General features: G+C 43.0%; 233 protein-coding genes, 4 tRNA genes, 4 pseudogenes and 2 riboswitches (1 of these 243 cut by a window edge). Of the genes and pseudogenes, 190 read left to right on the forward strand and 51 right to left on the reverse strand.

All coding sequences use genetic code 11. The features are described from left to right. Positions 1–51: 51 nt before the first annotated feature. The 3 genes from MK370_RS05710 to MK370_RS05720 all read left to right on the forward strand — a co-directional run bounded on the left by MK370_RS05710 (position 52) and on the right by MK370_RS05720 (position 349). A tRNA-Arg gene (locus tag MK370_RS05710) sits at positions 52–125 on the forward strand. A gap of 57 nt (positions 126–182) precedes the next feature. Further along, positions 183–256 (forward strand) — tRNA-Arg (locus MK370_RS05715). A 19-nt stretch (positions 257–275) separates the two neighbouring features. Beyond that, positions 276–349, forward strand: a tRNA-Pro gene (locus MK370_RS05720). Between the two features lie 369 nt (positions 350–718). Here the strand turns inward: MK370_RS05720 and MK370_RS05725 are convergent. From MK370_RS05725 to MK370_RS05740, 4 genes are all read right to left on the reverse strand, one after another. Beyond that, entirely contained in the window at positions 719–1,036 is a 318-nt protein-coding gene (locus MK370_RS05725; protein WP_002913192.1) for a DUF960 domain-containing protein, read from the reverse strand. Between the two features lie 126 nt (positions 1,037–1,162). Further along, a complete protein-coding gene (locus MK370_RS05730; RefSeq protein WP_002896978.1) occupies positions 1,163–1,696 on the reverse strand; it encodes a DUF402 domain-containing protein in 534 nt (177 codons plus the stop codon). An 86-nt stretch (positions 1,697–1,782) separates the two neighbouring features. Next, positions 1,783–2,559, reverse strand: a complete 777-nt coding sequence (recX, locus tag MK370_RS05735) for a recombination regulator RecX (protein ID WP_268684521.1) — start codon at positions 2,557–2,559, stop codon at positions 1,783–1,785. Positions 2,560–2,585: 26 nt separating this feature from the next. After that, on the reverse strand, positions 2,586–3,362 hold the full coding sequence (locus MK370_RS05740) for an aminoglycoside 3'-phosphotransferase (RefSeq protein WP_268684522.1): 777 nt from the start codon (positions 3,360–3,362) through the stop codon (positions 2,586–2,588). 55 nt (positions 3,363–3,417) lie between these two features. On the opposite strand from MK370_RS05740, the gene rlmD reads away from it, so the two are divergent. Beyond that, positions 3,418–4,809, forward strand: coding sequence for a 23S rRNA (uracil(1939)-C(5))-methyltransferase RlmD (rlmD, locus tag MK370_RS05745; protein ID WP_268684523.1), 1,392 nt, complete (start codon positions 3,418–3,420; stop codon positions 4,807–4,809). A 174-nt stretch (positions 4,810–4,983) separates the two neighbouring features. On the opposite strand, the gene MK370_RS05750 is transcribed toward rlmD, so the two are convergent. From MK370_RS05750 to MK370_RS05765, 4 genes are all read right to left on the reverse strand, one after another. Continuing rightward, positions 4,984–5,688 carry an MIP/aquaporin family protein gene (locus MK370_RS05750; protein WP_268684524.1) on the reverse strand — a complete coding sequence of 235 codons (705 nt, stop codon included), beginning with the start codon at positions 5,686–5,688 and terminating at the stop codon, positions 4,984–4,986. A 72-nt stretch (positions 5,689–5,760) separates the two neighbouring features. Further along, the gene (glpO, locus tag MK370_RS05755; RefSeq protein WP_268684525.1) at positions 5,761–7,587 is read right to left on the reverse strand and encodes a type 1 glycerol-3-phosphate oxidase; all 1,827 of its coding nucleotides are present in this window, start codon (positions 7,585–7,587) and stop codon (positions 5,761–5,763) included. A 68-nt stretch (positions 7,588–7,655) separates the two neighbouring features. After that, the gene (glpK, locus tag MK370_RS05760; protein WP_002909032.1) at positions 7,656–9,164 is read right to left on the reverse strand and encodes a glycerol kinase GlpK; all 1,509 of its coding nucleotides are present in this window, start codon (positions 9,162–9,164) and stop codon (positions 7,656–7,658) included. Between the two features lie 157 nt (positions 9,165–9,321). Next, positions 9,322–10,749, reverse strand: coding sequence for a helix-turn-helix domain-containing protein (locus MK370_RS05765; RefSeq protein WP_268684526.1), 1,428 nt, complete (start codon positions 10,747–10,749; stop codon positions 9,322–9,324). Between the two features lie 253 nt (positions 10,750–11,002). Here MK370_RS05765 and MK370_RS05770 point away from each other — a divergent pair, with 253 nt between their 5' ends. From MK370_RS05770 to MK370_RS05800, 7 genes are all read left to right on the forward strand, one after another. Then, positions 11,003–11,233: a DUF1858 domain-containing protein gene (locus MK370_RS05770; RefSeq protein WP_037617645.1), complete on the forward strand. Its 231-nt coding sequence runs from the start codon at positions 11,003–11,005 to the stop codon at positions 11,231–11,233. A gap of 2 nt (positions 11,234–11,235) precedes the next feature. Beyond that, complete coding sequence (locus MK370_RS05775; RefSeq protein WP_268684527.1) at positions 11,236–12,597, forward strand: DUF438 domain-containing protein; 1,362 nt, start codon at positions 11,236–11,238, stop codon at positions 12,595–12,597. Between the two features lie 26 nt (positions 12,598–12,623). Continuing rightward, the gene (locus tag MK370_RS05780; RefSeq protein WP_268684528.1) at positions 12,624–12,878 is read left to right on the forward strand and encodes a DUF1912 family protein; all 255 of its coding nucleotides are present in this window, start codon (positions 12,624–12,626) and stop codon (positions 12,876–12,878) included. Positions 12,879–13,218: 340 nt separating this feature from the next. Further along, positions 13,219–13,815, forward strand: coding sequence for a GNAT family N-acetyltransferase (locus MK370_RS05785; protein ID WP_268684529.1), 597 nt, complete (start codon positions 13,219–13,221; stop codon positions 13,813–13,815). Beyond that, positions 13,778–14,587 carry a hypothetical protein gene (locus tag MK370_RS05790; protein WP_268684530.1) on the forward strand — a complete coding sequence of 270 codons (810 nt, stop codon included), beginning with the start codon at positions 13,778–13,780 and terminating at the stop codon, positions 14,585–14,587. The genes MK370_RS05785 and MK370_RS05790 overlap by 38 nt, the downstream gene beginning before the upstream one ends. Before the next feature lie 102 nt (positions 14,588–14,689). Further along, positions 14,690–17,341, forward strand: coding sequence for a valine--tRNA ligase (locus MK370_RS05795; RefSeq protein ID WP_268684531.1), 2,652 nt, complete (start codon positions 14,690–14,692; stop codon positions 17,339–17,341). A gap of 92 nt (positions 17,342–17,433) precedes the next feature. Continuing rightward, positions 17,434–18,669, forward strand: a complete 1,236-nt coding sequence (locus MK370_RS05800; protein ID WP_268684767.1) for a DNA cytosine methyltransferase — start codon at positions 17,434–17,436, stop codon at positions 18,667–18,669. 51 nt (positions 18,670–18,720) lie between these two features. Here the strand turns inward: MK370_RS05800 and MK370_RS05805 are convergent, their stop codons facing one another. Together MK370_RS05805 and MK370_RS05810 are read right to left on the reverse strand one after the other, a co-directional pair. Then, positions 18,721–19,137, reverse strand: a complete 417-nt coding sequence (locus MK370_RS05805) for a hypothetical protein (protein WP_268684532.1) — start codon at positions 19,135–19,137, stop codon at positions 18,721–18,723. A 230-nt stretch (positions 19,138–19,367) separates the two neighbouring features. Continuing rightward, complete coding sequence (locus MK370_RS05810) at positions 19,368–20,504, reverse strand: ATP-binding protein (protein ID WP_268684533.1); 1,137 nt, start codon at positions 20,502–20,504, stop codon at positions 19,368–19,370. Between the two features lie 383 nt (positions 20,505–20,887). Here MK370_RS05810 and gndA point away from each other — a divergent pair, with 383 nt between their 5' ends. The 19 genes from gndA (at position 20,888) to MK370_RS05905 (ending at position 42,565) form a co-directional block, all read left to right on the forward strand. After that, positions 20,888–22,312, forward strand: a complete 1,425-nt coding sequence (gene gndA / locus MK370_RS05815; protein WP_002905853.1) for an NADP-dependent phosphogluconate dehydrogenase — start codon at positions 20,888–20,890, stop codon at positions 22,310–22,312. 9 nt (positions 22,313–22,321) lie between these two features. Beyond that, on the forward strand, positions 22,322–23,011 hold the full coding sequence (locus MK370_RS05820) for a response regulator transcription factor (protein WP_268684534.1): 690 nt from the start codon (positions 22,322–22,324) through the stop codon (positions 23,009–23,011). A gap of 288 nt (positions 23,012–23,299) precedes the next feature. Further along, the gene (locus tag MK370_RS05825; protein ID WP_268684535.1) at positions 23,300–25,492 is read left to right on the forward strand and encodes a PTS transporter subunit IIBC; all 2,193 of its coding nucleotides are present in this window, start codon (positions 23,300–23,302) and stop codon (positions 25,490–25,492) included. Between the two features lie 17 nt (positions 25,493–25,509). Next, positions 25,510–26,325, forward strand: a complete 816-nt coding sequence (locus tag MK370_RS05830) for an endonuclease/exonuclease/phosphatase family protein (protein ID WP_268684536.1) — start codon at positions 25,510–25,512, stop codon at positions 26,323–26,325. A 167-nt stretch (positions 26,326–26,492) separates the two neighbouring features. Further along, positions 26,493–26,966 (forward strand): transcriptional regulator NrdR, encoded by a 474-nt coding sequence (nrdR, locus tag MK370_RS05835; RefSeq protein WP_268684537.1) that lies wholly within the window; start codon positions 26,493–26,495, stop codon positions 26,964–26,966. Then, positions 26,967–28,127 (forward strand): DnaD domain protein, encoded by a 1,161-nt coding sequence (locus tag MK370_RS05840; protein WP_268684538.1) that lies wholly within the window; start codon positions 26,967–26,969, stop codon positions 28,125–28,127. Continuing rightward, complete coding sequence (dnaI, locus tag MK370_RS05845; RefSeq protein ID WP_268684539.1) at positions 28,128–29,024, forward strand: primosomal protein DnaI; 897 nt, start codon at positions 28,128–28,130, stop codon at positions 29,022–29,024. It abuts the gene before it with no gap. Next, the gene (locus tag MK370_RS05850; RefSeq protein WP_268684540.1) at positions 29,021–29,737 is read left to right on the forward strand and encodes an NADPH-dependent oxidoreductase; all 717 of its coding nucleotides are present in this window, start codon (positions 29,021–29,023) and stop codon (positions 29,735–29,737) included. Before dnaI ends, MK370_RS05850 begins: the two co-directional genes overlap by 4 nt. Positions 29,738–29,779: 42 nt before the next feature. Further along, positions 29,780–31,090: a ribosome biogenesis GTPase Der gene (gene der, locus MK370_RS05855; protein WP_268684541.1), complete on the forward strand. Its 1,311-nt coding sequence runs from the start codon at positions 29,780–29,782 to the stop codon at positions 31,088–31,090. Positions 31,091–31,217: 127 nt separating this feature from the next. Further along, positions 31,218–34,319, forward strand: coding sequence for a DEAD/DEAH box helicase (locus MK370_RS05860; protein WP_268684542.1), 3,102 nt, complete (start codon positions 31,218–31,220; stop codon positions 34,317–34,319). Positions 34,320–34,373: 54 nt separating this feature from the next. Further along, a complete protein-coding gene (locus tag MK370_RS05865; RefSeq protein ID WP_125444583.1) occupies positions 34,374–35,033 on the forward strand; it encodes a cystathionine gamma-synthase in 660 nt (219 codons plus the stop codon). 282 nt (positions 35,034–35,315) lie between these two features. Beyond that, the gene (murC, locus tag MK370_RS05870; RefSeq protein ID WP_268684543.1) at positions 35,316–36,650 is read left to right on the forward strand and encodes a UDP-N-acetylmuramate--L-alanine ligase; all 1,335 of its coding nucleotides are present in this window, start codon (positions 35,316–35,318) and stop codon (positions 36,648–36,650) included. A gap of 11 nt (positions 36,651–36,661) precedes the next feature. Continuing rightward, on the forward strand, positions 36,662–37,174 hold the full coding sequence (locus MK370_RS05875; RefSeq protein WP_268684544.1) for a GNAT family N-acetyltransferase: 513 nt from the start codon (positions 36,662–36,664) through the stop codon (positions 37,172–37,174). Next, the gene (locus MK370_RS05880) at positions 37,174–37,677 is read left to right on the forward strand and encodes a GNAT family N-acetyltransferase (RefSeq protein WP_268684545.1); all 504 of its coding nucleotides are present in this window, start codon (positions 37,174–37,176) and stop codon (positions 37,675–37,677) included. The genes MK370_RS05875 and MK370_RS05880 overlap by 1 nt, the downstream gene beginning before the upstream one ends. A 62-nt stretch (positions 37,678–37,739) precedes the next feature. Further along, the gene (gene mltG / locus MK370_RS05885) at positions 37,740–39,239 is read left to right on the forward strand and encodes an endolytic transglycosylase MltG (RefSeq protein WP_268684546.1); all 1,500 of its coding nucleotides are present in this window, start codon (positions 37,740–37,742) and stop codon (positions 39,237–39,239) included. Between the two features lie 144 nt (positions 39,240–39,383). Further along, the gene (greA, locus tag MK370_RS05890) at positions 39,384–39,866 is read left to right on the forward strand and encodes a transcription elongation factor GreA (protein WP_002894584.1); all 483 of its coding nucleotides are present in this window, start codon (positions 39,384–39,386) and stop codon (positions 39,864–39,866) included. A gap of 153 nt (positions 39,867–40,019) precedes the next feature. Next, positions 40,020–40,640 (forward strand): GTP pyrophosphokinase, encoded by a 621-nt coding sequence (locus MK370_RS05895; RefSeq protein WP_268684547.1) that lies wholly within the window; start codon positions 40,020–40,022, stop codon positions 40,638–40,640. 4 nt (positions 40,641–40,644) lie between these two features. Continuing rightward, positions 40,645–41,346, forward strand: coding sequence for a response regulator transcription factor (locus MK370_RS05900; RefSeq protein WP_326845083.1), 702 nt, complete (start codon positions 40,645–40,647; stop codon positions 41,344–41,346). Beyond that, complete coding sequence (locus MK370_RS05905; protein WP_268684549.1) at positions 41,330–42,565, forward strand: sensor histidine kinase; 1,236 nt, start codon at positions 41,330–41,332, stop codon at positions 42,563–42,565. The genes MK370_RS05900 and MK370_RS05905 overlap by 17 nt, the downstream gene beginning before the upstream one ends. A 116-nt stretch (positions 42,566–42,681) precedes the next feature. On the opposite strand, the gene yidC is transcribed toward MK370_RS05905, so the two are convergent. Both yidC and MK370_RS05915 read right to left on the reverse strand, forming a co-directional pair. Then, positions 42,682–43,605 carry a membrane protein insertase YidC gene (yidC, locus tag MK370_RS05910; protein ID WP_268684550.1) on the reverse strand — a complete coding sequence of 308 codons (924 nt, stop codon included), beginning with the start codon at positions 43,603–43,605 and terminating at the stop codon, positions 42,682–42,684. Between the two features lie 81 nt (positions 43,606–43,686). Continuing rightward, complete coding sequence (locus MK370_RS05915; RefSeq protein ID WP_002897016.1) at positions 43,687–43,965, reverse strand: acylphosphatase; 279 nt, start codon at positions 43,963–43,965, stop codon at positions 43,687–43,689. A gap of 83 nt (positions 43,966–44,048) precedes the next feature. Here MK370_RS05915 and MK370_RS05920 point away from each other — a divergent pair, with 83 nt between their 5' ends. The 14 genes from MK370_RS05920 (at position 44,049) to yidD (ending at position 53,516) form a co-directional block, all read left to right on the forward strand. Continuing rightward, positions 44,049–44,789, forward strand: coding sequence for a TrmH family RNA methyltransferase (locus tag MK370_RS05920; RefSeq protein ID WP_268684551.1), 741 nt, complete (start codon positions 44,049–44,051; stop codon positions 44,787–44,789). A 44-nt stretch (positions 44,790–44,833) separates the two neighbouring features. Then, entirely contained in the window at positions 44,834–45,325 is a 492-nt protein-coding gene (locus MK370_RS05925; RefSeq protein WP_268684552.1) for an HD domain-containing protein, read from the forward strand. Between the two features lie 25 nt (positions 45,326–45,350). After that, positions 45,351–46,034 (forward strand): Bax inhibitor-1/YccA family protein, encoded by a 684-nt coding sequence (locus MK370_RS05930; protein ID WP_268684553.1) that lies wholly within the window; start codon positions 45,351–45,353, stop codon positions 46,032–46,034. A gap of 104 nt (positions 46,035–46,138) precedes the next feature. After that, on the forward strand, positions 46,139–47,389 hold the full coding sequence (locus MK370_RS05935; RefSeq protein ID WP_268684554.1) for a diaminopimelate decarboxylase: 1,251 nt from the start codon (positions 46,139–46,141) through the stop codon (positions 47,387–47,389). Between the two features lie 56 nt (positions 47,390–47,445). Continuing rightward, a complete protein-coding gene (locus tag MK370_RS05940; protein ID WP_002894600.1) occupies positions 47,446–47,694 on the forward strand; it encodes a YneF family protein in 249 nt (82 codons plus the stop codon). Between the two features lie 99 nt (positions 47,695–47,793). Beyond that, the gene (gene racE / locus MK370_RS05945) at positions 47,794–48,588 is read left to right on the forward strand and encodes a glutamate racemase (protein WP_268684555.1); all 795 of its coding nucleotides are present in this window, start codon (positions 47,794–47,796) and stop codon (positions 48,586–48,588) included. Further along, the gene (locus MK370_RS05950) at positions 48,585–49,589 is read left to right on the forward strand and encodes a nucleoside-triphosphate diphosphatase (RefSeq protein WP_268684556.1); all 1,005 of its coding nucleotides are present in this window, start codon (positions 48,585–48,587) and stop codon (positions 49,587–49,589) included. The genes racE and MK370_RS05950 overlap by 4 nt, the downstream gene beginning before the upstream one ends. After that, positions 49,568–50,089: a metallophosphoesterase gene (locus MK370_RS05955; RefSeq protein WP_002905880.1), complete on the forward strand. Its 522-nt coding sequence runs from the start codon at positions 49,568–49,570 to the stop codon at positions 50,087–50,089. Before MK370_RS05950 ends, MK370_RS05955 begins: the two co-directional genes overlap by 22 nt. Beyond that, positions 50,086–50,547, forward strand: coding sequence for a cyclic-di-AMP-binding protein CbpB (gene cbpB / locus MK370_RS05960; RefSeq protein WP_004190581.1), 462 nt, complete (start codon positions 50,086–50,088; stop codon positions 50,545–50,547). The genes MK370_RS05955 and cbpB overlap by 4 nt, the downstream gene beginning before the upstream one ends. Further along, positions 50,544–51,275, forward strand: coding sequence for a site-specific tyrosine recombinase XerD (xerD, locus tag MK370_RS05965; RefSeq protein WP_268684557.1), 732 nt, complete (start codon positions 50,544–50,546; stop codon positions 51,273–51,275). Before cbpB ends, xerD begins: the two co-directional genes overlap by 4 nt. Before the next feature lie 2 nt (positions 51,276–51,277). Next, the gene (locus tag MK370_RS05970; RefSeq protein WP_268684558.1) at positions 51,278–51,988 is read left to right on the forward strand and encodes a segregation/condensation protein A; all 711 of its coding nucleotides are present in this window, start codon (positions 51,278–51,280) and stop codon (positions 51,986–51,988) included. After that, positions 51,981–52,550 (forward strand): SMC-Scp complex subunit ScpB, encoded by a 570-nt coding sequence (scpB, locus tag MK370_RS05975; RefSeq protein ID WP_268684559.1) that lies wholly within the window; start codon positions 51,981–51,983, stop codon positions 52,548–52,550. The genes MK370_RS05970 and scpB overlap by 8 nt, the downstream gene beginning before the upstream one ends. Beyond that, positions 52,537–53,265, forward strand: a complete 729-nt coding sequence (locus MK370_RS05980; protein WP_268684560.1) for a pseudouridine synthase — start codon at positions 52,537–52,539, stop codon at positions 53,263–53,265. The genes scpB and MK370_RS05980 overlap by 14 nt, the downstream gene beginning before the upstream one ends. Continuing rightward, positions 53,262–53,516: a membrane protein insertion efficiency factor YidD gene (gene yidD / locus MK370_RS05985; RefSeq protein WP_072074428.1), complete on the forward strand. Its 255-nt coding sequence runs from the start codon at positions 53,262–53,264 to the stop codon at positions 53,514–53,516. The genes MK370_RS05980 and yidD overlap by 4 nt, the downstream gene beginning before the upstream one ends. 50 nt (positions 53,517–53,566) lie before the next feature. Here yidD and MK370_RS05990 read toward each other — a convergent pair whose 3' ends face one another. Then, complete coding sequence (locus MK370_RS05990) at positions 53,567–55,006, reverse strand: TrkH family potassium uptake protein (protein WP_268684561.1); 1,440 nt, start codon at positions 55,004–55,006, stop codon at positions 53,567–53,569. A gap of 4 nt (positions 55,007–55,010) precedes the next feature. Continuing rightward, entirely contained in the window at positions 55,011–56,360 is a 1,350-nt protein-coding gene (gene trkA, locus MK370_RS05995; RefSeq protein ID WP_268684562.1) for a Trk system potassium transporter TrkA, read from the reverse strand. A gap of 339 nt (positions 56,361–56,699) precedes the next feature. Here trkA and MK370_RS06000 point away from each other — a divergent pair, with 339 nt between their 5' ends. The 9 genes from MK370_RS06000 (at position 56,700) to MK370_RS06040 (ending at position 63,304) form a co-directional block, all read left to right on the forward strand. Then, a complete protein-coding gene (locus MK370_RS06000; RefSeq protein WP_268684563.1) occupies positions 56,700–57,203 on the forward strand; it encodes a tRNA (cytidine(34)-2'-O)-methyltransferase in 504 nt (167 codons plus the stop codon). A 116-nt stretch (positions 57,204–57,319) separates the two neighbouring features. Then, positions 57,320–57,467, forward strand: a riboswitch (FMN riboswitch). A gap of 131 nt (positions 57,468–57,598) precedes the next feature. Beyond that, positions 57,599–58,156, forward strand: a complete 558-nt coding sequence (locus MK370_RS06005) for an ECF transporter S component (RefSeq protein ID WP_268684768.1) — start codon at positions 57,599–57,601, stop codon at positions 58,154–58,156. Beyond that, entirely contained in the window at positions 58,146–58,796 is a 651-nt protein-coding gene (locus MK370_RS06010) for a phosphatase PAP2 family protein (RefSeq protein WP_268684564.1), read from the forward strand. Before MK370_RS06005 ends, MK370_RS06010 begins: the two co-directional genes overlap by 11 nt. A 96-nt stretch (positions 58,797–58,892) precedes the next feature. After that, positions 58,893–59,201 carry an MGMT family protein gene (locus MK370_RS06015; RefSeq protein WP_268684565.1) on the forward strand — a complete coding sequence of 103 codons (309 nt, stop codon included), beginning with the start codon at positions 58,893–58,895 and terminating at the stop codon, positions 59,199–59,201. Positions 59,202–59,260: 59 nt separating this feature from the next. Further along, entirely contained in the window at positions 59,261–60,208 is a 948-nt protein-coding gene (locus MK370_RS06020) for a TIGR01212 family radical SAM protein (protein ID WP_268684566.1), read from the forward strand. Beyond that, the gene (locus MK370_RS06025) at positions 60,202–60,753 is read left to right on the forward strand and encodes a tRNA (mnm(5)s(2)U34)-methyltransferase (protein WP_268684567.1); all 552 of its coding nucleotides are present in this window, start codon (positions 60,202–60,204) and stop codon (positions 60,751–60,753) included. Before MK370_RS06020 ends, MK370_RS06025 begins: the two co-directional genes overlap by 7 nt. Before the next feature lie 238 nt (positions 60,754–60,991). Then, the gene (locus MK370_RS06030; RefSeq protein ID WP_419152994.1) at positions 60,992–61,588 is read left to right on the forward strand and encodes a TetR/AcrR family transcriptional regulator; all 597 of its coding nucleotides are present in this window, start codon (positions 60,992–60,994) and stop codon (positions 61,586–61,588) included. Then, entirely contained in the window at positions 61,588–62,541 is a 954-nt protein-coding gene (locus MK370_RS06035) for an ABC transporter ATP-binding protein (RefSeq protein ID WP_268684568.1), read from the forward strand. The genes MK370_RS06030 and MK370_RS06035 overlap by 1 nt, the downstream gene beginning before the upstream one ends. Further along, entirely contained in the window at positions 62,528–63,304 is a 777-nt protein-coding gene (locus MK370_RS06040; RefSeq protein ID WP_268684569.1) for an ABC transporter permease, read from the forward strand. Before MK370_RS06035 ends, MK370_RS06040 begins: the two co-directional genes overlap by 14 nt. 543 nt (positions 63,305–63,847) lie before the next feature. Here MK370_RS06040 and MK370_RS06045 read toward each other — a convergent pair. The 4 genes from MK370_RS06045 to MK370_RS06060 form a co-directional block, all read right to left on the reverse strand. After that, positions 63,848–64,612: a class I SAM-dependent methyltransferase gene (locus MK370_RS06045; protein ID WP_268684570.1), complete on the reverse strand. Its 765-nt coding sequence runs from the start codon at positions 64,610–64,612 to the stop codon at positions 63,848–63,850. A gap of 119 nt (positions 64,613–64,731) precedes the next feature. Then, entirely contained in the window at positions 64,732–65,106 is a 375-nt protein-coding gene (locus MK370_RS06050) for a hypothetical protein (RefSeq protein ID WP_268684571.1), read from the reverse strand. Positions 65,107–65,216: 110 nt separating this feature from the next. After that, positions 65,217–66,779 carry a beta-carotene 15,15'-monooxygenase gene (locus tag MK370_RS06055; protein WP_268684572.1) on the reverse strand — a complete coding sequence of 521 codons (1,563 nt, stop codon included), beginning with the start codon at positions 66,777–66,779 and terminating at the stop codon, positions 65,217–65,219. Further along, positions 66,776–67,570, reverse strand: coding sequence for an ABC transporter ATP-binding protein (locus MK370_RS06060; RefSeq protein WP_268684573.1), 795 nt, complete (start codon positions 67,568–67,570; stop codon positions 66,776–66,778). Before MK370_RS06060 ends, MK370_RS06055 begins: the two co-directional genes overlap by 4 nt. Before the next feature lie 74 nt (positions 67,571–67,644). Here MK370_RS06060 and MK370_RS06065 point away from each other — a divergent pair, with 74 nt between their 5' ends. After that, positions 67,645–68,769 carry an AI-2E family transporter gene (locus tag MK370_RS06065; RefSeq protein ID WP_268684574.1) on the forward strand — a complete coding sequence of 375 codons (1,125 nt, stop codon included), beginning with the start codon at positions 67,645–67,647 and terminating at the stop codon, positions 68,767–68,769. Positions 68,770–68,920: 151 nt separating this feature from the next. Next, entirely contained in the window at positions 68,921–70,261 is a 1,341-nt protein-coding gene (locus MK370_RS06070) for a hemolysin family protein (RefSeq protein ID WP_268684575.1), read from the forward strand. Between the two features lie 364 nt (positions 70,262–70,625). Here the strand turns inward: MK370_RS06070 and treR are convergent, their stop codons facing one another. Continuing rightward, positions 70,626–71,339: a trehalose operon repressor gene (gene treR, locus MK370_RS06075; protein WP_268684769.1), complete on the reverse strand. Its 714-nt coding sequence runs from the start codon at positions 71,337–71,339 to the stop codon at positions 70,626–70,628. Between the two features lie 187 nt (positions 71,340–71,526). On the opposite strand from treR, the gene treP reads away from it, so the two are divergent. The 9 genes from treP (at position 71,527) to MK370_RS06120 (ending at position 82,313) form a co-directional block, all read left to right on the forward strand. Continuing rightward, a complete protein-coding gene (gene treP, locus MK370_RS06080) occupies positions 71,527–73,524 on the forward strand; it encodes a PTS system trehalose-specific EIIBC component (protein WP_268684576.1) in 1,998 nt (665 codons plus the stop codon). Between the two features lie 71 nt (positions 73,525–73,595). Further along, positions 73,596–75,227 carry an alpha,alpha-phosphotrehalase gene (gene treC, locus MK370_RS06085; RefSeq protein WP_268684577.1) on the forward strand — a complete coding sequence of 544 codons (1,632 nt, stop codon included), beginning with the start codon at positions 73,596–73,598 and terminating at the stop codon, positions 75,225–75,227. Between the two features lie 187 nt (positions 75,228–75,414). Beyond that, positions 75,415–77,664, forward strand: a complete 2,250-nt coding sequence (locus tag MK370_RS06090; protein ID WP_268684578.1) for an endonuclease/exonuclease/phosphatase family protein — start codon at positions 75,415–75,417, stop codon at positions 77,662–77,664. Positions 77,665–77,889: 225 nt separating this feature from the next. Continuing rightward, positions 77,890–78,699, forward strand: a complete 810-nt coding sequence (gene pflA / locus MK370_RS06095) for a pyruvate formate-lyase-activating protein (RefSeq protein WP_268684579.1) — start codon at positions 77,890–77,892, stop codon at positions 78,697–78,699. A 139-nt stretch (positions 78,700–78,838) separates the two neighbouring features. Then, complete coding sequence (locus MK370_RS06100) at positions 78,839–79,774, forward strand: manganese-dependent inorganic pyrophosphatase (RefSeq protein ID WP_268684580.1); 936 nt, start codon at positions 78,839–78,841, stop codon at positions 79,772–79,774. Positions 79,775–79,866: 92 nt separating this feature from the next. Further along, positions 79,867–80,379, forward strand: a complete 513-nt coding sequence (locus MK370_RS06105) for a YiiX/YebB-like N1pC/P60 family cysteine hydrolase (RefSeq protein WP_268684581.1) — start codon at positions 79,867–79,869, stop codon at positions 80,377–80,379. Next, positions 80,372–81,025: a DUF1803 domain-containing protein gene (locus tag MK370_RS06110; RefSeq protein WP_268684582.1), complete on the forward strand. Its 654-nt coding sequence runs from the start codon at positions 80,372–80,374 to the stop codon at positions 81,023–81,025. Before MK370_RS06105 ends, MK370_RS06110 begins: the two co-directional genes overlap by 8 nt. A gap of 100 nt (positions 81,026–81,125) precedes the next feature. Continuing rightward, entirely contained in the window at positions 81,126–81,320 is a 195-nt protein-coding gene (locus tag MK370_RS06115) for a CsbD family protein (RefSeq protein ID WP_268684583.1), read from the forward strand. Between the two features lie 234 nt (positions 81,321–81,554). Then, entirely contained in the window at positions 81,555–82,313 is a 759-nt protein-coding gene (locus tag MK370_RS06120) for a CPBP family intramembrane glutamic endopeptidase (protein WP_268684584.1), read from the forward strand. 45 nt (positions 82,314–82,358) lie between these two features. Here MK370_RS06120 and MK370_RS06125 read toward each other — a convergent pair whose 3' ends face one another. Beyond that, entirely contained in the window at positions 82,359–83,804 is a 1,446-nt protein-coding gene (locus MK370_RS06125) for a UDP-N-acetylmuramoyl-L-alanyl-D-glutamate--L-lysine ligase (RefSeq protein WP_268684585.1), read from the reverse strand. A gap of 86 nt (positions 83,805–83,890) precedes the next feature. Between MK370_RS06125 and MK370_RS06130 the strand changes: the two genes are divergently transcribed. From MK370_RS06130 to MK370_RS06190, 13 genes are all read left to right on the forward strand, one after another. Next, positions 83,891–85,519 (forward strand): putative polysaccharide biosynthesis protein, encoded by a 1,629-nt coding sequence (locus MK370_RS06130; RefSeq protein WP_268684586.1) that lies wholly within the window; start codon positions 83,891–83,893, stop codon positions 85,517–85,519. Positions 85,520–85,615: 96 nt separating this feature from the next. After that, positions 85,616–86,773, forward strand: coding sequence for a cystathionine gamma-synthase (locus MK370_RS06135; RefSeq protein ID WP_268684587.1), 1,158 nt, complete (start codon positions 85,616–85,618; stop codon positions 86,771–86,773). Further along, on the forward strand, positions 86,766–87,941 hold the full coding sequence (locus MK370_RS06140; protein ID WP_268684588.1) for a MalY/PatB family protein: 1,176 nt from the start codon (positions 86,766–86,768) through the stop codon (positions 87,939–87,941). Before MK370_RS06135 ends, MK370_RS06140 begins: the two co-directional genes overlap by 8 nt. A 75-nt stretch (positions 87,942–88,016) precedes the next feature. Beyond that, positions 88,017–88,173: riboswitch (M-box (ykoK) riboswitch) on the forward strand. Positions 88,174–88,449: 276 nt separating this feature from the next. Then, on the forward strand, positions 88,450–91,110 hold the full coding sequence (mgtA, locus tag MK370_RS06145) for a magnesium-translocating P-type ATPase (protein ID WP_268684589.1): 2,661 nt from the start codon (positions 88,450–88,452) through the stop codon (positions 91,108–91,110). Positions 91,111–91,207: 97 nt separating this feature from the next. Beyond that, positions 91,208–91,837 carry a uracil phosphoribosyltransferase gene (gene upp, locus MK370_RS06150; RefSeq protein ID WP_002903228.1) on the forward strand — a complete coding sequence of 210 codons (630 nt, stop codon included), beginning with the start codon at positions 91,208–91,210 and terminating at the stop codon, positions 91,835–91,837. 80 nt (positions 91,838–91,917) lie between these two features. Next, positions 91,918–92,535, forward strand: a complete 618-nt coding sequence (locus MK370_RS06155; RefSeq protein WP_268684770.1) for an ATP-dependent Clp protease proteolytic subunit — start codon at positions 91,918–91,920, stop codon at positions 92,533–92,535. 160 nt (positions 92,536–92,695) lie between these two features. After that, on the forward strand, positions 92,696–92,965 hold the full coding sequence (locus MK370_RS06160) for a YlbG family protein (protein ID WP_002920616.1): 270 nt from the start codon (positions 92,696–92,698) through the stop codon (positions 92,963–92,965). Between the two features lie 88 nt (positions 92,966–93,053). Next, positions 93,054–94,214: an ABC transporter substrate-binding protein gene (locus MK370_RS06165; protein WP_002905096.1), complete on the forward strand. Its 1,161-nt coding sequence runs from the start codon at positions 93,054–93,056 to the stop codon at positions 94,212–94,214. 240 nt (positions 94,215–94,454) lie between these two features. Next, positions 94,455–95,324, forward strand: a complete 870-nt coding sequence (locus tag MK370_RS06170; protein ID WP_002894678.1) for a branched-chain amino acid ABC transporter permease — start codon at positions 94,455–94,457, stop codon at positions 95,322–95,324. Between the two features lie 3 nt (positions 95,325–95,327). Beyond that, positions 95,328–96,281, forward strand: coding sequence for a branched-chain amino acid ABC transporter permease (locus MK370_RS06175; RefSeq protein WP_268684590.1), 954 nt, complete (start codon positions 95,328–95,330; stop codon positions 96,279–96,281). Beyond that, a complete protein-coding gene (locus MK370_RS06180; RefSeq protein WP_004185854.1) occupies positions 96,281–97,045 on the forward strand; it encodes an ABC transporter ATP-binding protein in 765 nt (254 codons plus the stop codon). The genes MK370_RS06175 and MK370_RS06180 overlap by 1 nt, the downstream gene beginning before the upstream one ends. Further along, positions 97,045–97,755: an ABC transporter ATP-binding protein gene (locus MK370_RS06185; protein ID WP_002894681.1), complete on the forward strand. Its 711-nt coding sequence runs from the start codon at positions 97,045–97,047 to the stop codon at positions 97,753–97,755. Before MK370_RS06180 ends, MK370_RS06185 begins: the two co-directional genes overlap by 1 nt. A 340-nt stretch (positions 97,756–98,095) precedes the next feature. Continuing rightward, complete coding sequence (locus tag MK370_RS06190; RefSeq protein WP_002905931.1) at positions 98,096–98,752, forward strand: CBS domain-containing protein; 657 nt, start codon at positions 98,096–98,098, stop codon at positions 98,750–98,752. A gap of 34 nt (positions 98,753–98,786) precedes the next feature. On the opposite strand, the gene MK370_RS06195 is transcribed toward MK370_RS06190, so the two are convergent. Beyond that, positions 98,787–99,674, reverse strand: a complete 888-nt coding sequence (locus MK370_RS06195) for a YitT family protein (protein ID WP_268684591.1) — start codon at positions 99,672–99,674, stop codon at positions 98,787–98,789. Between the two features lie 312 nt (positions 99,675–99,986). Here MK370_RS06195 and tmk point away from each other — a divergent pair, with 312 nt between their 5' ends. From tmk to nth, 8 genes are all read left to right on the forward strand, one after another. Next, positions 99,987–100,625, forward strand: coding sequence for a dTMP kinase (gene tmk, locus MK370_RS06200; RefSeq protein ID WP_268684592.1), 639 nt, complete (start codon positions 99,987–99,989; stop codon positions 100,623–100,625). After that, a complete protein-coding gene (locus MK370_RS06205; RefSeq protein WP_268684593.1) occupies positions 100,622–101,512 on the forward strand; it encodes a DNA polymerase III subunit delta' in 891 nt (296 codons plus the stop codon). Before tmk ends, MK370_RS06205 begins: the two co-directional genes overlap by 4 nt. A gap of 24 nt (positions 101,513–101,536) precedes the next feature. Further along, positions 101,537–101,854 carry a DNA replication initiation control protein YabA gene (gene yabA, locus MK370_RS06210; RefSeq protein ID WP_268684594.1) on the forward strand — a complete coding sequence of 106 codons (318 nt, stop codon included), beginning with the start codon at positions 101,537–101,539 and terminating at the stop codon, positions 101,852–101,854. A 2-nt stretch (positions 101,855–101,856) separates the two neighbouring features. Then, positions 101,857–102,723, forward strand: coding sequence for a 16S rRNA (cytidine(1402)-2'-O)-methyltransferase (gene rsmI, locus MK370_RS06215; protein ID WP_268684595.1), 867 nt, complete (start codon positions 101,857–101,859; stop codon positions 102,721–102,723). A 258-nt stretch (positions 102,724–102,981) separates the two neighbouring features. Continuing rightward, complete coding sequence (serC, locus tag MK370_RS06220; RefSeq protein WP_268684596.1) at positions 102,982–104,073, forward strand: 3-phosphoserine/phosphohydroxythreonine transaminase; 1,092 nt, start codon at positions 102,982–102,984, stop codon at positions 104,071–104,073. A 12-nt stretch (positions 104,074–104,085) separates the two neighbouring features. Continuing rightward, the gene (locus MK370_RS06225; protein WP_268684597.1) at positions 104,086–105,261 is read left to right on the forward strand and encodes a 3-phosphoglycerate dehydrogenase family protein; all 1,176 of its coding nucleotides are present in this window, start codon (positions 104,086–104,088) and stop codon (positions 105,259–105,261) included. A gap of 135 nt (positions 105,262–105,396) precedes the next feature. Beyond that, on the forward strand, positions 105,397–105,750 hold the full coding sequence (locus MK370_RS06230) for an arsenate reductase family protein (RefSeq protein ID WP_268684598.1): 354 nt from the start codon (positions 105,397–105,399) through the stop codon (positions 105,748–105,750). Between the two features lie 94 nt (positions 105,751–105,844). Then, complete coding sequence (nth, locus tag MK370_RS06235; protein ID WP_002923643.1) at positions 105,845–106,474, forward strand: endonuclease III; 630 nt, start codon at positions 105,845–105,847, stop codon at positions 106,472–106,474. Between the two features lie 25 nt (positions 106,475–106,499). Here nth and MK370_RS06240 read toward each other — a convergent pair whose 3' ends face one another. The 4 genes from MK370_RS06240 to MK370_RS11340 all read right to left on the reverse strand — a co-directional run bounded on the left by MK370_RS06240 (position 106,500) and on the right by MK370_RS11340 (position 108,812). Beyond that, complete coding sequence (locus MK370_RS06240; protein WP_268684599.1) at positions 106,500–107,093, reverse strand: helix-turn-helix domain-containing protein; 594 nt, start codon at positions 107,091–107,093, stop codon at positions 106,500–106,502. Between the two features lie 169 nt (positions 107,094–107,262). After that, positions 107,263–107,649, reverse strand: a complete 387-nt coding sequence (locus tag MK370_RS06245; RefSeq protein ID WP_003073479.1) for a bleomycin resistance protein — start codon at positions 107,647–107,649, stop codon at positions 107,263–107,265. An 11-nt stretch (positions 107,650–107,660) separates the two neighbouring features. Then, positions 107,661–108,488 carry an exodeoxyribonuclease III gene (locus tag MK370_RS06250; protein WP_268684600.1) on the reverse strand — a complete coding sequence of 276 codons (828 nt, stop codon included), beginning with the start codon at positions 108,486–108,488 and terminating at the stop codon, positions 107,661–107,663. Between the two features lie 84 nt (positions 108,489–108,572). Next, a complete protein-coding gene (locus tag MK370_RS11340; RefSeq protein ID WP_419152996.1) occupies positions 108,573–108,812 on the reverse strand; it encodes a methyltransferase family protein in 240 nt (79 codons plus the stop codon). A gap of 652 nt (positions 108,813–109,464) precedes the next feature. On the opposite strand from MK370_RS11340, the pseudogene MK370_RS06255 reads away from it, so the two are divergent. The 13 genes and pseudogenes from MK370_RS06255 to lacG all read left to right on the forward strand — a co-directional run. Beyond that, positions 109,465–109,557 (forward strand): annotated as a pseudogene (locus MK370_RS06255) (DUF421 domain-containing protein); the annotation flags it as partial. Positions 109,558–109,685: 128 nt separating this feature from the next. Next, positions 109,686–111,686: a methionine--tRNA ligase gene (gene metG, locus MK370_RS06260; protein WP_268684601.1), complete on the forward strand. Its 2,001-nt coding sequence runs from the start codon at positions 109,686–109,688 to the stop codon at positions 111,684–111,686. Between the two features lie 136 nt (positions 111,687–111,822). Continuing rightward, the gene (locus tag MK370_RS06265) at positions 111,823–111,957 is read left to right on the forward strand and encodes a hypothetical protein (protein ID WP_002903218.1); all 135 of its coding nucleotides are present in this window, start codon (positions 111,823–111,825) and stop codon (positions 111,955–111,957) included. Between the two features lie 4 nt (positions 111,958–111,961). Then, positions 111,962–112,609, forward strand: coding sequence for a DUF4230 domain-containing protein (locus MK370_RS06270; RefSeq protein ID WP_268684602.1), 648 nt, complete (start codon positions 111,962–111,964; stop codon positions 112,607–112,609). 202 nt (positions 112,610–112,811) lie between these two features. Then, positions 112,812–113,567 (forward strand): DeoR/GlpR family DNA-binding transcription regulator, encoded by a 756-nt coding sequence (locus MK370_RS06275; RefSeq protein WP_268684603.1) that lies wholly within the window; start codon positions 112,812–112,814, stop codon positions 113,565–113,567. Between the two features lie 203 nt (positions 113,568–113,770). Further along, positions 113,771–114,196, forward strand: coding sequence for a galactose-6-phosphate isomerase subunit LacA (lacA, locus tag MK370_RS06280; RefSeq protein WP_009659075.1), 426 nt, complete (start codon positions 113,771–113,773; stop codon positions 114,194–114,196). A gap of 16 nt (positions 114,197–114,212) precedes the next feature. Continuing rightward, positions 114,213–114,728: a galactose-6-phosphate isomerase subunit LacB gene (gene lacB / locus MK370_RS06285; RefSeq protein WP_268684604.1), complete on the forward strand. Its 516-nt coding sequence runs from the start codon at positions 114,213–114,215 to the stop codon at positions 114,726–114,728. Between the two features lie 12 nt (positions 114,729–114,740). Beyond that, complete coding sequence (locus MK370_RS06290; RefSeq protein WP_268684605.1) at positions 114,741–115,670, forward strand: tagatose-6-phosphate kinase; 930 nt, start codon at positions 114,741–114,743, stop codon at positions 115,668–115,670. Between the two features lie 3 nt (positions 115,671–115,673). After that, entirely contained in the window at positions 115,674–116,654 is a 981-nt protein-coding gene (gene lacD, locus MK370_RS06295; protein WP_002905075.1) for a tagatose-bisphosphate aldolase, read from the forward strand. Positions 116,655–116,850: 196 nt separating this feature from the next. After that, positions 116,851–117,684: a PRD domain-containing protein gene (locus MK370_RS06300; protein WP_268684606.1), complete on the forward strand. Its 834-nt coding sequence runs from the start codon at positions 116,851–116,853 to the stop codon at positions 117,682–117,684. Between the two features lie 48 nt (positions 117,685–117,732). After that, positions 117,733–118,050 (forward strand): PTS lactose/cellobiose transporter subunit IIA, encoded by a 318-nt coding sequence (locus tag MK370_RS06305; protein ID WP_009754858.1) that lies wholly within the window; start codon positions 117,733–117,735, stop codon positions 118,048–118,050. Then, positions 118,050–119,756 (forward strand): lactose-specific PTS transporter subunit EIIC, encoded by a 1,707-nt coding sequence (locus MK370_RS06310; RefSeq protein ID WP_268684607.1) that lies wholly within the window; start codon positions 118,050–118,052, stop codon positions 119,754–119,756. Before MK370_RS06305 ends, MK370_RS06310 begins: the two co-directional genes overlap by 1 nt. Positions 119,757–119,839: 83 nt before the next feature. Next, positions 119,840–121,246 (forward strand): 6-phospho-beta-galactosidase, encoded by a 1,407-nt coding sequence (gene lacG / locus MK370_RS06315; protein WP_268684608.1) that lies wholly within the window; start codon positions 119,840–119,842, stop codon positions 121,244–121,246. 54 nt (positions 121,247–121,300) lie between these two features. Here the strand turns inward: lacG and MK370_RS06320 are convergent, their stop codons facing one another. Continuing rightward, on the reverse strand, positions 121,301–121,510 hold the full coding sequence (locus tag MK370_RS06320; RefSeq protein ID WP_002894739.1) for a helix-turn-helix domain-containing protein: 210 nt from the start codon (positions 121,508–121,510) through the stop codon (positions 121,301–121,303). 12 nt (positions 121,511–121,522) lie between these two features. Then, entirely contained in the window at positions 121,523–122,050 is a 528-nt protein-coding gene (locus MK370_RS06325) for a DUF2975 domain-containing protein (RefSeq protein WP_268684609.1), read from the reverse strand. Positions 122,051–122,258: 208 nt separating this feature from the next. On the opposite strand from MK370_RS06325, the gene MK370_RS06330 reads away from it, so the two are divergent. Beyond that, complete coding sequence (locus MK370_RS06330; RefSeq protein ID WP_268684610.1) at positions 122,259–122,732, forward strand: hypothetical protein; 474 nt, start codon at positions 122,259–122,261, stop codon at positions 122,730–122,732. Positions 122,733–122,873: 141 nt separating this feature from the next. Here the strand turns inward: MK370_RS06330 and MK370_RS06335 are convergent, their stop codons facing one another. Together MK370_RS06335 and MK370_RS06340 are read right to left on the reverse strand one after the other, a co-directional pair. Further along, the gene (locus tag MK370_RS06335) at positions 122,874–124,070 is read right to left on the reverse strand and encodes a ferric reductase-like transmembrane domain-containing protein (protein WP_268684611.1); all 1,197 of its coding nucleotides are present in this window, start codon (positions 124,068–124,070) and stop codon (positions 122,874–122,876) included. A gap of 157 nt (positions 124,071–124,227) precedes the next feature. Next, entirely contained in the window at positions 124,228–125,550 is a 1,323-nt protein-coding gene (locus MK370_RS06340) for a DUF2974 domain-containing protein (protein WP_268684612.1), read from the reverse strand. A gap of 41 nt (positions 125,551–125,591) precedes the next feature. Between MK370_RS06340 and MK370_RS06345 the strand changes: the two genes are divergently transcribed. From MK370_RS06345 to MK370_RS06405, 13 genes are all read left to right on the forward strand, one after another. Continuing rightward, the gene (locus MK370_RS06345) at positions 125,592–126,278 is read left to right on the forward strand and encodes a response regulator transcription factor (protein ID WP_009659088.1); all 687 of its coding nucleotides are present in this window, start codon (positions 125,592–125,594) and stop codon (positions 126,276–126,278) included. Continuing rightward, positions 126,262–127,242 carry a sensor histidine kinase gene (locus MK370_RS06350; RefSeq protein ID WP_268684613.1) on the forward strand — a complete coding sequence of 327 codons (981 nt, stop codon included), beginning with the start codon at positions 126,262–126,264 and terminating at the stop codon, positions 127,240–127,242. Before MK370_RS06345 ends, MK370_RS06350 begins: the two co-directional genes overlap by 17 nt. Before the next feature lie 11 nt (positions 127,243–127,253). Beyond that, the gene (locus tag MK370_RS06355; protein ID WP_268684614.1) at positions 127,254–127,634 is read left to right on the forward strand and encodes a class Ib ribonucleoside-diphosphate reductase assembly flavoprotein NrdI; all 381 of its coding nucleotides are present in this window, start codon (positions 127,254–127,256) and stop codon (positions 127,632–127,634) included. 148 nt (positions 127,635–127,782) lie between these two features. Continuing rightward, on the forward strand, positions 127,783–128,538 hold the full coding sequence (locus MK370_RS06360; protein ID WP_268684615.1) for a TraX family protein: 756 nt from the start codon (positions 127,783–127,785) through the stop codon (positions 128,536–128,538). Between the two features lie 168 nt (positions 128,539–128,706). Further along, positions 128,707–129,486, forward strand: coding sequence for an ABC transporter ATP-binding protein (locus tag MK370_RS06365; protein ID WP_268684616.1), 780 nt, complete (start codon positions 128,707–128,709; stop codon positions 129,484–129,486). Then, the gene (locus MK370_RS06370; RefSeq protein WP_268684617.1) at positions 129,467–131,467 is read left to right on the forward strand and encodes an ABC transporter permease; all 2,001 of its coding nucleotides are present in this window, start codon (positions 129,467–129,469) and stop codon (positions 131,465–131,467) included. Before MK370_RS06365 ends, MK370_RS06370 begins: the two co-directional genes overlap by 20 nt. 149 nt (positions 131,468–131,616) lie before the next feature. After that, a complete protein-coding gene (locus MK370_RS06375; protein ID WP_268684618.1) occupies positions 131,617–132,483 on the forward strand; it encodes an ABC transporter ATP-binding protein in 867 nt (288 codons plus the stop codon). Continuing rightward, positions 132,484–133,347 carry an ABC transporter permease gene (locus MK370_RS06380; protein ID WP_268684619.1) on the forward strand — a complete coding sequence of 288 codons (864 nt, stop codon included), beginning with the start codon at positions 132,484–132,486 and terminating at the stop codon, positions 133,345–133,347. 22 nt (positions 133,348–133,369) lie between these two features. Next, positions 133,370–133,825, forward strand: coding sequence for a LytTR family DNA-binding domain-containing protein (locus MK370_RS06385; protein WP_061410523.1), 456 nt, complete (start codon positions 133,370–133,372; stop codon positions 133,823–133,825). Between the two features lie 10 nt (positions 133,826–133,835). Continuing rightward, a complete protein-coding gene (locus MK370_RS06390) occupies positions 133,836–134,252 on the forward strand; it encodes a DUF3021 domain-containing protein (RefSeq protein ID WP_268684620.1) in 417 nt (138 codons plus the stop codon). 163 nt (positions 134,253–134,415) lie between these two features. Then, positions 134,416–135,126, forward strand: coding sequence for a hypothetical protein (locus MK370_RS06395; protein WP_268684621.1), 711 nt, complete (start codon positions 134,416–134,418; stop codon positions 135,124–135,126). A 77-nt stretch (positions 135,127–135,203) separates the two neighbouring features. Then, positions 135,204–135,689 (forward strand): immunity protein YezG family protein, encoded by a 486-nt coding sequence (locus MK370_RS06400; RefSeq protein ID WP_268684622.1) that lies wholly within the window; start codon positions 135,204–135,206, stop codon positions 135,687–135,689. 149 nt (positions 135,690–135,838) lie between these two features. Continuing rightward, entirely contained in the window at positions 135,839–136,492 is a 654-nt protein-coding gene (locus MK370_RS06405; RefSeq protein ID WP_268684623.1) for a hypothetical protein, read from the forward strand. A 191-nt stretch (positions 136,493–136,683) separates the two neighbouring features. Here the strand turns inward: MK370_RS06405 and MK370_RS06410 are convergent, their stop codons facing one another. Continuing rightward, a complete protein-coding gene (locus MK370_RS06410) occupies positions 136,684–137,637 on the reverse strand; it encodes a hypothetical protein (RefSeq protein WP_268684624.1) in 954 nt (317 codons plus the stop codon). Between the two features lie 106 nt (positions 137,638–137,743). Here MK370_RS06410 and MK370_RS06415 point away from each other — a divergent pair, with 106 nt between their 5' ends. From MK370_RS06415 to MK370_RS06555, 29 genes are all read left to right on the forward strand, one after another. Next, the gene (locus MK370_RS06415) at positions 137,744–138,355 is read left to right on the forward strand and encodes a TetR/AcrR family transcriptional regulator (protein ID WP_268684625.1); all 612 of its coding nucleotides are present in this window, start codon (positions 137,744–137,746) and stop codon (positions 138,353–138,355) included. 193 nt (positions 138,356–138,548) lie between these two features. After that, positions 138,549–138,896, forward strand: coding sequence for a hypothetical protein (locus MK370_RS06420; RefSeq protein ID WP_268684626.1), 348 nt, complete (start codon positions 138,549–138,551; stop codon positions 138,894–138,896). After that, a complete protein-coding gene (locus MK370_RS06425) occupies positions 138,897–139,253 on the forward strand; it encodes a class Ib ribonucleoside-diphosphate reductase assembly flavoprotein NrdI (RefSeq protein WP_002899844.1) in 357 nt (118 codons plus the stop codon). It begins immediately after the preceding gene. A gap of 33 nt (positions 139,254–139,286) precedes the next feature. Further along, entirely contained in the window at positions 139,287–139,472 is a 186-nt protein-coding gene (locus MK370_RS06430; RefSeq protein ID WP_002899845.1) for a hypothetical protein, read from the forward strand. Between the two features lie 293 nt (positions 139,473–139,765). Next, complete coding sequence (locus MK370_RS06435) at positions 139,766–141,637, forward strand: SpaA isopeptide-forming pilin-related protein (RefSeq protein WP_268684627.1); 1,872 nt, start codon at positions 139,766–139,768, stop codon at positions 141,635–141,637. 186 nt (positions 141,638–141,823) lie between these two features. After that, positions 141,824–142,564, forward strand: a complete 741-nt coding sequence (locus tag MK370_RS06440) for a class I SAM-dependent methyltransferase (protein ID WP_268684628.1) — start codon at positions 141,824–141,826, stop codon at positions 142,562–142,564. 296 nt (positions 142,565–142,860) lie between these two features. Further along, positions 142,861–147,690 carry a SpaA isopeptide-forming pilin-related protein gene (locus MK370_RS06445; RefSeq protein ID WP_268684629.1) on the forward strand — a complete coding sequence of 1,610 codons (4,830 nt, stop codon included), beginning with the start codon at positions 142,861–142,863 and terminating at the stop codon, positions 147,688–147,690. A 273-nt stretch (positions 147,691–147,963) separates the two neighbouring features. Further along, a complete protein-coding gene (locus MK370_RS06450) occupies positions 147,964–148,095 on the forward strand; it encodes a hypothetical protein (RefSeq protein ID WP_009659231.1) in 132 nt (43 codons plus the stop codon). Positions 148,096–148,273: 178 nt separating this feature from the next. After that, positions 148,274–149,035, forward strand: coding sequence for an ABC transporter ATP-binding protein (locus MK370_RS06455; RefSeq protein ID WP_268684630.1), 762 nt, complete (start codon positions 148,274–148,276; stop codon positions 149,033–149,035). Then, positions 149,035–151,023: an ABC transporter permease gene (locus tag MK370_RS06460; RefSeq protein WP_268684631.1), complete on the forward strand. Its 1,989-nt coding sequence runs from the start codon at positions 149,035–149,037 to the stop codon at positions 151,021–151,023. Before MK370_RS06455 ends, MK370_RS06460 begins: the two co-directional genes overlap by 1 nt. 158 nt (positions 151,024–151,181) lie before the next feature. Beyond that, positions 151,182–152,582 (forward strand): amino acid permease, encoded by a 1,401-nt coding sequence (locus MK370_RS06465; protein WP_268684632.1) that lies wholly within the window; start codon positions 151,182–151,184, stop codon positions 152,580–152,582. Between the two features lie 43 nt (positions 152,583–152,625). Then, positions 152,626–152,895, forward strand: coding sequence for a hypothetical protein (locus MK370_RS06470; protein ID WP_268684633.1), 270 nt, complete (start codon positions 152,626–152,628; stop codon positions 152,893–152,895). Positions 152,896–152,966: 71 nt separating this feature from the next. Continuing rightward, positions 152,967–153,977 carry a S41 family peptidase gene (locus tag MK370_RS06475; RefSeq protein ID WP_268684634.1) on the forward strand — a complete coding sequence of 337 codons (1,011 nt, stop codon included), beginning with the start codon at positions 152,967–152,969 and terminating at the stop codon, positions 153,975–153,977. Positions 153,978–154,040: 63 nt separating this feature from the next. Then, a complete protein-coding gene (locus tag MK370_RS06480; RefSeq protein ID WP_268684635.1) occupies positions 154,041–154,466 on the forward strand; it encodes a GNAT family N-acetyltransferase in 426 nt (141 codons plus the stop codon). 99 nt (positions 154,467–154,565) lie between these two features. Then, positions 154,566–154,940, forward strand: coding sequence for a GNAT family N-acetyltransferase (locus MK370_RS06485; RefSeq protein WP_268684636.1), 375 nt, complete (start codon positions 154,566–154,568; stop codon positions 154,938–154,940). Between the two features lie 130 nt (positions 154,941–155,070). Beyond that, positions 155,071–155,307: a DUF2829 domain-containing protein gene (locus MK370_RS06490; protein ID WP_002899859.1), complete on the forward strand. Its 237-nt coding sequence runs from the start codon at positions 155,071–155,073 to the stop codon at positions 155,305–155,307. Beyond that, positions 155,300–155,998, forward strand: coding sequence for a 3-oxoacyl-ACP reductase (locus tag MK370_RS06495; protein WP_268684637.1), 699 nt, complete (start codon positions 155,300–155,302; stop codon positions 155,996–155,998). Before MK370_RS06490 ends, MK370_RS06495 begins: the two co-directional genes overlap by 8 nt. Before the next feature lie 11 nt (positions 155,999–156,009). Continuing rightward, positions 156,010–157,122: a hypothetical protein gene (locus tag MK370_RS06500; RefSeq protein ID WP_268684638.1), complete on the forward strand. Its 1,113-nt coding sequence runs from the start codon at positions 156,010–156,012 to the stop codon at positions 157,120–157,122. 152 nt (positions 157,123–157,274) lie between these two features. Further along, on the forward strand, positions 157,275–158,033 hold the full coding sequence (locus tag MK370_RS06505) for a GNAT family N-acetyltransferase (protein WP_268684639.1): 759 nt from the start codon (positions 157,275–157,277) through the stop codon (positions 158,031–158,033). Further along, positions 158,030–158,377 carry a DUF7716 domain-containing protein gene (locus tag MK370_RS06510; protein WP_268684640.1) on the forward strand — a complete coding sequence of 116 codons (348 nt, stop codon included), beginning with the start codon at positions 158,030–158,032 and terminating at the stop codon, positions 158,375–158,377. Before MK370_RS06505 ends, MK370_RS06510 begins: the two co-directional genes overlap by 4 nt. Before the next feature lie 49 nt (positions 158,378–158,426). Beyond that, the gene (locus MK370_RS06515; protein ID WP_268684641.1) at positions 158,427–158,876 is read left to right on the forward strand and encodes an ASCH domain-containing protein; all 450 of its coding nucleotides are present in this window, start codon (positions 158,427–158,429) and stop codon (positions 158,874–158,876) included. 94 nt (positions 158,877–158,970) lie between these two features. Next, positions 158,971–159,597, forward strand: coding sequence for a PadR family transcriptional regulator (locus tag MK370_RS06520; RefSeq protein WP_268684642.1), 627 nt, complete (start codon positions 158,971–158,973; stop codon positions 159,595–159,597). A gap of 397 nt (positions 159,598–159,994) precedes the next feature. Further along, positions 159,995–160,789, forward strand: coding sequence for a hypothetical protein (locus MK370_RS06525; RefSeq protein WP_268684643.1), 795 nt, complete (start codon positions 159,995–159,997; stop codon positions 160,787–160,789). Between the two features lie 111 nt (positions 160,790–160,900). Then, on the forward strand, positions 160,901–162,280 hold the full coding sequence (glmU, locus tag MK370_RS06530; protein ID WP_268684644.1) for a bifunctional UDP-N-acetylglucosamine diphosphorylase/glucosamine-1-phosphate N-acetyltransferase GlmU: 1,380 nt from the start codon (positions 160,901–160,903) through the stop codon (positions 162,278–162,280). Positions 162,281–162,288: 8 nt separating this feature from the next. After that, positions 162,289–162,831, forward strand: coding sequence for an NUDIX hydrolase (locus tag MK370_RS06535; protein ID WP_268684645.1), 543 nt, complete (start codon positions 162,289–162,291; stop codon positions 162,829–162,831). 20 nt (positions 162,832–162,851) lie between these two features. Further along, positions 162,852–163,274 carry a cell wall synthase accessory phosphoprotein MacP gene (macP, locus tag MK370_RS06540; RefSeq protein WP_268684646.1) on the forward strand — a complete coding sequence of 141 codons (423 nt, stop codon included), beginning with the start codon at positions 162,852–162,854 and terminating at the stop codon, positions 163,272–163,274. 76 nt (positions 163,275–163,350) lie between these two features. Beyond that, positions 163,351–164,043 carry a 5'-methylthioadenosine/adenosylhomocysteine nucleosidase gene (locus MK370_RS06545; protein ID WP_268684647.1) on the forward strand — a complete coding sequence of 231 codons (693 nt, stop codon included), beginning with the start codon at positions 163,351–163,353 and terminating at the stop codon, positions 164,041–164,043. Between the two features lie 13 nt (positions 164,044–164,056). Beyond that, positions 164,057–164,365: a DUF898 family protein gene (locus MK370_RS06550; RefSeq protein WP_268684648.1), complete on the forward strand. Its 309-nt coding sequence runs from the start codon at positions 164,057–164,059 to the stop codon at positions 164,363–164,365. A 111-nt stretch (positions 164,366–164,476) separates the two neighbouring features. Beyond that, on the forward strand, positions 164,477–166,018 hold the full coding sequence (locus MK370_RS06555; RefSeq protein WP_268684649.1) for an ABC-F family ATP-binding cassette domain-containing protein: 1,542 nt from the start codon (positions 164,477–164,479) through the stop codon (positions 166,016–166,018). Positions 166,019–166,072: 54 nt separating this feature from the next. On the opposite strand, the gene MK370_RS06560 is transcribed toward MK370_RS06555, so the two are convergent. From MK370_RS06560 to MK370_RS06570, 3 genes are read right to left on the reverse strand one after another with little or no spacing between them, the layout of a single operon-like run. After that, a complete protein-coding gene (locus MK370_RS06560; protein WP_002897142.1) occupies positions 166,073–166,309 on the reverse strand; it encodes a zinc-ribbon domain-containing protein in 237 nt (78 codons plus the stop codon). A gap of 35 nt (positions 166,310–166,344) precedes the next feature. Next, positions 166,345–167,163, reverse strand: a complete 819-nt coding sequence (locus MK370_RS06565) for a peptidylprolyl isomerase (protein WP_268684650.1) — start codon at positions 167,161–167,163, stop codon at positions 166,345–166,347. Between the two features lie 54 nt (positions 167,164–167,217). Next, entirely contained in the window at positions 167,218–167,637 is a 420-nt protein-coding gene (locus MK370_RS06570) for an NUDIX hydrolase (RefSeq protein WP_268684651.1), read from the reverse strand. A gap of 227 nt (positions 167,638–167,864) precedes the next feature. Between MK370_RS06570 and MK370_RS06575 the strand changes: the two genes are divergently transcribed. The 3 genes from MK370_RS06575 to MK370_RS06585 all read left to right on the forward strand — a co-directional run bounded on the left by MK370_RS06575 (position 167,865) and on the right by MK370_RS06585 (position 170,977). After that, entirely contained in the window at positions 167,865–168,047 is a 183-nt protein-coding gene (locus MK370_RS06575) for a PspC domain-containing protein (RefSeq protein WP_002899876.1), read from the forward strand. Between the two features lie 129 nt (positions 168,048–168,176). After that, positions 168,177–170,477 (forward strand): DNA translocase FtsK, encoded by a 2,301-nt coding sequence (locus MK370_RS06580; RefSeq protein WP_268684652.1) that lies wholly within the window; start codon positions 168,177–168,179, stop codon positions 170,475–170,477. A gap of 113 nt (positions 170,478–170,590) precedes the next feature. Beyond that, on the forward strand, positions 170,591–170,977 hold the full coding sequence (locus MK370_RS06585) for a VOC family protein (protein ID WP_268684653.1): 387 nt from the start codon (positions 170,591–170,593) through the stop codon (positions 170,975–170,977). A 109-nt stretch (positions 170,978–171,086) separates the two neighbouring features. On the opposite strand, the gene MK370_RS06590 is transcribed toward MK370_RS06585, so the two are convergent. Further along, positions 171,087–171,434 carry a DUF3397 domain-containing protein gene (locus tag MK370_RS06590; protein WP_002897148.1) on the reverse strand — a complete coding sequence of 116 codons (348 nt, stop codon included), beginning with the start codon at positions 171,432–171,434 and terminating at the stop codon, positions 171,087–171,089. A gap of 151 nt (positions 171,435–171,585) precedes the next feature. On the opposite strand from MK370_RS06590, the gene rplK reads away from it, so the two are divergent. Both rplK and rplA read left to right on the forward strand, forming a co-directional pair. Further along, on the forward strand, positions 171,586–172,011 hold the full coding sequence (rplK, locus tag MK370_RS06595) for a 50S ribosomal protein L11 (RefSeq protein WP_002894851.1): 426 nt from the start codon (positions 171,586–171,588) through the stop codon (positions 172,009–172,011). 101 nt (positions 172,012–172,112) lie between these two features. Beyond that, positions 172,113–172,802, forward strand: a complete 690-nt coding sequence (rplA, locus tag MK370_RS06600; RefSeq protein ID WP_268684654.1) for a 50S ribosomal protein L1 — start codon at positions 172,113–172,115, stop codon at positions 172,800–172,802. Between the two features lie 141 nt (positions 172,803–172,943). On the opposite strand, the pseudogene MK370_RS06605 reads toward rplA, so the two are convergent. Further along, positions 172,944–173,348, reverse strand: a pseudogene (locus MK370_RS06605) (IS30 family transposase); the annotation flags it as partial. Between the two features lie 92 nt (positions 173,349–173,440). Here MK370_RS06605 and MK370_RS11345 point away from each other — a divergent pair. After that, positions 173,441–173,578, forward strand: a complete 138-nt coding sequence (locus MK370_RS11345) for a class III lanthipeptide (RefSeq protein WP_197709054.1) — start codon at positions 173,441–173,443, stop codon at positions 173,576–173,578. Positions 173,579–173,849: 271 nt separating this feature from the next. Here MK370_RS11345 and MK370_RS06610 read toward each other — a convergent pair whose 3' ends face one another. From MK370_RS06610 to MK370_RS06625, 4 genes and pseudogenes are all read right to left on the reverse strand, one after another. Continuing rightward, positions 173,850–174,302 (reverse strand): hypothetical protein, encoded by a 453-nt coding sequence (locus tag MK370_RS06610; RefSeq protein ID WP_002904809.1) that lies wholly within the window; start codon positions 174,300–174,302, stop codon positions 173,850–173,852. A gap of 4 nt (positions 174,303–174,306) precedes the next feature. Further along, entirely contained in the window at positions 174,307–174,516 is a 210-nt protein-coding gene (locus tag MK370_RS06615) for a helix-turn-helix domain-containing protein (protein ID WP_032908247.1), read from the reverse strand. A 4-nt stretch (positions 174,517–174,520) separates the two neighbouring features. Continuing rightward, positions 174,521–175,042 (reverse strand): DUF2975 domain-containing protein, encoded by a 522-nt coding sequence (locus MK370_RS06620; protein ID WP_268684655.1) that lies wholly within the window; start codon positions 175,040–175,042, stop codon positions 174,521–174,523. 622 nt (positions 175,043–175,664) lie between these two features. Beyond that, positions 175,665–176,195 (reverse strand): annotated as a pseudogene (locus MK370_RS06625) (IS30 family transposase); the annotation flags it as partial. Between the two features lie 114 nt (positions 176,196–176,309). On the opposite strand from MK370_RS06625, the pseudogene MK370_RS06630 reads away from it, so the two are divergent. From MK370_RS06630 to MK370_RS06665, 8 genes and pseudogenes are all read left to right on the forward strand, one after another. Further along, positions 176,310–177,759 (forward strand): annotated as a pseudogene (locus MK370_RS06630) (APC family permease). A gap of 194 nt (positions 177,760–177,953) precedes the next feature. Then, positions 177,954–178,679 (forward strand): UMP kinase, encoded by a 726-nt coding sequence (pyrH, locus tag MK370_RS06635; RefSeq protein ID WP_002894857.1) that lies wholly within the window; start codon positions 177,954–177,956, stop codon positions 178,677–178,679. 19 nt (positions 178,680–178,698) lie between these two features. After that, a complete protein-coding gene (gene frr, locus MK370_RS06640; protein ID WP_268684656.1) occupies positions 178,699–179,256 on the forward strand; it encodes a ribosome recycling factor in 558 nt (185 codons plus the stop codon). 104 nt (positions 179,257–179,360) lie between these two features. After that, the gene (cvfB, locus tag MK370_RS06645; protein ID WP_268684657.1) at positions 179,361–180,215 is read left to right on the forward strand and encodes an RNA-binding virulence regulatory protein CvfB; all 855 of its coding nucleotides are present in this window, start codon (positions 179,361–179,363) and stop codon (positions 180,213–180,215) included. 68 nt (positions 180,216–180,283) lie between these two features. Further along, on the forward strand, positions 180,284–180,499 hold the full coding sequence (locus tag MK370_RS06650) for a YozE family protein (RefSeq protein ID WP_002894860.1): 216 nt from the start codon (positions 180,284–180,286) through the stop codon (positions 180,497–180,499). Positions 180,500–180,589: 90 nt separating this feature from the next. Then, a complete protein-coding gene (locus MK370_RS06655; RefSeq protein WP_268684658.1) occupies positions 180,590–181,579 on the forward strand; it encodes a PhoH family protein in 990 nt (329 codons plus the stop codon). A 107-nt stretch (positions 181,580–181,686) separates the two neighbouring features. Continuing rightward, on the forward strand, positions 181,687–181,971 hold the full coding sequence (locus MK370_RS06660; protein WP_268684659.1) for a hypothetical protein: 285 nt from the start codon (positions 181,687–181,689) through the stop codon (positions 181,969–181,971). Next, positions 181,964–182,521 (forward strand): DUF6036 family nucleotidyltransferase, encoded by a 558-nt coding sequence (locus tag MK370_RS06665; protein WP_268684660.1) that lies wholly within the window; start codon positions 181,964–181,966, stop codon positions 182,519–182,521. Before MK370_RS06660 ends, MK370_RS06665 begins: the two co-directional genes overlap by 8 nt. Positions 182,522–182,615: 94 nt before the next feature. On the opposite strand, the gene ald is transcribed toward MK370_RS06665, so the two are convergent. Beyond that, entirely contained in the window at positions 182,616–183,728 is a 1,113-nt protein-coding gene (gene ald / locus MK370_RS06670; RefSeq protein WP_268684661.1) for an alanine dehydrogenase, read from the reverse strand. A gap of 130 nt (positions 183,729–183,858) precedes the next feature. On the opposite strand from ald, the gene MK370_RS06675 reads away from it, so the two are divergent. The 17 genes from MK370_RS06675 (at position 183,859) to MK370_RS06755 (ending at position 199,776) form a co-directional block, all read left to right on the forward strand. Next, positions 183,859–184,428, forward strand: a complete 570-nt coding sequence (locus MK370_RS06675; RefSeq protein WP_268684662.1) for a GNAT family N-acetyltransferase — start codon at positions 183,859–183,861, stop codon at positions 184,426–184,428. 48 nt (positions 184,429–184,476) lie between these two features. Then, a tRNA-Thr gene (locus MK370_RS06680) sits at positions 184,477–184,549 on the forward strand. A 224-nt stretch (positions 184,550–184,773) separates the two neighbouring features. Beyond that, positions 184,774–185,271: an rRNA maturation RNase YbeY gene (gene ybeY, locus MK370_RS06685; RefSeq protein ID WP_268684663.1), complete on the forward strand. Its 498-nt coding sequence runs from the start codon at positions 184,774–184,776 to the stop codon at positions 185,269–185,271. Next, entirely contained in the window at positions 185,252–185,650 is a 399-nt protein-coding gene (locus tag MK370_RS06690) for a diacylglycerol kinase family protein (RefSeq protein ID WP_002894866.1), read from the forward strand. Before ybeY ends, MK370_RS06690 begins: the two co-directional genes overlap by 20 nt. A 66-nt stretch (positions 185,651–185,716) precedes the next feature. Further along, positions 185,717–186,616, forward strand: a complete 900-nt coding sequence (gene era, locus MK370_RS06695) for a GTPase Era (protein WP_002931140.1) — start codon at positions 185,717–185,719, stop codon at positions 186,614–186,616. 26 nt (positions 186,617–186,642) lie between these two features. Beyond that, positions 186,643–187,425 carry an alpha/beta fold hydrolase gene (locus MK370_RS06700; RefSeq protein ID WP_268684771.1) on the forward strand — a complete coding sequence of 261 codons (783 nt, stop codon included), beginning with the start codon at positions 186,643–186,645 and terminating at the stop codon, positions 187,423–187,425. A 1-nt stretch (position 187,426) separates the two neighbouring features. After that, positions 187,427–187,897, forward strand: a complete 471-nt coding sequence (locus tag MK370_RS06705; protein ID WP_268684664.1) for an NUDIX hydrolase — start codon at positions 187,427–187,429, stop codon at positions 187,895–187,897. A 27-nt stretch (positions 187,898–187,924) separates the two neighbouring features. Then, positions 187,925–188,749: a DNA-formamidopyrimidine glycosylase gene (mutM, locus tag MK370_RS06710; protein WP_268684665.1), complete on the forward strand. Its 825-nt coding sequence runs from the start codon at positions 187,925–187,927 to the stop codon at positions 188,747–188,749. Between the two features lie 5 nt (positions 188,750–188,754). Further along, entirely contained in the window at positions 188,755–189,351 is a 597-nt protein-coding gene (gene coaE / locus MK370_RS06715) for a dephospho-CoA kinase (RefSeq protein ID WP_268684666.1), read from the forward strand. Positions 189,352–189,354: 3 nt separating this feature from the next. After that, positions 189,355–190,557 (forward strand): multidrug efflux MFS transporter, encoded by a 1,203-nt coding sequence (locus MK370_RS06720; protein ID WP_326845084.1) that lies wholly within the window; start codon positions 189,355–189,357, stop codon positions 190,555–190,557. Then, positions 190,557–190,706: a 50S ribosomal protein L33 gene (gene rpmG / locus MK370_RS06725; protein WP_072074309.1), complete on the forward strand. Its 150-nt coding sequence runs from the start codon at positions 190,557–190,559 to the stop codon at positions 190,704–190,706. The genes MK370_RS06720 and rpmG overlap by 1 nt, the downstream gene beginning before the upstream one ends. Positions 190,707–190,748: 42 nt before the next feature. Continuing rightward, complete coding sequence (secG, locus tag MK370_RS06730) at positions 190,749–190,982, forward strand: preprotein translocase subunit SecG (protein WP_002894878.1); 234 nt, start codon at positions 190,749–190,751, stop codon at positions 190,980–190,982. 89 nt (positions 190,983–191,071) lie between these two features. Next, positions 191,072–193,420: a ribonuclease R gene (gene rnr / locus MK370_RS06735; protein ID WP_268684668.1), complete on the forward strand. Its 2,349-nt coding sequence runs from the start codon at positions 191,072–191,074 to the stop codon at positions 193,418–193,420. Beyond that, a complete protein-coding gene (gene smpB / locus MK370_RS06740) occupies positions 193,383–193,850 on the forward strand; it encodes an SsrA-binding protein SmpB (RefSeq protein ID WP_268684669.1) in 468 nt (155 codons plus the stop codon). Before rnr ends, smpB begins: the two co-directional genes overlap by 38 nt. A gap of 195 nt (positions 193,851–194,045) precedes the next feature. Continuing rightward, positions 194,046–194,909 (forward strand): SAM-dependent methyltransferase TehB, encoded by an 864-nt coding sequence (gene tehB / locus MK370_RS06745; RefSeq protein ID WP_268684670.1) that lies wholly within the window; start codon positions 194,046–194,048, stop codon positions 194,907–194,909. 425 nt (positions 194,910–195,334) lie between these two features. Further along, a complete protein-coding gene (locus MK370_RS06750; RefSeq protein ID WP_268684671.1) occupies positions 195,335–197,404 on the forward strand; it encodes a M13-type metalloendopeptidase in 2,070 nt (689 codons plus the stop codon). Positions 197,405–197,724: 320 nt separating this feature from the next. Continuing rightward, positions 197,725–199,776 (forward strand): C69 family dipeptidase, encoded by a 2,052-nt coding sequence (locus MK370_RS06755; protein WP_268684672.1) that lies wholly within the window; start codon positions 197,725–197,727, stop codon positions 199,774–199,776. 90 nt (positions 199,777–199,866) lie between these two features. Here MK370_RS06755 and MK370_RS06760 read toward each other — a convergent pair whose 3' ends face one another. Then, a complete protein-coding gene (locus MK370_RS06760) occupies positions 199,867–200,427 on the reverse strand; it encodes a TetR/AcrR family transcriptional regulator (RefSeq protein ID WP_268684673.1) in 561 nt (186 codons plus the stop codon). A 143-nt stretch (positions 200,428–200,570) separates the two neighbouring features. Between MK370_RS06760 and MK370_RS06765 the strand changes: the two genes are divergently transcribed. From MK370_RS06765 to MK370_RS06790, 6 genes are all read left to right on the forward strand, one after another. Further along, positions 200,571–201,272 carry an ABC transporter ATP-binding protein gene (locus tag MK370_RS06765; protein WP_268684674.1) on the forward strand — a complete coding sequence of 234 codons (702 nt, stop codon included), beginning with the start codon at positions 200,571–200,573 and terminating at the stop codon, positions 201,270–201,272. Between the two features lies 1 nt (position 201,273). Beyond that, on the forward strand, positions 201,274–203,997 hold the full coding sequence (locus MK370_RS06770) for an FtsX-like permease family protein (RefSeq protein WP_268684675.1): 2,724 nt from the start codon (positions 201,274–201,276) through the stop codon (positions 203,995–203,997). Between the two features lie 95 nt (positions 203,998–204,092). Beyond that, on the forward strand, positions 204,093–204,941 hold the full coding sequence (locus MK370_RS06775) for a metallophosphoesterase family protein (RefSeq protein ID WP_268684676.1): 849 nt from the start codon (positions 204,093–204,095) through the stop codon (positions 204,939–204,941). 56 nt (positions 204,942–204,997) lie between these two features. Beyond that, positions 204,998–205,447 (forward strand): Rrf2 family transcriptional regulator, encoded by a 450-nt coding sequence (locus MK370_RS06780; RefSeq protein WP_223322427.1) that lies wholly within the window; start codon positions 204,998–205,000, stop codon positions 205,445–205,447. 231 nt (positions 205,448–205,678) lie between these two features. After that, a complete protein-coding gene (locus MK370_RS06785; RefSeq protein ID WP_268684677.1) occupies positions 205,679–206,536 on the forward strand; it encodes a VOC family protein in 858 nt (285 codons plus the stop codon). Between the two features lie 36 nt (positions 206,537–206,572). Further along, positions 206,573–207,076, forward strand: a complete 504-nt coding sequence (locus MK370_RS06790; RefSeq protein WP_268684678.1) for a methylated-DNA--[protein]-cysteine S-methyltransferase — start codon at positions 206,573–206,575, stop codon at positions 207,074–207,076. Positions 207,077–207,187: 111 nt separating this feature from the next. On the opposite strand, the gene MK370_RS06795 is transcribed toward MK370_RS06790, so the two are convergent. The 5 genes from MK370_RS06795 to MK370_RS06815 form a co-directional block, all read right to left on the reverse strand. Then, complete coding sequence (locus MK370_RS06795; protein ID WP_268684679.1) at positions 207,188–207,880, reverse strand: alpha/beta hydrolase-fold protein; 693 nt, start codon at positions 207,878–207,880, stop codon at positions 207,188–207,190. After that, complete coding sequence (locus tag MK370_RS06800; RefSeq protein WP_268684680.1) at positions 207,861–208,889, reverse strand: ABC transporter substrate-binding protein; 1,029 nt, start codon at positions 208,887–208,889, stop codon at positions 207,861–207,863. Before MK370_RS06800 ends, MK370_RS06795 begins: the two co-directional genes overlap by 20 nt. Positions 208,890–208,944: 55 nt before the next feature. Further along, entirely contained in the window at positions 208,945–209,700 is a 756-nt protein-coding gene (locus MK370_RS06805; protein WP_268684681.1) for an ABC transporter ATP-binding protein, read from the reverse strand. A 1-nt stretch (position 209,701) separates the two neighbouring features. Continuing rightward, positions 209,702–210,748 (reverse strand): FecCD family ABC transporter permease, encoded by a 1,047-nt coding sequence (locus tag MK370_RS06810; protein ID WP_268684682.1) that lies wholly within the window; start codon positions 210,746–210,748, stop codon positions 209,702–209,704. 424 nt (positions 210,749–211,172) lie between these two features. After that, positions 211,173–212,255, reverse strand: a complete 1,083-nt coding sequence (locus MK370_RS06815) for a M24 family metallopeptidase (protein ID WP_268684683.1) — start codon at positions 212,253–212,255, stop codon at positions 211,173–211,175. Between the two features lie 162 nt (positions 212,256–212,417). On the opposite strand from MK370_RS06815, the gene ccpA reads away from it, so the two are divergent. From ccpA to thrS, 6 genes are all read left to right on the forward strand, one after another. After that, on the forward strand, positions 212,418–213,422 hold the full coding sequence (gene ccpA / locus MK370_RS06820; protein ID WP_002894913.1) for a catabolite control protein A: 1,005 nt from the start codon (positions 212,418–212,420) through the stop codon (positions 213,420–213,422). A 247-nt stretch (positions 213,423–213,669) separates the two neighbouring features. Beyond that, positions 213,670–214,668 (forward strand): glycosyltransferase family 4 protein, encoded by a 999-nt coding sequence (locus MK370_RS06825; protein WP_268684684.1) that lies wholly within the window; start codon positions 213,670–213,672, stop codon positions 214,666–214,668. Between the two features lies 1 nt (position 214,669). Continuing rightward, on the forward strand, positions 214,670–215,992 hold the full coding sequence (locus MK370_RS06830; protein ID WP_268684685.1) for a glycosyltransferase family 4 protein: 1,323 nt from the start codon (positions 214,670–214,672) through the stop codon (positions 215,990–215,992). A 100-nt stretch (positions 215,993–216,092) separates the two neighbouring features. Then, positions 216,093–216,536 carry a hypothetical protein gene (locus MK370_RS06835; RefSeq protein ID WP_268684772.1) on the forward strand — a complete coding sequence of 148 codons (444 nt, stop codon included), beginning with the start codon at positions 216,093–216,095 and terminating at the stop codon, positions 216,534–216,536. A gap of 343 nt (positions 216,537–216,879) precedes the next feature. After that, the gene (locus MK370_RS06840; RefSeq protein WP_048774242.1) at positions 216,880–217,278 is read left to right on the forward strand and encodes a hypothetical protein; all 399 of its coding nucleotides are present in this window, start codon (positions 216,880–216,882) and stop codon (positions 217,276–217,278) included. 31 nt (positions 217,279–217,309) lie between these two features. Then, positions 217,310–219,253, forward strand: coding sequence for a threonine--tRNA ligase (thrS, locus tag MK370_RS06845; protein WP_268684686.1), 1,944 nt, complete (start codon positions 217,310–217,312; stop codon positions 219,251–219,253). A 102-nt stretch (positions 219,254–219,355) separates the two neighbouring features. Here the strand turns inward: thrS and MK370_RS06850 are convergent, their stop codons facing one another. The 5 genes from MK370_RS06850 to MK370_RS06870 form a co-directional block, all read right to left on the reverse strand. Then, positions 219,356–219,766: a lipoprotein gene (locus MK370_RS06850; protein ID WP_268684687.1), complete on the reverse strand. Its 411-nt coding sequence runs from the start codon at positions 219,764–219,766 to the stop codon at positions 219,356–219,358. Between the two features lie 114 nt (positions 219,767–219,880). Then, positions 219,881–220,540, reverse strand: coding sequence for an amino acid ABC transporter permease (locus MK370_RS06855; RefSeq protein ID WP_161542914.1), 660 nt, complete (start codon positions 220,538–220,540; stop codon positions 219,881–219,883). A 10-nt stretch (positions 220,541–220,550) separates the two neighbouring features. Then, on the reverse strand, positions 220,551–221,231 hold the full coding sequence (locus tag MK370_RS06860) for an amino acid ABC transporter permease (protein WP_002906090.1): 681 nt from the start codon (positions 221,229–221,231) through the stop codon (positions 220,551–220,553). A gap of 12 nt (positions 221,232–221,243) precedes the next feature. Then, on the reverse strand, positions 221,244–222,056 hold the full coding sequence (locus MK370_RS06865) for a transporter substrate-binding domain-containing protein (protein WP_268684688.1): 813 nt from the start codon (positions 222,054–222,056) through the stop codon (positions 221,244–221,246). A 14-nt stretch (positions 222,057–222,070) separates the two neighbouring features. After that, the gene (locus MK370_RS06870; protein WP_268684689.1) at positions 222,071–222,832 is read right to left on the reverse strand and encodes an amino acid ABC transporter ATP-binding protein; all 762 of its coding nucleotides are present in this window, start codon (positions 222,830–222,832) and stop codon (positions 222,071–222,073) included. Between the two features lie 340 nt (positions 222,833–223,172). Here MK370_RS06870 and yycF point away from each other — a divergent pair, with 340 nt between their 5' ends. From yycF to smc, 6 genes are all read left to right on the forward strand, one after another. After that, on the forward strand, positions 223,173–223,874 hold the full coding sequence (yycF, locus tag MK370_RS06875; RefSeq protein WP_125355960.1) for a response regulator YycF: 702 nt from the start codon (positions 223,173–223,175) through the stop codon (positions 223,872–223,874). Then, positions 223,867–225,213: a cell wall metabolism sensor histidine kinase VicK gene (vicK, locus tag MK370_RS06880; RefSeq protein WP_002894938.1), complete on the forward strand. Its 1,347-nt coding sequence runs from the start codon at positions 223,867–223,869 to the stop codon at positions 225,211–225,213. The genes yycF and vicK overlap by 8 nt, the downstream gene beginning before the upstream one ends. A 9-nt stretch (positions 225,214–225,222) precedes the next feature. After that, positions 225,223–226,023, forward strand: coding sequence for an MBL fold metallo-hydrolase (locus tag MK370_RS06885; RefSeq protein WP_268684690.1), 801 nt, complete (start codon positions 225,223–225,225; stop codon positions 226,021–226,023). Between the two features lie 80 nt (positions 226,024–226,103). Then, positions 226,104–226,463 (forward strand): YbaN family protein, encoded by a 360-nt coding sequence (locus tag MK370_RS06890; RefSeq protein WP_268684691.1) that lies wholly within the window; start codon positions 226,104–226,106, stop codon positions 226,461–226,463. A 122-nt stretch (positions 226,464–226,585) separates the two neighbouring features. After that, positions 226,586–227,284: a ribonuclease III gene (gene rnc, locus MK370_RS06895; protein WP_268684692.1), complete on the forward strand. Its 699-nt coding sequence runs from the start codon at positions 226,586–226,588 to the stop codon at positions 227,282–227,284. Further along, positions 227,275–230,686 carry the 5' portion of a chromosome segregation protein SMC gene (gene smc / locus MK370_RS06900; protein ID WP_268684693.1) on the forward strand. The gene runs 125 nt beyond the window's last position, so 3,412 of the gene's 3,537 nt are visible here — the first part of the coding sequence; its start codon is at positions 227,275–227,277; its stop codon lies beyond the right edge, outside the window. The genes rnc and smc overlap by 10 nt, the downstream gene beginning before the upstream one ends.

A 230,686-nucleotide genomic window follows, 5' to 3' on the forward strand; every position in this document is an offset into this window, starting at 1 on the left:
TTCGATTCCGGTCCTCGGCATAGACTTGTAAGAGGCAGTAGAAGAAGATGAGCACCCTTAGCTCAACTGGATAGAGTACCTGACTACGAATCAGGCGGTTAGAGGTTCGACTCCTCTAGGGTGCATTAAATTGTTTGATTTTTTCTTAAGTTTTGCTATAATGAATTTAATATGAATAGTGAGCACCCTTAGCTCAACTGGATAGAGTACCTGACTACGAATCAGGCGGTTAGAGGTTCGACTCCTCTAGGGTGCATTAAGTAATAACTTAAGTTCGGGAAGTAGCTCAGCTTGGTAGAGTACTTGGTTTGGGACCAAGGTGTCGCAGGTTCGAATCCTGTCTTCCCGACTAGATAACATAGAAGATGGATATACTGATCTATCTTTTTTTTTTTTGAGAAACCTGTTTATTCATTATCCTAAACTTAGCTAACATATGTTGTTGTTGAGCTCTTTTAGTTATAGTCGGATTTAATTAGAGATACAATCTTTTATAACTACTTGTCTTCTCTCTTTATATAATCCTATTTGAAAGCAAGGGATTTGATTATTAAATCAGGTTTAGTTTGATTTTAAAGGCTAGTATTCTGAGAGTTTAAGCTCTATAATGCTGCTCAAATCTATTTTCCATTTGAGATGAATAATATTAAAGATAAAAACCTCTGATAGCGGTGAATAGTTGCTTTCAGAGGTTTTTATATGTGCTGAGTTTGATTTTCTACATCAAAGAGTATTCGTCAGATAGCATAATGGTTTCTTTGCCCTTGTTATCAACGATGTAGACTTTTCTGGGAAAGAAAGGGTCAAATTGATAGTTTAAGTCAAATGAAATAATGGTGTTGAAGTTTTTTTGTGAGAATCGCAGAGATACTCTTCCTTGGTGGTTGATGATTTCGAACTTGAGGACTGGGCGAAGTTCAAAGACACCTTTGAGATTGTTATCAATGATGTACCAGAATGAGTCGACAATTTCTTCAGGGAGGCTCGTCATGATGCCAAAGCTGGCATATCGGCCAAGAGTATTTGTAAATGCCATAGAGACTCCTTTCTTACAGTCTGGATTTTCTTATATGATACCCGAATATGCTTGAGATTGCAAGAATTTGACCTCTGGTGAGGCCGAATTGGACAAAAGAAAAAGAGCTTGCGCTCTTTGACAACTTTATCGATTCTTTAGTTCAACATAACGTTTGTACCAAATATTGACATAAGCATCTGAAAATGGACCTCTTCCGTTGTTAATCCAATCAACTAGGATTTTGACATTTTCTTTGAGAATGAAATCCAAATCATCAGAATAGTGCATCTGCTTTTTGTGGCGTTCATATTCTTCTACATCCAACAGGCGTTTTTCACCATCAGCAAAGACTTTGACGTCTAAATCATAGTCAATGTATTTTAGAGCTTCATTATCCAGATAGTAAGGACTGGCTAGATTGCAGTAGTATGAAGTTCCATTGTCTCGAATCATGGCAATGATATTAAACCAATATTTTTTATGAAAATAGACAATGGCTGGTTCACGTGTTACCCAACGTCGGCCATCACTTTCTGTTACCAGTGTGTGGTCATTAACGCCAATAATGGCGTTTTCTGTTGTCTTTAGTACCATGGTATCTCGCCAGGTGCGGTGAAGATTCCCATCATGCTTATAACTTTGAATTGTAATAAAGTCGCCTTCTTTTGGAAGTTTCATAACTTACCAACTTTCTACAATTTATAAGTTCATCTTCTATATTGTAACATATTTTCATAGAAATGCATAAGTTTTCATTGGAAATCTTAAAGATATTCTCTCAGGGCGCTGGCAATGTCAGAGAAATCATAGCCTTTGCGGGCTAAACTTTGCGTCAGTCGCTGTTTTAAGTCATAACCGTCATACTTTTTTGAGTACTTGCGGTATTGCTTGTCTAGCTCTTTATAGAGAAGCTCTTGCTGGTTTTCTTGGTCTTCTTCGATTTCCAAATGCTGATAGGCGTTTTTAGCTTGACTATAGGAAAAACCTTTGTTTATCAAGGATTGAAGTATTTTATCTTGTAAGGCCTTGCTGGGTAGTTTTCCTTGGTGTCTTTTGAGCAGCTTTTCGGCAACCTTGTCTGTTAGTTCAGTAAAATCAAACTGGCTCAATTCTTCCTCTATGATAGTGCTAGAAATTCCTTTTTGACTGAGTTTTTGCTTTAGAACAAAAGCGCCTTTGTCACCAGTGAGAAGGTTGGATTGGATAAAAGAATGAGCATATTTTCTATCATTAATCCAATGTTCCTTTTTTAGATTGTCCAAGACCTGACTGATGATTTCTGGTTGAATGTCGTGCTGCGTTAAGTAGTCTTTGACTTCTTTAGCAGTTCTTTGCTTGAAGGAGAGATGATAGAGGGCTAGATTTTTTCCGTAGGAAAATTGTGCATAGTCTTGAATTTCTGATAGCTCTTGCTCTGTGATTTCCATTCCTTTGGACAGCATGAAGCGAACGATGGTGTCTTCTGTAATATAGAGCTTTTCACTGTCGTCCAACTCCAAGAGGTAGAGTCTTTTTTTCTTTGCGATTTTTGTGATTTTCATAAGAGATTTTGGTAGAATCCTTTCTTTTAGCCAAATGCTTCAAAGGCAGCTATCAAGCGCAGTTTGTCTGTATCAACATCCTTCCTGCCATAGTAGTCAAGAAAGAGCTCTGCGTATTGAGGGGCGGATAAATTATAAGTAAGAGACCAGACTGCCCAGTAAAGATCAATGTGGCGATCGCTAAGGCCGGCGAGGCCAAGGTCAATAAAGCAGGAGAAGGTTGCTGCGTCTTTCAGAATGAAATTAGGCAAGCATGCATCTCCATGAATCAAGGTGTCCGCCGTCAGTAGGTGTCCCTGTTCTTGGATAAGCTGGTAGGCTTCCTCTCGACTTTGGATATGAAATTGAGGCAGTAAGGCTTTTTGATAAAAGTAGCCTTTCCGATAATTTTCCTCTGCTTGCCCTTTATAGAGTTGGAGGCGATGTTTAATTGGGAAATACTGGGGTTGGATGCCGTGAAGTTTTTTTAGTGCAGCAGCCATTGTTTGGCAAAGTTCTTCTGGCTGTTGGAGAAAGGCTAGGGCGTCCTTGCCCTCGGCTTCTTTAGTCAGCAAGTAGTCTTTATCTGTTGTTTGGTAGTGAATGATAGGTACACCGAGTCCTTGCTTCTCAAACCATTTGGCAAGTGTGGCTTCTTGGGCTAACTGGTCTTTTTGGTCAATTTTCAAATAATAGCCCGTATCAGCATAGAAAACACTGGCTCCAGAATGTGAGGAGCTGTCGTAAAAATTGGCTCCCTCTAGATAAGTTCGTATTTGCTCAGGGAATTGGGCTAGTGGAAGGGATATTTTTTCTGCTTTCATACTTTTATTGTAACATATTCTCAACTAATGCGAGGCAGCGTGGTATAATAGAAGCATGAATGTGAAAGTGAAACAAAGAATCCCTTTGAAAATTAAGAAAATGGGGATTAATGGGGAAGGGATTGGATTTTATAAGAAAACGCTGGTCTTTGTGCCAGGGGCTTTGAAGGGTGAGGAAGTCTACTGTCAGGTGACCAAGGTTCAGCGTAATTTCATCGAGGCCAAGCTCTTGACCATCAACAAGCGGTCAAAATTTCGGGTGGAAGCGCCTTGTGAGATTTATGATAGCTGTGGGGGCTGTCAAATCATGCACCTCCACTATGACAAGCAGTTAGAGTTTAAGGAAGATTTGCTGCGTCAGGCCTTGAAAAAATTTGCGCCAGCTGGTTACGAGAACTATGAGATTCGTCCGACCATTGGTATGCAGGAGCCGCTCTATTATCGGGCTAAACTGCAGTTTCAGACTCGGAAGTTTAAGGATGAGGTCAAGGCGGGGCTTTATGCCCAGAATTCCCACTATCTGGTCTCGCTGAAAAACTGTCTGGTTCAGGACAAGGTAACACAACAGATCATCAATAAGGTGGCTCGGCTTTTAGGCAAGTACAGGCTGCCTATTTATGATGAGAGGAAGACTGCCGGAGTACGCACCGTCATGATTCGCAGAGCCAGAAAGACGGGTCAGATGCAGATGATTTTTGTGACAGGTCGTAAGCTGGACTTTTCTCCAGTCGTCCGAGACCTAGTGGCTGAGTTTCCAGAGCTAGAGACAGTCGCAGTCAATTATCATACAAGCAAGTCCAGTGAGATTTATGGGGATAAGACAGAGATTATCTGGGGTGAGAAGGCTATCCAAGAAGGAGTGCTGGACTATGAGTTCTCCCTATCGCCTCGAGCTTTCTATCAGCTCAACCCTGAACAGACAGAAGTGCTCTATGGGGAGGCGGTTAAGGCGCTGGATGTGACGAAAGAAGATCATTTGATTGACGCCTATTGCGGGGTTGGGACCATCGGCTTTGCCTTTGCTAAAAGGGTCAAGTCTTTGCGGGGCATGGACATCATCCCTGAGGCCATTGAAGACGCCAAGCGCAATGCCAAGCGGATGGGCTTTGACAATACACTCTACGAGGCTGGGACGGCAGAGGAGATTATTCCTCGCTGGTACGCTGAGGGTTATCGGGCGGATGCCCTGATTGTCGATCCGCCGCGAACAGGTCTGGATGATAAGCTGCTGGAGACAATTGTCCGCTATGCACCTGAGAAGATGGTCTACGTTTCCTGCAATGTCTCAACTCTGGCTCGGGATTTGGTCAAACTCTGTCGGGTCTACGATGTCCACTACATCCAGTCGGTTGATATGTTTCCACATACTTCTCGAACCGAGGCAGTGGTGAAATTGTCTAAGAAAGACAGCATTCGTATGGGTTCAGAAAGGACTCACAAAAGTTGATAAAATAGCTTTAAAAAAGGACTTAGTTTTCTGTGATACGGAGCTCAGTCTTTTTTTTGTCAAAATTGCAATGGTTTTATCGGAAGAGTAAGTTCGGAAGATTAGTCTCCACCTAATCAATTAGTCACAAAAAGAGAACACTCGTCAAGTGTTCTCAAATAGCAATCAGTTATATTAGAATAAGCCAAAGACTAGGACTGCAAGGACGGCACCAATGATAGGTCCCACAACAGGAATCCAAGCGTAAGACCAGTCGCCATTTCCTTTATTAGGAATTGGAAGAAGACTGTGCATGATGCGAGGTCCTAAGTCACGAGCCGGGTTGAGGGCATAGCCAGTTGTTCCACCAAGTGAGAGACCGATCCCGATAATCAATGTTCCGACAGCAAAAGTGCCAATGCCTGCTTGCAGCTTATAAAGTCCTAGAGCGAAGATAGTCAGTACAAGAACAAAGGTTCCAAGGATTTCGCTGATCAGGTTAGAGAAGGTATCTTTGATAGCTGGTCCCGTGCTGAATGTACCCAAAACGTTAGCCGGATTTTCTTCAGCTAGATAGTGAGGTTTGAACTGTAGGAAGACGAGGAACTGTCCGACCATAGCGCCTGCAAACTGAGCGAGGATGTAAGGAAGAACAGATGCCCAAGGCAAATCACCTTTCAGAGCTACTCCGATAGTTAAGGCAGGGTTCAGATGGGCTGGGCCAAGGTTGCCGGATACAAAAGCAGCGATGGCAACGGCAATCCCCCATCCCATGGTGATCACAATCCAACCTGAATTGTGGCTCTTAGTTTTGGGAAGAACCACACCTGCGACCACTCCATTTCCCAGAAGGAGCAAGAGCAGTGTTCCTAAAAATTCACCAAATATTTCTTTCATCATTTATGTTACTCCATTTAAAAGAAGGGAAGGCAGACAGACAGTTGTTTTGCCTACCGCCTCTTCTCGTATTTTCTATTTTTTTAATTCTTCTAAATCATTATTTGCAAGGGCAGCTTGAACATCGTTTCGATAAGCTGCTTTTTCTTCTTCTGTCCAGTCGTAGAAGCGTCCCATTTCATCCAGAACAGGCTCTACAATAGCATCCAAGCTATCGCGCATAAAGAGCATGTGGTTTGTCCGACGAAGTAAGAAGTCAACTGGGCTGAGTACTAATTCGTTACGCATAGCATAATGCAGTGACAAGGTGTCTGCTAGGCTGAGACCTAGTGCTTGCTCAATGCTGTGAGCGAGGGCAAAGACTTTAGGGACGTTCGAACCGTAAAGGTTTGCAAGATAGAAGGCTTCTTTGCTGTCTAAGCCGCGTGATACACCAAGTTGAGCAAAAGCTTCGATTTCGGAATCCACATTTGCTGGATTGAGCTCTCCGCCTGAAACAGGGTAGGTCTTAGAGTTGATGAGCTTGAAGCTGCGGTCAAATTCTGCTTTGAGGATTTCAACCACGCGCTCCATAGCACCTTCAGCCATCTTACGATAGTCTGTGATTTTACCGCCAGCAAGGGTCAAGAGGCCATTGTTATCACGTTCCAGGCTGGAACCGCGGGATACAGCAGATGGATCCAAGTGTTTTTCAGAAGTGCTGCTTTCGAGTTGCGTAACAGCTGCTTCAACATCCTCACGAGATTTTTCTTTGGCTAGGTAGCTTTCAACAGTCGCAATCAGTGTATTAAAGCTTTCATCGCTGATGGTACCGTTGTTTCCGCCATTGTAGTCAGAAGCACTATTTCCAGCAATCAGAGGACGCAGGCCAGCCCAGCTGCTTTCGATGTCGTCAATTGTGATCTTTGCTTCTGGGAAGCGATTATTGACAATGCCCAAGAGGTAATCTACATCTTCTTGTGTTACCTTTGGATGCTCAAGGTCGCCAGTGTAGTCAGTATCAGTCGTACCAAAGTAGGTTTTATTTTCACTTGGCAGAACAAAGACCATCCGGCCGTCTCCCAAGCCTGTGTCAAAGTAGACTGGCTGAGAAACCTTGATCTTGCTAGAGTCAACAACCAAGTGAACACCCTTGGTTGGACGCATTTGTGAATATTGCTCACCATCATTTGACAGATTGCGCACCTTGTCGCTCCAAGGTCCAGTTGTATTGATGACTAGACGAGCCTTGATTTCAAAGACTTCATCTGTCAAGAGGTCACGCGCAACAATGCCTTTAATCTTTCCAGCTTCATCAAAGAGGAAACCTTCTGCCTTGACATGGTTGGCAATCAATGCACCATCTTGGTTGGCCCGTTTGATATTTTCAATCACGAGGCGAGCGTCGTTGTTGCGGAAGTCAAGATAGACACCACCGCCGACTAAGCCTTCCTTCTTAAGTTCAGGTTCCCGTTCTAGCACTTCCTCCTTGCTTAAAACTTTGTTGGCAGCAGGAGTGTTGTTAACACCAGCCAAGAGGTCGTAGAGGTCCATAGCCACTTTGAGACGGAAGAGGCTGAAAGTAGCACCCTCTTCTTCGTAGACAGGAAGCAGCATAGGATCTGGTTTTGGAATATGAGGGGCAATTTGCTGAACCACAGCACGCTCAGAAACTGTATCTGAGACCACCTCTACGTCGAATTGCTTGAGGTAACGAAGGCCACCGTGGACCAGTTTGGTAGAACGGCTAGAAGTCCCTTCTGCAAAGTCCTGCATTTCAATCAGACCGGTATCAAGGCCACTAGCAGCAGCTTGCAAGGCTACCCCAGCACCGGTAATCCCACCACCAATAATCAGGAGGTCTAAGGTGCGTTCCTGCATTTTTTTTATCGATAATTCACGTGTTTTCTTTGAAAATTCCATAATTACACACTTTCTAACTGAGTTGCTTCATGCTTCTACTGACTTGATTATCAAAATATGAATCAGTATCAGTCGTCGATTTCTGCAAAGGCTTGAGTTGCCTTAACGGCTTTTTTCCATCCTTTGTAGAGTTGTTCCTTGCGGGATTCATTCATAGATGGTTCAAAGAGTTCTCCTGTTTCATTGAGAGTGCGGAGTTCATCTAAGTCTTTCCAGTAGCCTACTGACAGTCCTGCCAAGAAGGCTGCCCCGAGAGCAGTTGTTTCTAAGTTTTTAGCACGGGCAATATCGATTCCCAAAATGTCAGCCTGGAACTGCATGAGGAAGTTGTTCATAGCGGCACCGCCATCGACTTTGAGGACTTGAATAGCAGTCTTGGCATCCACCTGCATAGTGTCAATGATGTCTCGTACTTGGTAAGCGATGGATTGCAGGGTAGCCTTGATAAAGTCTTCCTTGCTGGTTCCGCGGGTCAAGCCAAAGACAGATCCCCGTGCATTTTGATCCCAGTAGGGAGCGCCCAGACCTGTAAAGGCAGGTACGACATAGACTTCGTCATTGTTGTGAGAATTGAGAGCATATTTTTCAGATTCTGGTGAATTTTCAACCATCCGAAGACCGTCGCGCAGCCATTGAATGGCACTTCCGGCAATGAAGATAGAACCTTCTAAAGCATAGTAAACCTTGCCGTTGATACCGTAGCCAATGGTTGTCAAGAGGTTATTTTCAGACAGCTGCATCTCTTCACCAGTATTCATAATGATGAAAGAACCAGTTCCGTAAGTATTCTTGACCATACCAGGCTCAAAAGCTAACTGTCCAAAGAGAGCGGCCTGTTGGTCACCAGCCATACCAGAGATTGGAACTTCTCCGCCGTAGAAATGGAATGGAGCAGTCTTGCCATAGATTTCTGAGTTAGATCGAACTTCTGGAAGCATAGCCTTTGGAATGTTGAGGATTTCCAAAATCTCATCATCCCATTTAAGATCCTTGATGTTATAGAGCATAGTACGGGCTGCGTTTGAGTAGTCGGTCACGTGAGCTGCACCGTCAGTCAATTTCCAAACCAGCCAGGTATCGATGGTACCAAAGAGCAATTCGCCCTTTTCAGCTCTTTCTTGTGCACCCTCTACATGATCCAAAATCCAGCGAACCTTGGTAGCAGAGAAGTAAGCGTCAATAATCAAACCAGTCTTTTCATGGAATTTTTCCACATAGCCTTGGCTTTTCAGCTGTTCAGCCAGAGGAGCGGTCTGGCGAGATTGCCAAACTATAGCATTGTAGATAGGAAGACCAGTATTCTTATCCCAGACGACAGTTGTCTCACGCTGGTTGGTGATCCCGATGGCTTCGATTTGGTTAGGTTTGACTCCACTTTCGATGAAGGCACCTGCGATAACAGACTGAACAGAGTTCCAAATTTCATTGGCATTGTGCTCAACCCATCCAGCTTGAGGGAAAATCTGAGTAAATTCTTTTTGACTGGAGCTAACTTTTTCTCCTTTTTTATTAAAGATGATGGCGCGTGAACTAGTTGTTCCTTGGTCGATGGCCATGATGTATTTTTCTTGTGACATGAACTGTCCTCCTGGTAAAAATCTTGAGGATGTTTCCTCTACAGTAACTAGTATATAAAATAAAACGCTTTCTTTTTTATCAACTTTTTTTAAATTTTAAAAAAATCTGAGGAGATTGTGCGAAAATCACAAAGAAACCTGGATTTCTCCAAGTTTCTTAATGAAATATCATGTGACGGATCTGAGCCAAATCTTCCAAATCCAAGTCATTTTTTAAATAATAGATGGGAACCTGCTGGGTTTGATGGATAGGATTGTTGGTGATGATGAGGTCATAATTTCTGGTAAGGTCGTAGGATTCAATCGTAATAAAGCGATTGTACTCTAAGTATCGCCTTAAAATGGCCGTCATCCTGGAAACGACGATAAAACTATCTGTCAAGTCCATGCCTATCTTGATGACTTGACCGTCGTTTTCAGCAATGTACTCCATCAGCTGGAGCCATTCCCATAAAACCTTTTTCTCCAGAGATGTTCCCTGTTGGAAAACAGGCAGTTTGCTAAAAATCCTGTCTGCCACTTGTCGATAATCGTATTCGCTCCATAAGTAAGGATGGCGAAGTTCTAAGTCATGCTTGTATTTGTCTTGCAAGAGATAGCCTCGGAAAAGAAAGACGCGGGCGCAGAGTTGACTGAGTTCGTAGGTCACTTGATCTTCGATGTAGTCACCAAGCAAGTCCTGTCCTTTCATCTCTTGAATCAGTTGCGTAATCAGGCTGGCAATTTCACCGCCAAAGCCCAGTATATACTCCATGGTGTGCAGGGGCAGAATCCGATGGGAAAGCAGAAATGAAAAGAAAATCATCATTTCGCCATCTTCGAGACTCAGGGTGATGTGCTGCCCGGCAAAGAAATCATTTGTCCGGCGATGCAAGCGCTGGTAGAAGATATTGTCAAAATAGCCCTGCATTTTCTGTTCAATGTTTTGAAATTGACAGGCATTGACTCTTAGGCGCTGTTGGGTGATATGTGTCCAAAGGGCCAAGTCCAATCGCTGCCCTTGAGAGAGTTGTGCTCCGCAGAGTTCTTCTAAGACGGCAACTTCCTGCCTTCTTTCTGATTTTTGAAGTTCCTTTTCCCAATCTTGGCTGGACCAGACCTTGCGAAAGAGGCAGAAATAAAAATAGCGGATTTGGTGTTCAGGCCCTTTTAAGCGGCCATTTTGGATAGATAGCTCAAACTCTGATAAAATCTGATTTAGACCAGATATATGGCGGCCGAGTGTTGCTTCACTGATCATCAGCTCCTGAGCTAATTGATGGGCTAAAAACTGCTGATGATAGAGCAGGCAGTTTAAAATCTGGAATTTGATAGCATTGCCCAAAAAGAGCCTGCGAATGTCCCGTCCCTTGGTATCCGGTCCGATGGACAGACTGAGCGTTTCGTCCTGAAGCTGGATGGATAAGGCTGCATGATGGTCGCTAGCCTTGTCGTTAATCAGGCTAATGTACTTGGTCAAGGTTGCTTTCGAGAAGCCGGTTTCAGACATAACGTCCTTCAAACTGGATGTAGAATGCTGCTGTAAATAGGACAGGACAATATACTTCCCCGCTTCACTCTTTTCCATTAAGTCTGCAAGATACATACGAAAACCCTCTCAATTCACTAATCTTAGCTTATCACAAAAGGGAAAAAAGACGAAGCAATGTGCTTTATATTTTCTTATCGTTGTCTAAGGAAATAATAAACTGAAACAATCTGTCATCATATCTATCTTAATTCGCTATTCCATTTCTTTTGAATAAACGCAAGAGGTGCACACCCCAGTTCTTTTTTGCTTTGAGGCAGATAGCTTTTTTATGGTATAATTGTAGAAAAATAACGATGAAGGAGCAGATATGGATAATGTGATTGATTTGTCTATCCCAGTGGCAGAAGTGATTGAGAAGCAGCCTGAGGTTTTGGATGTTCTGGTAGAATTAGGCTTTAAGCCTCTGGCCAATCCTGTCATGCGCAATACAGTAGGGCGCGTGGTTTCTATCAAAAAAGGCGCTGGTATGAATGGCATTGATCTTAATAAAATCAAGCAAACTCTGGAATTAAACGGCTATGAAGTGGTGGGGATTTAGGCATGGCTACTGAACGCATTGAAGTCCTCAAGTCAATCTTGCTGGACCTACATAACGGAGCTTCTGCAGAATCCGTTCAGGAGCTCTTCAACGAGCATTTTGCTGGTGTGTCCGCTATTGAGATCAGCCTGATGGAGCATGAGTTGATGAACTCGGATACGGGAGTGACATTTGAAGATGTTATGTCTCTCTGCAATGTCCATGCCAACCTCTTTAAAGGTGCCATTCAGGATGTGGAGGTGGCTGATACCGACCATCCAGGCCATCCTGTTCAGGTCTTCAAGCAGGAAAATTTAGCCTTGCGGGCTGCCCTCATGCGGGTTCGCAGGCTTCTATCTACCTATGAAAGTACAGAAGATGAGGAGCTTCTTCCTGAAATCCGCAAGGGACTCCAGCGTCAGCTGAGTTTGGTGGGGCAGTTTGATGTTCACTATCAGCGCAAGGAAGAGCTCATGTTTCCCATCATGGAGAGCTATGGCCACGATTCGCCGCCCAAGGTCATGTGGGGGGTAGATGACCAGATTCGGGACCTTTTCCAAGAGGCTAGGTCTGCTGCAGAACAGCTGCCGGACACTTCGATTCAAGAAGTCAAAGATAAATTTGAAACTTTTGCAGCTGAGTTTGAAGCTATGATTTTCAAGGAAGAGTCTATTTTACTGATGATTCTCCTCGAGTCCTTTCATCAGGATGACTGGCTCAAGATTGCTGAGGAGAGCGATGCTTATGGCTATGCTATTATCAAGCCGACAGAGAAATGGATTCCTGCGCGGCACTCATTCTCGGAGGAGGAAGCTGGGGATGCTGCTGATGAAGGAAGCGAAGCGCCAGCCAGTAGAGAACAAACTAGTGATGGCAGATTTGAGCAGGTCATTGATACGCCGGATGGTCAGGTCACTATTTCCTTTAAGCCTAAGGAAAAGAAGGAGCAAGCCTTTAATCGGGAGTCCCAGCAGCCTTTTGGTCATGGATATCTGTCTGTGGCGGAGGCCAATCTGATTTTGGACCATCTGCCCATGGAGATTACCTTTGTCAATAAGGATGATATTTTCCAGTATTATAATGATAGTGTGCCGGCGGACGAGATGATTTTCAAGCGGACGCCGTCCCAGATAGGGCGCAATGTCGAGCTCTGCCACCCGCCAAAGTTTTTGGACAAGGTGCGGCGGATTTTCAAGGCTCTGCGTGAGGGAGAGCGGGACAAGTTTGAGATGTGGTTCAAGTCGGAATCACGGGGCAAGTTTGTCCATGTGACCTATGCAGCAGTGCGAAATGAGATTGGTGAATTTCAGGGGGTGCTGGAGTATGTACAGGACATTCAGCCTTTCCGTGACATTGACCGTGATTTTTATCGAGATTTGGACTAGGTATTTGCAGTTAGAAAGTGAGAAAAATGAGTTACGAACAGGAATTTTTACAGGAGTTTGAAGCTTGGATCAAGACCCAAGTCATGATTAACGAGATGGCCCTTAAGGAGAGTCAGGCAGTCTACGAGGCGGACCAGGACGAGCGGGCTAAGGAAGCGGCCATTCGCTATGAGAGTCGTTTAGACGCTTATCAGTTTCTTTTGGGGAAATTCGCCAACTATCAGGCGGGTCAAGGATTTCACGATCTGCCAGACGGACTTTTGGGTGAGAGAAATTATTGATTTTTCACTGGAAAGGTGTTAGAATAAGTTCATCAGAGGTGTTTTGAGTCAAGCATTTTACAGAAAGTGGCGGTGCTGAGAAGTCCACAAATGTGTCAAAGCTGGTTGCTGATGAGATGAAAAATTGAAATAAAAGTGTCTTTTTGTTTCCTTTTAGGACTGGGCAAGGAGCTGCAGGCTATGCTAGTGTATGCCAAAGCGACTTAACGACGTCATGAAAGAGAAAGAAGAAGAGAAAAGTTGCGGGCATCTGCCCGAAATTGGGTGGTACCGCGGATAAACACATTCGTCCCTGTCATGTAGATGGCAGGGACTTTTTTATGGAAAGTGAGGTAGGAAGATGGAGCAAGTACAATTACCAGAACGATTAGAAACGGAGCGTCTAGTCTTACGAGTCCGCACAGTGGCGGATGCCGAAGATATCCATGCCTACGCTAGTCTGCCAGAAGTCTCCTACCCTGCAGGCTTTCCGCCTGTCAAGACCTTGGAAGATGAGATTTACTACCTGGAGCATATTCTGCCCGAGCGCAATCAAAAGGAGAACCTCCCATCGGGCTATGGAATTGTCGTCAAAGGAACGGATAAGATCGTCGGATCTGTTGATTTCAATCATCGCCACGCAGACGATGTACTGGAGATTGGCTACACCTTGCACCCAGACTATTGGGGACGAGGTTATGTCCCAGAATCAGCACGTGCTTTGATTGACCTAGGTTTTAAGGATTTGGGGCTCCACAAGGTAGAACTGAAATGTTTTGGTTATAATGTCCAAAGTCAACGAGTCGCAGAGAAACTTGGCTTTACCTTAGAAGCTCGCATAAGGGACCGCAAAGATGCTCAGGGCAATCGCTGTGACAGTCTGATATATGGCTTGCTGAGGAGTGATAGGAGAGGAAAAAATGAAGTTGACTATCGAACAAATCGTCTCTATTATTAGTGCAGTTGGGATAAGTACAATCGTTAGTGCTATAATCGCTTTCGTTCAAAATAATAAAAAGAACAATTTAGATTTTGTTACAAAAGAACGGTCTGAATGGCGGAAAAAATTAAAAGAAATATTATCAGAATTAAGTGATGATAATAAAAAAGAGTCTGCCATAATCAAGTTGAAATCAGAAATAAATCCATATGGGAGAAATATGGAGTCCAAGAATACTAAGCCGTATTATATGAAAGACGGGCATATTTGGGATTTACTAGATGGTGGGGAGGAAGTTGATTTTGATAGGTTAGCATTCTATATTGAATTGCTATTAAAATTTGATTGGGAACGTTCGAAAAGTGAAGTAAGATTTCAACCTACTAAGGCGATAAATCGAGTGCTGAATTACCTTTTGTTTTTTTCATCTCTTTATTGTATTTATATAGTATCTGATAATTTTGTAAGTGACAAAACTAGTATCATACATGTAATAAATCTTTTTATAAGTTCTTGTGCGTTTATTTTAATTTTATTACAGCCATCTATAACAAATGCTTTTATTTCAAATCCATCTGAAAAACAAAAAGAGCAAATATGGATATTTATTATACTTTATGCGTTTCCGTATATTTGTATAACATGGAACCTAATCTATAAATTCAATTTAGGTATGCCTTTTTACTTTATTAGTGTTGCATTAATTTTTGCGTACGAAATCTTCTATTTATATCTACCTTATACTTATGAAAATACCTATATTAGAGAAATAAAAAGGTATTTAAGATAAAAAAGTAAAAAAATCAATGAAGGCTCCTGTTTTATTTTATAACTACAGGAAAAATAGAAAACGAATTATCAAAGAAGTAAAAAATAGATAAGGAGAACACACATGTCTAAACAACTTTCACCTAAATACAATCCAGCCGAGGTTGAGGCTGGTCGTTATCAAAAATGGCTTGATGCGAATGTTTTCAAGCCTTCAGGCGATAAAAAGGCTAAGCCTTATTCTATCGTGATTCCACCACCAAACGTAACTGGGAAACTCCACCTTGGTCATGCTTGGGATACGACTTTGCAGGATATCATCATCCGTCAAAAACGCATGCAAGGTTTTGACACGCTTTGGCTTCCGGGTATGGACCATGCGGGGATTGCGACCCAGGCTAAGGTTGAGGAGCGCTTGCGTGACGAGGGCATTTCTCGTTATGACCTCGGTCGTGAGAAATTCCTCGACAAGGTCTGGGAATGGAAAGACGAATATGCGACAACTATCAAGGAACAATGGGGCAAGATGGGCCTCTCTGTGGACTATTCTCGTGAGCGTTTCACCCTTGATGAAGGTCTGTCAAAAGCTGTTCGCAAGGTTTTTGTCGAACTTTACAAGAAAGGCTGGATCTACCGTGGTGAGTTTATCATCAACTGGGACCCAGCAGCTCGCACAGCCCTTTCTGATATCGAGGTCATCCATAAGGACGTTGAAGGTGCTTTCTACCACATGAACTACATGTTGGAGGATGGTTCACGCGCCCTTGAAGTTGCGACCACTCGCCCTGAGACTATGTTCGGAGACGTTGCCGTTGCGGTCAATCCAGAAGACCCACGCTACAAGGACTTGATTGGTCAAAACGTTATCCTGCCAATCGCTAATAAACTAATCCCAATCGTGGCGGACGAACACGCAGATCCTGAGTTTGGGACTGGTGTCGTGAAAATCACGCCGGCTCACGATCCAAATGACTTCTTGGTTGGGCAACGCCATAACTTGCCACAAGTTAACGTTATGAACGACGATGGAACCATGAATGACTTGGCCTTTGAATTTGCAGACAAGGACCGTTTTGAAGCTCGTAAGGCAGTCGTTACTAAGCTAGAAGAAATCGGTGCTCTGGTTAAAATCGAAAAACGTGTCCACAGCGTTGGTCACTCAGAGCGGACTGGCGTTATGGTTGAGCCGCGTCTGTCTACGCAGTGGTTCGTAAAGATGGATCAGCTGGCTAAGAATGCCATTGCCAACCAAGCTACAGATGACAAGGTAGAATTTTACCCGCCACGCTTCAACGATACCTTCCTCCAATGGATGGAAAACGTCCACGACTGGGTTATCTCTCGTCAGCTCTGGTGGGGTCACCAAATCCCTGCTTGGTACAATGCAAATGGCGAAATCTATGTGGGCGAAGAAGCACCAGAAGGTGACGGATGGACTCAAGACGAAGACGTCTTGGATACTTGGTTCAGTTCTGCCCTTTGGCCATTCTCAACCATGGGCTGGCCGGATGTAGACTCTGCAGACTTCAAGCGTTATTATCCAACATCAACCTTGGTAACTGGCTATGATATTATCCCATTCTGGGTGTCTCGGATGATTTTCCAAGGTTTGGAATTTACTGGCAAGTCGCCATTCAAAAATGCCTTGATTCACGGTCTCATTCGTGACGAGCAAGGACGTAAGATGTCTAAATCTCTTGGTAACGGTATTGATCCGATGGATGTTATTGATAAGTACGGAACAGATAGCCTGCGTTGGTTCCTGTCAAACGGCTCTGCCCCTGGACAAGACGTGCGCTTCTCTTACGAGAAAATGGATGCTTCTTGGAACTTCATTAACAAGATCTGGAACATTTCCCGCTATATCCTCATGAACAATGAAGGCTTGACGCTGGATGCGGCGCGTGAGAATATCGCTCAGGTGGCTGCTGGTCAGGCTGGTAATGTCACTGACCGCTGGATTCTCCACAACCTCAATGAAACCATTGGCAAGGTAACTGAGAACTTCGACAAGTTTGAGTTTGGTGTAGCTGGACACATTCTCTACAATTTCATTTGGGATGAATTTGCTGACTGGTATGTGGAGCTGACTAAGGAAGTGCTTTACAGCGACAATGACGACGAGAAAGTCATCACTCGCTCTGTCCTCCTTTACACTCTGGACCAAATCCTGCGCCTGCTTCACCCAATCATGCCTTTCGTGACCGAGGAAATCTTTGGTCAAATCTCAGAAGGCACCATTGTGACAGCGGCTTATCCAGTGGTTCGTCCAGAATTTGAAAATGCCGAGGCAGCAGCTGGCGTGGAAGCCCTCAAGGATCTGATTCGTTCTGTGCGCAATAGCAGAGCTGAGGTCAATGTGGCGCCAAGCAAGCCGATTACCATATTGATTAAGACGACAGACAGCGCGCTGGAAACCTTCTTCAAGAATAATGTCAACTACATCAAACGTTTCACCAATCCTGAGCATCTGGAAATTGCGGCAGACCTTGCTGTGCCTGAGCTAGTCATGTCCAGCATCATCACAGGCGCAGAAATCTACTTGCCGCTAGCAGACCTCCTCAATATCGAGGAAGAACTGGCTCGTCTCGAAAAAGAACTAGCCAAGTGGCAGAAAGAACTGGATATGGTCGGCAAGAAACTCTCTAACGAGCGCTTTGTAGCCAATGCCAAACCAGAAGTCGTCCAAAAAGAGCGCGACAAACAAGCCGACTACCAAGCTAAGTACGATGCGACTGTGGCACGTATTGATGAGATGAAGAAGTTGGTGAAATAAGCTATAAATCTTATCAATTTGCTGAGGTTTTTGGTATAATAGGTAGCAGTGTGTATTTGATGCAATATATTTTATTTTTAAAAGGCTTAATTATGGTTAATATAATAGATTTATTTAGCGGTGCGGGTGGTTTAACTGAGGGATTCAGAAATCAGCAATATAAAATATTGGGACACGTGGAGAAAGAAAAAGCAGCTTGTGAAACTTTAAAACTTAGAGAAGCATATTATTATTTAAAAGAAAAAAATAAATTAGGACTTTATAATGATTTTTTAAATAGTAAGACTAGTATAGAGGATTTGTTGAAACCTGTACCTCAAGAAAAATTGAATAAAATTCTTAATTTTGAAATTAGTCAAGAAAATATTCACAGTATTTTTAGTTTTTTTGATAATTTAGGGGAAAACGTTGATGGAATTATAGGAGGTCCTCCATGCCAAGCTTATTCAACCATTGGAAGAGCTAGAAATGCTAGTAAAAAGTCTTCAGATGAAAGAATTTATTTATATAAATTTTATATACATTTTTTAAACAAGTATCAACCCCAATTTTTTATTTTTGAAAATGTAAAAGGATTATTGAGTTTTAGAGATGCTGATGATGAGTTTTTATTACCTAGAATGAAAAAAGAATTTGAAGAGGCTGGCTATTCTTTAGGTTATGAAGTTTTAAATACTAAAAACTATGGTGTCCCACAATCAAGAGAAAGACTTATTATCTTTGGAGTGATGAACAGGAAAAAAGAACTTATTCAGGAATTCTTTAAAAATCTTAAAAAATATGAAGAAAATGAGGTGGATGTTAAAACAGCTTTTCAGGGATTACCTAGTTTAAGGGCGGGAGAAGTAAACAATTCTTATACAAATTTATCAAATGATTATGTTGAACGATTTTTTTTACAGGATTCTAAAACGCCATTAACTCAAAATATTTCAAGACCAAATAATAGCAACGACTTAGCAATTTACAAAATTGTAGCACGAGCTAAGAAAAATGGTATAAATATTAAATATAGTGATCTTGACTCAGGGCTAAAAACCCATAAACATACGGATAAATTTTTGGACAGATTCAAAGCTCTTTCATGGGATTCTCCATCACATACAGTAGTTGCACATATTTCAAAAGATGGTCATCATTATATTCATCCAGATACAAAACAAAATAGATCAATTACTGTGAGAGAGGCAGCTAGATTACAGGGATTTCCGGATAATTACTATTTTTTAGATTCTAGAACTAGCGCTTTTACTCAAATTGGTAATGCAGTTCCTCCAATTTTTAGTAAAAAGATGGCTGATGCGATTTTGACATTGGAATTTAAATAAAAATCAACATATGTTCATCATTTAGAAATTGAACATATGTTGATTTTTTAGTTACAAAAGATCGAACGCAGCAAGCAGTTGAGGAGCTACAGCATTCCATATTGTTTTTAAGGTATCAAATTGAGGGAAATTATGAGCATCATGCATTAATGTATTTAAATGCTCTGTTGCTTTTATATTTGAAAATTCGTCAATTAGGCTTTGAACTCTATTTGAAGGTATTTTTCCTCTCCTAGAAAGCAGTCGAACCATGGTTTCATACTTAACTTTAAAGCTTAGAGGGTCAACATCATTTTCAGCAGTCAGTCTTTTTGGACTGTTATTCATTATGATTAAATCATTAGTACTTGCTTCCTCCAAGTAACGTTTCAATAATGTTGTTGTTGTACTTTCAATCATAGCACGTAATAGCAAGCCTTGGGTCAAAATGAAACGATCGATATTTTTATCTTCCGCTGCTTCTATCATCTCCTCTCTTAGCCTTCGGATTTTAGTACCAATATTTTGTGGAACTCTAAAATTAGCTGGGACTAGTTCTTTATACACACTGTGATCCTTTTTATATGAGGGAGTTGATTTTATTACAGTTTTTAAAATAGATTGTTTTGTTTGTTCAGGTATATCAACATTATCATTTTCTAATGCTTTACTGATTTTATTGATACTTTTTTTATCCTCGGTTGATAATGTAGTTTCTACTAAGGAGGAATTTTTTTGTATATTTTCTTGCGCTTTTTTTCTTTTGCTTCAGAACGTCGCTTTCTCCATTCTCTTTGAATAATCCCAATTAGTTTGTTAAGATTTTCTTTGATTTCTATTAGCTCTTCATCAGCTTCCCATCTAATAGACTGTCTATCTGTTGAAATAAAATCTTTTTTATTATCATCATCAAGAAAATCAATATTAAAGTACCCAGCTGCATAGCTATAGAAATTATCATTTGCTCTATCTTGAAATTGTGTAACAGATTGTTCACTTGCTAGCTTCCCTCTAGATAGTACTGAAAATCCACGTTGATTTGCTTGTAAAGGTGTTTTCTTGGTATAAATAATCCCGTTTATATGAAACTCTTTAAGTTTACGAATGGCTACTTGAGAATGCTTATTTGTAAGAGTTTCAAAATCATCTGGAAAAGAAAAAGTAAACTCAGTTTCATCTTCCTTGGGTCGTATACTTTTGACAAATACTTTCTCATCTAATTCCATAGTGAGACCATTTTCATCTGTTAAAGTGACTAAAAAATCTGTACGAGAATACTTATTAAATCTTTTAGAAAGACTCTCATATAATGATTCAATTTTGGTGAGATTTTTTAAAGTAATATCTTTAATGATTATTTTTGTACCATTTGGTTCAGATGTTTTAACATTGTAGTTGATTGTTTTTGGATGATAAACACTATTGGATGAACTTTGTATGTCATTATAATTCAATTCAAAAGAATTAAGTTTTCCGTTTTGGATACTGTCAATGATAATTGTATTAGCAATACCAAATAATGCTAGTTTTCCAAGTCCCTTTTTGCCTGTGACTTTTCTACCATTTTTCGAGAGCCCAGTTTCTCTTTTTTCATCATTTTGTTTATCTGTCAAACGTCTATTTCTAGCAATAGTTAAGAAGTTTTCATTTATCTCTTTTGCTGACATACCGTTACCGTCGTCTGAAACAATTATTATTTTTTCTTTATAATTTATATTGATTTGGACATTATGACTGTCAGCATCCCAAGAATTAGTGATGAGCTCAGCAATTGCCTGTGGTAACTGTTTATATAATCCAATACCTAGATGTTGAATCGTTGCAGCATGGTAGTTAAGTGTAAATTCTTCAGACATATCGGACTCCTATATTTCATAGCTTTTTAGAAATAGTATATCATATTTTTAAAACTAAGAGAGTAAAATACCGTTAATACTATTTTTTCGTTGTTGATTTGGATATCTTTGTATTAAATTCGTAGTAATAGTTTGACTGCAGGACGATCTACAAGTGCCCAATTAATAATGCTTAGTTAGTGTGGGGCTAACCATGTTGAATTTTGATGTTCCAGTAACTCTAGATTCCCTGAATTTTGGATTCTATTTACTAGTGTAAATTAAAGGAATATTTGGCTTATACTTGTTTTTCTCGCCATCCCCCTTTCATGCCCTCCGACTTAATACTTTCTTTTAAGCCTTAAAAATGATAAAATAAGACAAACAAACTATAGGAGAACATAATGACTAAAGCAAATTTTGGTGTTGTTGGTATGGCTGTTATGGGCCGTAACCTTGCCCTAAATATCGAATCTCGTGGCTATACAGTTGCCATCTATAACCGCTCAGCAAACAAGACAGAGGACGTGGTTGCTTCTCATCCTGAGAAAAACTTTGTGCCAAGCTATGATGTAGAGTCTTTTGTCAACTCTATTGAAAAGCCACGTCGGATTATGCTGATGGTTCAAGCTGGTCCTGGTACAGATGCGACTATTCAGGCCTTGCTCCCTCACTTGGATAAGGGCGATATCCTGATTGATGGTGGGAATACCTTCTACAAGGATACTATTCGCCGTAATGAAGAGCTGGCTAACTCTGGTATCAACTTCATCGGTACAGGTGTTTCCGGTGGTGAAAAGGGTGCATTGGAAGGACCATCTATCATGCCGGGTGGTCAAAAAGAAGCTTATGAGTTGGTAGCGGATGTCTTGGAAGAAATCTCTGCTAAAGCTCCTGAAGACGGTGCACCATGTGTGACCTATATCGGTCCTGATGGTGCTGGTCACTATGTAAAAATGGTCCATAACGGGATTGAATATGGAGATATGCAGCTGATCGCTGAGAGTTATGACCTGATGCAGCACTTGCTGGGGCTTTCAGCTAGTGAAATGGCTGACATCTTCACAGAGTGGAACAAAGGCGAGTTGGACAGCTATCTGATTGAGATTACAGCGGATATCTTGACACGCAAGGACGATGAAGGTCAAGCTGGCCCAATCGTTGACTATATTCTGGATGCGGCTGGCAATAAGGGAACTGGTAAGTGGACCAGTCAATCTTCGCTGGATTTAGGTGTGCCACTGCCATTGATTACTGAGTCAGTCTTTGCGCGTTACATTTCTACCTATAAAGATGAGCGTGTAGCTGCCAGCAAGGTATTGCCAAAACCAGCTGCTTTCACCTTTGAGGGAGACAAGGCAGAGCTGATTGAAAAGATCCGCCAGGCTCTTTACTTCTCAAAAATCATGTCTTATGCTCAAGGATTTGCTCAATTGCGTGTAGCGTCTAAGGAAAATAACTGGAATCTGCCTTTCGGTGAGATTGCTTCTATCTGGCGTGCCGGCTGTATCATCCGTGCCCGTTTCTTGCAAAAGATTACGGATGCATACGGTCGTGATGCTGACTTGGCAAATCTGCTCTTGGACGAGTACTTCATGGATATTACGGCTAAGTATCAGCAGGCAGTCCGTGATGTTGTCAGCTTGGCTGTGCAAGCAGGAGTACCGGTGCCAACTTTCTCCAGTGCCATTGCTTACTTTGATAGCTACCGTGCGGAAAATCTGCCAGCTAACCTGATTCAGGCGCAGCGTGATTACTTTGGTGCTCATACATACAACCGTAAAGATAAAGAAGGTACCTACCACTATTCTTGGTACGACGAAAAATAGGATAGGCCTATGGCAAAGCGAATTTTACTAGTAGAAAATGAAAAAAATCTTGCCCGATTTGTGAGTTTGGAACTACAAAAGGAAAGCTTTCTTGTAGATTTAGCTGAGACAGGTCAAGAGGGACTGGCTCTGGCTAAAGATGTGGATTATGACTTGCTCTTGATCAACTACGATCTTCAAGATATGACTGCCAGCGATTTTGCTAAGCAGTTGAGCTTGATTAAGCCAGCGACCGTCATTATCGTTCTGGCTAGTCGCGAAGAGATTGCAGATCAGCAGGAAGCAATTCAGCATTTTGCCGTTTCCTACGTGGTCAAGCCTTTCATTATCAGTGACTTAGTGGAGCGTGTCTCCATCATTTTCCGCGGGCGCGACTTTATTGACCAGCACTGCAGTCTTTTGAAAATTCCGACCTCTTACCGGAATCTGCGAGTGGATATTAAAAATCATACGGTTTACCGTGGTGAGGAAGTCATTGCGCTGACGCGGCGGGAGTACGATCTGCTGGTGACCCTGATGGGCAGCAATAAGGTCATGAGCCGAGAGCAGCTGCTGGAGCGTGTCTGGAAGTACGAGAGTGCAACCGAGACCAACGTTGTAGATGTTTATATTCGTTATTTGCGCAGTAAAATTGATGTGGAAGGGCAGCCAAGCTATATCAAAACTGTTCGCGGTGTTGGTTATGCCATGCAAGAATAAAAATTCAAAACTCTGTTCTCCTTAGGAGACGGAGTTTTTTTGCGCTTGTTACAGTATTTATGGGAGAAATAATGCGGACTTTCTGGTTATTCTATGCAATCGTTTTCGTTAAAATATAGCAAAAACATGTCTCGTAAAAAGAAATTTTAGCCTTTGGGATGCAAAAAAAAGAGAAAATATTTTTATAAAAGCCTTTACAAAATAAAAAATCGTGCTATAATAGATGTATCTAAATGCAAACGATTTCACAAAAACGGACTTGTTTGCAAAAAATATAAGGAGGTCTGAATGATGAAAGATTCATTCAAGAACATTTTTAGCTTTGAATTTTGGCAAAAATTCGGTAAAGCTTTGATGGTGGTCGTTGCTGTTATGCCGGCAGCAGGACTGATGATTAGTATCGGTAAATCGATTCCGATGATTAATCCAAATCTAGGTGTTTTAGTCACTACCGGTGGTGTTTTAGAGCAGATTGGTTGGGGGGTTATTGGTAACCTGCATATCCTCTTTGCTTTGGCTATCGGCGGAAGCTGGGCAAAAGAACGCGCTGGCGGTGCCTTTGCAGCTGGTCTTTCCTTTATCCTGATTAACCGTATCACTGGTGTCATGTTTGGTGTTAACAGCGATATGCTTGCGGATAAGGAAGCTGTAGTTAAAACGATGTTTGGTGCATCTATTAAGGTTTCTGATTATTTCATCAGCGTTCTGGAGTCACCAGCTCTGAATATGGGTGTCTTTGTCGGAATTATCGCAGGTTTTGTCGGAGCAACTGCTTACAACAAGTACTATAACTTCCGTAAATTGCCAGATGCCTTGTCATTCTTCAATGGTAAGCGTTTTGTACCTTTCGTTGTTATCTTGCGCTCAGCAATCGTAGCAATTGTTTTGTCATTCTTATGGCCAGTTGTTCAATCAGGTATCAACAGCTTTGGTATTTGGATTGCTAACTCACAAGATACTGCGCCAGTTTTGGCACCATTCATCTATGGTACTTTGGAACGTCTCTTGCTTCCATTTGGTTTGCACCACATGCTGACTATTCCTATGAACTACACAGAGCTAGGTGGTGTTTATGAGGTTATTACTGGCTCTGGTGCGGGAACAACTGTAGCCGGTCAAGATCCACTTTGGTTAGCTTGGGTAACTGACTTGGTTGGTACGAAGTCAGCAGATCCTTCTACATACCAGCACTTACTTGAGACTGTTCACCCTGCTCGCTTCAAAGTTGGTCAGATGATTGGTTCTTTCGGTATCCTTATGGGGGTAGCAGCAGCTATCTATCACAATGTGGATGCTGACAAGAAACACAAATACAAAGGTATGATGATTGCGACTGCTTTGGCGACCTTCTTGACAGGGGTTACTGAGCCAATCGAGTACATGTTCATGTTTGTAGCAACTCCTCTTTACCTGATTTACTCAGTTGTTCAGGGTGCTGCTTTTGCAATGGCTGACATCGTCAACCTTCGCGTACACTCATTCGGTTCTATCGAATTCTTGACCCGTACTCCAATGGCCATCAATGCTGGCCTGGGGATGGATATCATCAACTTCATTTGGGTAACGATTCTCTTTGGTGTTGTGATGTACTTCATTTCTAACTTCATGATTAAGAAGTTCAACTATGCAACTCCAGGACGTAACGGTAACTATGAAACAGCAGAAGGTTCAGATGAAGCTTCTTCATCAGAGTCAACTGGTGGTAAAGTTGCTGCAGCTTCTCAAGCAGTCAATGTTATCAATCTTCTGGGTGGTCGCGCTAACATCGTTGATGTAGATGCATGTATGACTCGTCTGCGTGTGACTGTCAAAGATGCTGAAAAAGTTGGAACAGAAGAACAGTGGAAAGCTGAAGGCGCTATGGGCTTAGTTATGAAAGGCCAAGGCGTTCAAGCTATCTACGGACCAAAAGCTGACGTTCTTAAATCGGATATCCAAGACTTGTTGGATTCTGGTGAAGTGATTCCTGAAACACTTCCTAGCCAAAAAGCAGAATCAGCAGCTGCCGCAGTTTCTTACAAAGGTGTGACTGAGGAAGTTGAAACTGTTGCGGACGGTCAAGTTATTGACTTGGCAGATGTTAAAGATCCAGTATTCTCACAAAAAATGATGGGAGACGGATTTGCAGTTGAGCCTGAAAATGGTAAGATTTATTCACCAGTTGCTGGTACAGTAACTAGTGTCTTCCCTAGCAAGCATGCTATCGGTCTTGTGACAGATAACGGTCTGGAAGTCTTGGTACATATTGGTTTAGAAACTGTTAGCCTTGAAGGTAAACCATTTGAAGTTCATGTTTCTGAAGGGCAAAAAGTTGCAGCTGGAGATCTTCTTGTAACGGCTGACTTGGAAGCAATCAAGGAAGCAGGACGTGAAACTTCAACAATCGTAGTCTTCACAAATGCAGCAGCTATCAAGTCTGTGACGGTAGAAAAACTTGGTCAAGCGTCTGCTAAGACAGTTGTTGCTAAGGTTGAATTGTAATATAGAAAAGAGAAATCATGGCAAAATTCCTGACATTAAATACTCATAGTTGGATGGAAGAAGAGCAAGAAACTAAGCTTAATCAGTTGGTAGAGTGCATTCTTCAAGAAAAATATGATGTCATTTGCCTGCAGGAAGTCAATCAATTAACGGAGTCTGAACAGGTTGTTCAGGCTCCTTTCTATCAGGCCGTTGAGGGTGCAATTGCGATTCATCAAGACCATTTTGCTCTATGTCTGGTAGAAAAGTTGGCTGAGGCAGGACTGGACTATCATTGGTCCTGGGCCTATAATCATATTGGGTTTGATATTTACAACGAAGGAGTGGCAATCCTATCTAGAAATCCTATGACTCCTAGAGAAGTTCTGGTATCAGAGGCTAATGATCCTACGGATTACCATACCCGCAAGGTCTTGCTAGCCGAGACTGAGGTAGAAGGTCAATTGCTGACAATTGCCTCCTGCCATCTGTCTTGGTGGGATAAAGGTTTTCAAGGGGAATGGGCTAAGCTTGAAGCAGAGCTGCTAAAAGCGGAAAGTCCTCTGGTCCTCATGGGTGATTTCAACAACCCGGTTGGCCAGCAAGGCTACCAGACCATCTTAGCTAGTCCGCTGAAGCTGCAGGATAGTCATACCGTTGCAAAAGAAGCTATCGGAGAGGCAACAGTAGAAGGGACTATCGCAGGCTGGGATGATAATAAGCATGCTCTGAAGATAGACTATGTTTTCACTAGTCAAGGGATGGACGTTGAGCGCTCCGCTGTCGTTTTTGACGGCAAAGAAACCCCTGTTGTCAGTGACCATTTCGGTTTAGAAGTGCAAGTGACTTTATAATAGTAAAAAGATGAGGCAAGACTGAGAATGAGACAGGTTTGCCTCGCTTTTTTTTGATAAACATATATTTAGGAGAAAATGACGAAATTTCAAACCCCAAACGGCTGTCTTTTGTTATTCTTGAAAACGTGTTATAATGAAGTATTAGGATTCTAGGAGGAAATGGTATGCGTTGTCCGAAATGTGGTGGGAATAAATCAAGTGTAGTTGATAGCAGACAGGCAGAAGATGGGAATACGATCCGCCGCCGTCGTGAGTGCGAAGAATGTCAGCACCGCTTCACGACCTACGAGCGCGTCGAAGAGAGAACCCTAGTGGTTGTCAAAAAGGACGGGACACGTGAGCAATTTTCTCGGGATAAGATTTTTAACGGTATTATTCGCTCCGCTCAAAAGCGGCCAGTATCTAGTGACGAAATAGAGGGGATTGTCAACCGAATCGAGCAAAAAGTCCGCAGTCAGAGCGACAATGAAATCAATAGTGAGTATATTGGATCCTTAGTCATGGATGAACTAGCTGAGCTGGATGAAATCACCTACGTTCGTTTTGCCAGTGTTTACCGGAGTTTCAAGGATGTGGGCGAGCTAGAAAGCCTGCTCAAGCAGATTACCAAGGGGTCCAAGAAGAAAAAGGACAAATAAATGAAACCGAACCATCAGTTTTCTTTCTTGCGCAATAATGCAGTCAGCTCAGATATTGCTATTTTGACCAAGCTCTATCTGCCGATTTTGGGGAGAGAAGCAGTAACACTTTATCTTTATCTGCTGTCTTTTGTGGATAATGGGCAAAAGCAGCACCTCTTCAGTCAGATTCTCAATCATCTAGATTTTGGACTGAATATTTTAGAAGAAAGTTTTGAGCGTTTAGCGGCGATTAAGCTAGTAGACCTTTATCAAACAGATGACCATTATCTGATTCAACTCCACTCGACCTTAACGGCGGAGGAATTTTTCAGCCATAATGTGTACAGCCGGCTCTTGGAAAAGAAAATCGGCGAAGCTGCTGCAGAAACCCTGCGACCAGAAAATCCTAGCGGAGAGAAATTGGTCAAACCTTTTATGCAGGTGTTTGGTATGGAAGCTGAGCAATCAAGAGCAGTGCGAAAGGCCAATGATTTTGATTTGGAGTATTTCAAGCAACGGATGGCTCAGGACAATCTTCGTTTTGCCAATGAAAAAGAAGATTTATTAGAATTGTTTGCAATTGCTGAGCAGAAAAAGTGGACTTGGTATGAGACTTATGTCTTAGCTAGAGAAACTGCTGTTTCTCAGGTCCTTTCTACCAAGCGGATGAAGCAAAAGCTAGCTCAGAAGCCGGCAGAAGGCCAATTTTCTAAGCAGGAGCAGTCTATCATCCAAGAAGCGAAACGAACATCGCCAATGGTCTTCCTGGCAGAAATCAAAAAGACCCGTCAGGCTGCTATTACGCGGACGGAGAGAAAGCTTTTGCTAGATTTAGCTGAATTAGGCCTTTTGGACGAGGTTATCAACGTAATCTTGCTCTTGACCTTTAGTAAGGTGGATTCAGCCAATCTCAATGAAAAGTATGCCCTCAAGGTAGCTAATGATTTTTCTTATCAAAAGGTGACGACAGCTGAGGAAGCAGTCTTGAAAATCCGTGAGCGCAACCAGCAGACGAATAATCGTCCTGCGCAAGTCAGCTCAGCTTCTGCCAAAAGCAATGTGCCAATCTGGAGTAATCCTGACTATAAAGATGATACTACTCCTGAGCAACAAGCAAAATTAGAAGAGAAAAGACGCAAGCTTTTAGAAAAAATTAGAAAGGGTTCGGGTGGCGCTTAAATGGAGAAAATAGGACAGAATATACCTCATAGGAACAGGGTGCGGCATTTTGACTATCAGGAGCTAGTCAAGCAGATTATGGCGGATCCAGATGTGGCAGCCTTTATCCAGCAGGAAAAGCTGACTCAAGCTGAGATTCAGCGGAGTGTCTCCAAGTTTAACCAGTATATTACGGAGCGCAACCGCTTTTTGCTTGGGGACGAGACCTATATTGCCAAGGGTTATAAACCAATCTTGGTGAAGAATGAAGGCTATGCGGATGTTGCCTATGAAGAGACACCTGAGTTGTTTGAGCAGGAAAAGTTGAAAAATATTAAAGAACGGATCAATCTAATTAATCTACCTTCTAGTCTTAAAGATGCGAGTTTCAGTCAAATTGACTTAAAAAAGAATCGTGATGAAATTTTTGAACGATTGGCTAATTTTGTCGCTGCTTATCCTAATTATCAAAAGGCTGTTTATCTCTATGGAGATTTTGGTATTGGGAAAAGTTATTTGATGGCTGCTTTAGCTCATGAATTATCAGTAGAGCGAGGGGCTTCAACTACTCTAGTTCATTATCCAAGCTTTGTTTTGGATGTTAAGAATGCGATTAGTTCCGGCTTGGTCAAGGAGAAGATTGACCAGGTCAAGACAGCTCAAGTGCTGATTTTGGACGATATCGGTGCAGAGCAGTCTAGCCCCTGGATGAGGGATGAGATTTTGCAGGTCATTCTCCAGCACCGCATGCAGGAAAATCTGCCAACTTTCTTTACTTCTAACTTTAGTTTTGCGGATTTGGAACGTCACTTTGCTAGCTCTAAAAATGGCGATGAGACTTGGCAGGCTAAGCGAGTTATGGAGCGGATTAAGTATCTGGCTCAGGAGGTACGCCTAGAAGGAGAGAACCGCCGATGAATGAAACGATTAACTTAATGAAATCTCATACGTCTGTTCGCCGCTTTACGGAGGAGCAGATTTCGGATAAGGAATTACGTGCTATCATTGATGCTGGGCGGGCTGCGTCCAGCTGGAAAAATTTCCAGTCTTATTCTATCATTGTGGTGCGAAGCAAAGAGAAAAAAGAAGCCCTCTTTGACCTAGTGCCCCAAGAAGCCATTCGACAATCTTCGGCCTTCCTGCTTTTTGTTGGCGACCTCAATCGTGCTCAAAAGGGCGTTCACATGCATACGGAAGACTTTTATCCTGAGGGGCCGGAAAATCTCCTGATTAGCTCAGTAGATGCCGCTTTGGCGGGGCAAAATACCCTGTTAGCGGCTGAAAGTTTAGGCTACGGCGGGGTAATCATTGGACTGGTTCGTTATGCTGCTAGTCAAATAGCGGAGCTTTTCAAGCTGCCGGACTACACCTATCCGGTCTTTGGGATTGCTCTGGGAACTCCCAACCAGAACCATGCAGTCAAACCGCGTCTGTCTTATGAAGCCGTGGTCTTTGAAGAAGAATATCGTGAACAGGATTGTTCAACTATCCAAGCCTATGACCGCGTACAGACTGAATATGCAGGCGAGCGAGCTAAGGAAACCTGGAGTCAGCGCCTAGCTGCCCAATTTGGCCAGGAGCCAAATCAAGCTATTGACCAATTATTCAAAGAAAAGAAATTAGAAAAATAGGGCGGAGTTTGGCTCTATCCTAAAGAATGAAAGAGGAAAAACATGGCCTTACCAACTATTGCTATTGTCGGCCGGCCCAATGTCGGCAAATCAACGCTCTTCAATCGGATTGCCGGTGAGCGTATTTCCATTGTGGAAGATGTTGAAGGGGTGACCCGCGACCGAATCTATGCGACAGCAAGCTGGCTCAACCGTAAGTTCAGTATTATTGATACGGGCGGAATTGATGATGTTGACGCGCCTTTTATGGAGCAAATCAAACATCAGGCTGAGATTGCCATGGACGAAGCGGATGTCATCGTTTTTGTCGTGTCTGGCAAGGAAGGTATTACAGATGCGGACGAGTATGTGGCTCGCATGCTCTATAAGACTCATAAGCCGATTATTTTAGCGGTCAATAAGGTCGACAATCCTGAAATGCGCAATGAGATTTTTGATTTCTATGCGCTGGGCTTGGGTGATCCATTCCCAGTTTCCTCAGTTCACGGGATTGGTACAGGGGATGTTCTTGATGCGATCGTTGAAAATCTGCCAAATGAAGAAGTAGCTGAAAACCCTGATATGATTAAGTTTAGCTTGATTGGCCGTCCTAATGTCGGCAAGTCTAGCTTGATCAATGCCATCTTGGGGGAAGACCGAGTCATTGCTAGTCCAGTGGCTGGTACAACGCGTGACGCTATTGATACGGTCTTTACAGACAGTGAAGGTCAGGAATTTACCATGATTGACACAGCTGGTATGCGCAAATCCGGTAAGGTCTATGAAAATACAGAGAAATACTCTGTCATGCGGGCTATGCGGGCCATTGATCGCTCAGATGTCGTTCTGATGGTGCTGAATGCCGAAGAGGGAATTCGTGAGTACGACAAGCGAATCGCTGGCTTTGCCCATGAAGCAGGAAAAGGTATTGTTATCGTTGTTAATAAGTGGGATACACTGGAAAAAGACAACCACACTATGAAAGACTGGGAAGAAGATATCCGAGACCAGTTCCAGTACCTATCTTATGCACCAATTATCTTTGTTTCTGCCTTAACCAAGCAGCGTCTCCATAAACTGCCGGATATGATTAAGCAGATTAGTCAGAGTCAGAATACCCGTATTCCATCAGCAGTGCTCAATGATGTCATAATGGATGCCATCGCGATTAATCCGACACCGACTGACAAGGGCAAACGTCTCAAGATTTTTTATGCGACTCAGGTTGCGACCAAACCGCCGACCTTTGTCATCTTTGTCAACGAAGAAGAGCTTATGCACTTCTCTTACCTGCGTTTTTTGGAAAATCAAATCCGCAAGGCCTTTGTCTTTGAAGGAACCCCGATTCACTTGATTGCAAGGAAGCGGAAGTAGAGTTGTAAAACATCAATTTGACAAACATACGTTTATATGTAAAAATGAAAGTAAGCATAAGAGCTTGCTTTTCTTTTTTTATATCGAAAGTATGGTATAATGGTGAGATAAATGTAAGGTGGTAATTATGGCAAAATTAATTCCTGGTAAGATTCGGACAGAAGGAATAAACTTAGCCGAAGCTGGAAAAATTGAAATTTTAGAAGCCAAGGATTCTTTTTTATTCGCTCGGATTGATGAACAAAATTTACGGTATAGTCTAAATGATGATGCTATTTTTTGTTCTTGCGATTTTTTTAAAAAGAAAAAATACTGTACTCATTTAGCTGGTTTAGAATATTTTCTAAAAAATGATATAGATGGTAAGACTTTTTTGGAAAATATGGAGAAAAAAGAAACTTCACAGCAGGAGACACAAAAATTAGTATCTTTCGGAAGTTTATTTCTAGATAAAATCTTTTCTGAAAAATCTAAAGAGGATGTTCGATATGAATTATCTGCTTTTGGTCAAGAAGATGATTACCTTGGACATATTCTTTGGACTCTGAGAATTTCACGTTTGCCAGATGAACGTTCTTATGTCATTCGAGATATTTTATCTTTTTTTAGGACTCTAGTAAAAAAAGGATATTATCAAATTGGAAAAAGCTATTATGAATCAATTAGCTTTGAAGAATTTGATGAGGCTAGTCAGGAACTCCTCATTTTTTTACAGGGGCTAGTAAAGGATAGCCAAGGAAAAGAATCCAATTTAATTTTTCCAAATACAGGACGCAACTTATTTTTTCCTGCAAGTCTATTTGAAGAAGGAGTCAATCTGTTAATGAATCTCACTTCATTTCAGTTGGAATGTGGCTTCTATAGTTACAGAGAAGTTATGTTTCAGGATTTTCATGAGGATGCTGGGATTTATCAGTTTGAGGTTGAAGAAAATGCTGATTACTTTGAATTAGCGGTTTCAGAAAAAAATTATAAAATGTTATATGATGGTCAATATATTTTATCTGGCAATACCTTTTACCAATTAAATCATAAACAAATCACTTTAATAAAAGCATTAAGAGATTTACCTATGGGTCAAGCCGGGGAAAAGCATTTGCAGTTTGATGGGACTGAGAAAGATAAATTGGCAGGTAGTTTATCCATGTTTAGTGAAGTTGGTCGGGTTGAAGCTCCGAAATCATTAATGATACATGAATTTACGCCTCACTTTAGTTTTGACATTGCGGAAAATCGGGAAATCGTTTTAACTCTCCTTTTTGAATTTGAGGATAGAAAGATAACGAGTAGAGAAGAACTAGAAAAATTACCATATGCTAGTGATTTTACTCATGAGCAAGACATTTTTAAAACGATGGTATCTAATGGTTTTTCTGACAATTTTGTCAGTCGACGGTTACCCTTGAAATCGGAGGAGATTTACCATTTCTTCTCTGAGGTTATTCCGTCATTTAGAAAATTGGGTAAGGTTTGGTTATCTGATCAATTGCAGGAGCTAGGAGTTTCTGCAAAACCAGATGTTTCAGTTCAACTTAATGGCGGCCTCTTGGATGTTGGTTTTGATTTTGCCGGCATTGCGCAGTCAGAGATAGACTCAGTGCTTGATTCGCTCTTTAAGGAGCAGGACTTCTTTATCAGTAAGTCTGGGCAAGTCTTGATTTTCGATGAAGAGACCAAGGAGATGAGCCGAACCCTGCAGCAGCTGCGGAGTAAGCAGACTAAAAATGGCTTCATTCAGACCAGCAGTCTGGCGGCTTATCAACTAGCAGAGTTCTTTAAGGGCAAGGATAGGGTACAGTTTTCAAAAGATGTGCAGCAACTGGCCTTTGACCTGACTCACCCAGAGGAATTTCCTCTTCCTGAGCTGCAAGTTAAGGCTGGCCTTCGGGATTACCAAGAGACGGGTGTCAAGTGGCTATCCATGCTGGATAAGTATGGCTTCGGTGGCATCTTGGCTGACGATATGGGACTAGGGAAGACCCTGCAGACGATTTCTTTTCTGAGTTCGCGTATAGATGCCTCTAAGAAAGTCTTAATCTTGGCGCCATCCAGCTTGATTTACAACTGGAGCGATGAGTTTGCTAAATTTGCTCCGCATCTGGATGTGGCGGTGGTGTATGGTCTGAAAAATGTTCGTGATGAGCTGATCGCGGAGAAACATCAGATTACCATTACCAGCTATGCTTCTTTCAGGCAGGATGTGGAAGAATACCGGGATAATCACTTCCAGTATCTGATTTTGGATGAGGCTCAGGTGATGAAGAATGACCAGACCAAGATTGCCCAATATTTGCGGGATTTTGAAGTGGAGCATACCTACGCCCTTTCTGGGACGCCGATTGAGAATAATCTGGGAGAACTTTGGTCTATTTTCCAGATTGTCATGCCAGGACTTTTGCCAAGCAAAAAGGAATTTTTAAAACTGCCGGCTGAGAAAGTCGCTCGCTATATCAAGCCATTTGTCATGCGGCGCAAGAAAGAAGATGTGCTGCAGGAATTGCCTGATTTGATTGAAGTTGCCTATCGCAATGAATTGGCAGATAGTCAGAAGACCATTTATCTGGCTCTGCTCAAGCAGATGCAGGACAGAATTATCCATGCGACAGAAGATGAAATCAACCGCAGCAAGATAGAGATTCTGTCAGGTCTTATGCGTCTCCGTCAGATCTGTGATACTCCGAAGCTGTTTATGGAAGATTACGAGGGCGAGAGCGGTAAGCTGGAAAGTTTGCGGGAATTACTTGAACAGATACAAGATGGTAATCGTCGTGTCCTCATATTTTCACAATTTCGTGGTATGCTGGATATTATCGAGAGTGAGCTGGACAAGATGGGCATGGAGTCCTTTAAGATTACTGGCTCTACTCCGGCCAAGGAGCGTCAGGACATGACAACAGCCTTCAATGACGGCCAGCGTTCAGCCTTTCTGATCTCCCTCAAGGCTGGAGGTGTCGGTCTCAATCTGACCGGTGCAGACACAGTCATCTTGGTTGACCTCTGGTGGAATCCAGCAGTTGAGGCCCAGGCCATTGGCCGTGCCCACCGTATCGGTCAGGAGCGCAATGTCGAAGTTTATCGGATGATTACACGGGGAACGATTGAGGAGAAGATACAGGAGCTGCAGGAGAGCAAGCGCAATCTGGTTTCGACTATTCTGGACGGAGCAGAAGCTAAATCTAGTCTCTCTGTGGAGGAAATTCGAGAAATTCTGGGAATTTCGGCAGAATAGCTTGAAAAATAGCCTGAATAGTTTATAATAATGAAGGGTTGAAAGGAAAAAGATATGACTGATAAACAATTTCCTCTGGTGTCAGATGATGAAATCATGCTGACGGAAATGCCGCATATGAATCTTTATGACGAACTGGATCTCATTAGCAACATTACCGGAGACTATACAGACCGTAATTATTTGGAATGGATGCCGATTGTGGACTCCAACAGGCATGCTCCCATCGCTGCCAGTCAGGCTATCAGAAGACCGCTGCAAAAGCAGTCTGCTTTCAAGGATTTTAAAAAGCCGATTGATAAGAAAGATCCGGCCATTCGTTATGCTGAGCAGGCACGCGAGGAAGCTCGGGCAGATTTGAAAAAAAAGCGTTCAGCGCCTTATCTGACTAGCGACCTTCCGACAAAGGTCCGCAGCAGAAAGCTTCCGACAGCTTCCAATGCGGAAAGACCGAAGCCAACAGCTCCTTTTCAGAAGAATACATCGGGGGAATTTACGAAGTTTGGCGATAGGCTTCAGCAGGATAACTATATTTTGGCGGATATTCAGCCTGAGTATAGCCCTCAGCCGCAGGAGCCGGAAGAAAAGCCTAAGAAGAACAATTATGATTTTTTAAAAACCAGTCAGATCTATAATCAGGATAGAGCTAAGGAGGAGCAGTTGAAGCATTCTAAGGCTCAGGAACTGAACTTGACAGGCTTGGACAGCGATTAAAGCTGGCTTGCTCGAGTCTTTTCTGCCTGCAATTTTCTGATGTTTATAAGGAAAATTGCTAGTTGATTATGTAAATGTAAAATCTATCTGCATATAACATCCGTCATCGGTTGAAGAGGACCGATGCTAGAAGCTGGGACTTACTGATTGGTCCGGCTTCTTTGGTGTTTTGGTGGTGCCTAAAAGCTTGTAAAGAAAGAAAATCCCTGCGGGCTGATTAGAGTCTGCGGAGATTTTCCTCTTTTGACTTGCTTTGATGGCCTTGTATCTTAAGGAGTAATCATGACGAAAATCTATCATTTTATCGGGATTAAGGGCTCTGGTATGAGCGCTTTGGCTTTGATGCTGCACCAGATGGGCCATAAGGTTCAGGGCAGTGACGTTGATAAATATTATTTCACTCAGCGTGGTCTAGAGCAGGCTGGCATTTCCATCCTGCCTTTTGATGAAAAGAATATCCAGCCAGACTTCGAAATCATTGCCGGCAATGCCTTTCGTCCAGATAACAATGTAGAAATTGCCTATGCAGACGCAAACGGTATTGGCTATAAACGCTACCATGAGTTTTTAGGTGGCTTCATGCGTGACTTTGTCAGCTTGGGAGTGGCTGGTGCCCACGGGAAGACCTCTACAACGGGGATTCTTTCCCACGTTCTCTCCAATATCACGGATACTAGCTATCTGATTGGAGATGGTACTGGCCGAGGTTCTGCCAATGCCAAGTACTTTGTCTTTGAGTCAGACGAGTACGAGCGTCATTTCATGCCTTATCATCCGGAATATTCGATCATTACCAATATCGACTTTGACCATCCGGATTATTTCACGAGCCTAGAAGATGTCTTTAACGCTTTCAATGACTATGCCAAGCAGATTACTAAGGGACTCTTCATTTATGGAGAAGACGAGCAGCTACGTCGGATTACGTCCAAGGCTCCGATTTACTACTATGGGTTCAAGGAAGAAGGCAATGACTTTGTCGCTCACGACCTCTTGCGTTCTACCAGCGGTTCAGGCTTTAAAGTTTCTTTCCGCGGGCAAGAGCTGGGTGAGTTCCAAATTCCAAGCTTTGGCCGCCACAACATTATGAATGCGACAGCAGTCATCGGCCTCTTGTATACTGCAGGTCTTGATCTGAATCTAGTTCGGGAACACCTCAAGACTTTTGGCGGAGTTAAGCGCCGCTTTACAGAGAAAATTGTCAACGAAACAGTTATCATTGATGACTTTGCTCACCATCCAACGGAAATTATCGCAACTCTGGATGCAGCCCGTCAGAAGTATCCAAGCAAGGAAATCGTGGCAATCTTTCAGCCGCACACCTTCACTCGGACCATTGCTCTCTTGGACGAATTTGCGGAAGCCCTAAATCAGGCTGACTCAGTTTATTTAGCTCAGATTTACGGTTCTGCACGTGAGGTGGACAATGGTGATGTTAAGGTCGAAGATTTGGCTGAAAAGATTGTGAAGCGGACCAAGGTCATTGATGCGGACAATGTTTCTCCACTTCTTGACCACGATAATGCCGTTTATGTCTTTATGGGAGCTGGAGACATCCAGACCTATGAATATTCCTTTGAACGTCTCCTGTCCAATCTGACCAGCAACGTTCAGTAGAAGGAGACTTGATGGAAGCACCGATTCGAATCAGACAGGCTGACTTGAGCGACTGGGAAGAAATTCTTGCAATTGAACAGCTAAATTTTCCAGCAGCAGAAGCAGCCAGTTCCGAAGTTATCAAAGAGCGGATTGAGCAGATTCCAGATACTTTTTTGCTAGCAGAGCTGCATGGTCAACTTGCAGGCTATATTGTTGGACCAGCTGTTCAGGAGCGATATCTGACAGATGGCCTCTTTAGCAAGGTGGGTGCTAATCCTCCAGAAGGTGGCTTCGTTGCCGTTCAAAGTCTGTCCGTCCATCCTGATTTTCAGAGGCAGGGGGTCGGAACCTTGTTGCTTGCAGCTCTCAAGGAGACAGCTGTTCAGCAAAATCGACAGGGCATTAGCCTAACCTGTCATGATGACCTGATACCTTATTATGAGATGAATGGCTTCGTCCACGAAGGGATTTCTGACTCAACTCATGGTGGAGCTGTTTGGTCTGATATGGTGTGGGAAAATCCCAATTTTAAGGAGAAGTGATGATTATCCGTCAAGCTCAAAAGGCTGACTTAGATGCTATTTATGCTATCGAATTGGAAAATTTCAGTCCAGAAGAGGCTGTTAGCCGCGAAAGTCTAGCAGCACATATCCAAACCCTATCTTCGACTTTTTTGGTGGCGGAAAAGGATGGTAAGATTCTAGGCTATCTGGAGGGACCTGTCCGTCCAGAACGTTATTTAAAGGATATTTCCTTTACAGAGGAGATTGAAGATTATGGTCATCTGGACGGTGGCTTTATCTCTCTGACCAGCCTTTCTATCTCGAAAGATGCTCAGGGAATGGGGGTCGGTCGCAAGCTACTGGAAGCTATGAAAGAGATTGCTATAGAAGATGAACGCCATGGTATCAATCTGACTTGCCATGATTACCTGACAACCTACTATGAAAAACACGCCTTTGTTAACGAAGGTTTGTCACAATCAACTTACGCAGGTGCCACTTGGTTTGATATGGTCTGGGAAAATCCTAGTCTCAAACTGTAAAAAGACCAATAATAAGCTAGAAAATCCTACTCTTATTGCATTTATCTGACTTTTAAGATATAATGTTAGGGATTATGATGAAGGAGGTCAAATTTTTGACTGAAAAATCACAAGACAAAGAGAAGAATCTGAGCTTTAAAGAGCAGATTTTGAAAGACTTAGCTGGAGAAAAGGAAGAACAAACTCCCTCTTCAACTAGCCAGTCAGAAGCGGACTCTGCTTCTGCAAAAGAAACAGCAGCTGCGGATGCCTTTGAAGCTAGACCGGCTTCGGTAGATGTTTCCTACAAGGTTGCAGAGAATGAAAAGGCTCACCCTCAGGTCTATGGCCGAGTGGATGAGGAAGATAAGAAACCCAATGAGGTTTTATCTCGGGCTAATCGGGCTAACAACACGGTCAAGAAAAAACGCCAAAATACATTAGCCCGCAGAATTATGACAACTGTTCTGCTGATTGTCCTGCTGGGACTTATGGTCACAGGAGTTGTCGGCTATACTTATGTATCTTCAGCACTTAAACCTGTTGATGCAAACGCAACAGAGTATGTGACAGTTGAAGTACCAGAAGGCTCAAGCTCTAAGCAGATTGGAGAAATCCTTGAGAAAAAGGGGCTGATTAAAAATGCCCAAGTTTTTAGTCTGTATTCTAAGATTAAAAGCTTTAACAATTACCAGTCTGGCTATTACAATCTCCAGAAGAGTATGGACCTAGATACCATTGCTCGGCAACTTCAGGAAGGTGGAACGGATACACCGCAACCACCAGTTGTTGGTAAGGTTACTATTCCTGAAGGCTATACACTGGAGCAGATTGCAGAGGCTGTGACGGTTAATGCAGCTGCAACTTCTAAGAAGACTAGTAAGACACCTTTTAGTAAGGACGATTTCCTAGCTAAGGTGCAGGATGAAGCTTTCATTTCCAAGATGGCGGCTAAATATCCACAGCTGCTGGGCACATTGCCAAGCAAGGACAGCGGAGTCAAGTACCGCTTAGAAGGTTACCTCTTCCCTGCCACTTATAACTATGGTGAGGATGCAGATCTGGAAAGCTTGATTGACCAGATGTTGGGCGCAATGAATACCAATCTGTCTTCTTACTACCCTACTATCGAAGCGAAGAACCTAACTGTTAATGAAGTTCTGACACTTGCTTCTCTAGTGGAAAAAGAAGGTTCGACAGACCAGGACCGCAAAGATATTGCCAGCGTATTTTATAATCGTCTCAATCAAGCGATGCCGCTTCAGAGTAATATCGCTATCCTTTATGCTCAAGGCAAGCTAGGAAAGAAAACGACTCTGAAAGAGGACGCTGAGATTGATACCAATATTGACTCGCCTTTCAATGTCTATAAAAAAGAAGGGCTTATGCCTGGACCAGTTGATAGTCCGAGCCTGTCAGCTCTGGAAGCTACCATTAACCCAAGTAAGACGGACTACCTCTACTTTGTGGCAAATGTTGAAACAGGCGCTGTTTACTTCGCCAATACTTATGAGGAACACGCTAAAAATGTTGAGGAGCATGTCAACAGCAAGCTCACTCAATCCAGCAGCAGTTCTAATTAGACTGCTATCATTGCAGATAAGAGAAAGCTAGTGCATTTAGTTCTAGCTTTCTCAGTCCTGCTATATAAAAAAGGGACTGATACAGTCTTGTCTCAGCCTCTTGTTTTAGTTTTAAAATAAATAAAATAAAAGAAAAGAGAAAAAATGGCTGAAAAAACTTATCCTATGACCCTAGAGGAAAAGGAAAAACTAGAAAAAGAATTAGAAGAATTGAAATTGGTGCGTCGTCCAGAAGTGGTAGAACGTATTAAGATTGCCCGCTCCTACGGCGATTTGTCAGAAAATAGTGAATACGAAGCTGCTAAGGACGAACAGGCTTTTGTGGAAGGACAGATTTCTAGTCTGGAAACCAAGATCCGCTACGCTGAGATTGTAAACAGTGACGCTGTAGCCAAGGATGAAGTAGCTATCGGAAAAACAGTTACCATCCAAGAAGTAGGCGAAAGCGAAGAGGAAGTCTACATTATCGTTGGTTCTGCTGGTGCAGATGCTTTCGCAGGTAAGGTATCCAATGAAAGCCCAATTGGACAAGCTTTGATTGGCAAGAAAACAGGTGATACTGCAACAGTCGAAACACCGGTTGGCAGCTACGACGTTAAAATTCTCAAGGTTGAAAAAACCGTTTAATAAATACCAAAGGGAACTGGCTAGAAGACTGGTTCTTTTTTCGTTTCTTTTAAGACAGAGAGTGTAGGCTAGATAAGAAGAGCAGGGGAAAAATAGAGAGAAGACAGATGGTTATGCTATAATGAGAATAAGCTAGAAAAGTAGGAGAACTGTATGCAAGAGCAAGATATTTATGGGAAATACGGCGTCTATCTGCCCAAGATTTTAGAGGATCTTAGTCAGCGTATTCAAGAAGCTAATGATCGAGTCAAGCAGGAAACGGGGCAGAAGCTTTTTGAGCATTTTAATGCACGGGTCAAGCAGGCAGCCAGTATGGAAGAGAAATGTCGACGCAAGAATCTGCCTAGGGCGCCAGAGTCTGCCCTGAAAGAAATTCGTGATGCGATTGGGATTCGGATTGTTTGCGGTTTTATCGAGGACATCTATCAGACGATTGAGGTGCTTCGTCAGCTGGAGGGCTATGAGATTGTTCTGGAAAAGGATTATATCCGAGCTGCCAAGCCTAATGGATATCGCTCCTACCATTTGATATTAGAGGTGGAGACTCCTTATGAGGACTGTCATGGTCAAAATCCCGGCCGCTATTTTGTAGAAATCCAGCTTCGGACCATTGCTATGGATTCTTGGGCCAGCTTAGAGCATCAGATGAAGTACAAGCATGAGATTAAAGACAGCAAGCGGATTGTCCGCGAGCTGAAACGCTGTGCAGATGAGCTGGCTTCCTGTGATGTGACCATGCAGACCATCCGCAATTTGATTCGAGAAAGTGAGTGAGATGATGAAGATTTTATTAGCTGAAGATGAGCAACAGCTGTCCCGTGTCTTGGAAACGGCGATGACCCATGAAGGCTATCAAGTCGATACAGCCTTTGATGGGCAAGAAGCTGTGGACTTGGCCAAGGGAAATGCCTATGATTTGATGATTCTGGATATCATGATGCCGGTCAAGACAGGAATTGAAGCGCTGAAAGAAATTCGCCAAACCGGCAATACGACCCATGTTATCATGCTGACAGCTATGTCAGAGGTGGATGACAAGGTCACAGGGCTGGATGCCGGTGCAGATGATTATCTGACCAAGCCCTTCTCTCTGAAAGAGCTTCTGGCTCGCCTACGCTCTATGTCTAGACGAGTAGCGACGTTCACCCCCAATTTGCTGCAGATTGGCCAAACCAGCCTCAATGTCGGAGAGCATGAACTCATTAGCTCCAACTCTATTCGCTTAGCTGGTAAGGAATCTAAAATGATGGAATTTCTCATGCTTAATGCCCAGAAGAGTCTTTCCACTCAAGAACTCTTTCGTCATGTTTGGGCCAAAGACGAGGATGAGGATTTGGACGAAGGATTCGTCTGGATTTATATTTCCTATTTGCGTCAGAAGCTGAAGGCCATCCATGCTGATCTTGCTATCTTGGGTGAGGAAGGCGGTAGTTTCACTCTGGTGCCGCTGGAAGGAGATGGCCATGTTTCGGAAGCTTAAAATTCGGTTCATTCTTCTGGCTTCGGCGGCTATTGTCTGTATTTTGCTAACCATGATTGCTGTCTTAAACTCCGTTCGCTTTCTGCAGACCAACGGAGAAATCCAAGCCGTTCTCAATATTTTATCTGCCAATAATGGAGATTTTCCCAGTGTAGAAGAAACAGCTGAAAGCTTGCAAAACGACCGTATCACCATTGATACCATCTACCAATACCGCTATTTTAGCGTGGTCTATAAGGAAGACAAAACACTTTACTCCTCTAACTTGGACCATCTGTCCAATCTATCGAAGGAGCAGGCGCTCAGTTATGCAAATAAAGTGATTAAGGACAGCCGCAGCAGTGGGGTTTTTAAGGTAGGCAGTCAATTTTATTCCTACCAGATAACGCAGGATTCCAAGACCAAGCGCTATTTACTGGTGGTCTTAGATTCGACTAATTATCTCGAAAGCCGCAATGACTTTTTCTGGCTGTCCATCCAGTTATGCTTCTATAGCTTTATTTTCTTTGTCTTAGTCGTGTCTGGATTTTCCAACTTTGCCATCCGTCCCTATATCAAAAACTATGAAAACCAAAAGCGTTTCATTACCAATGCGGGACATGAATTGAAGACGCCATTGGCCATTATTTCAGCCAATACGGAGCTGCAAGAGCTGATGACTGGCGAAAATGAATGGACAGAAAGTACCAAGGACCAGGTCAAGCGTCTCAGTAATCTAATCAATCAAATGGTCGTTCTGGCCCGTCTGGAAGAGCAGCCAGATGTTACCTTGGTAGATGTGAATTTCTCAGAAGTTGTCAAAAAAGTGGCTGGGAACTTCAAGTCTGTCATCGAGAAGGCAGGCAAGAAGTATGAGATCAAGCTGCAGGAAGATATCTATGTCAAGGCAACTGAAGATGAACTTTATGAATTGGTTAGCATTCTGATTGACAATGCCTGCAAGTATTGTGACGAAGATGGGCAAATTTTTGTCACCCTGACCAAGGCTAAGCGCGGGAAACGAGCCCGTCTGACGGTGGCTAATAGTTACGCGGACGGCAAAAATGTTGATTACAGCCGTTTCTTTGACCGTTTCTATCGTGAAGACGAATCGCACAATCAGAAACAGCCTGGCTACGGGATTGGCCTATCCATGGCAGAAAGTCTAGTGCGGATTTTCAAGGGCAGGATTTGGGTTTCATATAAGAAAGGCTTGATTGGCTTTACTGTTTTATTGTGATAGAGTCACCTCGTTCATCAGTTATTGCTTTGTTTGCTGAGCTTTTTGTATCGGTTACGCCGATTCTTACTCGAGATTAAAAAAATTCTTCTAGTATTAGCTAGAAGAATTTTTCTTTATCTTGACCGTTGCTTACCAGCATTGCGGTTCTTTTTCTTTTTGTTCTTTTGCTCAATAGCCGGCTGAGATTTTGGAGTAACATCTTTAGCCCGGCTAGCTTTTTTCAAGCTTTTAGGAGGATTTTTTTCAAATTCCTCTGCTACCTGTTTTCTCAAGCGAGGTCGAATAATGTAGTTGATGATAAATTGCTGGATGATTTGGATGAATCCACCGACTACCCAGTAGAGAGTGACTGCGGCAGGAGAGAAGAATGAGAAACCAACAATCATGATAGGGCTCATATAAGAAGCTTGTTTCATGCTGTTTCTTTGAGTTTCATCTTCAATACCATGCAGAGAGAGCACTGACTGGATATAGTAGAGGACACCGACAATGGCGGTCAAAGCCCAATCGCTTTTGCCTAAATCGTTAATCCAGAGGAAGGAACTGCCCGCAACCCCTTGAGTATACTGGGCTGCAAAGAAGAGAGCAGAGAAGAAAGGCATTTGGATGAGCAGAGGCAGACAGCCTATACCGCCAAACATGCTGAGTCCATTTTCTTTTTGAGCAGCCATCAGTTCTTGCTGAGCCCGCATTTTCTCTTCCTGAGTCTCAGCATTTTTGATTCGCTCTTGGATTGGGGCAAAAATTGGCTTAAAGTAATTCATCTTTTCAGACTGAAGCGTCGCCTTCCAAGACTGATAGATTCCCAGCGGCAGAATGATAATCCGCACGATGAGCGTAACGATGATAATTGCCAGACCATAACCCAGACCTGAATTCTTGGCGAAAAATTGGATACCATCCGCCATAGGCTGACCAATCACGTCCCAAATCAGACCAGAAGGATTACCGGCCTTGTCGCGGCCCACACAGCCGGACAGGAAAAGAAGCGCAGCCAGTCCCATACCGGAGAATAAAAAGCGTTTGAAATGTTTCACGAGTTCATATCCTTTGTTTCTAAAAAATAATACCTATCTATTCTACTGTTTTTTTGCAAAATATACAATAGTTCTGCAGACCTAATTTGAAATTTTAAAGTCAGGATAGGAGTCGAAATTAGCCATGGTCACATCCAAATAACTGACCTTAGAAAAAGGTGTCGGTCCCTTGCGGATTTCTTGGATAAATTTGGCCATCAGAGCTGGGTCATCAGCCTGAGCCAGAATGCCAACAGTACCGTCGTCGTTGTTCCAGACCCGGCCGGTAATACCTCCGATTTCCAGCGCTAGAGAATAAACTCCCCAGCGGAATCCAACCCCTTGTACTCGTCCTTGGGCTATCATTTTTACTTTCTGCATGGCGTCCTCCTTTAGTGAGCAAACCGAGGGATTTAAGACCTCAGTATGAGTGCAAGTCTGCTAAATTGTGGTATAATGTTCTTATGAATATTATAACCTCAAAAGCCAATAATGTGGTAAAAAAAGCTAAAAAACTTCATCACAAAAAATACCGCAAGGATTCTTATTTGATTGAGGGATGGCATCTATTTGAGGAAGCTTTCAGCAGCGGGGCAGAGCTGATTCGGATTTTTGCTTTAGCGGAATACGCAGAGCGATTAGCTGATTTTTCTCAGGCAATCTTTGTCAGTCCAGAGATTTTAGCAGATTTGGCTGATAGTAAGACGCCACAGGGCATTGTCGCAGAAGTGGCTTTTGAAAGGGAAGAAATACCGGCGGAGTTAAATGGACGCTATCTTTTCTTGGAGGATGTTCAGGATCCAGGTAATGTCGGTACCATCATTCGGACCGCGGATGCAGCTGGCTTTGACGGGGTTTTCATCTCTAGCTCGTCGGCAGACATCTATAACCTAAAAACGCTGCGCTCTATGCAGGGGAGCCATTTCCATCTGCCAGTTTATCGGATAGATACAGCTGATTTTATTAGGCTGGCTCAGTCTTCCAGTCTGCCAATTCTAGCGTCGACCTTGTCGTCTGCGTCTATTGACTATAGAAAGGTGGACAGCAAAGAGAGCTTTGTCCTAGTCATGGGCAATGAAGGGCAGGGAATTAGTCCAAAAATGACGGCAGCAGCTGATGTTCTGGTCCATATTTCCATGAAGGGACAGGCAGAAAGTCTCAATGTTGCTGTCGCTGCGGGTATTTTAATCTTTCATTTAAGCTAAAAATCAGAAAAAGAGATATAATAGTTGGCAAGGGAGGTGATTCTATGCCTTACAAACAGGACGAGGAATTTATGGCCTATGTTGGACACTTGATTGAAAAGCCCAGTGTGCAGCGCCTGAAAGAAATTCCCCATCATATTCATTCCAATAGACTTGAACATTCTATCAATGTAAGTTATACTAGTTACAGAATTGCCAAAAAATTTGGCTGGAATGCCCGCAGCACAGCACGCGGTGCCCTGCTTCATGACTTATTCTACTATGATTGGCGTGTGACCAAGTTTAAGAAGAGTCATGCTTGGGTTCATCCCAGGCTGGCAGTTCGCAATGCTCGTAAGATTACCAAGCTCAATAAGGTCGAAGAGGACATTATCATCAAGCACATGTGGGGGGCGACCATTGCTCCGCCGCGCTATAAGGAGTCTTATATTGTGACGATGGTGGATAAATATTGGGCAGTCAAGGAAGCGACTGCACCTTGGAGACGCAAGGGCGGTAATCGCAAGCTCTTTCATCGAAAGATGCTGAAACCGTAAATGTTTTATTATAAAAGGAGTAACTATGAATCATTCTATTATTCAAGATCAATCAGATATTAATTCTTTCTATGCTAAGATTTATTCTATCGTTGGTGTCGGTATCGGAATCTCAGCAATCGTGTCCCTCTTGATGCTGAACTTCTTTCAGGACATTATTATCTCTGTTCTGACAGGCTCCACTTGGATTTTCTATGCAGCTATTGCAGTTGAGTTTATCCTTGTGTTGGTAGCATCTGGAACTGCTCGGAGCAATAGCCCAGCGGCGTTGCCTATGTTTTTAGGCTACTCAGCCATCAATGGATTTACCCTGAGTATTATCATGGCGCTGTATCTTCAGTCAACTGTTCTCTTAGCCTTTCTGACAACGACCGTTATGTTCTTTGCTATGGGCTTCATCGGCAAGGTGACTAAAAAGGACCTATCTGGAATAGGGAAAGCTTGTATGGCCGGTTTGATTGGTATTATCGCTGCTAGCTTCCTTAATATCTTCTTGAGAAGCAGTGGCTTGGACTTTATCATCAGTATCGTTGGTGTCCTTATTTTCTCAGGGCTCATCGCTTGGGACAATCAGAAGATCCGCTATGTTTATGAGCAGACCAATGGCAATCCAGGGAATGGCTGGGCAATTTCTCTGGCTCTGCATCTATATCTGGACTTCATTAATCTCTTCCTCAGCTTGCTGCGTATTTTTGGAAGAAACAAATAACTCAGCTAAATAATACTCAAGCATTGGACGTTTGCTCCAGTGCTTTTTGTTTCTCCTATGGATTTATGGTATAATAAAGCCAGCAAATAGAAAGAGAGAATAGTATGAAAACTCCTTTTGTCAGTCGTGAAAAGCTAGCTGAGATTACGGCGCAGTTTCCAACACCTTTCCATCTTTATGATGAGAAGGGAATTCGGGAAAGAGCGCGTGCCCTGCATGAGGCCTTTTCTTGGAATCCAGGTTTTAAAGAGTATTTTGCTGTTAAGGCCACTCCCAATCCTGCTATTTTAAAAATCCTTAAAGAAGAAGGCTGCGGGGTGGATTGTGCCAGCTATGTTGAGCTGCTCATGAGCCAAAAGCTGGGCTTTGCTGGACAGGATATTATGTTTTCGTCCAATAACACACCAGCTGAGGAATTTCAGTTTGCGCGTGACCTTGGAGCGACTATCAATCTGGATGCCTATGAAGATGTTGCTTTTTTGAAGGAGTCAGCGGGTATTCCAAAGATTATTTCCTGCCGTTACAACCCTGGCGGTGTCTTTGAGCTAGGAACCAGCATTATGGATAATCCAGAAGAAGCCAAGTTTGGTATGACTAAGGACCAGCTGATTCAGGCTTTCAAAGAGCTCAAGGAGTTGGGTGCTGAGAAATTTGGGATTCATGCCCTCTTGGCCTCTAATACTGTCAGCAATGACTACTATCCTGAACTGGCCCGTCAGCTTTTTGAACTGGCTGTAGAAGTAGTGGCTGAGACAGGAGTTGAGCTGGACTTTATCAATCTATCTGGCGGTGTTGGCATTAATTATCAGCCTGAAGGTGAGGAAAATGACATTGCAATCATCGGTCAAGGAGTTCGTCAGGCCTATGAAGCTATTCTAACTCCAGCTGGCCTGGGACAGGTCAAGATTTATACGGAGCTGGGCCGCTTTATGCTGGCACCTTATGGCCTGCTGGTCACCAAGGTTACCCATAAGAAGCAAACCTACCGAACCTATCTGGGAGTGGACGCCTCTGCAGTCAATCTGCTGCGTCCTGCCATGTACGGTTCATATCACCACATTACCAATATGGATCGGTCTGAGAGTGAGACAGAGATTGTGGATGTTGTCGGCAGTCTCTGTGAGAATAATGATAAATTCGCCATTAATCGCTCGCTTCCCGTCAGTCAAATCGGTGATACACTGGTGATTCACGATACTGGTGCTCATGGTTTCTCTATGGGTTATCAGTACAATGCCAAGCTCCGCTCCAGCGAAATTCTCTTGGAACAAGATGACAATGTTCGCATGATTCGTCGGGCTGAAAAACCAAAAGATTATTTTGCGACACTGTATGGCTTTGATTTTGAAAAATAGAGAAAATTTGATATAATGAAGAGCAATGTAAAAATGGAAATAGAGGAGTTCTCGATATGAATTTAGTTTTAGCAATTTTCTTGATTATGGCAGCATTTGCTGGGGGCGTGATCTTGGGGATGTATTTGCTTCGTCGGCAAGTTGAGAAGGAATTTGCAGAAAATCCGCGTCTGAATGTAGAAGCAGTTCGGACCTTGCTTAGCGCTAGCGGTCAACGGCCAAATGAAGCGAAAGTACAGCAAGTCTATCGTCAAATTATCAGCCAGCAGAAAGCTGCGCTTGCTAAGAGCAAAAAGAAAAAATAATTTTCTAGAGGCTGGCTTTTAATACCAGCAGAGAAAATCTATAAAAAAAATGGGGATTTGGAATCGGCTTCCAGTCCCTTGTTTTAGAAAGAAGACCTTATGGATAATCGACCAATCGGTTTTTTAGACTCAGGAGTGGGCGGTTTGACTGTAGTCCGTGAGCTCATGCGGCAGCTCCCCCACGAAGAGGTCATTTATATTGGAGATTCGGCGCGGGCTCCTTACGGTCCTAGGCCTGCTGAGCAGATTCACGCTTATACCTGGCAATTGGTCAACTTCCTCCTGACCAAGGATGTTAAGATGATAGTCATTGCCTGCAATACAGCGACTGCTGTTGTCTGGGAAGAAGTGAAGGAAAAGCTCGATATTCCAGTACTAGGCGTGATTCTGCCGGGGGCTAGCGCGGCTATTAAGTCGACTGCCAGCGGCCGCATCGGTGTTATTGGAACTCCAATGACTGTTTCTTCAGATATTTATCGTCAGAAGATTGAAGCGCTCTCACCGGAGATGCAGGTGGAAAGTTTGGCCTGCCCTAAGTTTGTGCCTTTGGTAGAGTCCAATGAACTTCATTCCAGTCTTACCAAAAAAGTGGTCTATGAAACCCTGCAGCCTCTGGCTGGCCGAGTAGATACTCTGGTCTTGGGCTGTACCCACTATCCCTTGCTTCGACCTATTATTCAAAATAGGATGGGACCAAATGTGAAGTTGATCGACAGCGGGGCAGAGTGCGTACGGGATATTTCTGTCCTGCTCAATTACTTTGAAATCAACCGCAGTTGGGAAAAGCAGGAGCTCAATCACCGATTTTACACAACTGCCAATGCCAAGAGCTTTTCGGAAATTGCAGAAAGCTGGCTGGGTCTGAAAGTGAATGTGGAGCATGTAAGCTTATGACAAATAAAATTTATGAATACATTGACGAGAACAATTGGTATATCGGAGAATGGACTCGCTTTCGTAAGGCTGGCTATCATTTCAACGACATCCCATACAGGCTCTTGGAGCATATTGATGCAGAGTTGAGCGAGCTGATTGAGCGGGATTTGGAAGAAGAATATAACGCCTTTACCACAGTTGTGGTCAAATACGGCTCACCCATGTCCTATATCCAGTTTGTCCTCAATATGATTAACGACCGCAAGAAGCGGGATTTTAAGGCGACCAGTCATAAGGGGGCTATTCTGATTACAGAAAAGGACTTGCTGCGTAAGGTCTTCTTCCTGTCTAAAGATGGAGTTAAGATGACCGACTTTTTTGGTCAGGGGCATGAGTCAGAGATGGCTGTTGGAGATACCATCTTGATTGCGACTCGCAACGAAGGTAAGACAGCAGAGTTTCGCAAACTCTTTGATAAGCTGGGCTACAAGGTTGAAAATCTCAATGATTATCCTGACCTGCCAGAAGTGGAAGAGACTGGAACTACCTTTGAGGAAAATGCGCGGCTCAAGGCGGAGACCATCAGTAAGCTGACCGGTAAAATGGTGCTAGCTGACGACTCAGGTCTGCAGGTCGATGTTTTAGGCGGCTTGCCTGGCGTCTGGTCGGCTCGCTTTGCTGGAGTAGGCGCGACAGATGATGAAAACAATATCAAGCTGCTGCATGAGTTGGCTATGGTTTTTGAAATCAAGGATCGCTCGGCCCATTTTCATACGACCCTAGTGGTGGCTAGTCCTGACAGGGAGTCTCTGGTAGTTGAAGCGGATTGGCCGGGCTACATTGCCCATGAGCCAAAAGGGAAAAATGGCTTTGGCTATGATCCTTTGTTCTTAGTGGGAGAAACAGGAAAAACGTCTGCCGAACTAACGATAGAAGAAAAAAATGCGCAATCCCATCGGGCTCAGGCAGTTAAGAAATTAGTGGAGGTATTTCCAGCATGGCAAAGCAAACCATTATAGTCATGAGTGATTCTCATGGCGACCGTGCTATTGTAGAAGAAATTAGGAATCATTATATTGGAAAGGTAGATGCGATTTTCCATAACGGAGACTCTGAGCTTCCTTCTGATGATGAGGTATGGCAAGGGATTCAGGTTGTTGCAGGGAATATGGACTTTTACGACGGCTATCCAGAACGATTGGTGACGGATTTGGCGGGGACCATTATTGCACAGACTCACGGGCATCTCTTCCATATCAACTTTTCTTTTCAAAAGCTGGATTTGTGGGCGCAAGAGGTTAATGCAGACATCTGCCTCTACGGCCATCTGCATATCCCAGATGCTCGAATGGAGGGCAAAACGCTCTTTCTGAATCCGGGATCCATTAGCCAGCCACGTGGCCTGATCAACGAACGCCTCTACGCTAAGGTAGAGATTGATGATGACCGCTTTAAAGTAGATTACTATACGCGAAATCATGAACTTTATCCAAGCTTGTCCAAGGAGTTTAGCCGATGATTGCTAAGGAATTTGAAGACTATCTGCTACAACATGAAGAAACTTTTTTGACGCCTGGGGAAAATCTGGCGGTTATGATTGACACCCATAATGTGGATCATGCAATCCTACTGCTGAGCCAGATGACCTACTCACGTGTACCAGTCGTGACAGCAGATAAAAAGTTTGTTGGCACGATTTCCCTGACAGACATCATGTCTTATCGTATGCGCCATGATTTGCCAGAAGAGGAATTCATGATGACAGACATCGTCCACATGACCAAAATGGACGACTTGACAGTTGGGCCAGATTATACTGTATCAGATGTGCTTCATAAGCTGGTTGACGAGTCATTCCTGCCGGTTGTGGGCGAGGATCAGCATTTTTACGGAATTATTACTAGAAAATCCATTTTGAAAGCTGTCAATTCTTTGTTGCACGGCTTTAGCAAGCAGTACGAAATTCGCAAAAAATGAAAGAATACATTAGACCGTTTTTAAATCAAAAAAACATCTCAGAAAATTCTAAAATTGCCTATTCTTATGATTTGGAGCAGTTTATCGAGGAAGTACATGGTCGGATTACCGAGACCAATCTGCGGATTTATCAAGCCTCTATCAAGGATTTTAAGGCAGCTGTTCAGAAGCGGAAGCTCTCAGCAGTCAATCAATTTCTCTACTTCCTTTATCAGCAGCAGCTTATTGAGGAGTTCCACCGCTTGGTCCTGCCCAAGGTTTCCGTATCGAAGGAGCAGGAAAATGAACTGCTGGATCTGTCTGCTTTTTGGCAGGAATCAAGCGTTCCTAGGGGGCGGCTGATGGCTCTTCTTATCTTGGAAATGGGCTTGCTGCCCAGCGAGATTTTGCAGGTCAGAGTGGCAGATGTCAATCTTGACTTTCAGGTTTTGAAGATTGAAAAGGCCGGTCAGAAGCGGGTCATCAAGATTCCTGAGAGCTTGACGGGCGAGCTGGAAGACTATCTGACGGGCACATATTTATTTGAGAAAAACGGTAAATCCTATTCTCGTCAATGGGGCTTCCGTCAGCTAGAGGCCTTCTTGATTGAGCAGGGACAAGCCAGTCTATCTGCCCAAAGCCTGCGTGAGCAGTTTATTTTGAGCCAGCGGGAGAAGGGGATTGGTCTCTATGATATTGCCCAAGATTTGGGCCTGAAAACCATGATTACACTAGAAAAATACAGATAAAAATGGATATCAAACTAAAAGATTTTGAAGGCCCGTTGGACCTGCTGCTCCACCTTGTATCTAAGTACCAGGTGGATATTTATGATGTTCCCATTACGGAGGTTATCGAGCAGTATCTGGCTTATGTGGCTACTTTGCAGGCCATGAAGCTGGAAGTGACGGGCGAGTATATGGTCATGGCAAGCCAGCTCATGCTGATTAAGAGCCGCAAGCTTCTGCCTAAGGTGGCGGATAATGCTGAGCTGGAAGATGATTTGGAGCAAGACCTTTTGAGCCAGATTGAGGAATACCGCAGGTTCAAGCTCTTAGGTGAGAAAATGTCGCTCCAGCATGATGACCGAGCGCTTTATTATTCTAAGCCCAAGCTGGAGCTGGTTTATGAAGACGCTGAGCTCCTGCATGACAAGTCAACAATTGATCTTTTTTTGGCTTTTTCCAAAGTTATCGCCAAGAAGCAAGAGGAGTTTTCTAAAAGTCATACAACCATTGTGCGAGACGAGTATAAGATTGAGGACATGATGGAAGTGGTGCGCCAGCGCTGTGCTGATAAGAGACGTCTGGCTCTGCAGGAGATTTTTGCAGAGACCAAGGACATGAATGAAGTTATTACTCTCTTTCTGGCGACCTTGGAATTGGTCAAGGTGCAGGAAGTGCAAGTCATTCAGGAAGAAAATTTTGGAAATATTTATTTAGTAGGAAGAGGAAATGAGTAAGTTAGCAAAGATTGAAGCCCTGCTTTTTGTGGCGGGAGAAGATGGACTCAAGGTTCATCAGTTGGCAGAAATCCTTTCTTTGCCGCCGACCGGGGTTATTCAGAGTTTAGAGAAGTTGGCTGAGCAATATGAAGTCAATCCAGACTCTAGCCTGACCCTGCTGGAAACTTCAAAGACATACAAGCTGGTCACAAAGCCAGAGTTTGCTGAGATTCTGCGGGCCTATTCACGGGCGCCAATCAATCAAAGTCTGTCGCGGGCGGCCCTCGAGACCTTGTCTATCATTGCCTATAAGCAGCCGATTACAAGGGTAGAAATAGATGACATCCGCGGGGTTAATTCCAGCGGCGCTTTAGCCAAGCTCTTGGCTTTTGAACTGGTTCGAGAGGATGGCAAAAAAGAGGTCATTGGCCGGCCGAATCTCTATGTGACAACGGATTATTTCTTAGACTATATGGGGATCAATCACCTAGATGAACTGCCGATTGTCGAAGAAACAGAGCTAGTTGCTGAAGAAAGCCAGCTCTTTATTGAAAGGACAGATATCGATGAGAATCAATAAATACATCGCTCATGCTGGAATAGCCAGCCGCCGTAAGGCAGAAGAGCTAATCAGGCAGGGGAAGGTCAGTATAAACGGCCAAGTAGTACGTGAGTTGGCGACGAACGTCAAGTCTGGCGACCGTGTGGAAGTAGAAGGCCGACCTATCTACAACGAAGAGAAGGTTTATTACCTCCTCAATAAGCCGCGCGGGGTCATTTCCTCTGTCAGTGATGACAAGGGTCGTAAGACAGTCGTGGAGCTCTTGCCTCAGGTTAAGGAGCGGATTTATCCGGTCGGTCGTTTGGACTGGGATACTTCTGGTATCCTCATTCTGACCAATGACGGAGATTTTACTGACGAGATGATTCATCCCCGAAATGAGATTGACAAGGTCTATGTGGCTCGTGTCAAAGGATTGGCCAATAAAGAAGTTCTTCGTCCTCTGATTCGCGGTATTGAGATCGAGGGGCGCAAAACCAAGCCAGCAGTTTATGAGATTATCAAGGTTGATCCGGCGAAAAATCGTTCGGTCGTTCAGCTGACAATCCACGAAGGCCGTAACCATCAGGTCAAGAAGATGTTCCAGGCAGTCGGACTGCAGGTGGATAAGCTGTCACGGACTCGCTTTGGTCATTTGGACTTAACTGGCCTCAAGCCTGGTGAGTATCGTAAGCTCAGTAAAAAAGAAGTCAGCCAGCTGCATACACTGGCTGTAACCAAGACCAAGAAATGATAAAGAAACTGCTTATTGCTCCTGTCCGCTTTTATCAACGCTTCATATCGCCTGCTTTCCCTCCATCTTGCCGCTTTCGGCCCACCTGCTCTAACTATATGATAGAGGCTATCCAGAAGCATGGTGCTAAAGGAGTTTTGATGGGCTTGGCGCGCATTCTCCGCTGCCATCCCTGGTCTCAGCCGGGAGAGGATCCTGTACCAGACCATTTCAGCCTGAGAAGAAATAATTCAAGAAAAAAGTCACACTAGATAAGTATCTAGTGTGACTTTTATATATATCTATATTTTCCGAATATTTCCTATCTTCTAGACCAAGTCTTAGGCAGGAAGAGCAGGAGAATCGGGTAGATTTCCAAGCGACCGCCAATCATAGCAAAGGCTAGCAGAAGTTTAGAAAAAGGACTAAAGATAGAAAAATTATCTGTCGTCCCAATCATGGGGCCGATATTGTTGAAGCAAGAGACAACCCCGCTGACAACCGTCATGAAATTATTATTATCCAAGCTGACAATAAAAATGAGAGCTAGAATAATCAAGATATAAACAGCTAAGTATTTCAGTACCTTATGCTGAGTATCCTTGTCAATGACCGCACCATTGATATGCAAGGTCAGGACACGATTAGGTGACAGGGTAGATAGAATCTGATTTTTAGCAATGCGGGAAATGATAATTCCCCGAATGACCTTGAATCCCCCAGCTGTTGATCCAGCTGAGCCCCCGATACACATGAGCAGGAGCAGGATAACCTGAGAAAAGAGCGGCCATTTGACTGTATCGCCATAGCCAAATCCAGTTGTTGTGATGACATTGGCTACCTGGAAGAAGGAAATCTCCACGCTCTTGGCAAAGCCTTGATAGAGGTGGAAGACATTAAAGGCAATCAAGGCTGTGGAAAGAAAGACAATCCAGAGATAGCCCTTGAGCTCCTCATCTTCAAAGCAAGCCTTAAACTTGCGAATCAGCAGATAATAGTAGAGATTGAAGTTGACCCCGAAAGCTAAAACTCCAAAGCTGACTAGATAAGTAATCAGCGAGCTGTTGTAGTGGGCGATACCGTCATTGTATACGGTGAATCCTCCCGTACCAGCTGTTCCCATGGCAATCACAAGGCTGTCAAAGAGAGGCATGCCCGCTAGGAAATAAAGGAGGGCAAATATAGCAAAGAGAGCCAGATAAATGATATAAAGAATCTGGGCCGTACTCTTGAGTTTGGACACCACCTTGCCAAAGACTGGTCCCGGAACTTCTGCTTTCATGACCTCCAAGTGACCATTTTTAGCATTGTCCATAATAGCTAGGGCAAAGACCAGCACTCCCATTCCTCCAATCAAGTGGGTAAAACTGCGCCAGAAGAGTAACGAATGGGAGAGGACGCCAACATCGTTGAGGATAGTCGCTCCTGTCGTGGTGAAGCCAGAGCTAATCTCAAAGAAAGCATCAATAACGTCTGGAATCTGCCCGGAAAAAACAAAGGGCAGAGCTCCGAAGAAGGACCAAAGAATCCAGCAAAGGGCTACAATCAGGACCCCTTCCTTGGCGTAGATATGCAGGTCCTTGGGTTTGAAATAAGAGCCTATGCCACCTAAAACTAGCAAGATGGCCATGGTCGCCCCGATAGAGAGAAAGACTTTTAAGGGCTCACAGTAGATTAGAGCGACGACAATAGGTACAATCAGCAGTGCCGCCTCAATCAGCAGTAATTTTGCCAGCAGGTAGCGAATCATAGATCTATTCATGGGCCTACCTCGCTAACAGATCGTAAATCTGCGTGATATTTTGCAGCAGAGTAGTAACGATAATCTTATCTCCAACTTGCAGATTGTCATCGCCTGTAGGGAAGATAGCTTTACCTTGGCGGATAATGGCCGCAATCAGGACATCTTTCTTCAGATGAAGCTGAGATAGAGGAATACCAGTCATCTTGTTTTCTTCTTTGATTTGGAATTGCAGAGTCTCGATTTGGCCGTTGGCTACATGGTGCAGAGCTTCTAGGTTAGAGAATTGAGCATTGTAGCGACCGCGGATAAAATGCATAACCGTATCAACGGCGATACCTTTAGGAGTTACGATGCTGGCAAAGTCTTGGTTATCAATGATTTCCAACAAACTAGTACGGTTGACCTTGGTGATGTTTTTCTGTACACCCAGATTATTAAGGAACATGGAAGTAATGATATTTTCTTCATCTACACCAGTCAGGGTAGCGATGGCATCAAAGTTACTGGCGCGTTCCTCCAGCAGGATATCCTTGGCAGTACCGTCTCCATGGACAACATAGAGCTCAGGAAATTCCTGACTGAAAAAGGTTGCCCGTTCATGGTTAGATTCAATGACTTTGAGCTCGATTTTACTATTCTTGAGAATATTGAGCAGGTAATAAGCGATCTTGCCAGCCCCGATAATCATCAGGCTCTTAACCACTCTAGGACGTACCATATTGTGGAATTGAACGATGTCCAGGCGGTTACCTGTGACATATATCTTGTCGCCGGCATCCAGAGTGAAGTCGCCGTCAGGAATTTCCAAGTGCCCTTTTCTCTCAATGGCACAGACAATGATATTTCCAAATTTCTTGCGGAATTGGGAAATACTCATCTGGCAGAGATTGCTGTCTTCCTTGAGTTTGAACTCCATCAGTGCCACTCGGCCATTGGCAAAGTGTTCTACTGACAGGGCGTTAGGGAAGTCAATGATATTAGCGATATAGCGAGCAGTTAGGAGCTCAGGATTGACCACCAGCGAGAAGCCTAGGATATTCTTTTCCTTAAAGTAAGGGTTGGAATACTCAGGATTACGCACCCGAACGACGGTTTCCTTAGCGCCCATTCGTTTGGCCAGAACAGCTGAAACCATGTTGACCTCATCCTGCTCGGTCATGGAGATGAAGATGTCACAGTGCCCAACATCCGCCTGTTCTAGGATTTTGAAGTTAGCTCCATTGCCAGAAATACCAATAATGTCATAGCGCTTGGTAATCTGGTTTAGAACAGCCTCATCCTGCTCAATCAGGATAACATCATGATTTTCAGCCACTAAGGAGCGACAGAGGGCCGTTCCGACCTTCCCGCCGCCGACAACAATAATTTTCATAAGTTTAGATTCCTCCAAAGTATGTATCTATCATACTCTTTTTTCATTTAAATTTCATCTATAAAATACAGAATAGCTTGCTTATTTATAGAATTCCGAATACTTTTTTACCAAAATGGTATCTTCCTGTGATATTTTTAAAAAAAGTACAACTTTTTGAGCATTTTTTATTGACTTGTAGGCTGAAAGTGTTATACTAAATGAGTACCTTCATTGGTTTACCTCAAACCTGTTGTGATGTAAGTTAATGAAGCCTTAACCACGCTGTTTGCTGAGCTTGACTCCGGGCAGTGTGGCTATTTTTTTATCTAAAGAAAATACTAGGAAAATATTCTTATTATGAAAAATCATATCGTTCTTTTTGAGCCTCAGATTCCGCAGAATACCGGCAATATTGCCCGTACTTGCGCTGCAACTAATTCGCCGCTTCACATCATCAAACCCATGGGTTTTCCCATTGATGACCGCAAGATGAAACGGGCGGGGCTGGACTATTGGGATAAGCTGGACATCACCTATTATGAGAGTTTAGAAGATTTTATGGAGCAGATGAACGGCCGTCTTTACCTGATTTCTAAGTTTGCAGAGAAGGTCTATTCTGAGGAGAATTTTGCTGTAGAAGGCTCGCATTATTTTATGTTTGGCCGGGAGGACAAGGGACTGCCAGAGGAATTTATGCGTCGTCATCCAGAAAAGGCCCTGCGTATTCCTATGAATGACCAGCATGTCCGCAGCCTCAATGTTTCAAATACAGTCTGCATGATTGTCTATGAAGCCCTGCGTCAGCAGAATTTTGCTGGCTTAGATTTGGTACACGAGTATGAAGCGGACAAGCTGAAGTAGCGGAATGAATGTATCTAAGCAGTTAATTTTCCTAATAGATAGAATACTATTGTTGAAACATTTTTAATTACATCAATCAAATCGCTTGCTCTGGCAGGCTTTTTTTGTTATGATAATGATGTCTTCAGGGCAGGGTGAGATTCCCGACCGGCGGTAATTTTTGGATTGGAAATTTTTTCTCAATGCCAAATCAAGTCCGCGAGCGCAAGCTGATGTGGTGAGATTCCACAACCGACAGTATAGTCTGGATGGGAGAAGACGAGAGGCAGTGAAGCAATCTTGCCGTTTAATCTTTATTTAAGGGCTGAGCCTTATACTAAATAATCATTAGCTGACAAGCTTTTTTCAGTGGCCTTTCCGGCTTCTCTAATTTTTATAAATTGGAGGAACCTGTGATGACAAATACTCGTAAATTGGCGATTGTAGCAGTTTTATCTGCTCTATCATTTCTACTCATGCTTTATGAGATTCCCTTGATAACCGAGTTTTTAAAGTTGGATTTTTCAATTATTCCGATTTTACTGGCTTTGGTAGTCTTGGATTTAAAAAGCTCTCTGGCAGTGCTCTTGATTCGCTCTGTCTTAAAGCTAGCTTTGAATAATAATGGTGTAGGTACTCTAATCGGTCTCCCCATGAATATGCTGGCAGTAGCTGTCTTTGTTTCTGTTTTTTCACTTTTATGGAAAAAAAGAAAGAGCTTATCTAGCTATGTGAAGGCTTCCTTGGCAGCAACGCTTGGTCTAACGATTACTATGATCATTCTAAATGTCATTTATGCTGTGCCTCTCTATGCGAGGTTTGCTGGTTTTGATATTAATAAGGCATTTGGTATTTCTAAGTATCTGCTGACCATGATTGTCCCTTTTAACCTATTAGAAGGAGTGATTTGGGCTGTCGTCTTTTGGCTAATTTACAAACTATTACAGCCCGTCCTAAAACGCTATGAAAAATAAACAATCTTATCTAACAAAGGGCTCTTTTGCCCTTTTACTTTTCGTCATGCTAGGATACATGGTCAAGTTTTATCCTGAGCAGCTGACCAGCTTTGACACCCCGCTTCAGACCTGGTTGCGGGGAGACTTGCCTGCAGCTTTGACGACTTTTTTCAAACTTGTGACCAGTGTGATTGATCCGATGGGGATTATCATCTGGGTTTTAGCTCTTGCCCTGTTTTTCCTTTATAAAAAATGGAAACTGGAAGCTGCCTTGCTAGCGGGAAATCTGGTCTTACATGGGATTTTGATTAAGCTGATTAAACTCGTTTACCACAGAAGCCGGCCGAGTCTTTCGCATTTGGTCGAAGAGGGCGGTTACTCTTTCCCTAGCGGACATTCCATGGCGACAGCCATTGTTCTTGGGACTTTGATTATTATCGCTCAGCAACGGATTCAAAACCAAAAAATAAAGCGCTTGGTACAAGGCCTGCTCCTGGTCTATATCTTTACTGTTATGGCGTCTAGAGTCTATCTTGGAGTGCACTATCCGACAGATGTTATGGGAGGAGCCTTGATGGGCTTTGCCATTTTGAATATCGAATTTCCCTTTTATGACAAGCTGCGCTTTCAGTGGCGTTTCAAGGGAAAGCAGAAATAAATATAGATGAGAGAGGTTGGCTTTGCCGGCCTTTTTTCTCTTGATAAAGGGACTTGAATTGTGTAAGATAGGAGCGAGAAATATTAGGAGGTTAGTATGGCCCTTTTAAATAAAGAAATTATTAAAGCCGTCTTTGCTGTTGTAGATGCTATTCCTTTTGGGCGAGTGGCAACCTATGGCCAGATTGCTCGTCTGATTGGGCGACCTAAAAATGCCCGCTTGGTGGCAAAGATTCTCAGTCAGTCGGAGCTTTATGGCGGTCAGCATCCTTGCCATCGGGTGGTCAATGCTGCAGGTCGCCTCGCACCTGGCTGGCAAGAGCAGGAGCACTTTCTCTGGGCCGAAGGAGTGGACTTGAAGGCCAATGGCTGTGTAGATCTCAAGCGTTATCAGTGGGAGCTATGACTTCCTTCTTTCCTTGTGAAAGAGGGAATTTTTGTTTCTCAGGTCTTTTTTGTGGTAGAATGAAAAGTATGAAATCTTACAATTCTTTGAACGATTATTATCATAAACTTTTTGGCGAGAAGACTTTTAAGGTGCCCATTGATGCGGGTTTTGACTGTCCTAATCGGGATGGTACGGTAGCGCATGGAGGCTGTACTTTCTGTACCGTTTCGGGCTCGGGTGATGCCATTGTGGCACCAGATGCGCCCATTCGCGAGCAGTTCTATAAGGAAATTGACTTCATGCACCACAAGTGGCCAAATGTTCGTAGGTATCTGGTCTATTTCCAGAACTTCACCAATACACATGAGAAGCTTGAAGTGATCCGTAAGCGTTATGAGCAAGCTATTAACGAGCCAGGTGTCGTTGGACTCAATATCGGGACTCGACCGGACTGTTTGCCTGATGAGACCATAGCCTACTTGGCTGACTTATCCGAGCGTATGCATGTGACCGTGGAACTGGGGCTTCAGACTACCTATGAGGAGACCTCGCACCTCATCAATCGTGCCCATTCTTATGAGCTATATGTGGAGACGGTCCAGCGAGTTCGTAGGCTGGCTCCCAAGGCGGAGATTGTCTCTCACTTGATCAACGGCCTGCCGGGTGAAACCCATGAGATGATGCTGGAGAATGTCCGTCGCTGTGTGACGGATAATGACATTCAGGGAATTAAGCTCCACTTGCTTCACTTGATGACTAATACCCGTATGCAGCGGGATTACCATGAGGGGCGACTGCAGCTGCTCAGTCAGGAGGAGTATGTCTCCATCATCTGTGACCAGCTGGAGATTATTCCCGAGCATATCGTCATCCACCGTATCACGGGCGATGCTCCGCGAGACATGTTGATTGGCCCTATGTGGAGCCTCAATAAATGGGAAGTTCTCAATGCCATCGAGGCAGAAATGCGTCGTCGTGGCAGTAAGCAAGGCTGTAAAGCAAAGGAGCAGAGATTCGTATGTTAAGACCCTTACAGATGGCCCATGCCTTTTTGGCAGAAATCGTGACCAAGGAAGATACCGTAGTGGATGCCACTATGGGCAATGGGCATGACACCCTTTTTCTGGCTCAGTTGGCCAAGCAAGTCTACGCTTTTGACATTCAGGAGCAGGCTTTGGAAAAGACCCGCCAGCGCTTGGCAGAAGCGAATTTGGATAATGCCCAGCTAATCTTGGCTGGCCATGAGACTCTGGACCAATACCTAGACCATTTCAAGGCTGCCATTTTCAATCTTGGCTACCTACCTTCGGCGGATAAGTCTGTCATTACAAGATCCGATACGACGCTGGAAGCTTTGGAAAAGGTCTGCCGGGGCTTAGAAAAAGGCGGCAGAGCAGCTATCATGATTTACTACGGGCATGAAGGTGGCGAAGTTGAAAAAGATGCGGTGCTAGACTTCGTTAGTCAACTGCCCCAGCAGGACTTCACCGTTGCCCTCTACAAGACCATCAATCAGATTAACCATCCGCCTTTCCTGGTCATGATTGAGAAATTGAGAGAAGAAACTTGATATATAATAAGGATACAGAGAGAAAAGCCAGATAATAGGAGCTTTCAGTACTGTATCCTTATTTTTAAATCGTGAAAATCAAATAATTAGCTCTAAAAGAATAGAATTAAGGTGTGTGTAAATTTAAAGTCTTATATTTTCTTACAAAGAAGATATAAGACTTTTGACATTTTTCATTTTATATGATAATCTATGACTGTAAAATCAAAAAACGTCACATAGTTTTTAGGAGGAAGTTATGGCTACTGCTTTTACTGCTGAAGAAAAAGAAGTAATTAGAAAGAAATTACATAAAGTTGCAAAGGAATGCCTTCAAAGATATGGAGTTAAGAAAACCACAGTTGACCAGATGGCAGCAATGGTAGATATTTCTAAAGGTTCTTTTTATAATTTTTATTCTTCAAAGGAAATGTTATTTTTTGCGGTCTTAGAAGAATATCAAATAGATGTTATGGATCGCCTGACAGAACAATTAGATATGGAAGCCAAGATAGATACAAATCGTCTGGTAGAGTTACTTTATGATTTTTATCAAGATTTTCGCTATTCATTTATGTATACCATATTTAAAAATCATGAAATGGAATTACTCGTAAGAAAATTACCAAAAGAGGTGATAACAAATCATCATCTGATAGATGATAGGATGGTAAAAAAAATTGTATCCCGAATCAATATTAGAGAAAATGTGTCGGTAGAAATCGTCTCTGCTTTATTTAGAACGATTGCTATGACTATATTACACATCGAGGAAATCGGTGAAGAACAATTTGATACTACATTGAAGTTAGTCATACAAGGAATTGTTGAGCAAATTACTAAGGAGGATAGGTAATGGTGAAAGAAGCAATTAGAACCGCAAACCTTTCTAAAAGATATGGAACAAAAAATGTTGTCAACAACTTGAATATATCAATAAAAAGTGTTGAAATAGTAGGTTTTTTAGGACTGAATGGTGCAGGGAAAACAACGACGATGCGAATGATGCTAGGATTGATAAAATCTACATCAGGAGAATGTTATATCCAAGGAAAAAAGTTAGATCTGAGTAATTTAGAACTTCGAAATGAAATAGGTTATATTATTGAGACACCTTATTCTTATCCAGACTTAACTGTGAGAGAAAATTTAGAAATAGTTAGTAAATTAAGAGGGGTTAATAAAGATAATATTGACTGGGTAATTGAAAAATTAAAACTAAAGCAATATGAACATAAACAGGAGAAGCATCTTTCTTTAGGAAATGTTGCACGTTTAGGAATTGCAAAAGCGATTATTCATAAACCTAAAATCCTAATTCTTGATGAGCCAACAAATGGATTAGATCCTTTTGGAGTTATTGAAGTAAGAGAGCTGTTAAAGGAATTGGCAAATAATCTAGGTACAACTGTTCTTATTTCAAGTCATAATCTGGAAGAAATATCTAAAATTGCTACTAGAATAGTCATTATACATGAGGGCAGACTTATAAGAGAAGTTGAAAGCAGTGAATTAGAACAGTACTTAGAAAAGAAGTTACTAGTAAGTGGCTCTAATAATAAGGCCATGAAAGAAGTGTTATCTAACCATGGCTATCAGGTAAACATTCAATCAGACACAGAAAATAATATCAATTTTTTAGAACTAATTGATACAAAATCTGTGGAATATCCGGAAGAAATTGCTGCATTGCTAGTTAATGTAGGTTATCCACCCAAATCGCTGGCTGTTGAAAAAGAAGATTTAGAACATTATTTCTTAAGAATACTGAATGACTATAATGGAGGAATTTCAAATGAAAAAGCTTAGTTCCTGTATTTTAATTGAATGGAGAAAGTTAATAAAATCAAAACTTTCCATCGTAACTGCTTGTTCTATCTGTTTAGTTCCTTTTATTGTTGGGCTGTTTGCAACTATGATGAAATATCCAGAGAATTTCAAAAATCTTGGATTGATTTCTGCAAAAATGGAAATGATGAGGATAACAGACTGGTCGTCGTACTTAATGACCGTATCACAAGTCATTTCTGTTGGGGGATTGCTCATTTTTGGATTTACAGCATCTTGGGTTTTTGGTAGAGAATATTCTGATAAAACGATGATAGACCTATTAGCACTCCCGATAAAAAGAGATACAATCGTATTATCCAAGTTTATCGTTATCGCTTTGTGGAGCTATATTCTATCAATTTTTGCACTTTTATTAGGATTGTTGGCTGGCAATTTGATTGGACTTGAGGGTGGGAGCTTAACGGTGATTTTCAAAGGTATACTTACTTTTGGTTATTGTACTACTCTTACGATCATACTCTCTACTCCAGTGGCTTTTTTTGCTTGTTTAGGCCGGGGATATTTGTCTCCATTGGCATTTATTATTTTTACTATTATTTTTTCTCAACTTGGTTCTGCTCTTAACTTTGGGAAATACATTCCATGGGCGATTCCTGCACTCGCAAGTGGTATTGCAGGAAAAGCGCTATTGAATTTTGGGAGCATTGTCAGTTTATTTGGGGTAAGTATTCTAGGTCTTATCGCAACAATAGCTTGGTGGAGGTATGCTGATTACGATTAAAATGAAGTGATGAAAATGCTAATAACACAAAACTAAGTCTTATTCATTTCCATTCAAAACAACCCCTCCTGTTCAGATTGAAAAACAAGAGGGGTTATATTATGACAATCGAAAGTTTTGGGGGGAGAGGGGACTATGTGAATATCGTTGGCCTAAATGAAAAGATAGTTTCTAATATACGTGATTTGGAAAAAATGACCTTGTCTTTGATAAGTTAAGTGTCAAACCGTTCTCAGATGGCAGTTTTAGAATTAAGATAAAAGCCTGTTTTTACGGGCATTAGTCAAGTAATCATAGCATTAACCTAAAAGAAGTTCAGCGAACGTCTTTAGACGTCGCTAGAGGGAAACGGCTTATAGCCGGTATACAAGCCACTCGTTTTCACGGGTGGTTATGATTTCTCAAAATGAGCAAAAAAACAGTAAACCTTTGTGATTTACTGTTTTAAAAATTCTTTTATTCAATTAGACAAACTGGGATTTTTAGATTTTAACCCTTAAGGAAAATAAAATGGGCTATTCTCCTGAAGCATGTTCTATAATATTATAGTTTAATGCAGAGTGTAGCTATATAGTCATTTCCATAACGTGATAATCTATGTCTTTTGTCACACGATTCATAAAAATCTATCATAGCGAGACCATTTTTGAGTTGTCCTCTAATCTGAGTTTCTAAGGTATGGCTAAATTCATATCCATATTCTGGATTTATGGTTATCTTGCCTTCCTCTTCAAGCTCTTTTGAATTAAAAGGTATTGAAAACTTTAAAAGTAATTCCTCATCAGGTTTGTCCCATACAATGTCAGCATCATACATGTATATCCATAGATTCATAAATCCGACCATTAATAGTCCACCCTTTTTCAATACTCGAGAGGCTTCTTTATACATGTTTTCTAAATCTTCTATATATGCATTTGAAACCGGATTAAAAATAATATCAAAAGTTTCATTTTCAAATGGAAATGGTTTTGTCATATCGCCTTGAACCGTATTGATTTTTAAGCCTTCTCTTTTAGCAACCATATCATCTTTTTGTAATTGTGATTTAGAAAAATCCATTATGGTTACATCGTAACCTTTTATAGCAAAAACTGGTCCCTGCTGTCCACCACCACAAGCTAAACCTAATATCTTTTTTCCGTTTGCTTTTTCAAACCATTCTTTTGGAACTTTTTTCCCAACAGTTAATGCAACAGAAATTGGATTATTTCTAACTTCTTCTAATTCTTCATGTGTCAATGGCTCAGTATAGTCATTTTTTACATTATTCCATCTATCTTCATTTAATTTTATATAATTGTTCATCTTATAATCTCCTCGTAATTTTATATTATTTCGATTTAAGGTGAATAGGTTGCCATTACATTTTTCTCACCTCTACAAATTCCAATTTGACGCACTATAGATGATCCTCATTTCACATGCTACATCTGAAATGCTGTTATCCAAAAACATATTCCAGCTATAAGTGAAATCGGAGTCATTACATATTTTTCTTTCTTACTTTTTGAAATCATGTTCATAATCGTATTCAAGGATAGATAAGCGGCAAAGAAGAAACAAATATATTTAGTAACCTTGAAAGACAGCCACAGGGGAATAAAACCCCCAGCTTGCAAAATAATGATCATGGCAAAAATTTGGATAGTCACCGAAATGACTGCCGCAATTCTAAGTTTCTTAGGTAAGATTTTATGTTGTCCACCCATTGTATATTCGCCCAAAGGCAGACCGCAAGCAACAAGAACTGTCATAATTGCTATAAGTCCAAATAAGACTGCACCTAATATTGGAAACATAAATCCATACTCTCCTTTCGTAAAGTACAAAAATTTTAATTACAAATTCAACTTTGTTTCACTTAATATTCCTATAAAATTATAAGGAATTCTTATCAAGTGTTCAAGTTTTATAAGTCTTTCTCAAGCTGGTCTGTTGATTTCCCTTTTCCTTTGTTCTTCCACCAATCGCTCAGGTCGACTAAAGATTGAGCGGCGGAAGGGATGAGAAGGAGGACATAGATATAGACATACTGGCTCTTGGTTTCCCAGAAGAAGTGGAAGAGGCCGCCCCCCAAGAGAAAGATGAAGGGATAGAGGTCAAAAGGCGTCAGCTTTTCTTCGGCGACGAAAAATTTATGCAGGATAAAGAAACAGGAGAGCAGGTAGATACTGGCTAGCAGGGTCAAGAGCAGGAAATTAACAATCTGATAACCTTTTCTTTCCTCATAAATGCTGCGCAGGACAGCTGGCTTCATGTATTGTTGGCGCTCAATCTGAGGCCCAGTCCAGATAGACTGAAAAGTCGGCTCAGTCCAGGTAGACTTGACTTTTTCGTAGAAGAATTTTAACGCATAAGCTGGATGATTGCTGAAGTGAATCAAAATGTCCTTCAAATCCCGAGCGGCCATCTCTGTAGCCAAATTTTCATCATATTTGTTGCGCTTGAGAATCTTGGTATTGTAGGCATCGTACCAGCCTCCTAAGGTCTGCCGATTGGGATCATCCCGCAGGCCCATAGTGATGTAGGCGATTTTTGGGGTACCGACACCAATCTTGCCCCCAATCAGCTGCTCATAGTAGGCCGTCAGACCCTTATTTGAAAGGACGATACCGGCTAAAATCAGGATGATGGTTAAGGGTTTCTTCCAAGACCATTTATAAAAGATGGACAGGAAGTAGACTCCAATCAGCATGATGGCAAAGATGATGTAGTTGTTGCGCAGGAGGCAGGCCAGACTGATACTGGCCGCTCCCAGCAAGGCATAGAGTAAATTTCCTTTTTGGTCTAGCTTGATAAAAGCATAGAGACTGAGCAGACAGAAGAAGAGCCCAGGAACGGTACCGTAGACAAAGAGGACGAAAAAGAGTTGTGGTAGAAAGAGAAAAGTCAGCACAATCGTGTATTTCTGGATGATTTCTCTGGCATTGAGGAGAGCTGTAATCTTGTAAATCAAGAAATGACTGAGTAAAGTCCAGACGACATTCATGCTAAAGGCAAACTGAGTCGTCGGAGAAATAAAAGCATAAAGTCGCTCCAGAGTCATCAGTCCTAGCTGATGGGGATTGCGATACATGTAGCTTCCGACGGTTGTCAGTGAGCTGTAATCTCCTCGGTTAAAGGCTAGGGCTGCATTGAAAACGTGCTTGGCGTCAGCTCGGATGCGGCCATCGTAGGCCGTTATCAGAAAAATCGCTGTTGCTATAAAGATGAGGGACAGAATCCAAAAAAGATGCTTGGTCTGAACCTTTTCCAATAGGGGCCGGATTAAAAAGAGGCTGAGGAGAAAGAACAGGAGGATAGGGTAGAAATACCAAGGATTACTGACGAATTGGACCCCCTCAGCAATCCTCAAAGGTATGTAAGTATGGGATAGCAGAATCTGCCCAGACAGGAAAAGCAAGGCAATCACAGTCATGGTCAGAATCAGAAAATAGCCCAGGTTGAAGATGGTATTAGAAAATTGCTTCATGAGGACCTGACCTCCACCTTGACGAAATAGCGGCCTTCTCCTAGCTCAATCAGCTCGACTGGTTGGGGATAGAAGCGATCCATGACCTCTTTTTGAAGTATGTCTCCTTTAGGACCTTGGGCTGTGATTTCACCTTCTTTTAGGAGCAAGACATGATCCATAGCAGCAGTGATTTCTTCTACATGGTGGGTGACATAGAGGATGGTTGGAGCCTGATTCATCTGTGTAATCTTACCAATCTGATCCAGCAGACGCTCGCGGGCAAAGAGATCCAGACCGCTGGTCGCTTCGTCTAAGATAAGCAATTCTGGCTTTTCCATAAGACTGCGAGCAATCAGCAAGAGCTGCTTTTCCCCTTGAGATAGACTGATGTAGCTCCGGCCAATCAAATCTTGTCCGCCAATGGAAGCCAGCATTTCCCTAGCTTGGCCCAGCTCTTCTTGTCCGTAAGGAGCGTAGAGAATACTGCTTTTATACTTGCCTGTCAGGACGATTTCTTCGGCAGTAAGATGGCTGGGCAGACGCTCAGCAATGAAGGAGCCGACTACTCCAATCCTAGTTCGCAGCTGAGGAATGTCGCCGGCGCCAAATTCCGTACCGAGAACTGTCACCTTGCCCTGAGCTTTCCAATGCTCAGCCATGAGCAAGCGCAGAAGAGTAGACTTTCCAGAACCGTTGAGACCGAGAATAGCCCAATGCTCCCCCTTTTTCACCTGCCAGTTGAGATCTTTTAAGATGGTTCGGCCTTGTTTAGCCAAGCTTACATTTTCCAGTTTGATAATCTTTTCCATTTTTACTCTTTCTTTCGTTAAATCTCCTTTATTATAACAAAATTTATGGTAAAATAACTGATAGGAGGAGTCAAATGTTTCATAAAAGTAAGCTGATGTTTTGGACCAGTGAGGTCCTTTTGCTAACGATTATTTTCTTTATCTGGCGCCAGATGGGGGATATGATAACCCCGATTGTTAGCGTTGTGAATACCATCTTGATTCCCTTTCTTGTGGGAGGATTTCTTTACTATATTACGAATCCGCTGGTGAAATTTCTTCAGGAAAAGCTCAAAATCAACCGAATGATTGGGATTCTGATTACGCTCAGCCTTCTGTTTGGCTTGATTACTTTGGGCGTTATTTACCTCTTGCCGATTTTGATTAATCAGCTGAGCAGCTTGATTAATTCCACACAAGGCCTTTATTGGGAAATTCAAAGTTTTGTCAATCAATTATCTAAAAATCCGCTCTTTCGAAATCTGAATATCCAGTCCACCATCCAGCAGCTCAACCTGTCTTATGTAGACATTCTGCAAAATATCCTTAACAGTGTGACCAACAGTCTGGGCAGTGTTCTGTCAGCAGTTGTCAATACACTGATGATTTTGATTATGACGCCGATTTTCTTGGTTTACTTCCTCATGGACGGCCATAAGCTTTTGCCCATGCTGGAGCGGACAGTTCTCAAGCGCGATAAGCTCAATATCTCTAGTTTACTGACCAATCTCAATGCTACTGTTGCCCGCTATATCAGCGGGATTTCAATCGATGCCTTGATTATTGGCGCCCTGGCCTATATTGGCTATAGCGTGATTGGGCTCAAGTACGCTTTGGTCTTTGCTATTTTCTCCAGTCTGGCTAATCTAATACCTTATGTGGGACCGAGTATCGGCTTGATTCCCATGGTCATTACGTATGCCTTTACTGATCCTCAGAAGATGGTAGCGGCCTTGATTTACATGCTGATTATCCAGCAGGTAGATGGCAATATCCTCTATCCCCGTATCGTTGGCGGTGTGATGAAGGTTCATCCTATTACCATCATGGTGCTCTTGCTCTTATCCAGCAATATTTATGGTGTGGTAGGGATGATTGTGGCAATCCCGACCTATTCTATCCTCAAGGAAATTGCTAAGTTTCTGGCCAATCTTTATGACAATCACAAGGAAGCACAGCAGCAGAAGAAGAACGAAGAATTTGGGATTATTAATAAATAAGGATGAGTTTTGGAGTCGATTGATTCCAGAGTCTCGAGACTAGAAAATAAGACGGAAGGAAGGCCTTCCGTCTTATTTTCATTTCCTGTGCACTAAATTTAAAAATATGATATAATCAGATTTACTTATACATTTCGAGGAGAAAGAATCAATGGAAGACCCTGGCAGTCAGAATATTTTATGGCAAGCCTTACTACTGTTTATATTGACTTTGTTAAATGCCTTTTTCTCAGCTGCTGAGATGGCAATGGTATCGCTCAATCGGGCGCGTGTGGAGCAAAAGGCTGAAGAGGGAGACCTCAAGTATATCCGGCTCTTAGCTGTCTTAGAGAGCCCCAATAACTTCTTATCAACTATTCAGGTTGGGATTACGGTTATCAATATCCTGTCTGGGGCTAGCTTTGCGGATAATCTGGGAAAACTTTTCTCTTCTTGGATGGGAAATTCCGAAACCGCACGTGCTATCGGAACTTTCTTGGCCCTGATTTTGCTGACATATATTTCCATTGTTTTGGGTGAGCTTTATCCTAAGCGCATTGCCATGAACCTGAAAGACAATCTAGCTGTTCGGGCAGCGCCAGTTATTATTTTTCTCGGTAAGATTGTCAGTCCCTTCGTCTGGTTGCTGTCAGCATCAACCAACCTGCTGAGCCGGATAACGCCGATGAAGTTTGATGGCGCAGACGAGCTGATGACTCGGGATGAGATTGAGTATATGCTGACCAAGAGTGAGGAGACCTTGGATGCAGCTGAGATTGAGATGCTGCAGGGGATTTTCTCTCTGGATGAGCTGATGGCGCGTCAACTGATGGTGCCGCGGACGGATGCCTTTATGGTGGACATTCAGGACGACACTCAAGAAATCATCAAAAGCATTCTTAAGCAGAGCTTCTCGAGGATTCCTGTCTATGATGGGGACAAGGACAATGTCATCGGTTTGATTCATACCAAGCGATTGCTTAATGAAGGATTCGTCAATGGTTTTGACAATATCGTTCTGCGTAAGATCCTGCAGGAGCCGCTCTTTGTACCGGAAACTATGTTTGTCGATGATTTGCTCAAGGAGTTGCGCAATACGCAAAATCAAATGGCGATTCTCTTGGATGAGTATGGCGGTATGGCTGGTCTGGTTACACTGGAAGACCTCTTGGAGGAGATTGTCGGTGAGATCGACGATGAGACAGACAAGGCTGAAATCGAAGTCCATGAAATCGGTGAGAATACTTATATCGTCTTGGGCACCATGACCCTCAATGACTTTAATGAATACTTTGAAGTCGAGATCGAAAGTGACGATGTGGATACGATAGCTGGTTATTACTTGACTTGTGTAGGGACTATTCCAGATCCGAAAGAACGCATTAGTTACGAAGTTGAAAGTCAGAATAAGCAACTCATTTTGACCAATGACAAGGTAAAAAATGGCCGTGTCACGAAGGTTAAGGTTGAAATTTCTGACATTATTGAAGAAGCAGAAAAGGCTGAGAAATAAACTCAGCCTTTTAAGTTTCCTTCAAGTTTTTTATAAGTCTGTCTTAAGTTTCTGGGATTATACTAATACCATCAAAATAGAAATGAGGACAGTCCAATGACATCTAAAGTTACCCTATATGATAAGCAAGTATTGACATTCTCACAGGCGCAAAAGTAGGAAAGGAAGTAATAAGAATCAGTAAATTTTAAAAAGCAGCAGAAGCCCTTAACTAATTTTTTCATATAAATCTCCTAAAACAAGTAAAAAGAAATTTTGAGGCTCTTTGTCGCTCCAAAACAAGGCAGCCTTAGACTACTCATAAAAGAAACCACCTCTGCCAACTGGAAGGCAGGGGTGGTTTTGTAGTATGGAAAGAAGAAGGCTACTCTTTCTGACGCTTAGCAAAATCTACAAAGCGAAATTTGTCGAGCTTGTGGCGGCTCTCGGTATATTGAAACTGGCGGCCGTCTGCCAGATAGACCTGAGACTTGACTGAGACGACCTGCTGGTCCTTGCCTAGGTCCATGAGTATCTTGTCTCGGTCATTGGCGTGGTCAATGGTAAATTCTTTCTTGGCATAGGCGATGTTGAGCTTTAAGTCATTTTCCAAATAGGCGTAAATGGATTGCTCACCGATTTCCCTTGTCAAGTCAGGGACGATGCCCTTGTCTAAATAGTCAATATCTAAGACAGAGGCGATTTGGTCTACAACGCGCTGACGGACGATTCGCCAAACCAGTCGGTAGGGAGGGAAGCCAGTGATGTCGGACAATTTCTGGTCCACGGTAATTTTTTCCAAGCTGACAACATTGGTTTTGGACTGCATATTATTCTGCTTGACTACTTCTTGATAGCTGGTCAGCTTAGACACAGGAAAGTCAAACTGTTCATGCTTGATGACTTTGGAGCCCTGTCCGCGGACTTTTTCAATCAATCCTTCTTCCTGCAGCAGGGACAGAGCCTTGCGAACAGTGTCGCGGCTAACTTGGTAGTCTTCTGTCAGCTGATGTTCGCTGGGCAAGAAGTCTCCGACTGCATAACGTTCCTCTAAAATATCTTTCTCAATCTGTTTGAACAATTGTTTATATTTCTTCATCATAAACTCCACTTGTTTTCTTTTTTACATACAACATAGAAAATTTTATCAAAAATGAGAGTTTTTTTCAACGAACAACTTGCATACATCTTTGAAATCGATTACAATTATTTGTAGAGATGTGTTGAAAAACTAACTCGTAAAAAATATAAGGAGAGTGCTGGATTCTCATTCAGCCAGTAGTCAAATGGGAAAATTTGAGAAGGAAGCTAAAGATCTGCTAGATGCAATCGGCGGCAAAGAGAATGTCACAGCAGTTAGCCATTGCGCAACGCGGATGCGCTTTGTACTTGGCGACGGTAAAAAGGCCAATGTCAAGGCTATTGAGGCAATCCCGGTGGTCAAGGGAACTTTCACAAATGCTGGACAATTCCAAGTTATCATTGGAAATGATGTGCCAATCTTTTACAATGACTTCACTGCTGTTTCAGGTATTGAGGGAGTATCAAAAGAAGCAGCAAAGTCTGCTGCTAAGAGCAATCAAAATCCCCTTCAGCGGGTTATGGCCACTTTGGCAGAAATTTTTACCCCGATTATTCCAGCTTTGATTGTCGGAGGGTTAATCCTTGGTTTTCGTAATGTCCTTGAGGGCGTGCATTGGTCTATGTTGGATGGGAAAACAATCACAGAGGTATCCAAATTCTGGTCTGGAATAAACCATTTCTTGTGGCTTCCGGGAGAAGCGATTTTCCAATTCCTGCCAGTCGGAATCACTTGGTCTGTTTCTCGTAAAATGGGAACTAGCCAAATTCTTGGGATTGTCTTGGGAATCTGTTTGGTGTCCCCACAATTGCTCAATGCTTATTCAGTAGCATCGACACCAGCAGCTGAAATCGCTAAGGACTGGGTTTGGGATTTCGGTTTCTTCACTGTCAATCGTGTTGGTTACCAAGCTCAGGTTATTCCAGCCCTTTTAGCAGGTTTATCTCTATCTTATCTGGAAATCTTTTGGCGTAAACATATTCCAGAAGTAGTATCTATGATTTTTGTGCCATTCTTATCATTGATTCCAGCTCTGATTCTGGCTCATACTGTCTTGGGTCCTATCGGTTGGACAATCGGCCAGAGGCTTTCAACAGTTGTACTTGCAGGTTTAACTGGTCCAGTTAAATGGCTCTTTGGCGCAGTATTTGGTGCCCTTTACGCTCCGTTTGTGATTACAGGTCTTCACCATATGACCAATGCCATTGATACTCAGTTGGTAGCTGATGCAGGTGGTACTGGTCTTTGGCCAATGATTGCTCTATCTAATATTGCTCAAGGTTCAGCTGTATTTGCTTATTACCTTATGAAACGCCATGATGAGCGGGAAGCGCAAATTTCCCTGCCTGCTACCATTTCAGCTTACCTTGGTGTTACTGAGCCTGCTCTCTTCGGGGTCAATGTCAAGTACGTTTATCCATTTGTTGCGGGAATGATTGGTTCGTCTATTGCGGGTCTACTTTCTGTGACCTTTAATATAACAGCAAATGCCATTGGTATTGGTGGTTTACCAGGTATCCTTTCTATCCAAGCAAAATATATGATTCCATTTGCAGGAGTTATGCTTGTAGCAATTCTTGTACCGATGTTACTGACTTTCTTTTTCCACAAGACAGGCTTCTTAACGAAGACAGAGGAAGATCCAGAATTGCAGGCAGAGTTTGCAGCTCAGGAAGAGGCAGAATTTGCCGGGCCATCCAAAGCTGAGTCATCTCCAGAGTTGCAAGCAGCTGATTCATCAGCTCCTGTAACCATTACTAGTCCGCTGGCAGGAGAAGTCAAAGAATTGAGTCAGGCAACGGATCCTGTCTTTGCACAAGGTTTGATGGGGCGTGGAGTTGTCATTGTTCCTAGCCAAGGTGAGTTGGTTTCACCTGTCAATGGTAGAGTAACAGTCTTCTTCCCAACCAAGCATGCAATTGGCATCTTGTCAGATGAAGGGGTTGAAATCCTCATGCATATCGGAATGGACACTGTCAATCTGGAAGGCAAAGGCTTTGAAGGTTATGTGTCTCAAGGTGATAAGGTCAAGGTTGGCGACAAGCTCATTTCCTTTGATATAGACATGATAAAGAAAGCGGGCTATGTAACGGAAACACCAGTCATCATTACGAATTCAGACAGTTATCAGGTGGAGGAACTTGAACAACTTCCTCGGGCAGTTGAGCGAGGTAGTCAGTTGATGAACGCTAAGCCACTTTAAAGAAAAATGAAATGACTATAGAGAGGGACGGTGCTTTAAAACCTGTCCCTTTTCTCAAAAAAGGAGAAAATATGACACTTGATAAAACAAAGGTTGTCTACCAAATTTATCCAAAATCTTTTAAAGACACGACTGGCAACGGTTTGGGAGATTTTCGCGGGATTATTGAAAAGCTTCCTTATCTGAAACAGCTGGGAGTGGACATGATCTGGCTCAATCCTTTCTATCCGAGTCCGCAACGGGACAACGGTTACGATATTTCTGATTACACTGCGGTAGACCCTATCTTTGGAGATATGGCAGATTTTGAAGAGATGGTCAAGGTCGGCCAGCAGCATGGTATTGACTTTATGCTGGACATGGTTCTCAATCATTGCTCGATTGAGCATGAGTGGTTCCAAAAGGCGCTGGCTGGAGATTCCTACTATCAGGACTTCTTTATCCTGCGGGATGAGCCAACGGACTGGCTGTCCAAGTTTGGTGGCAGTGCCTGGGCGCCATTTGGCGATACGGGCAAATATTATCTGCATCTCTATGATGTGACTCAAGCTGATCTTAACTGGCGCAATCCTAATGTTCGTCAAGAGCTTTTTAAAGTGGTGAATTTTTGGCGGGATAAAGGAGTCAAGGGCTTCCGCTTTGACGTCATCAATGTCATCGGAAAAGATGAGGTACTGGCGGACTGTCCAGAGCAGGATGGGAAGCCAGCCTATACCGATAAGCCAATTGTCCATGACTATCTGCGTATGATGAACGAAGCGACCTTTGGGCAGGACGATTCCGTTATGACGGTTGGTGAAATGAGTGCTACGACGATTGAAAATTGCATTCTTTACACAGCACCAGACCGGCAGGAGCTATCTATGGCCTTTAATTTCCATCATCTCAAGGTGGACTATGAAGCTGGACAGAAATGGACGCTTAAGGCTTTTGATTTTGAAGAGTTAAAACGCCTCTTCCATACTTGGGGTAAGGAAATGAGCAATCATGATGGCTGGTCAGCCCTCTTTTGGAACAACCATGATCAGCCGCGAGCTCTCAACCGCTTTGTCGATGTAGAGAATTTTCGTAATGAAGGGGCAACCATGCTGGCAGCCAGTATTCATCTGTCGCGCGGGACGCCTTATATCTACATGGGTGAGGAGATTGGCATGGTGGATCCTGACTATGACTCCATGGAAGATTATGTGGATGTCGAGTCTCTCAATGCTTACCAGACTCTGCTTGCTGAAGGTCAATCGCCAGAAGCAGCTTTCAGGATTATCAAAGCTAAATCTCGTGATAATTCTCGGACGCCTATGCAGTGGGATGATTCGGTCAATGCAGGTTTTACAACAGGAACTCCATGGCTGAAGGCGGGCAAATCCTATCCTCTTATCAATGTGGAAAATGAAATCAAGAGTCCGATTTTTACCTTTTATCAGAAATTGATTGGCTTGCGTAAGGAACTACCTATCATCGCAGAGGGCAGCTATCAGCCAGCTTATGAGGACAGTCCTCAGGTCTATGCCTTTGAGCGGGAGTGGCAAGGACAAATACTTTTAGTCCTTAACAACTTCTATGCTGATCCGATTACGTTGGACATCCTGCCGGATTATCAAAATGGTCAGGTTCTCCTATCCAACTATGGCAAGGCTCAGATTGACCATGTGATGACCTTGCAGCCATACGAAACCTTGGCAATCTTAGTAGGTGAAAACTAAAGTCTTGAAAGAATCTGGAAAAAATTCCAGATTCTTTTTTCTGTGTTGGGCCAGTCTAGGCAAGTATTTTTCTGAAGTAAGAGAAACTAATACAGAATTTTAAGAAAGCCTTTGCAAAATTTGATTCTTTTCTTTATAATAAAAATTAAATAGGATAATATACATTTATACAGAAAAGGAGAAGTTCATGAAAAAACAAGTTTCTTACAGGCAGCTCTTTCCCACAGTGGTCTTGCTAGCTGCTTTTCTATCCCTGCTTTTTTCTGTCCAACCGGTCGGAGCAGAAGAAGCAGTAAGTTCGTCGACTTCAGATGCGGCAGCTCTCACAGAGAATCCGGCTGTAAGCGATGCGTCGGTTGCCAGTCAAGCAGATAGCTCTTCTGCAGACTTAGGAGAGTCAAGGCCAGCTTCTACAGAGGCAGTGGAAAAGGCAGACCAAGCCCCAGCTGCAGCACAAGCTGCGGCTAGCGGATCAGAAGCTGTGCCCAATGTGGGAACCATTCAGGGAGAATCACAAGCCTCTCCCTATGAGGACAAGGAAGTTCAAGTTTCCAATGTAGTTGTGACGAAAACAGACCGCTATGGTTTTTATGTTCAAGACGTGACTCCTGATGGAAATAGCAGGACTTCTGATGCTCTTTATGTCCTTTCTAAAGAAAAAGTTGATGTCGGAGACAAACTTAGTCTTGAAGGACGCGTTAAAGAAGGCTACATGGAAGAACTCAGCGTTCGCCAAGGGCAAACCTTTAACAAGCCCATTGATAGCTTGACTGTCACCATGCTTGTCGCTTCTAAAGTGACCAAGGAAGGGAAAGCCGACTTACCTGCTCCAGTAGACATCGTGGCTAATATGCCTCAGGATACGGTCGATAACGATATTAATAACTATCAGCCTCAAAGTGAAGCGTTGGACTACTGGGAAAGTTTGGAAGGAATGTTGACGACGGTGAAGAAACCGCATATTCTGGGACCTCAGTACCGAGGTGATGTTTATGTCTTGCCAGAAGGTTATCAGGCTTTACCATTAAACAATATCGGCGGTCTCAATCTTCGTCCAAATGCCCAAAATACAGCAACCATTCCAGTCTATGTTGGCAATAAATTTATTGCCAAGGCCAAGGATTATTTCAATGGTGATATGGTCGGAGTCGTGACCTATCGTGGGAAGATTTATAAGTTGGAGCCGACTCAGCTGCCTGATTTAGTAGACGGGGGCTTGCAAAGACAGGTCTCTCCTATCTATCCAAGCGAGGACAAGCTGACTATCGCTTCCTACAATATCGAGAATTTTTCTGCTAATGCTAAAAAAGGTGAAACACCTGAGGAAAAAGTGACTAGAATCGCTAATTCCTTTATCAATGAAATCCATAGTCCAGATATCATCACGCTCATCGAGGTTCAAGACGAGAATGGCAGTGTCAATGACGGAACGACCAGCGGTGTCAAAAGCGGTGAGAAACTAGCGGCCCGCATCAAAGAACTGGGCGGAAAAACTTACAAGTACACTGAAGTTGCCCCACTTGATGGTCAAGATGGCGGCAAGCCTGGCTCTAATATCCGCGTGGCCTTTCTCTACGATCCAAATCGTGTAAAATTAGTTGAGAAAGATGCTGGTAATAGTGATGAAGCAGCTAGCTTCTCTGGTGGCCATTTGGTTAAGAATCCTACACGGATTGCTCCAACAAATCCGGCTTTTACCAAGGTTCGTAAATCCTTGGCAGCTGAGTTTGAATTTAAGGGACAGCATATCGTTGTTATCGCCAATCATTTGAAGTCCAAGATTGGGGATGATGCCGTTTATGGCTCCGCTCAACCAGCAGTTCAGCATACGCAGGCAGCCCGAATTGAGCAGGCTAAAATTTTAAATAGCTTTGTTCAGGAAGGACTGAGACAAAATCCTAACCTTAAGTTTGTGCTGACTGGTGATTTTAACGATTTTGAATTTTCCGAAACGGCTAAAGCACTGGCGGGTAATGAACTGATTAATCTTATGCAGGAGCATGATGCGGCTGACCGTTATTCCTATTTCTACCGCGGCAGCAACCAAAGCTTGGATAATATTTTCATTTCGAAGAACCTGGCAGGCAAGGCAGTCTTTGCGCCTGTCCATATCAATGCCTCTTTCATGGAGGAACATGGCAGAGCTTCAGACCATGATCCAGTAGTGGTGCAGCTGGACTTTTCTAAGGATGTTGCAGCCTCGTCTTCTGAAAGTTCCCAGCCGTCTCAATCAAGTGGACAATCTACTGTAGCAGTAGAACAAGGAGCTCCGTCTCAGACCAATTCTCCATCGTCCAATCAAACCGGACAAGGACAGACTGCTGGCAGCAAGAAGAAGGGACTCCCTCAGACCGGCCAAAATAAGAGTGGCTGGGCAGTTTTGGGATTAACTTTGCTAATGTTTGCTTTTACTCTCAAAAAGATAAGCAGAAATTAACTAAAATCAATTTAAAAAGTGAAATCAGGGTGGAATAAAGATTCTGCCCTGATTTTTTGCTTGCCTACTGCTTTCGCTCAAAATTTTCATCTGTTGTAAAACACTGAAAATGAAACTGAAAAACAGTTTGTTTTCTAAAAAATAGGCAAATTAGGTCTATTTTTGCTTTAATCATGTTATAATGTAGTTAGTTATAAAACGTTTTCAGACTTAAGAGGTTGCGCTATGGTTGAAGAGAAAATTGAAGAAGCAGTTGATTATGGAAAGGTAACGGGCATGGTCCACTCCACCGAAAGTTTTGGAGCTGTTGATGGACCGGGTATCCGTTTTATTGTTTTTTTGCAGGGCTGCCACATGCGCTGCCAGTATTGCCATAATCCGGACACATGGGAGATGGAGACCAACAAATCTCAGCTACGGACAGTGGATGATGTCTTGCAAGAAGCTCTCCGTTATAAGGGCTTCTGGGGCAATAAAGGCGGCATCACCGTCAGTGGTGGAGAAGCTTTGCTACAGATTGATTTTCTGATTGCCCTCTTTACAAAGGCTAAGGAGCTGGGTATCCACTGTACCTTGGATACCTGTGCCCTGCCTTTCAGAAATACGCCTCGCTATCTGAAAAAATTTGACAAGCTCATGGCAGTGACGGATTTAGTCTTGCTAGATATCAAGGAGATTAACGAAGAACAGCATAAAATCGTGACCAGCCAGACCAACAAGAATATCTTGGCTTGTGCTAAGTACTTGTCTGACATTGGAAAGCCAGTCTGGATTCGTCATGTCTTGGTGCCGGGACTGACTGATCGTGATGATGACCTGATTGAGCTAGGTAAGTTTGTAAAAACGCTGAAGAATGTTGATAAGTTTGAAATTCTACCTTACCATACCATGGGAGAATTCAAATGGCGGGAGTTGGGTATCCCTTACAAGCTGGAAGGTGTTAAGCCTCCGACAGCTGATCGGGTCAAGAATGCTGAGGAACTCATGCAGACGGAGTCCTATACAGAGTATATGAATCGGGTGCATAATAGCTAATCTACTTTGAGTATGAATAAATGGGCTGGTGGGCTAACCAGTCCATTTTTCTTAAGAAAATGTCCTTCTGCTTTTGTGAAATGCCTGTAATTATGGTAAAATAAATGCAATAAACATTATATAAAAGAAGAGGTTTATCATGTCTAAAATTTTAGTTTTCGGTCACCAAAATCCTGATTCAGATGCCATTGGTTCATCTTACGCTTTTGCTTACTTGGCTCGTGAAGCTTATAGCTTGGATACAGAAGTTGTTGCTCTAGGTGAGCCTAATGAAGAAACAGCCTTTGTTTTGGATTACTTTGGCGTGGATGCACCGCGCGTGATTACATCTGCAAAGGCAGAGGGAGCTGAGCAAGTTATCCTGACAGACCACAATGAATTCCAGCAGTCTGTGGCAGATATTGCAGAAGTTGAAGTTTATGGCGTAGTGGACCACCACCGTGTTGCTAACTTTGAAACAGCTAGTCCCCTTTACATGCGCTTGGAGCCAGTGGGATCTGCTTCCTCTATTGTTTACCGCATGTTCAAGGAGCACGGTGTAGCAGTTCCAAAAGAGATCGCAGGATTGATGCTGTCAGGTTTGATCTCTGATACACTCTTGCTCAAGTCCCCAACAACTCATCCAACTGACAAGGTCATTGCACCAGAATTGGCTGAGCTGGCTGGTGTCAACTTGGAAGAGTATGGTTTGGCAATGCTTAAGGCAGGTACAAACTTGGCTAGCAAGTCTGCAGAAGAGTTGATTGACATTGATGCTAAAACCTTTGAATTGAACGGAAACAATGTCCGTGTGGCACAGGTCAACACTGTTGATATTGCCGAAGTTTTGGAACGTCAAACAGAAATCGAAGCGGCTATTGAAAAAGCAATCGCTGATAATGGCTACTCTGACTTTGTCTTGATGATTACAGATATTATCAACTCAAACTCAGAAATTTTGGCTATCGGAAGCAATATGGACAAGGTCGAAGCAGCCTTTAACTTTGTTCTTGAAAACAACCATGCTTTCCTTGTAGGCGCTGTTTCTCGTAAGAAGCAAGTGGTGCCTCAACTGACAGAAAGTTTTAATGCTTAAAGAGCTCAAATGATGAAATAAGTTACTAGATGAGGGCTATTCCCCTCATACTTAAAAAGGGGTCTCGGCTCCTTTTTTGATAGGCGAGAGAAATGAAGATTCAAGATTTACAAGATGGAGATTTGATTTTTACAGTCGGATCTTCAGAAATTGCTGCAGCCATTCGAGCAGCAACGGGTTCATATAGCCACGTGGCTATCTTTTTTAATGGTGAGATTTTTCATGCAACTCATGAGAAGGGTGTTGTCAATCAAGATTTGTCTGATTTTTTGCAGGATGAGGATGTTTATGACGTGTATCGCTATCCAGCTATTGAAGCAGAAGCTGTCTTTAAAAGGGCCAAATTACATCTAGGAAAGCCATACAATTTCAGCTTTTATCCGCAGTCCGATGGTTTTTACTGCTCGGAGTATATTGCGGAAATTTTGCCGATTTTTGATACGATTCCTATGCAGTTTGGCGATGAGGAAAATCAGATTTCTGATTTTTGGCAGGAGTATTATCGAGAATTGGGCTTAGATGTGCCCTTAAATCAGCCTGGGACGAATCCTAGCCAGTTGGCTCAGTCAAGAAAACTCATCTACAAAGGAGAACTTCATGATTAAAATCATCAATCCCAGCCGTTTGACGTGCCAGCCTTTTTTTCAGGAGCTGATTGATTATTTGGATCAGCATGAGGCGGTGATTCTACGTGAGATTAAGCGAGAGTTTGAGGGCGTGGCTAATATTGACCGCTCGATAGAGGACTATATCAAGGCAGGCTATATCCGGCGGGAAAACAAGCGATATTATCTGACGCTGCCTTTTGTGGAAAGTTTGGAGGACTTACGTTTGGACCAGGAGGTCTTTATCCGTGATGATAGTCCCCTCTATCAGGAAGTCTTGGAGCTGCGCTTTGAGACCCAGCTTTCCAATCAGACCAATGCGGCGGTCTTGCTGGAAGAGACAGATTTTCAGCGGGATAAGCTGACCTTGGCTAATTATTTTTACAAGATGCAGCGCCAATATCCGCTGTCTGGGACACAAAAGCCTCTCTATGCTGTCTTGGGCGACGTCAATCCCGAGTATGCACTTAAGTATATGACGACCTTTCTTCTCAAGTATGTCCGCAAGGATGAGCTCATGCAGAAGCGGCGGGACATTTTTGTCGATAGCCTAGTAATCTTGGGCTATATCCGGCAAAACGAAGCAGGCAAGTATGAGTTACAGGCCAGCTTTGATAAGGAGAGATTGACTTTCCAGCTGGACTGATTTTCTCATAGAATGAGCAGAATATTTGACCTTTGAAAAGAAAAAACTTATACTACTGTAAATGGTATCAGAAACCGTAAAAAAGAATGGAGGCAAAATTATGTCACTAGAAAATAAATTCGATGAGGCTAAAGGCGCTGTTAAAGAAGGCGTGGGTAAAGTTACAGGAGATAACAAGACAGAAGCAGAAGGCTTTGTAGAAAAAACTGTTGCTAAAGCCAAAGAAGTTGCTGAAGATGCTAAAGGAGCTGTAGAAGGTGCCGTTGAAGGTATCAAAAACAGCTTGGATAAATAAGAATAGCGAAAAGAGAGTGAACATTCAACTCTCTTTTTGTATGTCTAATTACAGGACAAATCTTTCTTTTTCACTTTTTGTTTGTAGATGAAAAACGAAACAGGTAGCAGTAAGCAGCAATAAAAAAGTTTTATAAAATTGTAAATAATAAAAATTTAAGCTTTTCATGCTAAGATAGAAATATAAAAAAGAACCTGCAATGGTGACATGAATTTACAGGTGGTGAAAGGAAAGATGATGAAACGATTGACACACCTACGCCCCTCAAAGCCGTTGAAAGAGTTGAGATGGTTTGATATTGCTGTGATTACCCTGCTCATGTTTGGGCAGTTTATTTACCGCTCAACGGAGCTTTATCTTGCTAGCTTTGCGCCAGCCGCCAGCACAGGAGCGACTGAAACGGTGACCAATACAGCCACTGAAGGAGCGGCTTTTTCTAGCAATTTCAATTTTCAGCTGCTGATGCTGGTCTTGACCATTCTTTACCTATTGTTTCGGCGCTTTGACTTTAAGCAGCTTCCCATCCGTCTGAGCTGGTCAGTTCTCCTTTGGACTCCTCTTATTTTTGTTGCAGTAGGGTTCTTTGGTGACATTGTGACGACACTGAGCGGCGAGTATAATTACTTTGAACCAACTCTCTGGTCTTATGTGGACTTGCTAGAAATTTTTAGGAAATTTGCTGAACTGACACCTATGGCTATTCTCTACGGACTTCTCAATGGCTTCTATGAGGAATTCTTTTTTCTGGGGCTTATGACCTCTGTTAAGGATAAGTATAAGTGGTGGGCTCTGGCTTACTCTACTATCATTCGGATTTCTTTCCACACCTATCAGGGCATGTTGTGGGCATTGGTTATCGGAGTGGTGTATGGTCTCTTTTACTATTTCCTTTACAAGTACAAGGTTAAGAACCTCCTGCCTTTCTTTCTCATGCACGCCTTGGCGGATATGTTTGGCTCCAGCTTGATGTACGTTCTGATTAAATGGCGGTAATTTTTATAAAACGACAATAAAAAGGCGATATGCTCGCCTTTTTTCTTATAAATACTTTTCTGCTAGGGCAAAGTCTCCTGGATAGGCTGCTTTTTCTCCTTCTACGATTTGGTAAGCATCTGCTCCTTTACCGGCCAGAATGACGGCATCTCCCTCTCGCTCAGTCAGACTGAGAGCTTTTTTGATGGCTTCTTCACGGTCAGCTATTTTTTCCACTGGATAGGAGATGTAAGATGCGATTTCCTCCGCAATGGCTAGAGGATCTTCATAGTTAGGGTCGTCCGCGGTTAAGATAACGGTCAGCTCAGGATGCTGATTAAGTAGGAGACCGAAGTCTTTGCGCCGGCTTTCACCCTTGTTGCCTGTAGCACCTAAGAGGAGAATAATCTTGCCCTTCTGATGTTCCTGTACCACAGACAGCAGGTTGCTTAGGCTGACGCCATTGTGAGCATAGTCAACGAAGACCTTGGCGCCATTTTTATGAGTCAGAACTTCCATACGGCCTGGGACTCGGGTTGCAGCAATTCCTTTTTTGATGTCTTCGAGGCTAGCACCCAGTCGCAGACAGGCAAGACCAGCCGCTATTGCATTTTCCTGATTGAATCGGCCGATAAGTTGGATATCGTAGTGGCCAGCTAACTTGCCAGCAGCTTCAAAGCTGAAAGCCTGAGAATCTATGATGGTATTGCTAGAGCCTGCTCCATAGAAATCGTGTTCCATAGAAGCGACTTGTTCTTTCACGATTTGGAAATGATCCATGCCGCTGTTTACGATAACTGCTCGGCTATGGTCCATCAAGAGCCGCTTATTGTAGAAGTAATCTTCAAAGGTGGGATGCTCAATGGGGCCGATATGGTCGGGGCTGATATTGAGAAAGACACCCACATCAAAGGTCAGGCCATAGACCCTTTTCTTGAGATAAGCCTGGCTGGAAACTTCCATGATGAGATGAGTCCGACCATTAGCAAGGGCTTGGGTCATCATTTTGATAAGATCCAGACTCTCTGGTGTAGTCAGAGTTGACTTGAAGAAGGTCTCGCCATCCAAAGTAGTGTTCATAGTTGAGAGCAGGGCAGGTCGATGGCTTTGGGAAAGGATTTGATAGGCAAAATAAGCTGTAGTTGTCTTGCCCTTGGTGCCAGTAAAGGCCAGCAGTTTGAGCTTTTTCTCAGGATGGTCGTAAAATTCCATGGCTAAGAGACTCATGGCCTGCTTGACATCGTTGACCAAGAGGACCGGAATCCCCACTTGAAAGTCTGTCTCGCTGATATAAAAGCGCAGGCCAGCTGTGACGGCTTTTTCTAGAAATTCTTTCTTAAAAGCCTCACCCTTGACAAAAAAGAGGGTAGAGGCATCCGCTTCCCTGCTGTCATAACTAATACTATCGAAAGTCAAGCCACTATAAGAGAAGAAGTATTCTCCGTCTTTAACAATATCACGAAAATTATGGTCTTCTTTTAAAATATCTAATACGGTTTCAATTTTAATCATAAATCTATTGTAAACCTTATGGCTGGGTTTTACAAGAGGCAAGGAAAAGTTTATAATAAAAGAAGAATAAATAGCAGAGGTTTTCTATGAGCCAAGAAACAACAAGCCAGCAGCAGCAGATGCTGCGGGGAACTGCCTGGTTAACTGCCAGCAATTTTATCAGTCGTCTTCTGGGTGCCATCTATATCATTCCTTGGTATATTTGGATGGGCAAGCACGGCGCCGAGGCCAACGGTCTTTTTACTATGGGCTACAACATCTATGCCTGGTTTTTACTGATTTCGACAGCCGGCGTGCCAGTAGCAGTGGCCAAGCAGGTGGCTAAGTACAATACCATTGACAAGGAAGAGCACAGTTTTACTCTCATCCGAGAGTTTCTCAAGTTTATGCTGCTTTTGGGAGCTATATTTGCAGTCATCATGTACCTGCTCTCACCAGTTTTTGCCTCTATGTCTGGCGGTGGGTCAGACTTGGTGCCAGTCATGCAGAGTCTGTCCTGGGCTGTTTTGATTTTTCCATCTATGAGTGTTATCCGCGGCTTTTTCCAGGGCTTTAACAATCTCAAGCCCTATGCCATCAGCCAGATTGCGGAGCAGGTCATTCGGGTTATCTGGATGCTGCTGACAGCCTTTTTCATCATGAAAATCGGTTCTGGCAACTATGTAGAAGCGGTTACCCAGTCAACTTTTGCCGCATTTATCGGTATGCTGGCTAGTATGGCTGTCTTGGTCTTCTATCTTTGGAAGACAGGAATGCTGACTTCCATCTTTCATAAGCCTGTTAATGCTACAAAGATTAATGGCCGTGCCCTCCTCTGGGATACTATTCGTGAAGCCATTCCTTTCATTATTACAGGATCTGCCATTCAGCTTTTTCAGATTCTTGACCAAGCTACCTTTATCCATGTCATGAGTTGGATTAGTAAGCACAGCAGGTCCGAGCTCTTGGTTCAGTTTGCCTATTTCTCAGCTAATCCTAATAAAGTCACCATGATTTTAATTGCTGTGGCGACCTCTATTGGTGGTGTGGGGATTCCTCTCTTGACCGAGAACTATGTCAAAGGTGATTTCCGCTCGGCTGCCCGTTTGGTGCAGGATAATCTCAGCATGCTGATTTTCTTTATCCTGCCAGCAACCATTGGTGCTGTTTTGGTGGCGGAACCTCTGTATACCGTTTTCTATGGCAAACCAGATAGTTTAGCACTGGGTCTTTTCATCTTTGCTATGCTGCAGACCATTATCCTCAGTCTATATACAGTGTTGGCTCCGATGATTCAAGCCCTCTTCCAAAATCGAAAAGCTATTATTTACTTCCTCTATGGAGTAGGAGTCAAGTTGGTGCTGCAAGTGCCATTGATTTATATTTTCAAAGCTTATGGTCCTCTTCTTGCGACGACAGTTGGCTTGATTATCCCAACCCTGCTCATGTATCAGGAAATTCGCAAGGTAACAGGTCTGAATCCTAAGAACCTCTTTAAACGAAGTCTCCTGTCAGTGATTCTGACGGTTCTGATGACCCTCTTTGTCTTGGTAGCAGAACTTCTCATTGGCCTCTTTCTCCATCCTAGCGGACGGATTTCCAGTTTTGTCTATATAGCTCTGATTGGCGGTATCGGTCTTGCTGTCTATGGCGGTCTGGCGCTCAAAGTTCGCCTTATGGATCGCTTTATCGGTTCAAAAGCAGCCAGTTTGCGCCGACGCTTTCATATCTATTAAAAAGCCACTAGGCTTTTTAATTTTTAGCTTTGTTTTTCTAAAACTTTAACATTATAGTTTCAAACTATAGCTAGCTCTTGAAAAGAAAAAAGAAAAATGTTTTCAAAAGATGTTACAATAGAGGGTGAAATATTAGCGAAGGATTGGAAGGTTAATATGAGTAAGGACGTAAAATTAAATACACTACTGGCTCAGGCTGGGGTAAAAAAAGATGAAACAACTGGTGCTTTAACAACACCCCTGCATTTTTCAACGACCTACCAGCACCCTGAGTTTGGCCAGTCGACAGGTTATGACTATACTCGAACCAAGAATCCAACGAGGGTTAGCTTGGAAGAGACTCTCGCTGCTATCGAAAGCGCAGACTATGCACTAGCAACTAGTTCTGGTATGTCGGCTATTGTGCTAGCCTTTAGCGCCTTTCCAGTTGGCAGCAAGGTTTTGGCTGTTCGGGATCTCTATGGCGGCTCTTTTCGCTGGTTTGCCCAAGCTGAAGCAGAAGGGCGCTTTGCCTTTACCTATGCCAATACAGAAGAAGAACTACTGAATAATCTGACAGAGGATATAGATATTGTCTATATCGAGACACCGACCAATCCTCTTATGGTAGAGTTTGACCTTGCCCGCATTTCCCAAGCGGCTCACGAGCGAGGAGCATCTGTCATTGTGGACAATACCTTCTATAGTCCGATTTATCAAAGACCGTTGGAGGACGGAGCAGATATTGTTCTACACTCTGCGACCAAGTATCTGGGCGGGCACAATGATGTCTTGGCTGGAGCTATCATGACCAATGACACTACTATCTATGACAAGCTATTCTATAACCTCAATACAACTGGGCCAGTCCTGTCTCCTTTTGACAGCTATCTGCTTTTGCGCGGTCTCAAGACATTGGCTCTCCGTATGGAGCGCTCTACTCAGAATGCGCAAGAAGTAGTCGCTTTTCTGAAGAAATCTCCTACGGTAAAAGAGGTTCTCTATCCAGGCAAGGGTGGTATGATTTCCTTTAAAGTTGTGGACGAAGGGAAGATTCCTCATCTCCTAAATAACCTGAAAGTCTTTACCTTTGCGGAAAGTTTGGGTGGAGTGGAGAGCTTGATTACCTATCCGACTACTCAGACTCACGCAGACATTCCAGTGGAAGTGCGTCATTCTTATGGCTTGACTGATGATTTGCTGCGCCTGTCGATTGGAATTGAGGATAGTCGAGATTTGGTAGACGATTTACGTGCAGCCTTGGAGAATGAATAATATGGGAAGATATAATTTTGAAAAAGCCCCCTGTCGTGTAGGGCATCATACTTATAAATGGAAAGAAGCGGAGAAGGACAGGGAAGTCCTGCCAGCCTGGATTGCAGATATGGACTTTGAAGTCCTGCCAGAAATCCAGCAAGCTGTTCATGACTACGCTAATCAGTTAGTCTATGGCTATACCTATGCTAGTGAAGAGCTGATCAATGCCGTTCTAGATTGGGAGAGGGATGAGCACGACTATACTTTTGAGCGGGAAGCCTTGGTATTTATTGAAGGGGTTGTTCCTGCTATTTCGACGGCTATTCAAGCCTTTAGCGAGGAAGGCGATGCCGTTCTCATCAACACTCCAGTTTATCCACCTTTTGCCCGCAGTGTTAAGCTCAATAATCGTCAGCTTATTACCAATTCTTTGATAGAGCAGGACGGACTTTTTCAGATTGATTTTGAGCAGCTAGAGCGGGACATTGCAAACAATGAAGTCAAGATTTATGTTCTTTGCAATCCGCACAATCCCGGAGGTCGAGTTTGGGAACGGGAAGTGTTAGAGAAAATTGGCCGCCTCTGCCAAAAGTACGGCGTTCTCCTGGTTTCAGACGAAATCCATCAAGATTTGACGCTGTTTGGCCATGAACATCAGTCTTTCAATACTGTCTCGCCTGACTTTAAGGACTTTAGCTTGATTTTAGCCAGTGCGACTAAGACCTTTAATATTGCTGGGACTAAAAATTCCTATGCTGTGATTGAGAATCCTAGCTTGCGGTATCAGTTTAAAAAACGCCAGCTGGCCAACAATCAGCATGAAATTCCTGGCCTTGGTTTTTTAACGACAGAAGCAGCTTATCGTTACGGTTGGTCTTGGTTGATGGAGCTTAAGAAAGTTCTTGAGAAAAATGTGAATTTTGTGGTCGATTATTTTGCCAAGGAAGCACCTCGCCTACGGGTCATGAAGCCTCAAGGAACCTATCTGATTTGGCTGGATTTTTCAGATTATAGCCTGACAGATGACCAGCTTTTCCAGCTGCTGCGAGAAGAGGCTAAGGTCGTTCTGAATCGAGGAAGTGATTTTGGCCAAGAAGGTAAAGGTCATGCCCGCTTAAATGTTGCTGCTCCTGAGACGATGGTTGAAGAAATCTGCTCCCGTATTGCAGAGGTATTGCCAAAATAAATCAAAAAATGTTTTTAAATTTGTCTTAAGTAAGAAAAATGATTGACAATCCTTCTAAAGAGGAGTATAGTAATAGTGGAAAATCGGTAGGTGAGGCTACCATAAGGATACGGATGACTACCGCAAAGCAGTGGAGACACTACTCGTTGGTTAACAGTCCTGATCGCCAAGGTCAAGACTAAGCTCATTGCATCGCCTTATGGAGTTAAAGCTTGAACGGTAAATACTTGCTTTATCTGTGCTTAAAACAATGAAGCGAATAACCTGACATGCAAACGACCCTGCCGAGAAATTGGTAGGGTATTCTTTTTTGCTGAAAATATTTGAAGTATGCAAATAGTTGATGGCTTGCTAATCAAGACATAGAAGAAAGGAGATACGCGATGCAAATTGACGATTATCCGGAACCGCACATACACAGCCAATCGCTGATTTGTGTCGTTCTATCCTCATAAAGTGATTGGTTCCCGTGTATGAAAATTATCAATCATATATCAAGGAGAAACCAATGAAAACAGTAAAAGAAAGATTAGTTGCTGCTTTGCAGCTTCCTGTAAAAGAAACTCTAGCAATTTACAAGACTACCTTTCGTGGCCTGACAGAAGAGCAGGTTGAAGAAAATCGTGACTTCTATGGAGAAAATATCATCACGAAGGGTCAGGAAGACTCTATTCTGAAGAAAATTTACGAGTCTATCATTAACCCCTTTACGGTTATCTTACTGGTAATTGCTCTGGTATCATTAGTAACTAATGTCTGGCTGGCCAAGCCTGGTGAGGAAGATCCAACGACTTCCATCATCATTGTCGTTTTAGTGCTGATTTCTGGAGGCATTCGCTTTGTTCAGGAATTGCGGAGCGATCGCGCTGCTAGCAATCTGTCTCGTCTTATTGTCAATACAGCTACGGTTATCCGTGAAGGAGTAGAGCAGGAACTTCCGATTGATGAGCTTGTTGTAGGAGACATCATCAAGCTTAGTGCTGGAGACATGATCCCAGCAGATGTCTTGTTGCTAGAATCGCGTGATTTCTTTGTTCAGCAATCCGGCTTGACAGGGGAAAGTGATGCAGTAGAAAAGTTATGTCTGGCCAAGGCAGATGGGCAAAATCTTGATAGCCTTTTAGAAACAGAGTCACTGGCCTTTATGGGAACCAACGTTATTTCCGGACGAGCTACAGCTCTGGTGCTGGTGGTTGGTGATGAGACCATGATGGGAGCCATTGAGCAGACGCTGAACACCTACGATGAGCCCACCTCTTTTGAGCGCGAGATGAATAGCATTTCCTGGCTCTTGATTCGTCTGATGCTCGTCATGGTGCCGGTTGTTTTCTTCATCAACGGTCTGACAGATGGAGACTGGCTGGAAGCGGGTGTCTTTGCTCTCAGCGTTGGGGTCGGATTGACCCCAGAAATGCTACCGATGATTATCACAGCTAGCCTAGCTAAAGGGTCTATTATTATGGCTCAGGAAAAGGTCGTGATCAAAAAACTGAATGCCATTCAAGACCTAGGAGCTATTGATATCCTTTGTACGGATAAGACGGGCACACTGACCCAAGACGAGATAGTCTTGGAGTACCCGCTGGATATTCATGGTGATTTGGACTTAGCAGTGCTCCGTCGTGCCTTTCTCAATTCCTATTATCAAACAGGTCTCAAGAATCTCATGGACCGGGCTATTATCAACAGGACGAAGAAAGAAGCGGAGAAGCATGAGATTGTTCGTGATCTTGACCAAACATTTAAGAAGATTGATGAACTACCCTTTGACTTTGAGCGCCGTCGCATGAGCGTCATTGTCAAGGATGATGAAAATGTCATCAGCATGGTGACCAAGGGCGCCTTGGAGGAAATGCTGGCGATCTCTAGCCATGTAGAATACAAGAATCGCATTACGGAACTGACTGAAGAGATTCGTCAGGAAATCCTTGCAGAAGTGGCTCAACTCAATGAGCAAGGCCTGCGCGTGCTTGGTGTTAGCTATAAGTCGGACTTAGAAGAAGATTACGACTATGAGGTGAAGGATGAGTCCGATATGATTTTGACAGGCTATCTGGCCTTTCTGGATCCACCCAAGTCATCCGCAGCTCCGGCTATTCAAATCTTGGCTGAGTATGGCGTTGCCACAAAGATATTGACGGGTGATAATGAAAAGGTTACTCAGGCAGTTTGTGAAAAAGTTGGCCTTGATGTAGATAATATCTTGCTAGGTGTAGAGGTAGATGCTTTATCTGATGAGGAATTGAGCCAAGCAGTGGAGAATACGACGGTCTTTGCCAAACTCTCACCTGACCAAAAAGCTCGGATCATCCTCCAGCTCAAAGCTAATGGACATAAGGTTGGTTACATGGGTGATGGCATCAATGATGCTCCCTCTATGAAAGTAGCGGATGTTGGTATTTCAGTAGATACAGCTGTCGATATTGCTAAAGAAACTGCGGATGTCATTCTGCTGGACAAGGATCTCATGGTTCTGGAGAAAGGGCTGGTAGAGGGGCGCAAGGTCTATGCCAACATGACCAAGTATATCAAGATGACGGTCAGTTCCAACTTTGGGAATATCTTTTCCCTCCTCTTTGCCAGTATCTTTCTGCCTTTTCTGCCTATGGCACCGGTTCATCTGATTGTCCTCAATCTGGTTTATGACTTGTCCTGTATTGCTCTACCCTTTGATAATGTGGATAGTGAATTTCTCAAGAAACCTCATATCTGGTCAGCCAACTCCATTACCCGCTTTATGGCTTGGATCGGGCCAATCTCATCCGTTTTTGATGTTTTGACCTATGTGGTACTCTACTTTATTATCGTACCTATGATAACAGGTGGTAACTATCAAGCTGGTAGTGGGCAGGCAGAGACCTTTATTACTCTTTTTCAAACAGGCTGGTTTATTGAGTCTATGTGGACCCAGACCATGGTCATCTATATGCTACGCTCACCTAAGCTGCCATTTGTGCACAGCCGTCCTGCTTTGTCCGTTATTGTGACGACCATGGCGGCAGCCCTCTTCGTTACTTCCTTGCCCTACAGCCTCTTTGCGTCAGTTCTGAAGACGAATCCGCTGAATGGCACTTATTTCCTTTTCCTTTTCTTGATTATTGCGCTTTATATGGTTAGCGTAACTCTTGTTAAACACATATATATCAGACGTTATAAGGAATGGCTCTAGAATTAAGAAAATCTCTGAAAAGGTTTGCTTATGGCAAGCCTTTTCAATCTTTTTTTGATATAATAAGAAGAATAAATTGAGAGAAGGAAATCCAATCATGGGAAAACTAGAAGTTATCGCTCATCCGCTTATTCAGCATAAATTGTCTATCTTGCGTCGTACAGATACCTCTACCAAGGCTTTTCGTGAATTAGTTGATGAAATCGCAATGCTCATGGGATATGAAGTTTTGCGCGATTTACCACTTGAAGATGTCGAAATTGAAACACCGATTACGAAAACCATTCAAAAGCAGATTGCTGGGAAAAAATTAGCTATTGTTCCAATCTTGCGAGCTGGTATTGGCATGGTGGATGGACTTCTTAGCTTGGTTCCAGCAGCTAAGGTCGGGCATATCGGAATGTACCGTGATGAGGAAACCTTGAAACCGGTTGAATACCTAGTCAAGCTGCCAGAAGATATTGACCAACGTCAGATTTTTGTTGTAGATCCAATGCTGGCTACTGGTGGTTCTGCGATCTTGGCGGTGGATTCTCTCAAGAAACGTGGTGCTAGCCACATTACATTTGTATGTTTGGTTTCAGCGCCTGAAGGAGTAAAAGCTTTGCAGGAAGCTCATCCAGATGTTGATATTTTCACAGCTGCTCTGGATGACCATCTCAATGATCATGGTTATATCGTACCAGGACTGGGAGATGCAGGAGATCGTCTTTTCGGTACCAAGTAAAAGTTTCTATTTGACCTTTTTTGACCAAAAGGATATAATAGTTCCATAATTTGAAATTCTATTCCCTAGTTTGATAGAAAATTTTAAAAAGAGAAAGAGAGAAAACTATGATTCCTGTAGTTATTGAACAAACCAGCCGAGGAGAGCGCTCCTATGATATTTATTCTCGGCTATTAAAAGATCGGATTATCATGCTGACGGGTCCAGTAGAGGACAATATGGCTAATTCAGTCATTGCCCAGCTCCTTTTCTTGGATGCACAGGACAATACTAAAGATATTTATCTCTATGTAAATTCGCCGGGTGGATCAGTTTCCGCAGGTTTGGCCATTGTGGACACTATGAACTTTATCAAGTCTGATGTTCAGACCATTGTTATGGGTGTAGCTGCCAGCATGGGAACTGTCATTGCTTCCAGTGGTGCCAAGGGCAAACGCTTCATGCTTCCAAATGCAGAATATCTGATTCACCAGCCGATGGGCGGAGCTGGAAGTGCTACCCAGCAAACGGATATAGCTATTGTAGCTGAGCACTTGCTTAGAACTCGGAATACCTTGGAAAAAATCTTGGCTGAGAACTCTGGCAAGTCCGTTGAGCAAATCCACAAGGATGCAGAGCGTGATTACTGGATGAGTGCTCAGGAAACCTTGGAATACGGCTTTATTGACGAAATCATGGAAAATAGCAATCTGAGCTAACATAGGAGGAGCCAAAAGCGGCTTCTTTTTTGTTGCTTTGAGTCTGACAAGCTAGCAAGTTCAGGTGTTTTAATCTGACTATAAAGCTTTTCAGGGCTAGTTTTTTTGCCCTATCTTTGCTATAATCATCTAAGAACTACATGGACTGGAAAGGAGTTTTATGATAGAGAGAGAAGAAAGGGTGGGCTTGATTGTCTATCTTTACTATAATCGAGATGCCAAAAAGCTGGCAAATTTTGGGGATATTATTTATCATTCTAAGAAGCATCGCTATCTGCATCTCTATGTCAAGCAAGAGGAAGCCCAGAACTTACAGGAGAATCTGCCCAAGGAGCGCTACGTTAAGCAAGTCCGAATTTCTCATATAAAAGAACTAGATCAAAACTTTGTTGGAAGCCTGTATAGAGAGCAAGAAAACGTTATCATTTGATAAAATTTCTATAAAGGGTTGACAATTGTCAGATAATTCGATATATTCTTACTATATCATCAAATAAATCACTTAAGGAGATTTCCTAATGAAGAAAAAATTTGCACTATCCTTAGTAGCTTTTGCTAGTGCGGCCCTTCTCGCAGCTTGTGGAGAAGTATCTAACAACAACTCAACAGCAACTGGTACAGAAATTGGCGATACGATTAAATTTGGTTTCAACTTTGAAGAATCAGGTGAAGTAGCAGCCTACGGTACAGCTGAACAACATGGTGCTCAGTTGGCAGTTGATGAAATCAACGCTGCTGGCGGTGTGGATGGCAAGAAGATTGAAGTTACTGATAAGGATAACAAATCAGAAACTGCTGAAGCATCGACCATCACTACTAGCTTGGTTACCCAAAGCAAGGTAAATGCAATCATTGGACCTGCGACTTCTGGAGCTACAGCTTCAGCTACAGCAAATGCTGCTAAAGCAGGTGTACCAATCATTACACCAAGTGCGACACAGGATGATTTGACCAACAAGCAAGATTATCTTTACCGTGCAACCTTCATTGATAGCTACCAAGGTAAAATCATTTCTAAGTATGTCACTGACAACTTGAAAGCTAAGAAAGTTGTTCTTTACTATGATCAATCCAGTGACTACGCTAAAGGAATGGCGGATGCCTTCAAGAAGGAATTCAAGGGTGAGATTGTAGCAACAGAAACCTTCCAATCTAAGGATACAGACTTCCAAGCTGCTTTGACAAAGATTAAAGGCAAAGAATTTGATGCTCTGGTTGTTCCAGGTTACTATACAGAAGCTGGTAAAATTGTCAATCAAGCACGTGGTTTGGGTATTGACCAAACAATCGTTGGTCCTGATGGCTTTGGCGATGCTAAGTTCGTTGAGCAAGCAACTCCAGCTGCAGCTACAAATGTTTACTATGTATCTGGCTTTACAACTTCTGGTGAAATGTCAGAAAAAGCTAAGAAGTTTGTTGAAGCATACAAAGCTAAGTACAAAGAAGAGCCATCTATGTTTGCAGCTCTGGCATATGACTCTGTTTATATGGCAGCTGAAGCAGCTAAAGGCGCTAAAACTTCTGTAGATATCAAAGACAACTTGGCTAAGCTTAAAGATTTCGATGGAGTAACTGGTTCAATCACTATTGATAAAGACCACAATCCAGTGAAAACCGCTCTGATGATTGGCTTGAAAGACGGTCAAGTAGATACTGTAGAAACAGTTAAAGCGGAATAAGAGTTATGAGGCTGGGGCTATCCCAGTCTTTGACTTGTTTTCTATTTCTTGTTGCTTGAGCAAATTAGTAGATGATTTCTTTCTGAATCTACGGATTTGAAAGAGTATTGTTTTATAATCTATTTTCTTCGTTTCTCAATCAACTATTATTCGTATTTTGGGAGTGGGATGATAAAATCACGACCTAGTCTGCTGATTTTTATCCCATTCCTTATTTTATTATAGAAAGAGTGGTGTCTAATGCTCCAACAATTAGTCAACGGTCTAATCCTGGGTAGTGTTTATGCGCTTCTGGCTTTGGGTTATACCATGGTTTATGGGATTATTAAGCTGATTAACTTTGCCCACGGCGATATCTATATGATTGGTGCCTTTATGGGTTATTACTTGATTAATATCCTGAAGTTTAATTTCTTCCTTTCTCTTATTTTAGCGATGATTGGGACAGCGATTCTCGGTGTGCTTATTGAGTTTTTAGCCTATCGTCCTCTGAGAAATTCGACTCGGATTGCGGCTTTGATTACAGCTATTGGGGTTTCTTTTCTCCTTGAGTATGGCATGATTTTCTTTGTCGGTGCCAATACTCGTTCCTTCCCACAGGTTATTAAAACAGTACGCTTTAACTTAGGGCCGATTTCTATCTCAAATATTCAATTGCTGATTTTGGGAATTTCGATTTTCCTCATGGTGGCTTTGCAGTTCATCGTGCAGAAGACAAAGATGGGTAAAGCTATGCGTGCTGTGTCCGTAGACAGTGATGCTGCTCAGCTAATGGGAATCAATGTCAATCGCACGATCAGTTTCACCTTTGCTTTGGGGTCAGCTCTTGCAGGAGCTGCTGGTGTTCTAATTGCCCTTTACTATAATTCATTGGAGCCTTTGATGGGGATGACTCCAGGAATTAAGTCCTTTGTAGCAGCCGTTCTAGGTGGTATTGGAATCATTCCTGGTGCAGCGCTTGGCGGTTTTGTTATCGGTCTTTTGGAAACTTTTGCGACAGCGCTTGGACTATCTGATTTCCGAGATGCCATTGTCTATGCGATTTTGATTGTCATTCTTCTGATCCGACCGGCTGGTATCCTCGGTAAAAATGTGAAAGAGAAGGTATAAGGTATGAAAAAGAATTTAAAGATAAATATTTTCTGGCTTGGCCTTGTCCTAATCGGCTACCTGCTGATGACAGTATTGGTTAGTGCCGGTGTTCTTAATGCTTTTTACATTCAAATCTTAGAGCAGATCGGGATTAATATTATTTTGGCTGTGGGGCTCAACCTCATCGTCGGATTCTCAGGTCAATTCTCTCTTGGGCACGCTGGCTTTATGGCTATCGGTGCCTACGCAGTAGCCATTATTGGCTCTAAATCGCCAACTTATGGCGCTTTCTTCATCGCTATGCTGGCTGGAGCTATCATTGCTGGTATTGTGGCTTTGGCAGTTGGTTTGCCAACCCTGCGTCTTAAAGGAGACTATCTCGCGATTGCGACTCTTGGTGTCTCAGAGATTATCCGGATTCTGATTATTAATGGCGGTACTTTGACGAATGGCGCAGCTGGTATCCTATCCATTCCGCCTTTTACGTCTTGGCAGATGGTCTATGTCTTTGTTGTTATCACAACGATTTTGACCTTGAATTTCCTGCGCAGTCCTATCGGTCGCAGCACTCTGTCTGTCCGTGAGGATGAGATTGCTGCCGAGTCTGTTGGGGTTAATACTACTAGAATCAAAGTGACAGCCTTTGTCTTGGGAGCTATCACGGCTTCTATTGCTGGCTCTCTTCAAGCTGGCTTCGTTGGTTCAGTTGTTCCTAAGGACTATTCCTTTACCAACACTATCAATATCTTGATTATTGTCGTTTTTGGTGGTCTAGGCTCTATGACTGGAACCATTGTAGCTGCAGTAGTATTGGGAATTCTCAATATGCTGCTGCAGGATGTATCCAGCATTCGGATGATTGTCTATTCTTTGGCTTTAATCTTGGTCATGATTTTCCGTCCAGGTGGGCTTTTAGGAACTTGGGAGTTCAGTCTGTCTAAGCTCTTCAAAAAGAATAAGGAGGTCAAAGAATAATGGCACTTCTTGATGTAAAAAATCTAACTAAAAACTTTGGCGGTCTGACTGCTGTCAGCGATGTGACCTTGGAACTCAACGAGGGCGAGCTGGTTGGTCTGATTGGCCCTAATGGTGCAGGAAAAACGACCCTTTTCAATCTCTTAACGGGCGTTTATGAGCCGAGTGAAGGGACAGTGACACTAGATGGCCACTTGCTCAATGGTAAGGTTCCTTACAAGATTGCTGCTTTAGGTCTAGGGCGGACCTTCCAGAACATCCGGCTCTTCAAAGATCTTAGTGTTTTGGATAATGTTTTGATTGCCTTTGGTAATCATCATAAGGCTCATGTGTTGGCTTCCTTCTTCCGCCTGCCAGCCTACTACAAAAACGAAGAAGAACTCAAAGCTAAGGCTTTGGAGTTGCTGAAAATTTTTGACTTGGACAAGGAAGCAGAAACCTTGGCTAAGAACTTAGCTTATGGTCAGCAGCGTCGCTTGGAAATCGTTCGTGCCCTGGCAACGGAGCCTAAGATTCTTTTCTTGGATGAACCGGCTGCCGGGATGAACCCTCAGGAGACAGCTGAGCTGACTGCATTGATTCGACGGATTAAAAACGAATTTAACATTACCATCATGCTGATTGAGCATGACATGAGTCTGGTAATGGAAGTCACTGAGCGAATCTATGTGCTGGAGTACGGCCGCTTGATTGCGCACGGAACACCTGATGAAATTAAGAATGACAAACGCGTTATTGAAGCTTATCTAGGAGGTGAAGCCTAATGTCCATGCTTAAAGTTGAGAATCTCTCTGTCCATTATGGCATGATTCAGGCTGTCCGTGATGTCAGCTTTGAAGTCAATGAAGGAGAAGTCGTTTCCCTGATTGGTGCCAATGGCGCTGGAAAAACGACCATTCTCCGCACGATTTCAGGCTTGGTTCGTCCAAGTGCTGGTAAAATTGAATTTGTCGGCAATGAAATTCAAAAAGTTCCTGCTCAAAAAATCGTAGCAGCTGGACTTTCGCAAGTACCAGAAGGCCGTCATGTTTTTCCAGGTTTGACCGTTTTGGAGAATTTGGAAATGGGCGCCTTTCTCAAAACAAACCGCGAAGAAAATCAAGCCAATCTCAAAAAGGTCTTTTCTCGTTTCCCACGCTTGGAAGAGCGTAAAAACCAAGATGCTGCAACCCTTTCAGGAGGTGAGCAGCAGATGCTGGCTATGGGACGGGCTCTGATGTCTACGCCTAAGCTGTTGCTCTTGGATGAGCCTTCTATGGGCTTGGCGCCAATCTTTATCCAGGAAATCTTCGATATTATCCAAGATATCCAGCGGCAAGGCACAACAGTTCTTTTGATTGAGCAAAATGCAAATAAGGCTCTCTCTATCGCTGACCGCGGTTATGTCCTTGAAACAGGTAAAATCGTTCTGTCCGGAACAGGCCAAGAGCTCCTCGCTTCTGACGAAGTCCGCAAAGCATATCTAGGTGGCTAAAAATGTCTGGGAGACATTTTTAGGTTGTTGATAGAAAGTTACGGTAGTAACTTAACAGTTAGAAAAGGTCCATTGGACCTTTTTAAGTTGCAGATAAAGAAAACAAGGTTTTCGTCAAGATGCCCAGGGGATTGTTTCAGGTTGCAGATGGGAATTCGCGAGAGCGAGTTCAAAATGTTAAGCTAGTATAGTTGACCATTGCCTATCTTTAATTTTTCCAATCGCGGGATTTTTCTAAATTTTGAAAACTTAGGCACATGCCTTGGAAGCGTTTGAAATCAGCTTCAAAATAAAGTATAATAAGTATAAGAATTATGGATAGGAAGTAGAGGGAACTTTTATGGCAGTTAAAGATTTTATGACGCGTAAGGTGGTTTATATCAGCCCTAATACAACGATTGCTCATGCGGCAGATATGATGCGTGAGCAGAAACTCCACCGTCTGCCAGTGATTGAGAATGACCAATTAGTGGGACTGGTGACTGAAGGAACAATTGCAGAAGCTAGTCCGTCTAAGGCAACGAGTCTGTCCATTTATGAGATGAACTATCTTCTTAACAAAACAAAAGTTGGTGATGTTATGATTCGTGATGTGGTCACAATCTCTCAGTTTGCCAGTCTGGAAGATGCGACCTATCTGATGTTGAAAAATAAGATTGGTATCTTGCCTGTCGTAGACAATGAGCAACTTTACGGTGTTATTACTGACCGTGATATTTTCAAGGCTTTCTTAGAAGTATCTGGCTATGGTGAAGAGGGAGTCCGTCTGCGCTTTGTCACTGAGAATAAGGTGGGGGTTCTTGAGCAGATAATCCGTCTTCTGGTGGAAGAAAATCTCAACATCTCCAATACCGTCAATATCCCACGCAAGGATGGCAAAGTCGTCATTGAAGTACAGTTAGCTGGTAATATAGATACAGCTCTTCTCAAGAAAAAATTTGAAGAGCATGCGATTGAACTGGCTGAGATTACACATACTTCAGCAAAAGCACTATAAGCGATAAAAAAAGCCTCATCATTGGATGAGGTTTTTAACGTACAATAGGTTGTTTGTTGGCATCTAAAGTGAAGCCTTCGCCCAAGATCTCATGGGCTTCGGTAATAGTTGTAAAGGCAAATGGGTCGACTTGGTTAATAAGTTTCTTCATTTGTTGCATTTCGTTACGGGAAACAACACAGTAGACAATCTGCAAGTCCTGCTTGCTATAGAAGCCTTGCCCCTTGAGGTAGGTCACTCCACGATCCAGCTTGTTATTGATAGCTTCAGCCAGTTCTGCCGGTTTGCTGGTAACGATAAGGAATCCTTTGCCGGCAAAGCCTCCTTCTGCAATCAGGTCAATGACGCGGGAGGTGATAAAGACAAACATCAGAGTGTAAGATACCATACGTAAATCTTTGAAGACTAGGAGAACCAAAGTAATGACTACAAAGTCAACCGTCAGCATGAGTCTGCCCATGGAAATGCTAGTGTATTTATTGAAGATGCGGGCTACAATGTCGGTACCGCCCGTCGTTCCGCCAGCATTGAAGATGATGCCCAGTCCAATCCCCATAACAATCCCCGTTCCAAGACAGGCCAGTAAGACATCGCCGTCCAGAGCTGAGATAAAATAGTCTTGCAGGTGTTTAGAAGCTGGCAGCATTTCAAAAATCTTGAGCCAAGCAGACACAGAGAAAGTCCCTAGAATGCTGAGGTATAGGGTTCTCGAACCCAGTAGCTTCCATGCAATAATAAAGAGAGGAATGTTAATCACTAGGTTGGTCGTCGAGACAGGGATTTTAAATAGATAGTAGGTAATCAAGGTCAGACCCGTTGCTCCGCCCTCATACAAATGAAAGGGAATGACCAAATAATGAATCCCAAAAGAAAAAATTCCAGCCCCAAAAATGATGGCCAGTACGTTTTTTAATTTAAACATAACATCCTCCTAAATCGATTTCCAGAAATTTATTCTGAATATATTTTACCAAAAATCTAGCCTTTATGAAACACTTTGAAAAAATTTTTAAAGTCTTTTTTTATGATGGGCTTTTAGCTTTTTTTTTGGTAAAATAAACAATAGATAAAAAAGAGTGGGATGAAAATAATGAGTTGATGGAGTCGCTCTTATCAGGCTGCTCAGCAATGTGGACGAACTCTGAAAAGTAGCTTATACCAAGCTTTAGAGCAATTCGCATCTGCATTTTCTTATAAAGATTAAGAAATTAGAAGTTAGAGATTAAAGGTAACGATGAAAAATGGTATTTTGATTTCGCTGGAAGGCCCGGAAGGGGCTGGAAAGTCGAGTGTGTTGGAAGCCCTGCTTCCTTTTTTGAAAAATTATGGCACTGGTCTGATTACGACGCGGGAGCCGGGCGGTGTCCAGATTGCGGAGGCTATTCGTGAAGTGATTTTGAAACCTAGTCATACGGCAATGGATGCAAAGACTGAGCTCTTGCTGTACATTGCCAGCCGCCGCCAGCACTTGGCTGAGCGAGTTTTACCAGCTATGGAGCAAGGGAAAATCGTCTTGATGGACCGTTTTATCGATAGTTCGGTGGCCTATCAAGGCTACGGACGTGGTCTTGATGTTGCTGATATTGAGTGGCTCAATCAGTTTGCGACAGACGGACTCAAGCCTGATTTGACCCTTTATTTTGATATTGATGTGGAAGAAGGGTTGGCGCGAATCGCTAGGAGTGAGAGCCGAGAGGTGAATCGGCTTGATCTGGAGGGTTTGGACTTGCATCAGCGGGTTCGGCAGGGCTATTTGGCGATTCTTGATAAAGAGCCCGAGCGCTTCGTCAAGGTGGATGCCAGCCAACCTTTGGATAAGGTAGTGGCTGATAGTTTGGCCATCATTCAGGAACGATTTGGGAATCCGTCATGAAGATAAAAGATTTACAGCAAAGCCAGCCCAGCTTGTTTGAGCAGTTTCAGCATATTTTGGAACAGAGTCGGCTTAGTCACGCCTACTTGTTTACCGGAGCTTTTGGCAGTTTTGAAATGGCTCAAATCCTGTCCCAGAGTCTCTTTTGCGAGAATAAGCAAGGCGTCTGGCCTTGTCAGTCTTGTCGTTCTTGTCGTTTGATTGCAGAGGAAGATTTTTCTGATGTAACTGTGGTGCGACCAGTTAATAACATTATCAAAACAGACCGAGTTCGGGAGCTGGTCCGAAATTTCTCTCAAAGTGGCTTAGAAGGCAGTCGGCAGGCTTTCATTATCTGCGATGCGGATCGGATGCACGTAAATGCAGCCAATTCCTTGCTCAAAGTCATTGAGGAGCCACAGAGCGAGATTTATATCTTTCTCTTGACTGCTGATGAACAGTTGATTCTGCCGACGATTCGAAGTCGGACTCAGGTTTATCATTTCTTGAAAAATACAGCTGCTCTGCAGCACAGTTTGGAACAGGATGGCTTGATTAAAAGTCGAGCGGAGCTACTAGCTGCTTATAGTCAGACTCAGTCAGAAGCGGCTAGCTTGGCTCATAATAATGCCTTTTTTGAATTAGTCAGCGAATGCGAGCGCTTTGTCAAGGATTTTCATACTCGCTCCAGTCAGGCATTTCTGCAGGTTTCGCGTCTGGCAAAGCTGGCTGATGATAAGGAGAAGCAGGAACAGGTCTTCAAGCTCTTGGAAGTGTTATTTTATAAGGACATAGCAACAGAAAGCGGTCGACAGGCCTTGGAGCAGCTTTTGCTGGCTCGGAAGATGTGGCGGGCCAATGTATCTTTTCAAAACGCTTTAGAATATATGACTTTGAAGGGAAAGTAAAAAGAGTCAGCACAGGAGTATAAAATGGATAAAAAAGACTTATTTGACGCCTTGGATAATTTTTCACAGACGCTTTTAGTGACTCTTGCTGAGGTGGAAGCTGTCAAGAAAAATCTCAAGAGTGTGGTAGAGGAAAATATTGCTCTGCATTTGGAAAATGACAAGCTGAGGGAGCGCTTGGGAGAGGTGGAGAAGGAAGCTCCAACCAAGACCAAGAAAAACCGAGATAATCTGCGTAAGCTTTACTATGACGGCTTTCATGTCTGTACGGATTTCTATGGTCAGCGCCGGGAGAATGACGCAGAGTGCATGTTCTGCGATGAATTGTTATTTAGGGAGTAGTGATGCAGGTTCAAAAAAGTTTTAAGGGCGAAACTGCCTATGGCAAGCTTTATCTGGTAGCGACTCCTATCGGAAATCTGGATGATATGAGCATCCGTATGGTCAATACCCTTAAAGAGGTTGATAGGATTGCTGCTGAAGATACGAGAAATACAGGCCTGCTGCTCAAGCATTTTGAGATTGAGACTAAACAGATCAGTTTTCACGAGCACAACGCCAAGGAGAAAATTCCAGTTCTCTTGGGTATGCTTCAAAGTGGAAATGATATAGCCCAGGTTTCGGATGCTGGTCTGCCGAGTATTTCTGATCCTGGACATGATTTGGTTCAGGCAGCGCTAGATGCTGGAATTACTGTAGTGCCAATTCCTGGTCCTAGTGCTGGAATAACAGCCTTGATTGCTAGCGGATTGGCTCCCCAACCGCATATTTTCTATGGCTTTCTGCCTAGAAAGGCTGGCCAGCAGAAGGAATTTTTCACTAGCAAAAAATCCTATCCTGAGACCCAGATTTTCTACGAATCCCCTCACCGGGTTCGGGCTACGCTGGAAAACATGCTGGCAGTTTATGGTGACCGCCAAGTCGTATTGGTGCGCGAGCTGACTAAGATTCATGAAGAGTATCAGCGAGGTTTGATTTCAGACTTGTTGGCCTATACGGCTGAACATCCGCCCAAAGGAGAGTGTCTCTTGATTGTAGCTGGGGCGGCAGAAGATGCTCGACAAGAAATATCTCAAGAGCAGATCCTAACCGAAATTCATCTTTTAGTTGAAGCCGGCAGCAAAAAAAATCAGGCCATCAAGGAAGTGGCCAAAAAATACGGCAGGAACAAGAGCGAGCTCTATGCGGTTTATCATGAAAATAAGGATTGATAGGAACTCAGAAATTTCTCAATACAACCAGTTGTCTCTTTTAGAATTGGAAAAAGCGTAACTCAGCTTTTTAGTAAGACTATTTAATCCTGACTTAAACTCAGGATTTTTTATTATCTGGATTAGACAGTTGGTTTTGCTTATCTATATTTCAACAATGTTCGGGAATTGGCTAAAAAAGTGCTAGATTTCTGAAATAAAATAGATATTTTCTAAACTTTGTGATATGATATACAAAATAAATTTTGGAGGTAGGATATGACGATTTACAATTTTTCTGCTGGACCGGCAGTATTGCCCAAGGAAGTCTTGAAAAAAGCTCAGGCTGAGTTTTTAGACTATGCCCAAAGTGGCATGAGTGTGATGGAGCTGTCCCACCGATCCAAGGAATTTGACGATATTATCAAAGAAGCTGAGAGCTTGCTGCGTGAGCTCATGGATATTCCGGACAATTACCGCGTGCTCTTCTTGCAGGGTGGAGCTTCTACTCAGTTTAGTATGATTCCCCTTAATCTAGCACAAGGCGGCAAGGCCTATTACCTAGTGGCTGGATCTTGGGGAAAGAAAGCTTACACCGAAGCAATCAAGCTGTCTAAGTTCATTCCATTTGAGCCTATTCTTTTGGCTTCATCAGAGGATTTAAATTACACGGAAATTCCTTCTTTTGATGAAAAGGAGATTGATCCGCAGGCGGCTTATGTGCATCTGACAACCAATAATACTATTGAAGGAACGGCTATTTATGATCTGCCAGCGACCAATGGCGTACCGATTGTGGCGGACATGTCTTCTAATATCCTGGCTGCTCAGTACCGAGTAGAGGATTTCGGTTTGATTTATGCTGGGGCTCAGAAGAATATCGGACCTGCTGGCGTGACAGTTGTTATCATCCGAGAAGACCTACTGGATGACGAACCAGTTCTATCTAGCATGTTGGATTACCGCATTCAGGCGGACAATGGCTCTCTTTACAATACACCACCAACTTTTGCCATCTATATGGCCAAACTGGTCTTTGAGTGGGTCAAGGAGCTGGGTGGTGTGGCAGAAATGGAAAAGCGCAACCGTGAAAAATCAGGCCTTTTGTACGACTTCATTGAGCAGTCTGACTTTTATCGCAGTCCAGTCCGTTACAAGGAGCAGCGCTCAGTAGCCAATATTCCCTTTGTATCACCAACTCTAGAGCTGGACGCCAAGTTTAACAAAGAGGCTGCAGCAGCGGGATTCAAGAATATCAAGGGGCACCGCAGCGTAGGCGGCATGAGAGCTAGTCTCTACAATGCCTTTCCGCTCCAAGGTGTCAAGGACTTGATTGCCTTTATGCAGAAATTTGAAGAAGAAAATTTTTAAGAGAGGGAAGCTATGGTCTTTAGTGTCAAAACCTTTAACAACATCAATCAAATCGGGCTCAAGGAGCTGGGCAATGCTTTTCAGATTGACGGAGACAAGTCTGACAATCCGGATGCTTATATCCTACGTAGTCAAAACCTGCATGGACAGGAATTTCCAAGCAAGCTCAAAGCCATTGCGCGGGCAGGTGCAGGAACCAATAATATTCCCGTAGATCAGGCAACGGCTCAGGGAATCGTGGTCTTCAACACTCCAGGAGCTAATGCCAATGCGGTGAAAGAAGCTGTCTTGGCTTCCATTCTCCTGTCCGCGCGTGACTATATCGCAGCTAACAGTTGGGCTAACGGCCTTTCTGGCGACGATGTTCCCAAGCAAGTGGAAGCTGGTAAGAAGCAGTTTGCTGGGACAGAGATTTCAGACAAGACTTTGGGAGTCATTGGTCTGGGAGCTATCGGAGGCCGTATTGCCAACGATGCCTATCGTCTGGGGATGAACGTCCTTGGCTATGATCCTTATGTATCCATTGAAACAGCTTGGAATATCTCTAGCCATGTCAAGCGGGTAGCGGATATTAAGGAAATCTTTGAGAAGAGTGATTATATCACTATCCACGTGCCCCTGACTGAGGATACACGCGCTACTTTTGATCAGGCTGCTTTTGGTCTTATGCAAAAGGGAACAACCCTCATCAACTTTGCCCGTGGAGAGCTGGTGGACAATGCTGCCCTCTTTGAAGCCATAGAAGCTGGTGTAGTCAAACGCTATATCACAGACTTTGGTGTAGAAGAGCTGCTCCGTCATCCGCAGATTACAGTCTTTCCGCATCTGGGCGGCTCGACAGAGGAAGCTGAGCTCAACTGTGCCATTATGGCTGGGAAAACCATTCGCCGTTTCATGGAAACAGGAGAGATTATCAACTCTGTGAATTTCCCTAATGTCCGTCAGGCTCTCTCAGCCCCTTATCGGATTACCCTGATTAACAAAAATGTACCGAATATTGTAGCTCGGATTTCAACAGCAGTCAGTGATTTGAATATCAATATTGATAATATCATCAATCGTTCCAAAGGCGATTATGCCTATACTTTGCTGGATCTGGATGAGTCGGACGAAAGCAAGATTCAGGAGCTGGTTGATAAATTTGAGAATAGCGACAATATTGTGCGCGTGCGTCTGATTAAAAAGTAATCGAAAAATAGAGGTGTTTCTTTATGGAATGCGTCTGTACCAGCCGATGAGTCTTTCACTTGTCGGCTTTTTCTAATGAGTCTCGGCTTGACAAGAAGGAGCTAGCTGGGCTATCATAGGGACGGAGGAAAAACAATGTTACAATTTATCGAATACCCAAAATGCTCTACCTGCCGCAAGGCCAAGGCTGAGCTCATTCAATTAGGAGTGGATTTTGAAGCGGTGGATATTGTCCAAAATACACCTAGCCGGGACCAGCTCCTAGACTGGATTCAGAACTCAGACTTTGAGCTCAAGGCCTTTTTCAATACCAGCGGACTCAAATACCGTGAACTGGGACTAAAAGAACAGGTGCCACATATGACAGCTCAGGAAGCTGCAGATTTATTATCGACAGACGGCATGCTGATTAAACGACCGCTCTTGGTTCGAGATAACCAAATCTTGCAGATTGGCTACCGGAAGGCGTATGGAGAGTTAGGTTTGTAAAGTATTAAGAACAGCTGCATTCTCAATCAAGTTTTTTGGATGCTTCTTCCTTTCATGATATAATAAATCTATCTCAATCTTAGAAAGAAGAATCATGGTTTTATCAAAAAAACGGGCTCGTCATGTCATTGAAGAGATTATCGCTCTCTTCCCTGACGCCAAGCCCAGTCTGGATTTTCGCAATCACTTTGAGCTTTTGGTAGCGGTCATGCTGTCGGCTCAGACGACAGATGCTGCGGTCAATAAGGCGACGCCAGCTCTGTTTGAAGCCTATCCGAGTCCACAGGATATGGCTAAGGCTGGTGAAGCAGACATTGCTAAATACATCTCCCGCCTAGGCCTCTACCGCAACAAGGCCAAGTTTTTGAAGAAATGTGCCCAGCAGCTTTTAGACGACTTTGATGGCCAAGTACCACAAACGCGGGCGGAATTGGAAAGTCTAGCTGGTGTTGGTCGCAAGACAGCCAATGTAGTCATGAGTGTGGGCTTTGGTATTCCAGCCTTTGCTGTCGATACCCATGTGGAGCGCATCTGCAAGCACCATGATATCGTAAAAAAGTCGGCAACGCCGCTAGAGGTAGAAAAGCGAGTTATGGATGTCCTTCCACCGGAACGTTGGTTGCCTGCTCATCAGGCCATGATTTACTTTGGCCGAGCCATCTGTCACCCTAAAAATCCCGAGTGCGATCACTATCCGCAACTCTATAACTTTAAAGACATTTAAAAAGCGAGGTCTGATGACTTCGCTTTTATTTGATAGGGAAGAAAGTAAGTAAGATCCAGTAAAATAGCAGAGCAATAGCGCCAATTCCAAGGCTAAATAGAACAGGAAGGATAATGTTTTGGTAAGGAGCCTTGCCCCTTTCCTCAGCTTCTTCAATCTCGCTCAGGCTGCGTCCTTGATCATAGGCGACAATCTGTCGATAGGTACGAAGATTATGCTTTTTCTTGAATTTCTCAATGCGTAGGGCGTAGAACATCGCGATAGCAAAAATCAAGCAACTAATAGCGATGCCGTACCAATCCAAATAAAGAATTAGGGGAATGCTGATGATAGGACTGCCAATTAGCAGTAAGCTAAAGACCACTTCATCTTTTTGATAGCGCATAAATTCTTGGTCGTGAATAATTTGTTTCATGGTTTCCAAATCTCCTTTGACTAGTTTGTCCAATGACACTTCAAAGACCTTGCTCAGTAAGAGCAGATTTTGAATATCAGGATAGGTTGCGCCGCGTTCCCAGTTGGAAATGGATTGACGGCTGACAAAGATTATTTCAGCTAAATCGTCTTGAGATAAATTTTTCTCTTTACGATAGTGCTGGATTTGTTTTCCGACTTGCATAAGATTTCCTCGCTTTCTGATTTTATTCTACTCAATTATACAAAAAATGACTATCAAAATTCTTTGACATGTTGATTTCATGGGATTTAGCAAAGGTTTTTGCCACTGGATTTACAGGTCTGTCAATTCATGTTTACCTACTGAAAAAGAGGCTAGCAGCCTCCTTTTCTTATTCACTAAATCTTAAAAAATAACCATCTGGATCCAAAATCGCAAATTCATGGGGATAAATAAAGCTATCTCCTACTCGAAATTCTCTTTTTGTCAGAGGACGATGGATAGGATAGTCAGCTTCCAGCAGTTTTTGGTGGAGCTGAGGGACATCCTCGATGCCAAAGGAAATATTGACACCGCGTCCGAAAGGATAGGTCAGTTGGGCTAATTCTTCTGCGCTGCCTTCTTCTAACATGAGTTGGCAGTCTTCAAGCGAGAGGAAGAGAAATTTCTCTTCTGGACGCTCGTATTCGACAGAGAATCCCAGTAAGTCGCAGTAAAAATGGCGTGACTTTTCGATGTTGGATACCACAAATTCGGGGATGACAGCCTGATAGTCCATCGCTTTTCTCCTTAAAGTTCAATCTCCATGACAATGGGTGTGTGGTCTTGGCGCGCACCAGAGTCAATCATTTCAGACTTGGTTACCTTGTCAGCCACACGGTTGCTGGTCAGCCAGTAGTCGATTCTCCAGCCGGTGTTGTTAATCTTAGAAGTCTTGCTGCGCTGTGCCCACCAAGTGTATTGGTTAGGGATATCGCCGTGCAAGTGGCGGAAGGTATCGGTAAAGCCTTTAGCCAGCAGGTTGGTGAAGCCAGCACGCTCTTCGTCAGTAAAGCCTGGTGAACGGCGGTTGCTAGCTGGATTGGCCAAGTCGATTTCTTTGTGGGCCACATTGTAGTCGCCAGTAGCGAGGACTGGTTTTTGTTCATCTAGTTTTGCCAAGTATTCAGCGTATTTGGCATCCCAGACTTGACGGTCATCCAAGCGTTTGAGGCCATCGCCAGCATTAGGCGTATAAACTTGAGTGACAAAGAAACCGTCAAATTCCAGCGTAATGATGCGGCCTTCGACATCCATGGTTGACGGAGCGCCGATTTCTGGGAAGATTACGGTCGGCGTCAGTTCTTTTTTGTAGAGGAACATGGTTCCTGCATAGCCTTTGCGGGCCGGCTCTTGGGAGGAGCGCCAAGTGTTTTCATAGTCTGGGAAAAGATTTGTCAAGATTTCCACGTGTTTTTTTGTCGGGCCAGACGCAGACAGTTTTGTTTCCTGAATGGCGATAATATCAGCATTTTCAGCTTGCAAGGTTTGAAGGACAGCCTGAGAGAGCTGAGCGCGGGCAGAATCACTGGTTAATGCGGCGTTGAGAGAATCAATATTCCAAGAGATGAGTTTCATAAGGGTACCTTTTCTAGACTTATTTTTTTCTATTTTACCAAAAAAAGGCTAAGCAGGCGAGTTTTGGGCCTGTCATTTTCTTTGTTACCATAGGAATGGAATGACTTTTGTAGTGACTTGATTTTTGTATTCTTGATAGCCTTCTAGATTCTTTTCTAAGAAAGCCTCTTTTTCTTCTTTTATGCGCTGGTTGATAATAGGAAGATAACGAAGCATGACAAGGAAAGCTAAAAGTGAACCTAAAATGAGCGGAATGCTCAGAAACAGGCCAAAGCTTGCTAGATACATAGGATGTCTGACGATTCCGTAAAGCTGAGTTGAAATGACGTTTTGCTAGTCTTGAACATCAATAATTCTAAATAAATGGTTATTTTCTCACAGAACCTCAGCATAGAGGAGATAGGATGCTAGAAAAATGAAACTTGCACACCATGTGATTTGGCTGAGGACTTGAAATCAAGAGAAACGATAGTCTAAACCAGCTAAGATAAAGGTAGCAAGAAAGAGTAAAGAACTCAAAAAAATGATTTGCTTTTGTTACTTTTCTTTCTCTTTCATTTCCAGTCTTTTTCTGAGGAGGTCAGTTTTATAAAGGAACAGAAGGATTCCAATCAAGAGCATTGGTAGAAAGACCAATCCCAAGAGAAGCCAGCCCTTCCAAAAGTCTAAACTTCCTGCTGGTATAAAAATGAGCAAAATCAAAAACATAAGACTAGACAGGTATTTTAGAATAGCTTGGTTAATAAGATGTGTTTTTATTTTTAGCCCTCTTTTTCTTCATTATATTAAAAATCTGTGTAAAAATTCACTAGAAGAGCATCAAATACAAAAATTTATTTGTAAAAATTAGCTAGAAAGACTCGTATCATATATATTTAATAGCAATGAAGTTGTCGAATAGCAGTAATTCAAAAGATTTATAGATAAAAAGGACGTCGAAAGGCGTGACTTCCCATAAATTATTGTAAAAAAGTTCGTCGAGAGACTGGCTAAAGACGGATACACCGATATTTCTAATATCTTCATCGCTGAGTATGAAAGTGGTAATTTGAATGTTGTGACTTATTAGACCTAGAATATTTTCTAGGTTTTTTAATTGATTTTATTGTTAATGAATGTCTTTTCGCAAACCTAACAAAATATGATATAATGAAGTGCTATTAAAAAAGGTTTCATTAGCCTTGAAAGGATTAAAAAATGACTGAAAAACAATCGTTTTATATTACGACTCCCATTTATTACCCATCTGGTAAGCTCCATATCGGCTCTGCCTATACGACCATTGCTTGTGATGTTCTGGCTCGCTACAAGCGTCTCATGGGCTACGATGTTTTCTATCTGACTGGTCTTGACGAGCATGGACAGAAGATTCAGACCAAGGCAGAGGAGGCAGGAATTAGTCCTCAAGCTTATGTCGATGGTATGGCAGTTGGGGTCAAGGAACTCTGGAAGTTGTTGGACATTTCTTATGATAAATTTATCCGGACGACCGATGACTACCATGAAAAGGTTGTAGCCGATGTCTTTGAACGTCTCTTAGCTCAAGATGATATCTACTTGGGTGAATATTCAGGCTGGTATTCTGTATCTGATGAGGAATTCTTCACAGAAAGCCAGCTGGCAGAAGTCTTCCGTGATGAAAATGGAAAGGTAACAGGCGGAATCGCACCATCTGGCCATGAAGTGGAGTGGGTATCAGAAGAGTCTTACTTCCTCCGTCTCAGCAAGTATCAAGACCACTTGGTAGAATTTTTCAAATCTCATCCTGACTTCATCACTCCAGATGGTCGTCTTAATGAAATGTTGCGTAACTTTATTGAGCCAGGTTTGGAAGACCTAGCCGTATCTCGGACAACCTTTACCTGGGGTGTGCCAGTCCCATCTAATCCAAAACACGTTGTCTACGTTTGGTTTGATGCCCTGCTTAACTATGTGACAGCTCTCGGCTTTGATCAAGACGAACACGCTAACTTTGACAAGTTCTGGAACGGAACTGTATTCCACATGGTCGGAAAAGATATTCTTCGTTTCCATTCTATCTACTGGCCAATTCTTCTTATGATGTTGGATATCAAATTACCAGAACGTTTGATTGGTCATGGGTGGTTTGTTATGAAAGACGGCAAGATGTCTAAGTCTAAAGGGAACGTTGTCTATCCTGAAATGTTGATAGAGCGTTTTGGACTAGATCCCCTTCGTTATTACCTCATGCGTAGCCTTCCAGTTGGTTCAGACGGAACCTTTACTCCTGAAGATTATGTAGGTCGTATCAACTACGAGTTGGCCAATGACCTTGGAAACCTCCTCAACCGTACGGTTTCTATGATTAATAAGTATTTTGATGGTCAAGTGCCAACTTATGAAGAAAATGTGACAGACTTTGATGGAGCGCTGGCTCAGGTGGCAGCTGAATCCATTGCTGACTACTACAAACACATGGACGCAGTGGACTACCCACGCGCCCTAGAAGCAGTCTGGACGCTCATCTCACGCACCAATAAATATATCGATGAAACAGCTCCTTGGGTTCTGGCTAAGGATGAAGCCAAGGTCAAAGAACTGGCAGCAGTTATGAGCCACTTGGCAGCCAGTCTTCGTGTTGTGGCACACATGATTAAGCCTTTCATGATGGAAACGAGTAAGGCTGTCCTCAGTCAACTTGGCTTGCCTCAAGCTCCTTCTCTGGAAAATCTAGCAATTGACCAGCTTCCAGGAGGCTTGATAGTTGTAGAGAAAGGGACACCAATCTTCCCTCGTCTGGATATGGAAGAAGAAATTGCCTATATCAAGGAACAAATGGAAGGCAACAAACCTGAGGTTGAAAAAGAATGGAATCCAGAAGAAGTCGAGCTCAAACTTAACCGCAAGGAAATCAAGTTTGACGACTTCGATAAGGTGGAAATCCGTGTCGCAGAAGTCAAAGAGGTGTCTAAAGTTGAAGGCTCGGATAAGCTTCTTCAGTTCCGCTTGGATGCAGGAGACGGTGAGGACCGCCAAATCCTCTCTGGTATTGCTAAATACTATCCAAACGAGCAAGAACTGGTCGGTAAGAAAGTCCAAATCGTAGCTAATCTCAAACCACGTAAGATGATGAAAAAATATGTTAGCCAAGGGATGATTCTATCAGCCGAGCACGGCAACCAACTTACTCTCCTTACTGTGGACGAAAAGGTCCCAAATGGAAGTTTGATTGGCTAGCAATCTTTGATCTAATGAGAATCCCCTAGCAGGAGGCTGCTGGGGGATATTTGATGTAATATTTTCTTTGAAACCGCTTGACAAAAGCTATATATATTTATATAATTTTTATTGAAAAAGTTTTAGGAGTTATATTATGAAAATAGTAAAAATTGCATCACTTGTTTTGTTGTTGCTTTTAATTGTCATTCTCTTTCCGCTGAATCCTTATTTAGCAGCTTTTCTAGCTATTATTAGCCTTGGAACAGCATTTTTGATTCGGAGGAAGTAGTATAATGAAAATAGTTAAGGATTTCATAAAAAAAATTTTGGGGGCTAAGATTTACGTCTGGATTGTGGTAGCCATTCTCGCTATCTTTTTTGTTGTTGCGAAAACTTATAATATCATTGGATTTCTCCAAGGGAAAAACGCTTCAGATGAGCGAAGCCAAATCTATACGCAAATCACTCGCTTAGAGAAAGCTAGCGAACTTGTTTTTTTAAATGTTGGAATTCAAAAAGTTGAAACGATTGAGAAAGACAAGAAGATACCTGGCACTAATATTAAAATTCCGTTATCTGTTAAGAAAGCTATTATTATTTTTAACTACACTGCAAAACTTGGTATTAAAAAAGCAATAAAGATTGAGAAAATAGCTGAGCATGAATATGAATTGACTATTCCAAAGTATGAAGTTATTGGAATAAATAAATCAAAAGAGCAATATAAATTATATAGTACAAGTGGGGAATTGCTAAGTGGGGCGACAGAGAATATTGATACAGCTGAGTATTATGCTAAAGCAACAAGTGATAAGGAACAAGAAGTATATCTTGAGCAATATAAGGAACTTATCACACAATCAGCAGAAGACTATTATACAAATATCGTGACTAGTATTGACCCAGAGGCTAAAGTGACCTTTAAAAATATGAATAAATAGTAATCATAACTTTTTGAATATTGTTACCAAATATATCGTTCTATCTACTGGCGAAAGCACCTTGCACATCATTGCGAGGCGCTTTTTTATGTCCCATACCATATTGCAAACCCTCAATTTTGTTTAAAACAAACAAAAAATATGGAAAAAAACAGAAAAATGAGTTATAATAAACAAAACCAATGTGTAGAGAGGCTAAAGTATGGGAAAAAATCAGAGACAAGACGAAATAGTTAAGCTGGTTGATCGAGCGGGAACGGTGACGGTTGCGGATATTGTGGAGACTATGAAGGTATCTGATATGACGGTTCGGCGGGACTTGATTGAGCTGGAAAGTAAAGGGTTGCTGACTCGTGTTCACGGTGGGGCTAAAAGTAATCAGCACCTCAAGTACAGGGAAATCCCTCATGAAGAGAAGCTTTATCAGAATATCGAGGCAAAGCGGACTGTTGCCAAGAAGGCTGTGGAGCTGATTGAAGATGGCGATACTATTTTTCTTGGACCGGGGACTTCTGTAGAAGTGCTGGCTGAGGAAATCACCAATCAGCATCTGCGCGTGATTACAAATTGTCTGCCGATTTTTCACGATCTTCTGAAGAAGAAGTCGGATACCTTCAAAGTCTTTCTTCTAGGCGGAGAAATGCGGGAAGCGACTCAAGCCTTTGTCGGCGAGATGACCAATGCCATCATGGATAAGATGTACTTTACTAAGATGTTTTTCAGTGGTAATGGTATCAAAAACGGGCAGATTATGACCTCTTCCTTTGAAGAGGCCTATACTCAGAAGCTAGCTTTGGAGCGCTCGACAGAGACATATCTACTGATTGATTCTTCTAAGATTGGCAAGGAAGATTTTACCTCTATCTGTCCTTTGTCGGAGATTACAGCTGTTATCACAGATCAGATGTCGGAAAATGCTCAGGAAGAACTGGAAGTCTATACCAAGATTATTTCCTAGATTATTTTAAATGAATGAAAAAATCAGAAAGCTCTTTTTAGGGCTTTTTTGTTTATTTTAATCACATTTAAAAATATTTTGATTAAAATAAACAAAAAATGTTGACAAATAGCTTTTAAAGGAGTATAGTATGCTTATAGGAAACAGAAAGTGTTTTTTATAAACAATATTCTGTGCAAAAAATCAAACAAAGGAGAATGCTCATGGCAATTATTATTGGAGCAGATGCTGCTGGAAGCAAGCTGAAAGATGTGGTCAAGGATTTTCTTGTCGGAGAAAACTTTGAAGTGGTCGATGTGACGAAAGAAGGTCAGGATTTTGTTGATGTGACCCTTGCAGTTGCAGCAGAGGTGAATAAGCAAGAGGAAAATCTTGGTATTGTCATTGACGCTTATGGTGCTGGTCCATTTATGGTAGCGACCAAAATCAAAGGCATGGTCGCAGCGGAAGTTTCAGACGAACGCTCTGCCTACATGACTCGCGGCCATAACAACTCTCGCATGATTACAATGGGAGCTGAAATCGTTGGAGAAGGTTTGGCTAAGAATATTGCCAAAGGCTTTGTCAATGGGAAATACGACGGCGGCCGCCACCAAATCCGGGTCGATATGCTCAACAAGATGTGCTAAGAAAAGGAGAAATCAAATGAAAATTGCAATTGGATGTGACCATATCGTTACCAATGAAAAAATGGCAGTCTCAGATTTTCTAAAATCAAAAGGCTATGAAGTTCTTGATTTTGGTACTTATGACCATACACGTACTCACTACCCAATCTTTGGTAAAAAAGTAGGGGAGGCAGTCGTTAGTGGACAAGCTGATCTTGGTGTTTGTATCTGTGGTACAGGTGTTGGCATTAACAACGCTGTAAATAAAGTTCCTGGCATCCGCTCAGCTCTGGTGCGCGATATGACCTCGGCTCTCTATGCTAAGGAAGAGCTCAACGCCAACGTTATCGGTTTTGGCGGAAAAATCACTGGTGAGCTCCTTATGTGTGACATCATCGAAGCTTTCATTCATGCGGAGTACAAGCCAACCGAAGAAAACAAGAAGTTGATTGCTAAGATTGAGCACGTTGAAAGTCATAATGCTCATCAAGCAGATGCTAACTTCTTTACAGAATTTCTTGAAAAATGGGATCGTGGAGAGTACCACGACTAGTGAGGTAGCCAGATGATTCTTACAGTGACCATGAATCCTTCTATCGATATTTCCTATCCTTTAGAAGAATTGAAAATAGATACTGTTAATCGTGTTGCGGAAGTCAGTAAGACAGCAGGTGGCAAGGGGCTCAACGTAACCAGGGTCTTGGCGGAAATTGGAGACAATGTCGCTGCGACGGGACTGATTGGTGGGACTAACGGAGAGTTCTTATTACAAAACCTCCATCCTAATGTTAGACAATTCTTTTATAATATTTCGGGAGATACGAGAAATTGCATTGCTGTCTTACACGAAGGCAAGCAAACAGAAATCCTGGAAGCCGGTCCGACTATTACAGCGGATGAGGCGAGGGATTTCCAAGAACACTTCCGGTCTTTGATGGCTGAGGCAGATGTTGTCAGTATCTCGGGCAGTCTGCCAGCAGGCCTGCCGAAAGACTACTATATTCAGCTGATTGAAATGGCTAACCAAGCTGGCAATAAGGTGGTGCTGGATTGCTCTGGAGCAGCTCTGGAAGCTGTACTCAAATCAGATGTCAAACCAACTGCCATCAAACCTAATAACGAAGAACTTTCTCAGTTATTGGGTCGCGAAGTTTCCAAAGATTTGGATGAGTTAAAAGCTGTCCTTTCAGAATCGCTATTTGAAGGAATCGAGTGGATCATCGTATCTCTTGGTGCAGACGGAGCTTTTGCCAAACACTGGGACACTTTCTATAAAGTGGATATTCCTAAAATCCAAGTGGTCAATCCAGTTGGCTCTGGCGACTCAACTGTTGCAGGAATTTCTTCGGCCTTGAGTCATCAAGCAGATGATGTTTCTCTGCTCAAAAAAGCTAACGTTCTCGGCATGCTCAATGCCCAAGAAAAAATGACCGGTCATGTCAATGTTGAAAACTATGACGGCCTATATAATCAAATTACAGTAAAAGAGGTATAAAGAATGGTATTAACAGAACAAAAACGCAAGTACATGGAAAAACTTTCTGATGAGAATGGCATCATTTCTGCTTTGGCATTTGACCAACGTGGCGCTTTGAAACGTCTCATGGCTCAACACCAGGAAGCAGAACCAACAGTAGCTCAAATGGAAGAACTGAAAGTTTTGGTCGCAGAAGAGCTAACTCCTTATGCTTCATCTATGTTGCTGGATCCTGAGTACGGACTTCCTGCTACTAAGGCTTTGGACAAGAATGCTGGCTTGCTATTGGCCTATGAAAAGACAGGCTACGATACTTCTAGCACCAAGCGCCTGCCAGACTGTCTGGATGTTTGGTCAGCAAAACGTATCAAAGAACAAGGTGCGGATGCGGTGAAATTCCTCCTTTACTATGATGTAGATAGCTCTGAAGAACTCAACCAACAAAAGCAGGCTTATATCGAGCGTGTGGGCTCAGAGTGTGTGGCAGAAGATATTCCTTTCTTCCTTGAAATCTTGGCTTACGATGAAAAGATTGCGGATGCTTCCAGCGCTGAATACGCGAAAGTGAAACCTCACAAGGTTATCGGTGCCATGAAGGTCTTCTCAGATCCACGTTTCAACATTGATGTCTTGAAAGTAGAAGTTCCAGTCAACGTTAAATACGTTGAAGGCTTTGGCGATGGTGAAGTGGTGCATACTAAAGAACAAGCTGCAGCTTTCTTCAAGGAACAGGATGAGGCGACTAACCTGCCATACATCTACTTGAGTGCGGGTGTATCAGCGAAGCTTTTCCAAGAAACACTTGTGTTTGCTCATGAGTCAGGTGCTAACTTCAACGGCGTTCTTTGCGGACGGGCGACTTGGGCTGGCAGTGTCAAAGACTACATTGAGCAAGGTGAAGAAGCAGCTCGCAAGTGGCTTCGTACAACAGGATTTGAAAATATTGATGAGCTCAACAAGGTTCTTCAAAAAACAGCTACCTCTTGGAAAGAAAGAGTCTAAAATTTATTGAAAAATAAATAAAGTAAGGGTTTACATTCTGAGACTGATATGCTATAATGAAATCAGAAATTGAATAGGGTGAGCGTTACTAAGTTGGATTAGGCGTGACCGCAAATAAATTGAGGGAAGATATAGCCTCGGTTTGTTTGTGGTCTTTTTCTTTTGCCAGAACCCTAGAAAATGAAGAGGAGGAGATATGTATCGAATCATACATCCTATGAACAACAATGTTGCTCTAGCCAAACATGAAAATGGTGAAGAGGTTGTTCTGATTGGCAGTGGCATAGCTTTTAATAAAAAGAAGGGTGACATCGTTCTGGAAAGTAAGATTGAGAAAATCTTTCGCCTAAGAACGGAAGAGTCTAAAGAAAACTTTGTGGCCTTGCTCAAAGATGTTCCACTGGACTTTATCACAGTGACCTATGATGTGATTGATACCCTTTCTAAGAAGTATGATTATCCTGTTCAGGAGTATATCTATGTCACGCTGACAGATCACATCTACTGTTCTTATCAGGCTGTGCAGCAGGGGCGGTACAAGGAGAGTGACCTGCCGGATGCTTCGGACAAATACCCTGTCCCTTATCAGATTGCTCAGGAAGCAGTAGCGATATACCGCAAGCGGTTGTTGGATCATTTCCCTAGCGACGAGGTCAATCGCATTGCCTATCACTTTATCAATGCTGAAGGGGAGACCAATCCTGAGGGGCAAAGTCACTTGGGCAGGCGAAAAGATATTCTGGCTGCAGTTGAGGCAGAGCTGAAGAAAAATGGCATTAAAAGAAGTGCAGAAAACAGCAACTTTTATGACCGTTTTATGATTCACCTGAACTACTTTTTGGACTATCTGGACAGAAGCCGTGATGACAATGTTTCCCTGCTGGAAATGGAAAGTCAGATCCAAATGACCTACCCTCAAGCCTATAAGGTCGGAAGTGATATTTACCACATCATTGCCCAGAAGACGGGAATTGATCTCTACCGCAGCGAACGGGTCTACCTGGTGCTGCATATTCAACGCCTTTTATAATAGAAAATAATAATAATAATTTACATAAGAATACAAGGAGGAACTCTCATGAATAGAGAAGAAGTAACATTGCTCGGTTTTGAAATTGTGGCCTACGCTGGTGACGCTCGCTCCAAGCTCCTGGAAGCTTTGAAAGCCGCAGAGGCTGGGGATTTTGCTAAGGCAGATGCCTTGGTAGAAGAAGCCAATAGCTGCATCGCTGAAGCTCACCACGCTCAGACCAGTCTCTTGACAAAAGAAGCTGCTGGTGAGGACTTGGCATACAGCGTGACCATGATGCACGGCCAAGATCACTTAATGACTACTATCTTGCTAAAAGACATGATGCACCATTTGATTGAACTATACAAAAGAGGAGTAAAATAATGAACAAACTCATCGGACTTATTGAGAAAGGGAAGCCTTTCTTTGAGAAGATTTCTCGGAATATCTATCTCCGTGCTATTCGGGATGGCTTTATCGCTGGTATGCCAGTCATCCTCTTCTCATCTATCTTTATCTTGATTGCCTATGTGCCAAATGCTTGGGGCTTCCATTGGTCTAAGGACATTGAAACTTTCTTAATGACCCCTTATAGCTATTCGATGGGGATTCTGGCTTTCTTTGTGGGTGGGACTACTGCCAAGGCTCTGACTGACTCTGTCAACCGCGACCTGCCTGCGACAAACCAGATTAACTTCTTGTCTACTATGCTGGCTTCTATGGTCGGCTTCCTCCTCATGGCAGCTGAGCCTGCCAAGGAAGGTGGCTTCCTGACTGCCTTCATGGGAACCAAAGGTCTTTTGACAGCTTTCATCGCAGCTTTTGTTACGGTTAATGTCTACAAGGTTTGTGTGAAAAATAATGTCACCATCCGCATGCCAGAAGAAGTTCCACCAAATATTTCTCAAGTATTTAAAGACTTGATTCCATTTACTGTCTCAGTCGTTCTCCTCTACGGTTTGGAACTGCTTGTTAAAGCAAGTCTGGGAGTTACGGTTGCTGAATCCATCGGAACACTTCTCGCTCCGCTTTTCTCAGCTGCAGATGGCTATCTGGGAATCACACTTATCTTTGGTGCTTATGCTTTCTTCTGGTTCGTGGGAATTCACGGTCCGTCTATCGTTGAGCCTGCCATTGCTGCCATTACTTATGCCAATATTGATGCTAACTTGGCCTTGATTCAATCTGGTCAGCATGCGGATAAGGTCATCACTTCTGGTACTCAAATGTTCATCGTTACCATGGGTGGTACTGGTGCGACCTTGATTGTTCCATTCCTCTTCATGTGGATCTGTAAGTCTGAGCGCAACCGTGCGATTGGACGGGCATCTGTTGTCCCAACTTTCTTTGGTGTTAATGAGCCCATTCTCTTTGGTGCTCCAATCGTACTGAATCCAATTTTCTTTATTCCATTTATCTTTGCACCTATCGTAAACGTATGGATTTTCAAATTCTTTGTTGATACTTTGAACATGAACTCCTTCTCAGCCAACCTTCCTTGGGTGACACCTGGACCTCTGGGAATTGTGCTGGGTACCAACTTCCAGCTTCTGTCCTTTGTACTAGCAGCCCTCCTTGTCGTAGTAGATGTGATTATTTACTATCCATTCGTCAAGGTTTATGACGAACAAATCCTAGAAGAAGAACGTTCCGGAAAAGCTAACGATGCTCTTAAAGAAAAAGTAGCAGCTAACTTTAATACTGTTAAAGCAGACGCTATCCTTGAAAAAGCAGGAGTGGATGAAGAAGCTCCGGCGCAAAACAATATTAGCGAAGAAACCAATGTTCTGGTGCTCTGTGCAGGTGGTGGTACTAGTGGATTGCTGGCCAACGCTTTGAATAAAGCAGCAGCTGAATACAATGTCCCTGTCAAAGCAGCAGCGGGTGGCTACGGTGCTCACCGTGAAATGCTGCCTGAGTTTGACCTGGTTATCCTGGCTCCTCAAGTTGCCTCCAACTTTGAAGACATGAAGGCTGAAACAGATAAATTAGGCATCAAGCTAGCTAAGACTGAAGGTGGCCAATACATCAAGCTCACTCGTGATGGTAAAGGGGCGCTTGCCTTCGTTCAGGAGCAATTTAACAACTAAATCTGTTTATGTGAGATGAAGCAACTTGATAAGAATATCATCAAGCTTGCCTTCATCTCAAATTCTATTGAAAGGAAAATAAGATGACAAAAAGCTTACCTAAAGATTTTATTTTCGGTGGTGCAACAGCGGCCTATCAAGCTGAGGGAGCAACCCACACAGATGGAAAAGGACCTGTTGCCTGGGATAAATACCTAGAAGATAATTACTGGTACACGGCGGAGCCTGCCAGTGACTTTTACCATAAATACCCTGTGGATCTGAAATTAGCTGAAGAGTATGGCGTCAATGGGATTCGGATTTCCATTGCTTGGTCGCGGATTTTCCCGACAGGCTATGGCGAGGTCAATCCAAAAGGTGTGGAATTTTACCATAATCTTTTCGCAGAATGCCACAAGCGTCATGTAGAACCTTTTGTGACCCTTCATCACTTTGATACACCAGAGGCTCTTCATTCAAATGGCGATTTCCTCAATCGGGAAAATATTGAGCACTTTGTGGACTATGCGGCTTTCTGTTTTGAAGAATTTCCAGAAGTTCGCTATTGGACAACTTTCAATGAAATTGGACCCATTGGAGACGGTCAGTACTTAGTTGGAAAATTCCCTCCGGGTATCCAGTATGACTTGGCCAAGGTTTTCCAATCCCATCACAACATGATGGTCTCTCATGCCCGTGCCGTTAAGCTCTATAAGGACAAGGGATACAAGGGTGAAATCGGTGTCGTTCATGCACTTCCGACAAAATATCCTTACGATCCAGAAAATCCAGCAGATGTCAGAGCGGCAGAGTTGGAAGATATTATTCATAACAAATTTATCCTAGATGCGACTTATCTGGGACACTATTCAGATGTAACTTTGGCAGGAGTGAATCATATCCTTAAGGTCAATGGTGGTCAGCTGGATCTACGAGATGAAGACTTTGCAGCTCTAGAAGCAGCTAAAGACCTCAATGACTTCCTTGGCATCAACTACTATATGAGTGACTGGATGCGCGACTTTGACGGTGAAACAGAAATTATCCATAACGGAAAAGGCGAAAAGGGAAGCTCCAAGTACCAGATTAAGGGAGTAGGGCGCAGAGAATCTCCAACCCATATTCCGAAAACTGATTGGGATTGGATTATCTATCCGAAAGGTCTCTATGACCAAATCATGCGGATTAAGAAAGATTATCCCAACTACAAGAAGATTTATATCACGGAAAATGGTCTGGGTTATAAAGATGAATTTGTGGACGATACAGTTTACGACGATGCTCGGATTGATTACGTCAAGCAGCATCTGGAAGTTTTATCCGACGCGATTGCGGACGGGGCTAATGTAAAGGGCTACTTTATCTGGTCTCTGATGGATGTCTTTTCTTGGTCTAACGGTTATGAAAAACGCTACGGCTTATTCTACGTAGACTTTGAAACTCAGGAACGCTATCCGAAGAAATCCGCTCACTGGTATAAGAAACTAGCTGAAACACAAATGATTGAATAGAAAAGCAAAACTCCCATCCTTAGCTGAATGAAATCAGCTAGGACGGGAGTTTTTTTATTCTTCATCATCTGTAAATTCTAGGATGTCTCCAGGCTGGCAATCAAGGGCCTGACAGATAGCATTGAGGGTGCTAAAGCGGATAGCCTTAGCCTTGCCCGTTTTGAGAATGGAAAGATTGGCGTTGGTGATACCGATGATATCGGCCAGTTCACCCAGTTTCATCTTTTTCTTTGCCAGCTGGACATCAAGATTAACGATAATCATGATAGCAGCCTCCTAGATGGTAAATTCATTCTCTTCAGCTATATCAATCCCTTTTTCCAGAATTTTCATCATCAGCCAAATAATCAGAGCACCCAAGAGAGGTGTAAAGCTCACACTGGCGTTAAAAGAGAAGGGGAGGGTGATGGGATTGCCTGATGCAGCAACCTTAACGGAAAGAAAGGTCAGAGCCAAAAAGACTTTCCATGCCTTATCAGCTAGTTGCGTGTTTGATGAATCAAAAATCTTTCCACCAATCAAATTTTTGATGAAATTACGAGCAAGATAGATGAGATAAATAGTCAAAGAAGCTGTGAGAAGATTTATAACAAAGGCTAGAATACTCCACAAATTTGAAAAATCAACTGAGGGCAGAAATTGAACATTGAGCTTTATTCCCAACCTGTCGGAAAGACCGGTGTAAGAAATCACACTTAGGATAATAAGAAAGGCCAGAATAGCAGCATAACCCACTATGATAAGGTTTAATAGAGTAACAATATCTTTGAGCAAAGAGTTATTTTTTAATTCAATCTTTTTCATGATGCTTACCTCTATCGAAAATCAGCCGGCAGTAGATTTTCTTTTCCTTTTATTCTTATTATAATCTATTTTTTATTGTATTTCAAGAAAAATATATCGAAAAACGATAATTTTTTTGAGACCAAAAAGATATCTTATAGAGGATTTGGTATCAATGAAAATTTTGACACAATATGTATTGAATATCAAAGTAACGAAGGAGATAGTAATGAATCCTATGTTTATGATTGTGGTGCTTGGGCTACTCTGGCTAGTTATTGTTTTTCCACTCTATCTTCACTATCGAAAAGAAATTTCTATTAGAAGTAAATCTACATCTTTAATATCAGGCAAAGTAGTAGGGTATAACAGTTCCATCTATAGTCGCCATGGTGAGCAACCTCAGGTAGCCTTGCCTCTTGTAGAATATACTGTCCGTGGAAAACAGTATCGAAAAAGGCTTGAGTATAAACAGTTTATCCCTGCATCTTCAGGAAAAATCCAAAAAGATGTCTTTTCAAGTGACTATGTTTACAGCTCGGATAGGAGTCTAGACTTTAAAAAATATTTCCCGTCAGCTCAAATATGGTCGTTTACTATAATCCTAAGAATCCTGAAGAAGCCTATGTTGAGCGTTGCATCAGCAATGAAAAGTATTTTAAATATTTGTTTATCGGATTTTCTATTTTCTTGCTCATTCTGATTAGAATTAATTTTTTCCGTCTATTCTTGTAGTTTAAAAAGTCTATTTTTGGATATTGAGTGATAGAAATTTTATCTTTTTCAAAATTTGTTGAATCCAAATAGACTAAAAAAGAGGATTAAACTCCTCTTTTTGATTTCTTTATTTAAACTTAAAACCTTCATAGACCAGATCTGCTTGAGGATTGGTCTTTTTGAATTCGTTAGCTAGTTTATCCATCATTTTGACAGGTCCGTACATGAAGACGGTGGTTTTGTTATCCAGAGGATAATTTTTGAAGTCCAAATAGCCGGAGACCTTGCTATCGACCAAATGAAGGTCAAACTCCGGATTCTTGGCCGCATAGTCTTTGAGGAGGTCTAGGTAAACAGCATTTTCAGCTCCAGTATAAGCGTAGTAGAAGCTGACTGGACGATTCAGATTAGGATTATCACGGATATAGGAAATGAAGGGAGTAATGCCAATCCCACCAGCAATCCAAATCTGCTTTTCCTGCCCCTGATCAAGAATCATGTGACCATAAGCTCGGTCGATGGTGACCTTGGTTCCCTCTTGGATCTTGTCATAAAGTTTCTTAGTGTGATCTCCAGAGTTCTTGATGGTAAAGTAGACGATATTGTCATGGCCGCCAGAGATAGAGAATGGATGCGGCGCTTTTTCAAATCCTTCTTGGAAAATCTTGACAAAGGCAAACTGACCATACTGATAGTCTAGCTTTTGACTAAGCTGAATCTTCAACTCCACGGTATCGTGGTTCAGTCGTTTGACCTGCAGAATTTTTCCCAGATGGCGAAAGGCCAAACTTTGATAGAGGAAGATGATGTAAAAGCCAGAAGCTAAACCTATGATAACATAGAATCCGACTATTAAACCTAATAAGGTCGGTGTTAGGAGTCGACCGCCCATCAGCATATAGGCGTGGAAGAGACCAAAGATATAGGCCAAATAAACAAAGCGGTGAATCCAGCGCCAAGCCTCATATTTGATGTGCTTGCCAAGATAGGCCACCAGAACAATACTGACAAAGAGATAGATTCCAACATTACCAAGCTGGGCTGCTAAATGTGATCCCCAGAGACTACCGCCCATAGCAACATTGTGGAGAGCAAGTAGGACGACGGAAAAGATAGCTGTAAACTTATGATAAGCATACATCTTTTCGATGCCATTGAACCATTTTTCCAATAGGACGTTCCGAGTCGCAAGTAAAAAGGTCAGCGAAAGGGTAGTCAAGGCCAGACCGGGTACGATAAAGTTGGTCATTCCAGCTGAAGCCCAAGCATAGATGGTCAGGAGTATGCTGACAGCGATAAGGGCAATTCCTTTGATAGATTTCATGATGGATTCCTTTCTGATTTTATCACTACTTAGTTGTAAACATATTTGTTACATTCTAACAAAGAAAAAACAAGCTGTCAAGATAAGAGCTTGTTTTGTTTTTGGTATGGATAGGTCAAGTCTTCCGTTAGCCTAGCTATAGAAGAGATTTGTGATTTTACTCTTGAACCTCTGCGGCAGTGTCTTCCTTTTTGTCAGTCTCAGACTGGCCGAAAGACAACTGCTTGCTCCAGCGTGATAGGTTTTCTCGGATATCCTTGCCAATAGCAGAAGGCTTAGGCAAGCTAATGGAGTCTTTCCAGCTTTGGACACGCATATCCAGTAGGAGCTTGGACAAGCGTAGCAGCATGTCACGTTCTTGGTCTGTTAGAGACTTAGCATTTTTCAGGATATCAAGGACTTTGTTAAAGTTTTCAACATTGGATAGTTCGTCGACAGACTGGATACCTGCATCCAAAATCAGTCCGAAAAAGAGGTCGAAAAAGTCTTTAAGTTCTTCATCTGAAACGGTGCTCACCCAATTTTTAAACGTTTTGTCTATCTGCAGGCTCTCTGCATCTAGTGTATCCAGCAATAGGAAAGAGTCTCCCTTGGTTTTCCACGAAAAGGTATCGTGCTGGGCAAAGCCGCCGATAGCACTGCTTTTGACAATCCTAGCTTCCTTAGGTGTTTCCAGCATCATGCCGACGATGGAGTTCTGAGGCAGGTAGCGTTTCATCCTTTCAACTACAGCCTGATAGCTATCGCTTTCGGTGACAGAGTGATTGAGGCCGGGAGAGTCATAGCTGTAGATGGCTTCAATACGGTCTTGGAGCGACGCAACCATCTGACTGGCTGCATAAGAAGCCAGGTTTCCTCCTTTGGAATGGCCGGTTAAGATAAAGTTACCGGGCAGATTTTCTAAGGCTTTCTGCAGGTAGCGGGCGGCCATTTTCTGAGCAGGGATTTGAGCCATATAGGTCATGTGGAAGTCTTCCTTCCAGCCGACAATGGAGTCGTCTGTGCCGCGAAAGACCAGGACATATGTATCGGGCTTGATTTTGAAAATCAAGGCAGCGAATTGCTTCTGGAGATCTTGGTCAACGTCATTGACATAGCCCATCAGTTTTAGATTTTTAAAGCGGATAGAGGCTGCGGCCAAATCTAGCAGTTTCAGACGGTTTTTACTGACCATTATGGAGAGGTCGCGCGGTACTTGGTCGGCCAAATCCAGCAGCCGGCAGTCGCAGTAAGGGGACATGTCTTCGTGCACTAGTTGGTCAAAAGGCAAGTAGGTTAGCTCTGTCAGAATTAGCAGATCCAGTTCATTGAAAGGTTTATCATAAATGCTGTCATGCTGAACTTCTTCAAGATACTTAAAAATATTGCTCATGTTATATCTCCAATTTCTACTAGTTAGTATAGCATATTTTTTTGCTAGAATTTCTCTTTTCCAGAAAAATCCTACCTTAGACTGAGGATGATAAACAAGCAATCGCATTTTTTGGTATAATGTTACTAGCAAGCAATCGGGAGGGAAAGATGCACAAGATTTTACTAGTAGAAGATGATCCGGTCATTCGTCAGATGATTAAGAAAATGCTGGAACAATGGGGCTTTCAGGTAGTGGCAGTCGAGGACTTTATGGATGTGCTGACTGTCTTTGTTCGAGAGGAGCCGCATCTGGTGCTGATGGATATCGGTCTGCCCTTGTTTAACGGCTATCATTGGTGTCAGGAAATCCGCAAGATTTCAACGGTGCCTATCATGTTTCTGTCTTCCCGCGATCAGTCCATGGACATTGTCATGGCTATCAATATGGGGGCTGATGACTATGTGACCAAGCCTTTTGACAATAATGTCTTTCTGGCTAAAGTTCAGGGCTTGCTGCGCCGTTCCTATGAGTTCGGAAACGATCAGAGTCTCTTGGAGCACCAAGGTGTCATTCTCAATCTCAAGTCAACAGATCTGGTCTTTGATGGGAAAGTGGTGACCTTGACAAAGAACGAATTTCAGATTTTACGGGTTCTCTTCGAGCATTCTGATGGTATCGTGGCGCGTGATGATCTTATGAAGGAACTCTGGAACAGTGACTTTTTCATCGATGACAATACCCTATCGGTCAATGTTGCTCGCCTGCGTAAGAAGCTTGAAGAGCACGGACTGAAAAACTTCATCGAAACCAAAAAAGGAATAGGATACGGTCTCATCAATGGACATACAGGATAAATTTTTCTTTCTTAAATCTTACCTTTATTCACGGCGATTTTTTCTAGCTCTTTTGATTCTGCTGCTAGGTTTCATTTTGATTTTTGCCTTTGTCTTTGATGCTTACCGCAGTCTGCTGGAATATGTTACGCTCTTGCTGGCTTTTCTGTCTTTCTTGTTTATCGGAGCAGATGCTTGGACGGCCTTTAAGAGCTATCGCAGCCAGAAGCTACAGGTCTCCGCTCAGGCTCAGACTCCTCTAGAAAAGCTCTTGCAGGAACGAGTGGAAGAGCTGGAGTACGAACAGAAGAATCAGCTCTTGGTTGAGCAGGAAAAATACAATGATTTGCTGGACTACTACACTCTTTGGGTTCATCAAGTCAAGACTCCCATTGCTGCCAGTTCACTTTTGATTGGAGATTTGAAGGATAAGGAAGCCAAGTCTCAGCTGGAGCAGGAGCTCTTCAAGATCGAATCCTACGTTCATCTGGTGCTCCAGTACCTCCGTCTGGAAAGCTTCCATGACGATCTAGTTCTGAAGCAGGAAAATTTGGCTGATTTGGTCAGAGAAGTTGTCAAGAAATACGCTCTTTTCTTTATTCAGCAAGGACTCAGCCTCAATCTTCATGACCTAGACCACACGATTGTCACTGATAAAAAGTGGTTTTTAGTGATTTTGGAGCAGGTCCTGTCCAATAGTCTTAAATACACAAAAGAAGGCAGTATAGAAATTTATTTTCACGAGGGTAGCCTCTACATCAAGGACACGGGTCTGGGCATTCAAAATGCTGATTTGCTGCGGGTTTTTGAGCGTGGTTTCTCAGGTTACAACGGTCGTTTGACCCAGCAGTCCTCAGGCTTAGGTCTTTATCTGTCCAAGAAAATTGCTGATCAGCTAGGACACAAGATTGCTATAGACTCTCAAGTTGGTCAGGGAACGACGGTTTCCATCGCCTTTCCTGAGAAGAAATTGATCTTTGAGTAGGAGGAAGAAAGTTGCTAGTAGTGGTTTATGATAGTCTGACTGGTTTGGGTAAGAAGTTTGCTAAAAGTCTGGAAATGCCTAGCCAGTCAGTCTGGAAAAAGCTGGAGGAACCCTGTATTTTAGTCAGCAGAAATAGCGGTGCTGGGCAGATTCCGTGGACGACCAAGCGCTTCATCAGAAAGAACAGACATCTAATCAAAGGCTTTGTCATCAATGGCAATCAGAAGCGTTATCCGCGGACCTTTTGCGGGGCAACGGATAAGATAGTGGAGCAGTATGGTCTTCTCCATATTCGTAACATAGAGGGCTCTGGAACGGAAGCAGACAGACAAGCAGTCAAAGCCTTTTTAGAACAGTTGCAGACATCTGAAAGTGTACATAAAAGCCGCTAGGTTTTGTGCTATTTTAGGTAGATGCTTTGCAAGATTTTTAAAAGTGACAAAATTGTAAGAATAAAACTAGCAAATGAAAGGTTAGGTTATGGTACCGACCTTTCTTTTTTATTATCATAGAGTCAAGAAATAAGAAGGAGACAGAAAAATGAAATCAAAAGGTATAAATGCTTTTCAGTTGAAGCTCTTCATGGCATTTCTTATGGTTTTTGACCATATCAGTCAGATACCGGGGCTGGTGCCGGACGGCTGGGATGGAGTCTTGCATGCCCTAACCCGCTGTGTCGGAGTAGCATTTGCCTTCATGGCAGTGGAAGGTTTTCTCCACACTCGCAACCGCCTGGCTTACAATATGAGGCTCTTCTTTTGGGCAGCCCTGATGCAGACAGGAAACTGTATCCTGACGCTCCTCTTTCAGGAAAAGGGCATCTACCTCACTCACAATATCTTCCTGACCTTGGCCTACGGGGTCCTCATGCTGAGTCTTTTCTTTGGCTTTTCTGACAATGGCGGAGCTGCTAAGGATGGGAAGCGTGGTTTGCGGCTGACGGTAGGAGTATTAGTCTTGCTGGCTGGGCTTCTCTTTAGCGAAGGTGGTATGGCTCTGCTTCCTTTCATGCTCTTGACCTACCTTTTTAGAAATCAAGTCTTTTTCAGAAACTTGTCCTATGTAGTTTGGGCGGGAATTCTCTTTGCCATGAGTATTCAAATTTATCCAACCATGCAGGACACGCTAACAATGCTGCTCTACAATTCAGACTGGCTCTTTATCAGTGTTCTTCCTCTCTTGCACTTCTACAATGGTGAGCGAGGATCCAGCAGCAAGTGGAGCAAATATTTCTTCTATATATTCTATCCAGCCCACCTTTGGCTAATTGCTTTGATTGCCTTTTGGGTAAAATAAAGCCCATCTCATCTTACAAAAGTGTAAGATTGCACTTTAAAATGTAAGCTTAGGTTATGGCAGGACGGTTGGTATTGAGATAAAATAGACTTATCAATTAGGAGGCAGTTCATAAAACTGCTAAAAGCAGGGCTTTGATAGGTGCCTGCTAGACAGAAAGGATTAAAGATGACATTATTAGACGTACAACACGTGAAAAAGATTTACAAAACCCGCTTTCAGGGCAGCCAAGTAGAGGCCTTGAAAGACATTCACTTTACGGTAGAAAAGGGCGAATATGTCGCCATCATGGGGGAGTCAGGTTCTGGGAAATCCACCCTGCTCAACATCTTAGCCATGTTGGACAAGCCGACTGAGGGCCGCGTCTTTCTCAACGGAACTGACACAGCAACCATCAAAAACAGCCAGGCTTCCAGCTTCCGCTGGGAGAAATTAGGTTTTGTCTTTCAGGATTTCAATCTGCTGGATACTCTGTCGGTCAAGGATAATATTCTACTGCCTTTGGTCCTCTCTCGCCGTCCCATTACCGAGATGATGCAAAAGCTGGTGACAACCTGCAAGGAGCTGGGAATTAACAAGCTGCAAGAGAAGTTTCCTTATGAGATTTCTGGAGGCCAGAAGCAGAGAGTTGCAGTGGCTCGGGCCATCATCACAGATCCTGAGATTCTGCTGGCGGATGAGCCGACAGGAGCCTTGGATTCCAAGTCTTCGGCGGCGTTGCTGGATGTCTTTGATGACATCAATGCCCGCGGTCAAACCATTCTCATGGTGACCCACTCAACTGCAGCGGCTAGCCGCGCCAAGCGGGTGCTCTTTATCAAGGATGGAATTCTTTATAATCAAATCTTCCGTGGCGACAAGACCGAGCGGCAGATGTTCCAAGAGATTTCTGATACTCTGACAGTTATGGCAAGTGAGGTGGGCAATTATGTTCAAACTAACGAGTAAACTGGCTTTGTCCAATCTGGTTAAAAATCGCAGTTTGTATTATCCATTTGCTTTGGCGACGGTACTTGCAACAGCGATTTTGTATAGTTTTGTCTCACTGGCTCATAGCCCCAACATGGAGGCCTCTTATGGCGGTGCGGCTGCTCGCATGACCTTGCAGTTTGGTATCCATGTCATTCAGATTGCCGTCCTTATCCTCATTACCTATGCTAATAGCTTTGTTATGAAAAACCGCTCCCGAGAGTTGGGAGTCTATAGTCTGCTAGGCATGGAGAAAAAGCATCTGCTAGTCATGACCTTCTTTGAACTCTGTGTCTTTTATCTGGCTACAGTCGGTCTGGGAGTCTTGTCTGGCTTAGCTTTGGACAAGATGCTTTACGCAGTCCTTTTGAAATTGATGGGAATGCCGGCAGTTCTTGCCTCAACCTTCCAATGGCAGAATGTCTGGATGACTCTAGTCAGTCTGGGTGTCGCTTTTGCAGTGATTTTGTTGCTCAACTCTACCCGACTTCTACGCTATAGCTCTCTTAACCTAATGAAAGAAAAGAAAGCTGGCGAGAAGAAGGGACGCTTCCTTTTTCTGCAAACCTTGCTGGGGCTCCTGCTCATGGGTGTAGCTTATTATATGGCTTTGACCGTTACCAAACCTGTCGCTGCTATCGGCAATTTCTTTATAGCTGTGGTCATGGTTATTCTAGCGACCTATCTGCTTTTTAATGCAGGTTCAATTACACTATTGAAATTTCTCAAAAAGCGCAAAGGCTACTACTATAAAACGCAGAATTTCATTTCTGTTTCTAATCTCATCTCGCGGATGCGTAAAAATGCAGCAGGATTGGCAACTATCTCCATTCTATCTACCATGCTCTTAGTGACTCTGGTTGGTACAATCAATATCTATGTTGGGGGTCAGGATTATATTACTACCTTGCATCCGAAGGATTATAATGTCAGCATCGTCTTGCCGAAATCGACCGATCAGAAGGAGGCTCTGTTGGAAAAGGTTCAGCAAGTCGCTCAGGACACTGGTCTGAAGAAGCCAAGCTATACTACCTATCTCTACCAATCAGCCTTCATCATGAAATTAGCTGATAATGATGTGACAGTTCCAATGCAAAGCGAGCTGGAGTCGGATACAAGTATCTTGACCAAATCTGCAGGCACGATTACGGTCATTAATCGTCAGGATTATGAAAAAATGACAGGGGAAAAGATAGATTTGGCAGACAATGAAACTCTTGTCTATGGAAAAAATATTTCCTTAAATAAGGACAAGCCTCTCCGAGTGAATGGAAAGGACTGGAAGATTAAGCAGCTTTTATCGTCGAATTTCACGCATGGGGAAATTCCTAATCCAAACGATGTGACCATGGAGCAGGGTCTCTATATGGTGGTCAATGATAGCAAAGAGGTTAATCTCGATGTGGATCATTACTACTACATTGGAGTTGCTTCAGAGACTAAGGGCAGTAAAAAGTTTGTCGAGCAAGTCCAACTGGGGTTGAGGGACACTTTGGATCAGGAACAAGCTCAAGATGGTAGCTTCGCAATGGCTAGTGACCGTTATAGTGCAGAAAAGAGCTATCAAGAACTTACTGGAACCTTGCTCTTCATCGGTGTCTTCCTCTCTGTTATCTTCCTTCTAGGAGCTGTTCTCGTGATTTACTACAAGCAAATCTCTGAAGGATATGAAGACCGAGGTGGTTTTATCATCTTGCAAAAGGTTGGTCTAGATGAAAAGCAGACTAGAAGTACCATTCGTAAGCAGATTTTGACTGTTTTCTTCCTACCTCTCATTTTTGCTTTTCTACATGTAGCAGCGGTCTTTCATATGCTGCGCTTGATAGTTGCTCTACTAGGTGTGACCAATCTTCCTCTCTTAATTCAGACAACACTTGCAACTTGCGGAGTCTTCCTTCTGACCTATATTCTGGTATTTCTGCTGACTTCACGAAGCTACCGCAAGATTGTCGCCCTCTAAGAGCAAATCCCTGACCAGATGTCGGGGATTTTTTATGTCTGGATTTTTACCACTCATCTCCCTCATTTTACCGCTTGTCCAAAAAGCTGAGATTTTTCAAAAAAGACTTGCTATCATAGTCTCAGAAGTAAAGAAAAGGAGAAAAGATCATGTTAGTAGAAACGAAAAATCTTAGCAAGGTTTATGGCGATAAGGTGGCTATCAATGGTCTCGATATTCAGATTGAGAGAGGCAGTTTCACAGCTATTTTAGGACCAAATGGCGCTGGAAAATCCACGACCATTCAGATGCTGATTGGTCTCTTGCAGCCAACATCCGGGCAGATTTACTATGCTGAAAAGCTTAAGCTGGGCGTGGTTTTTCAGGATAGTGTTTTGGATGACCATTTGACAGTGCTTGAAAACCTGCAGATTAGAGCCAAGCAGTACAAGGAGATGCCGGCAGGTAGAATCGATCGCTTGGTCTCTCAGCTGGGCTTGTCAGCTTTTGTCAAGCAGCCTTATGGGACACTGTCCGGTGGTCAAAAGCGTCGGGTGGACATTGCGCGAGCCCTGCTCAATAGTCCCGACCTGCTTTTTCTAGATGAGCCTACGACAGGCCTGGACATTCAGACTCGGGAAAGTATTTGGAGCCTACTCAAACAAATTCAGAAAGAAGAGCAGATGACCATTGTCTTGACAACCCACTATCTCAATGAAGCCGACGATGCGGATAAGATTTATATCGTAGATCATGGTCAGGTCATTGCCCAAGGCTCCGCCGACCAGATTAAGGGAAACTATGCCCGTAATGTCTTACGGATTTTGAGTCAAGACTCAGTAAGTTTAGAGAAAAGTTTGCCAAGAGGCTGCGCTTGGGAGCAGGTCAAGGAAGGAGAATTTATCCTCCATCCTAAAACGACTCAAGAAGCTCTGATCTTATTGGCTCAGGCTGGTCCCTATATCGAACAATTTGAATTCCAACCCGGAACCATGGACGATGCCTTTATGGCACTGACAGGAAGAGAGGTACGTTAAATGTTAATGTTGATCAAACGTAATTTTTTACTTTATTTCCGAAACCGCAGTGGGGTAATTTTGTCCCTCTTCGGAGCCATTATTCCCTTTGTTTTATATCTGGTCTTTCTAAAGGACAACATGAAAGGGTCTTGGTTAGAAAGTAGCCATGCTAAAGAGCTGCTCGACTTCTGGTTGATTAGCGGCGTGTTAGCAGTTACAGGATTAACGACCACCTTGGCAGCTTTCTCTCGGCAGGTCGAAGACCGGGAGCGGAAGGTGACAGACGATCTCTTTATCACAGACTTGGGACCATGGGGCTTGCAGCTTAGTTATCTTGTCAGCTCTGTCATTATCGGCTTTTTGATGCAGGTCATTATGTTTGCCTTTATGCTCAGCTATTTTACGCTGGCGGATAACATTTCCTTTGAGTGGGGAATCCTTCCTTACCTGGTTCTTCTGATGCTCTTAAACAGCCTCTTGGCCACACTGATAAATGCTCTGATTGTTCAATGTTTCAAATCAGTGGATAGTTTAGGGAAATTGGCGACAGTAGTCGGAGCCACCTCTGGTTTTCTAGTGGGGACCTATATACCCATTGGAACCTTGCCGAAAATGGCGCAAAATCTAATGAAGCTTACGCCTTCTAACTACATGACATCTCTTTTTAGACAGGTTCTCATGAAGGAAAGTCTAGCAAATACTTTCGCCAATAACAGCCAGCCTCAAGCAGCTTTTGAAAAAACAATGGGAATTCGCATTGAATGGCAGGAGCTCTTGACAAGGACAGAAACTTTCTATATAGTTGGAGTAGTTTTAGTTGCAACAGCGCTTATTTGGATGGTGCAAAATATGATTGCCATCCGCCGGCTGAAACTACAATAGAATGTGAATAGGGAGCTTCCTCTTGCAAGCAAAATTTGAAACAGATCCAACCATTTCATCCAAGGATCCGCTGGTTGTGGTCAAGGCAGACCAGTTAGCGGCAGAAGCCAAGGCCATCTTAGATTATTTAGAGCAGTACAAGGCAGGGCCTAGTGGTGTCCTGCCTATCAAGTCGGATGATAAACTGGTCATGCTGAAGACTGAAGATATAATCCTAGCAGACATCAACCAGACAACTTTGATGATTTACAGCAGAGAAGGCATTTACCAGACGACAGAGACCTTGACTCGCTTTCAGCAGCGGATTAGCAGCTCGAACTTTATCCAGGTTTCCCGGCATGCTGTCATCAATATTGACCATCTGGAGTCTTTGTCTGACAGCTTTTCTGGCAATATGACGGCCAAGCTGACCAATCAAATCAAAACCGAAGTCAGCCGTCGCTATGTCAAACTCTTGATGGAATATCTGGGAATCTAGGAGGTAAGTGATGAGTATAAAAAAATGTCTACACGCTATATTGATGGGCATCCAGACAGGGAGTGCAGTCTATCTGATTGTCCTTGCGCTCTCTATTCAAAAACATCCGCCCACAACAAGTAATATCGTCAGTGTCATGGTGATGAGCGGCTTGATTGGGCTCATCAGTTCAATGTTAAAAACTCTTGAAGACCGATTCTCTTTTTCAGTCTCGATTTTACTGCATTTCGCCGCTGTCGCAGTCTTAGTATGCTGTTTCATGGTCTATAATAACTGGGGATTTTTAATTGCCAACTGGCATTTCTGGCTAGATTTTATTCTGATTTATCTCTTTGTATGGCTCTATCTTTACTTGGATACAAATCTTAAGACCAAGAAGATTAATAGTGCCTTGAACAAACGCAGAAGGGAAAAAGAAGTAAGATAGTTCAAGGCTAATGAAACTTTCTAGCAAGAATATAATGAAAAATAGTTTGTATGTATAAAAACCACCTCCTGAGGTGGTTTTTTATCTGAAGAAGCTCGGAGATTTGCTTTGTGGTATACTAGAGATACAAATAAGTTGATTTTAAAAAAATTCGGAGGTGAAGATGGATAAAATGGTAAATGAAAAGATTGCATTTTTAAACAAATATACGCTATCGTCTGAAAAGAAAGTGGAGTTTGTAACCGATGAATCAACTATTTTGAATGCTCCCATTCCAGAATATTGGAAAGTTGCTTTTCTAACTGATAATTTGGAAGATAGAAAAGCAGCTATTTTAGAAGAATGGAGAAAATACCTTGCAAGAGAACTAAGCAATACCATTCTTTATTTGCAAACTTATTTAACTAATATTGAGTTGATGAAAATCGGAGATGAATATTCTGTTTTGTATACTATTCTTGGTTTCAAAACTAAAATGGAATTTTTCTATGAGGGGAAAAATCCAGTAACTGAACAAGAATTTAAGGAAAAGATAAAGTATCCGATAGAAAAAATTGATAATAGTATTATTGATTTCTATACGAAAATTCATAATGGTTTTTATGATTTTACTAGTAAGAGTATGGGATTGGATGCTTTGAAAGTCATTAATCCAGTTTCTGATTTTGAATGGGAATATGAAGACCAATTGGATATGGATTTGACCTCTTGCTATAACTTTTTCAGTAATGGTATCGGCACTTATGTGGTACTTGATTTAAACCAAGATCTGGAGACAGGAGCTTATCTTTGGTCTACCAAAGAGCTTCCTAAAGGCAACCTAAATTTTTGGGATATCATTGATGAATGGATTGTCATTGGTTTGGATTTTTAAAAAGAATCTTGTGTCAATAAGGTTTAGAATGGACAAGATTTGCCAGCTACAACTTAGCAAACTAGAAAGAGGAAAATATGGAAGAACTAATTAAAGAAAAAATTATCGAAATCGTGCATCAAGCCAACGATATGATTCCAGTTGAGTGGGATGATTTGTATATTGTAATTGAAATGGACAAAACATTTAGTGGAGAAGTTTATTTTTATTTTAAATATAAGAATGAATATCACTATTATTTATACATTCCTAGAGATTTTGGTGTAGATAAATTCGAAATTTATAGTCAAACAGATCGATTGTTTGAGAAGTCACAAGAATTAAAAAAAGTATTTGTTGAGAACGACTTGGCAGATTGGTATATTTGTATCATCCATTTAGACGAAAATAACAAGTTATCAGTAGACTACGATTATGCGCCATGGTTGGAAAGTGGTTATGGTCCAAGTGCTCGAATGGACTTGTTTGAGTATAAATACTTGGACAAGCAACCAGCCAATGAAAAAGAATTAGAGCAGTTCAAAGCAATGGAAGCCTTCCAGCAGGAACATAATGGCAAGTAGAATGTTTGATAAAAGTAATCCAACCAATTAGCGAGATGATTGAAGTGTTGGCAAACTTAAGGAAATATTCAAAGATGGCTTTAAAATACCGCCTGGTACAAAAATTGAAGTGATTAGACCGAGTATAGAATGAAAGGGAATGAACAGTAATGGCTACAACACAAGCTCAAAAAAAGGAAGTCAAACAGTTGATAAAACAGTTATCGAAACAGTTGGACTTAAACAGTAGATCAGAAACCTATTTTTTAAAGTATCGAGATTATTTTATTTACTATGTTCCTACATTTGGTTTTCCTGATAATGAATTTAGTTTTTCTGTGATTGCTTACATCAAACCTTTTGTGATAGATGATGTTTTTTGGGATGTTTTTGATATGAAAGGGAATTCGCAAGAGCCCATTAGTCTGCGTGCTGTAGGTTCCTTTAAAGTTATCGGGGTCCCTGTTGTTTTTTCGTCTGAACGAGAACGGTTAGAGGGGCTTGATATTGCAGGATATATATTGGCTCGTTGGAAAAAGGTCCATGAAGAAGTATTAGAAATCATTGATAACTTAGCTTCTTTTGAAGATTTTTTGAAGAATGTCAAGGAATTGGATAATCGCTATATGTATAGCCATGATTTAATGATGATGCTTCTTTTGATTCATAACAAACACTACAAAGAAGCAAAAGAAATAGCTGAAGAACTATTGTCTAAAAAAGAGATGGGACGCTATCAAAACAAAGGTAAGTGGATTAATGAATATATTTTGGACTATTGCAATGAAAGGATGGCAAAACAAGTATATTTGAGGAGGAATTAGTTGGCTCTATGGGAATAGTGGAGGGAAACTTGGAGTTATTACTGATTGATACTCTGGATTGAAAATATGAGAGCAAATACTTAGTAAATAAAAAATTATTTCTTGTGCTTTATAAAATAAAAAAGACAAACTTAGAAGTAGTTTGTCTGAGATTTAAAGCTAGGATTAACCTAGCTTTATTTTATAGTCATTTACACTCCCAATCGGATATGAGGGAAGTGGTTGTAGAGATAGTCAAAGGTTGACTGGAGTTTGGTGTCTGTTGTTTTACCAATATTCTTAAAAGGCATTTGGTATTTCTTTTGATTGTTTCGAATAGCAACTAAGGTTGAGTTTCTGTTTGAAGCAACGAAGCCGCGCTGCATGGTCAGAATGTGGTGGTAGAGATGGATGACCTGTTTGAGATCAATCGCCTTGAAACCTCTATAGTAGGTAATGAGATGGTCTTTATAAACAGCAATTTTCAGCACATCGTCGTGGAAAGAAGCTTGCTCCAGCAGGATATTGAGATTGTCCTTGGCCTCTGTATAGGCTGCATAGATTTCTTCGTAGGCAGCGATATTTTTCTTGCGGCCGATAATTCCTATAACGACAAAGAAAACACAGAGACCAATCAAAAACAGAATGTAGAACATGAATGCAAGATTGTCAGATTCAAATTCAGTGATAGAGATATAGGAGCTGCTTGACATTACTGTGATGACTTCGGGATTGTCTGCTAGGAGACCGCGAACGAGGCTGCCATAATTAGAGATATATCCCTGATTTTTTTTAGGGGAGTTAGCATTAACATAAGAGCCAACGATTCGGACAGGATTTTTTTCCAGCTCGCCCTTTTTCTCTTTTTCCAAGAGCTGGGCAATCTGCTTGTCCCCTTTTTTAGTCTGCAGACCAACATATCCGTCTTGGTAAGCAACCAGCCAAACTTGAGTATTATCTTCAACTTCAATCAGAGCCTCTGGAAAAATATATGACACTTCAGCATAGACTGCTGAATCTGCTCCAGGATCGCTATTTCGATCATAGGCAGTCTTTGTGTTGACTTTTTGGTATTGGATAAATCCCATCACTGCAGCAACTGCTAGAAAAATAAAAGTAATTACCAGTAGGGCGATGCTACCCTGGTTACGTCTTTCCTTGAGCATAGCCCAACCTCCAAAATATAATCTAAAAAATAATTTGATTAGCAAACTATCTTTTTTTGTATAGTATAACATAAATGCTTGACAAGTGGAAAGATTGTGTTAAGATATGAATGAACACAAAATAAAATTCATTCACAAAAGAGGCGTGGAAATGGATAAAAAAAATGAGCTCCTGGCTGCGGCTAGAGAAGTCTTTGCGGAAAAAGGCTATAAGGCAGCTGGAATTTCTGATATTGCTAAGAAGAGCCATATGGCTGTCGGGTCCTTTTACAAGTACTATGCGTCCAAGGAAGCTATCTTCTTGGAGGTTTATGTAGCCGAAAATAGCCGTATACGTGAGGAAACCATGCGACGTGTGGACTGGCAGGGGGAGCCCGAGGCAATCGTTGAACAGCTTTTTGCAGTCACTTTTGAGTTGATTTCACCCAATAAAATTCTGGCCGAGTGGAACAAGCCAGGCATTTCTCAGATTCTGCACGATTACTATAATCAGGATGCCGGACGAGCGTCCAATGCCTTTCATCAGTTTCTGATTCAGACCTTCAGCCAGCGCTTGCAGGAAGAGGGGTTTTCGAAGGAGAAAATAGCTGAGATCATGAAGGTTTATGACTTGATTTACTACATAGACATGCATGTCACGGAGCAGGAATTTTCAGGCTACTTCGATAGTCTTGAGACTTTAGTGAAATATTTTGTTAAGGGGATTTTTTCCAAATAGAGGAAATTCCTTTTCTTAGAAGCGAGTGTGAATGAATTTATAAAATCATTCATTCACAAACAAAGGAGGTGATGTCTTATGTCCTGTGATTCGGGAATGGGAAGAAACGTAATTAGATAAAGTGGATTATTTTTTAGAAAGTTTTTAATGAGTAATTGGAACTATTCATTCAAAAATAGAAAGTGAGGAAAAAATGAATAAGCAAGGAGGATTTGCCATGAGTGGAATGGCTATTTTGGGTATCTGTCTGGTGGTGATTGGTCTTTTGACCATTGGCTACGGAGTTGTGGCAGTAGGTATTAGTTTAAATATGGATTTTCAGACACTTTTAGTCGGTGGGCTCATTATTATCCTAATAGGAGCAGCTTTGATTCCGGGCTTGCCGGCAGTTGTTAAGCTGACGGCACTGGCTTTGACAACTTTGTCATTGCTGATGTACATTCACATGATGCCAGATTTGGAGTTCATGCTTATGCTCATCTCAGATGTCGTGGTTTTAGGTTTTGCGGCATGGTTTGCTATCCTTTTTTTAAGAAAGTAGGTGATGAAGATGATTGTAGTTTATGATTCAAATACTGGTATTGGTAAACGATTTGCAGAATCACTGGGCTATCCGACCCAGACCATCAAGGAGAAACTGGAAGAGCCCTGTATTCTCATTACTCGAAATGCTGGTGCTGGGAAAATTCCTTGGTCTACCAAACGCTTTATCAAGAAACATCCTGGGCTGATTAAAGGTTTTGTTAACAATGGTGACTCTGTTAAACACGGCCGGACCTTCTGCGGGGCGACGGCTTTGATTATCGAAAAATATGGGCTCCAGCATATCTGCGATATTGACCAAGGCGGAACTCCAGAAGATGTCAAGACTGTGCAGGCATTTTTGGCGAAGTGCTAGCCTCATCAAGTTTCGCATAAATGGAGGACTCGTATGCCTAGGTTCAAGAAAATTGGGAGCTTGTTTTTGGCTCTGATTTCTGTCTTTATCCTAACGGCCTGCGGGCATACACAGAAAGAGCCCGACACTTCAGATAAGACGGAAAGAAATTCTTCCAAACAAGAAGAAACAGCTCAGAATCAGGTAGATGCAACTTCCAGTGCGTCACAGAAAGATTGACTTTTTTGTCAAAATAGAAGAGCTGAAGTTGTTCAATGATTTTTAGGTCATCTTTTGGCCTGTTTTGCCTACCATAAAGGAGAGAGAAGGCTTAGCGTCTTCTTTCTCCTTTTTTATGATAAAACCCTGTGAGCATTCCTATAGTTTTTTAATAGTCAATATGGTACAATGAATTAGTATTGTCTTTCCAGTGTTTGTCAAAAAGGCAGAAAAACATGAAAAGAACGTGTTCGACTGGCTGGCCAATACGCTGTACTTTTAAACAAATTTTACTTGTGAGAAAGGAAGATTGCATGAATAAAAAACTGAGAGTATGGTTTCAGCTCATCATTCTCTGTCTAGGTGTGTTCCTGCCTTTCCTAGCCGGAACCCTTAAGGCTCATGCGGCGGAGCTCAATGATGTCATCACTGAGATGCACCTGACCACTAACTCTGGTGAGCAGCTGACCAATGGTGTAGATATCTGGCAGACCTTCCGCGTCTATGCTAAGTTTGCCCTGCCGGACAACCAAGCCCATGCGGGTGATACAACAGTGATTCATTTGCCGAATGAGTTTACCTTTGGGAATTCTTCAGCTATTGAGCTCAAGGATGAAAGCGGAGCCCTGGTGGCTAATGGAGTCCTGGATAGCGATGCCAAGACCATCACACTGACATACACAGACTATGTGGAGCAGAAGTCCAGTGTCAGAGGCGAGTTTTTCTTCTATTCGCGGATTGACCACGAAGTTGTCACAGAGGAAAGGGATATTCCAGCTACTTTCACGGTAGGCAATAATAGGATTCCAGCCGGCAGCATTCACTATAATGGGCCGCCGAAAAAGTATGAGTCTCTGTTAGAAAAGAGTGCTTTTCAGTGGGATGCTGATGCTAAGAATGAAATCCGCTACAATGTGGCCATTAACCGTAATATGGGGAACTACAAAAATGTCTCTGTGACGGACAAGCTGGGTGATACAAACGCTAAGATTGTTCAAGACTCTGTACGAGTGTATAAGGTTTCTTGGCGCTGGAATAATGGAGATTGGGCGCGTGATTCGACTGAAGACGTAACAGCAGACTTCCAGTCTAAAATGACCTTTGGCGCTGAAGGCGATAGCTTGACAATCAACTTCGGAGATGTAGAAGGTTTCGGCTACCTAGTTGAGTACAAGACATTGGCTGACTATGATTTGGCTGATGGAGAAGTTGTAGGAAATAAGGCTACTATGAACTACAACAATACCGAGACAGTGTCTGTAACTAATGAATACTCTTATCAGATTGCTGGCGGAAAGTCAGAAGGCTATAACTTCAAGGTGAAGGTTCACAAGACAGATGAGTCTAATGCCTCTCTGAGCGGTGCAGTCTTTGAAGTGGTGCGGAAAGCGACCAATAAGGTGGTCGGTACCATCACGACTGACGCGGATGGCAATGCAGAGGTTGGCAACCTTCTGCGCGACACTTATATCCTGCGTGAAACGACTGCTCCAGCTGGTTATGATCGTTTGACTGAGGATATTACTATCAGCCCGACGGATTTTGGTAAGACTTTGAACGTAGGCAGTCCGGCATCTGGAGATTCTGGGGACAGCAGATTGGTTGCAGTCAATGTAGTCAATAAGCAAACTCAAAGTCCAACAGACAAACAGATAACCTTCAGCAAGGTCAATCTAGCTGGTGAGGAAATTGCTGGTGCGCAGATTCTGATTTTCAAGGGACGGGAAAGCAAGGGCAGTCCTGTCGCATCTTGGACTTCAGAAGCTGACAAATCTAAAGAAATCAACTTGGAGCCGGGTGTTTACACCTTCCATGAAGAAGCGGCTCCGACAGGTTACTTGGCTGTGACTGATATTATCTTCCAAGTCAATGAAGATGGCTCAGTAACGGTCCTAGATGCCAATAGCAATGCTGTAGAATATACAGACGGTAAGTTGTTCATTACTGACCAAGCGGCACCTACTGAACCAAGCACACCGGATAGGTCGGTTCAAGGTGGTACCAAGCCAAGTCAATCATCAGATTCAAATCCATCATCTGATTCTGATAAAGCAGCAGACGGTCAAGGAAAATCTAAAAAAGTTCTTCCTGCGACTGGCTCTGCTGAAAGCCTTGGACTAGTTCTTGCTGGTCTAGTAGTCCTGGCTCTTTTAGGACTTTACCGTAAGACTCGACTGAGCAAATAAATAAAGAGAGGATAGAGCAGAATGCTTTATCTTCTTTTGTTTGCACATTTTTTGTCTAGTTTTTTTGCAGCTTATTGAGCAATTTCTTCCAGTTACTCATGCAGGGCAGCCACTTACGGAAAAACTCTTGTTTTTGTCTCAGAATCCTCTATAATAAATGGCAAATAGAAAAAGGAGACAGAAGATATGACAGATACAAAAATACAAGAGAAGCTGAAGCCAGGATTGAAGTTAGAGGATCTTCAAAAAGACGGAGACATCTATCTGGCGCTGAATCCGGACTATGTCTCAGGGGACAATGCCAAGTATATGACCATGTACAATCGTTTTGCTCGCTGGTATGATATGAGTGAGAAATGGCTGGGTGGCTTTCTCTATGGCAAGACAGTCGACAAGTTGAGAAGGGATCTGATGTCAGAAATAGAATGGAAGGAGCATTTGTCAGTTCTTTATGTCTCTATCGGAACAGGCCACGACCTGTGCTATATTCCTGAGAATATTGACCTGAAAAGCCTAGACTTTGTTGGGGCAGATATTTCTAAAGGCATGCTGAAAAAATGTCAAAAATCCTGCGCCAAGAAGACCAATCTGCAGCTCTTTCATGCTTGTGCGGAGGATCTGCCCTTTGCAGATAATAGCTTTGACATCGTCTATCATATCGGCGGGATTAATTTCTTTAGCGATAAGGCCAAGGCTATGCAGGAAATGCTGCGGGTGGCTAAGCCAGGGACTAAGATTATGATTTCAGACGAGACGGCAGACTATGTGGACCAGCAATATAAGAAGAACCACTTCAGCAAGGACTATTTTAAGGACGCTACTGTTGATCTGGGAGAAATTGAGGCCGCTATACCGGCCGGAGTCAAAGAGAAGGAGTTGAAACTCCTCTGGGACGGGAAATTTTATGCCCTGACATTTAGGAAATAAATGATTAGAACCGGACTTTGTTTCCGGTTTTTTTGATTCTGAATAAAAGAAACATTCGATACAGTTTAATTGTTAGAAAAATATTCCTTCATGCTAAATGACAAAAAGGTAAACAAATGTTAAAAAAATCTCCTTTTGTGTATAGCCATTTTTCTTATAGTATGATAAAATGTAGATGTAATGTATCTATAAATGTTCGCTTTTTAGAAAGTGGGCACTGACAAGATGGGGAAGCTCAGTTAGTATACAATTACATTGTACATTTAAAACTGAATATTGTGAGAAAGGAAAATTGCATGAACAAAAGGATTAGAGCATTGCTCCACCTTATTATTCTTTGTTTAGGAGTCATTTTGCCATCAGTTGCTCCTCTTACTCAGGTTCAAGCAGCTGAGTTTGGTGATGTTATCACTGAGATGAGCCTGAAGAATTCTTCAGGTGGTGATTTGACGCAGGGAATTGATATTTGGGAAACTTTTCGAGTTTACGCAAAGTTTGTCTTGCCGGATAACCAAGTACATCAAGGAGATACGACAAAAATCACCTTGCCTTCTGAGTATGCTTTTGGGAACTCTTCAGCTATTGAGCTTAAGGACGGCTCGGATAACGTAGTGGCAAATGGATTTTTGGATTCAACCAACAAGACCATTACTTTGACCTATACAAATTATGTTGAGCAAAAGTCTGGTGTCCAAGGAGAATTCTTCTTCTATGCACGAGTTGACCATGATGTTGTGAGACAAGAAGGTGACTTGAATGGTGGATTTACCGTAGGAGGTCGGATGTTGTATCCGGGAATCGTCCATTATAATGGACCACCCAAAAGATATGACTCAAAAATTGAGAAGAGCTCTTATCAGGCAGCAGAAGACGGTAAGAACGAGGTTCATTACAATATTGCGATTAACCGCAATATGGAGCATTATACCGGAGTAACGATAACTGACAAAATTACCTCGCCTAATTTTAAAATCATGAGGGACTCAATTCGGGTCTACAAAATTGCTTGGCGCTGGAATAATGGAGATTGGGTGCGGGATTCAACAGAAGACGTGACAGCTAATTTCCAATCAAAAATCACGGAGAATGCCGCGGGTGATGGATTCACGATTGACCTTGGCGACATGGATGGTTTCGGGTATTTGCTGGACTATAAGACAAAAGCAGATTACGATCTAGTTGATGGTGAGCGCGTTTCCAACAGTGCTACCATGACCTATAATGGTGGTCAAACAACGACATCAGCTGAAAATCGCTCTTATCAGATTGCTGGCGGTGTTGGAGAAGGCTATGTTTTCACCATTAAGCTCCATAAGGTGAATGAAAATGGTGAGAACCTGCAAGGTGCTGAATTTGAAGTTGTTCGTGATCGAAGCGGAGCAGTTGTCGGAAAATTAACCACAGATTCTAACGGGAATGCCAACTTAGGTGACTTGTTGCGCGATGATTATACTATCCGTGAAGTGACTCCTCCTACAGGATATGATAAATTAACTGAGGAAATTAAGATTGGTTCCCAGGATTTTGGGTCAGACAAATCTGTATCGCGTGAAATCGTCAATAAGAAGACGGTAACCGAACAGGATATAACCTTCAAAAAGGTAGATCCAAACGGAAAATTAATTCCTGGTGCGGAACTAAAAATCTATAAAGGTGATCATGTTGAACAGGAAGAAGCTCCTGTTGCAGACTGGACTTCTGAGGCTGACACTTCTAAAGTAATAAAACTGTCTCCAGGAACCTATACGCTGACCGAAGCTAATGCTCCTGCTGGTTATCAATATGTTGAAGATATCACATTTACTGTAGGTGCTAATGGAACTGTTGCTCTTGTGAAAAAAGGAGCAGAAGATACCGTTCAAGCAGCGGGTTCAATTCTGACGATTACCGACAAGGAGGACAATAGTCCTAAAGCCATTACCTTCAGTAAGGTCAACCTAGGCGGTACTGAGATTGCTGGTGCTCAAATTAAGATTTTCAAAGGCAACAAAGCGCAGGGTCAAGCAGTCGAAAGCTGGACTTCCGAAACTAATCAGTCTAAAGAAATCAATTTGGAGCCTGGTATTTACACCTTCCATGAGGAAGCCGCTCCAACTGGTTACCTTAAAGTAACCGACATCACTTTCCAAGTCAAAACAGACGGCACAGTGGAAGTGACAAACGTTGGTGAGAAAGACGCTAAAGGTGAAAACAACAAGGTTGTGACTGACGGAGCAACTTTGAAGGTAACAGACAAGGACGACGATTCAGAACGTGATGTGACTATCAAAAAAGTAGATCCAAACGGGAAAGAAATCCCAGGGGCGAAATTGAAACTCTACAAAGGCAGTCAGATTCGTCCTGAAGCTAAACCTGTTGCAGAGTGGACATCCGAAGCCAACGCATCTAAGGTAGTAAAATTGGCTCCAGGGACATATTCTCTGAAAGAAAGTCATGCTCCTGCTGGGTTTGTAGCTGTAGAAGATATTAAATTCACAGTTCATTCCGATGGTACCATTACAGTTGATGCTAAAGGTGCAACAGATTCAGTTGAAGCAAATGGCTTGGTTCTTACTGTAACCGATAAAGAGGACAATAGTCTGAAAGCCATTACTTTCAGTAAGGTCAACCTCGGCGGTACAGAAATCGCTGGTGCGGAAATCAAGATTTACAAGGGCGAAAAAGCTGAAGGGAACGCAGTCGAAAGCTGGACATCCGAAGCTGGTAAGTCAAAGGACATCAACTTGCCTCCGGGCACTTATACCTTCCATGAGGAAGCAGCCCCAACCGGTTACCTCAAAGTGACCGATATCACTTTCCAAGTCAAGCATGACGGTACAGTGGAAGTGACCAATATTGGCGAAAAAGACTCTAAGGGTGAAGCTAACACCGTTACGACTAATGGTTCAACAGTAACTATTACTGATAAGGATGATGAACTTCCACGTAAGATTACCTTCAGTAAGGTCAACTTAGGTGGTACAGAAATCGCAGGAGCTCAAATTAAGATCTACAAGGGCGATAAGGCAGAAGGCAATCCAGTAGAAAGCTGGACATCTGAAGCTGGTAAGTCTAAAGAATTGAACTTGCCTCCAGGTACTTATACTTTCCATGAGGAAGCAGCCCCAACAGGCTACCTCAAAGTAACGGACATCACATTCCAAGTCAACCATGATGGCACAGTGGAAGTGACTAGTTTAGGAGAAAAAGACGCTAAGGGTGAAGAGAACAAGGTCGTAACAAACGGCTCAACTGTTACAGTAACCGATAAGGACGATGATCTCCCACGTAAGGTGACCTTCAGCAAGGTCAACCTTGGTGGTACAGAAATCGCAGGTGCACAAATCAAGATCTTCAAAGGCGATAAGGCAGAAGGTACAGCCGTAGAAAGCTGGACATCCGAAGCAAACAAGTCTAAGGACATCAACATAGCACCAGGTACTTACACCTTCCATGAGGAAGCAGCCCCAACGGGTTACCTTAAAGTGACTGACATCATATTCCAAGTCAAACATGATGGCACAGTGGAAGTGACTAGCGTAGGAGAAAAAGACTCTAAGGGTGAAGACAACAAGGTCGTAACCGATGGTTCTAAAGTTACTGTAACGGATAAAGACGATGACAGTCCCAAGACTATTACTTTCAGTAAAGTTAATCTCGGCGGTACTGAAATCGCAGGTGCACAAATCAAGATCTTCAAAGGCGACAAGGCCGAGGGTGACGCAGTCGAAAGCTGGACATCTGAAGCTGGTAAGTCTAAAGAAATCAACTTAGCACCAGGTACTTACACTTTCCATGAGGAAGCGGCTCCAACAGGTTACCTTAAAGTGACTGACATCACTTTCCAAGTGAAAACGGATGGAACAGTAGAAGTAACCAATGTCGGAGAGAAAGACTCTAAGGGTGAAGACAACAAGGTCGTAACCAACGGCTCAACTGTTACAGTAACCGATAAAGATGATGACCTTCCACGTAAGATAACCTTCAGCAAGGTTAGCCTTGGTGGTACAGAAATCGCAGGAGCTCAAATCAAGATCTACAAGGGCGACAAGGCAGAAGGCACAGCTGTCGAAAGCTGGACATCTGAAGCTAGTCAGTCTAAGGATATCAACTTGACTCCAGGCACTTACACCTTCCATGAGGAAGCGGCACCGACTGGTTACCTCAAAGTGACTGACATCACTTTCCAAGTGAAAATTGACGGTACAGTGGAAGTGACCAATGTCGGTGAAAAAGACTCTAAGGGTGAAGACAATAAGGTCATGACTGACGGTTCTAAAGTGACTGTAACGGATAAAGACGATGACAGCCCAAAAGCCATTATCTTCAGTAAGGTCAACCTTGGTGGAACAGAAATCGCAGGTGCAGAGATTAAGATTTACAAGGGCGAGAAAGCTGAAGGCACAGCAGTTGAAAGCTGGACATCTGAAGCTAACAAGTCTAAGGACATCAACTTGACTCCAAGGATTTACACCTTCCATGAGGAAGTGGCTCCAACGGGTTACCTTAAAGTGACCGACATCACCTTCCAAGTCAACCATAATGGTACAGTGGAAGTGACCAATGTTGGTGAGAAGGATGCTAAGGGTGAAGACAACAAGGTCGTAACCGCTGGTTCCAAAGTGACTATTACCGATAAGGATGATGATCTTCCACGTAAGGCGACCTTCAGTAAGGTTAACCTCGGCGGTACTGAGATTGCCGGTGCAGAGATTCAAATTTTCCAAGGCAAAGAGGCAACTGGCAATCCTGTAGCGAAATGGACTTCAGAAGCAAATACATCGCATGAGCTTGGATTAGCTCCTGGGGTATATACCTTCCATGAAGCTGCAGCCCCAACTGGTTACCTAGCTGTTACTGACATTGTGTTCCAAGTGAATCTCGATGGCACAGTAACAGTCGTAACTGACCAAACAAAACCGACTGGTCCAGACAAAGAGCCGTCTAAAGAAACGGATAATCCAGATCCGAAAAAATCAAATCAAGATAAACCAACAGATAAAGACCAAGATAAACCTGGAGATAAGGGGAACTCGAAGAAAGTTCTGCCTTTCACAGGTACAGAAATCAGCTTTACGCTACTTGCTATAGGCTTGATTATCATAGTTGGTTGTGGGGTTTATTTCGGAATCCGTTTTAAAAAATAAAACAGAAAACAAGTGTCAATGAGCATTGACGCTTGTTTTTTTTATGCGCTTGACGAAAGAAGCCGATATACATCGTTGAATTTAAGGATATTAACGTAGTTTAAGGGCAATCAAAAACTATTTTTTCTAAGTGACAAAAATGTAAGTTTACAGGCTAAAATGAAAGGTTATCTTATGGCAGCTAGTCTGGGAATTCGGTATCCTATAAGTGTAAAGAAAAAGAAGATAACTATCTTCCAAACTAATAATCAGATTTCAAGAAGGAGGCCCGCTATGAAAATCAATCTTTTTAACCATCGCCAAAGTAAACCTAAAGCTCAAAAGATTTCCAAGGAAGAAATCGAGAAGACACGCCTAGGCTGTGCTTCCAGTCAATATTATTTCTGGCTCCAGTACAGTCACTGAGAGATTCCAGTATTCAAGGATAAGAGAAAGGTCAGTTAACTTTTCTCTTTATCCGACTTGGGGCACAAGATGACAAAAATGTAAGATTGGCAGGCAAAATGAAAGATTAGGTTATGGAAACTTGTCTGTCTTTCCGGTATGATAGTAGTATCAAGTTAAATAAAGAAGAGGTTCGAGTATGACATTATTAGACGTACAGCATGTGAAAAAAATTTATAAAACCCGCTTTCATGGCAGCCAAGTGGAGGCACTGAAGGACATTCACTTTACGGTAGAAAAAGGCGAATATGTCGCCATTATGGGGGAGTCAGGCTCTGGGAAATCCACCCTGCTCAACATCCTAGCCATGCTGGACAAGCCAACTGAGGGCCGCGTCTTTCTCAATGGAACAGACACAGCAACCATCAAAAACAGCCAAGCTTCCAGCTTCCGCCGGGAGAAATTAGGCTTTGTCTTTCAGGATTTCAATCTGCTGGATACTCTGTCGGTCAAGGATAATATTCTCCTGCCGATGGTCCTCTCTCGCCGTCCCATTACCGAGATGATGCAAAAGCTGGTTACAACCTGCAACGAGCTGGGGATTAACAAGCTGCAAGAGAAGTTTCCTTATGAGATTTCCGGTGGTCAGAAGCAGCGGGTAGCAGTGGCTCGGGCCATCATCACAGACCCTGAGATTCTGCTGGCGGATGAGCCGACGGGAGCCTTGGATTCCAAGTCTTCGGCTGCGTTGCTGGATGTCTTTGACGACATCAATGCACGCGGTCAGACCATTCTCATGGTGACCCATTCAACGGCAGCGGCTAGCCGCGCCAAGCGGGTGCTCTTTATCAAGGATGGGATTCTCTATAATCAAATCTTCCGCGGTGACAAAACCGAGCGGCAGATGTTCCAAGAGATTTCTGATACTCTGACAGTTATGGCAAGTGAGGTGAAGGACTAGTGTTTCGATTAGCAGCAAAATTGGCGGTATCCAATCTGATTAAGAACCGCCGTCTCTATTATCCGTTTGCACTGGCTACCTGTGTGGCTGTAGCCATTTCTTATATTTTCAACTCCTTGGCTTTTAACCCCAATCTATCTAAAATGACAGGTGCCAGCTCTGTTGTCCTTGTTTTGGTCCTAGGGGTTGTTATTGTGAACATCACAGCTGGAATTATTGTCTTTTATGCCAATCAATTTGTCATGAAGAATCGCTCCAAGGAGCTGGGGCTTTACGGTATGCTAGGTCTCAATAAGCGTCATCTCTTTGTTATGACTTTTATTGAGCTTCTGATTTTCGGGCTAGTGGCTGTAAGCTTAGGGCTGACTATTGGTGTTCTCTTTGACCAGCTGATTTATGCCCTTTTGCTCAAGCTCATGGGGACCAAGGTAGTTCTAGTTTCGACTTTTCAACCTTTTGTAATGGTATTGATTATCATATTCTATGCTTTTGTATTTTTCTGTTTGGTAATTAAAAATGGCTTTTACTTAAGAAAGTTTGATGCTCTACAATTAGTCAAAGAAAAAAATAGCGGGGAGAAAAAGAGTCGCTTTTTACTCTTGCAAACTATTATTGGTATGTCTTCTCTTGTTTTTGGATATTATCTTGCTTTAGGTGTATCTAATCCGATGGCAGCCATTATCATTTTCTTCGTAGCCGTACTTTTTGTTATTCTAGGGACTTATCTGCTTTTCAATGCAGGAACGACTGTTTTCTTACAATTTTTGAAAAAGAAGAAGACGTTTTATTACCAGCCTGATAACATGATTTCGGTATCTAATCTAATTTTTCGAATGAAGAAAAATGCAATTGGTTTAGCGACAATTTCTATTTTGTCGACAATGGTTCTGGTTACCTTATCTGGTGGAGCCAACATTTATGCTGGTGGTGATTATATGCAGAATGCCATGTTCCCGCATGATTTCAGTATCCAAGGAAAAGAAGTAACAGGTGAGGTGCTGGACCAAGCTTTGACGGAGTTTGTTCAAGAGCAGCAGCTGCAGATTAGTAAAAAAGTTATTTACCAGTATTATACGATAGGAGTTAGAAGCCGAGCTGGTAATCAGCTAGATATTTATTCTAAGGAACAGAAATCCTTCGCTCCAAATCTTTATATTTTGGCCATTTCTGAGAGTGATTATCAAGGAATGACGGGTCAAAATCTTCAGCTTAAAGATGATGAAGTAACCATATTTGAGCAAGGACTGGAACTAGATAGCAAAAAAGATTTACAGCTAGCTGATAAAAATTTAAAAATCAAGAGAAAATTAAAAGAAGATTTCGTTTTCGGTAATCTACCCGATCCGATGAATATGATAGTGCCTGAAAAAATCTATATGGTAGCTAAAAATCCGAGTCAAATCTTTTCTTCATTAATGAACGATTACGCTGTCAATGTTAACTATTATGGAGGATTAAATCTTAAGCTTCCAAAAGAAGAACAGAGAAAACTCAAAGAAGCTTACCAAGAAAAGCTAAGCAGTTTTAATACCACCTTACCTGAAAATCAAGCTATTTATGGTTCGGTGACTGCCTTTGATAAGCAAGAAATAAAAGGAATGCTAGGTGGTATGTTCTTTATTGGAATTTTCCTATCAATCGTTTTTATGCTTGGAACTGTTCTTATCATCTACTACAAGCAGATTTCTGAAGGCTATGAAGATCGAGAAGGCTTTGTTATTTTACAAAAGGTTGGATTGGACGAAAAACAAATCAAGAAAACGATTCGTAGGCAGATTCTGATAGTCTTCTTCCTACCCCTAATCTTTGCCTTTCTTCATTTGGCTTTTGCCTATCACATGTTGAGCTTGATTTTATCTGCTTTAGGGGTGCTGAATGCCACACTTATGTTAGTAGTGACTCTGGGTGTTTGTGCTCTGTTTATTGCAGTATATGTTGGTGTCTTTCTCATTACTTCTCGCAGCTATCGCAAAATTGTGGCAATGTGATAGTAGAGACAGGATTCATATAGCTTTCATTTATTTTAAAGACTTAGGCTGAGATTTTTCTCAGCCTTTCTTTTCTCGGAAAATTTCTGAGAAAGATTCCTAAAAGAGTGGAAATATGATAAAATAGGGCGTTAATGCAATTAGGAGAGTAAAAATAGATGAATATTTTTAGAAAAAAAGATGCCAGTAAGGATAGAACGGGCATGCGCCGTCACTTGAAAATTCCTGATCTGATTTTGCTTGGTATTGGAGCCATGGTAGGAACTGGGATTTTCACCATCACAGGGACTGGGGCAGCCAAATATGCTGGGCCTGCTCTGACCATCTCGATTGTCATTTCAGCCCTTTGTGTGAGTATTTCGGCCCTTTTTTACGCTGAGTTTGCCTCACGGATTCCTGCCAATGGGGGAGCCTACAGTTATATTTATGCGGTTCTGGGGGAATTTCCTGCTTGGCTGGCTGGTTGGCTGACCATCATGGAGTTCATGACCGCTATCTCAGGTGTTGCCTCTGGATGGGGGTCTTATCTGAAGGGCTTGCTGAGCGGCTTTGGTATCCAGCTTCCGGCAGCTCTGAATGGCACCTTCGATCCAAAAGCAGGTACTTATGTGGACTTGCTGCCTATTCTGGTCTTGGTCTTTGTTACAGGTGTTGTTCTTCTGAACTCAAAGGCGGCCCTGCGCTTTAACTCAGCCTTGGTGGTCTTGAAGTTCTCAGCCTTGGCACTCTTTATCATTGCAGGATTTTTCTTCATCAAACCAGAAAATTGGTCTAACTTTGCACCTTTTGGCTTCGGAGAAATTTATGGCGGTAAGGTCGGCATTATGGCCGGGGCTTCACTCATGTTCTTTGCCTTCCTTGGCTTTGAGTCCATTTCCATGGCGGTTGATGAAATCAAGGAGCCTCAAAAGAACGTTCCGCGCGGAATTGTCTTATCCTTGAGCATTGTGACCATTCTCTATATTTTGGTGACCTTGGTCTTGACTGGGATTGTCCACTATAGCAATCTGGATGTTTCTGATGCGGTTGCCTTTGCCCTGCGCAGCGTCGGACTTGGCTGGGCGGCCAACTATATCTCTGTCGTCGCTATTTTGACTCTGATTACGGTCTGCATCTCCATGACCTATGCCCTGTCGCGGATGATTTACAGTATTGCGCGTGATGGTCTCTTGCCTCGCTCTTTCAAGAAATTGACAGAGACCAGTCGGGTGCCAAAGAATGCCACGATTTTAGTAGGGATTGCCTCAGCTGTCTGTGCCGGTATCTTCCCCTTGGCTAGTATCGCCTCTTTCCTCAATATCTGTACCTTGGCTTATCTGATTTTATTGGCACTGGCAGTCTTGAAATTGCGGAAAGATCAGGGAATGCCAAAAGCTGGAGAATTCAAAACGCCTCTGGTACCTCTGACACCGATTTTATCCATTATTATCTGCATGTCCTTCATGACCCAGTATACCAAGGAAACCTGGCAGGCCTTTGGAATTGCCCTAGCGCTGGGAAGTCTCATCTATGCCTTCTATGGCTATAGGAACTCAGAAATATCTGTAAAAGAGAAGTAGGGATAGAGTATTGCTATTAAGCAGAAAGTAGAAGGAGAAAAGTATGAAGAAACTTTATCTAAGCCGAAAGAAGAAAATCTGGCTCTTTGCCCTTGCTTTTATCGCCCTAATTTTACTGGCGATTGTGATCAATATCCAGCTGAACCAGCCTGAAGATATGCATGCTGAGTATGTCGGGCTTTGGAAGTCAAGGTGGCATGAGGAAAATAAAGACTGGCTCTATCCACTGAAAAATATCTGTATTCTTATTCTGGCAGTTCTAGCTGGGTCTGGTTTGATTATTGCATTCTCTAAGAGTGAGAGATGGAAATAATCTTTTGTAGATGTAAATGAAATAATCTTACAAAAATGTAAGATTGAAGATGATAAATGTAAGGTAGAGACATGGAAAACGTGTCTCTATTTTGCTATAATCAGCTCAGAAATCCTCACAAGAAAGGTTGTGTGATTATGAAAAAAGTCCTTTTAGGTTGCTTGGGAACAGTACTGGTTTTGCTTGCTCTTTTCATAGGTTTTCTGGCCTACTTTGGTCCAGACTATGGAATTTTTCTTTTTCCACCTAGTCCGCAGGACTACGCCCGCTCGGTTGTGAAAAAGCTTGATTTTGGTCTTTATACGGATAAAGATTGGGAAAATGAGAAGAAGAAAGCCTTAGAGAAGCTTGAATCAGCCAAGACTTATCAAGACACCTATCCTGTCTTGGAAAAATTAACCAAAGAGGCTGGCGGAAAGCATTCTTATTTTTTAAGTCCACAGGATAATCCCGAAAATAGTCCGGAAAGCAAAAATCAGCCTGAAGTGCAGAATCGCGAGGGGATTCTTTATTTAAAAGTTCCTGCTTTCACTGGTGATACACAGGCAGCGAAGACTTATGCCAAGAAACTTTCAGCAGCTCTTAAAAAGTATGACTATCAGGCGGTTCTTGTAGATCTGAGAGATAATACCGGCGGGAATATGTATCCGATGATTGCTGGACTGTCCTCTCTTTTGCCTGATGAAGAGCTCTTCCAATTCGTTTATAAAAACAAAAGCAAGAGCGCGGTTTCGCGATTAGATGTTCTGAAGCAGCTTGGTTTGGAGCAGGTTGATGAGAAAGCAAAGAAAGTGCCAATAGCTGTCCTTACCAATGAACGTACAGGTAGCTCAGGAGAGATGACAGTTTTAGCATTTAAGGGACTGGAAAACGTTAAAATATTTGGTCAGCCAACGGCAAGCTATACTACGGGAAATAATTATTATCAACTGTATGATGGAGCGTTTTTGCTCTTGACTACCTCGAGTATCCTAGATCGCACGGGCAAGCTTTATGAGAATGAGGCAATTCAGCCCGATGTCCTAACAGAGCAGCCTTTAGAAGAAGCGGAGTCTTGGTTGAAAGAGCAGATGGGAGAATAGTTCATTGAAAGCAGTCAAAAAGACTGCTTTTCTGCTATAATAAAGAGAAGAACGAGGTGACAGATGATTCGTAAAGTAAAACTAAGAGACGCTGCAGCCATTCAGCGGCTTAATGCTGAGTGCCTGGGCTATGGTTTCGATAGGGAAGCGACAGAGGCTCAACTGAAGAGGCTGCTAGAGAATGACCAGCATTTGATTTTGGTAGCTGAAGAAGGCGGTCAGCTCATAGGCTACGCTCATGCGACTAGCTACGACTGTCTCTATTTCCCGTCCTTGCTCAATCTCTTGGCTTTGGCCGTCGCTCAGGATTTTCAAGGGCAGGGACATGGCAGAGCGCTGATGCAGGCTTTGCGTGAAGAGGCAGAAGCGGCAGGCTACACAGGGATTCGAATTAATTCCGGCATTTCCCGCTCCGCAGCCCATGAATTTTATCGCAGTCTTGGTTGCAGCGAAAAAGCAGACCAAAAACGCTTTTATTGGGGATTTTAGAGAAAGGAGGAGTAGATGATGATTGAACCACTAACTCAGCAGCATGCTTTAGAAATCGCTAACGAATGGCATTAAGAGACGCCTTATGATTTTTATGATATGAAAAATGACCTGGAAGATTATGAAGAAATGGTTTCCCCTGAAGCGCGTGGGGACCGTTATTATCAAGTACTGAGTGAAGGGGAGCTCTATGGATTTTTCTGCATAGAGCAGAAAGGAGAGCGAATTTTGGAGCTTGGTTTGGGGATGAAGCCGGAGCACTGCGGAAAAGGTCAGGGCGCTGCATTTTTGCAGGAAATTCTGGACTTTATCATAGAAAATTTTGCACCCCAAGTCATCAGGTTATACGTGGCTGACTTCAATCACCGAGCCCAGCAGCTTTATCTCAACATGGGCTTTGAAGTGGTGAGGCGCATTCCGCAGGAAAGCAATGGCGATATTCATCTCTTTGTGGAGATGGAGAAGAAGGTCTAATTTTAGACTTTGTTGCAAAGTAGCAGATAAACCTGTTGACAGTCAAGCAAAAGTCGTCCAATATACTTATGACTGCTGAAGACTAGCAGGGAATTTGTTAAAGATTACCAATAAACAAAAGGAGAAAACCATGACATTTGAAGAAATTTTACCAGGCCTTAAGGCCAAGAAAAAATATGTACGTACAGGCTGGGGCGGAGCGGAAAACTACGTCCAGCTCTTTGACACGATTGAGCAGAATGGGGTGGCTCTTGAGGTGACACCTTATTTCCTCATCAATGTTTCAGGTGAAGGGGAGGGGTTCTCCATGTGGAGTCCGACTCCTTGTGATGTCCTCGCGACAGATTGGGTGGAAGTAGATGACTAAGACGGTACTGGTGACGGGAGCTAGCTCTGGCATCGGCCGAGCTCAGGCTCTGACCTTTTTGGAAAATGGCTACCGGGTTTATGGGGTGGACAAGGATGAAAATCCTAGCTTTCTAAATGAGCTACGTTTTGTCAAGCTGGATTTGACGGGTGATTTGACACCGCTCTTCACTAGCTTGCCCGAGGTGGATATTCTCTGTAATACAGCAGGTATTTTGGACAATTATCGTCCCCTGCACGAGACCAGCGACGAGGACTGGGAACAGATTTTTGCCCTTAATCTGACCGCGACTATGAAAATCACTCGCTTTTACTTGCAGAAAATGCTAGAGAAAAAGTCTGGTATCATCATTAATATGTGCTCGATTGCTAGCTTTCTGGCTGGGGGCGGCGGTGCTGCCTATACAGCCTCTAAGCATGCTCTAGCCGGCCTGACCAAGCAGATAGCCTTAGACTATGCGGATAAAAATATCCAAGTGTTTGGCCTGGCGCCAGGCGCTGTTAAGACAGCTATGACTTCTGCGGATTTTGAGCCAGGCGGACTGGCAGAATGGGTCGCTGAGGAAACGCCGATCAAGCGTTGGCTGGTTCCTCAGGAAGTGGCAGACGTCAGCCTCTTTCTAGCTAGTGGTAAGGCCGTTGCTATGCAAGGTGAAATTATCAAAATCGACGGCGGCTGGAGTTTGAAGTAAGGAGAAAGAACATGTCAGACAATATTCTTATTTTGGGAAATGGTTTTGATATAGCAATGGGTAGAAAAACTAGTTATGAAGATTTTTTGATGTTTTCAGACTATATTTATATTTGCCTGAATTATCCAATTAGATATCCAGAATATGATTCAGAAGAAGTTGAAAGAGTAAATCTAAATAAACTTGAAAGGGTAGATATAAGTGAAATAGAAACGGATTTAAAAAGGAAAGTAAGTGATTTTTCATCTACTCAAGAATATGAAAGTTTGATTTTTGAAACTTTAAAAGAGTTCAATTTTGACGAACTGCTACAAATTTTTTCTACTGATCTGATAAAAATGTTAAAAGAATACCAAGTAGTATGTAAACAGCAGACTGCTATTGGAATTTCGCCAGACTATTTGGAAGAATTTAATATTATTTTCAACAAATTTTTGTTTAATTTAAAGAAAAATAAATACTCGCTTAACCAATTTTCTGATAAAGTTACTTCCATTAAACGATCTAAAAGATTTGATTTTTTTGATATTGATTTGATAGAGGGGGTTATCAATTCTAAAATTGACTCGTCAAGAAATCTAAAATGGTTGGGTGAGATAAATAATAATATATTTATTAAATTTATGAAGGATTATAGAGAAGAATTGGAAGCAAATTGGTCTAGTATCGAATCAATAATCTCAGATATTGCTGAAGCAGTTTACGACTTGAAAGAAAATATTGAAGAAAACTTGGAGTTATTCAGTATTTACAAAGAATATTTACCTAATCAAGCTTTAGTAAAATTTAAAGAAGGATTTAGGCATAAGAAAAACTTTGTAGCATACAAATTTGTTGTTGAGTGCATTTATCAAGAAACAGTAACAAATTCTAATCAATTAACAAATATGGCTATCGTTGAAAAAACGAACGAAAGTTTTATTAATGCTTTGGAGGAATTAACAAATTATTTAGAATTTTATCTTACTTATCTTGATAGGCTAGACTTTGACAAAAATAAAATTAGTAAAAAAGAATCGGTATTGGACGTTATTCCAGAGATTCAAAAATCGAAGGTTATTAATTTCAACTATATCAGTTTATTTTTGTTTATCATAACGAACAGTCAAAACGGTCTATTGTAAAGAATCTTGCTATTATTCTAGGAAAAAATAAAATAATTGAGCTAACTGGAAAGAATAAAATAAAGTTTGTTAAGAGTGATAATTTTGATAAGATGATAAAAAATTTATATTAGTATAAAAAAACGACATATACTGGAGTTTGAAGTAAGTGAATGAAGAATGCGAACAATGAAAAAGTTAAGAATCTTTTCCAATCCTGGACTAAAAATATGGTACTTTACGGTTTGGATGCTGGCCTAGGGCAGTACTTCATGAATGCGCCTGAGACATCCTGCCTTTACCAACTAGGAAATTTCATCTTTCCGGCTGGTCAGGTGGATCCGGATTTGTGGCAGGAATTTAGCAAAAAATATAGTTTAGCTGACAAGGTCATTATCTCCGAGGAGCGCAGTTGGCAAGAGTTTCTCGATAGTCAGAGTGAGCTGGAGCAGTTCACTCGCTATGCTTTTGCGGACAGGGCTTCCTTTGATACAGAGGCTTTGGAGAAATGGCAGAGCAGTCTACCTGCAAACTACCAATTTTGTCCGATTGATGAGGAGAGTTATGAGCGTTTGGCTGAGGAAGTCTGGTCTCAGGATTTGCAGGGTGACTTTTCCGATTTTGACCATTTTCAAGCGGCGGGTGGCTTTGGCTTTTTGCTCTATTTAGGAGAGGAAATCATCGCTGCTGTATCAACGGGATTGGTCTATCATGGAGCCCTTGAGATTGAAATTGCTACCAAGCCAGCCTACCAAAGACAGGGCTTGGCCAAAATCTTGGGTGCCCAGATAATTTTAGAAGCTCAAAAACGCTCACTCTTTCCCCTCTGGGATGCGCACAATGAAGCTTCCAAGAAGGTCGCAGAAAGCTTGGGATATCAGTGCCTAGGAGCTTATCCGGCTTTTGAATGGAAAGGGACTTTTGACCAATGAAGAAAAACCAAACCTATTTCTTAAAAGACATTATTGAGGCTGTGAAATCAGAAGAGCTAGATGATGATTTCTGTTTGTATGCTAAGGAAAATGGAGAACTGAATTTTCAGGACAGCTACTTGCTTGCTGATTATCCTCAAGTGGCGGATAATAGGGATGTTTACCCTAGACAGGTAAGGGAGCAAGAGCTGGAGCTGATTTATTACGGTGAAGATTTTGCGGATGTTCTCTTGTCGGTCATGGAGCAGAAAGCAGAAGCGACTGATCAAGAGTATTTACAGGCTCTGCTTTACTATTATGAGCATGATGACTTTAGGGATTTTGATAAAGATACAGTTTTGTAGGAAGATGTTTATAAACAATAATTTTCACTTTAGAAAGACAGGAGAAATGATGACCCCAAAAGAAATGTGGCTGGCATACAAGAAAATCAATCCAGAGATTGGCGATGAGATTGACGCCTGGGCCTTCGGTTCCTTGGCAGATGAGCTTGCCGACTTAGTGCTTCGTGGTGAAAAGACAGCGACAGCTTCGGCCTATGAGCTCTATAAGCTTGAAAATGAGCCCTTGCCGCAGGCAGGAAGCTTTGATGTCATTTTAGACAGTCAGGATAGGGCAGTCTGTATAATTGAAATCACCAAAGTCTCTGTGCTGCCTTTTAATGAGGTTTCAGCCGAACACGCCTTTAAGGAAGGAGAAGGAGACAAATCCTTGGCCTACTGGCAACAAGTCCATCAGGCATTTTTCACAGAGTGTCTGGCAGGAGCCGGTTTGGAATTTTCCCAAGAAACGGGTGTCGTCCTAGAAGAATTTCGCAAGGTCTATCCGCTGGATCAAGCTTAAGTCTATTTTTGAATAGGCTTTTTGTTTATTCTTGATAAATCGAAGCAAAAGTGTTACTATTAGGTATACAAAGAAATCTTGATTTGGAGGAGAAATGGACAAATTAATTTTAGGATTACTCATGATAAAGCATTTTACAGTTTATGAAATTCGTCAGGTGATGCGGCAAAATTTCAGCTCTATGTGCAGCGACAGTCTAGGCAGTATCCAAGCAGCCTTAAAAAAACTGTCCCAGCAAGGAGCAGTGACTTATTCGGAGTACGTAGAAAAAGGAAAAATGAAGAAGGAATATGCCATTACAGCTTCGGGACGAATCTTGTTTTTGGAGTGGCTTAAAACGCCTATCGACATGAGCAAGAACAAGAATATGGACTTGGGGAAATTCCTTTTTATGGGTTATCTGCCCAAGAAAGAGCAGCTTCAGATGCTGGATTTGACCATTGAGGGACTGGAAGTTGAAGTCCAAGAGTTTGAAGCTGTCAAAGACGCGATTCGTTTTACGGAGGAACAAGAAAAGGTAAAGGCCTATCTAGAGCAGAACAGCCACCTGGCTACAGAGCTGATAGAAACCAGTCAGGCGGCTGATTTAGCTGAAAGTATTTCCCAGATTGGCTATTTTGAGATGAAGACGCTCGAATTTGGGATTGATTCGGCCCGCTTTCAGTTGGACTGGTTTATCAAGCTTCGCCAGCAGTTGGCTGAAAATGAGAAAGAGTGCTGAGATACTAAGTATTCGAAAAGCAGTGGATACTTGCCTTGTTGATACATTTGGCAATGACTTTGAGAGCTTGAAAAACCAATTAGCATTTCTTCCGCTACAGGATATATTGAGTATGTACTTGTGGATGCGGCTTATCGGGACCAAGGGATTGTCAGTCAGCTTCTGACAAAGGATTTAAAGAACTAATCTGGATGGAACAATTGGCCGATAAAGAAGAAAATCTTAATTGGAAGACAGAAAGTGATTAAAGCCTGTAATCTATATAAATCCATAAGGCCAAAGAAACTAATTTTTTACGAGTCTTCAAAAATCGTTTCTGAAAAAAGATTGAAAATAGGTCTAAAAAAGCTTATAATATAAGCTATAAAACGACAGAAGGATTCTAGGAGGATTGATTTTGAAGAAGGTTCATTTTTTTATCATTTACGGCTGTGTCTGCTTTGTACTGATTGGCGGAACCTTTCTTTATACCTACTTTAAACCTGGAGGAATCGCAGAAGCTCTTGAATCCCGCTTTAAGCTGTCGGCTGTAGTGGATGCATCCTTGAAAAAATTCGACCATGATAGTTTCTACATGGATCGGCTGTCTGAGTCGACCTATCTAGAAGGCTACAAAAAAAGAAAAGCTGAGACCGTTAAACAGCTGACTGTTTCAGATTCACCTTATTTAGCCAAGCTTTACGAAACCTATGATGATCAAGAACTGACCCATTATTTCAGCGAAGATCGGATGTACCTGGAAGAAAAGGATGGATTTGAGACCATTGATGATACCGACTCACGGAAACATATAAATGGCTATTCGGGCATGTCCTCCTTTAAGGCTTTGCTGCAGGTCATGGTAGATAATGAGTCAGAACTAACTAAGAAAAAAGTTGAAGGCGGCTATGAGTTTTCGGTGACAGCAGAAGGTGATTTGGCCTATGACCTTATCGATGCCTTCTACTATGCTTATAATGATGAGCATTATGATACGACCATCGACATTGAGAAGTGTAAGGTTGCCTTTGTGGTTGACCCTAAGACTCGGACCATCCGCTCTATTGATATGACTATGGATTTGGACGAAGATACAGCTTTAGATGGAGAATTGATTTACTTCAAGCAGCGGGCTGTCTTCAAGGACTATGGCAAGGCAAAAGTTCATCTTCCAAAGAAAATCAAAGAAAAAGAAGCAAAATCAGCTGTTTAATGGCTGATTTTTTTGTTGCAGATTTTTAAGGGGATGGCTTGATTTTAAATTTTTAAAAATTACCTTTTAGTGATATAATAAAGGTGATATCCTACAGAAAAGAGATAATTGATGACAAATTACGCGATTATTTTGGCTGCGGGTAAGGGTACTCGCATGAAGTCAGATTTGCCAAAGGTCCTGCATAAGGTTGCAGGGATTTCCATGCTGGAACATGTTTTTCGCAGTGTCAATGCCATTGACCCAGAGAAGACCGTGACAGTTGTTGGGCACAAGGCAGAGCTGGTCGAGCAAGTCTTGGCAGGTCAGACAGACTTTGTCCGTCAGACTGAGCAGCTGGGAACGGGGCATGCCGTTATGATGGCAGAGCCTGTTTTGGAAAATCTGACAGGTCAGACGCTGGTCATTGCTGGCGATACTCCCCTGATTACAGGAGAAAGCCTGAAAAACCTGATTGACTTCCATATCAACCACAAGAACGTTGCGACTATCCTGACAGCAGAAGCAGACAATCCTTTCGGCTACGGCCGTATCGTTCGCAATCAACATGACGAAGTTTTGAAAATTGTTGAGCAGAAGGATGCTTCTGATTTTGAGCAGCAAATCAAGGAAATTAATACGGGGACTTACGTCTTTGACAATGCTCGCCTCTTTGAATCCCTCAAAAATATCAATACCAATAATGCTCAAGGGGAATACTATATCACAGATGTGATTGGTATTTTCCGCGAAAATGGTGAAAAAGTCGGCGCTTATATGCTGAAAGACTTTGATGAAAGTCTGGGGGTTAATGACCGCGTAGCTTTGGCTACAGCTGAGAGTGTTATGCGCCGGCGGATTAACCAGCAGCATATGGTCAACGGTGTCAGCTTTGTCAATCCTCATGCGACCTATATCGATGTAGATGTAGAAATTGCTCCTGAGGTTCAGATTGAAGCAAATGTGACTTTGAAAGGTCAGACCAAGATTGGGGCAGAGACTATCCTGACCAATGGTACTTACATCGTGGACTCTGTTATTGGAGAACGGACAGTTATCACCAACTCCATGATTGAGGAGTCAAGTGTTGCGGATGGAGTGACGGTCGGGCCTTACGCTCATATTCGTCCGGGTTCTAGTCTGGCCAAGGATGCTCATGTCGGAAACTTTGTAGAAGTTAAAGGATCGTCAATTGGCGAAAATACCAAGGCTGGTCATTTGACCTACATTGGAAATTCTGAGGTCGGTGCTAATGTCAATTTTGGTGCAGGTACGATTACGGTCAATTATGATGGTCAGAAGAAATACAAGACTATCATTGGCGACAATGTTTTTGTCGGTTCCAATTCGACCATTATTGCCCCAGTTGAGCTGGGTGACAACTCACTGGTCGGTGCTGGTTCTACTATTACCAAGGACGTACCAGCAGATGCCATTGCTTTGGGACGTGGCCGTCAGATTAACAAGGAAGATTATGCTAAGCGACTTCCTCATCATCCTCAAAATAAGTAGGTTTAATCATGGAATTTGAAGAAAAAACCGTCCAACGGACGGAGATTTATCAGGGCCCGATTTTTAAAGTGGTTCAGGACCAGGTAGAGCTGCCAGATGGCAAAGGCCAAGCTCAACGGGATTTGATTTTTCATAATGGGGCGGTGGCTGTAATTGCTATCACTCCGGAAAATAAGATGATTTTAGTCAAGCAGTACCGCAAGGCCATTGAAGCGACTTCTTACGAGATTCCAGCTGGCAAGCTTGAGCTAGGAGAGAATGCAGATCCCCAAACGGCTGCCCTCCGAGAATTAGAAGAAGAGACAGGCTACACTGGACAGCTGGAGTTGGTCTATGATTTCTACTCTGCTATCGGTTTTTGCAATGAGAAAATCAAGCTCTACAGCGCCTGTCATTTGACAAAGGTCGAAAACCCTCGTCCCCAAGACGAGGATGAAACATTGGAACTTTTTGAAGTCAGTCTGGAGGAGGCACATCAGTTGCTGCAAAACGGTGATATCTGTGATGCCAAGACCATCATGGCCCTTCAGTACTGGGAACAAAAAATCTGAATAAATAGGAACGTAGATCAATGGGAAAAGCTTTATTAACAGATGAAATCATTGAGCGGGCTAACCGCGGTGAGGATATTTCGGGGCAGCCTCTCATGGATGACGAGGAAACCAAGATTCTTTCAACTGGCAGAAGCTCCTTTAGCTCGCAGCAGTCTAGCTTACAGGATACTCAATTTGGTTATCAAAGCCCTCAAAACCGCTTTGGTTATGAAGAAGCTCGGTCTCAGCAGAATCAGAGTCGTTTTGGTTATCAGACTGCTCAAAACCAAGAGGAGTTTACGGATGAGACTTTGCACATTGAGGTAGATCCGACCGTGACTAAGAGCCGTCGGATTGAAAACCAGAAGCGGAGCCTCTTTCAAGCCAAACTCAATAAGATTCTCCTTTGGGTAGTTATCCTACTGATTGGTTTGATTGCTGCTATTATTTGGTGGCCTTAAAAACCTGCTTGATTGCACTTAAAAGGAAGCCTAGTCTGTCTAAGCTTCTTTTTCATCAGATGATTTGAGGTATTATATGAAAATTGGAATTATCGCAGCCATGCCTGAAGAGTTGAAGATTCTGCTGGAGCATTTAGAAAATCCGCAGAAGCACCTGCGTTTGGGTCATGTCTATCATACGGGCTCTATTGGCTACCATGAAGTGGTGTTGGTCGAAAGCGGGATTGGAAAGGTTATGTCCGCTATGAGTGTGGCTGTTTTGGTCAATGACTTTAAGGTTACAGCTGTGATTAACACAGGCTCAGCTGGAGCAGTGGCAGAAGGTCTGGCTATCGGCGATGTGGTGGTCGCAGATCGTCTGGTCTACCATGATGTGGACGTGACGGCCTTTGGCTATGACTACGGTCAGATGGCACGGCAGCCGCTTTATTTTGAAGCTAGTCGCTATCTGGTTGCTGAGATGAAGAAAATTTTGGAAAAAACCCATCAAAATGCAAGAGTAGGTTTGATTGCGACAGGTGACAGCTTTGTTGCTGGTCAAGACAAGATTGACCGCATCAAGGAACATTTCCCAGATGTCCTGGCTGTTGAGATGGAAGGCGCAGCTATTGCTCAAGCTACACATTCGATTGGCCTGCCTTTTATGGTTATTCGCGCCATGAGCGACACAGCTAGCCATAATGCTAATGTCACTTTTGATGAATTCATTCTTGAAGCTGGTAAACGCTCTGCAGAAACTCTGATTCAGTTTCTGAAAGAGTTGGTTTAAAGGGGGAGATAGTATGTACAAAGAGTCTTATTTTGATGGTGGTCTCTTTTCTTACATCGGTCATGTGATTTTAGCTACCTTGATTACCGTTTTTACACTGGGAATTTGTGCACCTTGGGGCATGTGTATTCTGTATAATTGGAAGATAAAACATACAGTTATTGACGGGCACCGTCTTTACTTTGATGGTACTGCCATGCAGCTGTTTGGAAATTGGATTAAGTGGTGGCTCCTGACCATTGTTACCTTTGGTATTTATGGCTTTTGGCTGAAAATCAAGCTAATTCAGTGGATTACCAAGCATACACATCATGCGAATTGAGAACAAGCAAGCGAGGCCTAAGTGGCTCGCTTTTCATTTTCTTCTGTCTTGCCAAAAAATCCCTTTTGATGGTATAATCAAGGAACTGCAATCAATGATAGAGGAGAAAAAATGAGTATCTTAGAAGTAAAAAATCTCAGCCACGGTTTCGGAGACCGGGCTATTTTTGAGGATGTATCCTTCCGCCTCCTTAAGGGTGAGCATATCGGCCTAGTCGGTGCCAATGGTGAGGGAAAGTCAACCTTTATGAGCATTGTGACGGGTAAAATGCTACCAGACGAAGGTAAGGTCGAGTGGTCCAAGTATGTGACGGCTGGCTATCTGGACCAGCATGCTGTATTGGAGCAAGGCCAGTCTGTCCGCGATGTTTTGCGCACAGCCTTTGACGAGCTTTTCAAGACCGAGACCCGTATCAATGAAATCTATATGAGCATGGCTGAGGAAGGAGCCGATGTTGATGCCCTGATGGAAGAAGTGGGGGAGCTGCAGGACCGCTTGGAGAGCCGGGATTTCTATACTCTGGACGCCAAGATTGACGAGGTCGCACGAGCTCTAGGCGTCATGGACTACGGTATGGAAAGCGATGTAACGGAGCTATCTGGTGGGCAGCGGACCAAGGTTCTCTTGGCTAAGCTGCTTCTGGAAAAACCGGATATCCTGCTCTTGGACGAGCCAACCAACTATCTGGATGCGGAGCATATTGACTGGCTCAAGCGTTATCTACAGAACTATGAAAATGCCTTTGTTCTAATCTCGCATGATATTCCTTTCCTGAATGACGTCATCAATATCGTCTACCATGTGGAAAATCAGCACTTGACCCGCTATTCTGGCGACTACTATCAGTTCCAGGAAGTCTATGAGATGAAAAAATCTCAGCTGGAAGCGGCCTATGAGCGCCAGCAGAAGGAAATTGCGAACCTCAAGGATTTTGTGGCTCGCAATAAAGCCCGCGTGGCAACTCGAAATATGGCTATGTCCCGCCAGAAAAAGCTGGATAAGATGGACATTATTGAGCTGCAAAGTGAGAAGCCTAAGCCTTCCTTTGATTTCAAGCCTGCCCGTACACCTGGCCGTTTTATCTTTCAGGCTGAGGATTTGCAGATTGGTTACGATCGTCCTTTGACCCAGCCACTTAACCTGACCTTTGAACGTAATCAGAAGGTGGCGATCATCGGGGCAAATGGAATTGGAAAAACGACCTTGCTCAAGAGTTTGCTGGGGATTATCCCGCCTATTGCAGGTCAAGTTGAGCGTGGGGACTATCTAGAGCTGGGCTATTTCGAGCAGGAAGTAGAGGGCGGCAATCGTCAGACACCGCTGGAAGCAGTCTGGAACGCCTTTCCGGCTCTTAACCAAGCAGAAGTCCGAGCGGCTCTGGCCAGATGTGGCCTGACTTCCAAGCACATCGAGAGCCAGATCCAGGTCCTTTCAGGTGGGGAGCAGGCCAAGGTTCGTCTTTGCCTCCTCATGAACCGAGAAAATAATGTTCTAGTGCTGGACGAGCCGACCAACCACCTGGATGTAGATGCCAAGGAGGAGCTTAAGCGAGCTCTGAAAGAATACAAGGGCAGCATCCTTATGGTCTGCCATGAGCCTGATTTCTATGAAGGCTGGATGGACCAGATCTGGGATTTTAACCACTTGACTTGATAAAATTAAATAAAGGAAAAGAGACGGTTCATTGAGAATCGTCTCTTTCTGATACTAATAATTCAAAAACTGCTCGATTTCCTGCTTCTCAATCTGTTTACCATGCTGACAGACAGGGCAGGTGAGGTAATGTTTTCTACCGTAAGGAAAGGTAGGAATCCAATAGAGTGTAAACTTTCGTCCGGTTTCAATAATGTCCCAAGGTGCGACGTTGTGGCAGTTGGCACACTCGATATTGCTTTGGGTCTGTCCTACGTTTTTCTGATAACCTTTATATCCCCAGATAATCATATTGGTTTCTCTCCTTTATTGGTTGGGCACTCAGCTTATTTACTGAAGTCATAGTCCTTGATAATCTCGATTTTTTCAATCTTGATATCTTTTTTAGGCTTGTCATTGTCGTCTGTTTCTGCGGCAGCGATTTTGTCCACCACATCCATCCCTTCCAGCACTTGGCCAAATACGGTGTAAGCTCCGCCATCTAAAGTAGGATTTCCACCTTTTTTATAGGCTTCGATGATTTTGGCTGGGAAGGAATCCGTAGACATTTGGCTAGTCAAATCTTTCTTGCTTTGGTTGATGAAGAACTGACTGCCATTGGTATCAGGGCCTGCATTGGCCATGGATAGGGCGCCTCGGATATTATAGAGATATGGAGAATACTCATTTTTAAAGCCGTTTCCAGAGTCTTTAGACTTGTCTTTGCCCTTCCAGATAGACTCGCCTCCAGTGCCGTTGCCTTTAGGATCTCCGGTCTGAATCATAAATTCATTGATAACACGGTGGAATATAATGCCGTCATAGTAGCCTTCCTTGGCATGGGTCAGGAAGTTTTCAACGGCCAGTGGGGCTTGTTTTGGAAAGAGCTTGATGCGGATATCGCCTTCAGTCGTTACCAACTTGACTTCCGCTTCATCCTCTGCAACTTCTGTAGATAGCTGCGGGAAGTTGGCATTTTCGTTGGTCATGGCATCCTTGAATTGCTCACGGAGTTTGCTGGTTTCCTCTGAATCAGAGCTAGAGCTCACTAGAGAGGAACTGCTGGATGAGTTGGAGGAGCTAGTAGTCTCCTCTTCTTTGTCTTTACCAGAGCAGCCAGCCAAGACAAGTCCTGATAAGAGGCCGATAAGAAGAATTTTTTTCATATAAAACCTTTCTCGCATTAGATTGTAAACTACTGATATTTTACTACAATTAGGCTAGTTTTTCAAACCCTCCTGTGTCAGACAATCCAGAAGCAGATTTTTAAGCCCTGCTGGCCGTAAGTTCAGTTCGCAAATTGCTTCTATGTCTAGCCATTCGGGTTGATAGATATTCTGGGCATGACTGCGAAGGGCTTCCTCACCCTGAATCATTGGGGCTGATGTATGGCCGATAGTGGCATGAAAATAGATTTCTAGGCGTTGGCCATTTCTGAAAGTAAAGGCTGGCTGCAGCTGCTTTTCAGACAAGCTCCAACCCAGCTCTTCCTGAATTTCTCGCTGAGCTGCTTGGACTGCAGTCTCACCTGACTCAGCCCCGCCGCCCGGTATCACAAAATACTCTTCTCCATTTTTCCAGCGGTGGATGAGCAGTATTTGCTTGGTTTGGGGATTGTAAAGAATGACTCCGGCTCGCATTATCTTCCTCCTGAAATATTTTTACTGTTTACTAATTAGAATTTCCTTTTATTCTAACACAAGAACAAGAGTTTTGCTTGGACTTGTTAAAAGTATGGTAGAGTGAACAAATTCATCTTGATGTAATTAATTTTTATCTGCAGAGAGAGCTTAATAGCAGGCGAACTTGTGCATTGAGAGATGTTATGGTAAAATAAACAGAGTAAAAATAATAAGGAGTGTTTTCCATGGAGAAAAGACTGACAAGAGATGTCAACAACAAAAAAATCGCTGGTGTATGTGCTGGTATCGCAAACTACTTTGATTTAGATCCAACCTTGGTCCGTGTTATTTGGATTCTTTTGGTCTGTGTGGCAGGTACAGGTGTTTTGGCTTACTTGATTGCTTGGGCGGTTATGCCAGAGGCTTGATAAGAATTTTGTGATAGTGAAATGAGAACTGGTTAGCCCAGTTCTTTTTACGTGGATAAATAAGTTTTTTGCTTCGGATCTAGATAAAAGATTTCTCATCTAAGTCCCAAATATGGTATAATAAGGGTTATGGCAACTAAGAAAAACACGAAAAAAGGCCGGACAACTCGTCGGCCGACAAAAGCAGAATTAGAAAGACAAAAAGCAATAAAGAGAATGATTGCCACCTTTGTGCTGGCTCTTATTCTTTTGTTTGCAGCAATTAAGCTGGGCGCCTTTGGGGTCACTATTTATAATATGATTCGCCTCTTGGTGGGAAGCTTGGCCTATCTGGCCATTCTGGCCAGCTTTGGCTATCTCTTTTTTTTCAAGTGGCTGCACAAGCACGAGGGGACGGTTTCAGGATTTATCAGCCTCTTTTTGGGACTGGAGTTAATTTTCCAAGCTTATTTTGTCAGTGTGTTGAAGCTAGAAGGGGCAGCTGTCTTATCGACAACTCTAGGCAGGGTCTTGACTGATCTGACAGCCTTTAAGGTCAGCTCCTTCGCGGGTGGCGGCCTGCTGGGCTCTCTCTTATACGCACCTATCTCTTTCCTTTTTTCAAATATCGGTTCTTATTTCTTCGGCCTGCTGCTCATTCTTTTGGGCGGTCTGCTTATGAGCCCTTGGTCTATCTATGACATTTCAGAAAAGGCTATGGTAGCCTTTCAAAATTGGAGAGAAAAGCAGGAAGAGAAGCGACAGCTCCGTTTCCTTGAGCGGGAAGAAAAAGCTGCACAGGCAGCTATGCAAGCTATTGAAGTAGAGCAAGAAGAAGCTGAAGTCGATTCTGAGACAGGAGAGATTTTAGATGACGAGGACTTGTCAGATACAGCTGTGGACTTTGACGAAGCAGACTATGAGGAAGTGGGAAAGTATGATCCTCATGAGCCTCTGGACTTTGGCCGCGAAGAAGAGATGGAGGAGGCGGACGTAGACGTTGAAGTGGACTTTACCGCCAAGGAAAGTCTGGACTATAAGCTGCCGACCATCAACCTCTTTGCGCCTGACAAGCCTAAAAACCAGTCCAAGGAAAAACGCATCGTCCGAGACAATATCAAAATTTTGGAAGAGACCTTTGCTAGTTTTGGGATAAAGGCTGCTGTTGAGCGGGCTGAAATCGGACCTTCCGTCACTAAGTACGAGGTCAAGCCAGCTGTCGGTGTTCGGGTCAATCGGATTTCCAATCTGGCTGATGACTTGGCTCTTGCCCTAGCTGCCAAGGATGTACGGATTGAGGCACCAATTCCTGGGAAATCCCTAGTCGGGATTGAAGTACCCAACTCTGAAGTTGCGACCGTGACTTTCCGAGAACTTTGGGAACAGTCCAAGACGGATGCCAGCAAGCTCCTAGAAATCCCACTTGGTAAGGCTGTCAACGGCTCTGTCCGTTCTTTTGACTTGGCTAAGATGCCCCATCTCTTGGTAGCGGGCTCTACTGGCTCTGGAAAATCTGTGGCCGTAAACGGTATTATCGCCAGCATTCTCATGAAGGCCAGACCGGATGAAGTCAAATTTATGATGGTAGATCCTAAGATGGTGGAGCTGTCCGTTTATAATGACATTCCCCACTTGCTTATCCCCGTCGTGACCAATCCCCGCAAGGCTAGTCGAGCTCTGCAGAAGGTTGTAGACGAGATGGAAAACCGCTACGAACTATTCTCCAAGGTCGGTGCCCGCAACATTGCCGGCTACAATGCTAAAGTAGCTGAGTACAATGCTCAGTCAGAATACAAGCAGGTTCCCCTGCCTTTAATCGTTGTCATCGTGGATGAGTTGGCTGACCTTATGATGGTGGCCAGCAAGGAAGTGGAAGACGCCATTATCCGGTTGGGACAAAAGGCGCGTGCGGCTGGGATTCACATGATTCTGGCTACCCAGCGGCCATCTGTAGATGTTATCTCCGGTCTGATTAAGGCTAATGTGCCTTCTCGGATTACCTTTGCTGTGTCCAGCGGGACAGACAGTCGGACCATTCTGGATGAAAATGGGGCGGAAAAGCTCTTGGGGCGTGGGGATATGCTCTTTAAGCCTATTGATGAAAACCATCCGGTTCGTTTGCAGGGCTCCTTTATCTCAGATGAAGATGTGGAGCGAATCGTAGCCTTTGTCAAGAATCAAGCTGAAGCTGATTATGACGATAGCTTTGATCCGGGTGAAGTATCTGAAAGTGATTTGGATACTGGTGGGGGCGACGATGAAGGCGATCCTCTCTTTGAAGAAGCCAAGGCTTTGGTTATCGAGACTCAGAAAGCCAGCGCTTCTATGATTCAGCGGCGACTCTCGGTCGGCTTTAACCGGGCTACTCGTCTCATGGAAGAACTTGAAGCAGCAGGCGTTATCGGGCCAGCCGAGGGAACCAAGCCGAGAAAAGTTTTGCAGACTAATTAATTCTAATTTCACTAGTCTGCCAGCAAAATAATCATTTGATAAAAACAAATCTGCCAGCAGTCAGCCGGCAGATTTTCTCTACTTACACATTGCCAAGGGAAGGAAAAGAAGGTATGAAACTAGACACCATTCACCATATTGCGATTATTGGCCATGATTATGCCAAAACTAGGGAGTTTTATGTGGACAAGCTAGGCTTTGAGCAGTTGGATGAGCACCACCGACCAGACAAACAGGATATTCTCTTTAATGTCCGCAAGGGAAATCTGACTCTGGAAATTTTTATCAAGGAAGAAGCTCCCAAGCGGCCAGCCCTGCCACATCCTGAGCATACTGGTCTGAGGCATCTGGCTTTCCGAGTGACAAATGTCGAAGAAATGCTAGCGGAGTTTGACCGTTTGGATATTCCTCATACCGAGCTACGCTATGACGACTTCGACGGTCGTAAGATGGCTTTCTTCTTTGATCCGGACGGCCTGCCTCTGGAGATTCACGAATAAGACTAGGAGCATCGGAAGATCCTTTTTTCTCGGTAAAAGAATGACTTGTGAATCTCACATATGAAAAACCCATCGGCTATCTAATAACCGATGGGTTTTATTGACATTGTTACAAAAAGAGTCCGATGACCATGGCTAGATACATGAAGAAGGTCAAAAGAAATCCAGCCCGCCAGAAGAACTTAAAGAACTTAGGATAGTAGAAGCTTCGTTTTTTCTTGAGAAAATAGATGGTGATGGCGATAGCGAGAACTGAGAGAGCTAGGGTCAGCTGGGGCAGCAAGCTATGATAGTAGGCCTTGTCTGAAATGATATAAAATTCCACAACAAAAAGCGGAAAAGCCAAGTCCGCAAAGTTTAAACCGTATTTTCTTAATTGAAAAACTCGCACAGTAATAGTGGTTAAAATCAAAGTTAAAAAGATAAATAAAATCGAAGCAATCTTTAATAGTGTCATAAGATTATTTTACCATAAAAAAATCAAAAAAGAAGATAAAATTCCTTGCATTTAAGAAAGTTTAGTGTATAATAGAAAGGTATGCGAAAAGCATACTTGTGGGAGGTAAAAATCTTTATTTACCGCCAAAACCACAAAGGAGGATTTAAAAATGGCTAAAAAAGTCGAAAAACTTGTAAAATTGCAAATCCCTGCTGGTAAAGCTACTCCAGCTCCACCAGTTGGTCCTGCGCTTGGTCAAGCCGGTATCAACATCATGGGATTCACTAAGGAGTTCAACGCTCGTACAGCTGATCAAGCTGGTATGATTATTCCAGTTGTTATCTCAGTATACGAAGACAAATCATTCACTTTCGTGACTAAGACTCCGCCAGCTGCTGTTCTTTTGAAGAAAGCTGCAGGTGTTGAAAAAGGTTCTGGTGAGCCAAACAAAACGAAAGTTGCAACAGTTACTCGTGCGCAAGTACAAGAAATTGCTGAAACTAAGATGCCAGATTTGAACGCTGCAAACATCGAGTCTGCAATGCGTATGATTGAAGGTACTGCTCGTTCTATGGGATTCACTGTTGTTGACTAATCAATAACGCTCATCCCATTTGCCCGCACTACACTTGATCAGATTGACGAGTGACGTGGGAGATGAAAATCGATTGAACCACTTACAAGGAGAAAGATAAAATGGCTAAAAAAAGCAAACAACTTCGTGCTGCTCTTGAAAAAATCGACAGCACAAAAGCATACAGCGTAGAAGAAGCTGTAGCACTTGCAAAAGAAACTAACTTTGCAAAATTCGACGCAACTGTAGAAGTTGCTTACAACTTGAACATTGATGTTAAAAAAGCTGACCAACAAATCCGTGGCGCAATGGTATTGCCAAACGGAACTGGTAAAACTTCACGCGTTCTTGTTTTCGCACGTGGTGCTAAAGCAGAAGAAGCGAAAGCTGCTGGTGCAGACTTCGTTGGTGAAGATGACCTCGTTGCAAAAATCAACGACGGTTGGTTGGACTTTGACGTAGTAATTGCTACACCTGACATGATGGCACTTGTAGGTCGCCTTGGACGTGTCCTTGGTCCTCGTAACTTAATGCCAAACCCTAAGACTGGTACTGTAACAATGGACGTTGCAAAAGCAGTTGAAGAGTCTAAAGGTGGTAAGATTACTTACCGTGCAGACCGTTCAGGTAACGTACAAGCTATCATTGGTAAAGTTTCATTTGAAGCTGACAAGTTGGTTGAAAACTTCAAAGCTTTCAACGACAAAATCCAAAAAGCGAAACCAGCTACTGCTAAAGGTACTTACGTAACGAACCTGACTATCACTACTACACAAGGTGTTGGTATCAAGGTTGACGTAAACTCACTTTAAGAATTAAATTGAACTGCCTCCGGGTAGTTCTTTTTTTGAAATAAAAATGATAATAGCGGTTACAATTGCAAAGAAACATGTTATAATAATATCGAATCAATTTATTTTATAAGATAAATTGCAATAAAAAGTGCAACAAATCTAAAATTCATCCATAAGTGCCTCAAATGCTGTTTTGTAACCTAAGCATTTTCTTGGACGGTGATTTATAGCAAGTAAAGCATTTACTAACGATTCATCAGTAATGTCGGTTAGATTAGTCCTCTTAGGAAAATATTCTCTAAGCAAACCATTTGAATTTTCATTACTTCCTCTTTGCCAAGATGAATAAGCGTCCGCAAAGTAAAAGTCTATTCCTAAAGCTTCCACTTGAGGATAACAAGCAAATTCTTTTCCTCTGTCTGATGTAAATGTTTTTAAAAAGTTCTTAGGAAAAATCTTCTGAAGTGTTTCTATGGCTGAAAACATCGACCTAGCTGATCGGTCAGGTATTTTAAATGCCAGATAAAAACGTGTTTTGCGCTCTACAAATGTAGCCAAGCATCCTTAGCCATGCTAGTTGGTTTATTTGTTAGGTAGTTTCCTAGTGTAGTGGGTTTACTTCTCATTTTCAATCTTCTTATAAATAGGAGGAAGCAATGAAGAAAATATTATCCTTACAAACTATGCTTTCTACTGAACAAATAAAATTCTGCAGCGCATCTAATATTAGCGTGATGTGTAAAAAGCATAGTTCTATTAGCTTGTTTTTATGTGTGAAAACAATAAATAAATAAAAGACTGTGTTAACAAACTCTATATTCGTTATTTATTATAATGGTTTGAATTTCAGGCTCTCAACTACTCTGAGCAATTAGTTAGGTCATAGTGGTAGGAGGGCCTTTTATTATTCTCCACTTGTCATTTTAAGTTTGACAATTTCATTAACCCCAGAAAGCCATAGGTCGCGATTTTTGTTTATCCAAAACCCTGTCGATAAGATAAAGTCCCGATAAATTAATCTTTACGGGACTTCATAAGAAATGAGATCAAATAATTAAACTGCTACTAACTATTATTTCCCCTCAGAACCAATAAAATCTTACCTGTATAATCTGAGGAAATCTTCAATGAATTAATCGACTCAACTTTTATCTGTTTTATTGCAAAATATGTTTTACCATGATAACGAATATTAAAATCATGATAAGAACCTTTTTCTACAGATTTAAAAGGGTTATTATTAAAACTAAAGTCTGTTTTCCTAATTGTTTCAATGTTTTCTTTTGTGCTCATCACATAAACATATCCAGAAAAATTACTACTTATAGCCAACTCATCCCCAATCTTTTGCTCAGATACTTGAGTTATTCCTAGATCCTCAATATCTTCTTTGGGGGTCTCTTGATTGATTTCTGATTTAATATCTTGCACGGTATCGTTAGCGCCGAAATCACATGATACAAGTATGAATGAAGCGATTAGACAAATCATACCTATAAATATACTTTGTTTTCTCATTATCTTAACTCCTTTTGTATTCAAATATATCACCAGGTTGGCAATCAAGCTCTCTGCAAATATTTAATAATGTAGCAAATCGTACCCCCTTAGCTTTTCCCGTTTTTAATATTGATAAATTCGCTTCTGTAATATTGATTCTATTTGCCAATTCTTTAGAAGTGATATTCCTAGATTTAATTATTTTATCTAAATTTATCTTAATTTCTTCCATCTCATCAAATAATCTCCTCATTTTCTTTCTGTATATAATATCCTTTTTTAAACACTATAATTAAAAAATAATTTAATGCCAAAAATAAAATATTAATCAAGTAATTTTTTATTGAAAAATCAAACAAGCTACTTACATTATCTATATTCAAAATATTAATAACTAGATTAATTAATAACTGTAAAATTGTTGAACTAATTAAAAATAGAAAGGATTGTTTTAGATATTTTAAATTTTTAATTTTAAAATACTTATCGTTGCTAAACTCTAACAATAACCTACTCCATATCCCTAATAATTTTATAAATATAAAGCATATAACTATTGCCATTATAAGAATTAATAAGGGATAAATAATTGGTGCTTCAATTATGAAATTCCCATAGTCAAATATAAAATTCCCCTGACTATTCTGCCCTCCAAAGAAAATTCCCGCTACTCCTACTAACAATAGAAAAATAAGCAGAAAAATTAGGTACCGTGCAAAAGATAGAATAACTCCAATTTTCGTTAAAAGTTTATCCATATGTATACCTCCTTCTAATTATCGTATTAGAATAATTCTCTTTTCAAGATTATTCTAATACAATAATTATTCTTGGTCAATAGTTTTGCCAATTAATCTCAATTACTTAACACATATGAAGCTCACAATCACCTTAAAAAAAGTGATACTACTAAAATAAAAAATACCTCTTAATACTAAATCCGTTTTAAAGAGGTAAATTATTATATTTCTAAAAACTAACATTTGCTAATACTTGATTTACTGAAAAAGTTGATTAAACACAGTGTGCTATAATACACTAAAGTAATGATACTTTCAAGCTCGTCTCGTAAGAAAACTCACCTATCTCTCAAGAGTTAACAATACTCTTTCAATTGTCAGGTATTTATAATTTACACCCTAATGTACACTATCTTCCAGTAATCGATTATACAGCTCACAGGATTCTTTTAAATCATTATGCGTTCCATTATACTCTATTGTTTTATTATTTAATATAACGATTTCATCAGCAGAAATAATTGTCTTCAATCTATGAGCAATTATCAGAACTGTCTTTCCTTTCAAATACCTTTCTAAAGCAATTTGAACAAGCTTTTCTGTATGAGTATCCAAAGCAGATGTAGGTTCATCAAGTAAATCCTTTGCTTTTCCCTCTGGAAGAAACCATGGTATCTAATTCCCAATGACCGAAATTTTGCCTGCCCTTCACTTCTTTAGGTCGTTTGGAAATAGGTTTACCAATAATGAATTTCCCTCTAGTCTCATGAGGTTCACGTGTTTTACCTTTTCGTCTTAACGTCTCTACACTAACTTCGAGTTGGCCATTATATATCCAATTATAAATCGTTTTAAACGATACGATTGGCTTATTTTCGTACTGATAACGCCCATGAATCTGCTCGGGTGACCAAGATGCTTTTAAATGACGTTCTATATCTTTCTTCATCTGTGAAGTACATGCAGTTTTCCTTCCCTTAAGTCTAGATAATTCCTCATATTGCCTTTGTGCTTCTTCGGCAGAATATTTATTTGGACACCGTTTGATTTCTCGGCTAATTGATGAACGGTGAAAACCTAACTTAGTTGCAATATAGGACAGATTAAAACCTGCTTCAAGATATGCTTCTATCTTTAGCCGATCAATTATGGTAATATGTAAGTAGCCCATAGGATCTCCTTGTGTCTGTTTGTGTGGTTACTTACAGTTTACACGATTTGAGAACCTATGGGTTTTTTGTTGCACTATATTTTACAATTTATCATAACAAAAGGAGACGGTGTCATGAAAAAAGATCAGAACCAGCTAACTTGGCTGATGGTATCTCTGATTGCTTTTAATATGGTCTGGGGTCTGGGAAATGTGGTTAATAACTACTCCCAGCAGGGCATTTCGGTAATTGTTTCTTGGATTCTTATCCTAGCTATTTACTTTATTCCCTATGCCCTCATCGTGGGGCAGCTAGGCTCGACTTTCAAGGAGAGCGGAGGCGATGTCAGCGACTGGGTGGAGAAGACCTCTACCAAGCGTCTGGCTTATTTTGCGGCCTGGACTTACTGGGTGGTGCATATTCCTTATCTGGCTCAGAAGCCGCAGGGAGTTTTAATTCCGCTAGGCTGGGCTATTCAGGGAAATGGAGACTTTTTGAGCAGTCTTGATATTCACTGGATCGTTATTCTTAGCTTACTTATTTTCGGCGCCTTTCTCTACTTGTCCACCAAAGGCCTGTCCACGCTCAAGGTGATTGGGGGGGGCTGGCTGGTAGCGCTATGCTGATTATGTCCTTCCTCTTTGTCCTCTTAGCGGTCGGGGCGCCTTTTATCAAACCTGATATGCAGTTTGCGACGGCCAATATGGATAAGCTCAGCACTTATATTCCCAACTTTGATTTTTCTTATTTCACGACTATCTCCCTCTTAGTCTTTGCGGTCGGCGGGGCTGAGAAAATATCGCCTTACGTTAATCAAACACGCAATCCAGCCAAGGAATTTCCAAAGGGAATGATTGTCATGGCTGTCATGGTTGGTGCATCTGCTATCCTAGGCTCTCTAGCTATGGGCATGCTTTTTGATGGCAGCAATATTCCTGAGGATCTGATGCGAAACGGTGCTTACCAAGCCTTCCAAAAGCTGGGCAACTATTGGGGCGTGGGCAATGTACTAGTAGTCATCTATGCTCTGACCAATATGGTTGGACAGATTGCTGCACTGGCTTTCTCTATTGATGCGCCTCTGCAAATCATGCTCAATAATGCTGATGAAGAGTTTGTCCCAAGTTGGCTGCGCAAGCGGACATCAAAAGGAGTCCTCATTAACGGTTACATCCTGACTGGGATTTTGGTTAGCTTACTAATTATTCTGCCTATCTTTGGAATCAAAGAAATTGACGGCCTGATCAAGTGGATGACCAATCTCAACTCCATTGTTATGCCCATGCGGTATCTCTGGGTATTCCTGGCCTACATGATGTTGAACAAGGCTTGGAAGAAGTACAAGGATGCCGAGTACAAGTTTACTAAAAATCCAAAAGTTGGCTTTGCCATCGGAGCTTGGTGCTTCCTCTTTACAGCCGTTGCCTGCATCTTAGGGATGGTTCCCAAAGTAGACTATGCAACAGATCCAGCTGGCTGGCATTCTCTCTCTTGACTAATATTTTGACCCCAATCGTCTTAATCAGTCTGGGTGTTATTCTGCCAATTTTAGCTAAGCGGGAAAAGAAACAGTCGCTCAAGTAGTGAGTGGATTATGTGAAAAATGATTGAAGTTTTTACTTCCCAGTCCTATCTGATGATAGGGCTGGTTTTTCTGTGAAATGAGCTAGACTGCTCTGCTATTTTACTAAAAGGAAAAAAGAAAAATTTCAGTGATTTAACTATATAAAAATCACAAAATGTGGTAAAATAGTACAGATAAAATAAGGAGTGAAAAAATGGTAGAACCTAAGTATAAGCGTATTTTGATTAAGTTGTCGGGTGAAGCTCTTGCTGGTGAAAAAGGCGTTGGTATTGATATTCAAACCGTTCAGAAGATGGCGGAAGAAATCAAAGAAGTTCACGATTTGGGTGTTCAGATTGCTCTAGTTATCGGAGGCGGAAACCTTTGGCGGGGTGAGCCGGCAGCAGAAGCGGGCATGGACCGCGTGCAGGCCGACTATACTGGTATGTTGGGCACTGTCATGAATGCGCTGGTAATGGCGGATTCGCTGCAGCAAGTAGGTGTTGACACGCGCGTGCAGACAGCGATTGCTATGCAGCAAGTAGCTGAGCCTTACATCCGTGGTCGAGCCCTTCGCCATTTGGAAAAAGGCCGTATCGTAATTTTCGGTGCAGGTATTGGTTCTCCTTATTTTTCAACCGATACAACCGCTGCCTTGCGCTCAGCAGAGATTGAAGCAGATGCGATTCTCATGGCTAAAAATGGCGTGGACGGTGTCTATAATGCCGATCCTAAGAAGGACAAGACCGCTGTTAAGTTTGATGAGCTGACCCACCGGGATGTCATCAGTAAGGGACTGCGGATTATGGACTCAACGGCTTCGACACTGTCTATGGATAATGACATTGACTTGGTTGTCTTTAATATGAACGAGCCAGGCAATATCAAACGCGTTGTTATCGGTGAGCAAATCGGAACAACAGTATCAAATAATTTATAAGAACGGAGATTAGAAACTCATGGCAAATGCAATTGTAGAAAAAGCAAAAGAAAGAATGACCCACTCGCACCAAAGTCTGGCTCGTGAATTTGGCAGCATCCGTGCAGGCCGTGCCAATGCCAGCCTTTTGGACCGCATCCATGTTGAGTACTATGGAGTAGAAACTCCGCTCAACCAAATCGCTTCAATTACGATTCCGGAAGCGCGTGTTCTTTTGGTGACACCTTTTGACAAGTCTTCTATCAAGGACATTGAGCGTGCGCTCAACGCTTCTGACCTCGGGATTATGCCAGCAAGCGATGGCTCTGTGATTCGCCTGGTAATCCCAGCTCTGACAGAGGAAACTCGTCGGGACTTGGCTAAAGAAGTGAAAAAGGTCGGTGAAAATGCTAAAGTTGCCATCCGTAACATCCGCCGAGATGCTATGGATGAAGCTAAGAAGCAGGAAAAGGCCAAAGAAATCACCGAAGATGACTTGAAGACCTTGGAAAAGGACATTCAAAAAGTAACGGACGATGCTGTCAAACATATCGATGAGATGACAGCAAATAAAGAAAAAGAACTTTTAGAAGTTTAACATTTTTATCAGAATCAAAACTCAGTTGGCTTTGGCTGACTGAGTTGTTTTAACATCAAAAATCCTTGCCCGGTTTGAAGAAGCAAGGTAGAAAATAGGTCTATATGAATACAAATCTTGCCAGCTTCATCGTGGGTATCATCACGGATGAAAATGATCGCTTTTACTTTGTTCAAAAGGACGGTCAGGTTTACGCTCTTTCTAAGGAAGAGGGAGCGTATGAGCTAGGTCAGTCTGTCAAGGGCTTTGCCTACAGCGATATGAAACAGAAGCTTCGCCTGACAACTCTTGAAGTTACAGCTACCCAAGACCAGTTTGGCTGGGGAACGGTAACAGAGGTCCGCAAGGATCTGGGAGTCTTTGTCGATACCGGTCTGCCAGATAAGCAAATCGTGGTATCGCTGGACATCTTGCCAGAAATCAAGGAACTCTGGCCTAAGAAGGGTGACCGCCTTTATATCCGTCTAGATGTGGACAAGAAAGATCGCATCTGGGGCCAACTGGCTTATCAAGAGGATTTCCAGCGTCTGGCTCGTCCAGCCTACAATAACATGCAGAATCAAAACTGGCCAGCCATTGTTTATCGGCTCAAGCTTTCTGGCACTTTTGTCTACCTGCCGGAGAATAATATGCTGGGCTTCATTCATCCGAGCGAGCGCTATGCAGAGCCACGTCTCGGGCAAGTCTTGGACGCACGGGTAATTGGCTTCCGTGAAGTAGACCGCACGCTTAATCTCTCCCTTAAGCCTCGCTCCTTTGAAATGCTGGAAAATGATGCTCAGATGATTCTGACCTATCTGGAAAGCAATGGCGGCTTCATGACCTTGAACGATAAGTCTTCACCAGACGACATCAAGGCGACCTTTGGCATTTCCAAAGGCCAGTTTAAAAAAGCTCTAGGTGGGCTGATGAAAGCTGGTAAAATCAAGCAGGACCCAACTGGAACGGAGTTGGTGTGAGGATAAAGAATCACGTATCTAGAGCTGATGCTTGGAAGAATACAATCTTAAAGAAATGAAAGGAACCTATGAGAAAATCTTTTTACAGCTGGCTGATGACAGAGCGCAATCCTAAGAGTAAGGAGCCCAAGGCTATTTTGGCGGACTTAGCTTTTCAGGATACAGCCTTTCCCAAGCATACGGATGATTTTGATGAGGTCAGTCGTTTTCTGGAGGAGCATGCAAATTTTTCCTTTAACCTTGGTGAGTTCGATGCTATTTGGGAAGAGTATCAGGCCCATTAAGTGGATAGTGGCTAGGGATAGTCATTTTCTGCTTGCTTTGATATAATGAAGGTAATTCATTCAAAAAAATAAAATAGAGAGGTTCTTTGTTTGCAGGAACATTCAGTAGAATTAAAACTGGGCCATCCAGATGATGCCTTTCATCTCTTTGGCTCTAATGAACGCCATCTGCGCCTAATGGAGCAGGAATTGAAGGTCACCATCCATGCCCGAACCGAGATTGTGCAGATTTTGGGCACAAAGGCTGCCTGCGAGGAGACTCGACAGGTCATTCAGGCTCTGTTGGTCTTGGTCAATCGTGGCATGACCATCGGTACTCCCGATGTTGTGACAGCCATTACCATGGTCAAAAATGATGAAATTGATAAGTTTGTAGCTCTTTACGAAGAAGAGATTATCAAGGACAGCTATGGCAAGCCGATTCGGGTCAAGACACTTGGTCAGAAAATCTATGTAGACAGCGTTAAAAATCATGATATCGTCTTTGGGATCGGGCCGGCTGGAACAGGGAAGACCTTTCTGGCGGTGACCTTGGCGGTGACAGCTCTCAAGCGTGGGCAGGTCAAGCGAATTATCTTGACGCGGCCGGCAGTAGAAGCTGGTGAGAGTTTGGGTTTTCTGCCTGGTGACCTTAAGGAAAAGGTTGATCCATATCTGCGTCCGGTCTATGATGCCTTGTATCAGATTTTGGGCAAGGACCAGACAACGCGCCTTATGGAGCGAGAAATCATTGAGATTGCGCCCCTAGCCTATATGCGGGGGCGGACGCTGGATGATGCCTTTGTGATTCTGGACGAGGCACAGAATACTACCATCATGCAGATGAAGATGTTTCTGACACGTCTCGGCTTTCAGTCCAAGATGATTGTCAATGGAGATATTAGCCAGATTGACCTGCCTCGCAATGTTAAGTCCGGCCTCATTGATGCTCAGGAGAAATTGAAGAACATCTCCCAGATTGACTTTGTCCATTTCTCAGCTAAGGATGTCGTTCGTCATCCAGTGGTGGCGGAGATTATTCGGGCTTATGAACCAACTCCTGTTAAAGAAGCTACAACTGAGCCAGAAGAAATGGAATAAGAGAACTAGATATCAGTTTACGTCAGCCATGATATAGAATTTTTAAGGCTTATAAAATGATTAAAATTTATTATCTAGGAAGATAAAATTTTAAAAAGAGGTAGAAGATGGATTGGTATGATTATATGATTAGTGCTTCGAGGCAATCAAGGTTTAACGCCAGTCATTGGTTTCGTTACCTTAGAAAGGTTATTTTTGAAGATAGTTCTTATTTGACTGACAAAGATGTGGAACGTTTGTTGGCTTCAAAAGAGTTGACAGATTTTCAAAAGGTTAGTCTGAAATATGCTCTACAAGAACACACTCTAACGCATGAGTATGTAGTTTCTTTAAACAAACCTGCTAAGTTAACAAATGTTCAAGAGCTGATGGAGAGATATAAGCATGGATAAAATCAAACCAGTTTTTGAAGCCTTAAATCAAGAATTGGCCCAAGCTAACCTTACTTTGACTATTATCTGTGTTGGGGGCTATGTCTTGGAACATCATGGCTTGCGAGCAACGCAAGATGTAGATGCTTTTTACCAAGAAAACCAAAAAATCAATGAGATTATTGCGAAAGTTGGACGACAATTTAATCTCAATACTCATGAAGAACTTTGGCTCAATAATAATGTAGCGAGCATGAACAAGCAACCAGCGGTTGACTTATGTGAGACCTTGTATACTTTTAGTCATTTAACGGTTTTAATGGTCCCGATTGAATATGTTCTAGGGATGAAAATGATCAGCATTAGAGAACAGGATTTGAAAGACATCGGAGCTATTATCAAATACAAAGATTTTCATTCCCCATTCAATACCTTTGAGGACCTGAGGAAATTGGGCTTTGATACGATTGATTTTTCTGTTCTTTTAGAAGGTTTTAGTCATGCCTATGGTATGGAATGGCTAGAGGAATTTTTCAAAGAAAATCAAGAAAAGCTAAAGGGGTATTACTAAAGAAAGCTTTGATTTTTATCTAATAACATACGAAAAGAGCAGATTTATTTCTGCTCTTTTTTGTAGGATTAATTTTAAAAGTCGAAATTTTCAACTAAACGAGTTCGTCAATAGAAGTGTAATCCTTGTCTAGGCCTTCTGCAACTGGCTGGCTGGTGATATGACCTTGGTAAGTCGTTACACCTTGGCGCAGGCCTTGGTCATCTGCAATGGCTTGCTTGAAGCCTTTCCCTGCCAAAGCCTCCACATAAGGAAGAGTGACATTGGTCAGGGCGATGGTAGAAGTGCGGGCTACAGCACCTGGGATATTGGCTACTGCATAATGGAGGACACCGTGTTTTTCATAGACAGGCTCGGTGTGGGTCGTCACTCGGTCGGCTGTTTCAATAACACCACCTTGGTCAACGGCTACGTCTACAATGACAGAGCCTGGACGCATTTGCTTAACCATGTCGTCTGTTACTAGTTTCGGAGCCTTGGCACCAGGGATAAGAACAGCACCGATTACGACATCTGCTTCTCGAACGCTGGCTTCGATATTGAAAGGATTGGACATGAGGGTCTGGATTTGATGACCGAAGACATCTTCTAGGACAGACAGACGCTTAGCGCTGATATCCAGAATAGTCACTTGAGCTCCCAATCCTAGAGCGATACGAGCGGCATGAGTTCCTACAACACCACCACCGATAATGGTGACTTTTCCTTTAGGGACGCCCGGTACACCACCGAGGAGTACGCCAGATCCGCCTTCTCTCTTAGTCAAGAAGTGGGCACCGATTTGGACAGCCATCCGGCCAGCTACCTCACTCATAGGTACCAAGAGTGGCAGTTGTCCATCTTGATCACGAACAGTTTCGTAGGCCAGACCGGTTGTCTTAGCACTAGTCATAGCATCTGCTAGCTCAGGAGCGGCAGCCATATGCAGGTAGGTAAAGAGCAAGAGGTCATCACGGAGGAAGCCATATTCAGCTGCCAGAGGTTCTTTGACCTTGACCACTAGCTCAGCTGCCCACGCTTCTGCAGCAGTAGGGACGATTTTTGCACCTTGCTTTTCATAGTCTGCATCGGCAAAGCCAGATCCCAGACCAGCATCTGTCTCAATCAGAACTTCATGGCCTTTGCCAACGAGACTATGAACACCAGCTGGTGTCAGAGCGACGCGATTTTCATTGTTTTTGATTTCTTTTGGAATACCGATTAACATAAAAAATATGCTCCTTTTTTAAGATGTTTTTATTGTATAGGAAAATAATTTAAAAATCAAGAAAAAATCAGAGCGGTTTGCTTTCATAAGTGAATTGTGCTATTCTGTTAAGAAAATCTAGGAGGTTCTGATGGAAAATATCTATGTCAAGCTGGCCCGTCATCTTAGACTAGAAACTGAGCGGCTGATTCTGCGTCCCGTAACCTTGGATGATGCCCCAGCGATGTTTGAATACGCTTCGGATACGGAAAATACTCGCTATACTTTTGAGAGAAATAAAAGCCTGGAAGAAACACGCAATAATATCGCTCTCTTTTATCTGGCCAATCCTCTGGGGCGCTGGGGGATAGAAGTGAAGGATAGCGGCAAATTCATTGGGACTATTGACCTGCATAAGATCAGGCTGGATTTGAAAACGGCGGCTATCGGCTATGTAATCAATAAAAAATACTGGAATCAGGGCTATACGACAGAGGCCAATCGCGCAGTCATCAAGCTGGCTTTTGAGGAAATCGGGATGAATAAACTTCTTGCCTTGCACGATGTAGACAATCCAGCATCTGGCAGGGTTATGGTCAAGTCTGGCATGAAATATTCCCACGAAGAGCCTTACGCATCACTAGATAAGCATGAGAAAGGCCGCATTGTGACGCGAGTGCATTACTATCTGACTATGGAAGATTATTTTGCAAAAAAATGAGAAAGGATATTGACAAGCACCTATCTACATGATATATTAGATAGGTACGCTGATTTAGCTCAGTTGGCAGAGCGCATCCATGGTAAGGATGAGGTCGCCGGTTCGATCCCGGCAATTAGCATCTTGTAGGACAAGGTTGGGTTTTCCCAGCCTTTTCTTTTTGTCAATGATAGCAGGTAGTGAAAGGCAAAGTTTTAGGAGGGAAAAAATTAAAATAGCTGTTTTTGTCTTTGCGGTGAGAGGTTGACAAATCTGCTCTGCTATTTTCCAAAACCCTGCCCTTGGGCTCCCTAAAGTGAGTCAAAATATGATATAATGAGGTAATACTAGCAAAGCGGGTAAGATATGTATATCGAAATGGTAGATGAGACGGGTCAGGTTTCGGAAGAGATTCTTAAACAGACTCAGGAAATTTTGGAGTTTGCGGCCCAGAAAACGTGCAAGGAAAATAAGGAAATGGCTGTGACTTTTGTCAGCAATGCGCGCAGTCATGAACTCAACTTAGAATATAGAGATACGGATCGGCCGACGGATGTGATCAGCTTGGAATACAAGCCTGAGCTGGACATCGCTGTTGACGAAGAGGATTTGCTGGACCATCCTGAGCTAGCTGAGATGTTGGAGGATTTTGACGCCTATATCGGCGAGCTGTTCATTTCAGTGGACAAGGCGCGTGAGCAGGCTGAAGAATACGGCCACAGCTTTGAGCGGGAGATGGGCTTTTTGGCAGTGCATGGTTTTCTGCATATCAACGGCTATGATCACTATACGCCGGAAGAAGAAGCAGAAATGTTTGGATTACAGGAAGAAATTTTAACTGCTTATGGACTCACAAGGAAATAACAAACGCAAATGGAAAAACCGAGATGTGGTCTCGAGTCTGGAATTTGCTTTAACCGGTATTTTTACAGCCTTTAAAGAGGAACGCAATCTGCGCAAGCATGTTCTTTCGGCTTTGGCAGTGATAGTTGCGGGACTGATTTTTGACTTGTCCGCGATAGAATGGCTCTTTCTCTTTTTGAGCATTTTTCTGGTCATTGCCTTTGAAATTGTCAATTCTGCCATTGAAAATGTTGTGGATCTGGCCAGCGATTACCACTTTTCTATGCGGGCAAAGAATGCCAAGGATATGGCAGCGGGAGCTGTTCTGGTCGTATCTGGCTTTGCCGTTGTGACAGGACTGATTATTTTTGTTCCCAAGATTTGGGATTGGATTTTTTAAAGATTTGAAAATCGGGGGAGACTGCCGATTTTCTGCTGTTTTAATGGAAATAATAGAGGTGAAATAATGACTTTTAAATCGGGTTTTGTAGCTATTTTAGGACGTCCTAATGTTGGGAAATCAACCTTTTTGAATCATGTTATGGGGCAAAAAATTGCCATCATGAGCGATAAGGCTCAGACCACACGCAATAAAATTATGGGGATTTACACGACGGATAAGGAGCAGATTGTCTTTATCGACACGCCGGGAATCCACAAGCCTAAGACGGCTCTAGGTGATTTCATGGTAGAAGCAGCATACAGCACCCTGCGTGAGGTGGATACTGTCCTCTTTATGGTGCCGGCTGATGAGCCGCGTGGCAAGGGCGATGACATGATTATTGAGCGTCTGAAAGCGGCTAAGGTGCCAGTTATTTTGGTGGTTAATAAGATTGATAAAGTCCATCCGGATCAGCTTTTAGCGCAAATTGATGATTTCCGTCAGCAGATGGACTTCAAAGAAATCGTGCCGATTTCAGCCCTGCAGGGCAATAATGTTTCCCGTCTGGTTGACATTCTCAGTGAGAATCTGGAAGAAGGTTTCCAATATTTCCCAGAAGACCAGATTACCGACCATCCAGAGCGCTTTCTGGTATCAGAAATGATTCGTGAGAAGGTTTTGATGCTGACACGGGAGGAAATTCCCCACTCAGTCGCAGTGGTTGTTGACAGTATGAAGCGAGACGAGGAGACGGACAAGGTCCATATCCGAGCGACCATCATGGTGGAGCGTGACAGCCAAAAAGGCATTATCATAGGCAAAGGCGGATCCATGCTTAAGAAAATCGGTTCTATGGCTAGGCGCGATATTGAGCTTATGCTGGGGGATAAGGTCTTCCTAGAAACTTGGGTCAAGGTCAAGAAAAACTGGCGGGACAAGAAGTTGGACTTGGCGGACTTTGGCTATAATAAGAAGGAGTATTGAGGTTTTCTAAGCCAGTAAGTGAGGTGATGGAGATGCCGTCATTATTCATTGATGAAAGAGGGGAGCAAAATCCAAAAAGTATTATCTTTTTGCATGCTTCAGGCTCTAGCAGTCAGATGTGGCGACACCATGTTGCTGTGCTTGAGCAAGATTTTCATTGCGTTCTTGTGGATTTACCTGGTCACGGAGCCAGTCATAATATTGAGTGGACAAACTTTGATGATGTCGTAGAAATGATTGTGGCTGTCATTAAAAGCAAAGCACATGGCAAGCCGCACTTGGTTGGTCTTTCATTAGGTGGTTCCCTCATTCTTAAGTTGTTGGAAAAACATTCTAGTCTTATAGATAGAGTCATTGTGGATGGGGCAAGCCCTCGGCCAATTAAGGGCTATCGCAAGATCATTGCCATTGTATATCTGATGTCTTTCTTGAAAAATACTAAATTTGTAGCCAATCTCCTGACAAAGATGATGCAAGAGGACGGAGCACCTGTCCAAGACGTTCAGCGCTTTGTTGCAGATTTCCAAAGAGCTGAACGGCGTTCATTTCGACGTGCGATGTCACAGGCAAATCTCTTGAGACTTAATTTGCAGTTTGATAATCCTGCTTTCTTTGTCTCAGGTGGAAAAGAAGCCGAAACCATTCATGACTGGCACCGCAGGTTGGCACAGAAAAATGCTAGGTCTGAATGCGCCTATTATTCTGACAAAGGGCATGCTTGGCTTTTTAGTGATGTGGATACGCATATTCAGCTGCTGCGCTATTTCTTTCAAAATGCTGCCTTTCCAGAGAAATTGAAAGGATTTTGATATGGACTATATTTCCTATATTCGCTCCAAGGTGGGGCATGATAAGGTTATCTTGAATTTTGCTGGTGGAATTCTAGCAGACGAGAACAGTCGTGTGCTTCTGCAGTTGCGAGGCGATAAGAAAACATGGGCGATTCCTAGTGGAGCTATGGAGCTTGGGGAGACTTCTCTGCAAGCAGCCGTGCGCGAATTTTACGAAGAGACTGGTATTGTTGTTGAAGCCAAGCGCTTGATGAATGTTTACACTAATTTTGATGAATCTTATCCTAATGGGGACAAAGTGCAGACGGTTGTCTTTCTGTATGAATTGCAGGCACTGGAGAATTTTGATATTTCCAATTTTTACAATGAGGAAACTCTACGTTTAGGCTTTTTTTCTAAAGAAGAAATAGCAGAACTGGAAAATGTATCGGATAAACACCGCCTGATGCTGGATGAGTATTTTTCGAACAGCTTTGCTATGGGGCTTTGATATTAGGAAGAATAAGAAAGGAGCTTTATGCCTGAATTACCTGAAGTGGAAACGGTTAGGCGCGGTTTGGAGCGTCTGGTAGTTGGCAAGACGATTGGGCAGGTGCAGGTTCGCTATGCCAAGATGATTGGAACGGGAGTGGATAGCTTTGTCCACGACTTACCAGGTCAGACCATTGAAAAGATTGGCCGTCGGGGCAAGTATTTGCTCTTTTACCTGACAGGCGGAGTGCTGGTTTCTCATCTGCGAATGGAAGGCAAGTATCTTTTTTATCCTGATGCTATGCCTGAGCGCAAGCATGCTCATGTCTTTTTCCAGATGACAGATGGTGGGACGCTTGTTTATGAGGATGTCCGCAAGTTTGGGACCATGGAAATGTTGAGAAAGGACCAGCTGGAGGCTTATTTTGCTTCCAGAAAGCTTGGTCCTGAGCCGACAGAGGTGGACTTTCTTTTGGCGCCTTTTGCAGCAGTTTTGAGTCGTTCCAAGAAGCCCATCAAACCCTATTTGCTAGAGCAGACCTTGGTCGTTGGTCTGGGCAATATCTATGTAGATGAGGCCCTTTGGCGGGCGCGGATTCATCCGGCCAGGTCAGCAGCTAGTCTGAAGCCTGCTGAAGTGAAGAGGCTGCGTGAGCAGATTATAGAAGTTTTGCAGCTTGGGATTGAAAAGAGAGGATCGACCATTCGGACCTATCGCAATGCTCTGGGTGAAGATGGCACTATGCAAGATTTTCTGCAGGTCTATGGAAAGACTGGTCAACCTTGTGCTAGATGCGGCAGCCCGATTGAAAAAATTAAACTGGGCGGTCGAGGTACACATCTCTGTCCTCATTGCCAGAAAGCGAGGTAGCTGTCATGGCAAGAATTATTGGTATCACTGGCGGCATTGCCTCGGGTAAGTCAACAGTGACAGAGTTTTTGAGGCAGCAGGGCTATCAGGTCATTGATGCGGATCAGGTAGTGCATGAGCTGCAAGAGCCGGGGGGGCGTCTTTATCAAGCTCTTTTGTCCGCTTTTGGTCCAGCTATCTTACAGGAAAATGGTCGCTTGGACCGGCCCAAGCTGGGAGCTATGATTTTTGGGGATCCCGAACTCTTGGCCCAGTCCAGTCAAATACAAAACCAGATTATCCGCGAGGAACTGGCTGGCAGGAGAGATTTGCTAGCAGAGACGGAAGATACCTTTTTTATGGATCTTCCCTTGCTGTTTGAGCTACAATATGAGGGCTGGTTTGTCCAGATCTGGCTGGTGGATGTGACAGAGGAAACTCAGCTCAGTCGTCTTATGTCTCGAAATGCTCTCAGTCAGGAAGAGGCTGAAAAACGCATAGCTGCTCAGCTATCTCTTCAAGAAAAACGAAAGAGGGCGGATGTGCTGATTGATAATAATGGCTCGCTTGAGGAAACTCGACAGCAGATTCGCGAGGCTTTGCAAAAACTAGAAAGAAGATGATTTATTACGACACAAGTAAATTGGAAACATAACCTGAAAGTCGCTTGGTTTGGGAACTTCCTGACAGGTGCCAGCATTTCTCTGGTGACGCCTTTTATGCCACTTTTCGTGGAGCAGCTTGGGGCTAGTGGTCATGAGGTGGAGTATTACGCTGGGCTAGGGATTTCACTCTCTGCAATCTCAGCAGCGCTGCTCTCTCCTGTTTGGGGAAGTCTGGCTGATCGGTATGGCCGTAAGCCTATGATGATACGTGCAGCTACTGCCATGGTTTTCACTATGGGAGGTATTGCTTTTGTACCCAATATTTTCTGGCTTTTGCTCCTGCGCTTTCTAAACGGTGTTTTCGCTGGTTATGTTCCCAACAGCACAGCTCTGATTGCCAGTCAGGCTCCCAAGGAAAAAACGGGTTATGCTCTGGGAACTCTCTCGACCGGTGTCGTTGCGGGTAATCTTATGGGGCCATTTATTGGCGGTCTGATTGCGGAGATGTTCGGTATTCGCAATGTCTTTCTTCTAATTGGCGGCTTCTTTCTGGTGGCAGCCTTGATGACCTTTTATTTGATTCGGGAGGATTTTGTGCCGGTGACCCGACAAGAAGAGGTAGGCTTTAGGGAATTGCTGCGCCAACTCAGGTATCCTAAGATGCTGATTAATCTCTTTCTGACCAGCTTTGTTATCCAGTTTGCAGCTCAATCTATCAGCCCCATCCTTGCCCTCTATGTCAGAGAACTGGGGCAAAAGGAGAATCTGATCTTTGTTTCGGGTCTCATCGTTTCTAGCATGGGACTTTCCAGCATGATGAGCTCCAGCATTCTGGGGCGTTTAGGAGACCGTATCGGCAATCACCGGCTTCTAGTGCTGGCTCAGTTCTATTCAATCCTGATTTATCTGCTCTGTGCCAATGCTGGTTCCCCTATGCAGCTGGGCTTTTATCGCTTTTTATTTGGCCTAGGAACAGGAGCGCTGATACCAGGTGTCAATGCTCTGCTAAGTAAGATAACACCCAAGTTTGGAATCTCTAGAATTTTCAGTTATAATCAGATTTTCTTTTATCTGGGTGGAGTGGTCGGCCCTATGTCTGGATCGGTCATTGCGGCAGCCTATGGCTATCATTCAGTCTTTTATGCAACAGCAGGTCTAGTTGCTATCAGTATGCTGGCCAATCTCTTTAGTTTTCGAAATTTATTTAAAAAGAAGGATATCTAGTGCGCGTTAAAATAAATTTAAAATGTTCCAGCTGCGGCAGTCAGAACTATCTGACCAGCAAAAATACTAAAACGCATCCGGAAAAAATTGAGGTCTTAAAGTATTGTCCCAAGGAAAGAAAAGTTACTTTACATCTTGAATCCAAGTAGATTTTATGGTAAAATAGATAGGATTTTAAGGAGTTTTTATTTATGTACAACCTATTATTAACCATTTTAGTCATTTTATCAGCTATTATTGTCATTGCAATTTTCATGCAGCCAACCAAAAATCAGTCCAGCAACGTCTTTGATGCCAGTGCCAACGACTTGTTTGAACGTCCTAAGGCACGCGGTTTTGAAGCTGTGATGCAGCGTATGACGGGAATCATGATTTTCTTCTGGCTACTGATTGCATTGGTATTAGCAGTATTATCTAGTAAATAAAATGGGCTCTGACTTCGTCTTGGCCTATTTTTTAAGTTTTAAAGAGATTTAGAAGAGATGAAGAAAACGCTCATCAAGAGAAGAGGAATATGAAATCAGAAATCATTGAATATTTAAAAGACAGGCAGCAGGCTAGCGTAGATGAGCTGGCGGCTGCTTTGGGGAAAGAGTCTTCCAAGGACTTTAGTAGCTTGGTCAAGACTATCTCCCAGATGGAAAGAAAGCATCAGATTCGCTTTGATGACAAGGGGCGGATTGAGCTTTATGAGAAGAAAAAGCAGGAGCGTCTGACGCTCAAGGGTGTTTTTCATGCCCACAAGAATGGCTTTGGCTTTGTCACCCTGAATGAGGAAGAGGATGACCTCTTTGTCGGCCGTAATGATGTCAATCATGCTATTGATGGCGATACGGTGGAAGTAGTCATTACCAAGGTAGCAGACCGGATCAAGGGAACATCAGCTGAGGCTAAGATTATCGATATTTTGGAGCACAGCCTGACGTCAGCGGTTGGCCAGCTGGTTCTGGATGAGGAAAAACCCAAGTATGCGGGCTATATTCGTTCGAAAAATCAGAAAATCCGCCAGCCTATTTATGTTAAAAAACCAGCCTTAGTTCTGGATGGTACAGAGGTGCTCAAGGTCGCTATTGACAAATATCCGACTAAGAAACACGATTTCTTCGTGGCCAGTCTGGTCGATGTGATCGGTCATGTCAATGATCCAGGCATTGATGTACTGGAAGTGCTGGAGTCTATGGACATTGTCTCTGAATTTCCAGAAAAGGTCTTGGAAGAAGCTGAGCAAGTTCCGGATGCACCGACTGAGAGTGATTTGGCAGGGCGTTTGGACCTTCGCGAAGAGATTACTTTTACCATCGATGGAGCAGATGCCAAGGACTTGGATGATGCGGTCCATATCAAGCGCCTTAAAAATGGCAACTTTGAGCTAGGCGTCCATATCGCAGATGTGTCCTACTATGTCAAAGAAGGCTCTGAGCTGGACAAGGAAGCCCTCAATCGGGCAACCTCAGTCTATGTGACCGATCGTGTGGTACCTATGCTGCCAGAGCGCCTGTCCAACGGTATCTGCTCGCTCAATCCCAATGTGGACCGTCTGACCCAGTCGGCTATCATGGAGATTGATGCCAAGGGGCGCGTGGTAAAGCATGCCATCACCCAGACTGTTATCAAGACGACCTTCCGCATGACCTACAGTGATGTCAACGACATCATTGCTGGAAATCAGGAAAAAGCTGAGCAGTTCAAGGCCATTGTGCCCAGTATTGACAGCATGGTCCAGCTGCATGAGATTCTGGAAAGCATGCGCTTTAAACGCGGTGCGCTTAACTTTGACACCAATGAAGCCAAAATCATGGTCAACAAAGAAGGACGACCAGTGGATATTGTCCTGCGTCAGCGGGGAATTGCTGAGCGCATGATTGAGTCCTTTATGCTGGTGGCGAATGAGACGGTAGCTGAGCATTTTGCTAAGTTAAATCTGCCCTTCATCTATCGGATTCACGAGGAGCCTAAGGCGGAGAAGGTACAGAAGTTTATCGACTACGCCTCTAGCTTTGGGATTCGGATATACGGGACGGCTAGCTCTATGAGTCAGCAGGCTCTGCAGGATATTATGGAATCGGTCAAAGACCAGCCTTATGAGGATGTCCTGTCCATGATGCTTCTGCGCTCCATGCAGCAGGCTCGCTACTCTGAGCACAATCACGGCCACTACGGTCTGGCAGCGGAGTTTTATACGCATTTCACCAGTCCGATTCGCCGCTATCCAGACCTTATGGTTCACCGGATGGTACGGGATTATGGCCAGTCTAAAGAAATAGCAGAGCATTTTGAGCAAGTGATTCCAGAGATTGCCAGTCAGTCTTCCAGCCGAGAGCGTCGGGCTATCGAAGCCGAGCGTGAAGTCGAAGCCATGAAGAAGGCTGAGTACATGGAAGAATTCGTTGGGGAAGAGTTTGACGGCGTAGTTTCAAGCGTGGTTAAGTTTGGGCTCTTTGTCGAGTTGCCCAATACGGTTGAAGGCTTGATTCATGTCACCAATCTGCCAGAGTTTTACAGCTACAATGAGCGGACGATGACCCTGCAAGGAGAAAAGTCTGGCGTGGTCTTCAAGGTCGGTCAGCAGATTCGCATCAAGCTGGTTCGAGCGGATAAGGCTACGGGCGAGATTGACTTTGAATACCTGCCTAGTGAATTTGACCTGGTAGAAAAGACTAGTAAGAGTGGCAGAGGCAAGTCAGGCAGAAAGAGACGCCGTGAGGATGACAAGCGCAGCCATTCTTCCAAAGAAAAAGGCTACAGAGATAAGAAAGATAAGAAGTCCAAGAAAGGCAAGAGCCAGAAGGCATTTTACAAGGAACTAGTCAAGAAAGGAGCCAAGCATGGCAAAGGGAGAAGGAAAGGTCGTCGCGCAAAATAAAAAGGCCAGACACGACTACACCATCGTAGACACCATCGAGGCTGGCATGGTGCTGACCGGGACGGAAATCAAGAGTGTCCGTGCCGCCCGCATCAATCTCAAAGACGGCTTTGCCCAAATCAAGAACGGTGAGGCCTGGCTCAGCAATGTCCATATCGCACCTTATGAAGAGGGCAATATCTGGAACCAAGAGCCTGAACGTCGCAGAAAGCTGCTGCTGCATAAGAAGCAGATCCAAAAGCTGGAGCAGGAGACCAAGGGAACTGGTATGACGCTTGTGCCGCTCAAGGTCTATCTCAAGGACGGCTATGCCAAGCTGCTCCTGGGCCTGGCCAAAGGGAAGCACGACTACGACAAGCGCGAGTCCATCAAACGCCGCGAGCAAAACCGCGACATCACAAGACAAATGAAGAACTTTAATACAAGATGAAAGACTGGGTGACCGGTCTTTTTTTAGCTTTTTCTTAGTGATTCTCATCTACAGTAGCCATCTTAAATTGTTCGTTGTCAAATTTACCAAACAGAAAAGTTCTGACCAATTTGCCACTTGTCAAGCCTGTGCTTTTCGAGTATGATAAAGACAGTTAAATTATTCGGAGCCGGGCTTTCAGAGAAAGGATTTTTTATGACAGAAGAATTGTTAGCTTATAAACGCATGCCGTTGTGGACGGCTGAGACAATGCCAGAAGCGGTAAAGAGAAAGCACAATACCAAAGAGGGAACTTGGGGCAAAATTACTGTTCTCAAGGGACGTCTTAAGTTTGTCGAGATGTCAGAGGAGGGTGAGGAGCTGGCTGAGCACATCTTTGAAGCTGGTCAGGACAATCCTTTTGCCCAACCCCAAGCTTGGCATCGGGTCGAAGCCCTGACAGATGACCTAGAGTGGTATTTGGAGTTTTACTGTCGGCCTGAGGATTATTTCCCAAAGAAATACGGCAGCAATCCAGTGCACTCAGAGGTTTTGGAAGCCATGCAGACAGTCCGACCAGGACGGGCGTTAGATCTAGGCTGTGGTCAAGGCCGCAATGCTCTCTTTCTAGCCAAGCAGGGCTTTGAAGTGACAGCTGTAGATCAGAATGAGCTGGCACTGGAAATCTTACGAAGCATTGTGGAGCAGGAAGATTTGGATCTGCCAGTGGGTACTTACGATATCAACTCAGCTAATCTGACTCAAACTTATGATTTGATCGTTTCCACCGTTGTCCTGATGTTTCTGCAGGCGGAGCGGATTCCGGATATTATCCGCAATATGCAAGAACATACAGCGCTTGGTGGCTACAATCTCATCGTCTGTGCTATGGCTACAAAAGACTTCCCATGCTCTGTTCCCTTTCCTTTTACTTTTAAGGAAGGCGAGCTTGCCGAGTATTACAAAGACTGGGAGCTGGTTAAGTACAATGAAAATCCTGGCCGCCTCCACCGCCGTGATGAAAACGGCAATCGAATTCAGCTGCGCTTTGCGACGATGCTGGCTAAAAAGGTTCAGTAGAAGATGCTAGGGCAGAAGTTAATTTTTGAAAATTTAGCTTGGCTCACTTATTTTGAGGTTCAGGTTTAAAAGGTCTGGGAGACAATTTAAATTGTCTCAGCCTCAATATTTTTTGAACATAATAAAGCTAGACTGAGGCATTTTTGTCTCAGTCTTTTTTATTTTGGTAAAAAACTTTAGAAATATTTTAGAATTTCTTGAGAAATATCTGAAGTTTGGAGGCTATACTAGAAAGTGCAAGGGGGAGAGAAAAGAGCTGGAAGCAACAGGACAGCTGGTAGGAAACTTTAGTTTTTCTTTAAGTGTGAGTCTAGAGCAGATCACTTTTAAAAGCAGACTGAATGACCTTATTCTCTCTTCTTGCGGCAAATTTTTCCAGACCTTCAGTTTTCTTTTGACGAGGAAAAAAGAATGTGTTAAATTAAATGAGTAAAATAAAAAAGTCAATTATATTTTACTTAATATACAAGGAGGAACTCATGAAGAAAAGAACGAAAATCATTCTAACTTCTACGTTGACTGTGACCGGCCTAATCTTAGCTGCCGGTGGCTACTGGGCTTATAAGACCTTTGTCCCTCAGGAGACACCGGTCGATAAGAATGCCACAGTGAGGACCAATTACTATCAAGCCATCAATAAAAAATGGCTGGAAAAGGCAGAGATTCCGAGCGACCAGCCGTCTAATGGTGTGTTTTATGAGCTGAACGAGCAGGTCAAGGACAAGATGAAGGCGGATGTCAAAAATCTAGTCTCTGGTAAAGAAGAGTCAACTATTGAAGGCATGCCTGAGTTTATCAAATACTATCAGCAAGCGACTGACTTCAAGCAGCGGGAAAAGGATGGCTTAGATCCTCTCAAGTCCTATCTCAAGGAAATTGAAGACTTGTCCGATCTGAAGGACCTAGCTAGTAAGGCTGTTGACTGGGAAAAACGCGGTTTGGCTCTGCCGTTTACCTTTGAAATTAGTTCTAACCTAGAAAATACTAATCAGAAACAAGTGAATCTGTCCAGTCCAAGTCTTATGCTACCGGATAAGAGCTACTATGAAGATGAAGGTGCTAAGAAAAGGATGATGGATCCGCTGGAAAAAGCGTTCAAAGAAGCCTTTCAAAAGCTAGGCTATAGTGAAAAAGACAGTGAAAAGATCGTCAAAGAAGCCTTAGAATTTGATGGAGAATTGGCCAAGTATGCCCAAAGCAATGAAGAAACTTCGGAAATTAAAAATCTCCACCATCCTAAGACGGCAGAAGACATCAATGCCTACTCTGATAGCTTTAAGTTTCACGATATTATCAATGACTATCTAGGCCAGGAAGCTGGTGATGTCAATGTACCTAACCCTAAGTATTATGAAAATTTTGCCAAGGTAGTTAATGACAAGAACTTTGGCAAGCTCAAATCTTGGATGCTTGTGAAGCAGGCAGCATCAGCATCTAGTTTTCTAACCGATGACTATCGGCTGACCTTTGAAGAGATTCAAAAGGCTTGGCAGGGCACCAAGGAAGCAACTTCAAAAGAAGATGCAGCCTATGACCTAGCGACGGGTACTTTCTCAGACAGCCTCAGTCTTTACTATGGACGCAAATATTTCGGTGAGGATGCTAAGCAAGAAGTGACCCAAATGGTCAAGGATATCAAGGAAGTTTATCGGGAGCGTATGCTGAAAAACGAATGGCTGTCAGAAGAAACCAAGCAGAAGGCAGTCAAGAAGCTGGATACTATGAAACTCTATATCGGCTATCCTGAAAAAGTTCGCGAAGTGACTAAGGCCTTGAAAGTGGACGATAAAAAATCCTTCTTTGAAAATGCAATTGCTTTGAGTCAGGCCAAAGTGCAGTATGATATTGAGCATTTCTCTGAGCCAGTAGACAAGACAGAGTGGCTGATGCCTTCCTACGATATCAACGCTTACTACTCACCAGATAATAACAGTATCAACTTCCCAGCCGCTATCCTGCAGAATCCATTCTTTGATGTTAAGCAAGAGATGGAAAAGAACTACGGTGGTATCGGTATGGTTATTGGTCACGAGATTACTCACGCCTTCGACTCAAACGGTGCAAACTTTGATGAAGAGGGGAATTTGAACAATTGGTGGACAGAAGCAGATAAGAAAGCTTTTGACAAGAAAATTGAAGCTGTTACCAAGCAGTGGGATGGTATTGAAATCTACGGCGGCAAGGTCAACGGCAAGCTTACGGTAACAGAAAATGTAGCAGATGCGGGTGGACTTTCAGCTACTCTCGAAGTTGTGAAAAAGAAATATCCAGATGCAGACTTGAAGAATTACTTTGAAAACTATGCCAATATCTGGAGAAGCAAGGCCAGTCTGCAATTTAACCAACTTCTCCTGAAAGTGGATGTCCATGCTCCGTCCGAACTGCGGGTCAACCAGCAACTCAAAAATGTAGAGGCCTTCTATGAAACCTATCCAGAAATTAAAGAAGGTGATGCCATGTATCTGGCTCCTGATAAGCGGGTCAGCGTATGGTAAGATTGCTTGCCTAGAGAAGACGGTAAAATAATCTAAGCTATGAAGCACAACCAGTTTGGTAATAGGAGAGAAGTTTGTTCTTTTTCCTCTATCCATTCTTTCCTGCGATACTTGCGCGGCTGCGGGTTGTGCCTCCGCAGCCATGTGTCTTTAGAGTCAGATTTTATCTGGCTTTTTTCTATTTTGAAATAAATTATTTATCTAGTAAATCTTACACGTCAAAAATATTGTAATCGCTTGCAAAACCTAGTATAAAAGGCTATACTGAATATAGTATTTAATTTTGTAATTTTTTACAAAAAAGCAAAGGAGATATTTTTATGAAAAAAATATTGTTTCGTTCCTTGTTAGCTCTTTCGACCATTTTTCTCTTTCCTTTCCAAGTGGTTGAAGCCTGTACAGGATTTATCGTCGGGAAAGACCTGACTGCAGACGGCACGACGCTTTACGGTCGGACAGAGGACTTGGAGCCCAATCACAATAAGGTCTTTCTGGTTCATCCGAGAAAGACCAATGCGAGTGGTGCCAAGCTGGTCGACGAAACCAACAACTTTGAATGGACCCTGCCGGCAGAGAGTTACAAGTATACTTCGGTCTCAGATGTGACCCCATCCCAAGGTATTTTTGACGAGGTTGGCTTCAATGAGTACGGTGTTTCCATTTCTGCGACTGTTTCTGCCAAGGCCAATGATGCCATTCAAAAGGTGGATCCTTATGTAGCAAATGGCTTGGCTGAGTCTATCCTGACAACTGTCGTTCTGCCTCATGTTCAGACTGCCCGTCAGGGTGTGGAGCTGATGGCACAGATTGTCAGAGAGCAGGGAGCAGCAGAGGGGAATATTATCACCATTGCTGACAAGACCGGTGTCTGGTATATGGAAATCCTATCTGGCCACCAATATGTTGCCATTAAATTCCCAGATGACAAGTATGCAGTCTTTCCTAACACTTTCTTCTTGGGCAGTGTTGATTTTGACGATACAGAAAATGTTATTGCCTCAAAGGGTGTTCAGGATGTAGCTAAGCAAGCTAACTCTTATAAAGAGGTTGATGGTAAATTCCATATTTCTCAGTCCTACAATCCACCGATGGCAGAGGCAGATCGTTCACGTGCCTGGGCAGGTGTCACCAGTCTAGATCCAAATGCGGCCGTGTCTTATAATGACTCTTACTTTGATCTCATGCACTCCACAGACAGAAAGATTAGTGTAGCAGATGTCATGGCTATGCAGCGCAATCGCTTTGAGGGCACTCAGTTTAAGCCACTGGACCAAATGGAGCTAGATGGTAAGGGGCTGCCACAACGCGGTACGACAGACCCTGTTTACAAATATCCGCTGGGCAATCCAAATGTCATGGAAGCTCATATCTTCCAGCTCAAAGACGGTGTTCCAGCCAATATGGGCGGTGGCACTATGTGGCTAGCAGTAGGCAGTCCGCGCTTCTCACCTTACTTGCCTTATAATGGTAATATCACAGATACTTACGATGCTTATAAGGTCAACACAACTAGCTACAGTCCAGACTCTTGGTACTGGGTAGCATCTCATATCTACGATATGGCGGCCAAGCATCAGGACCTCTTTGGTACTTCTGTTCAAGACAAATGGAAGGCCTTGGAAGCACGCTTTATTGAGGAGCAAGATGCTCTGGATGCAGCCAATGCAGCTCTGCCAGACTCTTCAGCCAAAGTTACAGAGGAAACACAAGCTCGAGCAGCGCAAGTCTTTAAGGAAATGAAAGAGCTAGAAGCTGAAATGGAAGCTAAAATCAAGGAAGCAGCAAACCCCACTCCTTCCAGCTCCAGCAAAGATTCTAGCAGCTCTTCGTCATCTCAAAGTTCGTCAAGTTCTTCCTCTTCGGCAACCTCTAGCAGTTCTGATACACGGACGGAAGTCAATGTAGAAGATGACAGCTTGGTAGATGTCGCAACTGGCATTCGCTTGAAAAATGCTGACTTGGTCAAGGCCGGTCTTCAACTGTCAGTGAAAAAACTGGAAAGCAAGATTCAGCCGACAGATACCTATGACATTCGCTTGATCGATCCGAATGGTCAGCCGGTGCATCAGGTCAGTCCAACACTTGTGACGATCCCAGTTCGCAAAGACCTGCCAGTGGATGCCGTCTATGCTTTGGATGAAAATGGCAAGCAAGTTGAGAAATTTGATGTAACGGTTAATCAAAACCAGACCATCAGTTTCACGACCAATCATTTCTCTGTTTACCAAGTGCAGTATCGAAATGAGCAGTCCGTCAAGGCCAAGAAAAAAGACCTGCCATCAACAGGGGAGCAAGTCACAATCATGGGCCTTGCAGGTTTGATTATCCTAGCAGGAGTCTTCTTCCTTTTGAAGAAAACAAATAAAAACTAATCTAAAATAAAAAGAAGGCCGAGCAAAATGTTCGGCCTTTCTTAGTGGAAGAAACGACTTTTGTCTGGGCTAGCCTTCAAGCTAGAGCCCTTATCTCAAATAATCATAGTTATAAGTAGTCAAAATTATGTCAGTGAGTTCTTCAGGTTCTTCCTGAGCTCCGCCGGCTATCCAAAGAGAAATAATCCCCTCAACACTAGATAGGAAGATTTCCAAGGCGTATTTCTGAGGAATCTGAAAGTTCTCCTCTAAAAAACGCTGGGTAGCAGTCTCTTGCTTGTCACTCAGAATGATAGTGGTTATGTACTCTCGAATAGCTTCGCGAAAGTCAATATAATGGCTTCTGGTCAGGGCATTGATAAGACGTTCATTAGCGCGCAGTATATGAAATTTTGCTATCATTAACTTTTTGGGATATTCGTTCTCCACTTCAAACATGCTATAACTAGAAAGTTGGGAAATAATTTCACTTTTGAGACTATCAACCATCTGATACTTATCTTGGTAGTGGAGGTAGAAGGTGCCGCGATTAATCCCAGCCCGCTTGCAGAGCTTACTGATAGAGATGTTCTCGAATTTTTCTTCTGAAAGCAGCTGAATCAAGGCTTCCTTGATATCTTCCTTGGTGCTGGTTTTTCGTTTCTGGATCATTGTTTCTTACCTTTTTGCTTAAATCAACACTTTGTTGATTTTTGATTATTGCTTTTTATCTAAGCTCATTATATAATATCTGTGATTTAGAATCAACACCTTGTCGATTTAAGGAGATAGGGTTTGAAAAGGAGAGAAACGATATGGCTTATATTGAAATGAAACATAGCTTTAAACGTTATCAGGTAGGTGACACAGAAATTGTCGCTAATAACGATATTTCTTTTGAGATTGAAAAGGGGGAACTAGTCATTATTTTGGGCGCTTCTGGTGCCGGTAAGTCTACGGTACTTAATATCCTTGGCGGTATGGATACCAATGATGAAGGAGACATCCTGATAGACGGCCAGAATATTGCTGACTACAATTCCCACCAGCTGACGGACTATCGCCGCAATGATGTGGGCTTTGTCTTTCAGTTTTATAATTTGGTGCCTAACCTGACGGCCAAGGAAAATGTCGAATTGGCCTCTGAAATCGTCAAGGATGCCCAAGATCCAGTGGCTGCTTTGAGCGCGGTTGGTCTGGAAAAGCGCCTCAATAATTTTCCAGCCCAGCTATCAGGCGGGGAGCAGCAGCGGGTGTCTATCGCTCGGGCTGTGGCTAAGAATCCCAAGATTTTGCTCTGCGATGAGCCGACAGGAGCTTTGGACTACAATACCGGCAAGCAAGTGCTGCAAATCTTACAGGACATGTCCCGCAATCAAGGAGCGACGGTGATTATCGTGACCCACAATGCTGCCTTGGCTCCCATTGCTGACAGGGTTATCCGCATGCACGATGCGAGAGTCAAGAGTGTTACAGTCAATGAAGAGCCTCAGGATATAAGTACATTGGAGTATTGATATGAAGAGAAAGATTTATTGGAAAGATATTCTGCGCTCCTTCACTAGCTCTAAAGGACGTTTCCTATCTATTTTAATTCTCATGATGCTGGGCTCTTTAGCTCTCGTGGGGCTCAAGGTCGCTCCACCCAATATGCGCAGAACAGCAACAGATTACTTGAAAAAACAGCGAACCATGGACTTGGCTGTTATGGCGGACTATGGTTTGGATGCGGAGGATCAGAAAGAGCTGGGAGCTATCAAGGGAGCCGATGTCGAGTTTGGCTATCTGACAGATGTCACCGTAGACGAGGAGGCTCTCCGAGTATTCTCAGATACCAAGGATATTTCAAACTTTCAAGTGACCTCCGGTCGTCTTCCCAAGAAAGAGCAAGAAATTGCCCTGGCTAGCTTTTGGTCTAAGAAATACAAGCTTGGTCAGGAGATTGATCTGACCGAGAAAGCAGGCAGTCCGTCAGTTCTGAAAAACAAGACCTATAAGATCGTGGGATTTGTCAACTCGGCAGAGCTCTGGTCTGATAGAAATTTGGGCAATGCGACTAGTGGAAGCGGTGCTTTATCAGCCTATGCTGTAGTCAGCCCCAAGGAATTTAAAACAGATGTGTACAGTATTGCCCGCCTGCGCTATCATGATTTAGAAAAGCTGGCTCCCTTCTCTGCAAGTTATCAGGAGCGTTTGGAGGAGCACCAGACTGCTTTGGACAAGAGCCTTGAAGATAATGGAGCGACCCGGTTTAAGCGACTAGAGACGGATGCCAAAAGCACCATTCAGAAGGGTGAAGACAAGATTGCTCAGGCTGAGAGTGAGCTGACCCAAGGTAAAAAACAGTTAGAGCAAGCTCAGAGTCAGCTAGACCAGCAAAAAAGCCAGCTAGCGGCAGCTCAATCCGCCTCTATCCTAGCTCCCGATCAGCTCAGCCAAAGCCAGCAGCAGATTCAGGAAGCTGAGTCCCAGCTCAATCAGAAAAAAGCAGAGCTAGCTCAGGCAGAGAAAGACTTATCAGCTAGCAAGGACAAGCTAGCTGACGCTAAGGCAGACCTGAGTCGTTTGAAAGAGCCGGCCTATCATAGCGATGACCGCAAGTCTCTGCCAGGTGGTAATGGCTATTATATGTATAAAAACTCCATGAATAGTATTGCGTCCATTGGTAATATTTTCCCGGTGGTGCTCTATCTGGTAGCTGCTATGGTGACCTTTACCACCATGACTCGCTTTGTCGATGAGGAGCGAACAAATGCAGGTGTCTTTAAGGCTCTAGGCTATCATAGCCGCGATATCATTCGCAAGTTTGCTCTTTACGGTTTGGTGGCGGGGAGTCTAGGTACCCTCATAGGGATTCTGCTGGGACATTATTTCTTGTCGGGAGTGATTTCTTCTATTATTACCAGAGGGATGGTGATTTCCAGCAATCATGCTTATTTTTACGTTTCCTATAGTTTACTGGCTCTTGGGCTTTCCCTTCTGTCCAGTGTTCTCCCTGCCTATTTAGTGGCGAGGCGGGAGTTGACAGAAGAAGCAGCTCACTTGCTTTTGCCCAAGCCACCGGTTAAAGGCTCCAAGATTTTCTTGGAAAGACTGCCCCTGATCTGGCGACGTCTTAGCTTTACTCAGAAGGTCACAGCACGCAATATTTTTCGCTATAAACAGCGAATGCTCATGACCATCTTTGGTGTGGCGGGTTCTGTTGCCCTGCTCTTTGCGGGCCTTGGTATCCAGTCTTCTATCGGCGGTGTTCCCAAACGCCAGTTTGAGGAGATTCTGCGATACGACTTGATTGTCGCTGTCAATCCTGGGGAAAATCAGACTGAGCAGGATAAGCTGAAAAAGATGCTGGTAGATGATTCGATTGCTGCCTATCAGGAAATCCACAGTGAAACCCTAACAGAGAAATACAAAGGAAAAAAAGAGACAGAATCAGTTACCTTGATGGTTACGGACAGTGAAAATTTTGAACCTTTCATTTCACTAGAAAGTCCTGACAAGCAGCAGAAGCTGACTCTAAAGGACGGTGCGGTCGTTTCGGATAAATTGGCTCGAGTGGCTGGGGTTAGCCCTGGTGGCAAGCTAGAGCTGGATGGCAAGCCTGTTAAAATCTCTGCAGTCAACGAGAATTACTTTGGGCATTTTGCCTTTATGAAGGCAGTTGACTACCAGAAGATTTACGGGAAAAAGCCCGAGAAAAATGCTTATCTAGTGCGGCTTAAGGACTCTTCTAGTAAAAACATTGTGGACAAGGCCAATGAATTTATGAGTCTCAAGGCAGTCAAGAGTGTTTCCCAAAATGCAAGCATGGTTGTGCAGTTCAATATTTTAGCAGATTCTCTCAATACTACGATGTTGGTTTTGGTGCTGATTTCCATTCTTTTAGCAGTCGTCATTCTCTACAATCTGACCAATATCAATGTCGCTGAACGGATTCGCGAGTTGTCCACCATTAAGGTTCTGGGTTTTCATAATAAGGAAGTAACTCTTTATATTTATCGAGAGACCATTATTCTTTCGGTGATTGGGATGGCAGTCGGACTTCTAGGCGGTTTTTACCTGCACCGCTTTCTGATTGATCAGATTACGCCTAGCCTTGTCAGCTTCAACCCTCAAGTAGGTCTCTCAGTCTATCTGCTTCCTCTAGCCGCAGTGACTCTTATCCTGACCTTGCTTGGCTTCTTTGTCAACTACCGCCTCAGACGGGTGGATATGCTGGAAGCACTTAAGTCTGTTGATTAATAAAAAAACACTTCAAAACTTTCACTCACTTGATGGGTGGAAGTTTTTTTGAACTTTGATATAATATTCCTTGTAAAGAAAGAGAAAGACATACGATGACACGAAAAATTGCCTTATTATCCGATGTACATGGGAATAGCACAGCCTTGGAAGCAGTACTGGCGGATGCGGAAAGCCAGCAAGTGACAGATTATTGGTTTTTGGGGGACTTGCTCCTGCCAGGAACTGGTCGCAGAAATATCTTAGATAGGATGGAGCAGCTGCAGATCAGCCTCCAGGTCAGAGGGAATTGGGAAGACAGTCTCTGGCATGCCCTGCACCAAAAGTTAGACTTGACACGTCCCAGCCATCTCTACCTGACCAGGCTCTGCCATTTTGTCCTAGAGGAAATCCGTCCTGAAGAGATTGACCGTATGCAGGAACTTCCTCTGCAGCTCCTGACAGAAGTAGAGGGATTGAAGATTGCGGTTAGCCACCATCTGCCCGATAAGAATTGGGGGCGGGAGCTGATTCATATTGGCGAGCAGAGTGATTTCGACCGACTTTTTGAGGGGAATGACTGCGCTGTCGCTGTTTATGGTCATATTCACCAGCAGTTTCTTCGTTATGGGACTAAGGGTCAGCTGATTATCAATCCCGGCTCTATTGGTCAGCCATTCTTTCTTGTTTCAGCTTTGCGTCAGGACTTGCGAGCCCAGTATGCCATTTTAGAGATAGATGAGACGGGTCTGGCTGATGTCGACCTTCGGCGCGTGGCCTATGATGTGGAGCAGGAGCTGAGATTGGCTCGGGAGCTCCACTTGCCTTACTATGAGATTTATCAGGAAAGTTTGGTCAATGGTATCCACCATACCCATAACCACGACCTGCTACTGGAAATCAGTGAGCGGGAAGGCTATGCAGATGAGATTGCATCTTTCTTAAAGTCCAGTCGTAACTCTTGAAGTTACACCATTTTTGAGATATAATAGTGAGAGAAAATGATGAGGGAGGAGAAAAAATGCAGATTTCTAGCCGTTTTACCATTGCCACCCATATGCTGATTGTACTGGCTTTGGAGGGAAAAAAACAAAAACTGACAAGTGATATTCTTGCTAACAGTGTTGGCGTCAATCCAGTTATTATCCGTAAGACCCTATCCCAGCTCAAGAATACTGGGATGATTACCGTTGCTCGTGGGACTGGAGGAGCAGAGATTGCCAAAGATTTGAAAGACATTAGCCTGTTGGACGTCTATAGTGCGGTTGAGTGTCTAGGCAAGAGCGGCCAGCTCTTTAGCTTTCATGACAAGCCCAATCCAGACTGTCCTATCGGCAAGAACATTCACAATGTCTTAGATGACCGATTGGCGGCTATTCAGGCAGCCATGGAAGCTGAATTGGCTCAGACCAGTCTTGACGAGGTCGTCGCAGCAACCGAAAAAGAAATTAAAGAACAATCTGTTTCCTAGTGAGCAGATTGTTTTTTTTGGTGAATAATATCCCAAGATGTAATTATTGACATTACATTAATATGTGCTATACTAATAGATGTAACAAAAATAATTACAATTTAAATAAATCTTCGGAGCAAATGGAGATGTGGAAAACCATATCAAGGAACGTATTTCTACTTTGAGAAAATAAAAAAAGATTGAGCAGGAGCACTGCAGACATTTAAAATTAAAGAGAGGAGAAAAAACATGACTTTTGAATACGAAAGCAAGATTTATCTAGGAGAGGTGGCGCTTTATGTAGCTGACCTAGCAAGACAAAGGGATTTTTATCAGCGTGTTTTAGGGCTGGAACTTTTGGAAGAGCAGGATGGAGAGGTGACTTTGGGCAGGGACGGACAAGTGTTGGTGAGGCTTTTAGCAACCAGTGATCGGCAGTCCGTTAAGTCGGCTTACGGTCTTTATCATCTGGCACTCTTACTTCCAAGCCGTCAAGCTTTGGCGGATATCCTTAAGCATTTATCAGAAAATAAAGTTCCTATGGTTGGAGGAGCTGATCACGGTTATAGTGAAGCCATTTATCTGGAGGACCCAGAAGGCAACGGCATTGAACTTTATCGGGACAAGCCTCAGGCTGATTGGGATATTCGAGAAGATGGTCGCATTATCGGAGTGACGGAAGCGCTCGCGGCTCAAGAAATCTATGAACTGGGTCAGGAAGTCCAACCGTTTAGTATTGCTGAAGGCACTCGTATGGGCCATGTCCATCTATCTGTGAAAAATAGCAGAGCGGCCAGTCATTTTTACCAAAAGCTTCTAGGCTTGGAGGACAAATTTTCTGTACCTTCTGCTAGCTGGCTGGCCTCCGGAAACTACCATCACCATTTAGCCGTCAATGAATGGGGAGGTTCTCACTTGAATCATCGCCAACCTAAACAACAGGGACTAGCCTATTTTGAGGCACAAGTAGAAGGAAAAGAAGACCTAATAGCTATTTATGAAAATGCTCTGGAGCTGCAGGCGCCAGTCCGATGGATTAGCTCCCAAGAGCTAGAAGTCACAGACCAAGATGGGATTGTGGCTAAAGTTAAGACAAGAGTGGTATAATAAGGCATATCAAGAAGCTAAAAGAAAGAAAAAAATATGTACAAGACTTATTATGCATCACCGATTGGTCGGATTCTCATCTTGACAGACGCAAATGCCTTGCTGGGACTTTGGCTTGAGGATCAGAAATATTTTGGGGCAGGCTACGATTTGGAGCAAGCGCAACAGGAAGAGACAGAAGTCAGCCGACGCGTCTCTGCTTGGTTGGATGCTTATTTTAAGGGAGAAAATCCCGCGACAGATGAGATTCCATTGGCACCTCAATTGACTGAGTTTAGAAGCAAGGTTTTGACAGTGCTCCAGAAGATTCCCTACGGTCAGACGGCTACTTATTCAGACATTCTACGAGAATTACAAGCTGAGTACGGTAAGATTGGCTCGGCCAGAGCAGTGGGTGGCGCCATTGGGCACAATCCTATTTCCATTATAATTCCCTGTCATCGGATTGTCGGAAGCGACGGCAAACTGACCGGTTATGCCGGCGGTCTTGATAAAAAAGCCTTTTTGTTGAAACTAGAGGCAGGGGAGAAAACTGAATAAATCTTTCTACTCAAGACTTTTACCATTTTACTGGTAAGAGTCTTTTTTACGTACAGCAATAAACTAAAAATCCCCTTTGTCATCTGTTGTAAGTGACAAAGGGGATTTTCATTAGTCAATATGCCATTGTGTAGCCAGCCAGTCGGCAAAGGCAGCATAGCGCTCTTTGAGAGCTTCATGATGCCCGTAAGGGTCAAAGACGGAGCAGGTGGTAAGGATTCCTTTCTGAATCAAGCGATGAATTTCTGCAGCATAAAAAGGAGCTTTGGAAAGTCGGTTCGAGTGATTCGCGCCTTCTGTCTTCCCATTCTGCAAATAGACTAGATAGTCCTTATTTTTCAACTCCTGTGTCCGACAATAGTCGGTGAAACCTGGGTACCAAAAGGAACCGCAGATAGAAAAGACACAGGGAACTTCGCAGACACTATAGAGACTGTAAGCAGCCGCTAGTCCACCGAGAGAGTAGCCACCATAGGCAATTCTCTTGTCATCCAGTAGGTAGTGCTGTCTGATTTCGGCTAATATACCGTTGAATAGTTTCTGATGGTAGCTATCCGCTTCGCCGCCAAAATCAGGATTGCCAGGCTTTAGAGCATTGGCTTTCCAGGGTGTATAATCGTCCAGCCTGTTGTTTGATATCAGTCCGATCAAGATTACTGATGGAGAAAGCTTGCTTAGGTAGTTTATCTGTCCATCATTTAGTAAGATTGCTGGATAAGGTCGTAATCCGTCATAATCTTGGGGCAGGGCAATATCGACAGTGATACCCTCCCAGACAAAGGTCTTATTTATTGATAAAGTCATTGATTTTCTCGAGTGAGTCGATTACAGCAGGACCGTAATCCATGAACTCATCATAGGAGATGGTCATGATTTTCTGGTTCTTAACCGCTGGGACATCTTCCAGAACTGGATTGGCTTTTATTAGATCAACGGCTTGCTCATCCATGGCCTTGTTGCGGTCGCTGGTTACGTAGATGATGACTTCTGGATCCATAGAGACCAGATTTTCCAAGGTCAAGTCAGAGGTTCCAGTCGCTACATTGGTATAGCCGAGCTGGTTAAGCAGGCTCTCCTGCAGGGCAGATTTATAAGCACCGAAAGTCTCATCGTTGTAGGCACACATGATGAGCGCTTTTTTCTTTTCGCCTTGGCTAGTCTTATTGGTCTTCTTGACACTGTCAATTCTTGCCTGCAGCTGGTCGGCATACTGATTGGCCTTGTCTTGGACATTAAAAATAGTTCCTATATTCTTGACATCTTCAACGATATTGCCTAGGTCTTGCTTGGTATTGGACAGGGAAGCCTTCTGTGTATAGACAGGGATTTTATTTTCATTCCAGGCACTGACTGTCCCCAGAGACTTCTCGGAAAACATCATGTTTCGGCCAAGAAGAGCATCTGGCTCATAGGATAGCACAGTTTCTTGTGATACGGTTTTCTTGTCGCCGACTTGCGGAATGGTTGTAATATCAGCCTTGTATTTATCTGTGACATCATTGTCTGGATTGAGCATGCCAACAATCTTGTCTTTCAATCCTAGTTCAATCAAGATTTCGGTCGTCGAAAGGTTGTTGGTGATGACCTTTTCCGGTGCCTTTTCAAAGACCTGATCAATCTCCTTGCCTTCGGCATCGTAAGTTTTGATTGTCACTGGATATTTTGTCTCTGCTGTGCTCTTTTTCGCGCTTTCAGTTTTGGAGGAAGATTGTGAAGCTGAGCTTTCATTCGTGCTCTCCTTAGATGAAGAATTGCAGGCTGCCATTGTCAGTGCAGCAGTTGCGACGAGTAAGATACTAAGTGTTTTTTTCATATTGCCTTCCTTTCTTGGGCTTGGAGCTTCTATAGATAATGCTGAAAACAGACTCTTATAGATACTGAATCATGGCCTGTCGATCCTTGGTCCAGATTACTTTGCTCTGAATACCGTAAACGGCTTGCAGTGAATCATGGGTGATGGCCTCCTTTGGAGCACCTTGGTATGCAATCTCACCTCCTTTCATGAGGTACAAATAGTCTGAATACCGACAAGCCAGTTGGATATCGTGTAAAACAGCCAAAACATTGATGTTCAGGTCTTTCACGATACGCAGCATATCCAGCTGGTATTTGACATCCAGATGATTGGTCGGCTCGTCTAGGAGCAGTAGGCTTGGCTGCTGAGCCAAAGCACGTGCCAGCAAGACTCTCTGCTTCTCACCACCGGACAGGGATAGATAGGTTCGCTCTCCCTTATCCAGCATGCCCACCTGTCTCAAGGCATGACGGACGAGGGCATAGTCTTTTTCGCTCTCTTTTTGAAAAAGGGACAGATGTGGCGTTCTGCCCAGCATGACGATTTCTTGGACAGTGCAGTCAAATTGAAGATGGTTAAACTGAGTTACAACGGCTATTTTCTGGGCTGCTTTTTTTATGCTGACCTGTTCAAGCGGCCTACCGTTTAGATAAATGTCCCCGCTGTCAGGTTTGATTTGGCGGTAGATGGTTTTGAGTAAACTAGTTTTGCCGCTTCCGTTGGGCCCTAAAATGGTGTGAAACTGATTTCCCTCGACCGTGAGTGAAATTCCTCTTAAGATTTCTTTTTGGCCGACAGCATAGTGGATATTTTGGCAAGTTAAATCCATATCAGTTGCTTATCTCCTTTCGGCTTTTGGCTACAATGTAGATAAAGAAGGGTGCGCCTACCAAAGCGGTGAAGATCCCAATCGGCAGCTCGGCATTTTTAACCAAAATTCGAGCTAAAACATCTGCCCAGACAAGAAAGAGTGAGCCGAGCAGGGTAGCGATAGGAAAGAGCCTTTTGTAGTTGGTACCGACTAATCTGCGAGCAATATGAGGAGTGAATAGTCCGACGAAGCCGATAATACCGCAGCAGGCAACCAGCACCGCAGTCATTATTGCGACAACTGTGATATAGAGGAACCAGTAAAAACGCAGAGGGACTCCCAGTGTCAAAGCTGCTTCGTCACCCATCATCATAGTATTGAAAATACGATACTGGGAACAGAAAAACAAAAAGGAGAAACCAACAACAAGAGCCGGCAAGGCAAGGTCTGACCAAGAAGTTCCAGCCAGTGAGCCCATTGTCCAGAACTTGATTGTCATAAGGCTGTCAGCATTGGCACCGACGGAAATGATAAAGTTGGAAAAAGCGATAAAGAGGGCATTTACAACTGTTCCTGATAAAATCAGACTGCTTGTCGTCATTTTTCCCTGCATGAATGCAATAAAAAGGACCACTGCAGATGCCAGAATGGCTCCTATAAAGGCACCTGTGCCAGTAATGGATTTGAGCCCTAAGATAATGCTTAGTGTGGCTCCGAATGTTGCACCCGCTGAAATTCCTAGGATATAAGGCTCTGCGATGGGATTATTGACAGTAGATTGCATGACGCTGCCACAGACAGACAGCCCAGCACCAGCTAGTATTCCTAAGAGCACTCTTGGAACCCGCATGTTCCAAACAATAGCGATTGTGGACGGAGATAGTTTGCCTGTGCCGAGGTAAAAACCAAGCTTGCTGAAAATAATCTGGTAAGTATCTTGTATGTCAATAGTAACTGATCCCAAAGAAACAGCTAAAAAGAGGGAACAAGCCAGAAAAATGGTGAGAAGCAAGAGCAGGCAGATATAGCGAGAAAAACCGTGATTTTCTGACCTTTTGAAGAGCATCCAGACCTCCTTAACAGAAAAGATTAGAATTTTTAGACAATTTCATAAAAAATTATAACATTTTTAAATCAGAAGGGCAAGAAGGGATAAAAAGCTTCTGATATGACAAGGTTTAATGACGCTTTATCTTTTCAGTGATGAAATCATCTTGCTGGTGTAAGAACTGGATAGTGAGGAGTAATTTATTTCTTCGGAACGTCTCGAGAGACGACTTCATTGGAGAAAAGTGGGTGAACCTAAATGACTTAGTATAATTACTAGGAAACAAGAAAAAACGACAGAAATTTTTCTATCGTTTTTTGAAATTATAAATGCGTAAGGACTAAGATAGCTATAAAGATGTTTAACAATGATAGCTCAAAGAACCAGAAGTCCTTTGCCAAGCCCAATAATTATTCAAGAAATAACATAGGCTTATAAAATTCTATTCAAAATATAACAAGTCCTTGCTAGTTTCGGTGAAGAGTTCAAAACCATTCTTAGTGACATGGCCGCAGTCTTCGATGCGGACACCGACCTTACCAGGGATGTAAATACCAGGCTCAACAGAGAAGCACATGCCTTCTTCGATGACCATGTCGTTGCCTTCCATGATGGATGGAAATTCGTGAACATCCATACCGATACCATGGCCGAGGCGGTGGTTGAAATATTCACCATAGCCAGCTTTTTCGATGACTTGCCGAGCGGCGCGATCTACTTCATGAGCTGTGACACCTGGCTTGATAAAGTTAAGAGCAGCTTGCTGGGCTTCCAATGTCAGATGGTAGATATCTTTTTTGAACTGGTCCGGCTGGCCGACAGCAACGGTCCGTGTCATATCGCTGGCATAGCCATTAACCATGCAGCCAAGGTCAAAGAGCAGGAGGGCGTTATTTTCGACTTTATTTGCTCCAGGAATACCGTGCGGATTAGCTGCATTATTTCCCGTCAGCACCATAGTTTCAAAGCTCATCTCATAGCCTTCTCGCTTGATAGCAAAGTCAATCTGAGCGATGATATCAGTTTCGGTATTGTCAAGTGAGATATTGTCAAAACCGATATTGACAGACTTGTCAGCATATTGCCCAGCTACCAGCATTTTCTGGATTTCATCGGCAGACTTAATCAGGCGCAAGCGGTTGACGTAAGGTGTCAGGTTGGCAAATTCTGCAGTTTCAAAGACAGTTTTCAATCCATGATATTTGGTCAAAATCAAGTTATCAAACTCAAGAGCGACAGTCTTGAAGGAGTGAGCTGGAAGGGCAGCTTTAATCTTCTGCCAAGGATTTTCAGAGTCCATATAGCCAAGGACTGAAAAGGAAACAGAACCTGAAGCACGCTCAACTTCTAAAGCTGGCACGAAGAGCAGGGGCTCATGGTCAGGATAGACAAACAAAAACATCTGCCGCTCATGCGGGTCGCTGTAGAAACCAGTCAGATAATTGATAGTGACTGGATCAGACAGAACAGCAGCATCTAGCTTCTCATTCTCGAGATAGTGGGTGATTTGTTGGATTTTTGTCATGGTCACAACCTTCTTTCTATGCCTCTATTTTGGCAAAAAATGTCAAAAAAAGCAAGACTTTTCAAAAACTTATCAAAATACTTGAAAGTGTTTACAAGAAGTGATAAAATGATGAATGTAGGAAAGTGAAAACGATATTTTCAATAGAAGAAAGGAAACTATATGAACACAGACGACACAGTAACGATTTATGATGTCGCCCGTGAAGCGGGAGTTTCGATGGCGACAGTCAGTCGAGTGGTGAATGGAAATAAGAACGTCAAAGAAAACACACGTAAAAAAGTTTTAGAGGTCATTGACCGTCTTGACTATCGTCCAAACGCAGTAGCACGTGGACTAGCCAGCAAGAAGACTACAACTGTCGGCGTTGTCATTCCTAATATTACCAATAGCTATTTCTCAACCCTGGCAAAAGGGATTGATGATATTGCCGAAATGTATAAATACAACATTGTCTTGGCTAACAGTGATGAGGATGATGATAAGGAAGTATCCGTTGTCAATACCCTCTTTTCTAAGCAGGTGGATGGGATTATTTTCATGGGCTATCATCTGACGGAGAAAATTCGTTCAGAATTTTCACGTTCACGCACACCGGTCGTTTTGGCGGGGACTGTTGATGTGGAGCATCAGCTTCCGAGCGTCAATATTGACTACAAACAAGCAACGGTTGATGCTGTAGAATTACTGGCTAAGCGCAATAAGAAAATTGCCTTTGTCAGCGGACCGCTTGTAGATGATATCAATGGGAAAATCCGTCTATCAGGCTATAAAGATGGCTTGAAGAACAAGAAACTTTCATACAGCGAAGGCTTGGTTTTTGAATCTAAATATTCTTATGATGATGGCTACCACTTGGCAGAGCGTGTTATTGCTTCCAAAGCAACTGCAGCTTTTGTCACAGGAGATGAACTGGCAGCAGGCCTTTTAAATGGTCTGTCTGATCAAGGAATCAAGGTTCCAGAAGATTTTGAAATCATTACCAGTGATGATTCGCAAGTAGCTCGTTTCACTCGTCCTAACCTTTCCACAATCGGTCAGCCTCTTTATGACATCGGCGCTATCAGTATGCGCATGCTGACTAAGATTATGCATAAGGAAGAATTGGAAGAACGCGAAGTTCTCCTAGCTCACAGCATTAGCGAGCGTAAATCAACTCGGAAATAAGCGGTGAGATAGAAGCTTGATTATCAAGTCTTCTGAGCTTGAAAAGCGACAAAAGAGACCAAGCAAATTACTGCTTTAAGAGAGTTTTATGATTATGAAGCGAGGCTGAGGTGTAGTACCTCAGCTTTTTTGTGTTTCCATTTAGCTAGGGGTACTTTTCTAAGCCTTATCAGGCTTTGGATGGATTTTTTACCTCATTTGCCCTTGTGGATTTCCTTTTTATTTTATTTTAGGTATAATAGGAAGTATGAAAGTATTACTGTATCTTGAAGGAAAGTCCGTTTTGGAGAAATCAGGAATCGGCCGAGCCCTCCAGCATCAGATGCATGCCTTGGATTTGGCTGGGATTCCTTATACGACGGACGTTTTAGGAGATTATGATGTGGTCCACATCAATACCTATGGTCCCCGTAGTTTGCTTCTTCTGCATGCTGCCAAGAGGGGCAATAAAAAAGTGATTATGCATGGGCATTCGACCAAGGAGGACTTTGAAAATTCCTTTATTGGATCCAATCTCTTTGCTCCGCTTTTTGGTAAATATCTGACGCACATGTATAAAAAGGCGGATTTCATTATTACGCCATCGGAGTATTCCAAGCAGCTCATCCAGTCTTATGGGGTCACAACACCTATGGTGGCTGTGTCAAACGGTATTGACCTGCCTAAGTATAAGAAAGATGCTCGCAAGGAAGAAGTTTTTAAAAAGTATTTTAAGATTGAAGAGGGGCAGAAGGTGGTCGTTTGTGCTGGCCTTTATTTCCGCCGCAAGGGGATTGAGGATTTTGTAGAGGTTGCCCGCAGGATGCCAGATGTGCGCTTTATCTGGCTGGGCTCTATCAATCTCTGGCTGATTCCGCGCAAGATTCGCCGTCTGGTTCTCTTTGACCATCCTGATAATGTTGAATTTCCCGGCTATTTTAAGGGAGCGGTATTTCAGGGAGCCATGTCTGGAGCAGATGCCTTCTTTTTCCCGTCCTATGAGGAAACTGAAGGAATTGTTGTCCTGGAAGCCTTGGCCAGTGAGCAGAATGTTGTGCTGCGTGATATTCCAGTCTATCAGGGCTGGGTGGATGATCGTTCAGCTGAGCTCTGTCATAACGTAGACGAGTTTGTCCAGTCTCTGAGAAATATCTTAGATAAAAAGGTGGACAAGCGCGAAGCAGGCTATCAGGTGGCTAAAAGCCGGTCTATTGACGATGTTGCAGATAAGTTAGTCAAGGCTTATCAAACAGTTTTGGAGATGTAAGATGCGTATTGGTCTTTTTACAGATACCTATTTTCCTCAGGTCTCTGGGGTTGCTACCAGTATCCAGACTTTGAAGATGGAGCTGGAAAAATTAGGTCACACGGTATTTATTTTTACGACGACGGACAAGGATGTCAATCGTTATGAAGATTGGCAGATTATTCGAATTCCCAGCATACCATTCTTTGCCTTTAAGGACCGAAGATTGGCTTACCGAGGCTTTTCTTATACCTTGGAAATTGCCCGACAGTACCAGCTGGATATTATCCATACCCAGACTGAGTTTTCACTAGGGCTTCTGGGGATTTGGATTGCCAAAGAGTTGCGGATTCCGGTAGTACATACCTATCATACCCAGTATGAAGATTATGTGCACTATATTGCCAAGGGGATGGTCATCCGTCCTAGCATGGTCAAATACATCGTCCGTGGTTTCATGAGTGATTTGGATGGGGTTATCTGCCCTAGCGAGATTGTTTATGACCTTTTGGTTAATTATAAAATCGAAGCAGAAAAACGGGTGATTCCGACAGGGATTGAGCAGGCGAAGTTTGAGCGGCTGGAAATTTCGCATGAGGATATCAAAAAGCTTCGTTTCAAGCTGGGACTAGCTGAAGATGAGATTATGCTGCTCAGTCTGTCCCGTATTTCTTATGAAAAGAATATCCAGGCTATCGTTGAGGCGATGCCTGCCGTCCTTGAAGAAAATACCAAAGTCAAGCTAGTCATTGTCGGTGACGGTCCCTATGCGGAAGACTTGAAAGAACTGGTTGCCAAGCTTCAGATTGAAGAAGCTGTCATGTTTACGGGGATGATTGCTCCAAGTGATACGGCCCTTTACTATAAAGCTGCGGATTTCTTTATCTCTGCGTCAACCAGTGAGACTCAAGGTCTGACTTATCTGGAAAGCTTAGCCAGCGGCACACCGATTATTGCCCATGGCAATCCTTATCTGGATAATGTTATTAGTGACAAGATTTTTGGGACCCTTTATTACCAAGAGCGTGATTTATCAGGCGCTATTTTAGAGGCGATTATTGCAACACCTGACATGGATGAGCAGAAGTTGGCAGACAAGCTCTACGAGATTTCAGCGGAGAACTTTGGTCGCAGAGTCTATGAGTTTTATCTGGATTTGACTATTTCCAAGGACTTCCATAATGAGCTTAGCCCAGAGGAAAGTGCTGCCAAGCGTCTGGCCAAGACAGTGGCCTATCTGCCTAGCAAGGTCATCTCTCTACCAATCAATGGCTCTGTTCGTATCCTCAAAGCTTCGAGTAAGCAAGTGAAAAAAATCAGGAATATTACTAAGTTATTAGAATAGAAACATGCCTCGCACCATTGTGGCAATAGCTATTTATGCAAGGTTTTGTTTAGAAATAGAGTAGAAATCTTATGAAAAATATCTCAAACAGCTGCCGTGGCTGCTTTTGTTCTATGGCATTTTCATTGCTTCAGATTGGATTTGGCAAGAGCTTTGGAGATATCTCATAGACAATACAGAAAGTGTTTTGAGCTGGCTATCTAATCTTAATTTATTTTATTATGCTTTGCTGCTTCCTTTGTTTGTTGCAGTGACTGTTTATATAAATACTCGGATGCAAGGTTTTTCACTGCTCTTTCTTCTTTTGATTCCAGGGGTTCAGTATTATTACCTATTCAAAAACTTTTTTGACGGACTTTTTTACTCAGGAGATAAGATTTATAATCCAATCACTTCCACGCTTTATAATGCTAGGGATATTCATGTCTTGTTATTCCTTTCTTTGGGAGGAATGCTGTTAGCAGAGCAACATCGTAAAAAACGTCAAGCAGCCACTTTAAGTCAAGAGGCTCTAAATCGTTTTCCTGGTTTTGATGATCAATAGCTCTTGCAAATTTCTCCAATCGTGCTATAATGTTTTCTAGAGACAAATCACCTGCAGGAAATCTTTTAGAGAGCGCGTGAAGCTGGAAATCGCGTAGAGGATGCAGTTGGGACTACTCTATTAGCTTTTATGCAAACATAAAACGGTGGCTACGTTAGAGCCGATTCGAGGTGTGAGTCTTTTGACTTACATAAATGAAGGTGGAACCACGTTGCGACGTCCTTTTTGGATGTCGTTTTTTGTTTTCATTTTTCATTTTTCTTTTGTTACTTTTTGAGTGGCGAGAGATGGCTTTTCCTTTGCTACAATATTAAAAAAAATAAAATGAATAAAGGAGATCTATATGGGATTCAAATTTGAAGAAATTAAGGCTTATTTAATGAAACATGGCTTAGATTCTAGCATAGCTGAGTCGCTGCATGCGGTCTATGGAACTCAGCGCTTGGGAGGCACTGCAAATGCCTACTTTTTAATTGTTTTTACCGAGACAGGAATCTACATCATTTCTATTACCCCTATGGGGAAATTAGGAGACATTGTAGGAGAATTTTCAGCAGAAGATATCCAAGCATATCAATTTAAGAAGCGCTTGTTCATGGGATATAAACTTAAGTTTTCGATGAATGATAAACAGAGTTTTGAATTTAATGTTAATAAGGTAATGATTGGTGCAGGCTGGCATAAAACTGAGCTACAAGAAATCCTAGAAATAAACTATTACAATAAAAGAATAGATTCTTAAAATATTTGGATGATAGATAAGGAGAAAACTCATGATTAAGATTACTTTCCCAGATGGCGCTGTTCGTGAATTCGAATCTGGCGTTACTAGTTTTGAAATTGCCCAATCTATCAGCAATTCCCTAGCTAAAAAAGCTTTGGCTGGTAAATTCAACGGCAAATTGATTGATACGACTCGTGCCATCACTGAAGATGGTGCCATTGAAATCGTGACACCTGACCACGAAGACGCTTTAGACATCTTGCGTCACTCTGCTGCTCACTTGTTTGCACAAGCAGCTCGCCGCCTTTTCCCAGATATTCACTTGGGAGTTGGTCCTGCCATTCAGGATGGTTTCTACTACGATACGGACAATGAAGCAGGGCAAATTTCAAATGAAGACCTGCCTCGTATCGAAGAAGAAATGATGAAAATCGTCAAAGAAAACTTCCCATCCATCCGCGAGGAAGTAACCAAGGATGAGGCGCGTGAAATTTTCAAAAACGATCCTTACAAGTTGGAATTGATTGAAGAGCACTCAGAAGATGAGGGCGGTTTGACCATCTACCGTCAGGGTGAATATGTGGATCTCTGCCGTGGGCCTCACGTTCCATCTACAGGTCGGATTCAAATCTTCCACCTCTTGAACGTGGCTGGAGCATATTGGCGCGGGAACAGCGACAATGCTATGATGCAGCGGGTCTATGGTACTGCTTGGTTTGACAAGAAAGACCTGAAGAAATATCTGCAAATACGGGAAGAAGCTAAAGAACGCGACCACCGTAAGTTAGGGAAAGAGCTGGATCTCTTCATGATTTCTCAAGAGGTAGGGCAAGGTTTGCCGTTCTGGCTGCCAAACGGTGCGACTGTCCGTCGCGAGTTGGAGCGCTACATCGTTGACAAAGAGTTGGCTTCCGGCTACCAACACGTCTACACTCCACCTTTGGCTTCTGTGGAGCTTTATAAGACTTCTGGCCACTGGGAGCACTATCAAGAGGATATGTTCCCAACCATGGATATGGGGGATGGGGAAGAGTTTGTTCTGCGTCCTATGAACTGTCCTCACCACATCCAAGTCTACAAACACCATGTTCACTCTTACCGCGAGCTGCCAATCCGTATCGCCGAGATTGGCATGATGCACCGCTATGAAAAATCTGGTGCCCTGACTGGTCTTCAACGTGTACGTGAAATGTCTCTTAATGATGGCCACCTCTTCGTCACTCCAGAACAGATCCAAGAAGAATTCCAACGTGCCCTTCAGTTGATTATCGATGTTTATGAAGACTTCAACTTGACAGAATATCGTTTCCGCCTGTCTCTTCGTGACCCTCAGGACACGCATAAATACTATGATAACGATGAGATGTGGGAAAATGCCCAAACCATGCTGCGAGCAGCCTTGGACGAAATGGGTGTGGACTACTTTGAAGCAGAAGGAGAAGCAGCTTTCTACGGTCCGAAACTTGATATTCAGGTTAAAACAGCCCTAGGAAATGAAGAAACTCTGTCAACTATCCAGCTGGACTTCCTCTTGCCAGAGCGTTTTGACCTCAAGTATGTCGGAGCTGACGGTGAAGAGCATCGCCCAGTTATGATTCACCGCGGAGTTATCTCAACCATGGAGCGCTTCACAGCCATCTTGATTGAAAATTACAAGGGTGCCTTCCCGACTTGGCTGGCTCCGCATCAAGTGACCTTGATTCCGGTTTCCAATGAAGCACATATTGACTACGCTTGGCAAGTGGCTAAGAAGCTGCGTGACAAGGGTGTTCGTGCTGATGTGGATGAGCGTAATGAAAAAATGCAGTACAAGATTCGTGCTTCACAAACTAGCAAGATTCCTTATCAGCTCATCGTTGGTGACAAGGAAGGAGAAGACGGTACTGTTAATGTCCGCCGCTACGGTCAAAAAGAAACACATACAATACCAGTAGACGAATTTGTAGAGCAAATCCTAGCAGACATTGCCAACAAATCACGCGTTGAAAAGTAGAACTCATTAGAAAACAATTAAACCCGAGCAATTAGCTCGGGTTTAATTGTTTTCTATCTGTAAGTAAAAATTTCTTTACTAATTATGTTAGCAAATTTGATCTTAATGCAAATATTTATCCACATAATCATCAAAATCAGGATATTCATTTCGATTCATGGCATAGAGCATTTCCCCATAGAGAGGGTCACTATATGGATCATCGGGTTCTATAAGAATAGCTATTTTCATATCGTTATCTGGGAAAATAATGGTATAGTGATAGGTATCGCTGACAGTAATTCTGTAATATTTAGTATCTTGATCATGCCCTTCCTTACTAATAGTATAGTCGAATTCTTTGTCTCCTATTTTTCCATTATCTTCATTGAATATCATTTCTATATCTTTTCCATCAGAATCCTGTGCTTTCCATTTTCCTCGAAAACCTCCTTGAGTTTTTCCTACGAGGCCACAAGCACTAAGTAAAGTGGCTGTTATAAGAACAAGAAATAGAAATTTTAATTTATTCATGTTTATCTCCTTTTAAGGTAGCATATGTCTCTATCATTCTACCACAAATATTAAAAATAAAAAAGCTGAGTTGGTAAACTCAACTTTTGCACAGTAGGTCTGTATTTGAGCTATCTATTCTGCAGCTTGAGCCCAGTGTTGGGATAGCTTGCGCGAGAAGCTGGAAATGGCGAAGTTAATCAGGAAATAGATGGCTGCTACTAGTAGGTAGAGCGCGAAGACTTGTTCAGCTTCAAAATAGCGTCCCATTAGAATTTGAGCAGAACCAAAGAGTTCTTGGAGTGCAATAACAGAATAGAGAAGGCTGGTATCCTTAATCACTGTGACAAACTGAGAAATGATGGCTGGCAGCATTTTCCGAATAGCCTGAGGTAGGATGATATAACGCAAAATCTGAAACTGAGTAAATCCTTGAGATAAGCCAGCTTCAGTCTGACCTGAGTCAATGGCATTGAGACCGCCTCGGATAATTTCTGCCAAAGCAGCAGAAGTAAAGACAGTGAAGCTGATGATACCAGCTGGCGTTGATTTAATCTGAAAGACTAAAAAGATAGTGAAAATCCAGAGCAGATTGGGTACATTACGGACAAATTCGATGTAAATGCTGGCAATCAGCTTGAGCAGTTTATTTTTCCCGTTTCTCATGACTGCTAGAATAGTTCCAAAAATCGTGGATAAGACAATGGAAATGAAAGAAATTTGTAGCGTCAGCCAGAGCCCCTTAAGGATAAAGAGGAGGTTGTTTGCGGTTAAGACTTTTAAAATATTTTCCATAGAGACCTCCTTAGATGCTGTAAGCTTGTTTATTGGCTTCCTCTACCTTACGTCCCCAGCTGGCGATAGGGAAGCAAAGGAGGAAGTAGAGTAGAGCTGCTCCGGCAAAGGCTGGGATGTAGTTGGAGTTTAGAGCAGACCAAGACTTGGTCACAAACATCAGATCCATACCAGAGATAATAGCGACGGTAGAAGTGTTTTTTATCAGATTGACGACCTGATTGATTAGCGGTGGCAGGATAATCCGAAAAGCTTGAGGCAGGATGATGTATCGCATGGTTTCGACATAGGTAAAGCCCTGAGATAGTGCAGCTTCGGTCTGTCCGCGAGGAATGGATTGGATACCTGAGCGGATAACTTCGGCGATATAAGCACCGTGGTACAGTCCCACACAGAGAACCGCAGTCCAATAGATTGAGGGCATGATGGTGTAATTGCTGACTAGCGGAAGACCGTAAAAGACAATTACAAATTGCACTAAGAGTGGTGTATTCTGATAAAACTCAACAAAAACACGAGCTAGACCACGTAGAACTTTATGCTTACCTGTGCTGATAGCTCCGAAGAAAATCCCTAGTAAAAGAGCCAAGGTCAGGGCACCGATAGAAATAGCTAAGGTAAAGAGGAATCCTTGGAAAAACTTGCCAAAGTCCGCAAAGTAGGCCTGCCAAGAAGAAATACTAAAACTCATGGGGTCTCCTTTCTAATCATCTGTTGAAGCAGATGGTTTTAAATCATATTTGTCATAAATTTTCTGTAGACTGCCGTCTTCCTTCCATTTAGAGATTAGGCCATCTACATAGTCATTCAATTGAGTATTGGATTTTTTTGTTACCACACCATAATCAGCTTTTTTAAAGCTGTAATCCAGAATGTTTGACTTGGAACTTACATAGCCAGTCAGGATGGACTTATCAACAGAAATGGCATCAATACGGTGAGCCCGCAAGGAAACAGCAAGTTCAGGGTAGGAGCCTAACTCCACATATTCGAAGTTGAGTTTTTTCTCTTGGGCGATTTCTTCCAGCAAGGTCTGAGTGATAGAGCCTTGAACGACGCCGATAGTCTTGTTATTCAAGTCCTTGACGTCTGTAATTTTGCTGGATTTATTAACCAAAAAACCAGAAGCATCAGTGTAGTAAGGGGTTGTGAAATTATAGATTTCCTTACGCTCATCTGTGATGGTAAAAGTCGCAATGACCATGTCAACTTGTCCGTTGTCCAGAAGTGGTCCGCGGGTTTGTGCGGTAACTGGGACGTAGTTGATTTTGACGCCTAGTTCCTTAGCAATCTTCTTTGCAATATCGATTTCTAAACCGCTGTATGTATTGCTATCAGGATTGAGGTAACCAAAGTTAGGTACATCCTGCTTGACACCGACATTGAGGACTCCGCGTTTCTGGATGGCCTTGACCTCTTGGCTGGTACTGGAATAGGCTTGTGCAGGAGCGGCCTGAATCAAGCCTAGAGTCAGAAGGAGTAAGACTAGGCTAATGAGTATTTTTTTAAGTTTCATAGGTCTTCTCCTTTTTAAGAAAGCACGTTATCACTCTCATGGTTGATAATTTTACTGAGAAACTGCTTAGCGCGAGGCTCGGTAGGATTGTCAAAGAAAGCATCAACATCAGTAGTATCCACCAGCACTTCACCGTCTGCCATGAAGATAATACGGTCAGCTACCTCACGGGCAAAGCCCATTTCGTGTGTGACCACAATCATATTCATGCCGTCTTTGGCTAATTTTTGCATAACAGCCAGAACATCACCAATTGTTTCAGGGTCAAGGGCAGAAGTCGGTTCATCAAAGAGCAGGAGCTCAGGATGCATGGCTAAACCGCGGGCAATGGCAATCCTTTGTTTTTGTCCCCCGGACAGCATGCCTGGGTAAGAGTCTTTCTTGTCCCACATATTGACAAATTCTAGATATTTTTGAGCGATTTTTTTAGCTTCTTGTTTATCCATTCCTAGAACTTTAATAGGTGCCAAGGTAACATTTTCTAACACCGTTTTGTGGGGGTAAAGATTAAAATGTTGAAAGACCATTCCGACTTCTTTACGTAAGTTGACCAAATCTTTGGCAGCAGTGTTCATGACCTCGTGGCCATTGACGATCAAGCTCCCCTGATAAATGCCTTCTAAAGCGTTGATTGTACGGATAAGAGTTGATTTTCCTGAGCCGGATGGTCCCAGCAGTACAACCACTTGCCCTTTTTCAAAACTGAGATTGATATTGCGCAGAGCATGGTAGTCTCCGTAATACTTTTCGACATTTTTAAATTCAACTAAAGCCATATCTTTCTCCTTTGTGTTAGATAATATGACATAGATTTTACCATAGAATAAATAAACTGTCAAATTGAATAAAAATGAGTATTTCGATTCAGAGAAAAATTTTTTTGGATGAGAATTGTCCATTTTCTACAAATGTGGAATAAAAATGGCTTGAATTAGTGTTTTTTAAGAAAACTTTGGTATAATAAGACTATATAAATAAATAAAATTGGATTGGGAGTCTAGCTAGGCAAACTAGATTGCCTTTTGCACGTTTTGATGCAGGACGACTTAGCTGACTATGTCACAACTTTTCTATCATGGAGTTGATTCAATCCCAATCTTATGTTAAGGTGAACATATGAAGAAAATATTAGTTGTAGATGATGAGAAGCCAATCTCAGATATTATTAAGTTTAATATGGCCAAAGAAGGCTATGAGGTTTTGACTGCCTTTGATGGTAAGGAAGCCTTGGAAATGTTTGAAGCAGAACAGCCAGACATCTTGATTCTGGACTTGATGCTGCCAGAAGTGGACGGACTGGAAGTTGCTCGGACTATTCGCAAGACCAGCAATGTTCCGATTATTGTATTGTCTGCTAAGGACAGTGAGTTTGACAAGGTTATCGGCCTTGAAATCGGTGCAGATGACTATGTGACCAAACCTTTCTCAAATCGTGAGCTGCAGGCGCGTGTCAAGGCACTTCTTCGTCGGGCAGACCTTGTGGTGGAAAACCAAGTAGAAGAAAGTGGTCCGAATGAATTGGCCATCGGGGAACTGCAGATTTTGCCAGATGCTTTTGTAGCTAAGAAGCATGGCAAGGAGCTGGAGCTGACCCACCGTGAGTTTGAACTTCTTCACCATTTGGCGACACATATCGGTCAGGTGATGACACGTGAGCACTTGCTGGAAACAGTATGGGGCTATGACTATTTTGGTGATGTTCGTACAGTGGATGTGACCATTCGCCGCCTGCGTGAAAAGATTGAAGATACGCCAAGCCGACCTGAGTATATCTTGACTCGCCGCGGAGTTGGCTATTATATGAGAAATAATGATTGAAGCAATTAAACAATTTGTGATTTCTGCGGATTTCGTCTTTGCAATCATTATTATCGGCTTCATTGTAGTTGTGGCCTTGCTTTTATTGGAAAATCGCCGGGATAATCAAAAGCTTGTACAGCTTAATCAAAAGGTTAAAGATTTGATTGCAGGGGACTATTCTGAAGTGCTGGACATGCAGGGTAGTCCAGAAATCACAGATATGACCAACAGTATCAATGATCTTTCAGAGGTCATTCGACTGACACATGAAAACCTTGAGCAAGAAACAAAACGCCTTTCCAGTATCCTGTCCTATATGACAGATGGCGTGCTTGCGACCAACCGCCGGGGGCAGATTATCACTATCAATGATATGGCAACCAAGCAGTTGGGAGTTAAGAGAGATGAGGTCCAAAATATGAGTATTTTGGATCTGCTTTCGATTTCAGACGAGTATGATTTGAGGGACCTGATTACCAATGTTCCTGAGCTGACGATAGATTCTCAGGATGAAAATGGTGAGTACTTGAGCTTGCGGGTTCGCTTTGCCTTGGTACGGCGGGAGTCGGGCTTTATTTCTGGTTTGGTAGCTGTCTTGCATGACACGACAGAGCAGGACAAGGAAGAGCGGGAGCGTCGCCTCTTTGTTTCCAACGTCAGCCACGAGTTGCGGACTCCGCTGACCAGTGTTAAGTCCTATCTGGAAGCCTTGGATGAGGGAGCCTTGTCTGAGCCAGTAGCACCGGACTTTGTCAAGGTATCGCTCAATGAAACCAACCGCATGATGCGGATGGTGACGGACCTGCTTAGTCTGTCCCGTATTGACAATGAGACCAGCCATCTGGAAGTGGAGCTGACGAATTTCACAGCCTTTATCACCTTTATCCTCAATCGCTTTGACAAGATAAAAAATCAAGACGAGACCAAGAAATATGAGATTATCCGTGATTATCCGATAACACCGATTTGGGTGGAGATTGATACAGATAAGTTGACCCAGGTCATTGATAATATCATGAACAATGCCATCAAGTATTCGCCGGATGGTGGAACCATTACTGTTTCCATCAAGACAACAGATGAGCAGTTGATTCTCTCGATTGCGGATGAAGGTCTGGGAATTCCCAAGCAGGACCTGCCTAAGATTTTTGACCGATTTTATCGAGTGGACAAGGCACGCAGCCGTGCCCAAGGCGGAACGGGTCTGGGACTGGCTATTGCCAAGGAAATTATCAAACAGCATCAGGGCTTTATCTGGGCTAAGAGTGAGTATGGTGTGGGGTCGACCTTTACCATTGTCTTGCCTTATGAGAATGATGGCGTCCGAGATGACGACTGGGATAATGAAGATATATAGAAAGTAAACATGACTAAAGGATTTCAATACAGTATTCTGGCGTCAGGATCAAGCGGTAACTGTTTCTATCTGGAAACAGATCAAAAGCGGATTCTGGTTGACGCTGGCTTATCAGGCAAGAAAATTACGAGCTTGCTGGGCGAAATTGGCCGCAAGCCTGAGGATTTGGATGCCATTTTAGTGACCCATGAGCATAAGGACCACATTCATGGTGTTGGTGTATTGGCTCGCAAGTATAATTTAGATATTTATGCTAATGAGGCCACTTGGAAGGCTATGGAAAAGGACTTGGGCAAGCTGGATGCTAGTCAAAAGCATATCTTTGAACTGGGCAAGACTAAGACCTTTGGAGACTTGGATGTGGAGAGCTTTGGTGTCAGTCATGACACAGCCTGTCCACAATTTTACCGCTTTATGAAGGATGACAAGAGCTTTGTCATGCTGACGGATACGGGCTATGTCAGTGACCGGATGGCTGGGATTATCGAAAATGCCGATGGTTACCTGATTGAGAGTAACCACGATATTGAAATTCTCCGCAGCGGTGCCTATCCTTGGAGCCTCAAGCAGCGGATTCTGTCGGATATGGGCCACCTGTCTAATGAAGACGGAGCGGAGACCATGATTCGGACTCTGGGCAATCGCACCAAGCGAATCTATCTGGGACATCTCAGTAAGGAAAATAATATCAAGGAATTGGCCCACATGACCATGGTCAATCAACTGGCTCAAGCCGATATGGCAGTCGGTCACGATTTCCAGGTCTATGATACCTCGCCTGATACAGCGACACCTTTGACGAGTATTTAAACACCAGACCGAAAGGTTTGGTTTTCTTGCTCTAGTGAGGTATCCATTAAATATTTAAAAAATTTTGCAAAGGAGCTTGTATGCGTCCAATTTACTTTGTGGTAGGTTTATTATCTTTAGGGCTAGGTGTTTTGGGGATTTTTCTGCCTCTCCTGCCGACGACACCATTTCTTCTCTTGTCCATTGCCTGCTTTTCGCGCAGTTCCAAGCGTTTTGAGAATTGGCTCTATCATACAAAGATGTATCAGACCTATGTGGCAGATTTTCGAGAGACGGGAACGATTACCAAGGAACGTAAGAAAAAGATCATCGTTTCCATCTATATCTTGATGGGGATTTCCATTTTTCTAGCGCCTATTATTTGGGTTAAGATTGGACTGTTGGGTCTGACCATTTTTATCACCTATTATTTGTTTAAAGTAATTCCGGATAAGGAATAGAAATCACTGTCAGCAGGTGCGTTTGCGCCTGTTTTTTGTTATAATAGAGACTGTATATCTTTGGAAAGGAAAAGGTATCATGCTGTTTATCTAACTGAAGTCAGCATGATATAAAATAGTAAATGGAAAATTTGAAAAAAGCATTGCTGGAGCAGTTTGACTTGGTTTTCTCTGATGAGACCTTGTTGGAAACGGCTTTTACCCATACGAGCTATGCCAATGAGCACCGCCTCTTAAAAATTTCACACAATGAACGCTTGGAATTTTTAGGAGACGCTGTTCTACAACTGATTATTTCGGAGTATCTTTATATCAAGTATCCTAAGAGGCCAGAGGGGGACCTGTCCAAGTTACGTTCCATGATTGTTCGGGAAGAGAGCCTGGCAGGCTTTGCCCGTGATTGTCAGTTTGATCAGTTTATCAAGCTGGGACGCGGAGAGGAGAAGTCTGGCGGCCGGAATCGTGATACGATTTTAGGAGATTTGTTCGAGGCCTTTTTAGGCGCTTTGCTCTTGGATAAGGGTGTGGAAGCAGTCAAAAGCTTTCTCTATCAAGTCATGATTCCCAAGGTGGAAGCGGGAGACTTTGAACGGGTGACGGACTATAAGACCAAGCTGCAGGAGTTGCTGCAGATTAATGGTGATGTGGAAATTGCCTATCAGGTCGTCTCTGAAACAGGTCCGGCTCATGCCAAAAATTTCGAGGTGTCTGTTCTCATCAATGGCCGCAAGTCCGGTCAAGGCCAGGGGCGTTCTAAAAAGCTGGCCGAGCAGCAAGCTGCTAAAAACGCATTTGAAAAGGAAAGTTCTTCATGTTTTTAAAGGAAATTGAAATTCAGGGCTTCAAGTCATTTGCTGATAAGACTAAAGTTGTCTTTGATCAGGGAGTGACAGCGGTTGTTGGGCCAAATGGTTCCGGCAAGTCCAATATTACGGAGAGCCTGCGCTGGGCCTTGGGAGAGTCCAGTGTGAAAAGTCTGCGGGGCGGCAAGATGCCCGATGTGATTTTTGCGGGAACAGAAACCCGCAAGCCACTTAATTATGCATCAGTGGTAGTGGTTCTGGACAACAGTGACCAATTTATCAAGGATGCTGCCAATGAGATTCGGGTGGAGCGTCACATTTACCGCAGCGGTGACAGTGAGTATAAGATTGACGGAAAAAAAGTCCGTCTGCGAGATGTCCATGATCTTTTCATGGATACTGGGCTGGGACGAGATTCCTTCTCCATCATTTCCCAAGGGAAGGTTGAGGAAATCTTCAACAGCAAGCCGGAGGAACGCCGGGCAATTTTTGAGGAAGCGGCTGGAGTGCTTAAGTATAAGACACGCCGCAAAGAAACGGAAAGCAAGCTTAGTCAGACCCAGGATAATCTGGACCGTCTGGAAGACATTATCTACGAGCTGGAGAGCCAGGTCAAGCCCTTGGAGAAGCAGGCTGAAACTGCGAAGCGCTTCTTGAGTCTGGATGGCCAGCGCCGAGAGCTTTACTTGGATGTTTTGGTCGCTCAGCTGACAGCTAACAAGGAAAAGCTGACGCAGGCAGAAGAAGATTTAACGAATATACAGCAGGAGCTAGCAGCCTACTACAGCAAGCGCGATGAGCTGGAAGTTGAAAACCAAACCTTGAAGGCCAAGCGCCATGAGCTCAATCAAACTTTGTCTGATGATCAAGCTAGTTTGCTGGAATTAACCCGCTTAATCAGTGATTTGGAGCGTCAGATTGATCTTTCTAAATTGGAGTCCAGCCAGGCAGCGACGAGCCGTCGGGAAAATGAAGAACGTTTGGCTGCTTTGTCAGAAAAACTGGCTCAGATAGAAAGCAACATAGAAGACAAGCAGGCTGAATTGAGCCAAATAGCTGCCAAACTGAGTGACAATGAGCAGTCTATCGCTGCTTTGGAAGCAGAATTAGCAGACCTTTCAGATGATCCAGACCAGCTGATTGAGCATCTGCGTGAGCAGTATGTCAAGCTCATGCAGGAAGAGGCAAATCTTTCTAATGACTTGACTTCTCTGGAGAGCCAGCTGGCTAGCGAGCTTAAATTGGCTGAGAGCAAGAAGGCAGACTATGCTAAGCTGCTGGCTGATTTGGAGACTAGTCAGGCGCAGGAGCAAGCTGGTTTAGAGGAGTTGGAAATTGCTCGCCAAGCCCTCAAGGGCCTACTGGCTGATTATCAAAGTCAGATCCAGTTAGTAGAGAAGCTAGAGGCAGATTATAAACATCAGCAGACTAAGATGTTTGAGCTTTTGGATGACCTCAAAAACAAGCAGGCACGTTCCAATAGCTTGGAGGCCATTCTCAAAAATCACAGTAATTTCTATGCTGGAGTCAAGAGTGTGCTGCAGGAGGCTGACCGCCTGGGAGGTATTGTAGGAGCAGTTAGCGAAAAGCTTAGCTTCGACCCCCACTATCAGACAGCACTGGAAATTGCCTTGGGAGCTAGCAGTCAGAATATCATCGTGGAAGATGAGGCGGCTGCGACTCGGGCTATCGAATTTCTGAAGAAAAATCGAGCTGGCCGGGCAACCTTCCTGCCTTTAACAACTATCAAGCCGCGTCAGCTGCCTGACCATCATCGCACTACGATTGAAAAGAGTGCTGGTTTTCTGGGACTGGCTTCTTCCTTGGTCAGCTATGAGTCATCGTTAGATAACATTTTTCAAAATCTGCTGGGAACGACTGCTATTTTTGATACAGTGGAGCATGCCCGAGCAGCAGCTCGCCAAGTGCGCTATCAGGTTCGGATGGTGACTTTGGATGGAACAGAGCTTCGGACTGGCGGATCTTATGCTGGTGGTGCCAACCGTAACAACAATACTATCTTTATCAAGCCGGAGCTAGATGCTCTGCTTGAGGAGATTAATCAGAAAAATGTCAGCTTGAAAGAGCAAGAAGATGCAGTGCAAATTCTGCAAAACCAGCTCAGTCAGGCTAAGCAGGTATTGGAACAAATCAAGACAGACGGTGAGCAGGCTCGCTTGGCTGAGCAAAAGGCTAATCTAGCCTATGAACAGTTAGCCAAGCGCGTAGAAGAGCTCACAAGTCTGAAAAATCTACAGGAACAAGAGTTGGCTGGTCAATCTGCTTTGGATATTTCAGAAGAGAAAGACCGACTGCAGATCCGCTTGACTGAGATTGAGCAAGAAAAAACGGACATCACTGCAGAAATAGAGCAGGTTAAGTCGAACAAAGATGCAGTTCAGGCTCGTTTCGACAAGCTTTCCTCTCGTCTGGCTGAACTCAAGCTCCAGCGGACAGAATTGACCTCCAACCAACGCTTTGAAAAGAATGACTTGGAACGACTGTCCGAGGAAAAAGCCAACCTTGAAAAAGAGCAGGCAACCTTGGAGCTCTTGATGGAGCAAAAGGAGCAGTCGAGCCTGCAGAAGGTGGATATTACAGTTCTAGAAGGGCAATTAGAGACCGCCAAGCAAGAAAAGAGTGAGCTGGATCAAAGACTGATTCGTCTGAAATTTGAGCTTGAAGATCTAGAAGGTCAGTCTGACGATATTGCCAGTCGTTTGGAGCAAGCCCGCCATCAAAATGAAGAATTGATTCGCCGGCAGGCTAAAGCAGAGGCAGAAAAGGATAAGCTCATGGATGTCATGCGCCGTCTAGCAAGCAATCTGACAGATGACTATCAGATGAGCTTTGATGAAGCAAGCAGCCAGGCTCGGCCTTTAGAAAGTTTACCAGCTGCTGAAAGTCAAGTTAAGGATCTGGAAAAAGCCATTCGAGCTTTAGGTCCAGTCAATCTGGAAGCAGTTGAGCAGTTTGAAGAAGTCAGCAACCGTTTGAACTTCCTAAATGAGCAACGAGACGATGTCCTATCAGCCAAAAATCTGCTCTTAGAGACGATTGAAGAGATGAATGACGAAGTCAAGGAACGCTTTAAATCAACCTTTGAAGCCATTCGTGAAAGCTTCAAGGTGACTTTCCGACAGATGTTTGGCGGTGGTTCTGCAGACCTGATATTGACGGAGGGAGACTTGCTGACGGCTGGTGTAGAAATCTCTGTGCAGCCACCAGGCAAGAAGATCCAGTCGCTTAATCTGATGAGCGGTGGCGAGAAGGCCTTGTCAGCTTTGGCTCTGCTCTTCTCTATCATCCGCGTTAAGACCATTCCTTTTGTTATCTTGGACGAGGTGGAAGCAGCGCTAGACGAGGCTAATGTTAAACGCTTTGGGGATTATCTCAATCGATTTGACAAGGACAGCCAGT

Origin of the sequence: Streptococcus sanguinis (genome assembly GCF_026781265.1) — a bacterium.
Lineage (GTDB): Bacteria > Bacillota > Bacilli > Lactobacillales > Streptococcaceae > Streptococcus > Streptococcus sanguinis_T.

Bases quoted from the DNA above. Each gene is read 5' to 3' on its own strand.
- MK370_RS05725 (WP_002913192.1), bottom strand. From the start codon at position 1,036: ATGGCATTTACAAATACTCTTGGCCGATATGCCAGCTTTGGCATCATG.
- MK370_RS05730 (WP_002896978.1), bottom strand. From the start codon at position 1,696: ATGAAACTTCCAAAAGAAGGCGACTTTATTACAATTCAAAGTTATAAG.
- recX (WP_268684521.1), bottom strand. From the start codon at position 2,559: ATGAAAATCACAAAAATCGCAAAGAAAAAAAGACTCTACCTCTTGGAG.
- MK370_RS05740 (WP_268684522.1), bottom strand. From the start codon at position 3,362: ATGAAAGCAGAAAAAATATCCCTTCCACTAGCCCAATTCCCTGAGCAA.
- rlmD (WP_268684523.1), top strand. From the start codon at position 3,418: ATGAATGTGAAAGTGAAACAAAGAATCCCTTTGAAAATTAAGAAAATG.
- MK370_RS05750 (WP_268684524.1), bottom strand. From the start codon at position 5,688: ATGATGAAAGAAATATTTGGTGAATTTTTAGGAACACTGCTCTTGCTC.
- glpO (WP_268684525.1), bottom strand. From the start codon at position 7,587: ATGGAATTTTCAAAGAAAACACGTGAATTATCGATAAAAAAAATGCAG.
- glpK (WP_002909032.1), bottom strand. From the start codon at position 9,164: ATGTCACAAGAAAAATACATCATGGCCATCGACCAAGGAACAACTAGT.
- MK370_RS05765 (WP_268684526.1), bottom strand. From the start codon at position 10,749: ATGTATCTTGCAGACTTAATGGAAAAGAGTGAAGCGGGGAAGTATATT.
- MK370_RS05770 (WP_037617645.1), top strand. From the start codon at position 11,003: ATGGATAATGTGATTGATTTGTCTATCCCAGTGGCAGAAGTGATTGAG.
- MK370_RS05775 (WP_268684527.1), top strand. From the start codon at position 11,236: ATGGCTACTGAACGCATTGAAGTCCTCAAGTCAATCTTGCTGGACCTA.
- MK370_RS05780 (WP_268684528.1), top strand. From the start codon at position 12,624: ATGAGTTACGAACAGGAATTTTTACAGGAGTTTGAAGCTTGGATCAAG.
- MK370_RS05785 (WP_268684529.1), top strand. From the start codon at position 13,219: ATGGAGCAAGTACAATTACCAGAACGATTAGAAACGGAGCGTCTAGTC.
- MK370_RS05790 (WP_268684530.1), top strand. From the start codon at position 13,778: ATGAAGTTGACTATCGAACAAATCGTCTCTATTATTAGTGCAGTTGGG.
- MK370_RS05795 (WP_268684531.1), top strand. From the start codon at position 14,690: ATGTCTAAACAACTTTCACCTAAATACAATCCAGCCGAGGTTGAGGCT.
- MK370_RS05800 (WP_268684767.1), top strand. From the start codon at position 17,434: ATGGTTAATATAATAGATTTATTTAGCGGTGCGGGTGGTTTAACTGAG.
- MK370_RS05805 (WP_268684532.1), bottom strand. From the start codon at position 19,137: ATGATAGAAGCAGCGGAAGATAAAAATATCGATCGTTTCATTTTGACC.
- MK370_RS05810 (WP_268684533.1), bottom strand. From the start codon at position 20,504: ATGTCTGAAGAATTTACACTTAACTACCATGCTGCAACGATTCAACAT.
- gndA (WP_002905853.1), top strand. From the start codon at position 20,888: ATGACTAAAGCAAATTTTGGTGTTGTTGGTATGGCTGTTATGGGCCGT.
- MK370_RS05820 (WP_268684534.1), top strand. From the start codon at position 22,322: ATGGCAAAGCGAATTTTACTAGTAGAAAATGAAAAAAATCTTGCCCGA.
- MK370_RS05825 (WP_268684535.1), top strand. From the start codon at position 23,300: ATGATGAAAGATTCATTCAAGAACATTTTTAGCTTTGAATTTTGGCAA.
- MK370_RS05830 (WP_268684536.1), top strand. From the start codon at position 25,510: ATGGCAAAATTCCTGACATTAAATACTCATAGTTGGATGGAAGAAGAG.
- nrdR (WP_268684537.1), top strand. From the start codon at position 26,493: ATGCGTTGTCCGAAATGTGGTGGGAATAAATCAAGTGTAGTTGATAGC.
- MK370_RS05840 (WP_268684538.1), top strand. From the start codon at position 26,967: ATGAAACCGAACCATCAGTTTTCTTTCTTGCGCAATAATGCAGTCAGC.
- dnaI (WP_268684539.1), top strand. From the start codon at position 28,128: ATGGAGAAAATAGGACAGAATATACCTCATAGGAACAGGGTGCGGCAT.
- MK370_RS05850 (WP_268684540.1), top strand. From the start codon at position 29,021: ATGAATGAAACGATTAACTTAATGAAATCTCATACGTCTGTTCGCCGC.
- der (WP_268684541.1), top strand. From the start codon at position 29,780: ATGGCCTTACCAACTATTGCTATTGTCGGCCGGCCCAATGTCGGCAAA.
- MK370_RS05860 (WP_268684542.1), top strand. From the start codon at position 31,218: ATGGCAAAATTAATTCCTGGTAAGATTCGGACAGAAGGAATAAACTTA.
- MK370_RS05865 (WP_125444583.1), top strand. From the start codon at position 34,374: ATGACTGATAAACAATTTCCTCTGGTGTCAGATGATGAAATCATGCTG.
- murC (WP_268684543.1), top strand. From the start codon at position 35,316: ATGACGAAAATCTATCATTTTATCGGGATTAAGGGCTCTGGTATGAGC.
- MK370_RS05875 (WP_268684544.1), top strand. From the start codon at position 36,662: ATGGAAGCACCGATTCGAATCAGACAGGCTGACTTGAGCGACTGGGAA.
- MK370_RS05880 (WP_268684545.1), top strand. From the start codon at position 37,174: ATGATTATCCGTCAAGCTCAAAAGGCTGACTTAGATGCTATTTATGCT.
- mltG (WP_268684546.1), top strand. From the start codon at position 37,740: ATGTTAGGGATTATGATGAAGGAGGTCAAATTTTTGACTGAAAAATCA.
- greA (WP_002894584.1), top strand. From the start codon at position 39,384: ATGGCTGAAAAAACTTATCCTATGACCCTAGAGGAAAAGGAAAAACTA.
- MK370_RS05895 (WP_268684547.1), top strand. From the start codon at position 40,020: ATGCAAGAGCAAGATATTTATGGGAAATACGGCGTCTATCTGCCCAAG.
- MK370_RS05900 (WP_326845083.1), top strand. From the start codon at position 40,645: ATGAAGATTTTATTAGCTGAAGATGAGCAACAGCTGTCCCGTGTCTTG.
- MK370_RS05905 (WP_268684549.1), top strand. From the start codon at position 41,330: ATGTTTCGGAAGCTTAAAATTCGGTTCATTCTTCTGGCTTCGGCGGCT.
- MK370_RS05915 (WP_002897016.1), bottom strand. From the start codon at position 43,965: ATGCAGAAAGTAAAAATGATAGCCCAAGGACGAGTACAAGGGGTTGGA.
- MK370_RS05920 (WP_268684551.1), top strand. From the start codon at position 44,049: ATGAATATTATAACCTCAAAAGCCAATAATGTGGTAAAAAAAGCTAAA.
- MK370_RS05925 (WP_268684552.1), top strand. From the start codon at position 44,834: ATGCCTTACAAACAGGACGAGGAATTTATGGCCTATGTTGGACACTTG.
- MK370_RS05930 (WP_268684553.1), top strand. From the start codon at position 45,351: ATGAATCATTCTATTATTCAAGATCAATCAGATATTAATTCTTTCTAT.
- MK370_RS05935 (WP_268684554.1), top strand. From the start codon at position 46,139: ATGAAAACTCCTTTTGTCAGTCGTGAAAAGCTAGCTGAGATTACGGCG.
- MK370_RS05940 (WP_002894600.1), top strand. From the start codon at position 47,446: ATGAATTTAGTTTTAGCAATTTTCTTGATTATGGCAGCATTTGCTGGG.
- racE (WP_268684555.1), top strand. From the start codon at position 47,794: ATGGATAATCGACCAATCGGTTTTTTAGACTCAGGAGTGGGCGGTTTG.
- MK370_RS05950 (WP_268684556.1), top strand. From the start codon at position 48,585: ATGACAAATAAAATTTATGAATACATTGACGAGAACAATTGGTATATC.
- MK370_RS05955 (WP_002905880.1), top strand. From the start codon at position 49,568: ATGGCAAAGCAAACCATTATAGTCATGAGTGATTCTCATGGCGACCGT.
- cbpB (WP_004190581.1), top strand. From the start codon at position 50,086: ATGATTGCTAAGGAATTTGAAGACTATCTGCTACAACATGAAGAAACT.
- xerD (WP_268684557.1), top strand. From the start codon at position 50,544: ATGAAAGAATACATTAGACCGTTTTTAAATCAAAAAAACATCTCAGAA.
- MK370_RS05970 (WP_268684558.1), top strand. From the start codon at position 51,278: ATGGATATCAAACTAAAAGATTTTGAAGGCCCGTTGGACCTGCTGCTC.
- scpB (WP_268684559.1), top strand. From the start codon at position 51,981: ATGAGTAAGTTAGCAAAGATTGAAGCCCTGCTTTTTGTGGCGGGAGAA.
- MK370_RS05980 (WP_268684560.1), top strand. From the start codon at position 52,537: ATGAGAATCAATAAATACATCGCTCATGCTGGAATAGCCAGCCGCCGT.
- yidD (WP_072074428.1), top strand. From the start codon at position 53,262: ATGATAAAGAAACTGCTTATTGCTCCTGTCCGCTTTTATCAACGCTTC.
- MK370_RS05990 (WP_268684561.1), bottom strand. From the start codon at position 55,006: ATGAATAGATCTATGATTCGCTACCTGCTGGCAAAATTACTGCTGATT.
- trkA (WP_268684562.1), bottom strand. From the start codon at position 56,360: ATGAAAATTATTGTTGTCGGCGGCGGGAAGGTCGGAACGGCCCTCTGT.
- MK370_RS06000 (WP_268684563.1), top strand. From the start codon at position 56,700: ATGAAAAATCATATCGTTCTTTTTGAGCCTCAGATTCCGCAGAATACC.
- MK370_RS06005 (WP_268684768.1), top strand. From the start codon at position 57,599: ATGACAAATACTCGTAAATTGGCGATTGTAGCAGTTTTATCTGCTCTA.
- MK370_RS06010 (WP_268684564.1), top strand. From the start codon at position 58,146: ATGAAAAATAAACAATCTTATCTAACAAAGGGCTCTTTTGCCCTTTTA.
- MK370_RS06015 (WP_268684565.1), top strand. From the start codon at position 58,893: ATGGCCCTTTTAAATAAAGAAATTATTAAAGCCGTCTTTGCTGTTGTA.
- MK370_RS06020 (WP_268684566.1), top strand. From the start codon at position 59,261: ATGAAAAGTATGAAATCTTACAATTCTTTGAACGATTATTATCATAAA.
- MK370_RS06025 (WP_268684567.1), top strand. From the start codon at position 60,202: ATGTTAAGACCCTTACAGATGGCCCATGCCTTTTTGGCAGAAATCGTG.
- MK370_RS06030 (WP_419152994.1), top strand. From the start codon at position 60,992: ATGGCTACTGCTTTTACTGCTGAAGAAAAAGAAGTAATTAGAAAGAAA.
- MK370_RS06035 (WP_268684568.1), top strand. From the start codon at position 61,588: ATGGTGAAAGAAGCAATTAGAACCGCAAACCTTTCTAAAAGATATGGA.
- MK370_RS06040 (WP_268684569.1), top strand. From the start codon at position 62,528: ATGAAAAAGCTTAGTTCCTGTATTTTAATTGAATGGAGAAAGTTAATA.
- MK370_RS06045 (WP_268684570.1), bottom strand. From the start codon at position 64,612: ATGAACAATTATATAAAATTAAATGAAGATAGATGGAATAATGTAAAA.
- MK370_RS06050 (WP_268684571.1), bottom strand. From the start codon at position 65,106: ATGTTTCCAATATTAGGTGCAGTCTTATTTGGACTTATAGCAATTATG.
- MK370_RS06055 (WP_268684572.1), bottom strand. From the start codon at position 66,779: ATGAAGCAATTTTCTAATACCATCTTCAACCTGGGCTATTTTCTGATT.
- MK370_RS06060 (WP_268684573.1), bottom strand. From the start codon at position 67,570: ATGGAAAAGATTATCAAACTGGAAAATGTAAGCTTGGCTAAACAAGGC.
- MK370_RS06065 (WP_268684574.1), top strand. From the start codon at position 67,645: ATGTTTCATAAAAGTAAGCTGATGTTTTGGACCAGTGAGGTCCTTTTG.
- MK370_RS06070 (WP_268684575.1), top strand. From the start codon at position 68,921: ATGGAAGACCCTGGCAGTCAGAATATTTTATGGCAAGCCTTACTACTG.
- treR (WP_268684769.1), bottom strand. From the start codon at position 71,339: ATGAAGAAATATAAACAATTGTTCAAACAGATTGAGAAAGATATTTTA.
- treP (WP_268684576.1), top strand. From the start codon at position 71,527: ATGGGAAAATTTGAGAAGGAAGCTAAAGATCTGCTAGATGCAATCGGC.
- treC (WP_268684577.1), top strand. From the start codon at position 73,596: ATGACACTTGATAAAACAAAGGTTGTCTACCAAATTTATCCAAAATCT.
- MK370_RS06090 (WP_268684578.1), top strand. From the start codon at position 75,415: ATGAAAAAACAAGTTTCTTACAGGCAGCTCTTTCCCACAGTGGTCTTG.
- pflA (WP_268684579.1), top strand. From the start codon at position 77,890: ATGGTTGAAGAGAAAATTGAAGAAGCAGTTGATTATGGAAAGGTAACG.
- MK370_RS06100 (WP_268684580.1), top strand. From the start codon at position 78,839: ATGTCTAAAATTTTAGTTTTCGGTCACCAAAATCCTGATTCAGATGCC.
- MK370_RS06105 (WP_268684581.1), top strand. From the start codon at position 79,867: ATGAAGATTCAAGATTTACAAGATGGAGATTTGATTTTTACAGTCGGA.
- MK370_RS06110 (WP_268684582.1), top strand. From the start codon at position 80,372: ATGATTAAAATCATCAATCCCAGCCGTTTGACGTGCCAGCCTTTTTTT.
- MK370_RS06115 (WP_268684583.1), top strand. From the start codon at position 81,126: ATGTCACTAGAAAATAAATTCGATGAGGCTAAAGGCGCTGTTAAAGAA.
- MK370_RS06120 (WP_268684584.1), top strand. From the start codon at position 81,555: ATGATGAAACGATTGACACACCTACGCCCCTCAAAGCCGTTGAAAGAG.
- MK370_RS06125 (WP_268684585.1), bottom strand. From the start codon at position 83,804: ATGATTAAAATTGAAACCGTATTAGATATTTTAAAAGAAGACCATAAT.
- MK370_RS06130 (WP_268684586.1), top strand. From the start codon at position 83,891: ATGAGCCAAGAAACAACAAGCCAGCAGCAGCAGATGCTGCGGGGAACT.
- MK370_RS06135 (WP_268684587.1), top strand. From the start codon at position 85,616: ATGTTTTCAAAAGATGTTACAATAGAGGGTGAAATATTAGCGAAGGAT.
- MK370_RS06140 (WP_268684588.1), top strand. From the start codon at position 86,766: ATGAATAATATGGGAAGATATAATTTTGAAAAAGCCCCCTGTCGTGTA.
- mgtA (WP_268684589.1), top strand. From the start codon at position 88,450: ATGAAAACAGTAAAAGAAAGATTAGTTGCTGCTTTGCAGCTTCCTGTA.
- upp (WP_002903228.1), top strand. From the start codon at position 91,208: ATGGGAAAACTAGAAGTTATCGCTCATCCGCTTATTCAGCATAAATTG.
- MK370_RS06160 (WP_002920616.1), top strand. From the start codon at position 92,696: ATGATAGAGAGAGAAGAAAGGGTGGGCTTGATTGTCTATCTTTACTAT.
- MK370_RS06165 (WP_002905096.1), top strand. From the start codon at position 93,054: ATGAAGAAAAAATTTGCACTATCCTTAGTAGCTTTTGCTAGTGCGGCC.
- MK370_RS06170 (WP_002894678.1), top strand. From the start codon at position 94,455: ATGCTCCAACAATTAGTCAACGGTCTAATCCTGGGTAGTGTTTATGCG.
- MK370_RS06175 (WP_268684590.1), top strand. From the start codon at position 95,328: ATGAAAAAGAATTTAAAGATAAATATTTTCTGGCTTGGCCTTGTCCTA.
- MK370_RS06180 (WP_004185854.1), top strand. From the start codon at position 96,281: ATGGCACTTCTTGATGTAAAAAATCTAACTAAAAACTTTGGCGGTCTG.
- MK370_RS06185 (WP_002894681.1), top strand. From the start codon at position 97,045: ATGTCCATGCTTAAAGTTGAGAATCTCTCTGTCCATTATGGCATGATT.
- MK370_RS06190 (WP_002905931.1), top strand. From the start codon at position 98,096: ATGGCAGTTAAAGATTTTATGACGCGTAAGGTGGTTTATATCAGCCCT.
- MK370_RS06195 (WP_268684591.1), bottom strand. From the start codon at position 99,674: ATGTTTAAATTAAAAAACGTACTGGCCATCATTTTTGGGGCTGGAATT.
- tmk (WP_268684592.1), top strand. From the start codon at position 99,987: ATGAAAAATGGTATTTTGATTTCGCTGGAAGGCCCGGAAGGGGCTGGA.
- MK370_RS06205 (WP_268684593.1), top strand. From the start codon at position 100,622: ATGAAGATAAAAGATTTACAGCAAAGCCAGCCCAGCTTGTTTGAGCAG.
- yabA (WP_268684594.1), top strand. From the start codon at position 101,537: ATGGATAAAAAAGACTTATTTGACGCCTTGGATAATTTTTCACAGACG.
- rsmI (WP_268684595.1), top strand. From the start codon at position 101,857: ATGCAGGTTCAAAAAAGTTTTAAGGGCGAAACTGCCTATGGCAAGCTT.
- serC (WP_268684596.1), top strand. From the start codon at position 102,982: ATGACGATTTACAATTTTTCTGCTGGACCGGCAGTATTGCCCAAGGAA.
- MK370_RS06225 (WP_268684597.1), top strand. From the start codon at position 104,086: ATGGTCTTTAGTGTCAAAACCTTTAACAACATCAATCAAATCGGGCTC.
- MK370_RS06230 (WP_268684598.1), top strand. From the start codon at position 105,397: ATGTTACAATTTATCGAATACCCAAAATGCTCTACCTGCCGCAAGGCC.
- nth (WP_002923643.1), top strand. From the start codon at position 105,845: ATGGTTTTATCAAAAAAACGGGCTCGTCATGTCATTGAAGAGATTATC.
- MK370_RS06240 (WP_268684599.1), bottom strand. From the start codon at position 107,093: ATGCAAGTCGGAAAACAAATCCAGCACTATCGTAAAGAGAAAAATTTA.
- MK370_RS06245 (WP_003073479.1), bottom strand. From the start codon at position 107,649: ATGGACTATCAGGCTGTCATCCCCGAATTTGTGGTATCCAACATCGAA.
- MK370_RS06250 (WP_268684600.1), bottom strand. From the start codon at position 108,488: ATGAAACTCATCTCTTGGAATATTGATTCTCTCAACGCCGCATTAACC.
- metG (WP_268684601.1), top strand. From the start codon at position 109,686: ATGACTGAAAAACAATCGTTTTATATTACGACTCCCATTTATTACCCA.
- MK370_RS06265 (WP_002903218.1), top strand. From the start codon at position 111,823: ATGAAAATAGTAAAAATTGCATCACTTGTTTTGTTGTTGCTTTTAATT.
- MK370_RS06270 (WP_268684602.1), top strand. From the start codon at position 111,962: ATGAAAATAGTTAAGGATTTCATAAAAAAAATTTTGGGGGCTAAGATT.
- MK370_RS06275 (WP_268684603.1), top strand. From the start codon at position 112,812: ATGGGAAAAAATCAGAGACAAGACGAAATAGTTAAGCTGGTTGATCGA.
- lacA (WP_009659075.1), top strand. From the start codon at position 113,771: ATGGCAATTATTATTGGAGCAGATGCTGCTGGAAGCAAGCTGAAAGAT.
- lacB (WP_268684604.1), top strand. From the start codon at position 114,213: ATGAAAATTGCAATTGGATGTGACCATATCGTTACCAATGAAAAAATG.
- MK370_RS06290 (WP_268684605.1), top strand. From the start codon at position 114,741: ATGATTCTTACAGTGACCATGAATCCTTCTATCGATATTTCCTATCCT.
- lacD (WP_002905075.1), top strand. From the start codon at position 115,674: ATGGTATTAACAGAACAAAAACGCAAGTACATGGAAAAACTTTCTGAT.
- MK370_RS06300 (WP_268684606.1), top strand. From the start codon at position 116,851: ATGTATCGAATCATACATCCTATGAACAACAATGTTGCTCTAGCCAAA.
- MK370_RS06305 (WP_009754858.1), top strand. From the start codon at position 117,733: ATGAATAGAGAAGAAGTAACATTGCTCGGTTTTGAAATTGTGGCCTAC.
- MK370_RS06310 (WP_268684607.1), top strand. From the start codon at position 118,050: ATGAACAAACTCATCGGACTTATTGAGAAAGGGAAGCCTTTCTTTGAG.
- lacG (WP_268684608.1), top strand. From the start codon at position 119,840: ATGACAAAAAGCTTACCTAAAGATTTTATTTTCGGTGGTGCAACAGCG.
- MK370_RS06320 (WP_002894739.1), bottom strand. From the start codon at position 121,510: ATGATTATCGTTAATCTTGATGTCCAGCTGGCAAAGAAAAAGATGAAA.
- MK370_RS06325 (WP_268684609.1), bottom strand. From the start codon at position 122,050: ATGAAAAAGATTGAATTAAAAAATAACTCTTTGCTCAAAGATATTGTT.
- MK370_RS06330 (WP_268684610.1), top strand. From the start codon at position 122,259: ATGAATCCTATGTTTATGATTGTGGTGCTTGGGCTACTCTGGCTAGTT.
- MK370_RS06335 (WP_268684611.1), bottom strand. From the start codon at position 124,070: ATGAAATCTATCAAAGGAATTGCCCTTATCGCTGTCAGCATACTCCTG.
- MK370_RS06340 (WP_268684612.1), bottom strand. From the start codon at position 125,550: ATGCGATTGCTTGTTTATCATCCTCAGTCTAAGGTAGGATTTTTCTGG.
- MK370_RS06345 (WP_009659088.1), top strand. From the start codon at position 125,592: ATGCACAAGATTTTACTAGTAGAAGATGATCCGGTCATTCGTCAGATG.
- MK370_RS06350 (WP_268684613.1), top strand. From the start codon at position 126,262: ATGGACATACAGGATAAATTTTTCTTTCTTAAATCTTACCTTTATTCA.
- MK370_RS06360 (WP_268684615.1), top strand. From the start codon at position 127,783: ATGAAATCAAAAGGTATAAATGCTTTTCAGTTGAAGCTCTTCATGGCA.
- MK370_RS06365 (WP_268684616.1), top strand. From the start codon at position 128,707: ATGACATTATTAGACGTACAACACGTGAAAAAGATTTACAAAACCCGC.
- MK370_RS06370 (WP_268684617.1), top strand. From the start codon at position 129,467: ATGTTCAAACTAACGAGTAAACTGGCTTTGTCCAATCTGGTTAAAAAT.
- MK370_RS06375 (WP_268684618.1), top strand. From the start codon at position 131,617: ATGTTAGTAGAAACGAAAAATCTTAGCAAGGTTTATGGCGATAAGGTG.
- MK370_RS06380 (WP_268684619.1), top strand. From the start codon at position 132,484: ATGTTAATGTTGATCAAACGTAATTTTTTACTTTATTTCCGAAACCGC.
- MK370_RS06390 (WP_268684620.1), top strand. From the start codon at position 133,836: ATGAGTATAAAAAAATGTCTACACGCTATATTGATGGGCATCCAGACA.
- MK370_RS06395 (WP_268684621.1), top strand. From the start codon at position 134,416: ATGGATAAAATGGTAAATGAAAAGATTGCATTTTTAAACAAATATACG.
- MK370_RS06400 (WP_268684622.1), top strand. From the start codon at position 135,204: ATGGAAGAACTAATTAAAGAAAAAATTATCGAAATCGTGCATCAAGCC.
- MK370_RS06405 (WP_268684623.1), top strand. From the start codon at position 135,839: ATGGCTACAACACAAGCTCAAAAAAAGGAAGTCAAACAGTTGATAAAA.
- MK370_RS06410 (WP_268684624.1), bottom strand. From the start codon at position 137,637: ATGCTCAAGGAAAGACGTAACCAGGGTAGCATCGCCCTACTGGTAATT.
- MK370_RS06415 (WP_268684625.1), top strand. From the start codon at position 137,744: ATGAATGAACACAAAATAAAATTCATTCACAAAAGAGGCGTGGAAATG.
- MK370_RS06420 (WP_268684626.1), top strand. From the start codon at position 138,549: ATGAATAAGCAAGGAGGATTTGCCATGAGTGGAATGGCTATTTTGGGT.
- MK370_RS06430 (WP_002899845.1), top strand. From the start codon at position 139,287: ATGCCTAGGTTCAAGAAAATTGGGAGCTTGTTTTTGGCTCTGATTTCT.
- MK370_RS06435 (WP_268684627.1), top strand. From the start codon at position 139,766: ATGAATAAAAAACTGAGAGTATGGTTTCAGCTCATCATTCTCTGTCTA.
- MK370_RS06440 (WP_268684628.1), top strand. From the start codon at position 141,824: ATGACAGATACAAAAATACAAGAGAAGCTGAAGCCAGGATTGAAGTTA.
- MK370_RS06445 (WP_268684629.1), top strand. From the start codon at position 142,861: ATGAACAAAAGGATTAGAGCATTGCTCCACCTTATTATTCTTTGTTTA.
- MK370_RS06450 (WP_009659231.1), top strand. From the start codon at position 147,964: ATGAAAATCAATCTTTTTAACCATCGCCAAAGTAAACCTAAAGCTCAA.
- MK370_RS06455 (WP_268684630.1), top strand. From the start codon at position 148,274: ATGACATTATTAGACGTACAGCATGTGAAAAAAATTTATAAAACCCGC.
- MK370_RS06465 (WP_268684632.1), top strand. From the start codon at position 151,182: ATGAATATTTTTAGAAAAAAAGATGCCAGTAAGGATAGAACGGGCATG.
- MK370_RS06470 (WP_268684633.1), top strand. From the start codon at position 152,626: ATGAAGAAACTTTATCTAAGCCGAAAGAAGAAAATCTGGCTCTTTGCC.
- MK370_RS06475 (WP_268684634.1), top strand. From the start codon at position 152,967: ATGGAAAACGTGTCTCTATTTTGCTATAATCAGCTCAGAAATCCTCAC.
- MK370_RS06480 (WP_268684635.1), top strand. From the start codon at position 154,041: ATGATTCGTAAAGTAAAACTAAGAGACGCTGCAGCCATTCAGCGGCTT.
- MK370_RS06485 (WP_268684636.1), top strand. From the start codon at position 154,566: ATGAAAAATGACCTGGAAGATTATGAAGAAATGGTTTCCCCTGAAGCG.
- MK370_RS06490 (WP_002899859.1), top strand. From the start codon at position 155,071: ATGACATTTGAAGAAATTTTACCAGGCCTTAAGGCCAAGAAAAAATAT.
- MK370_RS06495 (WP_268684637.1), top strand. From the start codon at position 155,300: ATGACTAAGACGGTACTGGTGACGGGAGCTAGCTCTGGCATCGGCCGA.
- MK370_RS06500 (WP_268684638.1), top strand. From the start codon at position 156,010: ATGTCAGACAATATTCTTATTTTGGGAAATGGTTTTGATATAGCAATG.
- MK370_RS06505 (WP_268684639.1), top strand. From the start codon at position 157,275: ATGAAGAATGCGAACAATGAAAAAGTTAAGAATCTTTTCCAATCCTGG.
- MK370_RS06510 (WP_268684640.1), top strand. From the start codon at position 158,030: ATGAAGAAAAACCAAACCTATTTCTTAAAAGACATTATTGAGGCTGTG.
- MK370_RS06515 (WP_268684641.1), top strand. From the start codon at position 158,427: ATGACCCCAAAAGAAATGTGGCTGGCATACAAGAAAATCAATCCAGAG.
- MK370_RS06520 (WP_268684642.1), top strand. From the start codon at position 158,971: ATGGACAAATTAATTTTAGGATTACTCATGATAAAGCATTTTACAGTT.
- glmU (WP_268684644.1), top strand. From the start codon at position 160,901: ATGACAAATTACGCGATTATTTTGGCTGCGGGTAAGGGTACTCGCATG.
- MK370_RS06535 (WP_268684645.1), top strand. From the start codon at position 162,289: ATGGAATTTGAAGAAAAAACCGTCCAACGGACGGAGATTTATCAGGGC.
- macP (WP_268684646.1), top strand. From the start codon at position 162,852: ATGGGAAAAGCTTTATTAACAGATGAAATCATTGAGCGGGCTAACCGC.
- MK370_RS06545 (WP_268684647.1), top strand. From the start codon at position 163,351: ATGAAAATTGGAATTATCGCAGCCATGCCTGAAGAGTTGAAGATTCTG.
- MK370_RS06550 (WP_268684648.1), top strand. From the start codon at position 164,057: ATGTACAAAGAGTCTTATTTTGATGGTGGTCTCTTTTCTTACATCGGT.
- MK370_RS06555 (WP_268684649.1), top strand. From the start codon at position 164,477: ATGAGTATCTTAGAAGTAAAAAATCTCAGCCACGGTTTCGGAGACCGG.
- MK370_RS06560 (WP_002897142.1), bottom strand. From the start codon at position 166,309: ATGATTATCTGGGGATATAAAGGTTATCAGAAAAACGTAGGACAGACC.
- MK370_RS06565 (WP_268684650.1), bottom strand. From the start codon at position 167,163: ATGAAAAAAATTCTTCTTATCGGCCTCTTATCAGGACTTGTCTTGGCT.
- MK370_RS06570 (WP_268684651.1), bottom strand. From the start codon at position 167,637: ATGCGAGCCGGAGTCATTCTTTACAATCCCCAAACCAAGCAAATACTG.
- MK370_RS06575 (WP_002899876.1), top strand. From the start codon at position 167,865: ATGGAGAAAAGACTGACAAGAGATGTCAACAACAAAAAAATCGCTGGT.
- MK370_RS06580 (WP_268684652.1), top strand. From the start codon at position 168,177: ATGGCAACTAAGAAAAACACGAAAAAAGGCCGGACAACTCGTCGGCCG.
- MK370_RS06585 (WP_268684653.1), top strand. From the start codon at position 170,591: ATGAAACTAGACACCATTCACCATATTGCGATTATTGGCCATGATTAT.
- MK370_RS06590 (WP_002897148.1), bottom strand. From the start codon at position 171,434: ATGACACTATTAAAGATTGCTTCGATTTTATTTATCTTTTTAACTTTG.
- rplK (WP_002894851.1), top strand. From the start codon at position 171,586: ATGGCTAAAAAAGTCGAAAAACTTGTAAAATTGCAAATCCCTGCTGGT.
- rplA (WP_268684654.1), top strand. From the start codon at position 172,113: ATGGCTAAAAAAAGCAAACAACTTCGTGCTGCTCTTGAAAAAATCGAC.
- MK370_RS11345 (WP_197709054.1), top strand. From the start codon at position 173,441: ATGAAGAAAATATTATCCTTACAAACTATGCTTTCTACTGAACAAATA.
- MK370_RS06610 (WP_002904809.1), bottom strand. From the start codon at position 174,302: ATGAGAAAACAAAGTATATTTATAGGTATGATTTGTCTAATCGCTTCA.
- MK370_RS06615 (WP_032908247.1), bottom strand. From the start codon at position 174,516: ATGGAAGAAATTAAGATAAATTTAGATAAAATAATTAAATCTAGGAAT.
- MK370_RS06620 (WP_268684655.1), bottom strand. From the start codon at position 175,042: ATGGATAAACTTTTAACGAAAATTGGAGTTATTCTATCTTTTGCACGG.
- pyrH (WP_002894857.1), top strand. From the start codon at position 177,954: ATGGTAGAACCTAAGTATAAGCGTATTTTGATTAAGTTGTCGGGTGAA.
- frr (WP_268684656.1), top strand. From the start codon at position 178,699: ATGGCAAATGCAATTGTAGAAAAAGCAAAAGAAAGAATGACCCACTCG.
- cvfB (WP_268684657.1), top strand. From the start codon at position 179,361: ATGAATACAAATCTTGCCAGCTTCATCGTGGGTATCATCACGGATGAA.
- MK370_RS06650 (WP_002894860.1), top strand. From the start codon at position 180,284: ATGAGAAAATCTTTTTACAGCTGGCTGATGACAGAGCGCAATCCTAAG.
- MK370_RS06660 (WP_268684659.1), top strand. From the start codon at position 181,687: ATGGATTGGTATGATTATATGATTAGTGCTTCGAGGCAATCAAGGTTT.
- MK370_RS06665 (WP_268684660.1), top strand. From the start codon at position 181,964: ATGGATAAAATCAAACCAGTTTTTGAAGCCTTAAATCAAGAATTGGCC.
- ald (WP_268684661.1), bottom strand. From the start codon at position 183,728: ATGTTAATCGGTATTCCAAAAGAAATCAAAAACAATGAAAATCGCGTC.
- MK370_RS06675 (WP_268684662.1), top strand. From the start codon at position 183,859: ATGGAAAATATCTATGTCAAGCTGGCCCGTCATCTTAGACTAGAAACT.
- ybeY (WP_268684663.1), top strand. From the start codon at position 184,774: ATGTATATCGAAATGGTAGATGAGACGGGTCAGGTTTCGGAAGAGATT.
- MK370_RS06690 (WP_002894866.1), top strand. From the start codon at position 185,252: ATGGACTCACAAGGAAATAACAAACGCAAATGGAAAAACCGAGATGTG.
- era (WP_002931140.1), top strand. From the start codon at position 185,717: ATGACTTTTAAATCGGGTTTTGTAGCTATTTTAGGACGTCCTAATGTT.
- MK370_RS06700 (WP_268684771.1), top strand. From the start codon at position 186,643: ATGGAGATGCCGTCATTATTCATTGATGAAAGAGGGGAGCAAAATCCA.
- MK370_RS06705 (WP_268684664.1), top strand. From the start codon at position 187,427: ATGGACTATATTTCCTATATTCGCTCCAAGGTGGGGCATGATAAGGTT.
- mutM (WP_268684665.1), top strand. From the start codon at position 187,925: ATGCCTGAATTACCTGAAGTGGAAACGGTTAGGCGCGGTTTGGAGCGT.
- coaE (WP_268684666.1), top strand. From the start codon at position 188,755: ATGGCAAGAATTATTGGTATCACTGGCGGCATTGCCTCGGGTAAGTCA.
- secG (WP_002894878.1), top strand. From the start codon at position 190,749: ATGTACAACCTATTATTAACCATTTTAGTCATTTTATCAGCTATTATT.
- rnr (WP_268684668.1), top strand. From the start codon at position 191,072: ATGAAATCAGAAATCATTGAATATTTAAAAGACAGGCAGCAGGCTAGC.
- smpB (WP_268684669.1), top strand. From the start codon at position 193,383: ATGGCAAAGGGAGAAGGAAAGGTCGTCGCGCAAAATAAAAAGGCCAGA.
- tehB (WP_268684670.1), top strand. From the start codon at position 194,046: ATGACAGAAGAATTGTTAGCTTATAAACGCATGCCGTTGTGGACGGCT.
- MK370_RS06750 (WP_268684671.1), top strand. From the start codon at position 195,335: ATGAGTAAAATAAAAAAGTCAATTATATTTTACTTAATATACAAGGAG.
- MK370_RS06755 (WP_268684672.1), top strand. From the start codon at position 197,725: ATGAAAAAAATATTGTTTCGTTCCTTGTTAGCTCTTTCGACCATTTTT.
- MK370_RS06760 (WP_268684673.1), bottom strand. From the start codon at position 200,427: ATGATCCAGAAACGAAAAACCAGCACCAAGGAAGATATCAAGGAAGCC.
- MK370_RS06765 (WP_268684674.1), top strand. From the start codon at position 200,571: ATGGCTTATATTGAAATGAAACATAGCTTTAAACGTTATCAGGTAGGT.
- MK370_RS06770 (WP_268684675.1), top strand. From the start codon at position 201,274: ATGAAGAGAAAGATTTATTGGAAAGATATTCTGCGCTCCTTCACTAGC.
- MK370_RS06775 (WP_268684676.1), top strand. From the start codon at position 204,093: ATGACACGAAAAATTGCCTTATTATCCGATGTACATGGGAATAGCACA.
- MK370_RS06780 (WP_223322427.1), top strand. From the start codon at position 204,998: ATGCAGATTTCTAGCCGTTTTACCATTGCCACCCATATGCTGATTGTA.
- MK370_RS06785 (WP_268684677.1), top strand. From the start codon at position 205,679: ATGACTTTTGAATACGAAAGCAAGATTTATCTAGGAGAGGTGGCGCTT.
- MK370_RS06790 (WP_268684678.1), top strand. From the start codon at position 206,573: ATGTACAAGACTTATTATGCATCACCGATTGGTCGGATTCTCATCTTG.
- MK370_RS06795 (WP_268684679.1), bottom strand. From the start codon at position 207,880: ATGACTTTATCAATAAATAAGACCTTTGTCTGGGAGGGTATCACTGTC.
- MK370_RS06800 (WP_268684680.1), bottom strand. From the start codon at position 208,889: ATGAAAAAAACACTTAGTATCTTACTCGTCGCAACTGCTGCACTGACA.
- MK370_RS06805 (WP_268684681.1), bottom strand. From the start codon at position 209,700: ATGGATTTAACTTGCCAAAATATCCACTATGCTGTCGGCCAAAAAGAA.
- MK370_RS06810 (WP_268684682.1), bottom strand. From the start codon at position 210,748: ATGCTCTTCAAAAGGTCAGAAAATCACGGTTTTTCTCGCTATATCTGC.
- MK370_RS06815 (WP_268684683.1), bottom strand. From the start codon at position 212,255: ATGACAAAAATCCAACAAATCACCCACTATCTCGAGAATGAGAAGCTA.
- ccpA (WP_002894913.1), top strand. From the start codon at position 212,418: ATGAACACAGACGACACAGTAACGATTTATGATGTCGCCCGTGAAGCG.
- MK370_RS06825 (WP_268684684.1), top strand. From the start codon at position 213,670: ATGAAAGTATTACTGTATCTTGAAGGAAAGTCCGTTTTGGAGAAATCA.
- MK370_RS06830 (WP_268684685.1), top strand. From the start codon at position 214,670: ATGCGTATTGGTCTTTTTACAGATACCTATTTTCCTCAGGTCTCTGGG.
- MK370_RS06840 (WP_048774242.1), top strand. From the start codon at position 216,880: ATGGGATTCAAATTTGAAGAAATTAAGGCTTATTTAATGAAACATGGC.
- thrS (WP_268684686.1), top strand. From the start codon at position 217,310: ATGATTAAGATTACTTTCCCAGATGGCGCTGTTCGTGAATTCGAATCT.
- MK370_RS06850 (WP_268684687.1), bottom strand. From the start codon at position 219,766: ATGAATAAATTAAAATTTCTATTTCTTGTTCTTATAACAGCCACTTTA.
- MK370_RS06855 (WP_161542914.1), bottom strand. From the start codon at position 220,540: ATGGAAAATATTTTAAAAGTCTTAACCGCAAACAACCTCCTCTTTATC.
- MK370_RS06860 (WP_002906090.1), bottom strand. From the start codon at position 221,231: ATGAGTTTTAGTATTTCTTCTTGGCAGGCCTACTTTGCGGACTTTGGC.
- MK370_RS06865 (WP_268684688.1), bottom strand. From the start codon at position 222,056: ATGAAACTTAAAAAAATACTCATTAGCCTAGTCTTACTCCTTCTGACT.
- MK370_RS06870 (WP_268684689.1), bottom strand. From the start codon at position 222,832: ATGGCTTTAGTTGAATTTAAAAATGTCGAAAAGTATTACGGAGACTAC.
- yycF (WP_125355960.1), top strand. From the start codon at position 223,173: ATGAAGAAAATATTAGTTGTAGATGATGAGAAGCCAATCTCAGATATT.
- vicK (WP_002894938.1), top strand. From the start codon at position 223,867: ATGATTGAAGCAATTAAACAATTTGTGATTTCTGCGGATTTCGTCTTT.
- MK370_RS06885 (WP_268684690.1), top strand. From the start codon at position 225,223: ATGACTAAAGGATTTCAATACAGTATTCTGGCGTCAGGATCAAGCGGT.
- MK370_RS06890 (WP_268684691.1), top strand. From the start codon at position 226,104: ATGCGTCCAATTTACTTTGTGGTAGGTTTATTATCTTTAGGGCTAGGT.
- rnc (WP_268684692.1), top strand. From the start codon at position 226,586: ATGGAAAATTTGAAAAAAGCATTGCTGGAGCAGTTTGACTTGGTTTTC.